Genomic DNA, 189,012 nt, shown 5'->3' with positions numbered 1-189,012 from the left:
TTATTTGTATTCACCTTGCTGGCACTCTTCGTGATTGCCGGCAACAGCTGGGCGGCAGATCGGTATGTCGATCCCGCAGGAACATGCGGCGGGAACTTGCCATGTTATACGACGATTCAAGCCGCGGTCAATGCCTCGGCAGCCTTTGACGTCATATACATCGGTGCTGGGACCTATAATGAGATAGTGAATGTGACAACCAATGATCTCACGATCATCGGAGCTGGCGAAGGTGTCGTGACGATTGATGCGTCGGGTCTATCAAGTCCCAACAATGCCGGATTTCATATTACCGGCGCAAATGTCTCCGTATCGGGGTTTACGCTGACGAACGACGCGATTGCAGATCCCACTTACGGACTCAAGTTCAGCAATACCACGAATGGAACTGCGCAAAATATCACCGTGACTAACTTCTGGAGAACGGGTATCGATATTCCAAGCGTGACGGGACTTGTGCTGAACAACGTGACGTCGCACGACAATTTTGGCGGCGGCATTGCTTTGCGAGATGTCAGTAATGCCACGATCAGTAACGTGACGACCAACAACAATCCCTGGGGCGGACTTCGTCTTCAATCCTACTATGGAACGTTTAGCGGAGTTGTGGTCTCGGGAACCAATACTTTTGGCGAACTTGGCCTTGGTGGCGGCGGTATCTACATTGAAGAAGGGAATGTCCTGCCGGCCGGCCCACCTTACCCGATCTCCTATGGGCACACGGGAACGCCTGATGTTTTGCTTCAGGCCGCTGACGCAATGTACGCGCTGTATGGAAACGATGACCAAGCACCACAGTATCAGAGAATCTACCTGTTCCCGTCGCTGGCGCAAGCAGTTGCGGCTGCTAATGTCGCGAATTACGGCCACCTGACCACGAACAAGTACATCAAGAAGATTGATGACGGTTCTTTCTGGGTTGGACCCGGCATGCTGATTCAGGCTGCCATCAATGCTGCTTCTTCCGGTGACGAAATCAACGTCCTCGCCGGTACGTATGCGGAATACGGTCTAAACATCAATGTTCCTTTGACTATCGCCGGTGCGGGCATCGGATCGACGATCATTGATCCGCCTGCTGGAAATATCCCCGTATTCAGGATTTATGCTAGCGACGTTACGATACGGGATATGAAGATAACCACGGCGTACCGTTGTGTATACACTGATGCAAGTGGAATTAGCAATTTGGAACTGATCAATCTTGACTTTGATTTGTTCACGGATCGTGGTTTGGAGATGCAACATACCGGGGCAGCATCATTGCTTACCGACTTGCTGATCGACGGTTGTGTTTTCACGCCGGCGACATCGAATAAAACCTGTATCAGAGGCTCTTCTGCCCGCCAAGTGGATGGCTTTGAACTGAGAAACTCCACTTTTAACGCCTGTGAGCTTGGAATCTACAATGCGAATGATAGCGGCTCTTCTTGGTTCAAGAATGTCTACATTCACAACAACACGTTCAATAGCGCCAACTTCGCGGCGGTCTACTTTGAAGAGATCGAAAACTGCCTGGTCGAAAACAATCTCTTCAACACCTGCACACGTGGTCTCTTCATCTATAAGGCGTTCACCAACTCTCTTGCTGGCGTGTCGAATATAACGGTTCGTCACAATGATTTTGTCGGATCTCCGGATCGAGCTCTTGCTTTGGCGCTGTACAATCATCCTGTGAACGGAATTGATGTGTATGAGAACTACATCAACGGCGGCCAGCGGTTTATTTACTTTGATACCGATGCGACCGTGACCGGACTGAATACCATCCATGTGAATCGCAACAGCATCAGCGGTTTGAGTGGGAATGAGTTCCACACAAGCGCATATGACGCAGGCGAAAACTGGGTTCTTGACTTTTCCAATAACTATTGGGGAACATCTGACGCAACCCAAGTCACTGTGGGCAGTGTTGGAGCTCCTCCAGTGCCGCTCTCGAGCTTTGACTACACTCCGATGATTTCAAACGGAGCCGATCAGGATGGCGGTGCCCGCGGCTTCATTCCAGAGTTATCAAATCTGATTGTGCATGCTGAAGGCGGTCAAACGGGATCCCTGAATCGTATTCAGGAAGCTCTGGGCTTGGTCTCCGGCAGCACGATCAATCTGTTGGCCGGTACGTACGTCGGGCAGGTGCATGCTCAGAACTTCACGAATCTGAACATCATCGGTGCGGGTGTGGGAAGCACCTTTATCAAGGCTCCGGCCACCGCAATGCCGAGTTCTTACCCCACGCCGGGATACTCTAACTATCCTGTGTTATTCCTTGATAACTCGACCGTTCAAGTTTCAGGTCTTACGGTTGACGGTGACGGCAAAGGCAACGTCAACTACCGAATGAATGGTATTGCGTTCTGGAACAGCGGCGGGTCATTGACGAATGTCGATGTTGTCGCCGTGCGTGACACGCCGTTTAGCGGCAGTCAACACGGAGTTGGAGTAGTCGTCAATCATAACACGACAGGCAAGACTGTCTACATGACCAATGTTAACATCACCGACTTCCAGAAGAACGGTACTGCCTTCTCCGGCGCTGGAACCAATGTGATCTGTGACAACGTGCACATCTACGGTGCCGGCCCGACCGGAGTCACTGCTCAGAACGGCTTCCAGTATGGATCCAATACAACGGGCAGCCTCGCGAACAGTTCTGTAAACGGCGTCTGTTACACGGGCCCAAGCTGGGTGGCGACGAGCATTCTGTCGTTTGGTGATCTTGATTTGGTCAACACCGGCACGTCGAATGCACAATTGGGTTTGTATGGTATTGACGCGAACATTACAATGGATGGAGGGAGCTTTATTTCTTCGAATGCCGTCACGGCATATGCGAAGTTCGGTCTCTACTTCTACTCGACCGGAGCGGCATTATCCGTTCCAAGAGTTCAGCCACAAGCGTATAGCGATGAGACAGAGACTCGCGGCTTCGCCGGAAGTCGGAACCTGGATGACGACGAATCGATTACCATTGACGGCGTTGCAGTCATTGGCGACGGGTCTGCTGGCGGGGTTGGCGTTGCAGCATATGTTGACGGCGGAAACGTGGATGTTTCCTTGACAAACAGCACCGTCTCGAATTGGGATTACGGTGTGGATTGGACGGTCGCTGGTGGAACGATTGACAATGCAACGGTTACCGGCAACACGCTTTCCAACAATGTCAACACGTTTGACAATACTTCCGGTCACACCTGGGACAGCAACTGCTACTCGGATTATTCCAGTAACGATGGCTATCCGGGAACGTATGTGATTGGCGGCGACAGCGGAAATGTGGACAACAATCCGAATCCGAACGGCTGTTCGGAGATCAATCTGCTCGTGAGCGACGACTTCGTGGGCTGCAATACGGGCTGCAACACGGTTGACCTGTATGTGACGTTGGGCACTGCAGGCATTCCGAATCTCGAGCTTGTGATCGAGTTGCCGGCAGGTTTCACGGCAGGACCGTTGGGTTCGGTGTTCCCGCCGTCGAACGAGGATGCAAATCTAATCAGTGCATATGCGATGGCCGTCAATGACTGCGTCATCGTGAACATGGCATTTGAAGGCCCGGGATTCAGCACGGGCGATTACACAAAGTACGTTGCGGTGATTCCGCTGACCGTCACGGCGCCGACAGGTGTCTATGCCATCACGAGTGTCAGCTCGTTGTGGATTGATAACCTCGGCGGCAATCATGTCAACGCACTTGATCTCGGAGACATTGCGATCGAAGTCGACTGCACGCCTCCGGTCATTAGCAACTTTGCGAACAGCGTGGCCTGCGCGTTCGGCAATGCTTCGCAGCTAATCGATGCCTTTAGCGCGACGTTTACGGACAACGCGGCCGACTTGGATACCGCATGGGTGACCTTCGCACCGGGCGGCGGTTCGTTCGGCCTGTTTGGTCCGACACAAAGCTCCGGTTATGCTCCGACGTTCCCGTCGGCTGGTGACGCCGCGACTTTCTACGGCTTGCTGGTCGAAGGCTGCAACACGCTGACCCTGCATCTGGTCGACACCGAATGTAACGTGGCCTTAACGGTTGATCTGGAAAATGTCGGCCGCGACAATACCGCGCCGGATCTGACGGTGACGCCTGCGGCCTTGGGTTGCTACGGTGTTAACACCTATCTTGGCCTCGATGACGATCTGGACATCACGTATCTCGCCAATGCGACGGCGTGCGGTGCGGCTCTGCAATCGCTCAAGATCTGGTTGAATGGCGGGACTGACACGCTGCTCGTTTCGGTTCCGTTTGCCAATGCGGATTGGCCGTTTGACGACGCAGAAGCGACGACATTGTGGAACTGGATTGTCGGTTCCAGCGGAGTACCCAATACTGCCGACGGTGAGACCTATACGTTCGGTCTGCAATTGTGTGACTGTGCGGGCAACTGTGACGCCGGTTCGTTTACGATGTGCATCGACCTGACGGCTCCGGGCAACACGTTAACCTACTTCGACGCACGTCCGGCGCACCTCGGTGTGTGGCTCGCGTGGTCGTGGGCTGCCGGACCGAACGCTCAGGAAATGCGTATCTACCGCAGCCCGCTGTCGGGTGAGTATCCGGCCTACCCGAATGACCTATGGAACAACCTTGCCAACTACGATGTGACCAGCGTTCCGCCGTCAGGCTGGACTTTGGTTGCTACGCAGACTGCTGTCAGTGGAACCATTACCTCCGCGACTTACGGCACGAACAACAACCGCGGTGATCTTTACACTCACATCGACGGCTCGACGACCTACTGGCTGGATGCACAAGGTGGTTGGGTTGACGGTGATACCAATTCGGCGACGTATCGCGATATCTATCGCTACGTGACGTTTGTCAAGGATGCTGGCGGAAACTGGTCATTGAATTCGCCGGTTGCGATGCTGCAGAATGCAGATCGTTCGACCAACTACTGGCTGGGTGACTTCAGCACGGCGGATGACCCAGGTCCGGTCAATTCGCGCGGCCGCGTGGATAATGACGACTTGGCAATTTTGTCGCCGGTCTACTTCACGAACGCGGGCGGCTATCGCAATATCGGTCCGGTCTGGCTGCCAGCTGAGAACGGAACGGTGGGTAAGAGCATTCCGGATCCGGATGGCGCGGGCGCCATCAACTTCCAGGACCTCGTGCCGTTCGGCTTCAACTATGGTGCGGTATCGCCGGTCGGCGGCCTGAAGGAGTTCAGCATTCAGCCCGATCCGCTGCAGTATCGTCCGTTCAACAGTCTTGACGAAGCCCCGGTGGTTGCGCTCGAGATGCCGCTGGATGCGACGATGGAAGTCGGCAGCGAGTTCACCGTGACGGTCGCGATGTATGGCAACGAAGCGAACGCGGTGAAGGGTGTCGAAGCGATTCTGAGCTATGACGATGTGGCACTCGAAGTCGTGACTTCGACGACCGGAACGGCAGCGGCTCCGGAAGGAACGCTGTTCGCGAAGTCGGCAGTTATCGGCGGCGTCAAGGGTCAGGTCGGCTTCGTTGCGGCTTCCTGCGGCGGCTGGTCCACGCTGGAAGGCAATGCGATTCTGGGCACCGTGACGTTCCGCGTGACGCGTGCATTGACGGCCAACAGCGAGTTGGCCCTGACGTCCGTGAGCATGTTCGACAACACCGGCGAAATTATCGAAGTTGAAGGCGGAACCGTTCCGCTGTTCAGCACGCCGTCGCTGCCGGACAACTATGCTCTGTATCAGAACTATCCGAACCCGTTCAATCCGACGACGAACCTCAGGTTCGACTTGCGCGATGCGGGTCACGTGAAGATCATGGTCTACAACACGCTGGGTCAGGTCGTCGCGACGGCCGTTGACCGCGAGCTGGAAGCCGGCCGTCATACGGTGACGTTTGACGCCAGCAGCCTCTCGACCGGTGTGTATATGTATACCATCAGTGTGAACGGATTTACCGATGTCAAGAAGATGGTCTTGATCCGGTAAGACGACCCCAAGCCGGGGGTGAGGGAAGGGTCCCCCGCCGTCACGCAAGTGGCGGCGGGGGATTTTCATTGTAACAGGAAACGACTCGGCTCACAGAACAATGGGCGAGGCGAAGCGATATCTGAAAGGGAGAAGCGAAGAAAGAGGTCGTGCAGGCATCGGAGGCGGACAGAAAAGGTCTTGGGGAAAGGCGGGGGCAGCGGGGTTGGGCTACTTAGCAGGTCCTAATATATGTAGATTTGAACGGATGGTCAAGAGGTATTTGCATTTTATTAGACTTAGCAACTCCATGCAGCAACTTGGCTTAAAGCAGAAATCACCCAAAGAGAGGCGCGAGAGCCTGTTCAGCCCTCGCGCCTTTATAATATTGACCCACCCTGATCTTCCGAGGCGGCAGGTCTATCAGGCGTTCATGTCGGCCCAGCGTTTTGCCCTCTGCGAGAAGATGACTAAGGCCACAACGGCGATCACTCCGACAATGGCAAAGGGAAACCAGACCGCATACTGCGGCGAGTAGGTGTCCCACAGCAGCTGCGTCGCCTGATGTGCATCCAGACTGGTCAGCTCCTGCAATTTGGCAAAGGCGGCGGTGCGCTCGACGCCGAGCAGCGTGGAGAGCGACTCTGGGTCGCCGTTCCACTGCTTCCCTTGCCCCAACGGAGTGTGCTCGAGAATGTACTTTTGCGCGAGGACGGCCTTTTCGCCGAAGTGTCCGTAGAGATATCCCGCGAGCTTGGATCCCAGGAATCCGCCAACACCGACCGGGATGTTCACATATCCGAGGTAGAGTCCCTTCTTCCCTTCCGGCGCGATTAGACCGAGGTATTCGTTCTTCTTGGGACCTGTGAGCATCTCGCCCGCGCTGAAGAAGACCACGCCGAACAGAAAGACCCAGCCGTTGCCCGTCAGACCGGCTACCAAGATACCACCTGTGGCGATCAGCATGCCGATCACCATCGCCTCGAGGGTGCGCAGGCGCCGCACCAGCCACGAGACGGGAATCATGCAGATGACGATGAGAAGTGAATTCAGCGCAAGCATGTTCTGCTGGAGAACCTGTATGCCTCGATCGGTGGAATGTGACATGAAATCAGGCAAGATAGTGGCCACTCCCGAGCTATCTACCCAGTCGGTCAGGAAGTTAGGGTGCAAATCCCAGAGCTGATACATCATCAGCCAGAAGCAGGACATGATGCCCAGCCACGCGAGGAGCCTTGGTTCAAAGATATTCTTGATCGTGCGGAGGAAGACGTGCAGGGGGCCTTCGGTCTTGTCCGCCTTGGAATCGAAGTCCTTGAACGTGAAGAGCATGATGTAGTTACAGGCGGTAAACGCCGCAGCGCCAAGGAATACCGCCTTCCAGCCAATCCCGACCTGCAGGACACCTGCGAGGGGATGGGCGATGAAAGCGCCGACGTTGACAATCCAGTAGAAGATTCCCCAGCCGACGGACGAATTCGACTTGTCGAGATTCTGTGCGAGGGAGCCTTGCAGGCCGGGCTTGAAGAAGGCCGTGCCGGTTGCCAGAATCATGACTCCGCCAAAGAAGCCCCAGAAGCTTCGCATGTAGGCCATCGTGACGAAGCCGATGATATTCATGGTCACGGAGAAGAAAATCGTTTTCTTGTAACCGTAGCGGTCCGCGTATCCGCCTGTGAACATCGGCAGAATGGACTGGAAGACAAACCACCACGCGAAGATAGTGCCTTTGTCGGCAGCGGTGAAATGCAGACCGCCTGGATCATCGGCCTGCATGATGTAGACCGCCACAACGCTGCGTACTGTGAAGTAGGCGAGACGCTCAAACATCTCAATGACACAGAGCATCCAGTAGCCCATACGAAATCCAAGCAGAGTGCGGCCCGCGAGAGATTCAGATGTCGTCATGTTGTTGCTGTTTTATTGATAGAAAGCGGAGGTCGGGGAGAGCCGGGGCGTCCCGCAGGAGTATTGGAAGTAGTCTACAATAATGTCAGGAAGTCACGGGCCTGAACTCAGAGTGAACAGGCCGATTGCCGGCAGGGTAACAATGGAATGGTCAGAAGACCACGTGTCCGAGGTTGGGGTAAGGTAGGAAGAAACGGGGGCTATGTCAAGAGAAAGAGAAAGGGTCTGCCTGTGCGGCAAACCCTTTTCGGTCGTGACTAACTGATAGGAATCGGATTAGTCGCCAGCAAGAACGATTGCTGAGAGCATCAGTTCTGAGCTGCTGTGGTCCAACCGGCAATCCAGTTGTTGTTCGGGCCGATTCCGCCGATGAAGTCAACCGCATCAAAGAAGCCATCCGAGGGCGGCACGGCAAAACCGTTGCGAGCGATTGAACCGGCGCCGGGTCGGAAATCCGGCGTGTTGCGATTGTAGGGAGCGGCCAAGAGCGGGTCGCCGACGCGGTTTGCTGCACTGGCCTGTTCGCCAAATTGAGTTGTTGTGAGCGGGAAACCATTCTCGTCGTTGTCGCTGGTCTGGTAAGGTTCACCATTGTCGTGGAAGATGGAATTCGCGACCGACAAGTTACCGGCAACCGCTTGATTGAATGTCTCGGCATGGTCCACATCGAGTCCGCAATCTGTGAAGTTCATGACGATCGCGTTGCGGATTTGCGCGGCCGTGCCTTCACGGAGTATCATACCGATTGTGCTGACACCTGCGCGACCACCATCGCGCGCGCCAATCAATGTGACATTATAAATCGTGGGATTTGAACGCGGAGTCGCAGAGTTGTTTTCGGCATTGTTGTCCGCTTCGATTCCTCGGTCGGCGTCATCGGTGTACTGCTGGCAGACCCAGAACTGACCCTTGCCCGACCAGCCGTCGGTCCAGTCAAACTGGTCATCTGCGCAGCCTGTGATGTAGACATGCTTTGCATTCACCGTGCCGCCAAAGAACTCGATGCCGTCGTCTTTGTTCATGTGCACCTGCACGTAGTCAATCACCGTGCCGCTGCCAACGCCCTGCAGGGCGATTCCGTTCAGTTCGTTGTCCGGTGAAATTTCGCGACCGGCGAATTCCACGCGCACATAGCGCAGAACGCCGCTGTTGTCATTGGAATTGTTGCCGCCGTAATAGCCGGTTCCACCTTCACCGAAGGCTTCGGCACCCGTGTTCAGCGGAGCGCGGCCATTGATAATCAAGCCGCCCCAGTCTCCGCGATTCCGCTGGCCGTCTGGTTTGTCACTCGTAAAGACAATCGGATTCTGGGCCGTGCCTTCTGCCATGATTTTCGATCCGCGATTGATGACCAGCATACCCTGCGTCGAGGACTCGCCGTAAATCGTGGTGCCTGCTTCAATCGTCAGAATGGTTTCATTCGTGCCGTTGCCGATGAATACACCGCCGCGAAGCAGATACTCGTTGTCGGCAGTCAGTGTCATGTTTTGCGTGATAGTTCCACTAAGCACAGTCGGGCCGGAGTTGCCTCCGCCGTTGTCATTGTCCTGGTCATCGCTGCATCCCATGCTTAGCAGCATGCCGAACAGCATGATGGGCAGAAGAATTCTGAACATTACAGTCATTCTGGGTCCTTGTTGTGGTGATTTATAGATTGTAGGAGAATCCTGCGGAATAGGTGGTGCCAAGGCGGTAGCGCTCGGTGTAGCGGCCTCCCTGCATGAACTGAACTTCAGAGTTGAGCACGTTTCCAGCGGAAGCGCGGATATTCATTTTGCGGGTCAGTGGACGCTCAACCGTTATGTCTAAATCGGGATGCGGCATTTCGAACACATCGGGCAGCGGTTCGGAGCCGACTTCGCTGATGCGCTTGCCGAAGACGTGCAGCATGACGCCTGCCTGAGTTTTTGTGCGATCGTGCCGATAGAGCAGTTCAACATTCAGGAGATAGGGAGACTGGCCATGCAACGGTCTGCGATCCGAGGTTTGAATGCCTTTGCTGCTGTCGCTCAGCACAATGTCCGAGTGGATGAGTGCGAGGTTTGCGGAAACCGCGAACGGCTGAAGCAGCGGCACAAGTTGCCCCAGTGCTTGACGGATTTCCAATTCCAGGCCGTAGTTGTTTGCGCTCTTGGCATTTTCGTAGGAGACGCGATTCTGGGCCGTCGGCTGGATGACTTCTTCCACCGGATTCAGGAACTGCTTGTAAAAGACGCTGGCGGCGATGAGATCCGCGACTCCGTGCGCCCACTCATAGCGGACGTCCGAATGGCGGATGAGAGCGCGTTTCAGGTTGGCATTTCCAATCACAGCGTGACCGCCCACGATGTCCGTGTATTCAAATTCAGATAACTCGCGGACGTCCGGACGCGACACGGTCTGGCTCACCGCAAAACGCAGGTTGCTGCGGTCTGTGGCGCGATAGACTACTTGCAAAGCAGGCAAAACATCCAATGTCGAGATGCGTCCTACGACCGGAGTCTGTGAAGCTGAGAACAACTCGTATGATGACACTTCCTGCATGGAGTTTTCAACACGCAGTCCGCCAATCGTGCGAACACGCGGGAAAGGATTCGCATCGAGCATCACGTAAGCAGCTTCAAGATGCTGGTTTGCCTTGTAGGAGTCTGTGGGGCGAGTCGCTTCGCGGATTACAAAACCGTCCGGACGGATGTTTTCTGAAGAGAACAGGGATTCGGGATCAAGCGACAGATCGAGCGAGGCGTTCGGACCCGGTTCAAACTGGAAGAAGCGCGTCTCGGCATCGCGATGCCTGAGCAGAAATGCGGTGCCTGTTTTAAGCTGCAGGGCATTGTCGGGAAGCAGGGGCATGGTCCAGTCCGCGCCCGCGTTCGCCATGTTGTCATAGAGCGTGCTGAATGTGCGCGAACCGCTTTGCGTGGCATCCACCCAAACAAATTCATCCGCACCGCGTTCCGATCCGTACTGAACTTCGCGAGTGTCCGGTTCGTAGCGGGTTCCTCGAGAGAATGTCACTTGCCAGTCAAGGAGCGACTGCCTGACGCTGGGGAAAACGGTGCGGCCGGATAATTGTGACGACAAGGTGCTGCGGGAAACAAATCGCAGGCGGGTGTCCTGCACGTCCTTGCTGCGGTCGTCATTGTAGCCTGAATAGAGGCGAGTCTCATTGTCGAGATCGCGGTTGTAGAGAACGTTCAGACTGACGCGGGACAGCGGTGAAATCGAGTAACCGAAGGAAGTCAATCCGCCGAGAGTGACGGAATTTGTGTAGGTTTGAAAGTCGTAATTGTGCTGCTGCTCGATGGAACCGTTGGCACCGCCCTTATACACAATTCGCTCAGACTCTTTGTACTGCTGTGAATTGCGATACGTACCCGAGACGATGTAGCCCAACGGGCGGTTCCATAGTTGAGTGCGGTTCCCCAGCGACCATGATTGGCTCAGATTGGGCATCGCGGTTGTCGCAACGGGATTCCAGCTATTCTGGAAGGACTGACCGAACTGCTGCAACTCCTCTGATGTATATCCAGTCTCGGAGAAGCGGCCGCGTGAGACAATTTTGCCGTCGGCATTCGCAATCCCGCTTGGCAGCGCACGCGTGCCGTCATCAAAGCCGAGGAAATCAAGCCCGCCACCTTGATAGGTTCTGGACTCGCGAAGCGTCGTGGCGGTATTGAATCCGGCGGAAGTACTGATCCGCATCTGGCGTTGTTCGGGGTAGTCCCACGTGGACATATTAACGGCACCACCGCCGAACTCGCCCATCTGATCAGGCAGAAAGGATTTGGTGACGGTCACATCGCGCATCAGATTGGTGGGAAAGAGTTCCAGCGGAACCGCACTGCGATTGGGTTCCGTGCCAGCCACCATTGAATTGTTCAAGGTGACTTTCGAGTATCGCAAACCCAATCCGCGAATCACAGGGTTTCCATCCATCCGCGAAACGCCGGTCGCGCGTCGCACAACCTGTGACATGTCGGGATCGGGAAGTCGCCGCAAGGTTTCACTGCCGATGGCATCGGTTATCGTTGCGGCGGCCATCCGGTCGAGGATTTCGCGCTCGTTTGAACCGCTTCTTGCTCCGTCGGTGATGACAACTTCCTGCAACTCAATCGCGCTTGTCGCGAGCACCAAGTCCAGATTCAGCCATTCGTCTTCAGTCAGAGTGATTGAACGAGTCTTAGCATCGTAGCCCAACATCGTGGCACGAATGACGTACTTGCCGGCGGGAATGCCCCGCACGACATAGTTGCCGTCCACCCCTGCGGCCGCGCCGAGTTGCGTGCCTTCGACAAGGACGTTTGCACCGATCAGACCCTCGCGAGTGTCTTCCGCTTTGACATAACCCGTGATCACCGCGGCATGCGACAGAGGGCTACCGCACAGAATCGCGAGTAGTAGTAAGGCGATACAAAGGCGCAATTGGTTCATTCTCTTCCTCTAACTGGGATTAGCAATTTGTTTGACACGCAAATTTGCTAATACAATACGAGGAATCAATGAGGCAAGTGTTAGGAGTGTGTTAGGAGAGATCTAAGCGGGGGCGACGTTCTGCGGCAGAACTGCAGGAAAGCGAGGAGAGATGAAGTTTGTGTTGGAATCTACAATACTCGCGGAGCTACGCGAGAGAGGCTTAAACCGGTGGTAGGGGAGAAAGGGAGAACAGCAGCTGGTAAGGATTCGTCTGTATCGCGCTGGCTTGTGTTCGCCCCGCGATCGGAGTTACTTAAGTTAGTTCAAGACGATAGGTGGTTTCTGAGTCGCCAAGACACTGAAGCGTGGGCGGTACCAACCACGACAGGGATGCCCGGGGTGTTCGTGCAGTGTCCGCGGCAGCAGATCCATACGGTCACCACCCGGCAACTGCAAGTATAGTGGTACGGCATCAGGTTGCGCGTTTGCGAGTTTCCAGCGAGCACTCTCTCAGTCGGGTGCTTGCCTTTACTGCATACCCTTTTAGTCAAAGGTGTCGGCAAGCTCTTCGCGCAAGCGCGGTCGTCTTCTACGATCAGGATTATGTCTTTGCGGGCGATGCTTCACCTCCGTTATCTGGAATAGTGACCGTAATCGTAGTTCCTATGCCAGGTTTGCTGTCAATAGTAAGGTCACCTTTATGAGTCTCAGCAATCCATTTTGCGCTCAAGATACCGAGTCCTTGTCCGCCGGACTTCTTGCTTCCTTTTCCTGCAAGAATGTCTGCGATTTCTTGTTCAGACATTCCCTTTCCCGCATCTTTTACCTGTATCTTCACTCCCTGAACTCCGCGGCTGGAGCGCTCCGCGGACACACAAACCGCCGCTTCTTGCGGCGACGCATCCATGGCATTTCCGATCAGATTCTCAAGCAGTGATTCAATCAGGCGGTAGTCAACCTGCGCAATGAGTGAAAATTCGTGCTTCTCGTGAACGACTTTAGCCTGCTCGAGCAAGTTCATTCTCTCAACGGTACTGTCAATTAAGGAAATCAAATCGTGGTCTTGCAGTTTTGGTTTCGTTGCACGGCTTACAACCTGAATTTGGCGAGCCGTCTGCAACATGCGATTCAGCTCACCGCGAACCCGGCCCACAAAAGGTTCAATATCTACTTCAGGATGTTGGCGTTTGAACCTGATCTCAAGGTTGTCAAGCGCCCGCTGAACCACTGCGATCGGCTTCTTGGTGTCATGCGCCTGAAACGATGCCACCTGTGCCCAGCCTTCAAGAACAAGCTTTTCGCGGCGAGCTCGGACAAAGGCACGGCGTGTTTTAATTGACCAAACCAATAGCCAGACGAGGCCGATACCTCCGAGAACGTAACCACTTGAAGCCAGAGCAAGTTGAAGTTCATAATATTGGTTTCGCTCCAAGTCATAGCCTGAATAGTCGCGGTCGGAAATCATCCAGATTCTTGCAAGCTCACGGCCCTTGATTCGTTGAGCGGCCTGAACTACTCCCTGAACTTTCTCTGAAATCAGACAATTTCCGTTTAGGTTATACACTTCAAAATGCCCGTCCGGAGTCGTTACCGGAATTTCTACCACTCCGTCGCCGTCGATATCCCACTCGGTTTGGAAATTTGCGCCTGCGTTCGTTGACCACAGGCTGTCCAGATTCTCGTTAAACACTTGCAAGGAGGACAAATATGTGTTTACAAGCAGCTTTACCTGACCGTCGGGCGACGATAATCCTGCTAAATAGGCACGTCTCTCCGGATGATAGACTCTGCGTTCTTTCACAATTTGTCCAGACGCAGCATCAAGCTTGTAAAGTGTTGTTGGCAGCTTATCCGGACTGTAAGAGGATACAAGTTCGTACGCCGAAGAATTCTGGCCGGGCGGCTTGATACTCGCAACGGTCACCGCTGTAAACGTGACGGGGTACTCTCGCCGCCACAATTCATTGCCGTGAATGTCAAATCCGAAAATGTATGCTATCGAGTCCGCTGTCGTTGCGCAGCGGGCACCGGTTGCAGGTGCCCCTGCCGCCCACAGTATCACAGGACTTTCAGGATTCGACTTGTCCAAAACCACTCCGTCCGGCGGAGCCGCCATCCAATGCCGCCAAAGTTCTTTTCCAGTTGCCGCCTCCACCATAAGCAACCCGCGAGGCATGTGTGACCAGCTTGAGAAGACTCGATACAGAAGCCCTGGTTCGCCGGATTGGCCAGCTCCGGAAACCAGACACACCGGCGTCATCCATATGTCCCAAAAGTCATTTCCACGCCAATCGTAGTCGGATTCCAGTAGAACAACGTCGGCCCCGATCCGGTCAAAATTCGGCCAGTCATACAGCCGGGCTCCCAACTTCGTCTTATCTTTGTAAGTTACACAGAGTTCATACGCCGCATCAGTATCAGATTGGCACTCAAAGACGGCAAATATCGGTGACTCAAAGTTCTTCACCGAAAGCACGTTGCTACGATCATCTTCGATGTTCAAGTGTCCAAGGTAAGGACGCATGCCGGCAGGATCTTCATTCTCCCACCTGACAAAGAGATCCCAATCCAAACTTGGCTGCCTCCATACAGTCATAGTGGGGATCGTGTTGGATGGAAAGGGCTCCGTTCGAACCAACGTGACATAGTGCTTTTGCGGCCACCACTCTGCGCAGTGCCCTGGCAGGACGTAGACTGCGACAAGAGTTCCGATCATCGCCAGACGGTAAACTGAGTGTCGAAAAAACGTTTGGAGCATGTACGTAAACAATAGGTAGTCTTGCCTGCTAACTACTCAGAACGACGCAAACTGGCTTGGTTAGAATGTCGTCGTTCTTTCAAGCTTGTGCAAGTGCCGAACCAGTCCTCCTCACCGATGTTATGGAGGGTATGAGGGAAGTCTACACCACAAGCAATTCACTTTGGCATTTCAATTCTGGATCACAATGGACGTTGAATCTGACGCAAAGACACTGAAATTGGAACTCAGTCTGTATTAATATACAGTTATTGACTGACTTTCTCTATTGTAACTGTGAATATTAGAAATTGCAACGTTCCTCAAAGAAAATCAAAAGCCCTTAGGATTGCTCCTAAGGGCTTGTTTTTTAGCGGGGCCGACGGGACTCGAACCCGCGACCTCCGGCGTGACAGGCCTAACATGTATCTACTGATAAATCATTGATTTAACTCGTCAGAGGAACCAAGTGCGACCAAGTGGGTACTGTTTGATCGATGCAAACGGGTCCAAGTGAAAGCAAGTGACGGCCAAGGGCAGGACCACGGGCTACAGATTGCGACTTTTCTACCCCCTACCCGACACCGCCATCATACTGGTCCTTTGTGCCAAATGCGCTGACAAAAACAGGACCCCAGCTTCCGGCATACTTCACGCACCGTCATACCCTTCCCAATCTCCACTTCCGCTTCCCGAGCTCGCGCCATACCAGCCTCCTTCACCCTAAATATACCACTCTTCTCTAACTTTCAAAGTGGTACAGTTTTCGGGGGCTAGATCATTGAAGTTACCTCGGAGTTACCTCTTAAGTAGAGAAAACACAATACAGTTACTTAGTTACCTAATCTAGAATAGGGTGTCATTACACGAATTCTCACTTTCATTCGTTAGCGTCATTACATGCTGAAATATGCGTTTATATAGACACACCCAAAAAATTTCAGGTAACTAGGTGACTTGTTTGAAAATACTCGACTTAATGAGGTAACCGGCAGGTAACTTGCAGCCGTTGGAGGTAACTTTTCAAAATCGTCCTTCAACAGGGCAAAAGTAGTAGTAGTAGTGATGCCGATCCCTGCGGGATCAAGTTCGCACTTCAAGAAGCAAATGTCACGAACGCACGAACATTCAAGCACGAACACCAATACTACTACTATTACTATTTTTGTTCTTCGGAGAAGAATCAATGAAGTCAACAACCAAATACTTCAAACGCCTGCTCGATCAGAACAGGCGAATGAAGCTTGAGAACGAGCTTCGACAACGGCGTTTGCAGGATCTGGACATTGATAACTACAAGGGCGACCCTGAAGAAATGCCGGACTGGGCCAAGGCTCTTGGAGAACACAATAACAACATTCGATCGGTGTGAGGCACGGCCTCACAAAAAGCATGCTTACCAGAAAGGCGGCAAGTGGAGATCATTGTGTTCGGTGTCTGTTTACCCGCAAGTGGTAAACAGTTCTGCGACACCCACGAAAAGGAATCATGAAAAGACCAAGGCAAAACACCCTGGTCAAAATTTTTTTGGGATTTTTTGTAGCGGGCCCCTTAGGGCCTCCCGAACGAGTCAGGACCGATTAACGAGCTCTACTGGATCCCCGCTGATAGAGCGTTTTCAGCACTTATTTCACCCCATCGAAATACGCACGCAATCACCGATTAGAAAAGTCAATAATGCAGCGCATCAAGAGCACACGATTCGCGTTGCCGTTTCAGTAAGCTAAAAAGAGCAGGCCAATAAACCTGCTATTCTATGTTCAGCGCCTACCGCAATAGACGTTTCGAAGATGTCTTATCAGAGCTTTGCCCGCATCTAAAGCAAGCTCAATTGGGATCTTTCGCCACACTGTTGCCTCCAAGGTTAATGAACGTTCACTATCTTCTTATGCCACAAAAAAGAGCCCCATGATTGTGAGCTCCTTTGAGTAAGTTAGGAAAGGCAAGCTACTTGAGCAGAACCATCTTCATGGTTTCAACCGCTCCGCCAGCCTTTAATTGGTAAAGATAGACACCGGATGCCAAATCAGATCCAGACCAATGCACGTCATGGAAGCCCGCACTCATCTGTCCACTGACAAGAGTAGCGACCCTCTGCCCAACGATATTGAAGACAGAAACTACCGCAAACTGTGCTTCGGGCAAGTAGTACCGAATCGTCGTTTCTGCATTGAAAGGATTAGGGAAGTTTGCTTCGAGACTAATTGTATTGGGAATTGCAGCGTAGCCGCTGTGAGACGCAGTCGGAGAACTGGGTGTGTGCCCTGCAAGCGCGTCCATCTGTCTAAACACTTCGTGAATACCGGCTACGTTCATTTGGTCCAAACTGCCACCACCACCATCGGCTCTAAATGCAGTTATCGCCAAATCGACTTCGGCAAACATGGAATCCGTTGCGCTGGTCGCTTCGGCAAGATTCGATGTATAAGTTTCCACAGCAGGGGCAAACTCTTCGTCTTCCACATATAGCCTCGTAGCGAATGATCCTGCGACAACTCCAAGTATGGATTCTTCATTGGCCTGCGAAAGGTCAATCAATTCGTCCTGCAACACATCAAAGCCATCGCCAATCAAACATTGATTAGCAAATAGTTGCGCGACGGATGGTGCTGCCCAAACGCTGTCAGGATATTGTTCAATTAGATCGCTCAGTAAAGCGCTGGACGCAACGTAGTCCCCGCTCGCCTGTGCTGCCATAGCCGAGGCAAACATCTGCTGTGTGGCATTTGATCCCACCCCTGAAGAACTACCACAAGAGTTCGCTGTAGGATCGGTCGATGTCCACTTGTAAACGTTCAAACTACTTGGATAAAGGGTTGCGAGGGTTAGCGAGGGATTCCAGAAGTTCCCACAGATGTATCGCTTGAGCGGCGATGCTGACAAATCAGCCATGAAATATCCGGTACTGCCCACAGTGAAGTTGTTGTGGCCGTCTTCAGTCAGTGGATAAGAATCCCACATATCAATTAAGTTCTGTGTATCGTTGAAGAACGAATTGAGTCCGCCAGCAGACGCAGTTTCAAGCACTGGATAGCTCTGATTGTAGAGTGCCAACTCGCCTTTCTGGTTGCTTTGGAAGTCATTACAGGCCAATAGTGGCGAGCTTCCAAAACATAGCAGCCCGTATCCTCCTTCACCATTACCATTACCAATAAACGCGCTTGAACTGATCTTAGCATACGAGTTCATCATCACCAGACCGGTTCCGCCGTTACCGGAAAACTCGCATTGATTAATCAAGGTATTTGCGTTTGCAAGCAAAGACGAGCCGTCGTGCTCGTTGCCGTTGATCTGGCAATCAGTTAGACTCGGTTCACCTGTTCCGCTCGGCTGATAGGCCACTAGGCCCGTTCCACAATTGGTGATTGTGCAACCGTCCAACACAATGTGTGACGCCTTGTGAGTTTCAATACCGGTTTCGGCGCCGTCTATTACGCAATTGGTTATCGTTGCGGAGCCTGTTAGGAAAATGCCTTCCCAAGCTGAGGACTGCCCAGCGTCAATCTTCTTGAAAGTGGCTTGGTCGGCGATGAGCGTGCCAACAACTAGCAACTGAGCATCGGGCGCAAACTTCATAACTGAACCGGGTTCAAGGTTGACTGTGTCGTTCGCTTCAATCGTTACAACACCTGTTACAATCCAAGTTCCGTCTACATAAGCGGGAAGTGGAATGTCAGGTCCAGTAATGTCAAACTCCCAGCGCTTGATTGCCGTGTGATCAATGTCCTGTGCATTCGAGTACGGCGTCTGAATCGTCAAATCTACTATTCTGTGAGTCTCTGATGTTGCGGCGACACGGATGTCGCGCATACCGTAGTCGTTGGAATCCGACCAGAGTTTGGTCTGACCTAAAACGAAGGCGGGCGGCATGTACGGCTGATTGTACGTCAGCAGCTGAAATGTTGGATTGAGTGAGCTGGCTTCATCAATATGCGCCCAAACGACGTCCGGCAAGACCGGATCTGCGACGATCTTGCGAATCGGACCATATTCGACCGTGTTTGAGAACCAGTGCGCGCCGTTGTCAACGGGCACATTCCAACGCTGTAACTTGCCGGTAGTTTCGGCATTGTCATGGCCCGCAATGTAGAGCGGCATGTCTTCGGCGATACCTGCGGAAATCGAGGTAACTACATTGGGATGATCGACTGGCCAACTCGATTCAGTGAAGTGATTGCCATTATCAAACGAGTAGTTGAGGTGCCTGCCGCCAAGCGGATAAAGTGCGTACAGCGCACCGCCGTCGGACGCAGCCAGCAAGTTCTCGGTAAAGCCGGGGCTCAAATCTGTGGGAGTTACCTCCCATCCACTTCCAATCTCTCTCCAGAATCTGTTGGCAGCATCAACCGGTGGCGCGAAAGAAATGAACCTCCCGTTTGTTCGTTCGGCAATATCATATACAACCGCAGGCCCACCGGTGGGATCTGCAAACAAAGGATGCTCAACCCAAGTCAAATAATCTGGGCCGCCCGTTTCCATAGCAACGGGACCAGCCGTGCCCTTGCGATTGAAGACGACGGCCGGCTTGTTCGTAAACAAGAATGGACGGATCACCGGTCCCGTCTCGTTCACGTCCTGCCGACCCAGGAAGATTGTCTTTGTTGACGCGCTGTTGCCGAACCAATTTTGAACTTGCACACAGACGGCTTCCGGATCCGGGAAGATCTCATCTTCCGAGCTATAGTCTATCAGCGCAATATCCGCAGGATTAATTGTGTTGCTGCCCGTTACCGCTCCCGTCCATGCCTGATTGTAATTTTGATAGAGATCGATCACAGTAGGATCATAACTGATTTCTTGAAGATCAAATTCCCAGTTGCTCGGATTGTACGCACCAACATAGCTTGCATACCAGCCGGCAATAGCAATCCTGTGCACCCCGTCGTCTTCATCAATACTAAACTCGCGCAACTCCGGGGTGCGGATCGCGTCGCTTGCAAAGTTCTCGGCTTTGTACCAGTCCGCTCCTTGATTCGGGGAGTAATACAAGCCGTCGCTGTTCGTCGTCAGCAAAGTGTAGTGGCCGTTGACCATCGGCCCGATTTCGAAGTCGTATGGAATGGCGTCGGGCAACGGATGTGTGAAACTGAAAGGCACCTCTTGCCAGTCAACGAGGGCATTGCCTGTGAAATCACCAAAATATACGGCTTGACGCGATTGACCGGGAAGATAAGCAATACCGAAAACGAAATTGTCCTTCATGGAAATCTGCAGATTCCATGTTTCTTCCGAAGCGACAGGGAGTACGTGCCATTCCGGAGAGACATTGCGAAGTGCGTTGGTCCAATATATCCCATGTAGAACAACGTGATCCGTCAAGAGCGGCAAATCATTGTCATCGAGAGCCTGAGTGGTCACGGTTACGAGCTTGTCCGGCGCAAAAACGCCTTCTATCGCCACGTCAGTTGTCGCAAGATTTGTTGGCATAATTGCGAGTGCGGGTCCATTGTTCGGCACGACCTCCCATGTCAGGCCACCATCACGACTCAATTCAAAGTAGTGGGTCGCGGTGGCGTCACCGATCCGGTCCAATCCTACCACAACATAATAACTGGATGTCGACCAAGGCGGGGCGATTGCACAGGTAATCGGCTGCGGATCGGCTGGCCAATCGGCTTGGTCCCAATACCAGGTGGCGCCTGCAAGCCCTCTAAACCTGTACGGAGATTCGCTGTAGAGTCCCCACACCGCTTCCGTTGCAACATCATTGTCTTGCCATGCACCGTGCGTGAAAACACTTGGATAAACATCCATTGTCCAAGGGGCAAGATTGGATCGTCTCATAAGCTGTTCGGTTAATCCGTTCGAGATGCCGCTGGATGCCCAATAAGCAGGCAGAATACCAGTCTCCACGGCATACCCCGGCTGATCCTTGGCATTGATGAAACGAAGGTTACGTTGTTCATGATGATCTTCTGAATGCCCGCCGATGGCGGTTCCCGTGGTGGCATGATTGACGGGAATCGAAAGGTTCGTTTGGCTCATGGCAAGACTCAGCATAAATATGCACGCCAGCACGGCCACCACTAGTTCATAGCTTCGTAACATGATTCCTCCTAAGGTTACGAATTGTCCCCGCCACAGCACTGCAGGGATCACTATTTTAGTATCACGAACTTCTTTGTCGTTGAATGTTGCGCCGAAAACACACGTGCGAGATAGACGCCCGTCGCGGCATTCCCGTCTAACAGAGCGATTGAAGCGGTTGGAACCGTCAACTTCTGACGCCACACCTCTTGCCCGAGGACATTATGCACGGAAATCTCAACCGAACCACGCACGAACCAATCCGGCGAAAGCTCTAAGTTTGGCGCAGTGTTGGCAGGATTTGGATAGAGCAAAACACGAAACGAAGCCGGGAACAGAGGGTTATCATCGGCATGCGTCCAGCCTTCCGTGACAAAGTGAAAGCTCCCGCTGTCAGGCAAGCGCGTTACCTGCTCCCACCAGTCTTCGGCTTCAAGCCAATAGTTGTAATAGCCCGTGTCCGGAACCGTCCACACTGTGTCATAGATGTCATCGCCAACATGACGTAGAATTCGACGCCATGTATTGCCGTCACGGTCTTCAATGATCAACCTCGCCTCGGACAGCGTATCATTGTCGCTGGCATGGATCGTAAACAACTGCTGACTCCCGACGCCCACCGTATCCGGCGGTGCAATAACTATCTGTATGACAGGATAAATCGTGTCCGGCGTGATCGTCCCCGCAACCATTCGGTAGTCAGTCGGATATTGCACATTACATCCTTGATCCCAATAGACGTCTATCCGGTTGCCCCGGATCTGACCATTTAGCGCGTTCAGCATGATGGAGCTGTCCGCGATGGCCTGCAAAGGATACCAATTCCTCCCGTGGTTAGCGCTGAACCGTGTCGTCACCCAATTGCCCCATTCAGGGCTGCGATGTTCCCAGCCGACCAGCCACAGCTTGCCCACGCCGATGTTTAGCGTGACATTCGTGCCAGACCACGGAATCACATAGGGATCCTCTGTCATCGGCACACAGCTCTCCCAATCACCTCCGGCATCAGAGGTCCGATAGTGTAAGGGCCATAGATCCAAAGAGATGCCGTCGCTAAAAATCCCCAAGATGCCTGCCGCTTCGCTGGCCGTGTCCCCCAAAATATCCATGACGGCATTGCACATCCAGTTTTCATAATACTCACATGGCAAGACCTCAAACGGCGTCCAGTTCTGGCCCGTGCTGTCTCCCGTGGCGACGTACATCTGGCGATCATGTCGCGACGGTGCCGGCTGGTCAATCAGCAGCCGTTTGGTTCTGGTGAAAGCGATGGATTGATCCAAGTCCATCAGAATGAAGGCAGCTGTGTCCACGATCACGGGCGGAGACCACGTGTCGCCACCGTCTGAGCTGAAGATCGTTCTGGTTTGTGCGTCATTGTGTTCGTAGTTCACGTACTTTGCCATCACGTCAAGGCCCGATGCGAATCCTCCCATATACATGCGATTTTCACGATATGCGCGGGGGGCGCTCCACGTCAGACCGCCGTCCTCGCTCACAAGGACCCAGCCTGCCCACGGCAATGGAATATCCTTGTTTACAAAGCAATAGAATCTGCCGGCGGAACCCGTCCAAATGCCATATGCCGCCGTGTTTCCATCGGTAATGGGAATCCACGGCGTGAACGTCTGCCCGTTGTCAAAGCTGGAGCAGACCAGAAGCGTGTCATGGACTTGATTCGGGGCCATACGGAACCCTGTGAACAACAGCGTGTCACCCATCGGAATCACCCGTAGCGTACGGATTCGCGGCAGCCCCGGCCAGCCGGTAAGGTTCGCCCAGCGCGGTTGTTCCCACTCGATCGGCGCCTGATGCTGGGCAAAAGTATTCGCAGTCGCAACAAACAAAACCGCGAACCCCACCCGCTTCAAAAGATTGAATACAGATAGAATTCGCGTCATGATCATGGTCTTCAAGATTAGTTCACCCATCTGTTTCCCAAGACCTGAGAACAAGAAAGGATTTCGATTTGACTTAGTCAATAGTCTCATTTTAGTCCTGAGTTAGGTTGAACTTGTATGCATGTGAGCGTAATCCCGCACCTGAGAGTGCGATATTACAGAAATGGCAATCACTTGCGGCGATTAATAATTTACAAAACCGATGTTGACTTCTCAAAGACCCAACGAAATCCTACCTCGTTTTCGAAGGGTTTACGTGACTTTCACACTAAATATGTGTTTTACGATGTGAAATAGCAACGTCAAGTGCGGACAATGTTGATCTCATTGTAGTTATGATCCCTACGGATTGTAAAAGAAGGGGTTACCCCCTTACTTTGGACTAATCAGCAAGGACTGTAATCGTCGCAAGGTCAAGCACAATCCTCGCAGGTATCATCTCATCGCAAACATACCGCTTCACAAGCGAGCAGATCACGCTCGCAGCCATCAACGGCGTGTAACAAATCGTCCGTGCCGTGCATGGTTCTTGAAGTGCTTGATCATCTGAGATAATCGAATGCGTATACTCTACGCGTTCTGTCTTGATCTGCGGTCTGACTGCATGCACGATAAGCGTTTCAAGTCCCATGCGTGCATCAATGTACAACTGCAGCTGTGGGTGATCACGAATAGACTTCCAGATAGTCTCGCGTGACTTCATGGAATCCACCGCCGAGATCACAATGCCAGCAAGCTGCCGACCGTCATACTGGATGCCAACAGTGTTTGGCAGCAGTCCTGTCTGATTCTCCACGAGAGTCGCAAATGCATCGGCCTTCAGCAGTCCAATATCAGAAATCCCATAAGCCTGATTGCTGACATTGTGAATGTCCACAACATCGGCATCGAAGCAGGTCAGCTGGCAGACGCCCATCCTGGCAAGATACAACCCCGTAACGCTCCCAATGGAACCCAGACCGATCAAAGAGACTTGTAACTTCGCAAGCTTCTCGGCATCGACAACATCCTGCTGTCGAAGAAATCTTGGATCTGTCATGGGCTCTCCTAAAACGGTTCGAGTTCATCGAGTTCATCCCTGTGCAATCCCAGCCAGTCCATCTCTTCCATCAGGTCTTCATCGGTAAGTGCGCCTCTTTCGTTCGCAGACTTCAGGTCACCGAGAAAGGACTTCTCCCGCGACCCCCTTGGGGCAATGTGATAGTGGGACTCCGTGACTTTGGCTTTGAACTCGTCAAAGCATGCTTCTGCCAGACCGTCCACCAATGGATATACTACTTCCCACGTGACATCTGCCAGATAGAGATGCGCTGGGTGGTATTGATCCAGACGCATCTGTGTGTCGCGACGCTTATTGACGACCAGGGATAGCAACCATTCATTATTGGCAAGCCCGCTGATGCAGGATTCATCCTGACCACTCCAGAACACGGACATGCTGCCGTGGGAATGTGCCCAGCATCGAAGCTTTCGGAAGTCAATACCTTTCGCTTCCAATTCGAATATCAGCCGCGCCACATCCGTTGCATCCATGTCGGTTTCTTCATAAGAACAGTTCTGTTTGACCAGATAGAAGTCCGTGACGACCAACGCCGTTGTGCGACCAGTCTCGGTGCTGATGACTTCATCGACGAGTCCAAGACAGCTGACCTCCCCCTTGGCAAAGTCCGTCCACAGCCAGAGCTTCTGCATCGCGGTCGCTTCGACTTGGATCTTGATCCCGGTGTCAACCGGCGGTTGCGGTGTCCTCTGCAGGTTCTGCATCGACATCCTCCTCTTCTTCGCCCTTCGGAGCGTTTGGACAGTGGTCTTCATCGTGATCATCATACTGCTGACAATGCTCACACCACCAGCAGGAGTCGCAGTTGTCGATCTCATGACCGTAGTCGTCACACCACGAACAGTACGGATCGTCATCATCGCTTTCTTCAACCCAATCAGGATCCCACTTCTCGATGCGCTGAAACGGATCACTGCTGTTGTAGGAATGCAGAAACTGATGCACCAATTGAAGCAATCCATGCAAATCAAGCTCACCAGTCAGTCGCGACACAAGGTTTCCAATGTTACCCCAACAAATGTTATTCGGATCATCCGTAACATGCGGATGAACATAGCCGTTCATTTCTGTACCGCCACTGATCAACACTTTACCTTTGTCGAGATCTACTTCAACCACGTAAGGCTCGAAGTGATAACTGCCGCCATCGTGTTCCAAAGTGATCGGATACGTCTCGGCAAGCACAGACTTCTCGACGACGTTGATATGCGAGTAGCACGATGGTACCAGCTTCATCATTTCCACGAATGCTCGCGTCGCCTTAGCCTTTATGAAGTCAGGCGCTTTGCTGAACATATTCAGTATCTCACGGTCTCCTTCGATCTTCCGCGACAACGTCATCACCTGCATGCACAGTCGTTCGAGTTCATACTTGCCATCGCGCAGTGAAACAGCAAGTTCATGCTTCCGTTCGGCGGCAACGGTTTGCATGGTGTCGATCAGGGATTCCCTTTTCCCCTTACGAAACGCACGGCACATGCGCGGCAGATGGGCATCAAGGATATTCGATGTCACATCGACACGCGGTGCACCGTACAGGACAAGCCAAGTCGGGGATACCTTGCCGACAAGCACGCCTTCCATCATGATGCTGTCACCGAACAGGTCCTTGCAGAATTGCGAATCCTTATCTGCGTTCACGCAGACAGCAATCCCGACTTCATGCCACGCGTGAATATCAAGCTCCTGCTTGATTAGCGTAATCGGACAATGCCACTTTTGGGCATGGAAGTCACACAGGGTTTGAATCCGTTGTTCAATCATAAGCGTTCCTCCGGAGGAAAGAGAGGGCCATGACCACGTAGATCACAGCCCTCCCTTGATAGGCAGGCAGAGAAGAATCCTGCCTACCAACCCCCGCCTTTCACTTGTGGCACGAGCGTGAGCACTGCCCCGTCGACCAGCACGTCCGAATCAAAGCACGGACTGCCGTTCAGGTGCCGGGTGTAACTTGAATCCTTCGGGAAACCGGCCTGCGAGATGGCCTGCTCCACCGTGGTGCCTTCACCAATTTCGATCTCCTTCGCCGACCGTCCTAAGCACAAGACCTTGCACTTCATAACCTTCTCCTGAATTGGGTTGATCAACTTCGCCGCCCCGCGACTGCGGGACGAACCTTGGTTCAACTTCTTATGCCTTAAATTCTCGACATGCACCAAAGTGTCTTACAGTGTCCGGTCGATTTGATGTTGAAACAATTCGACAATATTGTTAAATTGAAGGAGAGAGCTTATGACCCACGCAATCGGACAGTGGTCATGCCTACGCAGCTTCACCCTGAATCCTCATCGTTCACGTAAGAACCCTACCTGCAACCAGTATGAGTAACAACCGCACCAAGGACCCATTAGATCCACGGGAACTTGCCGTTCTTTCGAGGTCACTTGAGTATTTTCTAGAATACTGGGCTGAAGACCCGAGCAAGGTCGAAGCTCTGCGACAGGCCAAAATGTTTGGCATTGAACAGTTCTACCAACTCTTGCTTTCAAACTACATGGCCTTCTTTCGACAGGCAATGTTGTTTGGAAATTCCTGGGCAAATTTTGATTTCTCTTTTTCCTACGGCGACTTGATGAAGGTAACGGGAGAACACGCGGACCTCGTCGTGTTGAGTACTTCAGACACGTTTGACTTTAAGACTCTGGCGAAGCGGGCCGTAAACCTGCAAATAGCCGAGCGTGAAGGTGTGGACTATATTTTGGATCAATTTTCACCTAAGAAGAAGCTTGCCCCTGATGACTTGGTCTTTGTGCCCAGCAGAGTTATTAATGGACTTACGTATTGTTTCGTTCCAGTATTTAAGCAAAAGGCTCCGTACGATCACGATATTGATCCGCTCAACTCAAGATGGGGAACTCACGCAGTCTTTGATCGCTTACTGCGCCCACGGAAAGAAGATAAGACGTATAGCAGGGTGGTGATGCAGATTCTGGGGCATGGGCGACTGAAGCTCAATGACAAGGAGATTGTGCAGGAGGTTTGGGGTGTCATTCAGAGTGAAGGAAAAGCGAAACCCAAGTCGGAGCATTCTCTGTTGTCCAGTTTGGAACTGCGCGTATTCAGTCCACGAGCGGTGCTTGAATTGCTTGCGCTGTTTGTAAAGGAGCATGAGCGCCTGGAGTGGTTCGCGCAAGCTTCAAGTGGGCTTAGCAACCCAAGGTCGCGCGAGATTCGTACAGGCGGACTAGTCGGCAAGACAACCATTTTCCAGGAAGCCTGTCGCAATGCCGTTCGACTAGCAAATGTAGAGAAGCCGGTTCTAATTACTGGACCACGTGGCTCCGGAAAACATGAGTTTGCCCTTTTCATGCACGCAAAGAGCGCTCGTGCGCACCGCCAATTCATGCGCATTAACTGCTCCGAGTCCAAACAACCGGCGTTCGAGAACGATCTATTTGGGTATGCCTTGGAGACTCGAACGGGTGCCACAACTGAAAGACTGGGCGCATTCGGCCTAACGGAGGGTGGCACTCTCTTTCTCGAAGAGATATCTGATTTGTCCCTCCCGCTTCAATCCAAGCTGCTTCGGGCACTTGAAGACAAAAAGTATTTGCCCGTCGGAAGCACAAAGAGTCATAAGTTAAGAGCCAGCATTCTGGTTTCAACATCGAAGGATCTTTCCCTCGCGGTACGCGACGGTCGATTCCTTGCAGGTCTACACCTGCTTTTGTCAGGCGTACAACTGAAAGTGCCGGGCCTGTCAGAGCGCTTGGGTGACTTACCGGATATTCTGTTGATGGTAACTGAATCCGCAGCAATAGACATGCATCTCCCCGTCAAATCGTGGACCCCGGAAGCAATCACCGCATTGATGGCTTATCACTGGCCCGCAAACATTGATGAACTCCGCCAGACCGTCAACCAGTTGCTGAACTCTGTGGACGCAGATCAAATCACGCTTGACCATCTCAAACAGTTCGCACCAACACAAGTCGCAGAATTGCTTCGCGGATCCGAGTCAGGCGGGAAGAAACTGAAGGCCTTGGGTCCTGAGAAGTTCTGGTTCGAGTATCTCGAAGTCTACAAAGGAAAAGGTAAGGACATGGCCTCAGCATACGGCGTAACTGAAGGCGCAGTCTCACAGCACAAGAAGAAGCACGAGAAGTTTAGGCCGACCTAAACTGAATGCCCGGTTCTTTAGGCAATCCTAAAGAAGATGGTCGCGTGATGGGCGTGAGCCCTTGTTTTAGAAATACTTAAGAAATGGCTTGGAGTCAGGGTAACCCTGATTCACCTTAAGCCGTCAGCAATTCGCTGACGGCTTTTTCATTTCCAGGTGCTGCAGCGCCGCAATAAGTCGACCGGGCCAGGTTGCACAAACCCGAATCTGTGGGAGTGCGACCATGTTACAGAGACAGCCTTATCAGGCAAGGTACGAGTTTGAGATTCCAGGAATTACCAATGAGGTGTGCTTTGCAGACATTCGATTAGCGAACGAGAGTAACGATGAAGGCACGACCGCCAAGTTGGACCACCTTCAGTTTCAAGCCCAGCAAGGACATGTCGGAGGAACTCTTGGCTTCGACAACCATGTCGATATCGGTGAGCATGAGAGGATGTGTATCCCGGAACCGACTATGGAAATCGATGACATCGACAGTGACGAGTCAGAAACGCGAAATCACCTAATGCTGGAAGAAGCGTTTCAGAGCCTGACCGACCGATAGGCGACCGCAGTAGAGCTTAGGCTCGAAGGCGTGTCAGAACGGAAGGCCGCCGAGTTCATGGGAATCAAGCAGGCGACTTTTCAGGAGATTCTCTGGGGCAAGAACGGCATTGGCGGCGCTATCCCCAAGTTGCGCAAGTACTTCCAAAAACACCCTGTCACTTCATCATAAGTGTAAAGGTAGCAGAAAGCTCTTTGACAACGACAGATTTCCGACCGGGACGGATTCCCGGGTCTGCCACCACTATTATTCGCCCTCCGTCACCTACGACGGGTGGGCGACCTGAAGAATGGCGCTTCATGCGCATTTACCTAAACGGCATCGGCGGCCAAGATCGCCGAAGAAAGTCCAAACATGTTTGACAAGACTTTAATCCTTCCATGGGGACTGAGCTTTGAAGAATACTCAGGCCTCCTGAACTCCCAAATCGACGGCACATTGGGTACCAAAATTTTGGTTCAGCTGTCACCCCGAGAATCCGTGCTATTTCGCCAAGGCGACAAATGCGAGATCATCGAGGCGCTTGAGCCTGTTGTCGACATCTTGCAAGATTCGCCTATGCCGACGGGCATTGGGCGCGTGATGATTGACTATGCAGTTGTTCCGGGCTCACGCGGTTTCTCGAGCCTGTTCGGGCCGGCTCAGAAGAAGTGGCTGGTTGACGGCCGCTACGTTCAGGTTGGGTTCTCTTCTGGAGACATCGTTCTCGATGCAGACATTGACGCTTACATTGCCAATGGGCTCATCCTCTATGACTTCTTGGTTGAACGTCACGGCTCCATCGACCCGCGTGACCACGAAGAGGTTGAACTGCCGTACAACCAAGTGCGCCAAATGCTGATAAACATGAATGATGTTTATCGCCACAAGCTTACGGCGCTTCCCCGTGAACTTCTGGAGTTCCGCAACAAAGTGGCGGTGATGGCACGCGCCGCACTTGCCGGTGACGACCCGGTCGTAGCGTACCAAACGTTCCTAGAGCAGTCGCATGGGTATTTCCTGGGAACGCCGTTCGTTCAGTTCACTCACCCCAAGGACTTCTACACGATCGATGGCCTGGTGATGGCAGCAGACGCAGAAGCGCGTGGCGTTGGTTCTGACGGAATCACTTTCGTGCAGTACTCCTCGCTTAACGATGGCAGACCAGCCACCGACGCGAATGAACAGCCCGAAACGGACATGAACATGAAGTAAGTGCGCACGAGGGTGGGGCTGGGTTAATCACCTGGTCCCGACCTCCGGCACTGCCGCGAACGCGTTGGACATCGTTGCGGAGAGGGGGGCCGAAAGCGCTCCAAGTAATGGGCACAAAGGAGTAACACTGGAATGAACCAGAGTATTCTATTCAAGTCATCTGAAGCAGCCGAAAGACTCGGCATCAGCAAGACGACCATTCATCGCCTAGTCAAAGCGGGCAAGATGGAATGCGTGCAGCTTGCCAAGAACTCGGTGTACTTCTCGCAGCAGCAACTCGATGAGTTCATCGAGCGCCACAAGAAACGCCTTGCTCCGCGTCAAGTTAAGCTTCGAAACGGGCATAAGAAGAAGTAAAGCCCCAGGCAATACCTGGGGCTTAGGGAACAAAACCGGCACGAAAGGAGGTGAAACCTGTGCCATCATTGAGGAAACGAAAACTGAAATCGGGTGCGACGTACTGGGACATCAGATACCGCGTTGACGGTATCATGAAAGTCAGACGGATTGGTGAAACTGATCGTCGAACTGCTGAGAAGATCTACCACGAGTTCTGTTCTGCGCTTGCAGCAGGCGAAAGTGATGGCATGGATTCGCCACCTTCAATGTTGCTCAGCGAGCTTGCTGAACGCAGTCGTACGTTTGCCTTGTCGAACAAGAGTAAGAAGACTGGTGACCGTGAAGCCACTGCGCTTCGTACTCTCATTAACGCTGTTGGCGACCTAAGGATTGATGCGGTCACACCTATGATCATCGAAGAGTACAAGGTTCGACGACTGACAGAGGTCTCGCCTCATACACTGAACCTCGAGCTGAGGGTACTTAATACGGCGCTTCAGCAAGCGAAGAAGTTGAAGCTGATCCCCGAAGCCGCTCCGGGCAGATTTCAACTAGTGCGAACCCGTACGCCAGATCCGCCAGCTTGGCTTACCAAGGACCAGATAAAGCTCCTGCTTTCGCACCCAGATCCATTGTACAGACGGTTTTTGATCATAGGACTCAAGACGGGCTGCCGACGAAACGAGGTTCTTGGACTTCAGTGGTCTGACATTGACTTGCCAAGGCGACAAATTGTCGTTCGAGGAGAAACTGGAAAGATGGGCAAACGTCGGACTGTTCCGATCTCGGACACCTTGGCAGAACTCTTCATAAAGTGGCCCGGGGAACGATCAGGACTACTTTTCCCTGACTACAAGCCAGACAGTGTTTCCCAGAAGTTCCGAAGATGGGCACGTCAAATCAGCTTGCCACCGGACATCCACTTGCACAGCTTGCGTGCGACCTTCGCCTGTCACTTAATCGAGAAGGGCGTCGATATCTATACCGTCAGCAGGCTGCTCGGACACTCATCGGTGAAAGTCACAGAGAAGCACTACCTCGCCTTGAATCAAGAGCACGTTCGAACAGCTGTCAACCACCTCGATTTTGACACGGATGTGTGACCAAAGTGTGACCATATTGTGACCACAGAAAATCAAAAGGGTTTACCATTTCTGGTAAACCCTTGTTTTTTAGCGGGGCCGACGGGACTCGAACCCGCGACCTCCGGCGTGACAGGCCAGCGTTCTAACCAACTGAACTACGACCCCGGCTAAAATCAGACTTTATGTGGTGGGCGATGACGGATTCGAACCGCCGACATCCTGCGTGTAAAGCAGGCGCTCTGGACCAGCTGAGCTAATCGCCCCTGGCCGCAGGGCTGTCGCTCTTTTCGCGCGCCAAAATCCCCCACGGAATCACGATGCAATAGGCTATCGTCAAGATAATCGGCGACAACGTCAAACTTAAGAAACCATCATGCGGTGGTTGGCTCATCAATACGTATCCGAGCAAGAGCAAGACCAGCCCCGCGCCCAAAATCATGTAATTCTTGCGTGTAAACGGAACAGAAAAACGCGGAGCCTGCGGCTCCCTGCTCTTGCCAGCCTTCTCTGGCACGGCAACTGACTGTCCTTTACGCGGCGCGATGACTCACTCCTTACATGTTTAGACTTGCAAAAATAGTGTTTTCGGAGCTTGAAGTCAAGCTGCTCCGTCTCGAATTCGTGGCATAAGGCGACTCCCTTATGTTGTTTTTTATGCTCTTAGAAGAGCAAGGGTCGGTTGCCCGACCCCTGTTTGCCTCCGTAAGTCCTCTAAAGCACGTCAGGCGAGCGCCCTGAAGCTCTGCAAGGACTTCATGTAATTTGCCCGTTCGAATGCAGCGGGATCCGCAACCGCCCGCTGGCTCATCGAGCCGCGCAGGACGTCCAATGATTCGTAGCCATGTTCCTGCATCCAAACTTCGATTTCATCAACCAGTCGTGCCAAACGGTGAATGCCCCACTGATACAACGCCGAGCACATCATCACAACGTCCGCACCCGCCATCAAGAGCTTGATGGCGTCTTCGTGAGTGTGGATTCCTGAGGTGGCGGCAAAGCTGCACTTCAGATTGCCATGCAGAATCGCGAGCCAGCGCAGAGGCAGGCGAATGTCGGTAGATGTGGAGAGTTCAACGTGCGGTCTGACTTCCAATTCTTCGATATCCAAATCAGGCTGATAGAAGCGATTGAATAACACAAGGCCGTCGGCGCCGGCATCGTCACAGCGCTTTGCCATTGCCGCAAAGGCTGAGAAGAACGGCGAGAGTTTGAGCGCGACAGGAATCTTGACTTCCGACTTCACCGCTCGAAGTGTTTCGATGTAGTTATCTTCCACTTCGCTGCTCGAAGTTCCGAAGTCGGTCGCAAGATAGTAGATATTCAGTTCAAGAGCATCGGCTCCGGCCTGTTCCATCAAACGGGCGTAGTGTGCCCATGATCCAGGCGCACGGCCATTCAGACTTGCGATAATCGGAATATCGCAGGACTTTTTGGACTGCTCGATGAGATTGAGATATTCTTCGGGACCTACCAGAAAACGCTGTGGTTCAGGGAAATAGCTGAGTGCTTCACCGAAGCTCTCGCTGCCCTGCTCCAGCGCGAGGTGCAGATTAAGGCTTTCCTGCTCAATCTGTTCCTCAAACAGCGACGGCAATACGATGGCCGAAGCACCGGCATCTTCCAGTCGTTTCACTCCGGGTAAGTTCTGCGCGAGCGGAGACGCCGAAGACAAGACGGGGTGCTTGAGGGTAAGGCCTAGATAGCGTGTTTCTAATTTCATTTGGCAGCTCCTTCGGCAGCCGATTGACCATCGGTTGAAACTCCTGCCATCCGTTGATAGAGTTCCCAACGTTTCTTAACATCCGCTTCCGCAAGAAGCATGAGATGTTCAGCTTCCGCGGGGTTGCTGTGTGTGAGCATCTTGAATCGGGTTTCGGTATAAGCCCAATCACGCACTCGCGTCTTCGGCGGCTTGGAATCCAATTGAAGCGGTCGCTCACCCAGTTCCGTGCGACGCGGGTCATACCTGAAGAGCGGCCAGGCTCCACTTTCCACGACTTTCTTCTGCTGGCCGAGTCCCAGACCCATGTCAATACCGTGCGCGATGCAGTGTGAATAGGCCACGATGAGCGAAGGGCCATCGTAACTCTCTGCCTCCTGAATCGCACGGAGAGTCTGCAAATCATTCGCGCCGAAGGCCACTTGAGCAACATACACATTGCCGTAATTCATGGCCATCATGGCAAGGTCTTTACGCGGCACTGGTTTGCCACCATAAGCAAACTTGGCAACTGCGCCGAGCGGAGTGGCCTTTGAACACTGGCCGCCTGTGTTTGAGTAAACACCGGTATCGAGCACCATGATGTTGACGTTGCGTCCCATTGAAATTACATGGTCGAGACCGCCGTACCCAATATCATAGGCCCAACCGTCACCGCCCACAATCCAGACGGCATGCTTGACCAGCTTGTCGGCGAGTGTTTCAAGCTGGCGGGCTTCAGGCTTCTGAATCTTCCTGAGCTTGTCCTGCAACGCCGCAACGCGTTTGCGCTGCTCTGATATCTCGCGCTCCGTAGCTTGAGTCGCCGAGAGCAATTCGTCCACAAGACCACCGATCTCGGGCTTCAGCCTTGTGAGAAGCTCCTGTGCGAACTCAGTCTGCTTATCCAATGTTACTCGGAAACCAAGCCCGAACTCCGCATTGTCTTCGAACAGCGAGTTTGCCCAAGCAGGGCCGCGGCCTTCGGCGTTCATCGAGTACGGTGTTGTCGGGAGGTTGGCGCCATAAATCGACGAACAACCCGTCGCATTCGCGAGCATCATCCGGTCGCCGTAGAGTTGTGTCAAGAGCTTGATGTACGGCGTTTCGCCACAGCCGGAGCAGGCTCCGGAAAACTCGAAGAGTGGTTCAAGTAGCTGCGCACCTTTAACCGTATTGATGCGAATCTCTTCGCGCGGAACGTTCTTCAGTGTTAAGAAGTAACTCCAGTTTTCGCGTTCCCGTTCCCGCACTTCCTGCAGTGGAACCAGATTGATTGCCTTGCGTTTCGGCTCCCGCTTGTTCTTAGCGGGACAGACGTCCACACAGAGCCCGCAACCGGTACAATCTTCAGGTGCCACCTGTAAAGCATATAGCAAATTGTCGCCCGGCAGATCCGTACCTCCGTAGGTCATTGTCTGGAACTCTGCTGGACGCTTTCCGTTGACTTCGGCACTTGGTGTAACCTTGGAGCGAATGGCCGCGTGCGGACAAACCATGACACACTTGTTGCACTGGATACACCACTCGGGGTCCCAGATTGGCACTTCAAGAGCAATTGCCCGTTTTTCCCAGATCGAAGTTGACAGTGGGAAAGTGCCATCCGGCGGAAACGCGGAAACCGGCAAGTTATCGCCGTTGCCCTCGATAATCTTGGCAAGCACGTTTTGCACAAAGTCGGGAGCTTCCGGGGATACGACGGGTGGGCGCTTGTGCGTCGCGGACGCCGTTCCGGGAACAGGCACTTCATGCAAGTTCGCGAGAGTGCTGTCCACCGCGGCGAAGTTCATCTCAACAATTCGTTCACCCTTCTTTTCATAGGTCTTCCGAATCGTCTTCTTGATTGCGGCAATCGCCTCTTCGCGGGGGAGCACTCCGGAAATCGCGAAGAAGCAGGTCTGCATGATCGTGTTGATGCGGCCACCCATACCCGTATCGCGCGCAACGCTGTACGCATCTATACAGTAGACTTTCAGCTTCTTTTGGACGATATCGTTCTGCACTTCCAGTGGAAGAGTGTTCCATACCTTATCCGGCGGGATTGCCGTATTCAACAGGAAGGTCGCTCCCTGTTGCGCATCGCTCAGCATATCATACTTCTCAAGAAACCCGGGCTGGTGGCACGCGACGAATTTCGGGCTGCTCACCAGATAGGTGGAGCGAATCTCACGCGGACCGAAGCGCAGGTGCGACACCGTTATCGCGCCAGATTTCTTCGAGTCGTAAACGAAGTAGCCTTGGGCAAACAGGTCTGTTTCATCGCCAATAATCTTAATCGAGTTCTTGTTTGCGCCGACTGTTCCGTCCGCACCAAGTCCGTAGAATCGTGCCCGGAACACATCCTCAGGTTCGACAGAGAAATCTTTATCGAAGGCCAGACTAAGATTGCTGACATCGTCCTCAATACCGACCGTGAAGTGATGTTTCGGCGACTTACCAGCGATGTTGTCGAACACCGCCTTCACCATTCCGGGCGTGAATTCCTTGGAGGAAAGTCCGTAGCGCCCTCCGACCACTCGCGGTTGAATAGCGCCGGAATCGAGCGCCAGTTGCTCGGCGAGCGCGCAAACGACGTCGGCATAAAGCGGCTCACCCAATGCGCCCGGCTCTTTTGTGCGATCGAGCACGGCGATGGACTTCACCGACTTTGGCAAGGCTGCCACAAAGTGTTCCGCGGAAAACGGACGATACAGCCGAACTTTCAGCAAACCAACCTTTTCGCCTTTTCCGTTCAAATACTCAACCGTCTCATGCACGGCATCTGCGCCCGAACCCATTATCACTATGACGCGCTCAGCGTCCGGAGCGCCGTAGAACTCATAGAGTTTGTAGGCACGACCGACACGAGCGGCAAAGCGATCCATCACGCGCTGAACGATGTCAGGACAAGCCTTGTAGTATGGATTGCAGGCTTCGCGTGCCTGGAAGAACACGTCCGGATTCTGGGCTGTGCCCCGGATGACAGGGTGATTTGGAGAAAGAGCGCGAGCACGATGAGCAAAGACCAGCTCATCGTTAATGAGCGCCCGCAAGTCATCATCTTCCAGCTGCAAGAGCTTTTGAACTTCGTGGCTCGTACGGAAGCCGTCAAAGAAGTGCAAAAAGGGAATCCGACTCTCAAGAGTCGCAGCCGTCGCGATCAGCGCTTGGTCGTGAGCCTCTTGAACGTTGGTCGAAGCCAGCATCGCCCACCCTGTCGTGCGAACCGCCATCACGTCACTGTGATCCCCGAAAATGGAGAGCGCGTGTGTCGCAATCGTTCGCGCCGTTACATGGAAGACAGTGCTGGTCAATTCGCCCGCTATCTTAAACATGTTCGGGATCATCAGGAGCAAACCCTGGGATGCGGTAAACGTCGTCGTCAGCGCGCCTGACTGCAAAGAGCCATGCACCGCACCGGCAGCGCCACCCTCGCTCTGCATTTCGATTACTGTGGGTACCGTGCCCCAAATGTTTTTCATTCCACGCGCCGACCACTCGTCCGCCAATTCTCCCATGCTGGATGAAGGCGTTATCGGGTAGATCGCGCAGACTTCTGCAAGACGGTGAGCAACATTGGCCACAGCCTCGTTGCCATCCACCGTCACGTAATTCTTATTCATGAAACAGACTCAATTAGATTGGCCGCAACAACGCGTTGCGGCCATGTATTGGATTCGGATTAATCAGCCTTGGAAATGCAATCTACCGGGCACACTGACTGGCATTGCGGGTCAGGGAAGTGCCCCTCACATTCTACGCAAACATTCGGGTCAATAACAAAGATGTCCGGTCCTTCGGTAATTGCCTTTACAGGACAAACCGGTTCGCATGCGCCGCAGTTGATGCAGGATTCTTCGATTTTCAGAGCCATGAGATGTATCCTTTCTGGTAGCAGTCAAAGTTGTGAATTGATGGACTTACGGCAGCATTGTTCTGGACAGATTCAGGCTGCCGATGTATTCAGTTAGAATTCGCGGATAAATGCCGAGGAACGTGATGGCAAGAGTCACGAACAGAATCGCCACGCGCGGGCCGCCACGTGTTTCCACAGCCGAACCTTCGGGCACTTCGCCATAGTACGCAGCTTTCACAAGGAACAGGTAGTAGTATAATGACAGTACACTATTGCAAATTGCGATGACAACAAACCAGACGTGGCCGGCAGTCGCCGCGCTGCTGAATAGCAGCCACTTGCCGAAAAAGCCTGCGAGCGGGGGAACACCCGCTAACGAGAACAAGGAAACCAGCAGCGCCATCGCCATCAAGGCATTACGGCGATAAAGGCCCTGGAAACTTTGCAGCCGCGGATCTTCGCCTTCACGTTCGAGTTCGAGCACAACTGTGAAGATCACAAGATTCATCAGCAGATAGATCACCGAGTAGAACACCACAGCTTCGGGTGCGCTTGCTCCCAGGCCAATCATGCCTAACATCAAGTAACCTGCCTGTGCAATACTGGAATAGGCGAAAAGCCGCTTAACGGACGTCTGCCGAAACGCCACGAGATTGCCGAACGTCATTGACGCCAGAGCGAGTAGTCCAACTACAAACTCAAACTCCGGCAGATAGGGTTTCACAAGGTAGACAAGGCGGAACAGAACTGCGATACCTGCAAGCTTGGAAACAGACGCGAGGAACATAGCCACGGGGGATGCAGAACTCTCGTAAGCATCGGGTGCCCAAGCATGAAATGGGAATGCGGCGAGTTTGAATAGAAATGAACTTAGGACAAGCACGAGGCCCGGCAGGAGTAAGACATGATTTGCAGAAGCACTCGCCAATTGCGAAGCGACGGCTCCAAAGTTCAAACTGCCAGTGGCACCGTAGATATAGCTCACTCCGAACAGACCAATTGCGCTTGCAGACGCGCCGATGATCAGGTACTTCACCGAACTTTCAATTGACTCAGTCCGAGCGCGACGCATGCCAACCAGAGTATACATCGAATAAGACAACAACTCCATGGCGACGTACAGCACAAGGAAGCTGTACGCACTCGCCAGCAGCATCATGCCTAATCCGGCGGCAAAGAACAGGAAATAATACTCCGTACGCTGCACTTTGGGAATCGAACGAAGCGGCCAGCCGAGCAGGGCGTTCGCAAAGAGTCCGATAGCCATTAACAGCTTGAAGAACTGCGAATAGGAATCAATTCTATAACTATTCGCAAAGAGAATCCCTTGTTGTGATGTCGCCGCAAAGGCAGCCACCGCAACAAGCGCAGTTAGGATCAACGCTGCGAGTCGTGCCGTTCGCTCGCCTAATTTGTTACTGAGTGTCAAGCCGAACAGAATGAGTAGTGAACCGAGCGTGGTCCATTCGGGGAGCATCTGCATAATCATTTCAGGAGCTCCCGTGCATAGGGTGCAATGACGTCAGACAGCAATCTCGGCGCGACGCCGAAAAGGATCAATAGACCGGCCAAGAGGACGCGCGGGGAACCGGAAAAGATCCCAACATCTCTAATTTCCGGTGTCCTTCCGGCTTCGGGTCCGAAGAACACGCGCTGCAGTACTCGAAGCATATAGAAGGCTCCGAAGACAAGACTCGGCACAGCAATCAATGTCAGAACAGGGAAACGCTCGTAGGCGCCAAGGAAAATCATAAACTCGGCAGGGAAGCCGGCAAGCCCCGGCAAGCCCACACCTGCAAGCCCCGCCATGATGAAACACGTAGCGACCCAAGGCGCCTTACGCGCCAGTCCTCCGTAATCGTAGATATTACGAGTATGGGTCTGTTCATAAAAGAAGCCGACTGCAGAGAAGAAGAGTGCTGTCATGATCCCATGCGAGAACATCTGATAAACAGCCCCATTAATTGCCATAGGTGTCGCCGCCGCGAGACCAAACATAACAAGACCCATGTGTGACACGGACGAGTACCCTATCATATACTTCAAGTCCGTTTGCTGTGCCGCCACAAGGGCACCATACACTACACCGCTTGCTGCGAGGAGTCCCGCTACCGGTGCCCAGGTCTGTGCTCCGTGTGGAAACAACTCGATTCCGTACCTGAGGACGCCATAGGCGCCAAGCTTCATCAGAACGCCTGCATGCAGCATAGAAACCGCAGTGGGCGCCGCGACGTGACCATCCGGTGACCAGTTATGAAGCGGAAAGACCGCTGCCAGCGTTCCAAAACCCAAGAACATCAGTGGATAGACTAAATTCTGAAAGTCGTGGCTGAATCCGGTGTCACGTAAGACGAGGAAATCAAACGTGTGCGCGGTGCTCGTGAAGATGACCAAGATCAACCCGACAAACACAAGGCCACTGCCAGCCAGCAACATGACCGTCAATTTGAGCGCGGCGTATTCCCGGTTTGTCGAGCCCCAGATTCCGATCAAGAGGTACATCGGCAGCACAGCGACTTCAAAGAAGATAAAGAAGACCAGGAAGTCAAGACTAATGAAACTGCCAAATACGCCCGCTACCAGCAGTAAGAACAAAATGAAGTACTCTTTAACGCGAAAATCGATGCTGAAGGACGTTACGACGCCGGTCAGCATCACGATGGCATTCAAAAGCACTAGCGTTGCTCCAACTCCATCCACCGCAACATGGTAGCTAGAACCTAACCCGGGAACCCAAGCATACTGTTCCGTGAATTGAAATCCTGCAACTGCGCGATCGTAAGCCATGAACATCCATACAGAGAAGAACATGGCTACGAGCGAGACTGCCAGTGAGATCCAGCGCACCGCTTTGTCGTTCCCGTCCGGAACTGCAAACAGCACGAGAGCCCCAAATACCGGACAAAGAAGAATAACTGAGAGAATCGGAAAATCCATATTCTTGCTACCGATTCATTAATATGATGACGACTGCGGCGACGACTGCGAAGGAAACGCTCACGTACTGCTGCACTTCTCCAGTCATCGCACGAGCCAAGGTACGTGCTGCTGCCATACTGCTTTTGCCAATTCCGTCCAAGGCGCCCTTGACCACTGCCAGTTCGACACGATTCAAGAAGGCTGTAAACGGTAAATAGATCTTATGGACTATCTTTTCATAAGCGGCGTCAAGATACCACTTCTCGCGGAGAAGATGCGCGAAGCCCACCCAGTTAGCCATCGGGTCTTCCGAGTTCTTCCAGTAAAACACACGAGCTGAGTAGTAAGCCCCCGCCAACGCGAATAGCGTTGAAACAGCCGCCGTGATGAGCGCTGCAGAGCCATGATCGCCGTGCGGGAGGGTGAACCAATGCTCGACCCTCCAGAGCCAAAGATTACCAGCTACCACCGCACCAATTGTCAGCACTGTGAGTGGGAGTTTCATCCAGCTTCCCACATGCAACTTATGGCCGTGATGCTCCTCTGACGGAACTTTGAGCATTAAGAAAATGACACGTGCCGTGTAGTAAGACGTTATGAGCACACCGATTAGCGCTGCACCAAGGAGTAACCAGTCGCCTCTGACCAGCAAATGCTCGAGAATGGCATCCTTGCTGTAGAATCCGGCAAACGGGAAAATCCCCATCAAGGCCAGCGATCCAACCCCAAGGGCAATCATCGGCAGTTTCAGCTTTGCCCCGCCGGCCCTTGCGATGTCCGTAATTGAATTCGAATGCGCTGCATGAATAAACGCACCCGCCGTCAAGAATAGTAGAGCTTTGAAGAATGCGTGTGTGAAGAGGTGCATCATTCCCGCAATCACCGCACCGGACCCAATGCCGACCACCATATAACCCAATTGGCTGATGGTCGAATAGGCGAATACGCGTTTGATGTCACTCTGAACGATGGCTACCATGCCGCTCATCAGAGCGGTGAGCATCGCAAGCATGGCAAGTCCGTGCCAGACCGCCTGCACACTTTCGCTTCCAAGCGTAACAACGAAGGCGACACGTGCGAGAAGGTACACACCAGCAGCCACCATGGTTGCCGCGTGAATCAGCGCACTGACAGGTGTCGGACCTTCCATTGCGTCCGGAAGCCATCCATAGAGCGGAAACTGAGCACTCTTGCCGATAACGGCAAGGAATAGCGCCAGCGAAATCCAAACTCCATAATCATATCCGGCCAGCGCGGATTGCCAGCCGCCAGCCATTTTTGACTGCGCAAGCGCACCAAAGTCCAGCGTGCCAAGGCCGGTTGCCGCCAGCAACAAGGCCACGAAGAATCCCAAATCGCCAAGACGCGTCACGACGAACGCCTTGCGCGCGGCTGTAGCAGCTGAAGGCAGATGGTTCCAGAATCCGATGAGCAAGTATGAACCGAGACCCACCAACTCCCAGCACATAAAGGACTGCAAGAGGTTGGGGGCGACAGTGAAGCCCATCATTGCAAAGCAGAAGAGTGAAATGAATGCAAAGAATCGCGACTGGCTCTTGTCTTCTTCCATGTAGGACACGGAATACCATTGCACGAGCCACCCAATCACCGCCACAACCCACAGCATAACGAGTGACAGCGGGTCAAGCAGAATGCCAATCGAGAATCCGGCAGGATCTTTCAAGAGCCATTCCCAGGTCGCCTGTATCTTGAAACCGGGTTCGCCGACACCCCACAGCAGCAGGCTTGCGAACACCAGACTGAGGGTCCCGCCCGTGAGAGAAATGACTTTCGCAAGGCCAGGCCGACGCATCGCAAACAGAACGATCAATGCAAAAGACGCCAGCGGCGCCAGAACAGTCGCGATGCCAAGTTGTATTTGCGTAGCTTCAGTTATCATAATTAGCCGCGCAGGTGATCTACTTGCTCCACATTGATGGAGCGATAATGACGATAAACCGCAAAGACGATTGCGAGAAACAGGGTGGCCTCCGCTGCGGCCAAGCCGATCACGAAAAGCGTCATGATTTGGCCCGTCACTGTGCCGGGGAACAAGTAGTGGTTGAAGGCCATAAAGTTTATGCTTGCAGAGTTGAGCATCAACTCGATAGAAATCAGAAGTCCAACGAGATTTCTGCGCTCAATTATTCCAAACACGCCCAGAAGGAATAAGATAGCCGCAAGAACAAGATAGCTTGTCAGGGACATCATGGCTGCACCTCCCCTGAGGTTGAGGTCGCAGTGGGCTTGGGCAGTCTTGCTGTCTCTTCGTCCGGCAAATCGCGAGCGATGACTATCGCTCCGATTATGGCAACGGTCAAGAGCACCGAAATTACCTCGAATGGGAATACGAATTCGTCGAGTAGCACGCGGCCAATCTGCTGTACAGTCGGCGGAGTGTATGACACGATTCCTTTCGCCTTAACCGAAAAGGCAGCTGACAAGAGCGGGACAGCGACGATTAACGTGACAATCACGGAAGCAAGTAGTTTCAGAGCATTGCGCTGTCCACGCTTCAAGTAGAAAGGCGGGGACAGCATCAAGATGAATAAGATAGCGATCGCCACAGCTCCCAAGTACACGAGAATCTGGAGAACGGAAATCAGCTCGCCGCCCAATGGCACAAAGAGCACTGCCGTTCCGGTCAGGGTGAGAGCAAGTCCCAGTGCTGCATGGAACAAATTGCGCGCAATCGCCGCGATCATACCTCCAGACAAAGACGTGATCACGCCCATCAGAAACAGGTAGTCATTCACGCTTTGCCTCCCGTTTTGCCCTTGCGAGTCGGGAAGTTGTCAGAGGTTATGACATTGTCTTTAAGGATTTCGCGTCTCAAGAGAGAAGGAGAATAGGCCGCCATGTCACCGATCCTTGTATGCTCAAGCGCCTCTGTGGGACAAACGTCGACACATAGTCCGCAGTAACAGCAGAGCGCATCATCGATCACAAAGTCTACTGGTTCGTTCTTGTTCTGCTCGTTCTTCCTCGTCGTCAAGACAGGGATTGCGTGCGTTGGACAGATGCGCTGACACGCCAAGCAACCAATGCACTTGTGTTCAGCCGCAACATCGTCCGAAATCAAACGAACCGGGCCGCGATAGCGCGGTGATACAGGCACCGGTTCATGCGGATACTGAATTGTAACGCGGCGCCGGAAGATGCTGCGGAAAGTCACGCCGAGGCCGCTTAATAGACTAACCAGTCCGGGGAAGAATCCTCGTTCGCGATCTGCCATTATAGTCCTCCCCGGTAAACGACTGTTGAGATCAGCAGATTCACGATTGCGAGAGGAAGGAGAACTCGCCAGTTAAAATTCATTAATTGATCCGAGCGAAGTCGCGGGTAGGTCCAGCGAAGCCACATAACAACAAAGATGACCAAATAAGTCTTCAGGAAGAACCAGACGGCACCGTGCAACAGCGGGCCGTTCCATCCGCCGAGAAAGAATAAGGTCACGATTGCAGATAGGACGAATACCTGCGTGTACTCCGCAAGAAAGAACAGGGCGAAACGCATGCCTGTAAACTCTGTATGGTATCCTGCGACGAGTTCTGATTCAGCTTCCGGCAAGTCGAAAGGAGTGCGGTTGGATTCGGCCACTCCGCAAATCAGATAGATGATAAAGGCAAGCGGCTGAAGCACTATATAAGGAATGGGATCCTGTGCAGCCACTATGTCACTCAATTTCAAGGAACCTGCCATCAGAATAATGGTCAGGACCGCGAGCAACATCGGGATCTCGTAGCTGACGTTCTGCGCAACCGCTCGCATTGAGCCAAGCAGAGAATACTTGTTGTTTGACGACCATCCTGCCATCAGGATACCAATGAAAGCAATGTTCGCGATCGCCAGCAGGTATAACGCTCCGACGTTCAAATCACTCACCCCGATTCCGCCTGCGATGGGAATTGCCGCAACAAGAAGCGGCGCGGGCAGAAAGGTGATGATGGGGGCGAGAACAAACGTGACGCGATCCACAGAGCCTGGCGTAATCATCTCTTTGCCAAGTAGCTTTAGCGCATCAGCAAGCGTCTGGAAAAGCCCGATCGGCCCAACCTCCATCGGTCCCATTCTGTTCTGAATGACCGCTGACACTTTTCGTTCAAGCCAGACCAGGAACAGTGCATTCAGAGCGACGAACGTGACCACTACTCCAAATGCCAGCACGAGGCGAATAAGAATTTCAGGCACACTCACCGGTCGATCTCCGGGATAATTACATCAAGGCTGCCGAGGATTGAAACCACATCCGCTACGCGCGTTCCGGGTATCAATTGCTCAACAACCTGCAAATTTGCGTAGGACGGAACTCGAACTTTCAGACGATAGGGATTGGTAGTGCCGTCTGCGATCAAATACCAGCCTATCACGCCACGTGGTCCTTCGGTGATCGAGTAGTATTCACCTTCAGGGATCTTGAAGATGCGGGGCACTTTGGAGCGGATTGGCCCATCTTCCAGCTTTTGGAGTGCTTGCTCGATTAGATTCAAGCTTTGCTCCATCTCTGTCATCCGGACTCGTGAGCGTCCCAGACAATCACCGCGTTGATCCACGGCGACCTTCCACTCCAATGTTTTATAGAGGTCGCAGTAGGGCTCATCACGGCGCGCATCATAGTCGATCCCTGAGCCTCTGAGACAGGGTCCGGTAACTCCAAATTCGTGCGCCTGTTCTTTTGAAATCCTGCCAACGCCGTGCGTGCGCATCAGGAAAATTTCGTTCTCGATTACGAGCGTTTCGTATTCAACCAACCGTTTTCGCTCGTGGTCGACAAATTTCCGGACTTCCGAGGCGAACTCGCTGTACACATCATTGCGCACGCCTCCAAACACAATGTAGGACGTCGTCATACGTTGTCCGGACACTCGCTCAAAAATCGTGAGGATTTGTTCACGGTCCTCAAAACAATAGAGGAATGGCGTGATGGCACCGAGGTCCAGCAAGTAGGTCCCCAGCCAAACAAGGTGACTGGCAACGCGGCCCATTTCTCCCATGATGACACGAAGGGCTTCTGCACGCGGGGTCGACTCAATACCGGCCGCACGCTCCAGCAGTTTCGCATAGCCCCAATTGTAGTTCAACGGGGACAGATAGTCCATGCGATCGGTGTATGGCAAGAACTGCACATACTGCTTCGTTTCAGCCAGTTTCTCCGTGCCGCGATGGCTGTACCCCAGATGACAGCGTCCGCCAAGCACAGTCTCTCCTTCGATGTGCAGGAGAATTCGTAGCACTCCGTGGGTCGAAGGATGCTGTGGTCCCAGGTTTAGGAAGTAATCCCTGCGGCCGTCAGTCCCCTGACCCAGCTTCATAGCCGCTTGAACATCAATTTCAGGTATCTCCACAGTGTCCTCGGGAATCACAATCGGTGCACCATGAAAATCCTTGCGAAGCGGATGAAACTTCGTGAAGTGAGGAAGAAGCAGCGGCCGTGGATGTGGATGGTCGTTGAACGTGATACCGAACATATCCATGATCTCACGCTCATACCAGTCCGCTCCAGCGAACACGTTGCTCAGTGTAGGCAAAGTCGCGGTTTCGCGATCCGTACGGACTCTCAGTCTGATGCGTGGCCCGTCCGCGAACGGCTTGAAAAGATAAAGCACTTCCAACTCAGGCTGCCGGTCGACTCCAATTCCGGCCTCGAGAGCGAAGTGCAGTTCTTTCAAAACACGTGCAACTTGATGCAGCAGCGCCGGTGTCACCACGACGTCAACGTCCACGCCGTGCTTAACGTAATCTACTGCGCCGGCTTCGGTGGCACCCGCTGTTTTCAGACGATCTATCAGTTCCAAGTACTTGCTTGATTGCTCCGAGACCGGAGCTTCCGCTTCAGGCTCGAGTGGCATTTGTCGTTCCTGCTTTGATACTTTCCTGCAGCTCGAGAATTGCGTGAATCAGGGCTTCCGGGCGCGGAGGGCATCCGGGAACGAAGACATCCACCGGTACTATCTTCTCAACACCCTGCAAAACCGCGTAATTCTCATCCTGATCAAACGGGCCGCCGCAAATTGCACACGAACCAAGTGCGATTACCCATTTTGGTGAAGGCATCTGATCGTAAAGTCGTTTGATAATCGGTGCCATTTTCAAATTCACCGTTCCTGCCACAATCATCAAATCGGCCTGTCGCGGTGAATTCCGAAAGACGCCTGCGCCAAACCTGTCGGTGTCATAGCGGCTTGCCGAAGCAGCCATCATTTCAATCGCGCAACAGGCGATCCCGAATGTCAGCGGCCAGAGTGAATTTGCCCGAGCGAGGTCGAGTGCCTTCTGCAGAGGCAGGAAGCGTACAATCGGCGGTATGCTCTCCGAGTCATGACCTTCGTCGTTCGGTTCGACAGGTTCTATAGGTTCACGATGATCGTCATTCATGATCTAATTCCATTCCAGTACTTTCTTCTTCAACGCATACACCAGGGACAAGCTGAGGATAATCAAGAACGCCGCCACTTCTATGACGGGTAACCAGCTATCCCAAGAGCGCAACACGGCGACACATGGAACGATGAACGCCGTTTCCACGTCAAAAGCCATGAAAACCAGTGCGTAAATGTAGTAATGGGCTCGCACCTGTACCCATGCTTCGCCAATAATCGGCTGACCACTTTCATACGTTTCCGTGCGGAAGCGGCCCTTGCTCCGTGGTGCAACCAAATAAGGCAATCCTACAAGCAATCCGCCGAAAAGCAGAGTGCCGATTGCCATAGAGACTGGTATGATGTCTCGTAAATATTCCATTAGCTGGCCTGTGCAGATTGTTTCGGTGGAAGACTCATCAGGTAATCGTGCATGGCATTCGCTGCGCGGCGTCCGGCGCCCATAGCCAGAATCACCGTTGCAGCGCCGCTCACGATGTCACCACCGGCATAGACTCCCGGCACGCTTGTCGCGCAAGTGTCGGGGTCTACCTTTATCGTACCCCACTTCGTCAATTCAAGATTGGGCGTCGCTTTGGTCAGGATCGGATTCGGTGCATTGCCAACCGCAACGATGACCGCATCGCATTCGAGTTCGAACTCGCTGCCCTTGATGGGCACCGGTTTTCTGCGGCCCGAGGCATCCGGTTCACCTAATTCCATTCGTATGCAGCGAATCGCTTTGACGCGATACTGATCATCGCCGATAACTTCGATCGGGTTACACAGCAGGTTGAACTCAATCCCCTCTGCCTGGGCATGATGGACTTCCTCTCGACGCGCGGGGAGTTCGTCAATTGAACGGCGGTAGACCAGTGAGACTTTAGCCTTATTCAATCGCTTTGCAACGCGTGCCGAGTCCATCGCTGTATTGCCTCCACCGACCACGACAGTGTGCTTTGCATGGAGGACGGGAGTATCGTAGTCCGGGAACTTGTCCGCGCCGAGCAGGTTGATTCGAGTGAGAAATTCATTGGAGCTGAAAACGCCGATCAAATTCTCGCCCGGTACACCCAACATCTTCGGCAAACCGGCACCCGTTCCAATGAAGATCGCATCGTAGCCTTCGGCGAACAGTTCGTCAAGGGTTACGGTAACACCAATAACAACGTTGAAGACGAACTTAACGCCGAGCTGTTCGATGTAGGCGATTTCAGACTGCACAATGTCACGAGGAAGGCGGAATGTGGGAATACCGTAGGCCAACACTCCGGCTGGGCGATGCAATGCTTCAAAAACGGTCACGTCGTGTCCAAGCTTTGCCAGATCACCTGCGACAGTGAGTCCTGCCGGTCCCGAACCGGCGATAGCGATCTTCCGGCCGGTTGGCTCTGCTGATACACGCTCCGTAACCTGTTTGTGCATCCGCTCCCAGTCGGCAACAAATCTCTCCAAGTTGCCCACCGCAACCGGATCATGCTTGATACCTTCGATGCAGCGAGCTTCGCATTGCTCCTCCTGCGGACAGACGCGGCCACAGACCGCAGGCAGAGCATTGGATGCGCGAAGCGTGTTGGCGGCTTGCTGAAACTCACCTTCGCGAATTTCACGAAGGAACTTCGGGATATCGATATTAACCGGGCAGCCTTCGACACACTTCGGATTCTTGCAGTCCAGACAACGATTGGCCTCGGCAATCGCTTGCTCTGGCGAATAACCAATAGGGACTTCCTGAAAGTCCTGAACGCGTTCAGAGGCATCGCGTTCGGGCATTGGAACACGCGGGGGATGCAGCTTCAGATTGCGCTTCTGTTCAGGCATGACTGATGGCCTGTGTCAAGTGACAAGAGTGCAGATGTTCGACCGCAACGTGTTCCTCAGACACATACGAACGGTTGCGAAGAGTCAGTTCGTTGAAGTCGACTCCGTGTATGTCAAATTCCGGACCTTCAACGCAGGCAAAGCGTGTCTCACCATGCACGGTTACGCGACAAGCGCCGCACATTCCGGTGCCATCGACCATTATCGGATTCAACGAGGCCAGTCCCGGGATTTCCCATCGCTTCAAGACTTTTGCAACAGCATTCATCATGGGCACGGGACCAACGGCAATGCCGAATTTGTAGCCTGCGCCCTCGTCACACCAATGGTCCAGCACATCAGATACAAATCCTTTTGAGCCATGAGTGCCGTCGTCTGTGCAAACTCGCAATTCATCACAAACTTCTGCAAACTCGTCGGTCAGGATGAGAAGGTTTTTCGATCGGGCGCCGATAATCGCGTGAACTGTATTGCCCTGGGCTTTCGCGGCTTTGGCAATCGGCAGCAACGGCGCGGCTCCGACACCTCCTCCAATGACGATGAGCTTGCCCCAATCCTCGATATGCGTTTGCAGTCCAAGGGGGCCGACCAGATCGAGAATGCGGTCGCCAGCCGTATAGTAGCCAAACTCTTCGGTCGTCTTTCCCGCCACCTGCACAATCAGGCGGATCAAGCCTCGTTCTGAGTCGGTCTCCACGACTGTCAGCGGAATGCGCTCGCCATGCTCATGCAGGCGAAGAATGACAAATTGACCGGCCCGATGTTTCTTTGCAATTAAAGGTGCCTCGACCCAGTACTCGTGGATGCGATCCGCGAGCCGTCGGTGCATGTGTATGTGGTAGCCACGTTCCATATCAGACTTTCGCCATTCCCAACTCGTTTCGCGGAACCGGCGTGACATTACTGACAATGTCCCAACCCGTATGAAAAGCCAGCAAGTTCTTCTCAACCGTTCCAGCGGGGGCATTCTGCTCGATTGTGTGGATCATCTCTTCCTTCGGAATCACGTTCATCAGCTTACAGAATATTCCTAACGAAACAGCACTTGTGAACACCGGCTTTTCGACCGTTTGCTTGGTAACCTGAATGATCGGTATCGGATAGATTAGCTGCGGCCCTGATCCGGTGTTTTTCACAAGATTGGGGTCAATCACGACGATGGTATCTTCGCGAAGTTGAGTGGAAAAGAGCTTCCATGCATTCTGAGCAAGACAGAGAAAGAAATCGATACTGGTCAAGCGCGGGTAGCCAATAGGCTCCTTGTCAATCAACACGTCCACCGTTGTGGGGCCGCCCCGCACTTGCGCAGTATAGGTTGGACTCTGTAGAGCATTCAAACCCATATTGTGCGCCGCGAGAGCCACCCACTCGCCCGCAAGAATATTCCCTTGGCCGCCGACTCCGGCAAATCGAATTTCAGACCTCAAAGGGGCTTCCTCCTCCGGTCGGTTCCGGCTTGGGTTTGATGGATTCTGATTCGACTATCTTGCGCGCCGCATCCCGCACACGTTCCTGCGCATACTTCTGAAGCTGCGCATAGCGTTCGCTGTATTCTGGCTGATCCGTGACTTTGTGCATAACGCCTATCGGGTATTTGCCTTCACGCTCTTCCGGGGTCATTTTCTCCCACTTGCTAAGCATTACCGCATTCGACGCGATGTGCTGCACGAGTTCGGCGGGGTCCGGGTGTTTATTGCGGCGTCCGAATTGCGTGTGGCAATTGGACATGACTTCGATGACTGCAAAGCCTTTGTGGGCCAACCCGCCTTTGATCAATCGCTCCAGATAAATCCCGTTCGCTACATGTCCGCGCGCCACGTAGGTCGCGCCTGCCGCAATACATAGCTTACAGAGATCAAAGCCCGGGTCTATGTTTCCATACGGCGAAGTTGCGGCACGTGCACCGCCCGGAGTGGTTGGTGAAAACTGGCCACCGGTCATGCCGTAAATCTCGTTATTCACGATGACTAATGTGATATTGATGTTGCGGCGGCAGCTGTGAATAAGATGATTACCGCCAATCGCCGCAGAGTCTCCGTCACCTGCCATAACCACGACGTTCTTTTCCGGCGCAGCCATCTTCAATCCGGTGGCAAACGTCAACGCGCGGCCATGAGTCGTGTGCAGCGTGTTCATGTTGACGTATCCCGGAGCTCGCGACGTGCATCCGATGCCCGAAACAAATCCTGTGGTGTCCTGATCCCAGCCCATCGACTCCATGCTGCGAATCAACGATTTCAAAACCACGCCAATCCCGCACCCCGGGCACCAAATATGCGGCATCAGTTCTGGACGCAACCATTCTGCGTAATTAAAGGCCACGATGCACCTCGCGTATCTTGTCCAAGACGTTCTGCGGTTCAATCGGAACTCCGCCGACGCGATTTACTCCAAACAGGCTCACATCTCTCCGCATCGCGGAACGTTCGACTTCCATCCGCAGCATACCCATATTCATTTCAGGTACGATCACGGCCTTCACCCTGTCGGTCAATGCGCGAACGGTGTCTTTGGGAAAAGGCCAGAAAGTGATTATGCGCATTAGTCCGGCTTTTATTCCCTCGGCACGTGCAGCATCCACGGCGACTCTCGAGGCGCGGCCCGGAGAACCAAATGTTATGATTGCTATGTCCGCATCATCCAGCAAATAGGACTCATTGCGCTCGATGTCTCGCTGCTTAAGCAAAATTTTGTTGACGAGATGCTCTATGCTCTCCTGAACAATCTCAGGGGCAGTGGTTCCAAAACCCGCCCGATTATGGGTCAGACCGGTGATGTGAATGTGCTTGCCCTGATAGAAATCGTGGAACGGACGGTAGCTATTGGCACCATACCTTTCCTGATACCAACTGCGTGGGTGAATCGGATCGAGATCGCTTCCCGTGGGCAACTCAAAACTTTCAGTTGTGTGAGCAATGATCTCATCTATCAGCAGAACGACAGGCGTACGATATTCTTCAGCCAAGTGAAAGGCACGAATCGTCTCACGGTAGACTTCCTGTGGATAGCCGGGAGTAAGAGCAATGATCGAATGATCACCATGTGTGCCCCACCTTGCTTGCATGATGTCACCTTGCGCGGGTGCAGTTGGCGTGCCTGTGGATGGACCACCGCGCTGCACGTTGACCACAACACAAGGAGTTTCTGTCATAATCGCATAGCCGATGTTTTCTTGTTTCAGCGAGAATCCCGGACCCGAGGTGGCAGTCATGGATTTGGCACCACCCAGCGATGCTCCTACAACCGCTCCCATCGCCGCGATTTCGTCTTCCATTTGCAAGAAGACTCCCCCCAATTGCGGCAATCGCAACGACAATAGCGCGGCAACTTCAGAAGATGGCGTTATTGGGTAGCCGGCATAGAAGTTACAGCCAGCCCGCAATGCGGCTTCCGCGATCGTTTCATTGCCGGCCCAGAAGACTCGTTCTCGGGTGTTCACGCCGCACCTCCGGCCTTCTGCTTTTCCGCAAAGACGGTGATGGCGAAATCCGGACACTCCGCCTCACAGATTCCGCAGCCATTGCAGGCTTCCATGTTTGCGACTTTTACAATCGCCCCTTCCCAACGGTCCGGCGTATCTTCCATCACCAGAGTATTGGTCGGGCACAGGTCCACACAGATGCGGCAACCCTTGCACCACGTCTCGTGAACCACCAACTTGAACATTCCGTTCGCGGAGGTTGTCTCCACGATGCTCATGCGTACTCCTTCTTAATCAGACAGTTATGGTCCAATTTGGGCCATTTTTGCTGCTGCTTGCACGCGATTTCCATGCTTTCCAGCGCGTGATTTATGATTGACCTCAATGTACCAACGAGGGTTACGAGTTGCAAGCTATATGTGCCTATGTTACAGAGAATGCGTGCAGTAAACAATCATTGAAAAGTATCGAGTATGTTGGGCCTTAGAATTGGACTAGTTTCGTAAGATTCGAAAAATCACGAGGCATGCGACTGATTTTTAGGGTTTCTGGGCCTCTGATTTGAGCGTTTTGGAGTGGTTGGGGCGGTTAGCACATTAAGGCGTGATTTGCGATAATTGCAGCCTTTTCTGTTGTTTTGAGTAGGATTCCTCGAGTCTGAGTGATACTGTCGCTCGTTTCATACGCGGCGGCTCAGTGTCATGTGAAAATCTTCACAGTTCGCTTGTAACCTATTCTTGTTAGGAGCATCTAAGTTCATTGATGATCCAATGAGGCTCGGTTATCCTCAACACACTGCCTGCTACTGTAACTGTCCTGCAACACAGGTTTATCAGCAGACGACGTCTTGCGCTCTTTATGGCGCGAAGTGTCTCTGATACGGAACATTACAGATCTGGTCAACTTACTAATCTGGAGAGAGAAGGCACCTTAGACAAGACGAACTTCCATACTGTGTGTCAATGTCACTTGACTTTCGGGGAACCCGTGCCGATATTGGGAGTGTTCGAAGCAGTATTTGTCCTTGACATCAACGAAGAGGTGCGATTTCTCAGAATCTCTCAGCATCGCGGATTCTCGGTTGAAACAGCCTCAGGCAAGATGTCCGTTTCTGGACAGTTTCGGCAAGTCACTTGCTTGACCCGTTAGATACAGGCATGTATTGCGGCTGAAACGCCGCGCCGACTTCTCCATGATTCGGGCTGCTTCGATTCGAGAATCAACACTCAGTAGTGATTGTACAAGTGCAATGCGGGCTCAGGATAACCTGAGCCCGCTTGGCGTCTAAATGTGTTGATCCATCCTGCAAGTGTCTCGTTTTCGACAGGCTATTGAGAACTCGAGACAAAACGCCCCGCTCTGTTGAGCGGGGCGTCCAATGCTTGGCATTGCTGCCACGCTACTCATCGAGCATAGACTCCGGGGGCAACATAAAAAGTGGCTGTCCGGGCCGCTTGGCATAGGTTCGCAAGACCTGCAAGCTGTACGGAATAACCTCGCTCTCAACCGATTCCTGTTGGCCGAGCAGTCCAAGCCGATAACCTATGAGACCCAAAGGTGATGCCGGCGCGAAGAGCCTGTCAAAATTTATTAGGCTCGGTTTCGGGTATTCTACAATCCGAATTTTCTCGCGTTTTGAAATGCCCGCCTTCTGCTTGGCATAGGCGATTGCGTCTTCAAGCCCGCCGATCCCATCCGCGAGATTTCTCTCAATCGCTGCCTGCCCGCTCCAGACCCGCCCCTGGGCAATTGCTTCCACTTCGCTTCGGCTCATCTCGCGGTCTTCCGCCACCATTCCTACAAAGTCATCATAGTGCTCACGGATAATCTTCTCCACACGCCGGCGTTCGCCATCATTGACCGGTCTATTTGGAACTTCGAAATTCAGGAATGGCAGCACTACTCCAGTACCCAAGTCTGCATGCCTGCCAATCTGGACATTATCGTAGGTCAAACCCGTCTTATCTGTCAAACCGTCGTTCCACACCCACCCCGCAATTACGCCGATGGAACCGGTGATTGAAAACGGTGAAGTAAAAACATAGTCCCCCGGCGAACTGAGCCAATAGCCTCCCGAGGCGGCAACACGTCCCTGTGTGACGATCATTGGCTTTTCTTCTGACACTTTTCGCATCTGGTCTGCGACCCAGTCTGAAGCCATTCCGTCACCACCAGGAGAGTCGACACGTAACACGACGGCATCGTAGTCATCATCTTCCGCGAGCTTTCGCAGAAGTCTTGACGTATAACGGCCGCGAATCCCCGTATCCATATCGCACTCACCCAATGCATAGACCAGTGCAATGGTCGGATATTCACTCCAACGCTGATCGGCAAACGGCGCTTCTGTAAGCTCATCCTTGTTTATGAAGCTTTTCTTGGTGCCGCTCCAATATTCTACCAGACTCGCCGCGTCATCCCACCTTCCCAGGGTATCCACCAGTCCGAATCGATAGGCTTCATGAGCGGTCAACAGAGCAAGTGAATCCATTGCCAGCATGATGGAATCCTCGCTGATACCGCGACCGCTGTTTAGCGCATCTGCCCACGCCGCATGAATGTCCTCCAACAGTGCCATTCTCTGCTCGCGGTCCTTTTCGGACATATCACGACGCGCTAAGACTTCGAAGGCCGACTTGTACTCAAAGTAGCGCCACTCTTCCACGCCTAATCCGAGCTTCTCAAGCATACCTTTATAATACGTACCGCCCATCACCCAACCCATCATGTCTGCCAAGCCTAACGGGTCCATCCACACACGATCCGCCTGTGCAATGAGGTACATGTGAGTCAGTGTCGGTCGATCAACGTACATATACACGCTCTTGCCGGTTGCCCGGAAGTCTTTGAGCTTCTCGCCCAATTCCCACGCCAACTGAAGAGACGAGTGAAATCCGGACATGTTCAATGCAATGCCGCCAACGCTCACATCACGCTTTGCCGCCTCAATCCATTCGATGGTTTCGAGTAGACTGTGTCGACCTTGATCAAGCCACTTTGATTTCCTGTACGTGAGGACGCCGCGCATTCCCGCCGCGACGACTCGTTTATCTTTGTCGATCCATTTGCCCGCTTGGAAACTCGGCTCAACTTCTCCCAACCGAATAGCGTAACTTGTTCGAAGTCGTTCGTTGTCTTTATCAAATTGCGGTGCAGCGTGCATGCCGGTTGCATCAAGTGAGATCCCGGCACCAATTGTCAGCCACGGTGCAGGATCGTCCGGAAGAACTTTCGAGACTTTCGCCGCAAGACGGATACCGTCAAGCGGCATGAACTCAATCCCTGCTCCCCACTGCATCGTCTGCGGATTGTCCTTGTCGTGTGCAGCAGCATCTCCAAAAATGGTCACCCGATGTGATCCCCAAAAGGGACGCAAACCAAGATCCAGAAGCATTTGGCTTCGTCCGTTTCGCAATCCGAGAGTCCAAGCGCTTCCAATGGAGACATACTTATTGGGACGCATCAGATTACCAACGGTCATATAGTGTTGTCGAAACTCGTCCGTCCGAGCACCTTTTGCCCAGCCGTATGACAGTCCCCAATAGTCTTTTCTCCCGCCTCCCGCCAATGCGAGCTGATACTCATCGAGAGACACTACTTCCTCGCCCGGGATTAGCGAGCGTCGCATGGAAGCTCCGAGACCGTGTCCGCCGAGCAAGATTCCCCAGTTATCGATACGCTTATTCGCAATGCTGCGGTCATTCCATGTGAACACCGCTTCGCCTTTGGTCATGGCTGCCCAGCCCGCAGGATTCCAATACGAACCCAGCGCGCCCATGTAAGTTCCGGCGGATCCTGCGGTCTCGAGCACTCCCAATCCATAGTTGGGAAGCAGCGGTGGAGTTGCTGCGCGTGCGGTGAACATCGCCGTTGATAGTGCAAATGCAACAGCGAATCGAAAATGTGACTTCATTTGGGTGATGGCAATGAGAGAACCAGGTCTATCCGCCGGTTCAGCGCTTTGCCTCGCGCGGTTTTATTAGATGCGATCGGCGAGCTTTCTCCCTTGCCGATAGTTTGTATCGACACAGACTGGGGAACCTCTTCCTGCAATAGTTTGCCCACAGCTTCTGCTCGCTTTTGCGAGAGTTCGAGGTTGCCTTCCTCCGAGCCATCGTCATCGGTGTGTCCTTCAACCGTAACCCCGACTCCGGGAAAAACGGAAATTGCCTCAGCGGCCTTCTTCAGAATGGCACGCTGATCCCTGTCGACCGTTGATTTTCCACTTGCAAACTTCACCCCGTAGAGGTGAATGATCACATTCCCTTCCATCGTCTGATAAACAACTGCATCGCCCGGGTCAAACGCCGTTTGAGCAAGCTGGACTCGCTGTGCAGTCAGCTCATTCTTGCGCAATCTACTCACTGCAACATCACGCTCCATTTGCATGTCGCGCATGCGCTGCTCAAGCTCAATCATCTGGTTCTGAACATCCGCGAAGCGAGTCTGCATTTCGGTCAAAGAACGTTCCATGCTTTCATGCGACCTGCCAGTCGCTCTCTCCAGAGAATCACGTTCCGCCTTTAGCTTTGCCTGGATCCGGCTATACAGTTTGCGGAAATCCTTCACGGCTTCCGCGCCCCCGCGTGAAAAGTCAAGTGTATCGCCGGACGCCAACGCAATTTCGAATAGCAGGTCATCATAAGGCAACAGCATTGTCTCAATCTGCGTCCGCGATTTCTTTGTGTCATTCAAGTAATTGAGCTGGCCAATGGCATGCTTCGCATGTCGAGATGCTTCCGCCGCCGCGATTCTACATTCGTCAAGGCTCTCCTGAGTCAGGAACGCTTCCGCACGTGAAACAGCCTGCCGCGCACGTGCCATCAACATGGGGAACTGTTGATCACACCCCGCCTTCTGAGCCGCGGCCACATCCGCTTTTGCATTCGCCAACAAACCGTCGCGCAGCGATTCGCGACGGGCGGCCCAGTATTGCTGCGCAAGGGGCTCCCGCAGCCCGTTCACCTCCGCATCTCGTCCGACTTCGATAGATGCCGCCAAATCTCTTAAGCCCCGCTCAGCCTTTTGCCAAATAGGCAGATTGGTCTGCTCCGCGCCGGCGAGGAGTGCGGCAGCGCGCGCGTCAAGCACAATCTGAAGGCGCTCTCGAGTTTGCGCGGTGCTGGCCGCCGCGGTTTCAAGACTTTCAATAGCGCTTTCTAATGATAGACGCACCAGCTGCTCGCTGCCGCCCGACTCCATCTGTTTGCGCGCTTCTTTCACCGACGTTTCCGCCTTGCTAACCCGCGTTGGCGCCAGCAAGTTCAGGCCGCCTTCGTAGGCCTGAGCCAATGCCGTTTCCGCCTCTGCGAGCAAATCTTCAAGTGTAAGCGCGGGCTGGCCTGACAAGGTTGTTGCGGCAAGCAGAACTGACAAAACTATCAGGTATATTGATCTACTTAACATCGAACAAGATTGGTTACTTCTTCATTAGTACGGGTACAACTTGGTCAACTCGAACCCATCCGGCCTGAATTCCCACCTTTGCTTCCTGTTTGTCACGCTCCAAGAAGATGATCGGCGTGTTCAGCAAGTCCATTTCCTTTGTCGCACCTTGGACTTGAACCCTGACGCGTGCGACACACACACTATCGCCGCAACCCCAGTCAAAGCCTTCCAGGGCTTTACTCCGCTTGTCCCAAGCGGAGTAGTCCATGCGCGCTTCAATGCCGCGCGGGGCGAGCACCTCAATCCAATCTCCGACACGGGTAAATGCCTGGGCGGGTTGATTAATCGCGAGCGGAAAAAAATCTCCGTGTGACCTCATAGCTTCGCGGCTTCGGTCGAATGTCAGAAACTGTAGCCACACAGAGTCTCGAGCCGCGTAGGCATCCGTCTGCCAAACCCACGGGGACACTCCGGTTTGCCAAACGCTAACCGCCTGCTCAGTGGAAATCAAGAGTGCGTTTCTTGCCAAACTCACATTCAGCAGCGTATCTCCCGGGATTCCGGCACCACGCGGATCTACATACATCATCGTTGCACTACTTGGCGAGTAGCTAATCAAAGCGTTGGAGTGTTCCTTATCCAGTGACTTGCAGTACATCCAAACGGTGTCCTGTCGCACTCCAATCCAACGCGGTGCAACGCCCTCCAAACCGCTGCCGTAAACTCGACCGAATTGATCAAGCCGCGTGTTGTACCATCCAAGTCCAGCCAGCGGAGTGCTGTCTTGACCTCGAGATGCAATAAGCCCGAACCAGATGCGCTCCCCATCTGCGAACAGCGGCCCGATTTCCTCTTGAATCTCAGCCGCTGAGATTGAGATGAGGTGCCAAGCGTCTGCGAGCACTTGCAGAGCAGCTCGGCTTGGCGGCGTGATGACTTTGTCCTCCGCGCCTGAGGCTTCCTGCTTCACGAGAGCATCCCCGCGCGTCGGGTGACAGGTATAGGCTGCATTCCCGACAATAGTGCGACAGGTTCTCCCTTCATCAACAATCCGCACGTCAACGGAATCGCGCGGAACGGTGAACATCGCGCCCAGTTGTCCTGAATACACTGCGGCCCAAGTGTCATTCAGGAAGTATGCGCGATGCTCGTCATACGTAATTTCAGGGAATGCAACGAGGACGCTCGACGACTTCAGCTGTCCGACTGCACTCGCGGAGCAAAGCATGAAGAGAATTAAGCGGAAGATCATCTGAGCCATTGCGTGAACAGCGCCGGACCCGCCCCAACCCCGCCAAAGGAGTACTCGAGTAATGAACGCAGGAGCATGACGGCGATCAGCGCGAGAATCGTACGGAACAACCCTATCCCCAAGCCAATCCAGAGGATGAAGAAGTTTAGGACGGCGATGATTGCGCTACCTATCCAGAAATCTGAGAAAATGGCCTTAATGCCGCCCGAAACGAAGGCCAGCAGCATCACGACAATGAACACGCGCAACAAACCCGGAGCTTCTTCGCGCTTGGCAAGCAGTGAACAGGCCAAATAGTAGAGGAGCGCCTCTACGACGAGTTGGAGAAACATGGTGCTGTGAGAATTTACTGAACGAATACCGGGAAGAAGAGGATTCTCCCCATGACGAAGGGCAAACGAGCGGTCAAGAGTGCCTTATGGCAAGTATACTATGCGCATCGGCGACGAATCAATGCCGTTACCTGCTAATTGCACAAAATAGCTCCCTGCGCCGAATCCAGCGAAATCAAGCTTGAGGGAGTTTTCAGATGGGTTTACAGATCTGAAAAGCACTTCTCGCCCATTCACGTCAAAGATAGTTAGAGATGCGTTTGCGCGTACCACGCCCATCCAGGAGATCGTGGTTGTAGAATTGAAAGGATTGGGAAATGCACTAAGCGCAAAGTCGTGTGGGATAAGAGGCGATTCATCAGCTGTTAACGCCGAATTCTCGACAACCGTCAGTCCGGCTGTCGTCGCGGCAAGAACATATTGATCATTGCCTGATATGGCAAGGCTATTGATTCCGCCGGTCACCTGCACGGAAGATGAAAACTGTGGCGTATTGCCCGTTTGGCGGAGATACTCAATGCCGCCAGTCGACAGTCCGATTACAGAATAGTTGGAGCCGGATGCAAGCCCGCGGATTTGACCCGCAGCGCCATATTGACCGGCCAAGGTATAAGTATTCGGATGAAGAGCAGAGAATTGAAGTCCTTGCGCGAAGTTGACGTAGCTCCCGCCTAACGCGACGTTGGAATACTCTGATGAGCCAAATTCGTCTGATTCGCTCAAAGTGACAACACCTTGATTCACCTGCCAGCTGAGCAGAAATGCTCCATCGCTTCCGGCGCAGTGTATCTTCCGTGAAGCGGCATCAATCGCCACGCGGTTTGCAGGGCGCCCATACGCGGTCAAGAGGCGAGGCTGTGCCGGATCATGCAATCCGAAAAGCGTCACGTTCAGACTTGTAGCCGCGACCAGAAAGGTGTCACCTACTGAGACATCCTTCACAGGTGCTGCAGCCAATACATTGCGCACCCAACTCGGCGATGAAGGAGTGTCCGCATCGATGACGACCACCCCGCTGCCTTGGCCAGCGCAGTAGACATGATCGCCGCGGAAGGCCACGCCCGTCAGCGTTCCAACACCCGGCGCGAGCTGGCCGATAACTGCCGGGGAATTGGGATTCGCAAACGAGACGACGCTGAATGAGTTCGAACCCACAGTATAGGCGATCGAACCCGAGACTGCAACATCCTCTCTGGGGGATAAGGGAACGCTGCCCTTGACCTGAAGGAACTGAGCCGTGGCAAGGTTTGTTCCAAGCAGGCAAGATAGGCAGACTGCTGTCAATTTCCGCATCATATTCCTTAAAGTATTAAAAAATACAGCCATTTGCAAGCCTTTAGACACGCGGTGCCGAAGGCTGGTGTTTGTGAATCTTGTGCTGCTTTCGTATATTTTCTGGATTTACGACGGATCATCGCCTTACACGAGCTTGCAAGCTTTGTGACAAAGCCTGCCCTTTTGACCCTCCCAACTGTCTATGCAACCCATCGCACGGGCTAAAGCAGCCCTGCTTCCCGCCGTTCTTGCGGTTTCTACTGCCGCGATCTTTGTGCGTTTTGCAGATGTTCCGCCGCTTGCAGCGGCATTTTGGCGCGGCGGGTTTTGCGCGATCATATTTCTTTTTGCACTATTTTCGGTTAACGTGCGCACGGCTTTGCGAGAGATGTGGCCTGCCAAGATTCTTGGCATCGCTGGCGCTACAGTGATCATCGCCCTGCATCAGGTCTGCTTTATCACCAGCCTCAGTTATACTTCGATAGCCGCTTCCACGTTTCTAACCTGCACTCAACCGGTTTTTACTGCATTTCTTGGATACATCTTCCTTAAAGAATCTGTCAGTTGGCGCAGCCGGTTGGCGATTGCGGGAGCTATTCTGGGGATGGCCGCAATTACATTTGGAGGAGGTGCCGGAGAGGCCGCACTGACCGGGAACTTATTAGCCTTGACTGCGTCCATACTTGCAGCTATCTTCGTTCTGTTTGCCCGCTCATATCGTCAGACCGTCCCGCTCGTCCCATTCATGTTGACTCTGCATGTTAGCGGATCGCTCTTTCTGATGCTCCTTGCGGCGATTTCTGGAGTTTCCTTGACGGGCTTCGGAGCTGAAAATTGGACCGGACTGCTGCTGCTCGCGATCATTCCGACCATGATAGGCCACACTTTGCTGAATTTTGCGGTTGGGCATCTTCCCGCATTCGTCGTCTCCGCGTCAATCCTCGGCGAGCCAGTCGGAGCAACGTTGCTCGGCTGGGCACTCTTCGCGGAAATCCCGGGGGGCTGGACGCTGGCTGGTGCTGCGTTGATTGTACTCTGTATTCTGACTATTGTCATGGAACCCAGAACCCCGGCGATTGCCGAACCTTCCCGTGATTAGGTGAACATCACTCTTCTTAATAACGATTGTGCAGTGACTTTTGTCTTAAGCAACCTGCAAACTCCAAGCATCAACCTTGAACACGAATTCGATAATCAATCTTACTGATGTCTCGTTCCGCTACGGCGCCACAACGGCTCTTGCGCATGTCTCGCTCGAGCTGGAAGCCGGCGCATTTGTAGGCCTCATCGGGCCGAACGGCGGAGGTAAATCCACGTTGTTGCGGCTTATCCTCGGTTTGGAAGTCCCTGACTCGGGCAGCGTGCGAGTCTTCGGTGAAAACCCGCTTACAGGTTACAACTGGCGTCGAAAAGTCGGGCATGTGCCGCAACAGAGAGAGTTCACCTCGCGGTTCCCTGTTTCCGCCGAACAGGTAGTCAGCATGGGTTTGTTGGCTCGCGGTCTGCCTGATTATTCGCAAGGCGAGCTGATGGACAAAACGAATCATGCACTCGAGCGTGTTGGCATGAGTGCTCATGCGAAAAAAGCATGGTGGAAGCTCTCCGGCGGGCAGAAGCAGCGAATCCTCATCGCGCGGGCGATGGTCCACGAACCTGAGTTGCTTTTGCTCGATGAGCCGACGGTCGGCGTCGATGCGGAAGGTCAGGATCAGCTCAACTCGTGGCTTCTGGAATGGCGGAAGGAACGCAATCTGACGGTCGTGCTGGTCTCACACGATATCGGTGCGGTCTCGCCGATATGCGATCGCCTTGCCTGCTTGAACCAGCAACTGCATTTCCACGACAGGCCCGAGAATCTGTCCAGTGAGGATATCGAAAGAGCCTATGGCTGTCCGGCGAAGCTCGTCTTCCATGATCATTCCATGCCGCATATGGTGGTGGGCAAGCATGAGCATTGAAAGCCTTCCCATGCTGTTGGCCGCTCTCCTCTTGGGGGTGGCGTGTGGTGCGCAGTCGTTTCTGGTCGTACATCGCCGACTTGCATTCATGGGCCATGGAGCATCTCATGGAATGATTGCCGGCGTGGGACTCGCGCTGTACATGCACTGGCCGGTGTTCCCTATTGCATTAGTTACTGCCTTGCTTTTCAGCCTCGGCGTGGGTATGCTTCCCCGGCGCGATGATCTTTCGTCAGACAGCGCGATTGGAATCCTGTTAGCTGCTGCGGTCGCTTTCGGTTTACTTCTTTCAAGCGTCCACAATCATGTTCATGATGACTGCGGAGGCGGTCATCTTGAAGAATTTCTTGTAGGTTCTCTGGACCAAGTTCTTCTCGGAGACGTCTATTTTCTCTGCGCACTTGCCCTGCTCGTTCTCATGCTGCTCGTCTCCTTCTGGCAGCAGATACTACTGTTTCTATTCGATCCGGAGGGTGCGCGCATTGCGGGTTTGCCAGTCAGACTGATGCATCTCGGCAGTCTCGCGATTCTGGCTGTGACCATTGCCTTGGCGATGAAGATCGCAGGAGTTCTGCTTGTAGGAGCATTGATTGTCATGCCTTCTGCCACCGCTGGACTCTTCAGCAACAGAGCCACTTCTGTGGTCATTTGGTCAATCCTGCTTGGTGCCGTCACATCGATCATCGGAGCAGCCGTGGCCGTGAACTTTGACCTCTCGCCCGGGCCAATAATCGTTCTTCTGCTCTTTGGTGTCTTTCTCGGGGCGCGGCTTTTCGGGCAGCGAGACAATTAAAAGAAGGCGGGCGACCAAATGGTCGCCCGCCTTCACAATCCTGCATCCGTTATCAGGTCGTAACCGATTCGCTACTTCAACATCGGTGCAAGCACAAGGGCAACGATGGCCATCAGCTTGATTAGAATGTTCATGGAAGGGCCGGTTGTATCCTTGAACGGATCGCCGACCGTATCGCCGACAACGGCAGCCTTGTGTGCTTCCGAACCCTTGCCGCCGTGCTCTCCCGATTCAATAAACTTCTTGGCATTATCCCATGCGCCGCCGGAATTTGCCATGAACAGAGCCAGCAAGACTCCTGATAGCGTCGCCCCAGCGAGCAATCCACCAAGAGCTTGCGGTCCAAGCACAAAACCCACTATGATGGGAGCTGCGATTGCCGCCAAACCGGGCAAAATCATTTCGCGTAATGCACCCTTGGTAGAAATCTCGATACACCGAGCAATGTCAGGTTCTGCACCCGGTTCGCCTGCCAGAAGACCTTTGATCTCTGTAAATTGCCTGCGCACTTCGCTGACCATTGCACTGGCGGCTCGACCTACTGCCGTCATAGTCAGCGCGCCGATCCAAAAGGCCATCATGCCACCCAACAAGAGGCCAATCACCACGCGCGAATCCACGAGGTTGATGGAATCGATGCCAACGGCGGTCGTATAAGCCGAAAATAGGGCGAGGGCTGCAAGGGCCGCTGAACCAATTGCAAAGCCCTTACCGATTGCCGCTGTGGTATTGCCCAAGCTATCCAACTTGTCCGTGATCTTGCGAACTTCAGGGCCAAGATGAGCCTGCTCGGAAATGCCACCAGCATTATCTGCAATTGGTCCGTAGGCGTCTACGGCCATAACGATCCCAACGGTAGCCAGCATACCCATACCGGCAATCGCAATACCGTAAAGGTCTGCGAAGTAGAAGCTGGTCCAGATGGATCCTGCGATGAGAATAATGGGAATCGCAACAGATTCCAATCCAACCGCGACGCCAGTGATAATCGTCGTGGCGGAACCCGTCGTGGAGGACTTCGCAATCTTGCGGACTGGTCCGCCGGAGGTGTAGTACTCCGTGATGCGTCCAATTAATCCGCCGACTACAGACCCCGAGACCATGGCCAGGTAAACGCCAATCTTGAGATCCAGCGCCGTTGTGATAAAGTAACCGATAATCCAAAATACGACACCGGCGATGACCGTTCCAGAGGACAAAGCCTTTGCAGGATCGCCTTTCTGAAAGAGGCGAATCGCAAAGATACCGATAATGGAAGCCAGAAGTCCGGCCACTGCCAGATACATCGGATAGCTCATGTACGCCATTTTCTGCGCGGCATAGGCTGCGCCCGTTCCGGCAATTGCGATTGAGGCTACGATCGAACCAACATAGCTTTCGAACAAGTCCGCGCCCATGCCTGCCGTGTCGCCAACGTTGTCGCCTACGTTATCGGCAATGACGGCAGGATTCCTCGGATCGTCTTCGTTCAGGTTATACTCCATCTTGCCCACAAGGTCCGCACCAACGTCGGCTGCCTTCGTAAAGATACCACCTCCGACACGAGCGAACAATGCGATGGACGAGGCTCCCATGGACATCCCAACCAGCGCGTCCTGCACATTCACGTTCGGATTCACATCGAGCACGTAGAACAGGGCGCCAAGCCCGATAAGACCAAGTGCGGCAACGGCCAAGCCCATAACTGCACCGCCTGAAAAAGCGGTCACAAGTGCCGGACCCTGCCCCCTCTCCTTCGCGGCCCAAGTGGTACGCACGTTCGCCATCGTCGCGGCGTTCATGCCAATGTAGCCCGCCAGCATTGATGCCGCGGCGCCTACGATGAACGCATAGGCCGTCTCGCGGTGCGGATGCAGGAAGAACAGCAATCCGGCCACGAGCACGATGAACAGGAATAGAATCTTGTACTCAGACTTCAAAAAGACCATCGCGCCCTGATGAATCTTGTCCGCCAGCCGTTGCATGTTTTCCGGGCCGGGGGATTGTTTCTTGACCATCCCATATATGAAAAAGGCGATGATCAGTCCAATAATGCCTGCGACGAAGGCGATTATTCCAGGATTCGGCATGATGCTCCTTGACTTTGTTCTTTGGGCTGTTTTCTTTGAAAAAAAGGCGGTTAGGTCCGCCTTGTCGTCATGCATCGTTCATTGTAAGAGACCGAATATACTCAATTTCCACCGGAATACGCAAGAGAAAAATAGTGCAATCTGGATTTTCTGTAATGGTATTTTAAGTGTCTGTAAATGTTTATAATACATCCATCGAAACATAGCCCTTCCTGTGCCTTGCACGGTATCAAGGAGGAGCGGCGACTTACCTCGCGTGCTTCGCAATGGGACCAACTGTCCGGAAATGATCATCCTGTCCAGCACAAAATCAATCAGCCATCGTGACAAGCAAACACAATCCTGTCGTCCGTCTTCAGAATCTCGCCGTCTTGGCAGGTGGCAAGACTGTTGTATCAGGTATCGATCTTGAGCTGGTGAGCGGGGAGTTCCTTATCATTGAGGGTCCGACTGGAAGTGGCAAAACGTCACTGGTTCGAGTTCTTTACGGTGGGCTTGAGCCATCTGCTGGTTACGGTGAAGTTGTTTCGATTCCGTTGCGGCCTTTGACGAGGTCTCAGAAACCGCAGTTGCGCCGAAAGCTTGGCATCGTTACACAGCATCCCCAGTTCCTCGACGAAGAGAACGTGCTTGAAAACGTTGTTCTACCCCTACGGATACAGGGGGTGCCAAACGCGGAGTGTCGATCCCGTGGGACCAAAGCGTTGCTTGAGGCAGGCTTGAGCGGCGCGGCGATGCGCTATTCGCATCAACTCTCCGGCGGCGAACAGGCGCGGCTGCAGGTGGCAAGAGCGTTGATTCACGAACCACTCTTGCTCTTGGCCGATGAGCCATTTGCCCATCTTGATAGCGAATCTGTCGAGTTGATCGAGTCACTCTTGTCGTTCGCCCATGCCCGTGGCACGACCATAGTTTTGACGACTCATCGACCGACTCAATTGGCCGCAAGGGCGCGCAGACTCTTGATCGAGCACGGACGGCTGACGTCATGAGATTGCTGCTGAAGCTCACCTGGCGGTCAATGCTGGCCAGGCCGACATTGACCGTGCTGGCAATTCTTCTGCTTGCCGTTTCGACCGCGTTGCTGTATGGCCTCTTTGTGTCCGTGAAGGCACTGAGTGCGGTTAAGAGTTCTCTGATTGAGAATCTGGCGATAGAGATTGAGCTTTCTAATCCCAGTGACTCTACCAGACTCGCAATGGAAAGCCGGCTTAGGCAGCGACCTGACGTATTGGACGTCAAGTCACTTTCTGCGCGCGATGTCCTCGATGAAATTGAGCTGGAGCTCGGTGAGTCGCTGAGCGATGTGTTAACCGAGAATCCTTTCCCTCCAATCTTGCGCGTCAAACTCCTTGCTCCGAATCCGCACTTGTCCAAACTGTTTGTTGAGGAGGTCGCAGCCTGGCCGGGTGTGCTTCGAGTCGTTTATCCCCGCGACCTCTGGGCAAAATTTGACAACTGGATAGCGTCGCTCAAGGGAAGAATCGGCTATCTTTCCTTGCTGTTCGCGCTTTTCGGATGGGTTCTTGGCGGACTGTCACTTCGGGCCATTCTTCGGAACCGCCGCTCGGCGTGGCAACTTTTTCTGCTGCTCGGACTGAGGACTCGTGACCTGCTCATCGTTCAGTTGCTTCTTGCAGTCACATTAGGTCTGTTGGGAGGGTTGCTTGCTGCGACTGTTTTGCAGTCCGCCTTTGTGATAGGTGCTTGGCTATTCGCGATGCCACTGCATGCCCCTGCCGGCTCTATCTTCGGGTGCGTCGCGCTTTGCATCGTTCTCGCGATCTCTGCAAACGTATGGACCCCGCGCGATGTGTTTGAGTCTTAGGTCCAGTGTAAGTACACGGCTGGCGAAGGACAGCGGAGGTCAGCTTGACAATCGAGCGGGGATTTTGTACCTTCTTGGCCTTCTGAGCACCCATAGCTCAATTGGTAGAGCAGTTGACTCTTAATCAATTGGTTCGGGGTTCGAGTCCCTGTGGGTGCACCAGCTAAAGCCCTGCTAAAACATTGTTTTGCAGGGCTTTTTCTATTCTTCTTTTTATTCATATGTTCATGTCTAAGTCCAGATTTTAACAGCCAGAGTCAACTTGACCTGGCCCCCGAAAATTGTATAGCTTTGAAAGTCAGAGTGTAGTGGACTTGTCGGGTAGAAGGAGGCAGGAGTCGCGGGATCTAAGTATCGACCGGAGCAGATCATACCGATGCCTCGGGAAGCTGAGGTGCAGATTGGGAAGGCGATAGTGGTCCGTCAAGCGTGCCGGAAGTTGGTGTTCATGATACGCCCAACTTTGCTTGCGGGGTTGCAATGCACGGCTGCGTCAGATACGTGGCTGACGGCAGTTCATTTCGCGTTCTCGATGTGTCCTCTTTCTTGCCTTGTCTGCCTCCACCGCCACTAAATCCGCCAGCTGATTACGTTGTTCGATACGACCCTGCAACGGGAATTCTGAAGCTGCACCGGCAGTCGGTCTTTTAAGATACGAGCGGGAACTCGATCAATGTCTGCCGCTAATAGAATATCGCAGCGCGGACTTTGACCAGTGGGATACGCTTGGCACACCGACGCCACCAGACACAGCATTCTTCATGGACTCGACTGTCGCTGGAAAAAGAGGGTTCTACTACATCCGTGCAGTAAAGGACTGACGGATTTTTTGCGTGAGTGATTAGATCATCTCTGAGTCTGCATGCTGAAGGTGAGGGTATGCCGTTTGAGGCCCGAGTCCCTTTTCCAATTGAAGAACCGTTACTTCGGTAGCGGTTCTTCTTTTTTTTAAGAGCGGCGAGAGGGATGCCAAATGATTATTTTTCGTTCAGTTATTTTATACTTAGGCATCTGAATCATTCGTTCCATAGCTGTTTCATTTGCTGTTGATTGCGGGTCTTATTGCCGATTGTTACCTTTCAGGTGCGGTTGCCTTCGAACGTCATCGTCAGATGCCTGGGCTTCCGGAACTCAATTTCCTCAACTTTGCCAACGTGGAGTCACATGCCTGATCATTCTTCCCTCCAACGCGCATTGCGGATTCTGCAGAGACTTGCCACTCACGACCGCGTCACGATCGATGAACTTTATCAACTGTTCGACGGCGAAGTCACAAAACGCTCACTCCAACGGCTCATGAAGTCCATCGAGGGAGCAAATATCCCTCTGTCAGCAGACATTGGGGCGCATGGCGTTCATTATTGGACTCTGCATAGGAGCTTTGACTTCGTCCCCATCGTTCTCGAACCTGATGAGTTGCTCGCCGCGATTCTACTTGGTCAATTCCGCGAACTGTTTGTCGGAACGCGAATCGGCGAAAGTTTAGAGAGAGTTTACGAACGGCTTGAGCAAATTGCGCCTGCCGACAGTGTAGAAATGATGGATGCGTTTGTCAATTTGCGAGACGGGTTTGCATTTCACGAACCCGGGAAGGTAGATCTTCGGCCGACAGGACCCGCCCTGCTTGAGTTGTTTCGGGCACTGTTGTTGCGAAGAGTCTGCGAAGTCAGTTACAATGGAAAACACTATCCAGTCCATCCCTACAGCCTGTTGCTGCATCGTGGCGCCATTTACGCCGTTGTTTTCCAACCTTTTTACAAGAACTGGATTTACCTCAACCTTTCGAAGCTTGAGAAAGTAGACGTTCAAACTGAAGAGTTCGAACGTGATCCCGCCTTTAGCTTGTCCGAATTCTTGAAATCCAACTTTGGACTGTGGTACGCGGAGCCTGAACGGGTGAAACTCCTGTTTGACAAGACGGTCAGACCCTCCATTGAGGGCAGATTGTGGCACGTATCACAGAAGTTTGAAGACACCGCGAGCGGCGGTTTTGTGATGTCGATGAATGTGGGTGTGACAGAAGAGTTGATCGCGTGGGTATTGAGATGGGGAACATATGTGCAGGTTATTGAGCCGAACTCATTGCGCGAAACTCTTGCTGAACGGATGTCCATAATGCTTTCTTTCTATCGAGGTTGAATCTGCGTCAGAATTTGTCGCTCTGCTGCGCTAATTTGAGCGCATGCGAGAAAATGATTCATACTCTTTGCCTTGTCTATTGGTTGTCCGGTTGCCGATTGGGTCATTTCCGATTAACCTGCGCGCCGCAACAAGGTCCTTCTGCTTCCATTATTTGAAAGAAGCTTTGGCCATGCATAACGGGAACATCTCAAAGACGGCAAAGTCTCTGGGGATCAGCAGGCGAAATCTGCAACTCAAACTGAAGCAACTCGGCATCAAAAGAGAAGACATCCAACCGCGTCCCCGACTGCACCTTATTAGTGCTCGCGAAACCGATTGAAACATTCGGGCGCAAGAGAGCATCCAACCGGACGTGGGCATTTGGTGAGCACTGCCATTAGTGGTCTTTCTGGACCGGTGGCACAGGGGTGCTGTTTCTGCCACGAACATGCCACGGCCCGCTTGCGGCTTGGCCAGTGGACGTGTGTTGCCAATGACTCCGAGGCAACTATTTGTTAATTATGAGTTAATGTCCTGATTGCGCGAGAAGTCCCTTTCAAATCCCCATGTGTGGCGCAAACGACACTTAAACTAACATGCAAATCTGCTTAAATACGAACTATTGCATTTGATATTCCAAACTGCGACCTTGTAGGAAAGTGGTATCCCTGGGTGACTATAGAAGGAGCTGTGACATGACGAAAGGGAGTTTCTCGAATCGTGCGCTGTTTATGATCAGCGCAGTTTTATTGCTCTCAACCACCGCGTTCGCCGTAACACAAGCGGACGTATTGAGGTTGAAGGAAAAGGCGGCTCGAGGTGAAGCGTTCACCATAGCCGAACGGCAGCTTGCCGCAGACGCTCAGCAGCAGCTTGGCAGCAAGTTCACTTGGCCGCTGCAGTCCAATCCGCGCGCCCCCCACAATCCGCTCGATGAGTACATCGTCGCAGAAACAGCCTATGAGTGGATAGACATCACGGGAAACGGAAACAACGCCAATATCGTGGGCGATGATCAGACTGTCGGTCCGTTCAACCTCGGATTCAGCTTTCCCTATTACGATTTCAGCTATACGCAGGTCTACATGACCTCAAATGGCTGGGCAACTTTTCAAGATCAAGGCGGATGGTCACAGTATTGGAACGAACCGATCCCGAACAATATAGATCCCAGTGCGGCTCTCTATATTTTCTGGGACGACCTCTATCCTCCGTCCGGCGGTCAGTACTACTACTACGCAGATGCCGCCAACCAGCGCTTCATTATGAGCTGGATCAATGTTCCGCATATCGGGACGACCGATGAGGTTTACTCATTCCAAATCGTCTTGACTCCGGATGGTCTTATCCGGTACAACTATCAGCTCGTCAGCGTGGAAGGCTTCTACGGCAACCTCTCGTGCACGGTCGGTATTGAAAACGAAAACAGTACCGATGGTCTGCAGGTTTGCTACGAAGGCACCGGACTGTTACCGACCACCGGAATGTCTCTCCTCATCGGGCAGCCGGACGGCGTCCCTGCTCCAGTTACTAATCTCGCGGCCGTAGTCAATGGTCACGATGTCACGTTGACTTGGACAGACCCGACGCAGGATACAAACGGCAATCCGCTCACTTTGACCAATCTGCAGGTGTGGTCCGGCCGGCCCGGAAGCGGCACTCTAATGGCAACGGTTGCGCCCGGAGTGCAGACCGCCTTGCTTGCCAACTTGAACGACGGATCGCGCTCAATTTATGTTCGTGCTTATGCCAATCCTTATTATGGCGCCGCCGACAGAGTGAACATTATTGTCGGGACGCCGAGCTATGCGAACAACTTCGACGTGGATGACGGCATGTGGACTACGAATACAGGATGGGCTTGGCGCACTCCCACGAACTTCAATATGCCAGGGCCTAATTCCCCGCCGAACACGTGGGGCACCGACTTCCCGAATGGCTACCCCGACTTCTCCGACTACTCGTTGCAACTCGACCTCGGATTGACTGTCGCTAATCCCGACGCCATGATCGAGTTCTATTGTTGGTACGACGCCGAGTTCTTCTGGGATGGCTGCAATTTCAAGGTGTCGGTGGATAATGGCGACACGTGGACTATTGCTCAGCCTGTCGGCGGCTATCCAGTGAACGCTCTGAATACCGGCACGGCGAATCCGCTCGCGGGTGAGCCGGCTTGGAGCGGACAGTCGATGGGATGGCAGTATGTAAACATCCCGCTCGGAGCTTATGAGGGCCAAGCTCCAATCTTCCGCTTTCACTTCGGGGCCGACGAAGTCGTTTCGGGCTTCGCAGGAATCTATATCGATGACGTCATCATTTGGGGATTGGCACCGCCTGTGCTCACGACAATCTCCGGTAACGTCACGCTAGATGGTGGAAACGGAACGATAACGTCTGTTCAAGTGAGGGCGGACGGTATCGGAAGCCCAAGCACAACTCCGGCGGGCAACGGTAGCTACACCCTTGCAAATGTCTTGGTCGGCAATCGTCGAATACGCGGAATACTCCCGGGCTATCACACTGCCACGCAGATTGTCGCGGTGCCTGAAGGCGGGATAAACGGAGTCAATCTGACTCTGACTCGACTTGACCCCCCCGCTCCGACTAATCTCACGGGGTCGGTGAATAACGCGACGGGTCTCGTATCACTTGATTGGGACAATTCGGTCGATCCGCTCGTAGATGGATACCGAGTTTATCGTCGGCTTGCCGGTGAGCAGGACTTCGTTCAAGTCGGTACGTCCGTCGCTTCGGCGTTTCAAGAGACGTTGACTTCCGACGGTATCTATCAATATACTGTGACTGCCGTTGACAACGACGTTTCCGTTCCCGTTCAATCGCCGCGCTCAAATCAAGTCACCGTTCTCTTTGGTGAGTTGCCGGTCACGCAATTAGGAGCTAACGGGAATTTCGATGACCGCATTCGATTGTCCTGGTTGACTCCTGGAACTCTGGAAGGCACTGAGTTGTTCTACGACGACGGAACAGCTGAAGCGTTTTATGTGGTAGCTTTCCCCGCAGGTCCCTCGGACTATTTCTGTGTTCGGATGACCCCGCCTGACGATGCCGCGTATCCGCTTATGATCTACAGCGTCACGGTCTTTGTCGAGGATCAAATCGAGATTCCGTGGATCGGGATTTGCCCCCCGATGCCTGGCGGAGAAGGCGCGGATGTCAGCAACGCATATTACGAATGGACAGGATTGTCTGCCGATGCGTCACCGGGTTGGGTGATGGCGGAAACAGATGGCGGCGTCTTTCTTAGCGAACCGGGCGACTTCTACATTGCCTACCAATTCCCGCCGGGCATGAATGATCAGCCTGCTGTCGGTTCTGACGAAACACAGGTCGACAACCGCTCTTATTGGACACAAGATCCTAACGGCTTCTGGAACCTGTGGAACTGGCATGACTGGATGATGCGTGCGTGGCTCGGCGGACCGCCTCCTGAAGGTGGCCTGTCGCTGAATCAAGAGTTTTATATGCTCTCGACGGGCACGCCTGGCGGCTACGCGATTGATCGCGTGCCATCGCTGCCCACGTCAGGGGACATGAACAGCTCTCGTGTCATCACAGGCGGAGATGTTAAGGATCTCATCGCACGTGGCCCCGTTGCCACCTCGCAAGTTCCGCGAAATCCACTTGACCGCTGGTTTGCGCCTTATGTCGAAGCTCCCTCGGTGGAGCTTGTCACGCGTGATCCTCGTCGTCCGTTGGATGACATTGTCAATTACCGCGTCTATCGCGGTGGCACGATGATCGCGCAGCCTGTGGAGACGAACTATACCGACTTGAACCGTATTGAGAATACTCAGTACTCGTATTACGTGACCGCGATGTATGATAACGGAGTTGAGTCTCCGCCTTCGCCGACTCGTACTGCAATGTGCAATATGGCACCGGCTGCCCCGTCCGGCCTCACCGGAGTGCCCGTTGGCAACACCCAGATGGCGCTCGCTTGGGTCGCGCCGACAACGAATCGCGACGGTACACCTCTCGTAGATTTGGCTCAGTATAGAGTGTATCGTAACGGAGTCCAGATCGGCACGACCGCACCGGGCGTTACAACCTTCACGGATACTCCTCCGCAGAACGATGGTTTCTATACTTGGACTGTGACCGCGCAAGATGAAGTTCCCAATATATCGAATCCGTCGCCACCCTTTGTCGGTGCTGTGGTGAGTCCGTTTGAATCAGTGGACTATGAGTGGGTGGACATCTCTGGTATCGGCACCGAATTGACATTTGAGTGGTGGGGAGCAACAGCAGGTCCGATCGAGCTGGGCTTCAGCTATCCTTATCTCGATCAGGAGTACTCGCAGGTCTATATCTCACCCGGAGGTTGGGCTTCGTTCATTCCCGTTCAAGGGTACTTCTTCAGTGAGCCAATCCCCGGTCCATTTGAGCCGCATGCTGCGATCTACCCGTTCTGGGACGAACTGACCGCCGGGCTGGATGGCGGGCGAGTCTTGACCTATCAAGACGCTGCGGAAGATCGATTCATCATCACTTGGGAGAATCTGCCGCATCTTTGGGACTTTAGCTTCCGTTACACCTTCCAGTTGATTCTTGAGGAAGGTGGTGCCGCGATCTTCAACTACCATACCATTCCTGCAGATGGCTGGCCCGGAAATACGGACTGCACGGTTGGTGTCGAGGATGCCACCAGTGAAAGTGCCATTCAAGTATACTTCAATGGTGCGGGTGCCATCGCTCCGCAGAGCCAGACTTCGATTGCCTTCTGGGCGGGTCCGTCCGGCACGATCACTGGAATCATCCGCGAATTTGGTTCAAACGTTCCGTTGCAAAACGTGCGCGTGACGGTGGATCAGGTTCCAGACTTGTTTGTTTTTACAGATGCTGCGGGAGTGTATCTGCTTGAAGTGGAACCGGGAACCTATACAGTTCGAGTTCACCTGCAAGGCTACTGCGATCAGAACGCCAGCAATGTCGTGGTCGAGGACGATGGAACTGCCACGCGTAACTTTGTGTTGCGGCAGCCTAATGCCGCGTTCAGCGTGACTTCATTGAACGTGCTTTCGGTCGTCGGACAGAATGCAACCGCTCAGTTCGAAATCTCAAATCCGCAAGGCCAGTGTGATCTTGAATACTCCATCACAACGAGTCAAGCGTGGCTTACCGTCTCCAATCCCACAGGAACCATTGCTGCTAACCAGTCACAGCTCATTACGGTAACGGGTGCCACTGCGGAATTTGCTCCCGGTGATTATAACGCAACTATCTTTGTCGCGCATAACGATCACAACAGTCCGCTGAATATCCCTGTAACAGTCAGTCAGGCTTCTTCTGTTGAAAACAATCCCGAACTACCTTCGCGGTTCGCGCTTCATCAGAATTACCCCAATCCGTTCAATGCCTCAACTGTTCTGAGTTTTGACGTCCCGCAGGAGAGCAAAGTAACACTTGTATTGTACAACGTTCAAGGTCAGGAAGTCGCTCGTCCGATCGATAGGCTGATGGCTGCCGGACGGCACGCAATTCACTTCGATGCAGGAAATTTGCCGACCGGTATGTATCTGGTGAAGATGAATGCCGGCGACTTTTCCGCGGTCCACAAGATGGTTCTGCTGAAATAGTCGTCAATGCTACGATCTTGTCAAGAGCCCGCTCCGGCGGGCTCTTGCTTTTTCTCTCTGCGCGTTCGACTGCAACGTGATATTCGCATCACAATCTTGACATAGATATCTTGCATCTCCGCGAGAATTCTCGCAAAGCAGCGAAACTGGAGGCAGATTCTACCCGACTTGATCAAGCTCAGCAACCGCATGATTCTCAAGGAATAATCTGATGGTGAGCATGTTACACAAAAGCTCTCGCGGGTTGACTTTTGTGAAAAATTTCACAAAATTAATTAGCAATGCTGTTCATTGGAAGTTCAAGGTATACTTTTAGGTATAAATGAACTTTGTTCATCGAACAAGATATTAAAGTCATTAATATGAATCGTAAATCAAAACTCCCAGAACCCCCAACAACCGATCCGCGCTGGCGTGGAGTCCAAATTGTTATGCGGAAACATGGTCAGAGTCCTCATGCATTGATTGAATCGCTTCATGCGGTGCAGGATGCCTTCGGTTCTCTTGATCGTCAATCGTTGGCCTACGTCGCGCAAGCACTCGGTGTACCCCTTAGCAAAGCCTACGGGGTCGCGACTTTCTATCAATTCTTCACACTTAAACCTCCGGGCAAGCACAAATGTATCGTCTGCACCGGCACGGCTTGCTACATCAAGGGAGCACCTGAGTTGCTGGATGCTCTGAAGGAGCGATTCGGACTCTCGATCGACGAAACTACTGAAGACGGCAAGCTGACTTTGCAGGCAGCGTGTTGCGTCGGAACGTGCGGACTTGCCCCTATTGCCAGTATTGACGGGCACGACGCAGGTAAGCTCTCGAAAGAAGAGTTGCTGAGCAAACTAGAAGAGGCGATTCATGGTCACGCTTGATGATTTGTCTGAAATTCGAGAGAGAGTCCAGCTCGAACAGGCGAAGCGAAAACACCGCATTCACGTATGCGTGGCCGCAGGCTGCATCGCTGCGGGCAGTAGATCACTGCTTCAAGCCTTTCAATCTGAGATAAAGGCGCGTGGACTTGGCGAGGTCTGCGCCGTCAAGGGAGTTGGCTGTATAGGACCCTGTTTTGGCAGCCCGGCAGTCGCGATAGAACCTGAAGGTATCGTTTATACGTCCGTCACGCCCGCCGATGTGGCAGAAATTCTCGATCATTTAGATAGCGAGCCGGTAGCGAGGCTGCACATGAGATCAGATCTGCCATTCTTCAGCCGACAGAAGAAGATCGTACTGGAGAACAGCGGCAAAATCGATCCGGAAGAGATCGACGATTACATCGCAGCCAAAGGCTATCATTCCCTCTTTAAGGCACTGACGGCTATGAGTCCGTCGGAAGTCATCTCAGAGGTTGTGAAGAGCGGACTCCGCGGACGTGGAGGTGCGGGGTATCCGACTGGTCTGAAGTGGACAACTGTTGCAAAGACAGGTGTCCAACAAAAATATATCATTTGCAACGCTGATGAGGGCGACCCCGGAGCTTTCATGGACCGCAGCGTGCTTGAGAGTGATCCGCATCGCGTTCTCGAGGGAATGGCCATCGCCGGATTCGCAGTAGGAGCAAACCGAGGGTATATCTACATTCGGGCAGAGTACCCACTTGCCTATGAAAGACTCAAGAAAGCAATTAGACAAGCTGAAGAGACCACCTTCCTCGGTCAGAATATCATGGGCACAACCTTCAACTTCCACATTGAACTGCGGTTGGGAGCGGGTGCCTATGTTTGCGGGGAGGAAACGGCGCTGATAGCCTCTATTGAAGGCGGACGCGGGACTCCCCGGCCAAGACCACCCTACCCTGCCGAAAGCGGCTTGTTTGGGAAATCGACCCTCATCAACAACGTTGAAACATTCGCAAACATCACCTCCATCATACGGCACGGAGGAGAGTGGTTCGCCGGAATCGGAACGGAGCGGAGTAAAGGGACAAAAGTCTTTGCGCTCGCCGGAGATGTTCGGCACGTTGGCTTGATTGAAGTGCCTATGGGTGTAACCCTTCGCGAGATTATTCACGATATTGGCGGGGGTATTGAACACGACCGCAACATCAAAGCAGTTCAAACCGGTGGACCGACAGGCGGATGCATCCCAGAGGAAAAACTTGACACGCCTGTCGACTATGAATCCCTTGCCGAACTTGGCTCGATCATGGGGTCAGGTGGTATGGTCGTAATCGATGAGCGAGCCAGCATTGTGGATATCGCACGCTACTTCATGGAATTCTCAGTTTCAGAATCTTGCGGAAAGTGTGTGCCGTGTCGGGTAGGCACAACTCAGATGCACAATCTGCTCGCTAAAATTAATAATGGCGAAGCATCACGGTCTGATTTGGAATTGCTTGAATCACTTTGTGACGTTGTTAAAAATACGAGTCTATGCGGGCTTGGGCAGTCCGCTCCGAATCCGGTACTTAGTACGTTAAGGTTCTTCCGAGGCGAATATGAGTCGCACCTGATCGATCATGATACTGCATCAGGTCTTGAGAAAGGAGGCATAAGATGACTTCACTTCAACCTGTTCAGATCATTACGCTAGTCATTAATGGGAAGCCGGTCGGAGCGAGCGGCGATGAGACCATTCTGGATGTCGCACTGCAGAATAACATTTTCATACCCACTCTCTGCTTTCTCGAGGGTTTGGTCCCTTATGGTGCCTGCCGGCTCTGCTTAGTGGAAGTCAAGGGTAGTACTCGGTTACTGCCGGCATGCATGACCAAGGTTGCAGAAGGCATGGAAGTGACGACAGACAGCGAGAAACTGCGCAATTACCGTCGCTGGATTTTGGAGCTTCTGTTTACTGAGCGCAATCATGTCTGTTCAGTCTGTATTGCAAACGGCTTCTGCGAGCTGCAAAGCCTGGCAGAGGCGCTCGGAATGGACCACGTTCGTTTGCCCTATCTGCATCCCAAGTTCACCGTTGACGCGACCCACGACCGCTTCGTGTCCGATAATAACCGATGTATCCTGTGTAGCAGGTGTGTGAGAGTTTGCGGAGACATTGAAGGAGCCCATACGTTGGATATCATGGGGCGCGGAATACTGTCACGCATCATCAGCGATCTTGATGACCCGTGGGGTGAATCACCCACGTGCACCCGTTGCAGCAAATGTGTTCAGGTTTGTCCGACCGGGGCAATCAAAGAGAAAGGCCGCCGCAGCGTCGCTGAAAAGTTTAAAAGGCGGGATGTCATTGCACACTTGGCAGAAATGCGGGAGGCGCGCAACAATGAAGAAGCTTAAGCTCGCCACCGTGTGGCTGGACGGCTGCTCAGGCTGCCACATGTCATTCCTGGACTCAGATGAGCGCATTGTCGGCCTGCTTGAACTCGTTGACTTGGTGTATAGTCCACTCGTCGACATAAAGGAGTTTCCGTCTGAAGTGGATATTACGCTCGTCGAAGGTTCAGTTAGCACTGACGAGGACGTTGCAAAGATCAGGAACGTTCGAGCACGCACCCGGATACTCGTCGCTCTCGGAGACTGCGCGGTAACGGGTAACGTACCCGCCATGCGCAATGTATTTGGCGTGGAACCTACGATGCACAGAGCCTATCATGAACTGGTTCAGATTCAGCCACAGACTCCTGCGGAAATGCTCCCGACTTTGCTGGATAAAGTCGTACCGATTCATGACACGGTTTCAGTGGATCTGCACATACCCGGTTGCCCGCCGCCCGCCGACGCCATTTACTACGCTCTGACCGAGTTGGTGAACGGACGCAAACCGGATATCAAGCTAATGACAAGATTCGGAAAGTAGGCCATCAGTGACTCGAACCATAACCATAGATCCTATCACGCGAATTGAGGGGCACGCAAAGATAACGCTCCATCTGAATGAGAGCGGCACCGTGGAACGCGCACTGTTTCACACGACTCAGTTTCGAGGTTTTGAGAAATTCTGCGAAGGCAGGCCATATTACGAAATGCCTGCTCTGATGGCGAGGTCGTGCGGTATTTGTCCCGTCGCGCATTTGATAGCCGGCGCGAAAGCATGTGACGAAATACTTGCTGTTCGCATTCCGCGCACTGCCGAAATGCTTCGCAGAATGATGAACTTCGCGCAGATCATCCAGTCACATGCTCTTTGTTTATTTTATCTTTCAGCTCCTGATTTTCTCTTTGGATTTGACAGTGATCCTGCAACTCGCAACATCGCGGGAATTGCGGCTCGTAATCCGCAGCTCGCGCGCGACGGTATTCGCCTCCGACAGTTCGGACAGCAGATGATTGAGCTGCTGGGCGGAAAACGAATCCATCCCGCATGGATTGTCGCAGGAGGAGTGAGTGAACCGCTGAAGCGTGAACACAGAGACCAGATCCGCGCTCAACTTCCTGAGGTTAAGGACATCGCACTCCGCGCGCTTGCGACTTTCAAGCCAATTCTTGCCTCTTTTGAATCCGAAATGGAGACTTTCGGAAACTTCCCCTCACTCTTCATGGGACTTGTGGACGACCATGGCAATCTTGAGCACTATCATGGTAAGCTGCGTGTTGTGGATTCAGCAGGAAATGTCTTGACGCAAGGCTGGGATTCAACACGCTACGCCGAGCTGATTTCCGAAGCCGTAGAGCCTTGGACTTTCATGAAGTTTCCATACTATAAACCGTTAGGCTATCCAACCGGAATGTACAGGGTGGGACCGCTGGCAAGATTGAATGTTGTCACTCGTTGTGGAACCCCGCTTGCCGATGCCGAACTTGATGAGTTCAGGTCAAGGTACGGTCATCCGATTTTGAGCACCTATCACAACCATCACGCGCGTTTGATCGAAATGCTCTATTGTATCGAGCGACTTGAGCAGAAGCTGGCGGATGACTCGCTGCTTGACAAGCATGTCAGAGCCGGAGCGGCTGCGAATAGTCGCGACGGAATTGGTGTGGCTGAGGCCCCACGTGGCACACTGATACATCACTATCATGTCGATGAGGAAGGCGTCGTGCAATGGGCGAACATGATTATCGCCACCGGGCATAATAACCTTGCCATGAACAGAAGCATCCTGCAGGTCGCGCGCAGCTACGTTGACGGCGAGCGCCTAACCGAAGGAATGCTAAATCGTGTCGAAGCTGTAATCCGCGCCTTCGACCCCTGCCTAAGTTGCTCGACGCACGCGCTTGGGCAAATGCCGCTTCACGTAGAGCTCTATGACCATGCAATGCAGTTGGTCGATACGCTTGTTCGGAACGATGAATGATATTCTGATAATCGGGATAGGCAACTCCTTGCGGGGCGACGACGGCATCGCGGAAACCATTGTGAGTTCTTTGATGTCTGCGTCTCCTGATGCCGACTTCCTTGTGACGACTCAATTGAACTATGAACACGCGCAGCAGATGGCCGCCTATCGGGCAATTGTGTTCATCGATGCGACGGTGCAACTTGAACCCGGCAAATGGTCGATGACACGACTCATTGCGTCGCGGGAACTACACAGCGGCTTGACGCACCACGTAACTCCCGGCAACCTTCTCACAGTTTGCAAGACACTATATGATGCCTCTCCAAGTTGTTTCTTGCTCAGTGTCGGAGCTAATTGTTTCGACCAGCCGGATGACTTAACTGAACGCGTTAAAGCTGTAGTATCCAATATCGTGCAGTATCTAATTGAGATGCTTCACGACTCGAAGGAGAGATTTTCCCAGAATTCACTTGGTGTCATTCAATGACTAATGAGTTTGCATTACTAATCACTGCTACTGTAACGGTCGGTGTCGCCCATTCTTTAGTCGGCCCTGATCATTATGTTCCGTTTGTTGCACTCGCCCGCGCACGCCGTTGGAGTATGCAAAAAGCCCTCACGCTCACGGCGCTCTGCGGCGTTGCTCACGTCCTGGGTTCGCTCATAATCGCAGTCCTTGGACTGCACGTCGGCATCCATTTCCTTGATCTGAGGGTGTCTGAAGCGCTTCGCGGAGACTTCGCTGCGTGGCTCCTTTTGGCATTCGGGCTGGTGTACGCAATCTGGGGTCTTCGGCATGCACTATCATGCTCATGCAAGCAGGACTTCGGTTGTGGTGACTCAATTGTTCGAAGTCTTCTACTTATCGTGCTTATTCTTGGGCCTTGTGAACCTCTGATCCCTATTGTTCTCATGCCCGCAGTTTCTCTTGGTCCTACCACTCTTGCTGCCGTTTCTATCGTCTTCCTATTGAGTACGGTTTTGACCATGATGGCGACTGTGGCACTCGGTTACAAAGGGCTTAGACTACTACTCAAACTTGATCTTGGCAGGTATGGCCATGCCTTTGCAGGTGGCTCCATTGCTTCTTGTGCGGCAGCGGTACTTTTCCTTGGTCTGTAGCTCGCAGGACCACTTGAAGTGAACACCCTTCCAGGAAGTCACTCTCTATCTGCTCCAGCAGACTCAGATATGTTGAGTTGTGACACATATCGTGAGGTCGGGGTTCGTGGCGTTGTCCAAGGAGTCGGCTTTCGTCCGTTTGTCTATCGCTTGGCGAAGAGACTTGGCTTAAACGGTAGAGTATGGAACAATCCGCAGGGTGTCATCGTTCAGCTTCAAGGCACATTGGATCAGATTCATGTGTTCGTCCGTGAAATGAGAACCGAACTTCCTGCCGCTGCGCGGATAGATAGTGTTACGGTAAGAGACTGCGTTCCGTTTCATTGCGACACGTTTACGATCGAGCAGAGCTCGACACACGGTGAGGCTCTTGCACTGGTTCCGCCGGACTTGGCAATATGTGAAGATTGCCGTGCCGAGTTCGACGACCCAAACAACCGGCGCTTCAACTATGCTTTCATCAACTGCACGCAATGCGGCCCGAGATTCAGTATAATCAAGGACGTCCCCTATGACCGCCCCGCGACCACGATGGCGCCATTTGTGATGTGCCCGGATTGTCTAAGTGAGTATCATGAGCCGAGCGATCGACGCTTTCATGCCCAACCCGTTGCATGCTCTGACTGCGGTCCGGCCCTGCGCTTTTCCTCAATTGACAACGGAAAATGGAATTGCACTGCTGAAGAATCGCTTGCGCTTGAACATGCAGTCTCACTTATTAATCGTGGCGGTATCCTGCTTTTGCAAGGTATCGGTGGTTTTCATCTGGTTTGTGATGCCGCGAATGAACTTGCTGTCACGGAACTTAGACTGCGCAAGCGGCGCGAGCTCAAACCGCTGGCCGTCATGTTTCCTGACTTGACGGCGTTGAATGCGTGGTGCAGCGTGAGTGATCTGGAGCTTGAATGCCTGACTTCCAGGCGGGCTCCGATCGTTATTGTGAACAAGCGCGAGAACTGTCCCATCGCAAAGTCGGTCTCGCCCGGGTCGCCCACGCTTGGTGCCTTGCTTCCATATTCGCCTCTTCATCTTGCACTGCTAAATCGAGCGCGGCGGCCACTCGTGATGACCAGCGCTAATTTCTCTGATGATCCGATTGAGTTCCGAGAAGCTTCACTCCGGCTTAATCTCAGCGGCATTGCAGATGGTGTCTTGCAGCACGATCGCGAGATTCACATGTTCGCGGACGACTCAGTTGTGCGCGTCGCAATGGGGGCGCCGCGAGTCTGGCGTCGCTCGCGAGGGTTTGTTCCTGAGAGCATAACAGTGGCAGCGGGGTTCGGTAAGACAACATTAGGGTTCGGAGCAGATCTGAAGAGTGCATTTGCCTTAGGGAAGAATCACTCAGCAATTCTGACTCAATACCTCGGATCACTTGACAATCAAAGAACTGTTGAGACTGCATTAAGTGTGCTCTCTCATTTTCTGCACTTGCTTGACGCGCGGATTGAACGTACGGTATGCGATCTACATCCCGATTACTTTTCGACTCGACTTGCAGAGGAGTGGGCATGTGAGCATCAGGTTCCATTGGTTCGTGTGCAGCATCACCATGCGCACCTTGCTGCCTGCCTTGCTGAGTTCCATGTGTCGGATCCGACAGTTGGACTAATTCTCGACGGAGCTGGTTATGGACCTGATGGAACAATCTGGGGGAGTGAACTATTGTATGGTGATCTTCGAGCCTATCGTAGAATTGGTCACTTGCTTGCTGTTCCCTTGATTGGAAACGATGCTGCTGCACACCAGCCATGGAGAATGGCGCTGTCATGGCTGAATTTAGCCTTTGAGGAGCAGCTTCTCGGTTTGGACCTTCCCCTCATGGATTTACTCCGGAAAAAGTACGACACATCCAAGCTGGAGTTGCTCTTCACCCCAAGCGTTCAGGAAAGATACGCGCGCACGTCAAGTATGGGTCGACTCTTTGATGCTGTAGCGGCGATCGCCGGCTTCGGACTTGGACACCAGTTCGAAGGCCAAGCTGCCATGTGGCTCGAAGGTATCCTGAGCCCAAATATAGAATCAGGCTATTCCACTGAGCTAATTGAATCTCAGGATGCGATGGTCTTGTCTCCACTCCAGATGATTCGCGAGATGGTCGCTGATTGCAATTTCGGGACGTCTTCGTCTGTAATGTCTCGCAGATTCCACGAAGGGATCGCTCAAGGTTTGGTGAATATGACCCTGCGAGCATTGGAGTTGACCAGCTCGAGTAGAGTCGCACTCAACGGCGGCTGCTTCCAGAACAAGTTTCTTCTGGAGCGAATTGGTTCGTTGCTTGAAGCTCGGGGCGTACACGTCATGATTCCGCGGAACTTGCCGCTCAATGATGGCTCGATCGCTCTTGGACAGATTTGTGTCGCCAATGAGTTGGAGCATTGATATGTGTCTTGCTGTCCCCATGAAAGTGATCCAGCTGCAAGAGGAATTCGGAGTGGTTGAAAGCGGCGGACTCGCATTGCGTATCGAACTTGCACTTGTCCCCGATGTGAACGTGGGCAATTATGTATTAGTCCACGCGGGCTACGCGCTTGCCATCGTTGACGAAGTTGAAGCTCACAAGATGATCGAAATGCTAAGTGACTTTGCGGTTGGTGCATCGTGCGACACGTGACGACACTTCGCGATCCTCGCCTCGTCAAGAGTGTGGCTGACCGCATTTTGTCCTTACCTTTGTCTGGACCAATTCGTATTATGGAAGTGTGCGGGGGTCACACGGCCGCGATTTACCGATATGCGCTTCCCAGTCTGTTGCCCGAGGAAGTCGAGTTAGTCTCAGGGCCCGGCTGTCCGGTTTGTGTAACCCCGATAGACTTTGTTGATCATGCGGTCGAATTAGCAGGACTCCGCGATGTAACGATCGCGACGTTTGGCGACCTCTTGAGGGTTCCAGGCTCTGCATGCACGCTTAGTGAAGCCCGTGGGTCAGGGCTTGACATTCAAGTGATGTACTCATCGGCAGATGCTCTACGCTTTGCAGAAGAGCATCCCAAGCGACTTGTCATTCTTCTCGGCATTGGCTTTGAGACGACCGCATGCACAATTGCTGCGACAATGCGAAAAGCTATTCAGAGGGGAGTCAAGAATCTTAAGCTGCTGTCCGGCCTGAAAACGATGCCCGCCGCTCTGAGCGCGTTGCTAAGATCACACGAGACTTGTCTTGACGGACTGATTTTGCCGGGGCATGTTTGCACAGTCACTGGTACAACACCGTTTGAGTTTATCGCGAGCGAATTGAATATGCCGTGCGCGGTATCCGGCTTCGAACCCGCAGACTTGCTGGATTGCATTCATGCTATCTGCCTGCAGAAGCTCGAGGGGAGCTATGAAGTGCAGAATCGATACCGTCGCGTGGTTCAAACGGCGGGCAATCGTCATGCACAGGACGCCATTGTTTCGGTCTTCCAGTCATGCGACTCGAATTGGCGCGGACTCGGTGCAATACCCTGCAGTGGCCTGTCGCTCCGCCCTGAGTATGCCGCATGGGATGCAGAGCACATCTTGGCTCGGCGGGGAGTCAGCAAGGAGAATCGAGCCTGCCGATGTGGCGATGTCTTGTGCGGACGAATTCAACCCAGCGCTTGTCCACTATTTGCCAAGACCTGTTCACCTAATTCGCCGATGGGCGCGTGCATGGTTTCGTCTGAAGGTGCCTGCGCAGCCGTTTACCAGTATCAGACTGAATATGCATAAGAGTCGTAGCATAACACTTGACCACGGCGCTGGCGGGAGCGCGATGCGTAAACTGATAGAGGATTGCTTTGTCAGCCGTTTCAAGGGTCTCGAGTTGCAGAAACTCAATGATGCCGCAAAGTTGAACGTAACTGGCGCAGAGATTGCCGTCTCTACTGATTCCTACGTCGTGCAGCCGCTCGTTTTCCCGGGAGGGGATGTTGGTAAGCTCGCGGTTTGCGGTACTGTGAACGACCTCCTCGTCATGGGTGCCTTGCCACGGTGGCTGTCAATCGCGATGATCATTGAAGAGGGTTTGCCGCTCGAGACGCTCGAAGCTCTATGTGACTCCATCGCACAGACTGCGTTCGATGCCGGGGTGGAAATCGTGACTGGTGATACGAAAGTCGTGCCGCACGGGCAGTGCGATGAGCTATTCATCAATACTACTGGTATCGGCACCGTGCCGTTGGGCAGTGGACTGTCTCGACAGCCTATTGCTGCAGGTGACGCCGTCATCGTAAGTGGCACACTTGGTGATCACGCTGCCGCAATTCTCGCCGCACGTGGAGGTTTCTCGTTCGCACATTCGGTGCAGAGTGATTGCGCCGCACTCGTCAACATGGTCAGTTCAGTCCTGCACTCTCATGATGGTGTGAAGTGGATGCGGGATGCTACTCGCGGAGGGGTAGCAGCCGTTCTCGAGGAGCTTGCCCTCAGCAACTGCTGCGCGGTTACGATAAGTGAGGATGCGCTCCCAATTGAGCCGGAAACTCGGTCACTCTGTGAGTTACTTGGATTCGATCCCCTGCACCTCGCAAATGAGGGCAAGATTGTCATGATAGTGGATCGGAAACAGGCCGAGCAGATTGTCCAAACTTTGCGCGCGACACGTGACGGCCGCAACGCCGCACAAGTTGGTGAGATTTCATCCACTGACTTCGCAGTTCTGCTGCTTGAAACTTCCGCAGGTGGGACTCGCCGCCTTCATAGACCAACCGGCGAGTTGCTCCCCAGAATCTGTTGACCAGCTATGCACGAGCTTTACATCGCAGAGTGTATTATCAAGCAAGCGAGGCTCGCTCTCCCGCGTGGTTCGGTCGAGGAAGATGTTTCGCAGCTTTGCGTGAAGGTCGGGCAACTTGACGCAGTTTCTGCAGAGTCGTTGATCTTCTTGTTCGATGCAATAAAGTCGAGTTGCGGGCTTGCGGCCGCGCGGCTGCTCATCGAGGAAGAGTCAGTCAGGTGCCGATGCCGCGAATGCAGGTCCGACTTTAGCGTGCAGGATCCGATCTTCGCTTGCCCCTACTGTGGAGCTACGCGAGTAGCCGTGACACAGGGCAGAGGCATAACACTGATGAGTATTTCAATGAAAGAAAGGCACGGGGTCAATGAGCATACCAATCATTCGTGATGTACTGGAGGAGAGCAACGCTCTTGCCGAACGAAATCGCGCCGCCTTTGACGAGCATGGGATCTTTGTCGTCAATGTTATGAGTTCGCCTGGTGCGGGTAAGACTACTCTGCTTGGGAGGACTATTACCGAGTTGCAGTCAGCCGGCTTGCGTTGTGCAGTCATAGAAGGTGATATCACCTCCACGATTGACAGCGAACGCCTCGCACCGCTCGGAATTCCGATCGTGCAGGCAAACACCCAGCCGTTTGGTGGTGACTGTCACGTTGGCTCGCATCTGGTCAATGCCGCACTTGCGTTACTGCCACTCGACAATCTCGACTACATTTTTATTGAAAATATCGGCAATCTTGTCTGTCCTGCGGAGTTTGATCTTGGAGAGCATGCAAAAGTCGTTGTCCTCTCCCTTCCGGAAGGAGAAGACAAACCGATGAAATATCCCCTGATGTTCCGCGAGTGCCAGATGTGTCTGATAAACAAGATGGACTTACTCCCGCATCTTGATATCAACGTGCCGAAGCTTCATCGGAACCTCGAGCTTGTCAACGGGGACCTGCAAGTCCTGCTTGTGTCGGGGAAGACCGGACTGGGAATCCCTGTATGGTGCGAGTGGCTTGAGTCGCTGCGGACTGCTGCGCAAAACGAGCTGCACGAGTTGTAGAGTAAACTGTTGGGGCCGAATTGGCTGCCGTTCAGCAACTACGCAAAAAACAGGGCTTGCCATTGGCAAGCCCTGTCTCATGCTCCTAATCGTTGCGAACGTCTTACTTGAGCAATAACAGCTTCTGAGTTTGTTTGAAACCCAGTGCCCGCATGCTGACGAAATAGACACCGGTAGCGACCGCCTGCTCGCTGGTGTCTCGACCGTTCCAGACAATCTGATGAATCCCCGCACTCTGATGCGCATTAACCAGTTCACGCACCAGTCGTCCGGTAACATCATAAATGTTCAACTGCACATCCGTCGCAACACCAAGTGAGTACGACAAAGTCGTGCTGGGATTGAAGGGATTGGGGTGAGCCGGATGCAGCGTGAAGTCCTGTGCTATCGGCCTTGACCCGGCAGAGGACCCTTGCAAGGTTCCGCCGGATACACAGTCCACCCACCCGTCGCGATTGCCCATCAGAATTTCATAAGCGTTACTACCATCCACATCGGGCAGAATTCCCACCGCATCTACGGCGCTGAATGATCCTTCTCCGACCGTGCTGAAAATCTGTTCTCCGTCCCACCCGCTCAATACAATGAGTCTGTTGCTGAGTGTGCCGCACACGATATCCGGTACATCATCGCCGGTAATATCCGGCACGGTCGTCAGGGCAAGCACATTCTCAGGATCGGTTGGATCAACAATGACATTCCACAACTCAATTCCTTGAGCGCCGTCTAAACAAATTGCACGGCCTGAGACCGTCCCGATGACGATTTCCGATACGTCATCTCCCGTAATGTCGGGGATCACCTCCAACCTGTAAATAGTCGTCCCGGAAAACGGAACAAACCAAAGTTGTTGCCCTGTTAAACCGTCGATCACATAAACACCGCGATACGCGGAAGCAACCGCAACGTCTTCTGAGTTGTTTGTCTGTGGGTTGGCGTTTCCCATGCGCTCTAAATCAAAACACGGGGAACTCCCGCCAATTGAGGTCTGCCAGAGCAGTCCCCCCGTCATTCCATTGAGTCCGACAGCATAACCCGTTGTTCCGCCAACAACTTCAGGGACTCCGTCTCCAGTAACATCGTCGATGATGGTGAATGCGTAAAACGACTGGTATGGAGTGCTTTCCCAAAGAAGCACACCACTTTGGCCGTTCAGTGCAAAAACCCTGCTCTGGCTACCATCACCGCCGCCGGCTGCCAGTATGTCTGGCACGAAGTCGCCATTGATGTCCACAAAACCTTCCACGTCATTCACCCATCCTCCGCTTCCCCACCAACGTGTGTCAAACATCCAGAGTTCCTCGCCGGTCTGACCCGAAAGGGCATATACGGAGCGGCTGCCTCCTGCCGTGCCTATGATCACCTCTTGAACACCGTCTCCCGTGAGATCCTGCACAGAGGCTAAGGCACGCTCGTAATAGACGGCGCCCGCGTGATTCGGGTCAATTCGCGAGTTATAGGTCCACAACGTATCTGCCGGCCCGCTCGACGCTCCACTCACGCAAGCTGTCAATCCGCTTCCGCTGGAGAGCAACACGTCGGCAGCTCCGTCTCCATTGACATCTTCAATCCAGGTGACGGCATTAATGCCATGATCAAAATCGGTAGACGGATCACGAAACGTCCACATCGTCTGGCCAGCATTGAAGTTGGCCATCGCCGCGGAACCGTTTAACATAATCGTGACATCCGGCTGATCTGGATCATTCGTGCGGAACGTCAAGGCACCGGAAAAGTTACCGGGCTGAGTCGGTTCAAACCACACGCGGATAAATGTTGAATCCTGCGGTGCGAGAACGAGTGGCAAGCCGATCGGATCAATCCGGTAATAGATACCACCAGTAATCTCGGCGGTCTCAAGCACAAGAGTGCCGTGGCCGATATTTCGAACCATTAAGGAACGCGATGACGAAGCAGTCGGGTTGGGTATCCAGACTTCCCCAAAGTCAAGCGATGCCGGACTCCATGATACGTTGCCTTCATTCGCGTAGGCAAGCCCCTGAAGGGGAACAGACAAGAGCGACTCGTCGGGATCATTTGACTGAACAAGAAGCGTGTCACGCCAGGTTCCCGCACCTATCGGTGAGAATCTTATGGAAATCGTGAAGCTCCCGCCTGCGCTTACGACGTGAGGGAACTCTGCCGGAGACAGGAGCAAGAAGGACTCTCCATTCGAAAACGTCATGGTTTCCAGTATCAGGGCCGAGTTTCCGATGTTGCTTCCTGCAAGTTGCCAGTTCAAAGGTGTGCCGACCACCGTTGAACCAAAATCATAGGGCGTCGTATTCAACACGATGTCCGGTTGAACCGCGTTGGACACATCGTATTGCATCAACCGATTCTCATTCGAGTTCTGAGCGAATGCGACAATCCACAGGTAGCCGTCCACCACACAGACGCCGCGAAGCCTTCGATCGGGCAATGTCGCATGTGCCGGCAGAGTGAACTGCCATCTGACCTCTCCTGTTGTGGCATCGATCCAGTAAATGACATCCGCCCCGGTATTTACGGACGTCGCCCAGATCATTCCATTGTCGTATGCCAAACTACGAATTTGATTGCCCGGAGCAGCCATGCTGTCAAGAATTGCTCCGTCCGTCTGCGATATTCTATAAAACCTGTTTGCCGGAAAGTTTCGTCCTACCCAAAAATACTGATCCTGGACGCTCAATCCTCCCGCGTTGCTTTGCGCCGGATCCGGAAGTGAATCGACCAGCGAACCTGACACAGGATCGATCTTGAAGATCCGTTGGCGGCTTGCCGCGCCGGAAATCGTCCACAAATAATTGCCGCTCCACGCCAGACCGTCACTTCCGTTGACAGGTGCAAGGACGGTGTCCAGCCGCGCCCCGTCTGTAAGGCTGACCTTGATCAGGCGGTTGGAGTTGTTGTCACCTGTCCAGAACGCCGTGCCGTCATAGGTTATCATGGTCGTGGAGCTGGACGGAGCAGGGATGTCTCGCACCAGCACTTGAGCGGATGCGTTCGCCGCAAGTGCGGCAATGAAGATGAAGATAGAAATTGTTGATCTGTTAGATTTGCCCATGGCTTCTCCTTGCCCAACCGCTCGCGAGAGCGGTCCTATTTGGCGTTGATGCATTGTCTTGGGGCTCGTGCTTGCCAATTGATAAGAGTCACAACGGGGACGCCACCCGAAGGCGTCCCCGTTGCATGTTCGTTTATGCTGGAATGCTATTCAGCGGGTTCAGTAGATGCAACCACAACATAGAAGCGAATCGGACTCGCCGCAATTGCGCCAACGTCCGTGAATGAAGCCGTTGCCGTCGAGCCAAGTGAATTTGCAGGAATAAGCGGGAAACCAAATTCTGACCCTGCAAACACCTCGTAACTCTGAGCATTCAAGGTCGGTGTCCACGTCAAAATTGCGTCACCGAGATCATAGTCAATCGTGATCACGAGATCGATAACCGGTTCTGCTTCGGCCATCGGGGCATATTCGTCAGCACCAATGTCCGGACTGCCACTGCGAGGATCTCCGTCAATGTCCACCGTGATCAGTCCAATCGGAGTTGCCAATCCGTCAACGGTCGAGAACAGCGGATCGATGTGCAAGTCTGTGGCGCTGATAAATCCGGGATTCCCGTCAATACCCACCGGGTCGCGTCCGAAATTCTGCCAGTCCTGCAGAGTGGCAAAGTTAGACGTGCCATCGCGTCCGGTGAATACTGCAGGACCCGTCACATTCAGACAGTTGTAGTCGGAAAGGTCCAGAGTCCCGCCCGCACGCCAGATGCAATAGGCCGTATTGGTATCCTGTTCGACTTTGATGATGTTGTTCAACGCGGTCAAATTGCCCGTGCTGACATAAATACCCGCGATCTCGTCGCCGTTCGCCACGTTGTTCATGTGAATACTGTTGTGAACAACGTACGTGATTCCTGTGCTGTTCCGGACGCCGTAGATTCCCGGGCCGCTCGTCTGGTAGTCGTAGAAGAAGTTATTGTAGATGAACACATCTCCGTTCGTGCCGGGACCGGACCAAACAGCCGCGACATCGGGGAATGTTCCGGTGTTCGTATGACGGAAATTGTGAATTCGATTGCCGTGCACGTACATGGAGTCACAACCTGTCGCTACATACACGCCGTAGCATGACGTGGAAGAGTAACCGTGCGGCTGGATGTCGTTGTGATGCACCTGTGCGTTCAATGCGTCGTCAAGGTAGACGCCGTAGCTCGCGCCGGTGATCAGACAGTTCTTCACTTCCAGGCCGCTGACCGTGCCCGTGCCGCCTTCGCAGCGGATACCGTAAAATGCTCCCGTCACCGTGCAGCCGTCAATCGTGTTGTTGTTGTTTCCGTTGAAATTCAGCTTAACACCGCGTGTGCCGGTCGTTGTGCTGTCACGGCTGGTGATGCCGCAATTCAGAAGCGTATTCCACGTGGCGCCGTTGTTCATTTCAACCACAATACTCGTCGCATTCGTGGCAACAACGTCGATCCCTTCAAACGTCACGAAGTCCGCTCCGTCGAAGTAGATAACTCGTGCCGCCGTGCCGTTCGTCAGGACAACGACATCACGCGCCGCGCCAACGTGCTCACGGAAAATCACGCGATCCACAAAATTCGCGCCTGTGATTTCAGTCAGGACGATGCTCTCGTTGTATGTGCCGTCATAGACTTCAAACACAACTTCACCGTCAATCCCGCGCAGGTTCAACGCTGCAACAGCATCATTGAACGTCGCAAAATCATTGTTGCCTCCGCCCAAATCATACGTGCCGGACATGGGAGGTCCTACGACTGTCACACTTGTAACGGCGCTGTCATTGTCTGCATAAAGATCTGTCGCGAGAAACGACTGAACTTCAAGTTGACCCACTTCATAATCGCTGACCGGAGGTGTCCAGCCAATCGCGATGGTATCCCGCTCCCCTGCGGCCAGCGTCACCAGCACTTCAGTCTGCTGTACGCCATTGTAGAACAACCGAACGGGAACGTTGGTTTCTGCACTCGTCCCGAAATTCTGAACGTCTGCATTCACGCTTGTCGGAAATCCGCCGACATAGCTCGGGGCTAAGCCGACAAATCCGTAGACGCCGTAATCATGCGCCAGCGAGTTAAATTCGTATTCGTCCGCACCGATATCCGGCGGGCTGCCGCGCAGATCACCGTCGATATCATGCGTCACCAAGCCGACCGTCTGGCCCGCGCCGTCGCACAGAGCAAACGTCGGAGCAATGTGCAGGTTCATTGCATCAATGAAACCCGGATCACCTTGCACCGAGTTGCCATCCTGCCCCGTCGCATTGAACCAATCCGTCAATGAGAATCTGTTGCTGCCGCTGAAACCGACGTTGTAACCGATGCCGGTACCGAAAACGCAATTGTTGTTGCTCGTCAGCGTGCCGCCCGCGAGGTAAATTGACCAACACTCTTCGGTCGGAACGTCAAGCTGCAGAATGTTGTTATACAGCGTGCTTCCCGTCGACGCGCCGGTCATGTAGAACGCATAAATGTTCGCCGTCGTCGCGACGTTGTTGATGCGGACGCTGTTATTGTAGAACGCTGAACCTCCGCCGGCCGCACGTAATCCATAAACTGCTCCACCTGTAATCTGGTAATCGTAGATGAAGTTATTGTACGATGTGTGCATGCCGCCCGTGCCCGTGCTGACATAGACTCCGTTGGAGATTGTGTTCGCCCGGAAATTGTGAATCGTGTTTGCGTATGAATACGCCGTGTGACCAGAGTTCTGAGTCGTTGCATACACGCCGTAGATTTCCGTCGCCGCGCTTGCCCAGCCCGGCTGCAGGTCGCAGTGGTGAACACTGCTGCCGTCCTGACGTTCCAGATAAACACAGTACTTGCCTTCCGTGACGGAGCTGTATCGCAACTCATTGTTCACGTCTGAGGTCGTGGTGGTGCCGGTAAAGCGGACCCCATAGTATGCGCCCGAAATCGTGACATATTCGATGACGTTATAGTCATTGCCGCCACCCAGAATGTAGACGCCGTAGTTTGTCGTGCCGGCCACGCTCGCGCCCGTAATCGTGCAATTCCGAACCGTGTTGTTGTCCGCATCGTTGGTAATCTCGACCACGCGACCTGTGCCGGTGCAAATCAAGTCGATATTGTCAAAAGTCACGTAATCCGCGCCGTTGAAGCGAAGCGTCGGACTTGCACCGGAAATTTCCGGCGGCGTCAACGCGGCACCCGCCTGCACGAATGTGATTGTGTTCACGGCTGACGCACCGTTTATTGCCGGAATCGCGACGGACTCATTGTACGTATTGCTGAACACGTTGAACGTCACGGGTCCGCTAATACCGCGAAGCGTTAGGTCCGTGACCGCCGCGCCGAACGTCGCATAGTCGTTGTTTCCGCCGCCCAGATCGTAGGAGCCGGACATCGGAGGCCGGATTACCGTCACTGCTGCAAACACGCTGTCATTGCTTGGATCTGAATCGCCGGCAAGGAAGCACTGTGCTTCGAGATTCCCCGCACTCGGTGCTGCGGGCGTCGTCCATGAGAACTGAATTGTGTCTACTTCTTCAACAGCGAGAGAGACGAGCAGTTCGTCAACCTGCGTATCGGCATAGAAGAGTCGAATCGGGACGTTCACTTGCGCCGCGCTGCCGCGATTCTGTACGCGGACATTGATCGGCGTGACCGTGTTCTCTTGATAGAGCGGCGTAATACCCAACAGCTCCAGCACCGCATAATCGTTCGGAGGCAGAACGGCATTGTACTCGTCCGCGCCGATGTCGGGCGTCGCCGAACGGGTTTGATTGTCGATGTCGTACGTGATGCCGCCAATCGGCGTCCCCCGATTGCTGACGAGTGAGAAGGAGTCCTGAATATGCAAGTCGGTTCCACTGACAAATCCCGGGTTGCCTTCCACACCATAGTCCTCGAACACCGTACCCGCTTGCAGCGCTGCGAGCGTAGCATACTCTTCCGTACCGACGTCAAAAATCTGGAAGTTCGCTCCGCCACCCAGGTTGTAGTAGGCGTTGTAGTCCATTTCCTGCGGATAGTACGACGACCCACTCGACAGCCCATAGTACACGTCTGTCTGCGTGGAGGTTTCACCCAGCACGAAGATATTGTTGCGGATGTTGCTGATATGTCCGGTGGCCGATTTGTAGTAGGCGCGCACGGTGCCGCTTCCCGCCAGATCGCCAACCAGCATGCTGTTGAAGTAGTAGTTCAGCGTGCAGGTCTGGCCATAAACTCCTTGCAGACTGCCTGTGCCGGACGTTGTGACGTCATAAAGGAAGTTATTGTTGAAGTTGATCGTCGTGCCTGCGCCCATGTTCGCACGAAGGAAACCGATCGTTCCGGTTCCGACTAAGTTGTGCAGCTTGTTGCGATAGATGTGAATCGTCGTTCCCGTGGCAGAGGTCGCGGTCTCAATCACGTAGGCGGATGACCCGCCGCCATTGGCCTGAAAATCACAATCCCGGACAATCAATCCATCGCAATCGTCAACGTACAACGCTTTGTGGCAGTCTACGGTTGTGCAATTCTCAATGATAATCCCGGAAGAGACCGGAGTGGCACCGGATGTCAGATAGATACACTCTATTCCTTTCCGGCAGTCGAGGTTTGAGAACCTGTTGTTGTTATTGCCGTTTCCAAACAGACGAATGGCGTGCGACACGGTGCTGGCCATGTGCGATTCGAGAATACAATTCTGGAAAACGTTTTCAGTCGAACCGGTCTGAATCTGAAGACAGTTGTCCGTTTCGACGCTGGCCCAAATGTCAATGCCGTCCCACGTGATGTAGCTCGCGCCATTCAACAGAACCACCGGAATCGACGATGTCGTCGCGGACGAGTCCAAAATGCGCGCCGTGCCCGAAAAATCAAAGAACGTCACGCGATTCGTCGCATCCGCTCCCGGAATCGCACCGATGAACGAAATGCGCTCCTCGTAGTCGGTTCCGTACACATTGAAGGTTACCGGCGCGGCGATGCCATTCCCATAGAGCGCCGCGACTGCTTCCGTGAAATTCGCGTAATTATTGTTGCCGCCGCCGATGTCGTACGTCCCCGCAAGCGGCGCACCGATGACCGTGAACATCCAGACCGAACTGTGCGTCTCGCCGTAAATGTTTCGTGTGACCACCTTCCAGTAGTATGCCGCATCGTTCTGCAGGTTGCTCGGCGGATCGTACATAGTCGTTGCCGCAACATTCGTCAGCTTGCGAGCGGCCGGTTCATTGTTGTTAACTGAGTCCAGCGACAACGCGAGATAGAGATCCAATGTCTCAGTTCCGATGCCGTTCGCCCACCCAAGATTCGTGTTGGCAGCCACTCCAACCGCGTTGTTGGCAGGCGACGGCGTTGTTGCTTCATTCGGCGGTGCCAGCAATTCGGGGCCGGTCACGTCATCGATAAACACTTCATTACCGCCGTCACCTTCGTCCCGATGAATGAACGCCACGTAAATGTCCTGCCCGACGTAGGGAGCGAGGCTGTAAAAGAAATTCATATACACATTCTGGAATGCGCCGCCATCACCGCACTTGTATTGCCCGAGAGTCGTCGTAAAACTCGACGGCAGCGAATCCGTCGTGCTCAACTTGACGTAGAGCGAGTCGTTGTCTACAACGAAGCTAAACAAAGTCCGCGCCCAGAACGAAAACTGGTCGGTTCCGCTGTTCACCCGAAGCTTCGGAGTGATCAACCAGCGCTCTGATACCAGACCACCCGCCACGTCTTCTTCCGCGACCGATGCTTTACCAGCTCCGGAATTCGTGTTGCCCGTCGTCCGGAGCCAGGTATTCACACCGTCTCCGGTTTCAAAACTCTGCCAGGCTACGGGCGGAAATCTCGTTCCGTCGAAGCTCTCGTTCAGATCGACTGCCCACGCCGACGCCGCAAAGCATGTTAGAAACGTCAAGGTCAACAGTAGTTTGATTCGATCCATCATTGCCTCCTTATCGAACTATTCTTGGGACACGGAATTCCGGCCCTTACGATTTCACAATTTCTCGCCGTTTTCCCGGGAGGGTCACGGCTGTACACCACGTCAGTTTATTAATATATCATCTCCATTGGGTGAAATCAACCAGAGGGAGGGGGCAAGAGTATTCGCACCATAATCATCTATTCTATACAAAAATGTCTAATATGCTGTTTTTTAGAAATGTCGAGGCTGTTCGCTGGTGTGGCATAAACGCTCCACAGAAAAAAGAACTTGCATCAGTCGGAATGCCTCTGTAAACTTAGTGTAATAGCCTTGCTCAACGGTCGCCAATTCTGTTCTTAGGACGCGAGCCACTTCATGAGATACTTCATAGCATCACTCCACTCTGTGCTCGCCTGCACTTTTGCGCTGTGTTTCGCAAGTCAGGTTTCATCAGGCACTTCTGACAAGATCAGCCCGCAACTTGCCGAACTCTGGAAGCAATCTGGCGATTCGGAAGTCACTGTCATTGCTTACCTGCACGATCGCGCGGAAATCGCTTCGCTGGATCAGTATTTGACTAAGTCCCGTGCAACTCGACAGTTGCGGCACCAACTCGTCATTGATGAGCTTCGCAGAGTCGCCCAGGAATCGCAATCGCGGCTCCTGACAGAACTCAACGCTCTACGACAACAAGGGAGTATCGAAGGTTTCACACCCTACTGGATTGTGAATGCCATCGTCATTCGCGGCGATTCAAGTGCAGTTTCATGGCTCGCAAACCAGCCTGAAGTTGAGTGGGTAGAAGAGAGTTTTAGTGCTGAGTTGATTGAACCTGTAGATCGTTCATCTGTTTCGAACGCACTTGACGAAAATCATGGTGTTCCGACTGGAATTCGTGCAATCGGTGCTCCGCGAGTCTGGTACGAGTTGGGTTTCACCGGTGCCGGAAGAATCGTTGGCAATATTGACACTGGTGTGGACGGCGCGCATCCCGCTTTAGCCGCACGCTGGCGCGGGACCACAGCCCCGGTAGCAGAGTGCTGGCTGGATGTTGTAGGGATTACGACATTTCCTCACGACAACAGCTCGAATGGCGGTCACGGCACACATGTCATGGGAACTATTTGCGGCAATTCTGCAACCAGCAACGATTCCGTCGGAGTTGCTCCGCAGGCACAGTGGATTGCTTGCAACGGCATCAATCAGCAAAGCGGCGGAGGATTCAATAACGATATCTTAGACGCATTCCAGTGGCTCTCAGACCCTGACGGAAACAGCGTCACGGTGGACGACGTGCCGGATGTGGTGCAAAACTCCTGGGGGGTGGACGGTCGATTCGGCGGTTATACCGATTGCTTCCAACTGTGGAATGATGCGATCGTGAATTGTGAAGCGGCAGGTGTCGTCGTCACCTTCTCGGCGGGAAATGAGGGTTCAAGCCCGCGCACACTGCGCAGTCCTGCGACTATTCAGCTGGATTCTGTCACCGTCTTTTCGATCGGTGCCGTTAATGCCAACTCTGATACAATCCCCCCCTATACCGTCGCCTCGTTTTCCAGTCGTGGACCGACTGATTGCCCGCCGTTTCTGGCCATCAAACCTGAAGTCTGCGCACCCGGCGTGGATGTCTACTCTTCCTACCCGGGTAACAACTACATTCGACTGAGCGGCACATCCATGGCCGGACCGCACGTCGCGGGAATTGTCGCCCTGATGCGTGAGGCCAATCCCAACGCTGAAGTACGTGAAATCAAATCCATACTAATGCGTACCGCCCATGACTACGGCACCGAAGGAGAGGACAACGACTACGGCTTCGGCTTCGTGGACGCCTACGAAGCCGTCCTGGCAATCTCACTCAATCGCGCCATCGTCAGCGGTATCGTTCGCGATGCAGTAACCGAGGCGCCAATTCCAAACGCTTTGGTTCGTGCGGGAACTCGCCAGCGTGTGACAAGTGCCGATGGCGAATACGCGCTGTCCTTGCCCGGTGACTCTACCTGGCAGCTCATCTGTAGCCGATACGGCTACGCCGCCGAAACGCTTGAAGTGACTGTCGCTGCGGCGGAAACACTAATCGTTGACTTTGCCCTTACTCCGGTGCCACAAGGCAGAATCTCAGGAAGGCTTACCGCCGGTGAGGCCGTTCCTGTTCGGGGCGCCACGATCGCATTCCCCGGTCTTCCACTTGTCCCTCTAAATTCCAATAATGAGGGCCGGTTTCTGGTTGACTTGCCCGGAGACTCTTCGTATACATTGCTCATAACCTACGATGGTGCGGTTGCCGAGACGACCGTCGCTCTGCCCACCGGCGAAGAGGTGATCCTGAATATTCATTTGCATTCGGCAAAGTCTCAGGCACAGGGACCTGATAACTACGGATACCGTGCGTTTGACCAGCTCGATTCTTTGATTCCACCGACCTATGACTGGATTGAGATAGCACCGTCACGTTTCGGAGCCGGAACACTCTTGACACTTGAAAATCGAGATTCTTCGGCCTACATTGCCATGCCCTTCCCGTTCCGGTATTACGGGCAAGTCTATGACTCGCTGACCATCAATGAGAACGGCTGGCTCGCTGCAGGCATTTCGCACGACCACTCCTATTTCAATTTCCAGATTCCGGGTGCTTCCGGACCTGCGGCTGGCATCTCGCTCTTCTGGGATAACCTGCAGTGGGTTCCCGACAGCTCGGAACTTTGCTACTATTACAGCCCTGAGCTCGATCGAGTGATTATTGAATATCTCGACTTCCGGTTCCTGCCCGGCGGTGCGGGCCGTATCAATTGTCAGCTCCAAATCCTGAATCCTGAATCCTGGGTCACTCCCACCGGAGATGCGGACATCCTGATGCTCTATGAGCGCGTCGATGTTCCGAACTCTTCTTCGATCGGCATTGAGAATGCGTCCGAGACGGTAGGGATACAGTGTCTCTACAACGGAAGCTATGGCAATCGCACGTGGAGCGTGCGCCCGCCCTGGGCTGTTCTGTTCACCACGCGGCTTGAACCGTATCCATCAACCGCTCCGGAACACAGCTCTATTCCACAACGCTTTGAAGTCTCAGACGTTTTCCCGAACCCCTTCAACGCATCTGCGGAATTGACCGTCTCGATCGCGCAGAACTCCCGCCTTGAAGTCTCCGTTTACGACGTCTTGGGCCGCAAAGTGGAAACACTGCTCAATAAACCTGTCGGGGCGGGCGAGCACCGCGTGCTGTGGTCACCAGCGAGCCGTCCATCCGGTCTCTACTTCTTCAGAATTCAGTCGGGACGGGAAATCGCAGTCAGAAAAGCAATTCTCTTGAAGTAACTCTTATTCAATACTCCTTGAATTCCCACCTCTCCTTGTGTGCCTGACATTGTAACCATCACATGGAGCCGCTTCATGAACTCTAACCTTTAGGTGCTCAAAATGAGAACCGCACTACTCTTCGCTTTGATGGTCGTTCTTGCATCCGCAGCTCTCGCAGACGCCAAGCGTGAATACAAGACTACTGCTACTATCGGGAAGATCGGCAGCAACACGTCGACTTCCACCAGTTTATACTCTGTGGATAAACATAACGCCGAGTCCACTGTGCAGTGGACCGGCGGCTTTATGAAGACCATGACGCGTGGAAAGGCCGTTGAGTCTTCAGTCATTACTCGCCTCGATCGGGATTCTGTCTGGACGCTCGATCACGGTAAGAAGACGTACTCGGTGATGTCTTTGGCTGAATACCGTGAACAGCTGAAGCGCGGCATGGCGGAAGCAGAGCAGGCGGAACCGGAAGAGGACGAACCTGACTCGCTTGCGACAGAAGACATGTATGAATGGACCGTTGAAGATCTCTCGGACACAAACCCGAAGGAAATCGGCGGCTGGACATGCCGCAACGCTCACGTTGTTGCGACTGGCATCAATAAGCAGGATCCAAATGACAAAGTCATTATCACTGTGAATGCGTGGAACAGTGAGGCCGTTCCGGGCGCAGATGAAATCCTGGCATACACGCAGCGCTATCTCACGGCGCTCGGGTTGAACGACCTTGCTTTGACGGAAGGTTTGCTCAGCGCCACGTATCTCTATGCAAACAGGATGTCGGAAGTGTTGGAGAAGGCTAAAGAGGCTCGCGGGGAACCGGTTCAGACTCTCGTCAAAGTTGAGCACAACCGACTGAAGGGCAAGAGTCTTGCAAAAGCTGCCAAGGAAGGTGCCGCCGATGAACTTGCACAGAAGATGCCCTTCGGTCTTGGCAAGAAGAAGAAGCAGGAAGAGAAACCTGAATATGTGTTGAAGACCATTTACAGCTTTGAGCAGACGCTGCTCTCGGCGAATACTGATGCCATTGAGACTTCAAGGTTCAATGTGCCGGACGGTTACAAGCTTAAGAAGTAAGACCTGTCCTCGATGCCCACTGAACTCACTTCCATTGTTACACACGACGATTTCGACGGAGTTGTGGGTGCATCGCTGTTGTCGTGGGGATTTGACATCGTGGATATCCGTTTTGCAGGACCGATCACTGTTGCTAAAGCGGAAATACCGATCACTTTGGAAGACATTGTCTGCGATCTCCCTTATCCCCTTCAGTGCGGAATGTGGTTTGATCACCATGCGGGAAATCTCGAGGAACTCAGATTACGGCGGATTGATCCCGCGACTATCCCCGGCCGCTTTGCGGAAGCTCCCTCGTGTGTGCGTGTCATCTATGACTATTTTGCGGAACAGGATGAACTGCCCGACGATTACGCTGAGCTTGCGAACATTGCAGACCTGATTGACAGCTTCGCGTTCGATTCGCTTGACGATTGGCGGGCCGACACACCGGGCAGCCGCATTGATCGCGCCATCAAAGCACCGTCTTCCTCGCGCTCTGAGCATGCCGAGTTTCTGCGCTCTTTGGTCTTTGATCTGCGGGACCTGCCTATCAGTGAAGTCGCGGATCAGCCGTTGATTCGGGAGCGTGCCCGCAAGTATGGCGAGCTTGAGTCCCGCATGCTTGACCATATTCAGAATTATCGAGTGCTGCTTCCCGAAGATACCAACGGAGAACTTTATGTGGTGGATTTGTCGGCCTTCCTGCAGCCCGCTCGTATCGACAAGAAACTCATCGGACTGGTGGACCCCAGGGCAAAGTGCTACGTCGAACTAAAACCAGTCTTTCAGCATGGTCGCAAGACGAACAGACTTGCGGTCGGCATCTCGCTCGCTCTCTCGATGCAGCAAAGTCCACACTCCAAAGACGTCGGAGAAATTATGCGCGTGCTCAATCTGGGGGACGGACATAAAGGTGCCGCTGCCGGTGTGCTCGAATGCTCCTCGGGGCATGAACTGGTGCGAGCGCGCAGCGAGTTGCCCCACAAGATCTTCGAACTTTGGAGAGGTATGTAACAAGAAGCCCGCGACACTCGCGGGCTTCTTATGTTCAGTTACTCTCTGCGACTGATGTCATTGTTGGGCATGTTGGTTCGTTCACGAAACGCAAAACTTCGTTGACCCACAAAACTCGCGGAGTTTCCTGATCGCAGGTCTCTATTATTTGCCCCAAAGAGGCATGGTAGGGGTCTCAAGCTGTGAAATCCTTCTGCATGACTTGAATAATAGTTAAGATTCTGATTTTCCTTGTTTTTCTGTCTTGTGATGTGAAAGAAAATTTGCAGGCATTCTTAACAATCGACCGAACTTTACGTGACTTTCAGTTGTTCCGTGACTATATTTCTAAACTGTGTGAGACTCACGTCGAAGTGAGTCCTTATGAATGACATTGAAGCAAAGTAGACTGAAGGTGAAGAAACCTTCAAGCCTGAGACTAATTATTTTGAGGAGAGCATGAACATGATTAAAAACAAGTGGTTGTGGACTAGTGTCATAACTTGCGTCTGTATCGCTGTGGCGATGTCGGCGTACGCAACTCTGTCCAAGACTTCAAACAGTTTGGCCAAGCGCGACGTGGCTCAGAGCGTAGCCGTTGCAAAGGCTCCCGGCATCAGCGAAACAGCCACCCCTGTTCAAGGTGAGGTTGCTTCCGTATCGGGCAAGGTGCAGAGCAACCCCTTCGCGGGCCGTGTGAATCGCGAGCTGAGCACTGGCCAGTCGGTATCGGAGTTTCTTGCAGAGCACCGCGCAGTCTCCACAAATGAGACTTCGAACTTGTTGCCCGGCATCGCCGATGAGTTCCGCGAAGAGAACAATCCGCTCGACGTCGTCTGCACGATAATCCAAGGTGCTACGGCAGCTTCTGGGTTCTTAAATGCGTCGTCAGGCTTTGAGTTCTCCGGCTGGATTAACCCGGGTCCCTCCTGCCCCGGCGATCCGGATTATCCCTACCGTGTGGACTCCGTCCGCTTTCAGGTTGCCAATGCGGCAGCCTTCGGAATCACGGGTGCAAACGGTGCTGGTACAGCCGTATATCGTGTAAATCTCTACGGCACCTCAAACTGCTCGGCGGACTCCTGCGCGAATCCCGGAAACAATCTCTTCAGCTCTCAGTTGGTTTCCTATACGACGACGAATGCTGCCGGACAATTGGCAACCCTGACGGTTCCAATGAATACCTGCGTCAACGGTCCCTTCTTCGTTTCAATCGAATACGTAAGCTGGACGGGTCCCGGCGATAATGGCGGCGCCGGTGGTGCCTTCCGCTCGCTTTGGCCGTCATTGCTGTGGAATAGTTCTGCTCGTCCGCTATGTGAGCAGTGGGTGTTCAATGGCTGCACATGGACAGACCACAGCAGCTTCTTCTCGGCTCCGGCCAATGGTTTCTATCTGATTACCGTCTATGGTGAATCCAATGTCGGCTGTACGCCTGTCACCTGCACGACTGAACAGGTCTGCGATGTGACCTGCCCGGGCGGCTCGACCCCTGAAGGCGAACCGACGTGCGGTACCAACTATGTAGACGTCACCAATGGTGGCTGTTTTGCCGCCGCCGAGAACTTCGGTTCGATTGACTGCGGTGAGACCATTTGCGGTACCTCGGGCACCTTTACAGTCGGTGGAGTGAATAGCTCCGATGACGACTTCTTCGAGTTCACCGTCACACAAACGTCGGACGTTTCCTTTAGCGTGACCGCCGAATTCTGCGTGTTGATTGCCATTTTCCAAGCCGGCCCCGCAGGACTCGAATGTGACGAAGCCATCGTGCTCGGAAGTGCGATTGAGCAGGCCTGCTCGACGGCCACACTTACAGGTCGTCTCGAACCCGGCACCTACTACGCCTATGTTTCCACCGCGTTCCTGACCGGTGTAACCTGCGGCGCGCAGTATACGGCAACGTTGACCTGCAACCTCGTAACCTGTATTCCCGACTACACCGCAACCGTGTCCTGCGCCGGCTCTACTCCGGCCATCGTGGGTACGACGATCGGCGCCGGTGACCCGTGCGCGATTGGCAATGAAGGCGAATTGTGGGAACTCAATATCACCACCGCAGGTACCTACAACTTCAAGGGCTGTGACGGCCCGCAGGCCTACGACCAGCGCTTGTATCTCTTTGACGAAGCAAACTGCTGTGTTGCCTATTCTGCGGAAGATGATGACCAGTGCGGAACCGTCGGCGGCTTGTCATTCATTCGCTGCGTAGACCTTACGCCGGGCACCTACTTCCTGCTCGTGACGGGTTATGCACCGGGTGACGTCGGACAGTATTCAATTGCAGTGTCCTGCTGCCAGCCCTGCCCGATTACCTGCAATGACAACGAAGCCGAGACGGATTGCGGCCCCGGTTTTGTCGGCACGAACGAAGGCTGTAACGCCGTACCGCCGTCTTTTGAGACGATTTCCTGCGGCGATACTAAGTGCGGTTCGTGGGGTTACTACACCCGTAATGACTCGACTTTCCGCGACCTTGACTGGTATAAGATTACCCTGACTGGCGACTCCCGTATTACGGCAACCGCTCAGGGCGAACTGCCTAACAGTCTCTGGATCACCAGCGACTGTCCGGCAACGACGATTTCGTTCAGTTCGGCCTTTGAGTGCAGCACTCATACGGTCTCTGCATGCTTGTCGGCAGGCGACTACTACATTATTTCCGCGCCACTTCAAGGCCTTACCGAAGCTCCCTGTGGATCGAAGTATACTCTCTCGGTCTCCTGCGAACCGTGCGTGGTCTTGAACGACTGCCCGGGTGAGTCCGCCTTTAGTCAGCCGGTCACCGTTCCGACAGGTGATTGGACGTTCGGCGTTTCTGACGTTTTGGGAACGCTCAAGCGTTATGACAGCTTCACCCTGCCGGCTGGAGTGAATGGATTCGATGCCATTAACTTCTGGGGTATCACCACACAGGCTGCGAACTTCAATCCTTGTGATGAAAACCCGATGACCTTCTCAATTCAGGTTTGGTCTGATCTCGCCGGAGCACCGGACATTGCAGCCGGTCCGGTCTGCGACATCACTGCATCGCTGAATGGTGACCCGTCAGGGTTGGTCTACCTCGATGTGTATGAGGCTCTTGCGTACACCTACAACTGGCCTGCAGGCACGTGCTGCGAATTGACCAGCGGTTGGATTAGCATTCAGGGCACGTCGGTTGGAAGCCCAGATGACTGTCGCTTCCTGTGGGGCAGCAGCGGAGACAGCGATGAAGGCTCATCGCTCCTCTATACCGCAGGTGTGCCGCAGACGCCTGAAACATTTGACTTGGCCTTCTGTCTGAGTCCTTGCGCGCAGCCCTGCGATCCGATCATCGATTTGACGATCTACCTCGCTCCAGGCAATGGCGGCGCCAAGTTGTTCTTCACGGCTCCACAGGATGCCAACTACTTGATCTACAGCACGACCAATCCGAACTCCGATGGTGACCCGGATGGCGGTGCCGATCCTGACTATCTGCTCGAAGATACCGTCTTCCGGACGGCCGGAGATGCTGAATGGGTTGCTCCGGTTGGCTTCGCGAACTACAAGAAGTTCGTCGTCGTCGCCGACTGCAACTAACGCACATCTCGATGAATGAAAAGACGGGGCGCCCTTCTGGGGCGCCCCGTTTCTTTGTTTGCCACTCCTGTTCACACTCTATGAACGCATCTTACCTGCCGCTGTCAAGGCTCTTCCACGCCTTTATAATCGCGGCAAAACTGTGTTCCCGAACAATCAGATCCCGACCGGCTCGCGCCAACTGCTCTCGTCTGCTATCATCATACAGTAATCCCAAAATGACCCTTGCATATTCTGCCGGATTGTCGCCGTCCATGATTAGCTCCCCGGTCTCCCCGGTCCGCACAACCTCCGCCATGTCGCCCGCATCGCTCGTCACCGGAACTGCTCCTGCAGACATCGCTTCCATCGTCGCACACGAGAGTCCTTCCGAAATGGAATTCAAGAGATAGACCTTGGCCCTTCGGTCAAAACTTAAAACATCATCCGTGTGGCCAATCATCTCTGTATGATCACGAATGGGCGAATTCGCCACCCAACCCAGCACCTCGTCTCGCAAGTGTCCGTCCCCGATCCACACAAACTTCGCATCCGGCTTTTGCTCAAGCACTGCTTCAAGTATCTTCACGGTCAGTTCCGGCCGCTTTCGCTTTTGCAAATTCGCAATCACCAGCACATCGATATCCCGCTCACGTCCGTCGGGACAGTAGACTTCAGGGTTCACGGCGCTGTGGATGTTCACGATCCGTTGCTCCGGCACTCCCATCCTGAGTAAGAAATCCCGGGCACGGCAACCCGGGACAAACAGCCGATCACAATACGTAAATGCGATTTTGCGCACACGATGCTCGATCCATTTCGGGTTCGACAGTCTGCGCACAACGCGGTTCACCATCACCTGCGGGCGGTCCGCAAAATCCAAGTCGAGCTGACCCGCAATTAAATGCAGGTCCAGCTTCTTGCCGAAGAATTTCGCTGGAGGATAAGCCAGCAATAAGTGCGGCACCGCATTATACACCATCACCCGCTCGACTTGCTTGCGGGAAATCTCGCGCCACAAGACTAACTCACGGGAGATCAGTCGCCCAGCTAACCTGTGCAGCCAGCGCGGCGGAACAACCCACCGGACGCGTTCCATCTGCGGGCCGATTCGATCCGTGACAAACGTTATCTCCAGGTCCGGCAGTGCCTCGAGCAGCGGCGGAAGTTTGGCCTTCAGCAGGTTGTTGTTTAGCGTCGTGGTAATCAGCCAATGCCGCAAAGACTTCCGTCCTGTTGCTTAATCGTAGACGATAACGCCGCGCGCTTCAAGCCGCGGTATCCAATAGAAACGCGAACTGTCTGAAAGCGGATTATTCTGCACGTAGACCTGATCGAATTGCCCAAGCCCGCTATTCTGGTCAAGCGGCCTGAGATCCGCAATCTGGTTATTCGACAGCACGACATAGCTCATGCTTGTCATTTGCGAGAGCGCGGAGATACTTGTAATCTGGTTCGCTCCGAGACGCAGACTGTCCACGTTCGATAGCCCGCTCAACATGGACACGTCTGTAATCTGATTGTCGGACAACATGAGCGAAGTCAGGTTCGTCAGATTCCTCAGTGGCTCCACATTCGAAATCGCGTTCAAGGACAATTCGAGAAACTCCAGCCCCGTCAAACCGCGCAATGGCTCCACGTCCGCAATATTGCACTGCCACGCCGATAAGCGCCTCAGGAATCTCGTTTGGCTCAGCGCGCTGATATCCGTCACCGGTGTGTTGTGGATATCCAGCTCACGAAGATTCGCGGTGTTCTGCAGCGGCGACAGGTCGCTAACCTGAGAGTTCGCGGTCGTCAATACCTGCAATTGCGGCAAGCCGCGGACAAACTCAATGTCTTCAAACGCATTTCCGTCCATATGCAACGATCGCAGCCCCTGACAACTTCGCAGCGGCTCCCCGCTGGTTGCACCCGTGTACGAAGCGTTCAAATAGCTCATGACCGTCAGCATAGACAGAGGACTGAGATCCGGAGCGTTGTTTCCGCCGATTGACACGTAACGTATCGTTACCAAGGAGCCGAGAGGACTCCAATCAGAAATCTGATTGTTATCCAGTAGTATTGAGTCGAGTTCAGTTAATTCCGCCAACGGAGCGATCGTCTCAATCAGATTATATCGCAGATTGAGATAGTTAAGCGAGCGGAGCCGCTCAATTCCCTCAAGATTCCGAATTCCCCACTCTTGGCCGTTAAGCCTTTGCAATCCTTCCACGTCACCAAGGGTCAGATCACCCGTCGGTTTCTGCAAAGCCGCACGGATCGCTCCCTCCAGCGCGGAGTCCGCAAAACTTACAACCTGATCCAGCCGCCCAACCCCGCTCTTATCCTTGTCGCAGCTCCACATAACGAGAGCCATTGCCGCCAAAGCCCAAATGATTGCACGCATAGTTCCCTCCTCGCGGCTTATCATTCCCAATTTACAACAGATGCGCCGGAAAGTCAAAACCCCCGGTGGGGAGCGGCCACCGGGGGTCTTTCACTTCAGGGAGATCGGAGTCCCTTACTTTAGCAGCATCATCTTCCTGATGTCCGTGAACTGCTCAGTTTCGAGTCGGTAGAAATACATGCCGCTCGGCAGCGTGGTCGCATCGAAGTTCACCGAATAACGACCCGCTTGCTGTGAGCCATTGACCAATGTCGCCACTTGGCGACCCAAAAGGTCGAACACCGCAAGATTCACATTTGCCGCTTGCGCGAGGTCATAGCTAATCTGCGTGCTCGGGTTAAACGGATTTGGGAAGTTCTGATGCAGTGCAAACTCAACCACGACGGCGTTCAACGGTTCTACAAGACTCTCGACCTCACCTACGACGACGCGATTGCCGCGCATATCAATCGTAATCAGGCTGTAGCGATACGTCTGGCCGGCCGTGACGTTGTGGTCGACAAATTGATAGCTGCGCTGACGCGCACTTGTTCCCGCACCGTCCACTAAGTCGCCCGCGCGACGCCATCCACTGCCTTCCCAGCGCTGAACTTCAAATGCGTCATTCTCATTCTCTGTCGCGGTAGTCCAGCTCAGAACAACTCGTCCGTTCTGACCGTTTGCGGTGAATGACAGCAGTTCAACCGGCAACTGGAAGTCCTCAATGATATAGTCTTCCGTTTCGCCCAGCACCTCATCTACAAACGTCTGCGCCGAACTGCAGTCAAGATATTGTCCGTTGCGGGAGGGAATCTCACCTCCTGCCGACAACAACCTGAACCGGAAGTGTCCGTCGTAACGACCCATGTCCAGCACTCCCGGATCAAGGAAGCAGAATCGTTGGGTGAAGGTCATGTTCGGCCCGCCGGGGAACACCATCTCCCCGGGGATAATGCACTCGCTGATCTCGTCTCCCTCTTCCGGACTCAATATGTCATCAAAGTCGCAGTCGAGGTTTCCGTCTTTCCAGCCCCAGACGAACAGCGGCGTGCCTTGCACATACGCCGGACCCGTCGTGATGGTCACATCCACGCAAACTTCATCCCCCGGCATCCATGCACCGTCAGGATGATTTCCCGGCACGAAGAAAATTCCGTCGTCACAGGCATCGAAGTCCGGCATCAGCGGCGACAACTCATGCGTCACACACTCGCCCAGCCATGCAACTTGATTCTCACTTGCATACACGGCATTGGCAGGACCACCACTTTCCGGCGTATACGTCGGATAGCACGGTTGCTCTTGGCCACTCAAAGACGGCAAATCGCCCAAGTCATACCCATCAGGAGTCGGAGGAATCTGTCTGCAGCTCATGTAGACGACAAGTTTGGATGACCAAACTTCCGTCGCCCACGCGCACGTCGTTGACATGGCGTCTATATCCAGCCAAAGGTCAACCTGACCGTCTTCCAGAAATTGCGTCGGAATCCAGAGCCGCGTCTCAGAGACTGATAGATTGCTTCCGGGCGAGGCATCCCAGTTCAGGATGCCGAGCGGACCATCACCTTCAATCGCACTCAAATAGTCCCACTGACAGTAGGAAGCATCGCGTGCCGGATTCCCTTGACCTTCACCTTGATTATAATCAATCTCATACGCACAGACCACCACAAAGGCCGAGTCAATCGAGTAATCGGCACACGTGTTTCCTTCTAAGTCGAAGAGGTGGGTCCAGCCGAAATCCTGATTATACCAGTTGTAGTAGCCGAAACCACGCCATTCTGATTCCGGATTCGCAGATTCGTCTTGGCATGGCACACCATCCGTTTGCCAGGGTCCGCCGTAGTTCGGTTCGCTCGAACTTGCATCCACTGTCTCAACAAAGACGATGCTATTCCCTTCATACGTGAATCCGTCTTCGAACGGAACCGAAGTGCAGGGATGGTCGCAGGACTCGATGCCCAGAACGTAGTCACCTTGTTCACCTTCGATCAGCAAGTAGTACGTGCCCGGCGTGAGCCAGATACAACGAAGGTAGCTGTAGTCTTCCACCAGTCCGCGCGGGAAAAGTTGTTCTCCGTCACAGCAGCCGGTCAGAATATACATCCAGCCTTGCGCCTCAAACTCATCAAGGCTGAAAGTAAACAGGCCGGCTTCGTTCACGATCAACTGAAAAACATACTCGTCGGTCGGACGTCGGCCGCATTCACCTTCCGCATCTTCGATCTCGAAATCGAGATACTGCCCGTTCTCGCTATCCTGCAAGACGACTTCCTCATCTACATTGCATTCATTCAAATCTCGAGGACTGCTTCGCTCGTTCGCCATGACGCTGCTCCAGACTACCAGCGCCAAGGTCATTAACACACTATTCAGTATTTTCACATGCTCCTCCGATCCTACACTATATTCACAATCAAAGCCGACTATTTACAACCTCTCAATTCTCGCGCATTCTGCCTTCTTGAATTGGGAGGGTCAGTATTTACAACGTCTTGACGGAAAGTTCGCGGATTTCCTCCTATACAATTCAAATTAGTTCTGCAATTCTCGACCCGCAATGGACACCTGCGAGATTTTTCCCTAATATGGGGTCAGTAATCAATCGTCACATGCTTGTTAATCTGAAACTTGTGGTAAGTATAGTAGCTATAGCGCAGACCCGTCCACCCACAAGATTCCCGCTTCGAACCGTCATCCCTATCTCTATGATCCGGCTTGACTATTGCCAAGTTGATCAGTAAATTAGCGTCTTCCCTTCGGCGTCTTAGCTCAGTTGGTAGAGCAACGGACTGAAAATCCGTGTGTCCCCAGTTCGAATCTGGGAGACGCCACCCATAGTAAGCCCGTCATCCCAAGATGACGGGTATTGCATTTTGCAATCCCGCCTCTTCACACTGAACCCCGCATGGTCAGCACTCGCTGAGTCGATGCGGGGTTCCAAGTCTTCTGCTTTCGGTCAGCCGCATCGCCAGCACTTGTCTAACGGTGCGAAGGTAATTTAGCCTCAACCCCATCCTAAAGTCAATTCAAAACACATCCTTAGATAACTTTCTCGCGGCGCGACCCTGTGGCTGTCGCATGTTCCTGTTCGTTCTACACTTCACCCGACCTGATGACATGCCCGAATCTATAACTCTTTAATGCAATTCTGTCGCGAAACTTCCGTGCTGTGAACAGCCACGCCTCTCGATGCATACTTTCATTTTTTTACATGACCCGTGCAACACGAAACCGTCTTGGGCTGTCCAATTCTGTAGACGGGCCGAAAAGCCCGCTTCCATCCTACAGCCGAGGCCAAGCGCGATCTGACGCGGGACCCATGATCGCAAAGCCTGGCAAATAGAAACCCCCGACTTTGACACCAGTCGGGGGTTTCGCCACTCTAAACTTTCTATTTCCGGGTCAAGAATGACTCTTTTGCCAATCGCGGAGGCGGGTCAGCCTCGAACAGTGCGCCGGGCGGCGCAAAACGTATTGCTCCTCCCGGCATGACTTGAAACTGCACAACCTCCACCGTCTGATCTCTTCCCACGAGTCGGTCGTAGATCTCCACAGAACTTCTATTCACAATCCGCAGATTAAAAGCCTGTTGCGGAATCTGATTGCCGCAGTCAGACCACCAGTCTACCCAGACCGAGTAGTTCCCCACCGGAGCAGTTTGCCAGAAGATGTTCTCCGGTGTCCCGTTTTCGTAATTCCCGCACAGGTTATCGCGGTCCAGCTCTCCGCCCGTTGCGGTGCGCGCATGACCAAAGTAGCAACGCTCGCCGGATGGCTCATACACCCACAAATCGAGATCGATGGACTGAGTGTTGAACCACTGCAAAGTCACCTGCACTTCGCCCGTTCCAACCGGAACCGACGCCTCAGGAACACATCCGCAATTCCCACTCACCGGCGGCGAAATCGTCCCATCCGTGACAAAGCCGTCCCACTCAGCTTCGCAGCTCGCCATGCCATCCCAAACCCGCCCCGCTGACTGAGTGATTGTGATTGAGCGCGACTGTCTGCGCCACGTGCCGTCGACTTCCCGCCGCTGCATACAAATCGTGTAGACTCCCTGCGGCAAGTAGAACCGCGTGACTTCGTCCATTCCGTAGATGCTGGAGCCGCAAAGTGCTTGCAGCCCGTATTCCGGTAGATACGCCTGATCCTGCGCCGGATAAGCCAGCAGATAGCTCTCCACGCAAAGCGATGTCACTTCCGCCGCTCCGTTCTCCAACGCGATACATCCCCATCCGCCGCTGTACGCGCCTGTGGTGTTCCGCGCGGCGGCAAACCATACCGACAGTTCATGCGTCTGAGCAGATATCGTATTGAAGGCTTCGTCATAGCGGCCTGCAAAGCACTCAAGCTGTCCACTGGTGGGATTCACGCGGTACAGAATCACCTCGCGATTGTCAACGTCGGCGCCTTCCAGCAATGGCAGCGTCACTTCGACTGGATAATTGAATACAAATCCCCCGGGCGTGCAGCGATAGTAGTTCGAGACTCGCGTCTGACCTGCCGGCGGACTGGCCGTCGCAGTTGTATCGCGGGCAATCGAGAACACCATCGCGGCAGTTTGCCCTTGCGCGGACAGCGGAACGGCCCCGCGCGGCACGCGTATCTGTGCTCCATACCTCGTGCGAATTGTCCCGTGTTCCGTGCTGCGAATCACACCGGAGGCGGCGTCCGCATTCGAGACAGTCACTTCCCGTTGCGCTGTCGCCGAGCGCCCCTGCAGGTCGTAGCCGACAACTTTGAGCGAATAGTTTCCATCTACTCCCGACTCGCTGTTCCACTCCCAAACGCTGGATGGGCTTGCCGCAGACGGGTTTGGGTCGGTGTACATGCCCACGTCGTCAACAAAGTAGACGACTCGGTCCAACGCACCGCCGCTCGCGTCGTGGCCGAAAACCTCAACGCGAATCAGCCCGCTTAAATCCGTGCCCGCAGAAGGACTGAGAATACTAAGCGTCGGATTCCCCGTCGCGGGCTCCGTTGTTTCTTCTTCGCACCCCCCGATGAAGAACACCAACATCATCGTGCAGATTGCAAGTGTAAGTGGTCGCATATCGGCTCCTGTGGATAATCACGCTCCATAGGAGCAAAGAGCGTGCGCGACCACCACTATGGATCTCAGACCACGCGCTTTCGCGCTGCCGGAAACAAAGCGGGGCGGCCAGATTGGCCGCCCCGCATTCTCTCAAACAAGAGTCGTACAGACTATTCCTGATCGAAATTGATCTTCACCGAAGCCTGCGTGAAAATCATGTCGTTGTAGCCGGACACGAAGTTCGGGCCGTAGCCGAGGAACGACGGGTTCACCAGCAAGTCAGCCTGGAAGCGGTTCCAATGCGCCGTGGCGCCGAGGAACGTGCTCGTCACGCTGGACGACCACTCGGGCTGGCCAGGGACCGATTCCCACGTTGCGCCAACCCACGCACGCTCCGCACCGAAGCGGCCATGCAGCCAGCTGAAAATCTTGGACTCAATACCCAGACGCCAGAAGATGTCAAATTCGGAGTCGGTCACTTCTTCGCCGGCTCCCATCTTCATCGTCTCGCCATAGCTCTGAACGCCAAACTCGGCAATCGCCAGCATGTCGTCCTTCGGCGTCCAGTTGTTGCCGACACCGAGACGGAACATCGTCGAGCTGTACTCGTTCGAAGCATCGCCCACCTTGGCATTGTCCGTATGCATACCAATCGCAAGGCTGGGAACAAGCTTGTAGCTGTCGCTGGCCTCGTGCCAGTAGCGGCCGGCAATCATAATCGAGCTCGCGCCGTCACCTTCGGCAACCGTCGAGCCGCCTTCTTCCACCGTCCAGCTGCCCGTCTGGAAGCCGAGCGATACGTCCAGCTTCTCTTCCATGGCGGTCAAACCAAGCAGCAAGCCGATCTCGCTGTATGAGTCATCAATATTGCCGCCGTCTTCGTTGGTCGCATAGGTCTTGCCTGCGTAATGAAGAGCAAGGCCGATCAACATGTCGTCGCCCATCGGACGACCGTACGTCACGTTCAGCTTGTTGTAGCCGCCCGGAACATCGTCCAGACGTGACAGTGCGTTGCCAGCCATCCAGCCGTAGTCACGATAGTTCAACTTGTCAAGCGCGAACTGCAGGACTGAAGCATCATCGCCAAAGTCGTAATTGATGTACGCCTTCTGGAAGTCCCATCCGTCATCACCGGTGTAGAACTCGGCACCTGACTGCATGCCATAATGCTTCACCAACTGCGGCCAAATGGCTGAGTTGTAAGCATCCTTGACGATGAAATTGGCGTCCGAGCCGCCCAAGCCGATTACGCGCGTCACGGTCGCCTGCGACGTCATCGGCACTGCTACGACCGCCAAAACCAGAGCGGTCAACAAAACTTTGCGAAGAGTCATTAGTTATTCTCCTTGATTTCCTGTTGCGGAACTTGCGCAAATATAGAACAATCTAAGCCGAAAAGCAAGACATTTCACCAATCGTGGCGAATCTTTGCCGTCCGCAATTACTTAGATAGTCAATACGTTATGAACGTTTCAGCCATGTGTAAAGTTTCACGAAAACGCCAAAAATCCTGCCGAATAGTGTATTGAAAAATCATGAAAATACTCGACTTATCAACATATTCACATGGCGTTGCTGTCGCGAAACATCCCGTGTTAGAGTCGTATTAGTCCTCTCTTCCCCTGAACATTGTTCAGGAGGCTGCCGTTCAGACTTTTACCCGCTTGCCTCTCCTGAAGTTCCACCCGCAAAAGAGCGGCACATCCTTTGCGCACTTTAGGGTTGTATCTTCAGAAAATCAATGCGACTAAGCGCTAAATAATTATGCCTAAATGCCTCGTTGTCGACGACGACCGCGGAATGTTGGACTTGCTTGCCCAGTGTGTCACCGATTTGGGCTATGAACCTGTCCTCGCAGAGGATGGTGAACTGGCTTGGACGGCCTTTCAGCTGCACCACCCCGCGCTGGTCATCTCCGACATTCACATGCCCAACCGCAACGGACTGTTGCTCTTGAAAGACATCAAAGAAAGCGATCCCGCCGTTCCCGTCATTCTAATCACCGGCTGGGTGCACTATAAGGCCGCGCTGAATCTGGCCGCACCGCGACCCGAAGCGCTGCTGGAAAAACCTTTTTCGATTGACCAACTGCGAAAAGTGATCGCAGAACTGCCGCTCTCGAAAACGGCGGCATAACCACGCGAGTAAACCGCTCCTCGCGAGAGCGGTCTCGGTATACAGAAAGCCCGATGCAGCTTCGCATCGGGCTTTCTATCTTGCTCGCAAGTCAATTGGAACTTGCCTACTTCAAGAATAGAATCTTTCTCGTCTGCACAGACTTCCCCTGTGCTTCCAACCGAGCGAAGTAAAGTCCGGTCGCCAAGCCGGTCGCGTCGAAGTTGACAGACTGCTGACCTGCGCTGACCTGCCCGTCGAAGACCGTCGCGACCTGCCGTCCGGTGACATCAAACAGCTTAAGGGCGACACGGCTCTCCTGCGGAACATCGAAGCGGAACGTCGTGCTTGCATTAAAGGGGTTCGGGTAGTTCTGCTGCAACACGAATTGCTTCGGCATCACTCCCGGCACATCGTCCGCAGACGTGATGTAATCCGTCGTAAAACGCAGCCCGCGTCCCGCACGAATCGGCGCCGCACCCGGACTATAGTTCAACTGAAACGCGTACTGCAAACCGTCCGTGCCGCTCGAGTTCTCGATTCCAACCGACGTTTCGAGCCGGCCGCTGTATTCGAGGAAGAAGATATCGATCACGCTGTTGCCGTCGTCTCCGCTGAACACAGCGGGATCGTAGATATGCACTTGGAACGTGGCCCGTCCGCTGTTAAAATATTCAGGCACGTCCTCCCACTGCACAACCACGCGCCCATGTGCGGCGTCATTGTAATACCACACTCCTCCGCCCTGTTCGGGGCGATAGTCCTGCCAGAAAACTGAAATGTAATTGTCGGGCGACCCTTGCACGGGAATCGGCCAGCGGCTCCACTCGTTCGTGCACGGCGTGCCGACTTCGATGTGTCCGTTTGCGCTGATCATAATCTCATTCGCGGAGCTGCCATAGAACATCATACTGAACGGCAGCGTGCGCGACGTGCAATTGTCACCCGTTAGATTGAGATTTGTCCCCGTGCCGTCGGCCAACTCCACCCAATCAAAATCAGGTCCGCCTGCGTCGAGATCATCGTACGCGTAATAACCGTACAGATCGGGTCCGGTCGGACCTGCAAGCTCGGAGTAGGTCAACTGAGTCGTCAAGTCATTCGCACCCGCCTGCAGAGTCGGTGCGAACGTCATCGTCGTGTATTGCTCGACGTTCCCCGCAATCACAAACTCCTGCTCTCCGTCATACATCACGTCGAATTGCGCTATGCCTGCGTGATCCGTGTAAACCGTCGTTTCGCTCAGAACATGCCGCACCGCAATGTCGTTGGCAGGTTGATTGTAAGGGTCGCGGACGGTCAGAGCAAGCGAAGCGTTTGCCGCTGAAGCTAAAGTCAAACTCCCCTCGTCTACCTGACCAGCGACAATGTTGATTTGTCGAGAGACCGTTTGATAGCCGAACTTCTCATAGGTTCCGGTGTAGCTTCCCGGCTGCAGATACATCTGATATTGACCGCTGGAATTGGTCCACACTGCCTGCGCGCCTGCAACTGTGACGCGCACTCCGGACAGAGGTTGCCCGCCTTGCGAAGCCGTCACCGTTCCGGCAACCGAACCCATGTCCTGTCTGCCCTCTGCAATGGCGGGCAGTAATCGCAGTTTGCCGAAGCCCCACGTCGTATCGGGGCCAACATCGCCTGCATCCAACGCGCCGTTTACCAATACTAAATACGCTTCTTCGGGAGTTATCCCGGGAAATGCTGAATAGATAAGAGCCAATGCTCCGCCGACATGCGGTGTTGCACCGGAGGTGCCGGAGATGCTTCCCTGACCACAACTGCCCGATACAGCCTCAACACCCGTGGGAGCAGTAAGATCGGGTTTTAACAACCCGTGACTCCCATCGTGATAAGGATAATCCTCGAATACTAGAGGATACTCGCTCGGCGTTCCCACAGGTCCACAGAAAGGGACTCTAGGATCAACACAAACATCTTGTCGAGACCACGCTCCTGGACCGCGACGACTTGTTTCGTCATAGCTACCATTTGCGCTGTAGGCTGCGACCGACACAATGGAACTGACTCCACCTTGCTGCCAATGTGCATCGGTTATTGCAGGCGGCGGACCATCTGAAGGAGTGCCGAGGCAAAGGGGCCTTGGCTCAGATCCGCAACCAAGATTACCCGTGGAATTCGCATGGATAATCCCTGCAGCCAACTCCATCTCGGAAACCCACCTGTGAGCAACGCGATTCGGACACTCCCGTATTGATCCTCCGCACTCGTTTTGCTTGAAACTGAGGCTCGCAGAGATCACATTTGCGCCTTTTTCTAACGCGTATTGGCTCGACTCAAAGACTGCACCCTGAGTCAAGAATCCACGTAAGATCATCAGTTTCGCCTCGGGAGCAACGCTTACTGTGTCGTCAACTGCGATGTTGTTGCTACTAATCACGGAAGCCGTTCGCGTTCCATGGTATCCTTGATTAAAAGGGTCATTATCGATGACGACATTATTGTCATGGTCGAATCCCCAACCATGAAAATCGTCAATGTAGCCGTTACCGTCATCGTCCAAGCCGTTCGCATCAGACTCGTCAATTCGGCCGTTGTGATCGATGTCTTCTCCTTCGTTAATCCAAATCCTGTCCTCGAAACGTGAACACCCAACATAGTTTATCCCGCTATCTTTATGCCCAACGACTACCCCGAGTCCTCTTGCACCAAATTGACTCCAAATCTGTGGAGATCCGATTTCGAATGTACCCCAGCCGTTATCCAGAGTGTTTTCGAACACAGGGTCTGCACAGATGTAGACAACTTCAATGAAGTTATCCGATAGAGCGCGAAAAATCCACGGCGAGGCTGTTATCCGAATGCCGTTAAGTATCCATAAAGGACGCAATATCGTAACGTCACCCTTTGACTTATAGTCTTCGAGAAACTTCATGACATTCTGACTCATTTGAGCAAATCGATCCTTAAGAACTCGCGCTACATAGGCACGTCGCGGCCCCATCGGCAACGCAAGAGCTTCCGGATAAACGTCGTCCATGGTCAAGCGATGATCAAGAAACAAGATTCCGGAAACTTGCTCATTCCCTTCAGCTTGTTCAATCTGCTCTTCCAGTGAAACTGAAAACTTCTCGTTGTTCGGGTCGTGCGAAGCAACTGAGAGTTTACAAAGCAGAACGACTAATGTTAGTACAGTTGTCGGCGACACACCTTTGGCCATTTTCAGCACTCCCTTGTTAACTACTATGGGCAACTTGCGGTGCCTATTCCCAAACATCCCTTAGCGGTACAATTCGCTCCACATTGGTCGGAGCATCCGATATCTAGGTGAGTCGGACACGAAGTCTTACACACATATATTGCATAACGGGTATTTGCGGTCAATCCAACAGTTGTTGATTGTTGGCAGGTTGTTGTATTGTCACAAGCTCCATGTGCACTTCCTCTACTATCGATCGACGCGATAGGAATCTCCAATCCAGATGACAGTATTTCGTAAACTTTCACGCAGCTAATACAATGCTCGCACCCCGAACCTGCGCAAGCTACCCAAGCCGCCAGAGCAAAAGTACCGGTGCACGGTGCACTAAATGCTCCTCTTGTGCAATTGGCAATTGTCACGTTGTCGCATGGGGTATTCACTTCTGGGTCGTTACACGACTGGTCAGCAAGACTATACCCCCAATTGCACTGTGCAAAGATCTCAGGGTTTGAAGAACTCCATAGTAGTAAGAGAGTACTCATGACAATCACTTTAATTTCGCGCGTCATCTGCTACTCCTTGTTTCTTGTTCGTTGAAAGGTTACCATTTAGCATCTGGAACAACCCCGTAAAGGTGGTTGAATTGAGAACGGGTCTGAATTCTCAGTGCCGAAGTTTAGCAATGTCGTTTAGCTTATATTCTACAATAGTATGCATCAAGTTGATTCAAGTTTACCTAGCAAGTCGTCCGTGTGGTTCTGGCTAATCGCCTTTCTGGCCCTCGCCCTGCGTGTCTGGCACCTCTGGCATGCCCAGCACAGCCCGACCTTCTGGGCGCCCGCCGTCGATCCGCTCTGGTATCATCAGGCGGCTGAGCGCGTCGCGCACGGCTTCTATGGCCCGTGGCCGCTCTTCCGCGCACCGCTCTACCCCGTCCTGCTGGGGTGGCTCTACAAATTCGTCCAGAACGATCTGTTGTGGGCACGCCTTTTCAACATCGCCCTGCAGCTTACCACTCTCTTGGTCCTCTACGCCGTCGCCGCAAGGTATTTCAGTACTCTCGCCGCGCGCGTGGCCGCGCTGCTGTTCGCGGTCAACGGCATGGCTATCTATTTCTGCGGAGAAATTCTCTCCACCAGTCTGGAAATGCTCGTCGCCGCGCTCACCGCGTGGAGCACACTTGCGCTGCGAAAATCACCGTCTCTCCGGCAAGCTGCCGTGTGTGGGTTGCTCTGGGGCTTGGCGGCTATCACGCGGCCCAATTCCCTGATGGTCGCGCCGTTCGCACTCCTCTTCGCGCTCTGGCCCCTCAGTGGGCGGGATGTGCGCCGAGCAGCACTGGCGTCACTCATCGCGCTGTTCGTCCCCATTCTGCCCGTCACCCTTGCCAATTGGAGTCTCGGCGGAGAACCTGTTCTCATTGCTACTCAAGGCGGCGTCAACTTCTGGATTGGCAACAATCCCCAAGCAGACGGAGTCACCTCATCGCTTCCCGGTGCGGACCGATTCTGGACCATGGAACAGGCCGAGATTCTTGCCAAACGTGAATCAGGCCGGGACTTGACCCCGAAAGCCCTCTCCGACTACTACTACGCAAAGGGCTGGGCATTCCTGCGGGACAACCCGAGCGCGGGCCTTCGCCTTATGTTACGAAAGACGAGCTTGTATTTCAATCAATTTGAGATTTCGAATAACAAACACATAGCCTACTTTTCACGGCAAACACCGGGCCTCCCCCCCCTGATTCTGCTGAATTTTGCGCTTTTGCTGCCTTTAGCCACACTGGGGCTGTGGAGCAGCTCACGGAGAGAGGTAAGGCTTCTCTGGGGACTCGTGCTGGTCTATGCGGCCAGCGTCATCCTCTTTTTCGTCGCCAGCAGGTTTCGGATGCCCGCCGTCCCGTGGCTATGTCTGTTGTCCGGAGCCGGAGTCACCGCGTTTGCCACTCTGCCAAACATCGCGCGCATTAAGGCCGCAGTCGCCGCATTGGTCGTCCTCGCGCTCGCGCTCATGAACCCCTTTCAAGCCCGCGAAGCTCCCATCACCTCCGCACGTTACATGGAGGGAAACGCCCATCTTGCCTTAGGTCAGCTCGATTCCGCCCGCGCATGTTTCACCTCGGCGCTGGAAGACCCTGAACTGCGTAAACTCGCCTTGCTCAATCTCGGAGTCACCGAGCAGCGTGCGAACCGCCTCTTGGATGCCAAAGTAGCCTATACAAGATTGGTGCGGGATTTCCCCGAATTCCCAGAGGGCTGGAACAACCTCGGCGTGGTCGCCGAAGCGCAGCGCGATACAAACTCCGCTCTCGAAGCCTATCGGCGTGCGCTCAGTATATATCCCGACTTCCCTGATGCCCGCGAAAACCTCGCGCGGCTATTGTTCGAAATGGGAAAGAGCAAATTGCGTCTGCGCATGCCGTGGGCCGCGCTCGAGCCGCTTGAAGCCAGTGTGAATACTCTCCCGACCGCTCAAGGCTATTATCATCTTGCGCTGGCGTATGGCCAGACAAATGAATCTGAGAAGGCGATTCAAACGCTCGAACTCGCGCTGAAGCTGAATCCCGACTACGACCTCGCCGTTACTTTGAAGCGTCAACTGGAACTGAATCAAGCTGGTGCATCAGCTCCTTGGCCTGTGATAAAGTAGAGTCGAGCGCAAGTGCTCGCGTCACTGCGCGACGCGCGTCATCGTGCTTTCCCATCCTTGCCAGCAGCAATCCGAGGTTGGAATGCGCTTCAGCCCGCGACATATCGAGCACCAGCGCGTCATCCTGCAGGAATAATGCGCGCCGATTATCTCCCTGTTGCATCGCGCGGGCCGCTTCAGCTTCCAGCAAGGGTATCCACGTCGGGTCTGCGCGATTCATCACAAGCTGATAGAGCCGCCACTGCGTGCGGTAAAGATTGCCTGAGTTGACTATCGTCATGCGGTGCGGCCAGACCGGACGGTTATCAGGAAACGTCAGGACCATCAGACTGTCCATTGCGTCCAGATGCAGCCACGCGCTGTCGCGGCGCATGGCGTAGAACTCCACCAATATCTGTTTCAGTTCCTCGGACGTGGAAGCTGCGAAGAACTCTTGCTGTTTCCACAGCGGGTACAGATCAATGGCCTGCGCGCGGGTCGTGGTAATCAACGGTGAGCCTGCGTGCGGAGTGATGCGCTGAACATGCTGGGCGGTTTCGGTAAAGCGCGCGTAGACCAGCGCACCTGAGCTGGCGGTCTGAATCACCGTCAGCGCCAACACCATCCCGAAAGCTCGAGACTGTGTCAGCTTCGAGTGATACAGCGCAATCAGCAGCAGCGGCGCGGTGAACAGCAGCAGGCGCGGTCCCCAATGCACTCCAGATGACACGGGAACCAATAAAACTCCCAAAACCAGTCCCGCGATGGCATAAGTCATCGCTTTTGTTTTCCATGCCTCTCTTGAAAGCAGAAGCAGCATCACCCACGGCATCGCGAACAGCAGTGAGCCGCTCTGCAATAGAGACAGCAACGGCATCTGCGCCTGCCAGACGGCACGAACGGCGAACAATGCGAAGACCAAGGCGCTCGTCCACCCTGCGAGAACCAGCACGCGCGATGCGTCCCCTCTCTTGAGCAACAGTGTTGACATAATCAGCAAAACATACATTGCGCTCGTCTGTGTCACGTCCGGTCCCATCGCGAAGATAGTGTCCCATACTGCCTGCAGGCGCGTGCTGAAGAATCCGTCAAGAGTTGACCACGCAGGAAGCTGATGGTTGAGGACCGTCTGTCTGAAGAATTCTTCTGTCCCGCTCATTCCAATTAACACGACGAGCGCTCCCCCCATCGCAGTCTTGAAAACAATCATCTCGCGTTTGCGTCCGGAGAGGAATAACGGAAAGGCCGTCAGCGGAACCAGAATCGCATACTCCAAGCGCAGAGCGATTGCCACGGCAAGCAATGCACCTGCCGTGATATATGTGATTATCGAACCGCGCTCTCGCAGGAAGGCCAGAGCGATCGCGGGCAGCGACATCAGCATTGCCAGACCGTGCTCCCACGGCACCAGTCCGTAGAAGGTCAAGGGGAGCAGGAGAAATCCCCACGCCAGTCCGTAATGCGCCAATAACCAGCCGCAGGCAATGGCGATGGATGCCGTGATGATGAGCAGCACACGTCGGCTTGCCAGAGACTCTATTCCTGCGAGCAATCGGGCATACGGCGAGAATCCCGGCTTCACACCCTCTTCATCCGGCATCGCGAACGGCGCAAGCAACACGGGATAGTCCCGCGCATTGGAAAGAGACTTGCGCAACGCTCCGTCCCGAATTGGTGAGCCCCAAAGGTTTTCCCCGTGCTCCGCTGAGATAGCCTTGACGGCATCATCTATGGTCCAGGATCCTGCTGGAACAAATGTCGCGGCGCCCAGCAGCAGGAGCGACCAGATAATCAGCCATCTGCGTGATACGTTTTCTGTCATATCGGATTGAAGAAAGAGCCGCGGCCATCATGCCCGCGGCTCATTTGTTTACGTGATAATTCGAACGATCAGTTGAAATTGAAATTGATGTCCAAATTCTGATTGAAGTACAGGAACTGATTGGCAATCAGCATGGACACCGACGGCACCGTTCCAAGTATCGGATGCTCGAACGTCTGGTTCTTCATGTACGCGAGCGGGAAAGTGAACAGCGAGGAGCGGTAACGCGGCGTGGCTTGAACCCTCGTCCTGATACCGTTCTCCGTTATTTCCACTTCAAATGTGCCTGAGTACTTGACGAAGTTGGTCGCGACAGGTTCGTCGTGTTCGCTGGAGAGCGGAATAAACCGATACGTCACTTCCAGCACGTCCGAATTCGTCCACGCACCCGCCGACGACGGGATGGATGCGAATATGCGCCACCTCGGCAGGAACGGATTGTCCGACAGATTGCGCACGCGAATGAAGTCGGCATCCACTCCGCGTGTCACGTTGCGGATGCGGGATGCGGACAACAGCGGCAGCGTCTCGTCCCGAGGAATAAGAACAACCACAGTCGTATCCGACAGCGTATCCACATTGCAATCATAGTTCGTTACGATGTTCGAGTAGAGGGATGTGTCACTCGTCGTGGACTTGTAGTTGTAAAGCGTGGTCGAGAAGTCAAAGCTCTGCTGAGCCGCCGAGCGTCCGAATGTTTCAATTTCCGGCGGATAGGTCACTGAACGCGGTCCGTAGCGCAAACGACCGGTTACCAGAGTGTCGACAAACAGGTCCGGATACTGTGGATCACTGGCCACTGCACCCTGAAAATCGTCCAGTCCAACCAACGTCGGGTTGACGGTTCCGCTGTAAATATCCTTGCTCCGCACGGTGAACAGGTTGAAGTAACGGGAGAGGAAGGAAATCGGACCCTGTCCGGTTGATATGGACATAGACTTGTTAAACAATCTGCGTCCCGTGTACCAGAGCTTGCCGCCGACATCAAGATAGTCGCCCAGCACCTTGGTATAGGTCACGACCGCCGGATCCGAACGCGCAGCCGTATGATCGTCGTCAATGATCCACACAAGATCAAATTGACTGATCAAGGCATATGGTATCGGATCACCGTTCCGGTTGCTGTACCAGAAAATCTCATCAAAGTCGAACGGCTCGATCGGCGGCACTCCGGGCGGCTGCGCAAACGGTGCAAGAATATTCGCTAAGTCAATCGCCTCGCGAACGACTCCGCCTTGACCATTGACTCCTTGATAGAAAGCCAGCAAACTGTCCGCATCCAATCCGCCGCGCAAAGCCTCAGGAGCCGTCGGCTGCTTGTTCTCGTCCACAATCATGATGCGGCGGGCAAACGTCGGCTTCTCGGCTGTGAAGCGAATCTCTGACGTGTCGGAAATTGCAAACCCGTCGTCGCGGCTGCGCAGGAAAAACGCGTAGTTGCCCGACTCCAAACCATACAGCGCAATCTGCGCATTCACCGTCCAGTTGCTCCAGCCCGCGCGATATCCTACCACTCGGTTGCTGTCGTCACGCACGGGCAGCGGAACCGTATCGTTCGGCAGGCGGACCAGCGTGTAGCTGAACTCCAGCTGAATCACGTTCCCGATACGCGAGTCGGGGTCCGTTCCCTTCCAAAGTATCTGCACGCCCGTGTAAGTCGCGGACAGCGTGTCTCCGACCAGCAGCGTGTCCGGAATCTCGTAGTATTCATAGTAAGACGGATCATTTGCAGCCAGAGCCCAGCGCAGCGTCGGCTTGTCCGGACGCTCGTTGGTGCGGAAAAACGTTCTCCACGCTGCCGCCGAACGCGCGTTCATGTTGTCCACCGAACGCACCAGAAAGAGATGCTCCGTGATCTCGCCGACTTCCGTCATGAGATAAATCTGACGGTTCGCAAGTTCCGTATACGTCCACGCGGATGCCGGAATCGAATTCAGATACGCCTGCCACTCGGCATCGCCCGCGCGATACGCCGCGATCCCTTCGTCCGAAGCATCGTCAAAATACTCAAATCCGACGATGAACCCGTCCTCGTCATGACCCGTCCAGTGAATCACCGGAGCATAGCTGAACTGCGTGCTGTCTTCAGGAAAGTTGATGAAGCGGACGTGCGGAGCACGATTGGCGTCTGCCTTATCATCCACATAGCGGTCGCAACCGCCAAACACCAGCAATGCCAGTGAGGTCAAAAGTAATATCTTTTGCATGTTTGACATGTCTTTCACTCCGCAGTTTACAGGAACCGCTTATTGAAGCGGTAGCCCAGCGAGAAGCGGTGGATATTGCCGAGGAAGGATATCCCCGTATAGGCATAATCGATATTCAGCCCCGCCTTGGCAAGATTCAACCCCGCGCCGATCGTTGCACCGTTACCGAAAAATGTTCCGTTGCGGCTGAACAAGGGATATTCATAAAACGGATTCTCGTCCGACGCGTCACGACCTGAACTGACCGCCTCGCGATACTCGTCCCACGACTTGCGCGTCCAACCGTTCAATTTCTTGCCCGCACGCAAAAATACAGTGTTCAAATACCCGTATTCAAACCCAAGGTTGTAGACCTCGAGATTGTCGTTCGGGTGCGACCACGCCAGCGCGGCAAGCAGCGAGTGAGTCCCTAAAGAATCCGAGCCGTTCCAGAATTGCCGGTCGTTCGAGTTGTATACATACATCGACGCGCCAAACGTGAAATTCATCGGTAGAGGAAACTCCTCTTCCACAAACTTCATGTCCGGTCCGAAATTCGACGTCAACATCGCGATCCGCACACTCTTCCAGCCCGTGTCATAAAATGTGCCGACGTCTGCCGCCCAGCCCGTCGCCGACTCGTCCGCCAGCATCTCGCTGACAATCTTCAAAGTGCCACCCACCGAAAACTTGTCCGTCAGCATCTGGCTGTACGAAATCCCGGCCGAGAAATCGCCCGCCGTGAATGTCCTGCCCGTGCCGTCCGGTTGCTCCGGCGTGGTTTCCTTGATTTCATCAGTCGTCAGATAACTCACGGATGCGGCGACCGTTCCCTTGAGCTTCGCAACAGGCTGTGCATAGCCAAGGTAGCCGTACTGCAAACCCGCCACGTAGTCAATCCAGCTGACCACGCCTTCCGGATGGTCAAGCCTCGCAAGTGCGCCGGGATTATGCCAAATGGCACTCCCGTCGTTGGCGACCGCCACAAAGGCTTCACCCATGCCTACTGCGCGGCACGACGGGCTAATCTTGAGAAATTGGACGCCGGCGGTGCCGACCTTCGCCTGCGCCCACACCAGGGAGGGAGCCAGCAAACAAGCCAGCAGTAATCCGAGTATTCGCCAACGCTTCATATGTACATCCTTCCGTCTATGGAGCACGATTCGGAGATTACGATTAACGGATAATCACGAACTTGCCGGTCGAATACGAATGATCCGACAAGTCCTCTACGGAGAACAGGTAGAGTCCCGCTACAACCTGCTGATTGTTGCGCGAATTCAAATCCCACTTCTCTGAATTCAAACTGGCCCACGAACTGCGGTCGCCGTCCACGTTATGAGGAATGACCTGAACCAGGTCGCCCGACGTCGTGAAAATACGTATCAGGCAGCGTTCCGGCAGATTCATGAATTCAATGCGGCGGTCTGTCTGCGGATAGAAGTCCCGCGTCCCGTCGTTCTGATTTTCCCATGACTGACCGCGATAGGCGCGCGTGTAGTCCTGATATGCGCGATACGGATTAGGAACGACCGTGACTTCCCGTCCCGGAGAACCTGCCGGAGCCAACAGTACTGCGTTCGCCGTCGCACGAGTCGTCAAGGGCGTCAATCCCGACTTCGGATCGCCAAAGTCGAACGCCGTCACCGCGTAGTAGCGTGGTGCAAGCTTCGTCGCCGGAATCCGGAATTGATACACTCCTTCATACGGACTCTCGATCTCCGCAAAGCCCGTGTTGCTTCCGACGGCCTTCAACGTTCCTGTGACGCCGCGAATTGTGGAGTCACGCGGGAAGCCCGTGGTATCCGTCACCGGAATGGTCATCATCGAGTCGGTTCCGACTGCGAAATACGCAAAGTCGATTCGGTCGTATTGAGCCAGTAGCTCGAAGTTGTTTTCCTGATTCACCGTCGCCATATGGATCCGGTAGCCTTCAAAGTCCTGCTCGCGGCTGAACGGATCACGATAGGTTTCATTTTCGGATGAGCTTCTGGACCAGCGAATAATCACGTCGTTGCCGCTGAACTCGTAGCCCAATCCGCCGATGAAACAATTGCCCGTCCGCACGATTCCACCTTGATGCTGTGCCGCGTTAAACGTATTCGGCACACAATCCAGCAGCGCCGGGATCGGCGGCGGCGGCGGACCCGTGAAATCCGGAATACCGTCGCCCATGTCCAGAATCTGGTTGCCCGACATCCAGCCCATGTCCCAACGGTTTAGCTGAAGCGGATGGAAGACGTTGAACGCATACACGAGGTCCGGCGGAATGATGTTGTCCTCTGAACTGGCCGGAAACAACGGGCGTGTATTCAGAGCTGCATTCGTTACGTTATCTATCCGGCCGTTGCGCTCCGTGCCGTCCTCGTCCGGTCCCTTGTACCAGCCGACTTCGATCTCCGCGTTCTGTCCCAACTGACCGGAACCCACGAAATACTTCACCAGAACACTGTCTACTCCAATCGCCAGCACGCCAAATAGTCCGTCCGTGCCGACGTCTTCACCATACCAGCCGTCGCCTGTATCCAGCAAGCCGTCGCCTTGCGAGCCGTCCTCGTCAACAACGGCCGGGTCCCCGTCCAGACCCCAGTCAAAGATCGGCGTGTCGAACATCCGGTTATCGTAGACGTCCTTCGCCCAACGTGCATTCAATTTCAAGTCCGTAAAGTCAAACTTCGACGTGTCGGGAATGCCGGGCACCGTCTGCGGATTGTTCGGATCGTGGAAATACTCACCGCCGACATAGGCAATCGTCATCTTGAAACGCTCGCCAGGATTCAAACGGTAAATGTCGTTCCCCGCACCGTCCGTGAAGTCGTAGATACCGAGCGGACCCCACGACAACAGATAACGCGTATCGTATCCGTTGGCAATATCCGTTGCCGTTTCCGCCGTCGGCAAGCCCAATCGCGACCACGACTGCCCGCGGCCGCTGCCGTAGAGGTTCGTATCGGGCGGTACCAACTGGTTAAAGTGGTCCAGCACCGACGTCTGCCAAAAGTCGAACTCGCCGTTGCTCATCAACTGATACTTGTGCGCGTCGCCTTCGGGCGTTCCGTAGTCGGCCGTCCAGTTCATCCCCATGCTGTCGCGGTTCGCGTAGGCTTCCCACGCCGGACCGTAGTCAAGCTCAACGTTGCCGTTCGGGTTATACCAGTTGAACGACGTAAACAGTCGCGGGTTTGGAGCGCGAATCACACGCGTTCCCGTCACGTGCGGAATGTAGAGCGGCCCGCCGAACGACGTGTTCTCGTAGCCGTCGTTGTCCGCAATCCACGCAACGTCAATGCGAATATTGGTCGTATCACCCTGCGCCGAAACCTCTTCAACTTCACGAATAAAACCGCAGACATCGTCTGTATGCTCGTCCAAATCCCCGCGGACTCCGCAGTCGGAGTCCACATACAGACCGACATACACGTTCTTCAGGAAGTTCGAGGCGATATTCTCAATCTCGTAGTCTATCAGGATGAAGTCCTCGGCGAACGCCTGACTGAACGAGTATGATGTCTGCGTGATCTTGATACCCAGCGGGCGATGCGGCCCGTCGTCCGGATCGTTCCGCACGAAGAATCGGTCCGTCAAAGTGTCCGTCATCACGGCCAGAAAGTCCTGATCTGAAACGGCAAAGGAATCATAGACCTGCTCGCCAAAACAGTTCGTGAAGCCCGGACGATTGGAGCGCTCGTGAATCCCGTTGCCGCCCCGCTCACCGGCGTGAAACTCATTGATGGACGGGTTCTGCCAACCATCCGTTCCCACCGACACGCGGGTCGTGAAGAAACCCTCTTCTTCGATCAGCGCGCCGATCCAAAGGCCGCCCTGAAACAGATACTGCTGACCGGAGCCGCCCGGAAACTCGCATTGCGGCGCCCAGCTTCCCGGAGGAGGACAAGGATCGGTCAAAGCGTCGCTCTGTGACGGTCCGTCGTTGCCGAAATACCCGTAGTTCGTGATATTCATCCACATCTTACCTGCATTATGGACGCGATTCTCGTCTTCGGGATCGGCAATGTCGAGCGTGCGGCGAACCGGACCACGGTCGCGCGATGCATCAAATGGACCGAGTGCCGCGTGACCGACTGACACAAACAGGCCAATCAGAACCAGAGACGGCAGGAAAGAGGAGTAGATTTTCCAGCGCATGTGCAAGAACCTCTATCGTGAAAGCATGCGCAGACGGTTGGCGTCGTGCGCGTTCAGAATTCTAAAATATACTCGTGTCGAAAGATCAACCTAACAGGCTCAAAAGCGCGCCGCGAGTCCGCCTGCAGTGAGCCCTCTCCCGATGCCGGAACCGCCCGGGCCGCCCCATGCCCCGATGTCGTTCCGCGATCCGTCAAGGTCGTTGTAGGCCGCGTCCGGATGACCGGCATTCACGCACGGTGAACCCGCCTGCAGCCGGAAGTCCGCACCGGAAAACTGCGGATTGGCGCTGATTCCCTGACCTATATCCAACGTCGACGGACTGTAGTTCACCGGATTCGTGTCGCGCAGACCGTTGTTCCAGATATCATTGTAGTTCAGCACTGGATGCGACGAAAACTGCGCGTACAAACCGAAGCGGCCGCTGTTCACGATGATGTTGTTGAACAACGTCGGATTGCAGTTGTTCACCATCTGAACGCCGTAGTATCCGCAATCGGTTATCGTGTTGTTCACGATCAGCGGACTGCAGAAATCCGTCATCGAAATACCCGTCGTGGAACACGCTTGCACCACCGTATTCGTGATCTCCACGCCTTGTCTGACACTCTGCAGCGTAAACCCGCGTCCGCGTGAGCCGTTGATGTGCACGTTACGCACTTTGGCCGATGAGGCCAGAACTTCAATCGCCTGCGTGCCGACATTGACAAACGTGCAGGACTGGATCTCGACTGCATCTGCAGGATCCGTGGTTCCCGTTTCCACTTGAATGCCGCCTAAGAACCCGTGTCGAAACTCCACATTCTCAAAACGCACGCCGGGTTTGTAGACAACCACTTCATCGTAATCGCGGATAACCATGTGTTGAATCACCGACGGCGCGTCGCCGCGTTCCAGAAATACCAGACCGCCGACGATGTCCTGCGCTACAGACTGACACGGACACATTTCCACCGGATTCCCGGCCGTCCCTTGAACCAGCAGTCGCCCGTAAACTTCAAGATTGAACTTGCCCGTCGACTCGATGCGCGCGCCCGCCGGCACCACGACTGTCACACCCGGCGGAACGACCACGTTGCACGACATGCGATACGTCGCCGCCACCAGATCATCTTCCAACCTTCCGCGAAGCTCAAACGCGGCTTGTGCATAAGGCATCGCGCCCATGTCTGCGGGAGTCCCGTCCGGATCAAAGTCCGTATCCAGAGGTCCGCCATTGACACACGGCGAGCACGACTGCAATCCAAAATTCGCAAATCGTGTCTGCAGCCTGATTGCCGGATCTAAAAACAACGGCGGCAAATCAATATTGAACCGCGAGTCACACGAATCCAGATTCGCGTTCACTGTCGTCAAGTCGCCAAACACACGCCGCGTGCCCGTCGCCGTGTCCGGATTGTCATTCGTCAAAATGAACCCGGGAGCGCTGTTCTCGGCCACGCAGTTATACCGGATATCCAATTCCGTCAGCGCAGCCTCAGGCACAGTCTCATTCGCGCGCACTGCCGATGCGTCATTCTTCGTCAAAATATTGTAACGAATGCGCGGACGGCTCGACTCTTCCGAAATGTAAATGCCGTTGTTCTGATTGTTCGTGACAATACAGTGCTCAATGATCGGACTGCTCGCGCGTATCGCCAGCATCCCGCGGTACAATTGCGCGTCGCGTCCGCGATCCGTCAACGTGTCTATGTCAAAATAGGCACCGTACGTGAACAGACAGAACCTGAACTCCGAGGCTTCGTCGGGATTGTGCAGCTTCACCCCGCGCCACTGACCCAGATCCGGCTCCGTGTGTGCCGTCGTGAAAATGATCGGACTCTGCGCGTTCCCGTTGGCGATCATCTTGCCTTGAACGTCGATCCAGTTCAAACCCGCCACCATGATCTCGGCGCCCGGCTCCACCGTGACCGTGACTCCTTCCGGGATCACAAAGTCCTCAGTGATGACCCACGGTGTTCCGTTATTCCGGGTGATGGTCATGTCTGCAGTCGGTGAGCGAAGCGTATCGCCGTCGCGAAATGGACTGGGCAACTCACGCGGATTCGAAACAGGATCCGAGCAACCCAGAAGTATCAGCAACCCTGCCATCAGGGCGATGCCGGCACGTTGTATGGTTGATTTCATAATCTATCTGACTCCGGGGAAATTTTCGTGGTGAATCCGCTTAGAACTCAAGCTTCAGGTGCAACAAGACCTGCCGCGGCGGGAAGTAGTTGCGCGGGTTGTGGTCGTAATCCTTGCCCTGGTTGCCGTCATCCGTTTCGTTCTGATTCAACTCATGAGACGAGTCATAGGCGTTGCCCGTCTCCGAGTAGATATCCCGGACGTTCTTGCGATTAAATAAATTGAATATCTCAAATCCCGTCGCAAGCTTCAGTCCCTGACGCAGTTCCCAGAACTTGTCAAACCGGAAATCTGTCGTCGATGTCGCCTGCTGACGCGCCGAATTCGGCAATATCAGATTCCCCGGCTTCTGCGCGATGAACGTCGATGGCGTATACGGAAGACCCGAACCGTAGGAAAACTCCACCGTCGACAACCAGTTCGACGGCAGCTTCACTCCGATCACTTCCGGACGCTGATCCTTGCCCACCATGAACGTCAGAAACGCCGACACGCGGTGCGTCTCGTCCCAGTCCAGCGGATGCTCATTCCTATTCTCCGGCACTCCGCTCAAGCGGCTGATCAATCCCTCCGCCGCCGCCGATTCCTTGCCGTAGGCGAACGAGAAGTCATAGTTTGCCGTCAAAGCCCACATGCTTGAAAACTTCTTGTCCACCGAGAACTCAAAGCCGCGCGCACGCGCATAGCCCAGGTTGAAGTAGCGGTTCAGCGTGATCGGCCCGATACGCTCTTCAATCGTTCCAATCTGATTATACACGTCGCGATAGTAACCCGCCACGTCCACAACCCAGTTCTCCGTGAACTCCGTGCTCACGCCCACTTCGTAGGATACCGTCTTCTCATACTCGAGATTCGGATTTCCAACCTGCGTGTTCGGCGAAATGTTCGCCGTCGCACTGCGATAGAAATATTGGAACGACGGCGTCTGATAGTAGTGACCGTAGTTGAAATACAGTTTCGACGTCGCCGATACGGGGTGCGAGATGCCCAATCGCGGTGCGATCACATAGCGGCCGCGCTCGGCCAGCAGCGCGCCCGGCTGACCCGCGTCAACCTTGTCCTGCAAGTCCTGCAGCAGCCCGTCGCCCTGAATAATGAAGTCCGAACGAATGCCCGCGCGAACGATCAAACCCTCGAACTCCATCTTATCCTGAAAGTAGACTGCGCCTTCCCACGGCTTATGATCGTAGAAGTCGCGCGTTCCGCCCACTCCATAGAACGGTGATCCCGGAGGCAGCGGAAAGTCCGCGTTGTCATACGGCTGATCGGGATTCTGAATCGACTGCATCTTCAGTTCGCGATGCTTCAACTCGATACCTGACTTCAACTCGTGGAACTTGTTCACCTGACTCGTAATATCAAACTTGCCGGAATACTCGACCGACTGCCGATCTTGCCAGAACGCTGCGTCGTCCCACTGACCCGGATTCAGAAAATCGTCCGGGAACGGATCGTAACGGCCGTTGCGATTGTAATCGCTGAACACTTCGCCCGGATCGTACTGACCGTTCCGCTGATTGAATATCGGATTCTCGCGGTCATTCTGCGTCCGGTTGATCCACGTCGAACGACCTTCAATATAGTGGAAATACAGAGGAACAAAGTTATCGTCGTATCCCATCCCAAGCCACGGCGGCTCTCCCGCCGGAAACTCTTCCAGAATATTCGCCCACGTGTAAATCACCGGCAGTCGCGGATCCATTCCGTAGCTCAGGTTCGCAGGATAACAGAAAAGTTCAAACTCGTCAAACCCATTGCCCGGACCGTCGTAGCGCCCGTTGCGCGTCGGTGCGGAAAACGGATTGCCGTTCCGCGTCGGAAGATCCAGCCAAACCTCGCCTTCGTCTCGAATCCCGTTGTAGAATCCGTTTTCATCAGGCAGGTCAATAAACGGCTCGCCCGTGTCCCACGCGAAATCGCCGTCGAGCAAACCTTCGCCTGTATCCTGATTGTCCGCAAAATTAGTCTGACGGTCTATACTGCCGTTGCCGTTCCGGTCGTCATAACCTTCCCCATAGCCATCATATCTCCCGTTGCCGTTCGCGTCCTGGAACACTTCGCCGTCCCAAACACCGTTGCCGTTCCAGTCCTGCTCGCCAAGCTGCGGCTCCGCATCGTCCCAGCGGCCGTTCCCGTTCAAGTCAAAGTAAGGATCCCACGAATCGTAAACGCCAAGATTGTTCACACCCTGAGAATTCGGACGGTCCACCCACGGTTCAGCCGGATCAAACACTCCGTTGCCGTTCAGATCCACCCAGTCTTCGCCGCGATCCCACCGCCCGTTGCCATTGGAATCGTTGTAGCCTTCACCTTCACCGTTGTATTCGCCGTCGCCGTTGGCGTCGCGGTATCCGTCGGGAATGCCGTTGTTGTTGACATCCGCGCCGCCCGTCGCGTTCGCCGCCAGCCGGCCGTCTTCAATGTCGTTCTGCTGCGTGAATTCGTCGGGATTCTTCCCGCGCGGCGTCACACGTGTCTTCGTCTTGAACCGCCCCAGCGACACTTCATAAAACGTGTTCTGCGTGACGTTATGCTGATATTGCAGGTTGTAAGAGTCGCGAATGTTCCGAGCGTAAGGACGGTTCTCCGGCGCATACTTGTACTGCCAGCCGTAGTTACCCGCAATCGCCGCCTCACCTTCCGGATAAATGTCCCACAGCGAATGGTCGCGCGAATAAGACATGTTCAGCTTGCGCTTCGGATCCATGCGGTACGTCAACTTCCAGAAGGTCGAATAGTCGTTCGACTGCCGCTCGGGAATGTCAAAACCCAACCCTAAATAGTCGTTGGGGTCGCGGTTGATTGCATAAGGAGTATAGGTGTTCGTCAGCTTGGCCGTGCCCGACGTGAAGAACGAAAACTTGTTCTCACGGAGGTTGAACAGGTCCTTGACAAACGGCACCGGTCCGCTGAATGCGTAATCGTATTGATCCGAATTGAAGCTGTACGTCTGGAACATCCGGTCCGTGCGGTACTCCACTGTCCCGTTGTAATTGTCCATCTTGCCTTCGGGCGTCGTCACGCGAATCAGCGCCGACTGATAGCCACCCGTCGAAGCGTCGCCGCCCGTCAGAATCTCGATCTCCTCGACGTTTAACGCGCTTGTGTTGATCAGGCGCTTCGAACTGTTGTAGAGCGCGTCACCCTTGGACTGCCCGTCCACCACGTATTTCGCTTCCGAGTCGCGACCACCGCGTACGTGCAATCCGCCGTCGGGGTCTACCTTGAAGCCCGGTTGCTTGGCGATAATCGTGGCCACCTGACCGCCGCCGAAGTTCTGCAGCTGTTCACCCGTGATGCGCTTCTCTTTGCCGGCGACGTCAAGCTGTACGGTCGCTTTCCGCTGCGTGACAATCTCTACCTCGCCCATCTGAAACGCCTCTTCCCGCAGCACGGTGTTGACCGTTGTGGTCAGGTCCGATGACACGGAGACCTCGCGGACCTCCTTCGTCCCGTAGCCGACGCTCGAAAAGCGAACCGTGTATACGCCGGGCGTGATGCCCAAGATGACATAACTGCCGTCCGGATTCAGCACGGAGATGCCCTGCTGCGTCTCCAGAATCTGCACGTTTGCGCCCAGAATCGCGTCGCCGTTTTCGTCCAATACCGTGCCGGCTATCTTTCCGGGTCCGGCAAACGCCAGCGACGTCAACGACAACAACGCAAAAATGTGAAAAAATGTGGTCAGACTACGCTTCATGTGAAAGTCCTCTTCGCTGAATCCCTGCGCGGGCAGGTCATGCAACTTTTGGGAGGTTTGTTTCGTCTATACAGTTGAGGGAATCCGCCCCTGCGGTTCCCGTAGCATTCAAAAAAAAAATCAATCTTCGGCCGTTGTGAGTCTTGCGACTCGCAATTGCCCGACTACCTACATGTTCGCGATAATCTCGCTCGCGAATTCCGAAGTCTTCAGTTTCGTCGCACCGGCCATCTGCCGTTCAAGGTCGTAGGTCACGCGCTTCTTGCCAATCGCTCCCTCAAGACCCTTCACAATCAGCTTAGCCGCTTCGTCCCACTTCAGATACTCAAACATCATCACGCCCGACAGAATCACCGATCCGGGATTGATGACATCCTTGTCCGCATACTTCGGCGCCGTGCCGTGCGTCGCTTCAAACACCGCATAGGCATCGCTGATGTTGCCGCCCGGCGCAAGCCCAAGTCCGCCCACCTGTGCGGCGCAGGCGTCGCTGAGGTAGTCCCCGTTCAAATTCGGTGTTACGATGACTTCGTATTCGTCAGGCCTGAGCAGCAGCTGCTGGAACATCGCATCGGCGATCCGGTCATTCAGGAGAATCTTGCCTGCCGGCAGCTTGCCGTCGTGCTTCTCCCAAAGGTCCTTCTCCGTGACCACCTTGTCCGCAAACTCTCTCGCGGCAAGCTCGTAGCCCCATTCACGGAACGCTCCCTCGGTGAACTTCATGATGTTGCCCTTGTGGACAAGCGTCACAGTCTTTAATCCACGGTCGATGGCGTATTGAATGGCCTTGCGCACGATGCGCTCGCTGCCATACTTGGAAATCGGCTTGATTCCCACACCGGAATCGTGACGAATGGTTTTGCCCATCCCCTTGACAAACTCAATCAGACGAGCTGCTTCCGCCGAGCCGGCCTTCCATTCGATTCCCGAGTATACGTCTTCGGTGTTCTCGCGGAAAATGACCACGTCGAGTTTCCCCGGCTCCTTTACAGGAGCGGGGACCCCTTCAAACCATCTCACCGGGCGAACGCAGGCGTAAAGGTCAAGCACCTGCCTGAGCGTCACGTTCAAAGAACGAATCCCGCCGCCCACCGGCGTGGTCAACGGCCCTTTTATCGCGACGATGTATTCCTTGATCGCCGTCAGCGTGTCTTCCGGCAGCCAGACGTTTTCGCCGTAAACCTTCAGCGACTTTTCGCCGGCATACACTTCAAACCAGACAACTTTCTTCTTGCCGCCGTAAGCTTTCTCCACTGCGGCGTCAAACACGCGCTGCGATGCGCGCCAAATATCCGGGCCGGTGCCGTCACCTTCTATGAATGGAATGACTGGATGGTCGGGAACGACGAGCCGACCCTCCGCGACCGTAATCTTCTCACCGGTCGTCGGGGGAGTTAATTTATCGTACAATGCTCTTTCCTCGTATCTGTCGGGAACGCAAGATGCGCGGGTACGTGAGGTCCAATGCCAAGTTGTTCGTCTCTCAGTAAGGCAGGATGTCCAGCGCGGAGACCCCGGTCGGCTTCCGCACGCGGAGGGGATTGATAAGGTTCGATAGAATTCCGGTTGGCCGAAATCCTATTAAGGAGGCATGCGATTCAACATCGAGACTGACGATGCGTGGACGAAAGCACCCTTTCCACATCATCAGGCCACAAATGTTTTCATAATATACCGATCACTATACGGATTGTCAACTCAAATCGTACTCGCCTGCCAATCTTCCATGAGCACATAAACTATTATTCTAAAAATATTTACAAGACTTCAATCCAACAAAAAACACCGCTGCGAGGGCGGTGTTTGTAGTTTTTCGGCTTGATTGCGTTGTTTGCGCAATCATTTGTCCTTCCAAGGACCAGATTCAGTCACCGAGAACCGTGAAGGAAGTCTGAGTGAGCCGTGCAGGGGCCGCAAGCAGGAGCGAAGAAACCGTGCCAAGCCCTCGGTAACTGAATCCGAGCCTTTGGAAAGCGTCCGAAGTTTCTACCAGTGCGAGAAAGGAGGGCCTCACGAGGCCCGAACCACAAAGCCAAGGAGGAAGAAGCGTCGTCACAATGAAGCAGGGAGACTGGGAAGAAAACCGCGCGAATGACGAGGGTCTTCGTGAGGCCCGACTGCCTTTCTCAAATTGGGGTGGACATCTACCCATTGGTGCCGCGCAGGGAAAGTGTCCGAGTCAGATCAATCCGGGCATGGGACCCGGGTGAACGGACTATGCCATTCAATTGTCTATTAGGCAACGGCTGTGCCACTACCGTTTGTGGTGTTTAGCTAAGTATTATCATCGTGTTAGTTTTTGAGTTTTGCACGGAATGCTGTGCATGGCTTGCATGTTCTGAGATTTGTGCACGGTTTAAGATTTTGGGATTAGGGGGAAAGGAGTCTTGAACTCCTGACGGAGTGGTGACTCGGGGGTGCGGAGAGGAAACTCTCCGGCTGTTTGATCGTGGGGGGCCTGATTCACCCGGTCGGAGCTACTGGGCCTTGTTCAAACGGGGGTTGTTTGCGGTCCTAACACGATGATATTGGGGACGGGATGGCGGGGCGGGCAGGATGTGCTTAATATAGCACATATTTAGGAATTTGTCAAGTTCTATGTGGTTAATATAAACAGGTAGTTGTGCATTTGTTCATCAACTCGAGAGGAGTAACGGGGTGTTTTGGCGTAAGCGCTTGCGGGACATGGAGATGTAGGTCGTGTTGGCGACGCGGCTGGCTGAGGGGACAATTATTGAACGCTTGGGCAGATGGGTTGGTTCCCGAGGAAGTAAACAACTGATAACCTTTGAAATACGGATCCAGCTCCGAGCGGTCGGAGATGTAAAGTATTAATTCTGCAAACTTTTTGCCAGGGATGGTGGGCAAGGTTTGCTCCTTTCGGAGCTAAAATTGGATGTTTGAAGAGATTGTCGAGGAGTCATTTATCTATTTTTCAATATCGGATCTGTAAGTTGCTGATGCCGTAGGTCTAGCTCAAGGCGGTCGGCCTTATCGTTCGCACCGAGAAGGCGAAGCTTAGCGATATTGAGTTCCTGCTGCAGATAGTACAGCTCTCTTTCGTTTAGCTTTCTCTCTTTCTCAATAAGTGCAGCCCGAGCTGCCAGCCTTACACCTTCTGCTTTCTCAAAACGATCTACCACAACTTCCCATTCTGCCTTGGCGCCTTCAAGAGGATGTATTAGTGAAGAAGTAGTCGGTAAATCAATGTCGTTCAAGATTTCTATTTTTCGGTTGGCGGCTTGCACCTGCAATCTCGCGTAACCGAGCAGCCGTGTCGAATCAAACCTTGTTACTTCAACTGCGGCGTTCGGCGAAATGGGTATTACTGGGAGGACGTTGAATATTTGATAAATGATTCGTTCCTCACTTGAGATTTGCGGACTTGTGACCTGCCCTGAAACTAGGGTTACTGCCACAAAGACGAATACCCATATCAGGTTCATTGCATTAAGTCTTTGGTCAGGGATGTCTGCCATGGGTTGCTTTTCTCGGAGCTGTTCGTAAGGGGAATCCGAAGCACTGCCGCCACAAATGTAGCTAATCGTCAATCGTTCTTACAACAATAAACTCGCCATTCTTCTCAACTAACTCTAATTTCGTAATGGGTGTTTTCATGAATTTGTCGGGGAATCTCATGAAAATGAAAATTGGTTGTCGTCCATAGTAGTTTGACCATTTGTCACTCCATGGGCCTGCATCTATCCGAAGGCTTTGATATGGACTATCGGGGAAGATTCTATTCGCGGCCGCCTTTATGGATGAATCAGATCTCGAATTGTAGCTCCCCGGCCAAACTGAAAGGATACCATCGTTTTTTACGACATTGTTGATAATCTCTCTATTTGTGTCTAGCCAATTCTGCATCAACCTCTTTGTCACTTGAGGGGAAAGGGCCGCTAATAAACCAAACATGTAGCTAAAGTTTGAATCTGCAACCCAGTCTCCTTTGAACCCGAGATCGGCAAGAGAGTTACTTAGTTCGATTTGATGAAATGACGGTTTACTATCCACAGGGTACGAAATGAACACTTCATACATGCTGTTTGCTTCAAACGTCCAATAAGGGGACTGTGACTCGACAGACCCATACGAAAAAAACACAAACTCAGATACGGTTGTTAGATCAATGCCTGTTACGCCACCAATGAGTCGAAATTCTTTCTCTGGCGTTAACGCACCAAGAACGGAATCAATCGCTTCAGTATTTATCACCCCGCCAGGAATATCGGCGACATAGACACCTCCATACCGTCTTCTGAAGTCACCCGCTCCTGACAATTCAAGTGGAACAAAATTACTTTGAGGGCTTGGGAGGTCTACCTTCTGTCCGTTTGGAGGCTCCCTTTTCTTTACATCAACGAGATTGTACGGATTGATATACAGTGAATCACTGAGAATAGCAAGGAGTGCATCACCACTCTGCGCTGAAAGATAAGAATTTAGCTGTATTCGGTACAATGCCAAATTCAATTCTTTTGCTTCCGTTTCAGATGTTAGGATTGGCGTCTGCCAGTAGGTGCACTTTCCAAGATCTTTGTCTCCGACTCTCGAGACGAACTGTTGTTTCCGACCAACCTTTGCCACAAAAAGCTCTTGGTTCGATGTCCTTTCTGAATGCGGAATTTTCAGAAGCACTGTTGCGCTTTGGAAGTAAGCATCTATAGTATCAGAAATCGATGTGCGCGGAGGAATGTAGCGAAAGGGAATCTCTCCTTCCAGTCGGAGCATTGCCCTAGCATTGCAAAGGAGTAGACTATCATATCGAATTGCAATACCCTCGCCCGATGGATTTTGTAAACTGACGACAATGCGAAGTCTTCCTGCGTCTTCACCTTGAAATCTGTAGACAAGCAGCTGCTTTAGATCTACTCGAACTTCAGCCCATGAATATTCAAAATATCGCCAAGAACTGTTCAAAAGAAAACCGATTAGTCCGCCGATTAGTGCGGTAATAATGAACCACAGAATCTGGCTACTTCGGCCGTTTTCGATATTGGAATTCGACAATGTTCTCTTACACAACAAACGTTGGACGCCCAAAGAACTTGGGGTCGCTGACGGGCATCAGGTCGCCGGTGACGATGTCTTCGACTAAACTTGCTTCGTCGAACCATGACTTGGGAGGCCAGTGGCCCCAGAAGGTGGCGCGGCGCTTGTCATTGATGCTCCAGCGCACGGGCGGGACATCCCAGTCGGTCAGCAGATAGTCGCCGGTGTAGATTTCAATGCGGTTGTTGTCGTGGTCGCGCAAATAGAGAAAGAACGCATTCGACAGGCCGTGACGGCCCGGACCGCGCTCGATGTGATCCACCATGCCCATGCTGGCCAAGACGTCGCAGGCATCGAGAATGGATAATCTATCATAGGCCCAGAAGCCGACGTGATGCAGACGCGGGCCGATGCCGTTCATCATGGCGATGTCGTGCACATTGGGTTTTCTGTGCAGCCACGTGGCCCACAAATCATCCGTTTCGACGCAGCGCCAACTGAAGCTTGGATTACCGGGAGAATATTCACCGGGAATGCGCGGGGTGTCATTGGCGGCGGTGTATTCGCTGCAATGAAAGCCCAAGCGCTTTGTATACCACTCGTAGGCGCGGCGCACGTCGTGCACCTGACAATTGAAGTGATCAATGCGCTGAATGCGCGCGCCGCGATGTTCGTAATACTTTTGCAGGCTCCAGTCGCGGCGCTCGGCCTCGAAATAAAAATGCAGCGGTATGCCGTGCGGGTCCTGCATGACCAGCGTGCGGCCCATTTTGTATTTCGCGCCCTTTTCGAGCCACTTGTGGGCGAGGCCGTCTTCACCGGCGATCCACGCGAGGCCGTCGAGATCACTTTCGCGCTCGACTTTGAAGGCCAGATGCCCAAGGCCGGGCTGCGCGGATTTGCGCAAGACCAGTGAGTAGGGGTCGCGCTCCTCGATGTTGCCTAAGTAGAGCCGTTCGGAATCCTGATGCAGGATCGAGAAGCCGAGGGCGTCAACGTAGAAAGTTTTGGCGCGCTCAAGATCGGTGACGCGGAATTCGGCGTGGGCGGTGCGAAGAATGTTGGGGGTCATTGGGGATAAAGCGTGAAAATGAGAGATTGAAATTTCGGGTGCACCGGATTGCCTCAAATTCTGCTCAGATTCGAGGGGACCGGAGGGATCCTTCACTGCGTTCAGGATGACGACACGTTAAAGCAGGTTATCAAGCAGAACACTGCGTTCAGGATGACCACACGGGCGGATCGCCATCCGCCCCTACATTTTATGCGTCACGCGTATTTCCTGTTCAGTTCGCGGAAGCTGATCAGACGCTGCTGCTTGGCGTCCCAAACCGACAGGAACATGGTTTTCAGACTTGAGAGAATCGTGACTTCGTAGACATCGCGGAACTCGGGGTTTTCGTTGTAGATCTTCTCAAGACGATAGTTCGGGATGCCGGGCGTCAGGTGGTGGATGTGATGAAAACCGATATTGCCGGTGAACCATTGCAGGATCTTCGGGAGACGATAGAACGAACTGCCCTGCATGGCGGCGCGGACGAAGTTCCACTCCTGATCGGGTTTCCAATAGGTGTGCTCGAACTGATGCTGAATGTAGAAGAGCCAGATGCCGGCGCCGGCGGCAAGGTAGAGCACGGGCAGGGCGATTTTCAACAGCGCGCCGTAGCCGATCAGCCAGCCGAGTCCGCCGAAGGTCGCGGCGATGGTGAGGTTGGTCAGCCAGACGTTGCGCTTGTCGCGCGCGCTATACTGCACGGGATCGGCCCAGTGACGATTGATAACGAAAAAGAGCACAAGCGGACCGATGAACAGGAAGACGAGCGGATTGCGATAGGCGCGATATCTGAAGCGTTGCCACTTGTTCATGGCCAGATATTCTTCGACGGTGAAGACGTCCATGTCCCCGATGCCGCGCTTGTCCAGATTGCCGTTGGTCGAGTGATGCAGGGCGTGCTGGCGCTTCCAGTAGAAGTAGGGGACCATCGTAAAGAGGCTGCAGACGTAGCCCAAGCGGTCGTTCCACGTGCGGCTGGGAAAGAAGGCCATGTGTCCGCAATCGTGCTGGATGATGAAGAGTCTGACCGTGAAGCCCGCGGCGAGCAGCGCGAGTGCGAGCGTGAGCCAATAAGAGTAGCTCAGACTCAGATACATCAGATAGTAAGTTGCGAAAAGAGGGATAAACGTATTAAACGTCTGCCAGAGTGAACTTTTGATAGAGGGAGTCGCGTAGGGTTTCAGAATTTGAAGCAGATCCTGCTGATTGTCTATCTTGCGCTGCGCTGGCGATCCCTCCGAGCCAATGGGCTTTCGTTCGCGCGGCTTGACGATGATTTCGGTGCTGATGATCGGGTCCTGACTATATGGTGAAAAGTATTCTTGCGTTTGTTGTGATGTTTCACCCCCTTGTTCCCTCCGTGAACGGAGGAAGATCAGAATCATCCCTCCCAAGGGTCCCAGAAGAGCTGCGGGCCGGGGCCGCTGAGGTCTTCGCGGTCGGGAGCAGGCTGATTGAGCTTGCCTGAGAGATCATGATAGTGGCTCTTGTAATAGAGCAACGGTTTGTGCGGTTCGATTCCCTGATGTAGCGCGACGACTTTGCCGACGACGATGAGGTGATCTCCGCCTTCGGGATAGCTATCCACTTCGCAGCCGATGGCGGCGAGCACTCCTTCGATGCGCGGTCCACCTTTCCAGTCCACGAAACGGAAGGACGGGTGTTCGCCTTCCGGAGAGCGGCCGGCGAAATGATTGGAGATGGCGATCTGTTCATCGCGCAGGATGTTGATCGTGAACCGCGCGCCGCGTTTTGTCAGATAGTCGGCCATGTGCGCGCGCTTGGCCACACAGAAGACGACGAGCATGGGATCGAGAGAGAGCGACGTGACGGCATTGGCGGTCATGCCGTGCGGGCCGGTTTCGCCTTCGGTCGTGATGACGCAGACTCCGGTGGCAAAGAGTCCAACCGTATCGAAGAACGTGCGCGGTTCAAGCGGTGCGAGAAAATCCGTCATGCGGTCAAATTCCGGTAAGCTGCAAATGTTTAGCGAGACTTCGCGGCGGAGGCATCCGCTTCGGCTTCGCTGCGCATCTTTTCGAGGAAGTGACGAACCTTCTCCATTGCTTCCTTGCGCGGATGATTCTTGACAAGCGCACCGGCCATGCGGACGGGGTCGCCAAAGAAGAAATACTCGTAGAGCGCCTGACGGGTTCCGAAGGCGGAAATCGAAGCGTCCCACGCCAAACGGAAGAGCGGGATGCGTTCATACGCATCAACGCGCGCACCCATGTAGTATTTCTGGATTTCCTCCTTGAGCGGGCCATTCAAGTCGTCATGCGTGGGCATGGCCACCAAACCGCTTGCGCCAAGCTGCTGGATGATCTGCACGAGGCGCGGATAGGTGCGCGGGAAGAGATTACGCGCGGCATCCAGCGGATCCCAGGCCGGACGCATGACGCCGTATTCGTCCAAGTGGCAATCTGCTTCAGCGGCGCGCAGAAACGCCTTCATGGTTTCATGCGTAACCCAGAGATCGGCGAGCTTTTCGTGGATGTGCTGGAATTGTTCGATCCCGATGGAATCCACCATTAGAGACGCGAGGCCGAGCAGGAACTCGCTCTTCGCGATATTCTTGCACAAGACCTGATGCGACATATGCACGACCGCACCGGACGCGGCGTAGGCTTTGTTGCAGACTTCGACATTTTTGTAGAGCAGCACTTTTTCCCACGGGACAAACACGTCGTCGAAGATGACGACGGCATCCTGTTCTTCAAAACGCGCGCCGAGCGGGTGATCGTAGCCGTTGGGATTATAGCTCACCGTTTCGCGACACTGAAATTTCAGACCCGGAGTGTTGGACGGAATGCAGAAGCCGAAGGCGTAGGGAGCGTCCTCGGGATTGCTGGTGAGCAGCGTCGAGGGAAAGACCATAATCTCATCGGAAACGGGAGCGGTGGCCAGCATGCGCGCGCCGCGAATCACGAAACCGTCGGCGCGTTCCTCCTTGATGCGCGCGCCGAGATAGGGATCCTTCTGCTGTGCGACGGAGACGGCGCGATTCGCCTGCGGATTAATCAACGTATGCGTCATGCAGAGGTCTTTGCCCGCGAGGTGGCGGTGCAAGGATTTGGCATTTTCGCCGAAGCGCGGATCCTGTTCTGCGAGATATTTCCAGCCGCCCGCGTAGGCCGCCATCGCGCGATTCAAGTAGTCGGGTGAACGGCCCATCATGCCGCAGGAGAATTCCGCGATTTTCAGCATGCACTGCGAGAGCAGGCGGATGTCCTCCGCCGTGCGGGGAATCTGATAGGTGCGACCGATCATCTCGCCCGTTTCCTCATCCTTGACGAGCATCACATCGGGATGCTTCCACTGCAGGTCATAGATGTCGGCGAGGCTCTTGGCGTGACCCTTGAACTCGGGATGCGTGGTGAAGTCCTTGATGCGTTCGCCGCGATGGTAGATTTCGGGCGGGTTGTCTTTCAGATTCTTGAGGTAGTCTGCGCCTTTGCGTGCAGGCATGTGTTCAATCTCCGGCTATGTTCGGTGAGTTGTTTGATTGTTGTCGGCGTATAAAGGGAAGTTGGCAAAACGATTTTGATGATCTACAACTTCCTGGCCAAGTCTTCGAGTGAAAGTCCAGTCTGTAAAGACACAGATTGCAGGATGCTACGCAAAGTCCCGGCCTTAAGTGTACGGTGCGCGGGTATCGCGATTGTTCTCTCAGGCGGACCGTAGTGCTTCATGATGATATGGCTTCCCGATTGTCTTGCTCGCTCAAACCCAAGCGACTCCAAGAACTTGATCAGTTCAGTGGGCCGTACGTCTTGCGGAATGCGAGTCATATCAAGCGGAAGCGCGAAATGAATCCAGCGGAACGACTTCCTCTCGAGTGGTCATCAGCATCAACCGGACAACACGTGGACGCTGCGTCTGGTCATTAAAGAAGAGTTCGACGGCGTCTTTCACCATAACTTTTAGGTCTTCCCAATCTTCACCTTGTGTAAAGATGTCCACGCCCAGCGCGCGCGCCCAGTAGCCGCCTTCTTCCGCCTCGCGGACCTCAAAGATTATTTCTGAATGTTCAGACATATTTTGCCTCGATTATGGGAGTGGGAGTTCGGATATGGATTAAGGTGAGTTCAAGTCTTCTAAATAGAATGGCCCGAATCTGAATGAGTCATAGGGATTGTAATCTATCTTCCGAAAATGGGTCTCAGCATTCTTCAACGCACTTTCCGCTATCCTCTTGAAAAAACCAAGAGGATACACTAGCTCTAAGTGGATGTTTCCTTGGTCGTCACAGTTATTTACGCTATGGTAATATGGCATGACCACGCCATTTGGATACACCTTCGGGTCAGAAGACTCCTCGTCTTCAAGACCTTGCCCTCTCTTCCGGAACTCGTGCACAAGACCATTTCTTAGTTGCCAAAAGAGTGAAGAGTGTTTAAGATCTCCAATAGTGATTCTTCCAAACAGCTTTTCATTTGTTGCAATGCCCGACTCCTTGCAAAGCTCCGCAATCTCGGCGAATGATGGGTCCTTGTCAATGCGAGAGTCTGGGTCGAATTTAGTCTTCTTTACGTAATCGTGAAGCACCTCGAATCGGGATTCTGGAAGCAAATGAACAAGTCTGCGAAAGTGTGGGAAGCTTACACGCCGTGATTCTGGCCAATCGCAAAACTCGGAGATCAGCTTAATAAATCTCTCTCGATTGATTTCTTTAGGAAAGATAGATGCACTTATGGCGTCGAGAACGCTGACATAGAGAACTTTCTTATATATTCTGGTATTGGAATTTTGTTGTAAACTAATGAATTCAATGTCTTGAAGATACTGCTTGAAATAGCCGACGAAACTCTGCAGATCCTTCATCACCTATCCACCCAGCCTTGGGACGTGTGCGGGTTTCAAAGGCAAGTGCACGGACTTGGCTTCCATGAAGAATTCCTTGAAAGAGAGTTCGCCGCCTTCGCGGCCGATGCCGCTCCACTTGGAGCCGCCGAAGGGCAGGCGTAAGTCGCGGACGTTCTGCGCGTTGATCCAGACCATGCCGCATTCCAAAGCAGCGGCGACACGATGCGCGCGTTCGATGTCATTGGTCCAGACGTAGCCCGCCAAGCCATACTTGATGTCGTTGGCCTGCCGGACCGCATCGTGCTCATCCTTGAATTTCAGCACGGTCAGCACGGGGCCGAAGACTTCCTCCTGCGCGATGCGCATGGTGTTTGTCGCGTTTGTAATCAACGTCGGTGCGAAATAGTTGCCTTTCTCAAACTCCGCCGGACGGTCACCGCCGACAAGAATTGTTGCGCCGTCCTGCCGCGCGACGTCCATGTAGCCTCGGACGCGCGCCCAGTGCTCATGATGAATCAGCGGGCCGACTTCAGTCGCCATGTCGTTGGGGTCACCAACTTTGATCCGGCGCACGCGCTCGGCGAGGCGATTTACAAATTCGTCGTGAATATTCTCCTGCAGGAACAGCCGTGACGCGGCGGTGCAGCGCTCGCCATTCAGCGAATAGACCTGCCAAAGTGCTCCGTCAATCGCGCGCTCCATGTCCACATCGGAAAAGACGATGTTGGGGGATTTACCGCCCAGCTCCATCGAATAGCGCTTCAAGGTGTCCGCGCCGTTCTTGATGATGATCTGACCCGTCGTGGTTTCACCCGTGAAGGAAATCAGATTCACCATCGGATGGGCGACGAGCGGCGCACCGGCGGATTCGCCGTAGCCATGCACGCAGTTAAACACACCGGGCGGGAGATCGGCCTCCTGCATGATTTTGCAGAGTTGCGAGGCGGAGAGCGGGGACCATTCGGCGGGCTTCAAGACGACCGTGCAGCCGCTCGCCAGCGCAGGAGCGACCTTCCACGTTTCGAGCATGAACGGAGTATTCCACGGCGTGATCAGACCCGCGACACCGACGGGACGGTAGATGACATAGTTCATCCACTCATCATTGACGGTGTAGGCGTCACCGCGCAGAGCTTCCAACTGATCCGCAAAGAAATAGAAATTGTCCGCCGCGCGGGGGATCGCGCCTTTGGTGATCTGTGCGCGCGGAATGCCGGTGTCCACAATCTCCAGCTCGGCCACGGTGTTCGCATGCTTCAAGATGAGGTCGCCGATCGTGCGGATTTTCTTCGCGCGGTCTTTGACTTTCATTTTGGACCACACGCCGCTATCGAAGGCATTGCGCGCGGCTTTGGCGGCCTTGTCCACATCGGCGGGCTGGCCTGATGCGCATTGACCGATGACCGTGTTGTTCAACGGAGAGAGAATTTCGAACGTCTCGCCGGAGTCTGACGGGACAAAGTGGTTGTTGATATAGTGTTGGACGTGATGCATCTATTTCCCCAAGATCGGCGACAACTGCTGATTGCCCTGCACAACGGTGTTCTCGAGCGCGCCGATGCCCTGAATCTCCAAGCGCATCGTGTCGCCGGGATAGACGTGCGACAGACCAGCGGGAGTGCCGGTCCAAATTTGATCACCCTCTTCGAGCGTCATGATCATCGAACAATACTCAATCATTTCCTCAAGAGAGTAGATCAGGTCTTTCGTCGTGCCGTGCTGGCGCAACTCATTGTTGACATATGTTTTCAAGTCCACTTCGTGCGGCGAGCCGAACTCATCGGCCGTGACGATGTAGGGTCCTATCGGACCGAAGGTATCCCAGCCTTTGCCAATCAGCGGCGGGCGAAAATAGGGGCCGATGTGGTCGCGGATCGTCACATCGTTGCCGATGGTGTAGCCCTGCACGTAGTCCAGTGCATGCTTGGCTTTCACATAGCGGCACCTGCGTCCGATAATCGCCACCAGTTCGACTTCGTAGTGCATATATTCGCTCTTCGGCGGCATGTGCACGGCGGCTTTATGGCCGATGAGCGACGTTTGCGGCTTCAGGAAGATTGCGGGAAGTTCGGGTTTAGCGAGATTGAGTTCCTTGGCATGATCCGCGAAATTCAGCGCGATGCCGATGACTTTGCCGGGCCAGTTGGGCGGCAGCCAGATGACATGGTCGGGATGATGCTCGGTTCCGTCCTGCGAGGTCAGAGTGTTGTTGCTAAACACTCCCTGATGTAGTTGGCCGTTGGCGGCCCAGCGTGCGAGTTTCAATTCAGAGGTGGTGTGGTTTGCGAGGCAAAAAGAAAGTCAGCCGCGAAGCGGGTGGGTTCGTGCTCTGGAGGGGATAAACACTTCACCCACCCGCCGATCGCAGCATTAGATCAGATTGTAGCTTTGCATGACTTTGCGCAAGCGCTCCTGATTGGGGGCGCTCATTTCGCAGAGTGGCAGACGAACTTCGAAGTTAATTTTGCCCATCCAGCTCAGACCGGTTTTGATGGGCACGGGATTGATCTCGAAAAACACAGCGTCGTTCAAGGGCAGCATGTGATAATGCAGCTCACGTGCTTCTTCCCACTTGCCGGCCTGCACGAGATTGTAGACGTTGGCCGTTTCGCGCGGCAACAGATTCGCCGTCGCACTCAGGAAGCCCGCGCCACCGATGGCGAGAATGGGAAAACACAAGAGTTCAATTCCCGAGTAGACCAGAAACTCGCGGCCCATGCGGTGCAGCAGGCGGTTGATGTGTTCGAAGTCTTTGTTCGACTCTTTGACACCGACAACGTTCGGACACTTCTCGACGACGCGCGCGACGGTTTCCGGTTCGATGTTCACGGCAGTACGGCCCGGAATGTTATACAGAATCACGGGTATGCCGACTTGTGAACAGATTCCCGTGAAGTAGCGGAACAGTCCCTCCTGCGACGGGCGATTATAGTAAGGGGCTATCAGGAGCAGCGCATCCGCTCCGATTCTCTCAGCATTGCGTGAATACGTCACGGCTTCGTCAAAGTTGTTGCACCCTGTGCCCGGCATGAAGGGCACGCGGCCCGCGACCGCGTCTTTGGCAACCTGATGCACGCGCATGCGCTCGTCTGCTGTCAACGAGCTGGGTTCACCGGTAGTTCCCGTGACAGAAATTCCGTGCGCGCCGTTCTGAATCTGCCAGTCAATCAAGGCTTGCAGAGCGGCTTCGTCCACCTGACCATTGCGAAATGGCGTTGGCACAGGGACAATCGAGCCGCGCAAGTGCGAAGTTTTCATTGATGAGTTTTGAGAGTGGGGTTACTCGGACCGGAATCAAGAATACACGAGAGGGCTTCCGAATCAGGAATTTACAAACAAATCCCTAAAAATGAAAGCTTTGAGCCTACTTTTAGGGAATTGAGTTCTCTTTAGCAGAGAGTGAAATAACAGGAGGTTAGGTGTTGAGGAAACGAGGATTAGACTTATTTCCCGTGCGGACGAGACGAGTAAAAAGCGACAGGCAGGCGATTACGCCTGCCCGCTGCATAACGGCACTGTAAGAAGAAGACTCAGGCGGCCAAGTCCGCCAGCGCTTCATCGGCCACGACATGCGTATCCACCATCTCTGTGTAGTCATCCAGCCAAACCGCTTCAGGGTTGCGCTCGAAGATCATCACACGACTCTCATTTGCGGGGTCGGCCGCACTGTGATAGCGGAAGATAATCAACTTTTCGGTCATCGTCACGATTTCAATCTTGCCTGTGAAGTGCGACATGACATATCGCACGCGTTTTGCCAAGCCGGAAAGCTGCTTGCGAGCCTCTTCGACGATTGCCAGATTACGTTCAATAGGAGTCGTAAACGGCGAATTTCCCAAAGTCGGCCGGCACTGAAAGATGTAATATGGCGGCACGCCGATATACGAAAGTTTGTCCCATAGTTCGCGCAGGGTATCCGCCGAATCGTTCACTCCGCGAATAATCGGATTCTGATTGACGACTATTGCTCCGGAGTTCATCAACGCGCGCAGTCCCTCAATTGCAACATCGGTCAGTTCGCGCGGATGGTCGAAGTGGCCCATGATGTAGACCTGACGGTCACCTGCAGAATACTTGCGAAACAGATCAGTCAGCTTGGGATCGCGCAGAATCCGGTAGGGATTGAAAGCGGGCAGTTTGGAACCGATGCGGACAATTCTCACATGCGGAATAGCGAAGAGTTGGTCGAGAATCTCTTCCAGCCGGAGTGTCGCAAGAATCAGCGGATCGCCGCCCGTGAGCAGGACGTTGGTAATTTGACGATGCGACCGGATGTACTCGACACCCGGCGTGACATCTTTGACGACCTCCTCATTATCGTTCATGAACAGCCGCTTGCGGAAGCAGTAGCGGCAATAGCCTGCGCAGACATCGCTGCATAAGAGCAGCGCGGTGGACGGATACTTATGTTCGAGGCCCGGAACCTTGACATAGGAATGCTCGCCGGATGCGTCCAGCTTACCCCAATCATCCAATTCGCGGATGTTGGGCATGATGAGTTGCTTGATGGGATCGTCCGGGTCGTCCCAGTTAATGAGCTCCTGATAGTAGTCGTTGCTGCGAAAAACGAACTTGTCTGTCACGGCTTGCAACTCGTCTCTCGTCTGCGCGGAAAGCTCTCCCACCTGCTTGAGGCGGACGACGTATTTCGGATTTCTCATCCGAACCTCCTTTCGCGAGTCTGAAGGCGGACCTTCGTGAACCTCCTTGCACATCAAGGTGCACTCAAGATGTACTGGTAAAAATAAGTTTGGTAAGTACAAGATGGGTTCAGCTCGGAAGGAAGTCAAGCAGAAAGGAGATTGAATTTTCTCTAAGTTCAATAAAAATATAAATTCATTTTATTAACAATGTTCATTAAGCCTCCAATTTATCATTTTCTTATTGCCATGAAAGTTGTTCTGTCGCGGAACAACGTTCAGTATTAATGACCACTCTATAAAGAGACGGCGAGGTCACCGCCGGACCTCGCCGTCTCTGAAGTTGTGTGCGGCAGCGACACCTGCGGGGCACACCGCTCTGACTTAAAGGCTCGCGGCACGAGCCTCATTTATGATTCAGGCACTCGCTCGCTGCGAGTAGGTCATTTCATCAATACCATCTTGCGGGTCTGAGTAAGACCCTGCATGTCCAAGCGGTAGAGGTAGACACCCGACGCCAATCCTGATGCGTCGAAGGTCACGATTTGCGTCCCAGCCGTCAACGCCGCATTGTCCAGCAGTGTCGCGACTTCTTCACCGAGCACATTGAAGACTTTCAAGGTCACGCGCGAACCTTGCGCCAAATCGAACTGAATCGAAGTGCTCGGATTGAACGGATTCGGATAGTTTTGATGCAACGTGAACCGCTGCGGAAGCGCAGGACGCTCGTGCGCCGTGCTCGTGACCTGCGGCGGCATATCGGTGGAATCCACGTGCAGGACGGGCCATTGATTGTCCCACAGCGGCGCATTGGGAATATCCGCGATGTTGATGCGCTGATAGTGCACGGGATTGAGAGTCGGTGTTCCGGTCGGGGTATCCCCCACCGCGCCGCCCGCATCCAGGTCGAACACGTAGCTCATATGCAAATACCGCTCGCCGTTGTAGGTCGTCACGGTTTCCGACAACGTGGCATCCCGTTCATGTGCGCTCTGGCCGACCGGAACAAGCTGGCCCGTATTGGTGTTGGTGACGTTAATTGCCGAAGTCCAGGCTACACCTTCGTTCCACGACTTGGCGACCCAAATGTCCTGCATCGGGATTCCGTTGACCGAATAGTTGGCGGAGTCCGCGCGCACGAAGCAGCAATAGAGATGGCCCGTTTCCGTATCAATCGCCAGATTCGGGCGTTGCAGCGTATATTGCCAGTCGCCGAGGTCATCGGCCCAGTTCGTATCGAAGTAGGCCGCCGTGTGAGCAAAGATGGGCGAGACATAGCCCGAATCACTTCCCCAATGCCAAAGCTGAGACGAATAGCGGGAAATCGTTCCTTCGAGCGAGTAGTAATGCACCGTCATGAACGCAAGGTGAATGTCGTCATCCTCGTCGAGGATGACCGAGACATCCGTATAGGCGCGAAAGGTATCGGCATCGCAGACAAGAGTGTCGCCGGACGGGCAGTCTTCATCGGCGTAGATGAAATTCGTGACGTTGACCTGCGCACTCCACGAGTTGCCGCCGTCTTCGGAGACGATATACTTGATGTCGTTGTTGTATTGGGTGGGATTTCCCTGCAGGTCGTCGCGGCTGTCTGACCACGCGATCACCACGCGGTTGGAATTTCGCGAGCAGGCAATATCCGGCGAAATCACCATAACCGTATCGAGTTCGAGAAACTCGCGCGGCGCATCCACTACATCCCAGATAATCTGGACACCAAAGGGACCGTCAAACACGGGAGTTCCGCGTGAGTAGTAGATAGACTGTGGGTCGCCTGCCTGCCCGGAAAGAGGGTTCTCGGTGGAAACCATGTGCAGTCTGCCTTGCGTGTCGATGGCGATTTTCGGCCAGATGATTTCCATGGCCTGAGCGCCTTCGTACAAATAGCCCGGCTCGAAGGACGTGTAGGCGCCGGCGCGTTCGATGAGGTCAATCGCGGCAGCGGAGTGTGCTCGATTGGCGACGATTTCCTGATGAAAGGCCGGGAAGAAGAAGCCGTTGGGCAGCACAGCGCCGCTCACGTAGCCACCGCGACCTGCGGAATTCACTTGTCCGGCAGGGATTGTGAATTCACCAGTGGTGGGATCCCACACGTTGTAATAGGCGTGCCGTGAGGATGAATTGAAGTTCAGGCCGTTTGTCCACGTAATGTGCACAAAACCCAGTTCGTCTACCGCAATCATCTTCCCGGATGTCCCGTTGTGCTGGTAATCGTACCATGTTGTTCCGGCCACATAGCTTGTCCCAACCAGATCATCCAGTGAGTGGCGCAGCGGGCCGTAGGTCGAGGGATCGGGGACGTTACGAAATGCCGACTGTTCCGCTCCGCTCACAGGCTTCACATTGTGCATGGGCTTTGTCGGACTGGGGGCAGCGTGAGCGAACATCACGCTTACGGCAATAGAAAGAAACAGAGCAAACCGAATCATACAGACCTCCTGCTTGGTTTGCCCCGGGTCGAAAATGTCCACCAAGACGCGACAGCAAAGCAAGCAAAAGGTGTGCTATTTGCAGACTAATATCATAAATATTTGATAAATATATCTATAAGCATTTTAATTTCTTGATTTAATTACGCATGATTTGCATTTTTGAATTTTACTTCATGCATATCGTCGTGCAAGATTCGTCTTCAGGGCAAAAAGAAGCGGCTCCTTGGGGAGAAGAGGAGCCGCAATTCAGTCGGCACCACGAATGGCCCGACTGCGGGAGAAACTTCGTTACTTGGCCGTCGGTTTTGTCTGGCAGGTACTGCCACCGCAGAGCGAATACAACGGGCACCAGTTCATTAATGCAGTCACAAGCGGGATGAACCCGATGGCACCCAGCCAGTTCTTTGTGACAATACCCCAAATGAGCAAGCCGACGCCGATTACGATGCGAACCAATTTGTCCGCCGACCCAACGTTCTTTGTCATGTTCGAACTCCTTCGGGTGAAAATGAAAGCGACTGTGTAATTCTACACAGCCGCGAACTGCCAAACCGTGACCTACTCACACAACTTATGTGTTCTCACCCGAAAACGTCCTGAGCAATGCTTCATTGACCATTCTTACCCTTCCCCGCCCCAGCTCCACTGCACCGGATCGTTCGAACTCCTTTAACAATCGTGAAACCACCTCGCGCGCCGTGCCCAACTCGTCCGCGATCTGTTCGTGAGTGATATGGATGCTGCGTAAATACGTGCCTTCTCCCGTAAACTTCTCCAAGAGAAAATATGCGATGCGGTGATCCATCTTGCCAAAGGTAATCTCTTCAATCAATGACATCATATCCACGATGCGCTGACTCATCGAGTTGAATACGTAGTCACGAACGACCTGATGATTGTTCACCCAGTTCAAAAACACCTCGGGAGAGGTCACGGCCGCAATCACCGGATGCTCCGGCTCGACCTCGGCCGTCGCAGGATAGCGCTGTCCGGTCAAGGCACAGGACGTGGTTAGGATGCAGCTCTCAGTTGAGCGCACATGATAGAGGGTAATCTCCCTGCCGCCCTCGTGACGCTTGTAGACGCGGATACTGCCTTCGCCGACAAATGCGATGCGGGTACAGGCCTCGCCTTCTCGATAGACCATGACGCCGCTTTCCAGCTGCGCCAGTTGACACTGCGAGAGCATCTCCCTCTGCAGTGACGAAGAGGCGTTCCTGAAGAATTCAAATTGAATGAGAATGTCAGAAATCTGCATGTAGATCTTGTTTATGACTTACGACGCTTCTTCCACCAACGGGCCAGACGCTCGGCGAGTTCCGCCTCTCGACCCTGATCCGTCGGTTCATAGAAGAGCGTGTGTTGATATCGTGAGGGCAAGTTATCGGACTCAAAAAAGTGTCCCGGACGATCGTGCGGATACACATAGCCTGCACCGTAGCCTTCGCGCTTCATCAGACCGGTCACGGGATTGCGCAGATGCAGCGGGACCGGTTCGGGTGAGGTTTCGGTGCGGACGGCTTCAAGGGCTTTGTCAATGGCAATGTAGGCCGCGTTTGACTTCGGCGAACAGGCAAGATATGTTGCACATTGCGACAGCACAATGCGGGCTTCCGGCATGCCAATCGCATGCACCGCCTGATAGCACGACATCGCCAGCACCAATCCGTTCGGGTTCGCATTCCCAATGTCTTCGCTGGCCAAGATGATCAATCGCCGAGCGACGAACAGCGGATCCTCGCCCGCTTCGAGCATGCGCGCCAAGTAATAAACAGCGGCATCGGGATCGCTGGCTCGCACACTTTTGATGAAAGCCGAAATCGTGTCGTAGTGCTGATCCCCGGCTTTGTCATAGCGTGGCAGCCTGCGCAAGACAGCGGTTTCAACCAACTTGCGGTCAATGACTCGCCGGCCATTCTTGAGCGGAGCGATCTGCGCGGCGAGTTCCAAAGCATTATAAAGAGCACGTGCGTCTCCACCGGAGAGCGTCAGGAGCGCGGACTCGGCCTCTTGTTCCACCTGCACACCGGATCCGCGCAAGATTTCGTCATTCGCCAGTGCGCGGCGCATGAGTGACAAAAGCTGGTCCGCGCCCAACGGCTCCAACCGCAACACGCGGGCGCGCGACAGCAACGGAGAGATAATCTCAAATGACGGATTCTCGGTCGTGGCTCCCAACAGCGTAACCGTGCCATCTTCCACGGCGTGCAGGAGCGCATCCTGCTGAGCCTTCGACCAGCGATGAATCTCGTCCACAAAGAGCAATGTGCGCTGGCCGGCCTTCCGGCGCAGGCTTGCGGCCTCAAGATGCTTCCGGAGTTCCGGCACTCCCGTCGCTACGGCTGAAATCGGCACGAACGCATAGCTTAGCGTGGTGGCGAGGAGCTTGGCGAGTGTGGTTTTCCCAGTTCCCGGGTCGCCCCAGAAAATCAAGCTCGGTATATTGCCACCAGCCATCAAGCGGGTCAGTAAAGCATCCGCTCCCAACAGGTGCTCTTGTCCGACATACTCCGCAAAGGTCTGCGGACGCATCCGCTCGGCAAGAGGAGTTTGTGGCAAGTCAGACACGGTTCAGAGCTAAAATCCCGTAAAAAAGGGATATTTTTGTAAAGGATTTACGGTACACAGCGCGTTACGGGACTAAGTTACATAAAGAAAACACCGGATGCAATCCGGTGAGTTCAGGAACAATGTCACGGACATGGAGGTCCGCCATCGGGTTCGTGTCAGGTCTCTCCCCGCTCGGTATAGGCCTTCTTTATCATGGCATCCAGATATTGCTCGGGACCTGACAGAACCTCCGGCGTGACCTGCAGGTTCTGCTTGCCGGCGAGCTTCATCCCGTATTCGTAATTCGAGAACATCTGCTGCAGACGATAGACGATGTGCACCGGTTCATCGTCCAAGTGCTCGCGAATCCAACGGTGCGACTCCACGGGAATCTCCAGCACCAGCCCGTGTTTTTCGAGGAAGCCGCGCTGGAAGGTGTTGATGGCGTCTGTCACCAGCAATTCGGCGGCCACCTGATCGGGGTGGTTAATCAGTTCTACGGTGACATGTAATGCACGCAGAGTAGATGACGGCAGAAGTTTTTCAAACTTGATGAGTGCGCGTTCAGCAACCGACGTTAAGCCTCGTGCTCCGATTCCCAATGCGTGAGCGCGGCGCGCCATTTCACGCAACGCGGCATCGTCGAACGTCAACTCGATGCCGTAGGCCGCGAAGTCGCGAACTTTCCCCTGAATGACCGCCGAATGCGGATTGCGAAGCACGTCGTAGAGCGCCTCTTCATTCAGTTCGGTCAGCTGTGCGGTGACCGGTAAACGGCCCACGAACTCCGACTCGAACCCGTATTGAATCAAGTCCGTCGTGGTCACGCGCTTCAGCAGCTCTTCGTCCTTCGTGGGGATTTCACCCGTCCTTTGAAAACCCATCGTTCCTTTTGACAGACGGCGGCGGACAATCTCAGCCAGTCCAGAGAATGCGCCGGACATGATGAAGAGCATGTTGCGTGTCGAGACCTTCTTGCGCACGGCTTTGCCCTTGCGCTGCGTCTCCATCATCGCCTCCATCTGGCTGGCCAGATCATGCGGAGTGCGCAAATCCACTTCGGTATCTTCCATCAGCTTCAGCAGCGCCCGCTGCACTCCCGAACGCGACACATCAGGACCGACGATGCTGCCTGACGCGGCAATCTTGTCGATTTCGTCCACGTAGATGATGCCGTACTCGGCCAGTGCCATATCCCCGCCGGCTTCGCGCACCAAATCACGCACCAGATCATCCACGTCCCCGCCGACGTATCCGGTCTCGGAAAACTTCGTTGCATCGCCTTTGACAAATGGAACACCGATCTTGTCCGCAATCAACTTCACGATGTAAGTCTTGCCCACACCCGTAGGTCCGATCATCAGAATATTCGACTTGATGCGGCCCACCGTAGGCTCCTTCGAAGGATGCTCAGCTTCCCATTTGCGACGGTGAAAGTGCGTGCAGATTTTCGTCGCGAGGATTTCTATCGCTTCGTCCTGATGCACCACATATTGCCGCAGGTAGGCCTCAAGCTCGGTCGGGCGAAGCTTGAAATCAATTGAGTCCACCCCGCCGCCGGACTTCGTTTCAGTCCCCTCGTGCGGGATGTTTAAGTCATAGTCCGGCTCTGCGACGTTTTCGCTGTCGTGATACTTCAGGAGTCTACTGGCGTTTTCGGGAATCTTGTCCGGGTTCGAGGGAGTTTTATTCATAAGTCTTTTTGGGTTTTGCGTGTGGGAGAGGAACGTCCTCTCAGGTCGTTCCCGTTGAACGGCTGTCTTTGTCGAGGAGTTCCGGCAACTCTCGAAAATATAAGCATCCGCTGAACGAGATGCGAAGGAAGAACCAAGTCAAACGGAAGCGTAACGCTTGCACCTGTTTCGATGCTTTTGTATCTTGTAAATCTATGCAAAAACAGCATCTGCATATCGGGTTACAGCTTTTGTGGGTGGTCTTGGTGTGTGGATGCGGTGAGCTTGAATTTCCGAAGCTGAATCCGTATACAAATAAAGACCAAATACTTAAGGTCATGTTGCCGGATTCAGGCTCAACGGTTGTGTCCATCGGGGGCTGGGCTACGGAGGTCAGTCCTCCTCAACCCGGCGATGACCACAGACTCAAACTCCGCGACCTAAGTGGAACAGAGTTGCGAATCAGCTGGCGATTTGAGGGTGACCAGCACCCTTTGCCGTTCCGCGCAACGCAGCGAACGGCGCAAGGACTTGAGCTGGTCGAAACCGGGCTTGGGCTGATACAGTCGCTATCCATAGAGCGCGGCGGCCAGCTTATCGAGTGCGGGGTGACCGGCCAAAGCGAGCGGACGCTGATTGCAGAGATTGAGTTTCACGGGCCGAGCAGCAAGCGGCGGGGCATAGATGCGGAAACTGAGCCGTGGTCACAGACGGATTGGGGCGCGGAGGTGCTGCTTCCTGATGGAAATCGCTGGCGGCTTGAGACGGAAGGCACAGTCACTCCGGCACAAGCAACCGGCTTAGGCGCGTCCATATCTTTTGCAGCGCGGCCGTCCAAGATATTCACGCTCCGGCTTAACTCCGATAGAGACTCTGAGTCAGGGCGCGCGGTGGATATTCTGACGGAAGCGGACTCAGTGAATCGCACGCTCGCGCTCTTGACCTCACTGATACCTGCGGCCACGATTCCTGTTTCCACTTCGGCGGATGTATTTGAGTTTTGGGCGGACCTCACAGTCGCTCAGTGGCTGACGTTCGCGGAGTTCCGGCCCGACTATTTTGAATCGCTCCGAGCACCCGAAGATCAGGTGTGGACTATAGAGAACGGCTTGAAGGCGTTCGAGACGGCGTTTCGCTGGGGAGCATTGCCCGAACGGCAACTCACGCTCTATACTCCCTTGTTGCACGACGCTCTGAACCGACTTGATGCGGCGGCGAACAGAATCAGAACGGGGGCAACCATCGAAGAGCAGTTTCGCAGAGCCGCAGTATGGCTGTTCGCCGAGACCTATCTGGCTTCCATGTCAGCTCCTGCGCGGGTGTCCTATCGCAGCAACAGCCGAGACGCATCCAAGGATGCGATAACCGCTTTGCAGCAGGCCGCTCGAAGGTTGAGGCAGACCCGCTCGGAGCAGACTGACAGCGTCTATTTCAACAATCAGTTCATTGACGGCGGAAGCGACGGCGGGGACGGATTACTCGAGACGTTCGTGCTGCCTGATTCCGTGAGTTTGTTTGAGACTGTCAGCCGCGGAACGTTGTCGTGGCTGAAGGAAGCCGATGCTTCATGGCTTGCACTGGAAGCGCTTCCGTGGGATGCTGAATCCGCAAGGCTGCTCTGGACTTTTTCGCAAGATATCCGTTATCGTCGGTCTGAGCATTGGACCCTTGCGTTCGCAGCGTTGAATGACACGCTCCACCCTGTCACGTTGCCCGGAGAGTTGGAGCAGCGTGTTCAAACGCGGGCCGCAGCCGCAGAACTTGTTACGGTCGTGGAAGGTTATCTCGGCGTTCGACCTAACTGGAGCGCGCGAAAAATTGTGTTCGATCCGCGCCTGCCGGACGGCTGGGGCCGGACACGCGCACGCATTCCGTTTGCCGACGGCGAGCTGTATGTGGACTATGATTTCGCACAACGGCAGGCGTATATCGCCGCAAGCGGACTCGTGCAGAGTTTTGACTGTCAATTATACTTTCCGACTAAGGACGGCGCAATCGCCGGACAATTCACGCTTGAACCCGGCGATCAGCCTCATCATTTTACTTTGGACGTGGACTCCGACAACGCATCAAGACTGCGTGTGACAAGCGGCAATTTACCTGAATGAATTCAGAGCGCCTCGCCCTGGGCATCGACATCGGGGGCACCAACCTCAAGATCGGGCTGGTTACGGAATCGGGCAAGCTGGTCGATAAGGAGACGACACCTACTCCGAGGCCGCGCGAACTTTCCGCAGTCGTCCAGTCGCTCGCAACGGCCGTGCGGAACTTGTGCGACAAGCATCGTGTTCGGCCTGAAGGCGCGGGTGTCGGCGCACCGGGAGTTGTGGATGAGCACCTTGAAACCGTGTTGTGGGCGCCAAACTTTAATGATTGGCTCGGCCTGCCCATCAAGCAGACGATTTCCAATGCGCTGCGGATTCCGGTGGTCATGGACAATGACGTCAACAACTTTGCCGTAGGAGAACATAGGTGGGGCGCGGCACGAAAGTTCAAGCACTTTGTCGCAGCGGCGATGGGAACCGGACTTGGTGGTGCGATTTATATTGACGGAAAATTGTATCGCGGCGCACGTGGGGCGGCGGGCGAGATGGGCTTTACCGTCATTTCACCGGATGGCCCGGAAGTGCTTGGCCGAGCGGGCGTCCTGGAAGCCTTTGTCGGCAGAACGGCGTTCGATCAGCTTGTGGACGATCGATTCAAGACGGGCGAGTTTCCCACTCCGCGACGCATCACGGAGTTGGCAGAGCAGGGCGATCTTCGCGCGCGCGAAATACACGATGTGCTTGCTCAGCGACTCGCCGAAGCCGCAGCAACATGGGTACATTTACTGAATCCCGAAGCCATCGTTTTAGGTGGCGGAACGATTCATGGCGCAGATTACTTTTTCGAACGCTTCAAACACTATCTCACTGCGCGTGCTCTGCCGCCGCATACGGAATACCTGCACATTCTGCCCGGCCAGCTCGGCTACTTTGCCGGCATGCTCGGAGCAGCCGCACTTTGGTTTGAACAGTCAACGTAGTAGGGGGCCGATTATGATTCGATTCACTTTGGGATTGCTGATCCTGAGCCTTGCCGCATCCGGCTGTAAGAAAGACGACGACAACGAGGAATTCACGGGGCCGGTGTGGATTCTCAATGTCTCTGTACGAGACGGATCGCGGACCGACGGGCTGCTGCAGTCGTGTGCTCATGTTATCTGGAGCTATGCCGGAACATCAGATCAGAGGGACACTGCATGCCGCCACACCAACGGAAATGTCAAAGTTTGGGAAGGTATCTCAGAAGACGTTCGCATTTTCTATCATGTGGAAAGCGAAGGCTACGGCCAGTCCACTGAAGAATTCGCAGACTTTCAATACTCGCAGCTTGACTCCACGACGGAAAGCGGCAACCCCGAAGTTGTCGTCAACCGGACGGTCTATTTATACCCGAATTAAGCGTCGCCTTTGCAACCTGCACTTCAACCTCTCGACCCCGTGACAAAAGTTTATCTCTGCCTTCAGCTTCACAATCATCAGCCAATCGGCAATTTCGATCATGTCATCGCCGACGCCAATCATAAGAGTTACCAGCCGTTTCTCGAAACTCTGCTTGACTATCCTCAGATTCGCATGAGCCTGCACACTTCCGGCTGTCTGTTGGAGTGGTGCGAGGCTCATCTGCCCGAGTATCTTGATCTGGTCGGGAAGTTGCACGACCGCGGCCAGATTGAGTTGATCGGCGGAGCGTTCTACGAGCCGGTGTTGGCCGCGATTCCGCGCGATGACGCGCTTGAACATTTTTCGCGCATGAACGACTATCTGAAGAAACGATTCGGAGTCACCCCTCGCGGCGCGTGGTTGCCCGAGCGCGTCTGGGAACCGGACTTCGCGGCTCTGCTGGTCGAAGCCGGAGTGGAGTATATCTCCATGGATGACGATCTGTTTCTGGCGGCCGGTCATTTGCCGGAAGAATTGAACGGCTACTTCATGACCGATTCGCACAACGGACCTCTGGCGATGTTCCCCAATCATCAGGCCCTGCGTTACGCGATTCCATTTCGTGAGCCGGAAGCCACCTTCGACTACATCTTTCAGCAGGCCGATGGTCGCCCCGACTCACTGTTTTTGATGGGTGACGACGGTGAGAAGTTCGGACTGTGGCCGCGCACGTATAAGCCAATCTACGAAGACGGCTGGCTGCGCAGCTTTTTCGACGCGCTCGTCGCTCATGACAGCGACGTCGAACTGCTCACCATGTCCGAAGCACGCGACCGGATACAGCCGAAAGGCCGCACCTATCTGCCGACGGGTTCCTATTTTGAAATGGGAGAGTGGACGCTGCCGACCGCCGCTCGCAAGAAATACATTCACTTCGTGCATGAACTCAAGGAACGCGACGACTGGCCGCGAATCCGTCCGTTTGTCAAGGGCGGTTTCTGGCGCGGCTTCTTGAGCAAATATCCTGAAGCGAACTACCTGCAGAAGAAGATGCTGCGAGTGTCGCGCAAGTTTCATTCGCTCTCAACGCGCAAGACCGATCCCGCCTATCAAACACAACTCTTGCGAGGACAATGCAACTGCCCTTACTGGCACGGCGTGTTCGGCGGGCTGTATCTTCCGCACTTGCGGCATGCGGTATGGAAGGAATTGATTCAGGGCGAATACACGCTCGACAATCTGCTGCATCGCGGGCGGAAGTGGACGGAAGTTCACACCGTGGATCACGACATGGACGGCCGTACCGAGATTCTCATCGAAAACGCTGTCATGAACGCCTACCTGAAACCTGATGAGGGCGGCTCGCTATTCGAATGGGACTTCCGACCCAGCGGCTATAACGTGCTCAATACGCTTACCCGCCGCGAAGAACCCTATCATATGGACGTGGCGCGTGCGGTGGTGTCTGTGCCCAATGACGATGCTGCGGTCGAGTCTATTCACGATCTCGTGCTGAAGAAGGAGGAAGGACTCGAACACCTTGTTACAGTTGATCGCTGGCCGCGTCGATCTTTACTCGACCACTTCCACGGCTTCGACGGAAACATTGACCAGTTCCGCGTGGGCAAACTTGCGGACTACGCAGACTTTCTGACGGGCGAATACGAGCTGAGCGAGATGTTCACCGACGGAGTTACGCTCACCAGAACGGGCAAACTCGGATCGCTTCCGGTGCGAGTGTCGAAAACTATTCGTGTCCAGTCCGGCAAGGCGGTTATGGATGTGGACTATGTGGTCAGCAACTTATCCGCACAGGAGATCTACGGGCCGTTCGGCATCGAATGGAATTTCGCCCTGATGGCCCCCAATTCCGGCAAGCACTATCTTTCGCTGCCCGGCACAAACGTCGTGAAACGCCCGCTCGCGGAGATCGCGGAGCATCTCGATGTCTCGCGGGTGCTGCTGGCCGACGAGCATGAGGGAGTCGCCGCGAACGTGGAGTCTTCGATCCCTGCGCGGTTGTGGCGTGTGCCCGTCGAAAGTGTGTCGCTGTCCGAGGGCGGATTCGAGCGGGTCTTTCAATCCGCTGCTTTGCTCTTCTCATGGGAATTGCGGTTGCAGCCCGGCGAAGCGTGGCGCTGCCGATTTTCCGCGGAGCTTTCAGAGCGCTGACGCGTTGTGATTTTCTATCTATTGTTGTCCCTATTGATTGGCGGACTTGCTCATGCGCAGGAGTCCTCGCCAGATACGACCGCGAGGCGGGACGGCTTGGATACGGTGATCACTTACAGCGCCGATGCGATAGACTTCGATATTCTGACGCGCACGTCCATTCTCGAGGGCAAGGCGCGCATCGAATACAAGGATATGGTCCTGACCGCAGGGCGCATTCTGCTGCACTGGGACGACCAGACTATGATCGCAACGGCGCTCGACGACTCGGTGTTCAAAGACAGTGCGCGCACCGAACTCGATACCGTGCGCAAGATAGATCCGCCGCACTTCAAGCAAGGCTCTGAAGAATTCACGGGTGACGAGATCGCCTACAATTTGAAGAGTAAGATCGGGAGGGTAAAAGGAGGGCGCACGGAGTATCAGGACGGGAAATACTACGGCGAACAATTCAAACGGATTTCGGACGACATTCTGACGGTGCGGCATGGAGAGTTCACGACCTGCGAACTCGACACGCCGCACTATCATTTTGGAGCCGACGTGCTCAAGATTGAAGTCGGCGAGCGCGTCATCGCGAAACCAGTGTATCTCTATTTTGCCGACGTGCCCGTTCTTGCGCTGCCCTACGGTGTCTTCCCTGTGCAAAAGGGGCGAACGTCCGGTTTCATCACGCCGGTTTTTGGCGAGTCCGCTGCGCAAGGGAGGTTTCTGCGCAACATCGGCTACTACTGGGCGGCCTCGGATTACATGGACCTGCTCGGAACGATGGACTACTACGAAGAGTTCGGAATTCTCGGCGGCACGTCGTATCGTTACGCCAAGCGGTATCGTCTGCGCGGCAATGCGGATTTCGACTTTGACACGCAACGGCGCGGCGCATCGCGCAATCGCCGCTGGCAGATTTCGGCCAATCACAATCATACAATCGATCAGAACACACAAGTCGCGGCTTCCGGCACCTACGTTTCCGACGCCAGTTATCGCTCCGATGTCGGTTCGATTCAGGATCAGCTCAACCAGACCGTGCGCTCAAACGCCACGCTCTCAAAGTCGTGGAACAACTCTCCCTGGACGATGAGCGTGAACACAAACTTTACGCAGAATATCCGGCAGGAGACGTGGTCGGCGACGCTGCCCGCAATTCGGTTCACGCACAAACAGGGTCGCCTCTTCCCCGCTCAGAAAGCGGATAAGGGAATTCGCTTCGCCAGCGCGCCGAAGGAAACAACTGTGCCGTGGTATCGCGCGTTTACGTGGACCTACAACGCCGCCTATTCGAGCGACTTCGCCCGTAGTTTGACGTTTCGCGAAGAGTTCCTGAGACCCGAACCTGTGCGGATATCGGGTGAACCCGCGCTGCCTACGGTTATTCTGGGTGACGACAGTCTGGGCATTACGCACCGCGACGGTGCCGCGCATCAGGGTGCTTTTGCGGCAACGGCGCGCATCATGCGTTACATCAATCTGAATCCGTCGCTCGATTGGAAACATGTTTGGACACGACGCGTGCTGCACTATGAACCCGCCGGGCCGCTGCTCGACCGCGAAGATCAGAACGGCTTCTACACGCGCACGACGTTCGACGTGGGAAGCTCCGCCTCAACCAAGCTCTACGGTCTCGCGCGCCACCCGTTCGGAATTCGCGCGCAATTCCGCCATGTCATGACGCCCACCGTCAGCTTCCGTTACCGTCCCGATTTTTCGGATGAAGCTTGGGGCTATTTCGAAACGGCACGACTGGCTGACGGACGTGAATACAGATACGATCGCTTTCGCGGCACTGATCAAGGTTCCCTCATCGGGGCGACACCGAACGGTCTCTCGCAGGCAATGAGCTTCTCGCTCGGAAATCTCTTTCAGATGAAGCACGGCGATCCGGAAGCTCGAAAAGAGAAGAAGTTCGATCTTTTGAGCGCGAATTTCTCCACGGGCGTGGATTTCAAAAAGGACTCGCTGAAGTGGGGAGACCTCTCGAGCAGTTATCGCACCTCAATTCCGGGACACCTGTTCGGGCCGATTGAAGGCTTGGGGTTTGATCTCTCGACCGTGCATTCACTCTATGAGCGACGCGGCACAACTCCGGTCAATACGTTCTTCTGGGATCGCGACGGAGCGAAGTGGTATGCGCCGCTGGATCTCTTGCGTGCCAGCGGTTCCGTAGATTTTGCCATTCGCGCCGAATCGGTGGCAGATCTTTTCAGCTTCAAGAGCAACAAGCTGTCGCTGTCCGAAGAGGTGCCGTTCGATCCGCAAAGCGTCCTCCCGCCCGCGCCGCGCAGTGCACCGCAAAACTACGATGCCGAATTGCCACCCTTGCCGGAAGCCGAGGAACCGCGTAAAGCGGAAGGCCCGCAGACGTTTGTGGACATGCCCATCACCTTGCGCTTCAACATTCGCCACGCGCGAGATTACCTGAGCCATTCGCGAACGACGACACTGTTTTCAAGCGTCAACAGTCAATTGACTCCGCGCTGGAGTTTTGACATCAGCCACTACTTCGACATGGACAGAAAGATCGCACAGAATGCAAGTGTTTCCATCATCCGCGATCTGCATTGCTGGGAGGCGTCGTTTACGTGGTCGCCTGTGGGATACAGCCCCGGTTACTTCCTGCGCATCGGTCTGAAGTCGCCACAACTCCGCGACGTCAAGATCGAACGTAATCGAGGCGGCAACCTGCGCGGCTTTTAATGGCGGGAAATCAGAACACAACATATTCGACGAGTGAAAAGCGCGCCATCGGCCTTGTGCTGATCGGCGCGCTGCTGTTGCGGCTGTATCAGCTGAACATGGAGAGCTTCTGGCTCGACGAAGCCATCATCTGGCACCGCATCAAGGACGGGCCGATGAAGTTTCTGTTTGACTGGGACGCCGACACACAAGGGCCGACCTATGCGATGTTCATCTGGCTGTGGAGCAGGCTCTTCGGCGTTGGTGAAGTTGCAATGCGCATCCCCTCCGTTATCTTCGGAGTGCTGAGCATTCATGCGCTCTATCTACTGGGCAGAAGAGTCTTCGGTCATCCTGCCGCGCTGATTGCTGCGTTGTTCGCCGCGGTCAATCCGTTTCTCATGTATTACTCGCAGGAAGCGCGGCCCTACACGCTCTGGCTCTGGTCATCGCTCTTGGCGGTCTGGTTTCTCCTGCGCCTCATCGAACGCGATTCGCGGGTCAACCTCATCGGCACGCTGGCCGCGACTATCTTCTCGCTCTATACTCATCCCTACGGCCCGTTTCTGCTTGCGCTGCAGGCGCTGATCATCGCAGTGCTTGTGCCGTTCAAGGAGTGGAAACGCTTCTTCGGTCCCGCGCTGATTATCGGCGTAGCGTATCTGCCTGAAGCCTACATTTTCTTGAAGTCGTTTGTCGGCAAAGTTCAGAACCAATGGAGCGTTGCCGCGTGGATTCATCGGCCCGGTCTGCTCGAGCCGTGGACCTACATGAAGCATTACTTTGCGTGGTACATTGCAGCCCTCGCAAGCTCGCTTCTCCTGAGCATCGGACTTGTCTACTTCCGCACGCGCATCAGGGAACACCGAACCGGATTTGTCGTCTGCACCGCACTACTGATTGGAATGTTCGGCCTGCCGTGGCTGGTTTCGCAGCTGACTCCCATTCTGTGGATGCGTTATACTATTACAGCTCTCGCGGCAATTCTGCTGCTGATGGGATGGATAGTCGCACAGACAAAAAAACCGCTGCAAATTCTTGCAATCGGTCTGTTTCTGGTGCTCAACGCTGTGCCACTCTATCACTACTATACGAAGTTCGACAAGGACCCGTGGCGGCAGGCCGTCGCGTGGCTGATTCCGCAGATCGCTTCAGCCGATCACATTCTCGTCCATCCGCAGCGTGCGCCGATGCCGTTTGAGTATTACTACCGCAACCTGTTTCAGCATGACGTGGTGATTCCCAAAGACACCACGCAGATTGCGTCTTTGCTGCCGGACAGCGGAACCGTCTGGTTTGTCACTGCGACTTACAGTCATTCCAAACCCATGCGCGATGCCGTCTACTCCGTGCTCGCAGAATCCTGCGAATGCGACTCGACCTACAAAACAGCCGAGCTCTATCCGCGCAATCCCTATCTGATATTCCGAGCGGATTTAGAGATTACGCGCTGTCGAATGCGGGAAGCTCCGCACGCTCAACCTTGAGCAATTTCGCCAAATCCTTCGCCTGCCGCATTAAATCGTGCACGTGCGTGTATTCAAACCGACCCGCACGCCCGACCGTGTAGAGATTGACAAACCGACTCAAGTAGTCGCGCAGTTCCGCAACGACTTCCTCACTTCCGACTTCCAGCACCGGATATGCCGCACGCAGACAATGCACGCGGCTGTCCAACACCTCATTCGGCCGAATCAGTTTCACCGCCGATAGATGCTCGACAACCTGAGCTTTCAGGGCGTCGTCGCTCAAATTCCACATTTCCTCGCTTGAGCCGCACGGTATCTCAACCACTACGCACGTCTGTTTCGGCGGAGCGAGTTCGATACTGCGGTTTTTCGGTTCGTAGAGCCGCGTAAACGGAATCTCCGGCGACGGAAAGTAGATTGAAGCATTGCGGGTCACTCGCGGGCGATCCAACATGACGGTGACCAGCATCAGGTCGCGGAACTTCAGAGTGTCGGCAAGCTCGACAAGCGCTTGGGGAGGCGCGGGTTCAAGCAGGCGAAGTGTTGTTGACGGAGCAAGCGAGTTGACCACACGCTCGGGAGTCAGGACGGAACCTCCAGCAAGCTCAATACCGGTGATGCGCAAGGCATCATGACGGAGTTTGAGAATCCGGCAATTTGTATGAATCCGCTCTCTGCCGATGCGCTCCGACAGCCTGTCAACTATTTTGCCGTAACCGCCGCGCGGATAGTAGAAGCTGCCGTCAAGGTGCTCACTCTTGCTCTGTTTGCCGCGCAATAGTTCGGTCAGCAGTGTGCGTGCGCTCAACCCCTTCAACCTTCCGCCACTGACTGCCGGAGACAGTTGCTCCGCAGGAATTCCCCACAGCTTTTCCGAATATCCAATCAGAAACTCATCGGCAATCGTTTTGCCGTAGCGACGGTATGCGCCGCTTGCGAAGTCATTTTGTTCTTCGCGCTTTGCCGAAACGCGCGCCTTCGTGAAATCAAAGCTCGCGCGCATGAGTTTCAGCGGCCCAAGCTTCATCGCAAGATTAGCAGGCGAGAGCGGAAAGTCGAGGAATTTCCCCTGCCAGCAGATTTGACTCGGCGCGTGCACCTTGAGTAGCTCGTCGCCCATCAGCTCGAGCAGGTCGCGGGTAATCTCGGCATCCTTGTCGTGGAAGCGGTGCGCGCCGGCATCGTAGCGGAACGGCCCGTGCGCGAACGTGCGGGCGAAACCGCCCGGTTCCGGAGCAGCTTCGAGCAAGGTGACGTCGTGACCTGCACGGCTTAGATAGAAGCCTGCAGAGAGTCCAGCCGGACCGGCGCCGAGAATGAGAGTGGTAGTCACAAACTTGAGTGGAGTTTCACAAATAAGCAGCCCACACACAATGTGTATGGGCTGCGCTTGCTCGTGCGAATGTCTCGATCAGGCTACATGTCGTCTTGATTGCGGCGCGGACGGCGTTCGCGGAATCCGCCGCCACCTTCAGGACGGGGCTGAGCTTCGTTGACTCGCAATGTGCGGCCCCCGAATTCTGCGCCATTCATGGCAACAACCGCGACATCGGCTCCGGCATCATCCATTTCCACGAAGCCGAAACCGCGTGGACGGCCAGTCTCGCGATCCATGATCATGGCCACGTTGAGGACCTCGCCATGTGCGCTAAAGGCGGCGCGGACAGATTCTTCGGTCGCACTAAACGGCAGATTGCCGACATACAGCCTCTTCGGCATTTCCCGACTCCCTTCGTTCGCCCCAGTTCAAAATTCAGTTTTTCAGTTACTTCCAAAAGAAGTGGAAGCCGGAAACATCTGCATACCAACTATCGTAACGAGGGGGGCGAACCAGAACGTCGCGACAAGGCCAAAGCTGCTTCGAGGCTTCATCCGTCTGGCGACTAATGCGTTTGACGGAGTAAGCGCAATATACAGTGAAAACAATGGCGAGTCAAGAGTATTCAGGGAGATTGTGGAAATCGGAGGGAGCAAGCGCAGGGGTTGGTGCACCTTCTGACGGGAAAGCCCGTGCATCGGGATGCGGTCGTCCATCTCGCGGAGGTCCTTTTCTTTGGCCCGGTCTGAGCTACTTTTGGACATGCTCAAGACGACAATTTCGTGCTAATCCACCTTGGAAACCGGTCCGGTCCGAACGGTTGGCCTGTTCCGACGGGTTCCTTTCCGGAGTCTTTGGTTGGAAACTGATGCTAATATAATAAATTATTTACAAAAAGTCAAGTGATTTTTGAATAAATGTTGTAAACATTTGGGCAGCTTGGAGTTAGAATCTTCCGGAAAAGACAACGCCGGCCATAGGCCGGCGTATGTATATGATTGTATTGCACTAAAGCGATTCACCCGCCAGCGGGCCGGCGAGGGCACATCAGACCTCTAAGAGGTGGCCGGATTTTTCGGCTTTCGTCTTGAGGTAATGGTGGTTGTGAGGGTTGGACGGCAGCTGATGCTGGACACGTTCCGTGACGGGAATTCCGTTCTGCTCCAAGCCGGCAATTTTCTTAGGATTGTTGGAAAGCAGTTTCACGGATTGGACGCCCAGCGCCTTCAGCATTTCGGCCGCCACGCGATAGTCCCGCTCGTCGTCGTCAAAGCCGAGAGCGTGGTTGGCATCCACAGTATCGAGACCCTGCTCCTGCAGCACATAGGCACGGAGCTTGTTCACCAAGCCGATGCCGCGCCCTTCCTGCCGCAGATAGAGGATAATGCCGCGCTCCTGCTGTGCCATGTAATCGAGAGCTGCTTCCAACTGATCGCGGCAGTCACAGCGATAAGAGCCCATCACATCCCCGGTCAGACATTCAGAATGAATGCGCACGGGAACAGCGTCTCCCCCATTGACGCCGCCCCGCACCATCGCGATATGCTCTTTACCGTCGGGTGTGGGTGAGAAAGCGACAATCTTGAAATCGCCCGCGCGAGTCGGCAGCTTGGCTTCGGCGACTACTTTGAGCGGATAGAATAGTTCATCGCCCGGCCATTGAAGGATCTTAGATTGAGCGGCAAGATGCTGGGCGAAGGAGTGTGCTGGTAAGGTCATGGACTGTAGTTTCCCTGTTTGGTTCTACAGAATATACGACAGGGATTCAAAAAATGTTTCTGTTGTGGAAAATTTGAGTTTATTCTGGCTAAAAATGTCAATTTTTAACTATTTAGTATAAAATAGGTTACGATTGACTGGTTGCCTTCTATTCAAATATGGACTTTCACGCGGGGTTCCAGAGGCATTCATAAAGAAGAAGGCCACCAGAGGTAGCCTTCTATTGTTCGGCGAGTCATGCGCCTACTTCAGGTAGAGAACTTTGATTGACGTCCGCGAGTGCGAATCCGAGGCGCGAAGCAGGTAGACACCTGTGCTTAGATCCCCGCCCGGTACGTAACTGATCGTTCCACCGGACAGCGAACCCGAGTGCACGCTCGTCACTTTGCGTCCGAGGATGTCATAGAGCGAGATGTCAAAGTCGTCCCGCGCAAAGCCTGCTATGCTGATTTGCAGAGCGGAGTTGAAGGGGTTGGGATACACCGGAAGCAGTTCCCAAGTGGACGGGATTACTCCGACACCATCCCGCTCCGGAATCCCCGTATAGGATGTGTCCGGAGGTAAGGTCAGCCACGGAATGAAGTCGATCAGCGCTGAATAGAGAGTGTCGCCGGTTCCATCCTGATTAAGCGCGGGATTGTAGGGGCCTGATTCATGACCCCACCAGTTGTTCCTCGCGTCGATAGTCTGAGGCGGCGGATAATCAGGATGATACGAAATCGCAGGTCCGGTATTCCCTTCGAAAAGATTCGAATCGACAATCGCGGGTCTATTTCCTGAATTCGTGTAACTGATGACTGACCCGTAGCCTGTAGGACCCTGACTGTTGCTCGAGAACACGTTGTGATGTATGCGAAGCAGACCTCTGCCGCCCGGGAAAATTGATGCTCCACCCGGCGCATGGTTGTTTCGAATAACATTGTACGAGAAGTCTCCTTCGCAATCCCACAAATAGATCGCCCCCGCATAGTTAGTCATTGTGTGAGACTCAAGCACATTTCCTTCGAAGAAGGGAACACCGAATCGACTAAAGTCGGCAAGGTCGATTGCCGGATGGTCGGAGGAGTTGTTGCGAAAGATGTTACGCCGCACATAGACTCTTCCACCTCCATACAAGTGGCACGTTCCAGTCGTGTGAACGACGCCGTTTTGTTCGAAAACGTTGCCGTCCAGATGGCTTTCATGCCCCGAAACCCAGACTCCTCCAGTTTCACCTCTGCAGCTACGGATTGTGCAGGCCGTCATAGAAAGCGGAGCGTCAATCATCTGAATGCCGCCCGATGCAATCGATGTACACTCTGCAATCAATGTGCTGCAGGCGGAAACCCCCGCGCTCCGCGCATAGATTCCCCCGCCGCCGGGATAAGTTGAGAAGCAGTTCTTAATGCATGTGTTGCTTACGTGAAGATACGACTCCAAACCTCCAAGAGTCTCGCGGACAACGGCAATACCACCGCCGGCCTCGGCACTGCACGAATCAATTTGACAACGCTCGACACTAACCCGTGATCGTAAAGAGAAGATACCACCTCCCGCCTGAATCGGCTGGGGTTCGGTTGCCCAGCGAGTCCCAGTTCCTGAACGAAGTGACAGACCGATAATACGGACAGAATCGTCTTCCGCGAGACTTATAATGATACAGCTTGATGAGTCCGAGTCACCACCCGCGCGAATAATCGTGTTGCCAATGTGACTTGAGTCATTGTCCAAAACAAAGCGGCTTCCGAGAACCAGACCGTGCTCCTCTATTTGAACCGACTCGTGGAAAGTGCCGTTGTTTAGAATGATGGTGTCGCCGGGGAAACTCTCCGAAACAACGGCGTTGATTGACTCCGGCGCATTTACTTCCCTAATCGTCGACCAAGCGGCACTAACGCCAGTGCACCAGAGAAACAAGAATGTTAGGCTACGATTCATGAGCATCAAACTCGCCGTTTTCTAGTTCTCGGGCTGCTGCTCGCACCACGCTTGCTGATAGTAGGTCGATCCGTTATCGTAAGCGATGGCGACCGAGGAGCCTGCCCCCACCATTGCGCATTCAGACGAGAAACGAGTCGTGTAAAAGCCCGTTCCAGAAACATAGCCGTGTCCACAAGCCGCATCCCCATTCGCTGCGTCGGCACGAGCCCGTTGGAAATAGAACTCGCCCGCTTGTTCAATCTTGCCAGTGATGGAACCACTTTGCGGTGCTTTTACATAGATGTAATGAGTGCCAGAGTAGGCAGGTGTAAAGAAAGATTCCTGCGAACCCGTGGATGTGTAGCTATGTTTTACATCCCATCCATTCGCACTTATTGCGAGCACGGCAACCAGCAGCAATACGAGAGCTAAGTGCCCTCCCAATTGAAGTTAAGATTTGACTTCGTCATTTGTGATCTCCCTTGACTTTTCAAACAGAGTTTTTGAACTGTGGTCAGGCCTGACCTTGATAGATAATACAAGACACGCGGTTTCTTGTCAAGGCCGGCCGCGCAGTTTCTAAGACTGTTTTTGTCAGGGACAATCTGCGAAAAATATTTTCCACAATGGAGTCGCTTTCCGTGTTTAAAACAAACGTTTGCGTGCGCAATTTCTCGCTCAATTCGTGCATCGGTTCCGCGCGAAGTTGAGCAGCATGCCTCTCCAGTGCAAGAAGAAGAAGGCGGCCAGAGGCCGCCTTTCCAAGTAGTTTTCCCAAGAGTCAGTTCACGGCGCGCACGCGATAGTATCTGACCTCTGTGATAGCCGATGACTCGGACAACTCATAGGGAGGCGACTGAGTTGAACCGATGAGTGTTCCAGTCTCATCGGCCGGCGAAGCCATGCTCAGAATCTCGTAGCTGGTCGCGCCTGCAACGGGAGTCCAATTCAATCGGAAATGCAATTCGTCTTCAGACTCCTCTTCAAACCAAATCGTCAGGTCGTCCACCGGTTGCAAGGGATGAATCACACGGAAAAATTCCCGTTCCATTAACTCAGGAGCAGACTTTCCGGTCGAGTCCCAAAGAGCATATAGCGTATTGCCGCGATTGCTCGTGAAGTTGTTGTCGCGCAGGAATTCGACATACTCCTTGCTCGTCGTCTGATAGAAGAGCGTCGCAACGATGCTGTCCGTCTCAATCGGCAACTCGTATTCGGTGACATCCCAGTATTGACCGTCTGGATAGACATAGTCCACGACGGGAGACTGGACGTTCGTTAACTCGGCGTTGGTCGCACCGCGCGGCGGAATGCGATTGTCCATGTAGATCGTGTCGTTCAACACGAAATGAAAGGACGGACCCGCCGGATGCCCGACGACGCCGGCCAATCCGGGGGAGATTCCGGGATGCACTTCATAGACCTTCAGCTGCGCGTCGTGAGTCAAGACCGCTGTTGCGGGATTATAGGCACCGCTTTCAAAGATCAGTTGCTGCTGAGCGTTGAAGGCTTTCAGATTGATCCAGATTCTGCGGCCTTCGGGATAGCCTGAAGGAAGTTTGTGTCCGGTCTGGTTCGTCACCGTCACGCTGGCGTGCACCATTCCGCCACTCACTTCGGCATCAATCGCAATCGTTGCGGCCTTCTGCAGTGTGCGACGGGCTCGCACAACAGCGGAATCGAGCGCGGCGTTTGGCGTCACTCCGGGAAAGAGCGTTTTGATCCATCTGCCGACAATGGTATTGCCACCGGTGAAATCATGCACGCCGAGATTGTCCCGCGACGGAACGTTTTGACTGCAGGCGCGACCGTCGTAACGCGGCATGTGACAATCCTGACAGGTGGACACATAGCCGTTGTCCGTGCCGAATTCGGGAGCATAGACTCCGGTCACCGAGTTGTAGTCACTGACGAGCCACTCGCTGTAGGTGCGCTCGACCGGAAACATCGTCCGCAAGTCGAAGCTCGGAGCCGGAGCATTGAAGGCATTGGGAACGTATTGACCGAACGCGTTCTTTGTGAACACGGGGTTGCTCACGTCATGACAGGTTCCACAGATGCCCGATGAAAGATGAAACGGCGAATAAAGAAAGGCGTGCGGTGAACCTGCCGCAGCGATCGGGCCGCGCCGCTCATCCACGTTGCTCACAACATACATGCCGTTGGCGGTGGTGGGGGGAATGTGCGTCAGCGTTTGCAGATACGTCTGGTCCGGCCCGTAGGTCGTGGATGTGTAAATCGGATCGGCAGGCCACGGGTTCACGCCGATTGGCGAAGGTTGAACGGATTTGTGACAGTAGTGACATTGCACACCATCCAAGTCAGTGCCCGAAAGAGCCGAACCATCCGTCGGCACAGAGTGCCCGCCGAGCCAGCCAACCGGAGAGTGACAACGAATGCACAGGTCTCCGGAGTTGGGAGCATCCTGATTGGCAATGTCCACCGTTGCAAAGTAGAGCGGATCGCGCGCAGCCTGCGCCATCATGCTGCCGCTCCAATTGAAATGCTGTTCGATGTTCAATCCGAATCCGGCGTGACAGTTATCGCACTGACTTGGCGGACGGAAGTTTCCCGATTGATTCGGTTGAGAGCCGGGCAGGAAGAAGTCGTTCAAGGTTGTGGGGACGGCTGCAGCAGACAGCGTGAAGAGCAGCAATGCTGCGGGAAGAAAGAGTAGCCTTGATTTCATGGGACCGCCTCGCGTCGAGGTGTGAAGGAAGGGCATTATAAGATAACACACCTCATAGCAACCTCCAAAAGAGCGAAATCCGGCTATATTTATCTACAAACCTGTTTTCTACCGCAGTGCATCTTTGCGAACCCACACCACTGCGTGACAATGTTCCTGTTCGTTCCTTTTTATGCCTCGTTACTCTTCTGACCAATCCAAACGTATTGAATAGGGGCAGATGTGTGTTTCAGCAGAGGAAACCGAGGTTTCCAAAACAAGAAGGGCGGCCAGAGGCCGCCCTTACACTTACAAACATTAATCACCTATTCGGCGTCAGCGGATTCTTCAGGGATTTTTTCCTTGAACTCACGGAAGGTGAGTTCGTCGCCCTTCATGGTAATTTGCACAGTCGAGCCTTCGTGAAAACGCTCACGCAGGATTTCTTCGGCCAGCGGATCTTCGACGAATTTCTCCACCGTACGACGCATCAAACGCGCCCCGATTTCCGGCTTATAGCCTTTGTCAATCAGGTATTCGCGGGCCTTAGCCGTCAGCTGTACGGTCAACGAGCGATCCAGCAACCGTCTGTTGAGATCTTCGATGTGCTTTGACAGGATGATGTCGATCGCTTCACGGCTGAGCATGTTGAAGACGATTATTTCATCGAGACGATTCAAGAACTCGGGACGGAAGAGCTGCTTGACTTCGTCCATCATCTTGCCGGACATCTTGTCGTGCGACTCAACTTTCACGCCACCGAACCCGAACTCCATCGACTTGGCCGCTTCGCGCGTACCGAGATTCGACGTGAGAATCAAGATTGTATTGCGGAAGTCCACCTTCTGTCCCGTGCCGTCCGTCAATTCACCGTGATCGAGCACCTGCAGCAGAACGTTGAAGACTTCCGGGTGTGCCTTTTCCACTTCGTCGAGCAGCACCACGCTATACGGTTTGCGACGAACCTTTTCCGTTAACTGGCCGCCTTCATCATAGCCGACATAACCGGGAGGCGCGCCGATCAAACGCGAGACGTTAAACTTTTCGCTATACTCGCTCATGTCAATGCGAATCAGCGATTCGGGATCATTGAAGAGATAGTCCGCGAGCGCGTGCGCGAGTTCAGTCTTACCGACACCTGGCGAACCCAAGAACATGAAGCTGCCGATGGGACGCGTGGGACTTTTGAGGCCAGACCGCGCGCGGCGGAGCGCTTTGGCAATCACTTCGAGCGCTTCGTTCTGTCCGACAATCTTCTTGGAGAGCGACTCGGCAATCTTCAGCAGACGTTCGCCTTCACCCGCGGCGACCCGCGTGACCGGAATGCCCGTCATGCGAGCGACGGTTGCGGCGATTTCCTCGGGAGTCACGACAAGAGTCGGACGGGCTTCGCTGCGCTCCCACCGTTCCTTCTCCTCGCGGAGCATCGTTTCGAGCTTGATTTTCTTGTCGCGCAGCATCGCGGCCTTTTCATACTCCTGCCGCTTGACAAGATCTTCCTTCTCGTGCTTGACGTTGTCTATCTGCTTTTCAATTTCCAGAATCTTGTCAGGAATCACAATGTGCGAGATGCGAACGGACGAGCCGGTTTCATCGATGACGTCGATAGCCTTGTCGGGAAGGAAGCGGTCCGTGACGTAGCGATCAGAGAGGTGCACGGCGGATTCGACGGCTTCATCCGTGAATTTCACGCCGTGATGCTCTTCATACTTTTCGCGCAGACCGAGCAGAATTTGAATCGTATCCTCGACGGAAGGCGGATCGACCATCACTTTCTGGAAGCGGCGTTCAAGCGCGCCGTCCTTCTCGATGGACTGACGGTATTCATTCAACGTGGTCGCACCGATACACTGCAATTCACCGCGAGCCAACGCCGGCTTGAACATGTTCGAAGCGTCGAGCGATCCTGACGCGCTGCCCGCACCCACGATGGTATGCAACTCGTCAATAAAGAGAATGATGTCCGGACTCTTCTCGATCTCCTGCATGATGGACTTGATTCGCTCTTCAAACTGTCCACGATACTTCGTGCCAGCGACGATGGAACCCAAGTCAAGAGCGACCACGCGCTTGCCGTAAAGAATCGGCGAAACGCGTTGCTGAACGATGCGCAGGGCGAGGCCCTCGGCGATGGCGGTTTTACCGACACCGGGTTCGCCGATCAGCACGGGATTATTCTTCTTGCGGCGCGAGAGGATCTGCGCGACGCGCTCGATCTCCATGTCGCGCCCGATAATCGGGTCGAGTTTGTTTTCGCGAGCGAGTTTGGTCAGGTCGCGCGAGAAGTGGTCGAGGTTCGGAGTCTTGGTCTTCTCTTGCGGAGCCTGCGGAGCCTGCTGTCCGCTGCCGCGCAGGAGATTGTCCAACTCACCTTTGACATTCTCGTAGGTGACATTGAAACCGTGCAGCACCTGAGCAGCCATCGAATCCTCTTCCTTGAGAAGAGCCAACAGCAAATGCTCGGTCCCGATAATATCTGACGAGTAGCTCTTTCCTTCAATATAGGATAGCTTGAGAACTTTCTCAGCACGCTTGGTGAAGGGAATGTTCCCAATCTTCATCGACCCGCGCGTGGTATCCACCATCTCTTCGACGGACTCGCGGAGTTCATCCAAGTCACAACCGAGGTTGTGCAGGATTTGAACCGCCAAGCCATCGCCGAGGCGGATGATTCCCAGAAGCAAGTGCTCGGTGCCAATGAAGTCATGGCCCAAGCGAAGCGCTTCCTCCCGGGAGTACTGGATTACCTGTTGAACGCGCAGGGAGAATTTATTCTGCATGTGTTCCTCAATTCTTGGCCGTCACCAGCCACTGAACAAACGAGTGCGATTCCAATTTAGGTATCCGCACCTTGAATTGCAAGAGGCGGATTCTAAGACACTTGAAGGTTTCAAGCCGGCAACATGCAAGACTCTCATGTTGGTTGTTGAAGAATCAGCAAATACTTTGCCGCTCTCGGGGAATGCGGGCATTCCCACGCATTCGTCGGGGGAGGCACGGTAGTCCGAGGCCAACAGAGGGACGGCGTAAGCCAAGTCGCTAAATTGAATTAACCCACCTATCCTTTCGACTCGTAAGAATTTGCGCAGAAATGGAAGTTATCCACACCTCCAATTAGCTACCGATCAGCCGCTGAATAGGAAACGCCCGGCAGTCTAACTCGACCACCGGGCGTCCGGTACTGCTTGCGAGTGCGAACCGGAAACCGTCAGTCAAAGTGAGGAATGCGACGTTTATGGGACAGAGCATGCCGATTGCCGCTCCAAGACGACAACGTGACCTCTGCCAAACCCCTTGTTTCGAACATGACGCACTTCATTCGGAGCCAACGGTTTTCCATACTATCTACTTTGTATACCCCATGTGCTCCCGGGAATGTTCCCCGGATTTGCGACTTCGGCCTGCGGAGAGCTCTTCTTCGCTGTACAAGTAATCCCAGATATCCGGCGTAAGCGGGAAGGTCATGCCCTCCGCCTTGCCATCACGCCACGGAGTTACCTGCCAACCGCGCTTGACGCCCTCACCGAGATACCACACTTTCACACCCTTGCCTTGATCAAAGTCCCTACGGCTGAAATAGAAAGTTCCTTCACGTACCGGCCCAAACATGGCTGCTGCGCCCCTTCCTGGGTTCTATCTAACTGCTCCGGGTCTACTATAATAATAACGCGTCAAACCGCCTCGGGTTCCAATCCACAGGTCACCGCGATCCTCTTTAATGACCTGCACGTAGTCGTCTACGAGTCCGTCGCGGCGCGTGTAGTGCTCCCATGCCTCACGGGAGGGATCGAAGCGGAAGAATCCCGCTTCCGTACCAACCCAGATAAACGGATTCGAGGCATCGACGCATGTGGGCACCGCGTTCTTCATCCAGACCTCAGACAGCCATGATTTTGTCTCGCCGGAAGCTGTGCGGCGCATGATGCCCTCCGGCGTTGCCAGCCAAAGGTCGTTATTCAAAAGAGAGAGACTGCTAACAGGGAGGTTCAACAGTCCGGGATCGAGAGGAAGTCTCGTGACCTCGTGTGTACGAGCATTGACTTGAGTCAGACCGCCCTCAGTTCCCACATAGAGGAGTGAATCGTGAACAACCAAGTCGAGGATGCCGGAGAGCGCGAATCCATCGGAAGGAATGCGAGTGATCTGGTCGCCGCGAGTATCGAGAACAGAAAGCCCATCGTGCGTTCCGATCCAGAGTTCTGTGCCGCGCACGGCCAGTGCAGTGACTTGCTGCGCATGCAGATTGTCCTGCACATCGAATCGCTTCCATTGTTTCTTGCGCGGCTGGTAACTCAACAGACCATCCATCGTGGCGAACCAGATACGGTCGCCCGCAGAGACCAAGTCAGAGACATTGGTTGAACGAATCTGGCTGTCATCACGTCGCTCGACGTAGCTCCAACTATTCCCGTACCCTTCCAAGAAGGAGACACCGAGAAAGTCACCGTCGTTCGCCCCGCCAATCCACAGCCCCTGCTCAAGAAAGAGCAAGGCTTTGACATCGTTTCCGGCGGGACCGGCCAACAATTGCACAGAACGCAACGCACGCAGATCGGACTTCAGAACGCCCGCACCCCAATGCGTACTCCAGAAGTTGCCCCAGCTATCCAGCAGCCAGTCTGTCACAGGAAAGCTGCGGCCGCGCGGATCATAGAGTGTTCCGTCGCTGTACCATGTATATGGGCGAGGGGGCATGACGTAGGGAAATCCCGCAGGAAGCTGTGCGAGGACACCCGGAGGATAGGCGCTGTCGGGAATGCGGAGCTTACTGCGCAGACCGCGCCACCGGATCTGATCCATCTCTTCGGGGTCCTGAATCATGTCGAGAAAGAGATTTCCTGTACTGCGATCTCCCCTGTAGCGGCGAACGAAGGCTCTCCATTCAGGATCGGGAAGCGGCGGATTCTGCGTGAAGAGCTGCTCGAAAACCTGATCGGGAATCGTTTCGACATAGAGTGATTGACCGCCCACACCGATGTTCACGGGCCGTTCGCCGTGCATCCAAACATTTCTTGCGGCAATTTCCCAGCGGTCGAATCCGCGCTGCCATTTCAGCAATTGGTCACGAGTGGCGACCCAAACGTGATTGTAGCGCTCATCATAGAGGAGAAGGATGGCGTCGTCAATCGGAACGGCTTCGAAGGCGCCGTAGCCCATCACCTGCGGGGCTTCCCAACGATTGCGACTGAGTTGAAAGGTCAGCACGCCGCCGCCCGTCGCGACAAAAAGCTCGTGCGGATTGACGTCCATAGCACGCGCGCCGCGGCAATCGCGGTAGCTCTGCCAATCGCCCGGGGAATAGTCAGACTGCGCAAGCGAGACTTTGCACCACGTAAGCAAACCGAGCAACGAGAGTGTAAGCAGACGGGTTTTCATTCAGGCTTCAGACTGATAAGCACTCCGCGCAACAATTCCTGAAATTTCTCTTTGGCGCGGTTTGCAGTCAAGATGACATCTTCATGAGCGAGTTTTTCTCCGCCGCCCGCGGCGGCGTTGGTCACACACGAGATACCGAGAACTCGCATTCCCAACGCGCTTGCGGCAATGACTTCCGGGACGGTCGACATACAGACACCATCCGCACCCAGCCGAGCGAGCATCTGCACTTCGGCAGGAGTCTCATAGGTGGGGCCGAGCAGCGCCGCAAGAGTTCCACGCTTCAATTCTATCTTCTGTTCCTGAGCAACGCGTTCAGCAAGCAGCTTCAGTTCGGGATCATAGCAGTGGCACATGTCCGGCCATCTGGATTCGTTCACGGCCTGCGGTCCGCGTAACGGATTGCGGAACTGCAGATTGATGTGGTCATCAATGAGCATCAAATCGCCTGCGCGAAATCTGCGGCTCACGCCTCCCGATGCATTGGTTACAAGCAGCGTGCGCGCGCCTTTGGCAAAGGCCAGGCGCACGGGCACTGCGACCTGTTCCGGAGAGTAGCCTTCATACATGTGCACGCGTCCCTGAAAGGCCATCACTTTGACACGGCCGATCTTCCCGAACACGATGCGACCCGCATGACCCGCAACTGTGGAGACGGGATAACCCGAGAGTTCGCTCGTCAGAAAGGAGCGAGGCTCTGCAAGTTCATCGGCGAAGCCGCCGAGTCCCGATCCGAGGATAACGGCGACATCCGCAGAGCCATTTAGTTTCCCTGCCATCTTCTCAATATCTGTCTCGAACTGCAACATGCGCTCGCGCGCGAACTGACGGTTACGCATACGTTAATTCTTGCGATTACGTTTTCTGAATTCGTGTGGAGGTTCAAACGACGGTTTTGGCGCGGTCCGTGAAGCAGCAAGACATTGCTCGGCATAACGGTCCAGACCTTGTTTTCCATACTGCGAAACCGTTTCATATGCCAAGCCCGCACTGATGACGCGTGCATTGACATTCTCGCCGTCGGCAAACAGATAGGCCAGCCAGCGACCATAGCGGTCGGGCTGTTCAATACGGATGATCGAGAGTTTATTCGCTTTTGCAATCTGTTCGCGCAGGAACTCGGTGGCTAATGAACCCCAAGGCTCCTGATTGCCGTTATGGAAAGGCGAGCTGATTTCGGCACAGTCAATGCCCAGCATGCGTATGCGCTGAGTTTTCCAGAGGAAAGTGTCCCCGTCTTCAACCACGATGTCTGATTTCTGAACGGGTGTTTCGCGAAACGGAGGGATCGTGTCCGGCGCAGTGTGCCGACAGCCAAGCCAGAGAGCGGCAACCAGAAACAGCGACAGATAGGCGCGAGTGTATTGAATTGTCGTTTGGGATTTTGTATCTTGCGGCATTATGTTGAAGCCTAAACTTTTCACCACTCTCCGGAACTACGACCGGCAGCAATTCAGCAGGGACTTTGTAGCCGGACTCATCGTCGGCGTCGTTGCGTTGCCGTTGTGCATCGCCTTCGCCATCGCCTCGGGCGTATCGCCCGAACGGGGGCTGATTGCGGGTGTCATTGGCGGATTCATTGTGTCGTTTCTGGGCGGAAGCCGTGTGCAAATCGGGGGTCCGGCCGGAGCATTCGTCGTCATCGTGTTCAGCATCGTTGCAGAGTACGGATTGGACGGACTAATCGTCTCGACGTTTCTTGCCGGAATCCTGCTGATCTTATTCGGGCGTTTCAAGCTCGGTTCCGTCATCAAGTTTATCCCGCTGCCGGTGGTGACAGGCTTCACCAGCGGAATCGCCATGATCATCTTCGTTTCGCAGATCGCCGACTTCACTGGGATGACGCTGGAAGGACAAACTGCGAACTTTATTGAGAAGCTTTTCTCACTGGCTCGCGCTGCGGACACGATCAACCCCTCTGCCGTAGTGATTGGAGTTGCATCAGTTGTTGTGCTGCTGGTGTGGCCAAGACTGATGCGGACGATTCCTGGCTCGTTAGTTGTGCTTGTCGGCGCCACGGCCGCCGCTCAGTTGCTGCACCTGCCCGTCGAAACGATCGGTTCGCGGTTTGGAGACATCCCCTCGATGCTGCCGATGCCGCAGGTGCCTGACCTGACGTTCGCAGAAGTGCGCAGGCTGGTTCCGCCGGCGATGACGATTGCCGTGCTGGTGGCCATCGAATCTCTGCTTTCGGCAGTCGTTGCAGACGGCATGGTGGGCGGGCGGCACCGCTCTAATATGGAGCTGGTTGCACAGGGTGTCGCGAACATCGGCAGCTCCGTGTTCGGCGGATTGCCTGTGACGGGAGCAATTGCGCGGACGGCGACCAACGTGCGCAACGGAGGCCGCACGCCGGTTGCAGGCATTGTGCACGCTCTTGCGCTCTTGCTGCTGATGCTCGTGTTCGGCGGACTTGCAAAGATGATTCCGCTGGCAGCGTTGGCGGCAATTCTGGTCGTCGTCGCCTACAATATGTTCGAGTGGCACTCGTTTCGCGCCATGCTGCGCGGACCGAAGAGTGACGTGGCGGTGCTGCTCTCAACGCTTTCGCTGACCGTCATCCTCGATCTAACCGTCGCGATCGAGGTGGGGATGCTGATGGCAGTTTTCCTGTTCATGAAGCGGATGTCCGGCGCCACTGAAATAGAAATCTTTACAAGCGAGATGCGCGAACCGACCCCCACAGAGGAGTTGGACGTTCTGGACCGCTCTGCCATTCCAGCTGGAGTGCAAGTCTATGAAATCAACGGACCGTTCTTCTTCGGCGCAGTCTACAAGTTTCGAGAAGCGATGAACATCGTCGCGCGCGCGCCGAAGGTCAGAATTATCCGGATGCGTAAAGTGCCCGTCATTGATAGTTCAGGTATGCAGGCACTGATCGAAGTCTTCAACGACTCGCGAAAGCACGGAACGGCATTTCTTATCAGCGGTCTGAACAAACAGCCGCGCGATGCGCTGGAGCGTGCGGGGCTTATCGAACTGTTCGGTGCTGAGAATCTACCGCCGACGTTTGACGACGCCGTCGTAAAGGCACGTGAGATCATCGAGAGTCTTCCCGAACACCCGCACGGCAAACACCTGCCGCACAAGGAGAGCCGCTGAGTTTAATTATCGGGTGTGCGAAAGAGAAGTCCGCGCTTTGCGCGGACTTTTTCATGTCAGCTTGCCGACAGCACTCCGGCAATGGCCGCCGTCTGCAGGCTGACCATCGTTCCGGCTATCATCGCCCGCATGCCCAATTCCGCAAGATCCTTGCGTCGCTCCGGAGCAAGGCTTCCGATACCGCCGATTTGGATGCCGATTGAGGAGAAATTCGCGAATCCGCACAGCGCATATGACGCGAGCATGATCGTGCGGGGAGACAGCACGCCTTCCTTCATCAAGTTTGATAACTCGACATAGGCCACAAACTCATTGATCGAGATCTTCGTGCCGATAAGATAGGCGAAGTCCTTGCACTCCGAGACAGGCACGCCGAGAATGAAACCAATCGGCCAGAGCACGTAGGAGAAGATCTCGCGCAAACTTTCCGGGAACCACATCATCCCTACTCCTGCAAACCAGCCGGAAATCAGCCCCAAGATAGCGTTTAAGACAGCAATGAGAGCAATGAATGCGAGCAGCATGGCCCCGACGTTCACCGCGAGGCCGAGTCCGTCGCGCGCACCGCTTGCCGCAGCATCAATAACATTCGCCTGCTTGGGCATCTCGGGCATGTGGAGCTGCCCTGCCGTTGCCGGCTGTTCGCGCTCCGGAAGAAAGATTTTGGCAAAGATCAAAGCGCCGGGCGCGGCCATGACCGACGCCGCGAGCAGATGTTTTGCCGGAACTCCGAGCAGAATATACCCCGCCATGACGCCGCCCGCAACGGTGGCGAACCCGCCAACCATGATGGCATTCAGTTCACTGCGCGTGACCGTTTTCAGGAAGGGTCGAATCAACAAGGGTGACTCTGTCTGGCCCAAGAAGATATTGCCCGCCGCCGAAAGAGATTCCGCTCCGGACGTTCCCATCGATCGCGTCATCACCCATGCCAGTCCACGCACCACACGTTGCACGATGCCGAAGTGATAGAGGATGCCCATGAACGATCCGAAGAAAATGATGGTCGGCAGGATCGCAAAAGCGAACTGGAATCCGAAAGTTTCCTGATACTCCTGTTTGACCATGTTGCCGAACAGGAACGATGATCCTTCGAGTGTATATCCGAGAAATTTCGACACACCGTCGCCTAACGCGCTGAACACATTGCGGCCCCACGGCGTCCAGAGAATCAAGACCGCAAAGACGATTTGCAGGCCCGTACCCCAAATCACCACACGCCACGGGAAATTTTTGCGGTCGGATGACAGCAGCCACGCGAGACCAAGCAGAATCGGAATCGCGATCAAGGATTGGAGACGTTCCAAAGGTTATCCTTGCTTTGAGGAGAGAGGGAGTTGCTCCTGCACAGCCGTTTCTTGAGCAGGATCGGGAGGGACAAAACAATTGCGGCAGCGCGGTTCGTAGGCGTCTTGCGCACCGACTAAGACGAGCTCCCGTGACGCGACCACGCGCTGTGTGTGCTTGGCGGGATTTCCGCAGCGCACACAAATGGCGAGCGTCTTATCTATGTATTCGGCGATTGCGAGCAGTTGAGGAATCGGATCGAACGGAACGCCGCGATAATCGGTATCCAGCCCCGCGCAGATGACTCGTTTGTTCTGATCGGCGAGCTTCTGCACGACTTCGATCAATTCGTTCCCGAGGAATTGCGCTTCGTCAATGCCGATCACGTCGGCATCCTGCGCGAGTTCAAAGATCTCCCACGGTGACTTGACCAGCTGCGATGGGATTGTCAGCCGCGAATGACTGACGATTTCGTCCCGAGAGTATCGGTTGTCAATCAGCGGCTTGAATATCTCAACGCGCAGTTTGGCAATCTGAGCGCGCACCAACCGGCGAATCAATTCCTCCGTCTTGCCGGAGAACATCGGTCCGCAGATAACTTCAATCCAGCCGGTATTGTGGGGAAAGTGGTGCATGGATCAACAAAGGAGAGTTTTCAGGAACGTTGCGCGTCCGCCTGTGCAGAAGATTGAATTCGCTCCGCGACCATCTGTGTTACCGAAGGTATCTCGGCACCAAAGGGAATTACGATGTCGGCGAACGACTTGGAAGGCTCGACGAACTGCCGGTGCATGGGTTCGACGTGGTCGTTGAATTGGCGAATGACGTCGTGCTTTGCGCGAGCACGGAAAACGACGTCGCGCTCGATGCGGCGCGCCAGTCTCACATCAGCTGGACACTCGACGAACACTTTCAGACTCATTCGCTTCCGCAAATCAGGTTCGTGCAGGACGAGGATTCCATCGAGCAGGATAATTTCGCGCGGTTCGACATGTTGGCCTGCCGGCTTCCGCATGTGTGTGCAGTAATCGTATTCGGGTAGTTCGATGGGTCTGCCCGCAAGCAGCTCATCCAAGTGGCGGCAGAGCAAATCGGTTTCGAAGGCGCTGGGATGATCGAAGTTATACAGGCAACGCTCGTCAAAGCTCATACCACGTAATTCGCGGTAGTAGCTGTCCTGCAGGAGCCAGAGCACGCGATCCGGACCCATTGCGTGCATGAGACCGTGAGCCAGCGTCGTCTTGCCGCTGGCGGAGCCACCGGCGATGCCGATCAGAATGGACATGGGCTCCCTAATCTACGGAGCTTGACTATAAGCCGCAATAAAGAAACAGAGTTGAGAGGGGAAACTACTTCAGCAGTAGCAGGCGGCGGACCCCGGACGGGCCGGGCGAGAGGCGATAAGAGAGGAAATAGGTCCCGCTGGCCCATGTCGAGCCGTCAATAGTCCAGCGGTGACTGCCTGCGGAAAGAGGCTGGTCAAAGAGATCCGAAACCCGGCGGCCCAGCACGTCATAGACCTTTAAGTCGGCATGGGCGGCCTCGGGCAGAGTTAATGACAGAGTTGCCATGACGTTGAACGGATTGGGAGCCAATTCCAGTTGGACATCAAAGGGCTGTTCAACCGCGCGCTTGAGGTCAGCATGCGTTTCCTCCACCAAGAGCAGTTGCATCGGGGAATCAGCACGCAGCGTAAAGCGTCGTTCATGTGCCACGCCGGCCTGCTTCCAAGCTACGATGCAATCCTGCTCGCCGCGCCCCTCAAAGAAAATCGGCGGACTCAACCAGCAAGACCGCTGTGCGTCCCCAGCTTCCCGAAGTTCAAACTGGCGGGCTTCAGGTAGGGATTCGACTTGCAGTGACACCGATTGCGGGGATTCGTTCGTGAGAAAGCCGATTTGCACCCAACTGGCGAAAGCGACGGGCGTAAGACAAGCTAATGTCACCAAGAGCCTTAACACAAACTGGTCCCCCGTTGCAAAAGTAACGGGGCTCGCCCGGCTTGCAGTAGTGGACGATCCCCGAACAAGGCTGACAATCTTCCAAAAGGTCGAACGCTATTTCTTGGGTCGCGGCTTAGCCGGTCCAAACGTCCATTCCACATCTTCGGGGGATTTGTAGACACGAGAGGATACGCGCAGCATTCCCCCGCCCTGATCACCAATGGTCGAAACATATTCACTTGAGTCCTGATAGTACGGAGCTTTTTTCGAATCTCCACCTTCCCATAAACGCAAATAATATACCCCATCATCCACGTATGGAATGAAGTACTTGCCGGAACTGAACAGACCCGTTTTCCCCTCCATTTGCGGGGGATATTCGTGGCCGCCGAGGTAGAGTTGATTGAAGTTGCCCCAGGCCAGCGAGTCATCGCCGCCAGGAGTTCCGTCGGGATTGGGCGGGTCCTGAATCCCGTTTCCACCATCTGCTATGACTTGAATCAAATGTCCATGATCGTGGGGAGCTCCGGTGCGATCCAACACGGGTTTGTTGTTAAAGAAGAAGACAAGAATGGTGAACGGATTCCCCATTTCGTTGTCGCGCTCTTCGGTGTTTTCCGTATCAAAGTAGACTTCGCGGCCCTTGATAACTTCGCGCGCCATCACGCTGTTCAGGGTCACCAACACCAGCAGGATAGTCGTCGCAATACGCAACATCATGTTTCCGTTTGCCATCATTTGTGGTTGAGGATTCGCTTCAAAAACTACTTGCGCGGAAGGATTCCCGACTGCGAAACTCGCTTCTCATAAAGCGTGTCCGCGGGGATCTTGGTATCGAGAGTCTCGCGTACCTTCTCGTATCTGGCCGAGTCACTGCGCGCCACGGAAGTCTCGATGTACTCACCGTAGTATCCTTTTGCTCCGCAAGGTGCGACGACAGTCGTGCCGACGGTGAAGTAATTCGAAAGCGTCGGATTCGATGAAACAATCAGATTAACTTCCGGATAGGTCTGAGCGAGGGAGTCAGCTTCCTTGACCGTAAAGTCGCCAATCAGGGTGACGTAATCGGAACGCTTCAACACTTTCCGCATCAGCTTCTGGATCTTATAGGGTGATTCGACGCGCACTTCCGCCGAGTCGGGGCTGTTCGCAACAGATCGCTCCATGATAAGCCCGACGACAGCCATGCGCACACCCGCACGCTCGGTCCAACGGTATGCGTCGAAGACCGGCTTCTTGGAGCGTTTACCTTCGAACAGGTTTGCGCAAACGATGGGCAACCCATCCTGGCTCGCCTGCTTCCAAACCGACAGCGAAGAGTTCATTTCCTGCGGTCCCAAGGTTATCGCGTCGTAGTTTTGTTCCTTGTAAAAAGAGAACAAAAGGTCACGTCGCGGCTCGAACTCCTTGTCGATCGCAAGAGTCGCGAAATTTCCAGCATCCACCGTGACAATCGCGAGAGTGTCAGAGCGGCTGTTATGAATAAAGGTAGCCCTCCGGGCCAGCCCGCCTTTACGCGAGCCTCAACCGCAGGGTTCGACGTGGCCTTTAAACTGCCCTGAGTAGATGACGCGCGCTTTCTGAGCTTTCGAAGCCTGCTTGTCCGCCGCATGACCGAGCGAAAGGCCAAGCAGCCCGACCAGCAACAACATACCCGTCACCGCCCCGCCCTTCAGCATGGGCCGAATCCGTTGATTCATTCTGCTATGAACTTGAGTTAACCGTGAGAACTTATTGTCGCCTTCTTCTGCAGAGCGTCCGGCGAAAGTGTGTTGGGAATCCCTGCTCCAGTCATAGGCGTCGAACCTGCATTTTGCTGGCGTTTGCCTGTGCCTGTGCGCTCTTCGAAAGCCGCAAGCTTGGTTGACCATTCGCCTTCCTGCTCGTAAACATCCGTCAAGGCGTCTTTGAAGTCAACGTAGCCGGCGGAGTCGCCCCAAGAGGGGTTGAACTCGATCATCGCGTAGTGGCCATTATACCCTGACGAACCGGTTCCAACAACGCGTGTCTTACCGATGGTCGTCATGGTCTCGCCTGTTCGCAATGCGCCGGTGGAAATGACAAAGTCAATTTCGGGATGCGAACTAATGAGTGTATCCAAATCGTCCGATGAGAGTTCGCAGAGTAAGACGATCGCGTTGGCTTTCTTTGCAACTTCCGGTAAGTAACGGTCCGCTGCCGCCTTTGTGCTGGTCACACGAAACCTGGTTGTGTCTATCAGCGAAGACGTTGCAGGGAAGTCAGCATCCCGCACCAAGCCAATGATACCGACTTTCATATTGCCGTAGTCTTTGATCACATACGGCTTGAACAACGGACGATTGGTAGCCGCATCCACGAGGTTTGCCGAGACAAAGTCAACGGACTTCACCGTGTCACGCATCGCAACCAGTGTTTCGTAGCCCATCGAAATCTCCTGACGGGCAACATTCAGAACATCGTACTTCAGGCCTTCGTAACTCGTCACAAGGAATTGACACTTGTCCGAGCATCCGCCTTTGGCACCGGCACGATCCACGAAATTCCCTGCATCCACCATCAGCCAATTGGCCGTCGGGTCTGTGTGTCGCTGGACGAATGACGCCAGCCGCGCCACCCCGCCTTTGCTTACCTTACAGCCGCACGGTGACACGTTCCCGCGGATGTTCCCTGTAAACATCACTTGAAGCTTGCCTTCAGCAGGCGCGGGGGTGCAACCGCCGCTTAGCAGTGAAAGACCCGTGCTCCCCAGTATAAGAAGCAACAGAAAGCGCAACGTAAATCGGAACCCACCTGTACCACGTAGCATCGTTCATCTCCTGTTATTGTAAAGAAAAGAGCGGCCTCTCGCCGCTCTTTTCCTAACGGGAGAGAACCCTATCCGTGATTGTGCCCCACATGAGGGTCTTTGGTCGTTGAAGCGGGATCCTTGCTGGATGGCGAAAGCGACGGCGCATTGCCGGGTGAAACCTTCACGCCGCTCTGGCTGGGCTGAATGGTAGCTCCGGACTTGCCTTCAAATTTGGCAAGTCTTTCGGACCATTCGCCGGGCATGTCATAAGAATCCAGCAACGCATCTTTGAAGTCCGCGAAAGCAACAGAGTCGCCCCACGCAGGCTTAAATTCAAGCGTCGCGTAGTGTCCGTTGTAGCCGGACGATCCAGTTCCGAGGAGACGCGTCTTCTTACCAATAGTCGTCGTAGTTTCTCCCGTGCGCAGAGCGCCGGTGGAAATCACGATGTCAATGTCCGGGAATTGCTTGACCAGCGAATCGATATCATCGGTCGGCAATTCACACAGCAGAATAACCGCGTCGGTCTTGCGCATCAGATCCGGCAGATATTTCTGCGCGGCCTCGGTAGTCGGCGTGACTTTCATCACTGTGGTATCCACCAGTGATGAGGTGGCCGGAAAATCCGCATCACGCAAGAGTCCGATGACGCCAATACGCATATTGCCGTAATCCTTGATCACATACGGATCAAAGAGCGGCTTGCCGGTCTTCACATCGAGCAGATTGGCAGAGACGTACTTGGTCGTCTTGGTCGTGTCGCGCAGCGAAACCAATGTCTCGTAGCCCATCGAGACTTCCTGACGAGCAATGTTCAGGACGTCGTAATGGAGGTCCTCATAACTCGTGACCATGAATTGGCACTTCGTCGAGCAGCCGCCCTTGGCACCTGCACGGTCTACAAAGTTGCCAGCATCAACCGTCAGCCAATTGGCTGTCGGATCCTGATGTCTTTGTACGAAGGCAGCCCACCGGGCCACCCCACCTTTTTTGTCCTTTCAACCACACGGGGCCACATTGCCCCGGATATTGCCGCTATACATGACTTGCAGCTTGCCTTCGGCCGGGGCGACAGAACACCCGGGGACCAGAAGACCGCTGAGCACCGCAGTCAGGAGTGCGGACAGCAAGATCGTTAGTTTGCGCATGAGTCTTGAATTATCTGTTTCAGAATGAGTTTGAAAGAAAAGCGTGCTTTCCAGAGTTGAACGCGCACGTCCAAGCGCCGGTTCCGGAATTCTGTCCGGGAAACTACTCAGATTCGTCAATCACTGTGCAACGCGGGCCTGAGGCACCGCAGGTCCAGTCGGCATCAGTATAATTGACCTCCTGATAGCCCACCACCGCCGTAGCAACCGAACTGGTCCACAAGACCGTAACTCCATCCGGTTCGTAAATCCGCAGGTAGTAGCGAGCATTTGCGGGGATGGTAGCCGAGCATGTCAGCAGGGTTTCTGTTACAAAGTAACCCGGTCCGAGTTCGAAGTAGACGCCGTTGAATGTGAATTCGTTGAAGTTGACCGCATCAAAGGGCGTCACGCAATCCGGCGGGTCAGTACACACGACCGGCTGGGGATCTTCCGGATCTGGTCCATCGTTGTCCACGTCCTGGAATATCTTGATCACCGTTCCATCGGGAATACCTATGTTGCCGCCGCACGTTGTAGTCAACGGCGAGGCGGGTTCAAAATGCTGAAACGCCATGTTAAAGCCCTGTGCGTAAGCAGCGCTCTGCAGAGTTGCGAAGCAAATCAGAATTGCCAGGAATGTCCATCGTGCCATGATCATTCGTTCCTTTCCGGTTCCATGCCGGTAGCTTGATATTCGAGACATGCGCTAACTGCAAACCGCAGGCCGCGCTTGATCAACCACGCAGTGGTTTTGTCGTAAACAGTAATATACACTCATGATTACAGAAAAGCAACGCTATTCGGGTGCGAAATTTCTTTCGTAGGTCTTTGAACGGTATGGATTTTAGACACGTATCCGCCAAACGACAGCGGGCCTCCCGGAAGGGAGGCCCGCTGCAAGGGTAACGAACCGGTCAGAA

The 189,012-nt window shown here is 54.1% G+C and carries 132 protein-coding genes and 4 tRNA genes; 44 read left to right on the top strand and 92 right to left on the bottom strand.

Translation table 11 applies throughout. The features are described from left to right. Nucleotides 1–15 precede the first annotated feature (15 nt). Complete coding sequence (locus tag KJZ99_11530) at nt 16–5,919, top strand: right-handed parallel beta-helix repeat-containing protein (GenBank protein ID MCL4306537.1); 5,904 nt, start codon at nt 16–18, stop codon at nt 5,917–5,919. A gap of 402 nt (nt 5,920–6,321) precedes the next feature. Here the strand turns inward: KJZ99_11530 and KJZ99_11525 are convergent, their stop codons facing one another. From KJZ99_11525 to KJZ99_11510, 4 genes are all read right to left on the bottom strand, one after another. Beyond that, the gene (locus KJZ99_11525; protein ID MCL4306536.1) at nt 6,322–7,806 is read right to left on the bottom strand and encodes an MFS transporter; all 1,485 of its coding nucleotides are present in this window, start codon (nt 7,804–7,806) and stop codon (nt 6,322–6,324) included. Between the two features lie 308 nt (nt 7,807–8,114). Beyond that, nucleotides 8,115–9,422, bottom strand: coding sequence for a hypothetical protein (locus KJZ99_11520; protein MCL4306535.1), 1,308 nt, complete (start codon nt 9,420–9,422; stop codon nt 8,115–8,117). A gap of 31 nt (nt 9,423–9,453) precedes the next feature. Further along, nucleotides 9,454–12,219: a TonB-dependent receptor gene (locus KJZ99_11515; GenBank protein ID MCL4306534.1), complete on the bottom strand. Its 2,766-nt coding sequence runs from the start codon at nt 12,217–12,219 to the stop codon at nt 9,454–9,456. Nucleotides 12,220–12,802: 583 nt separating this feature from the next. After that, the gene (locus tag KJZ99_11510; GenBank protein MCL4306533.1) at nt 12,803–14,959 is read right to left on the bottom strand and encodes a HAMP domain-containing histidine kinase; all 2,157 of its coding nucleotides are present in this window, start codon (nt 14,957–14,959) and stop codon (nt 12,803–12,805) included. A gap of 1,165 nt (nt 14,960–16,124) precedes the next feature. Here KJZ99_11510 and KJZ99_11505 point away from each other — a divergent pair. Beyond that, entirely contained in the window at nt 16,125–16,310 is a 186-nt protein-coding gene (locus KJZ99_11505) for a hypothetical protein (protein ID MCL4306532.1), read from the top strand. Between the two features lie 575 nt (nt 16,311–16,885). Here the strand turns inward: KJZ99_11505 and KJZ99_11500 are convergent. From KJZ99_11500 to KJZ99_11475, 6 genes are all read right to left on the bottom strand, one after another. After that, the gene (locus tag KJZ99_11500; GenBank protein MCL4306531.1) at nt 16,886–20,986 is read right to left on the bottom strand and encodes a T9SS type A sorting domain-containing protein; all 4,101 of its coding nucleotides are present in this window, start codon (nt 20,984–20,986) and stop codon (nt 16,886–16,888) included. A 50-nt stretch (nt 20,987–21,036) separates the two neighbouring features. Continuing rightward, complete coding sequence (locus KJZ99_11495; GenBank protein ID MCL4306530.1) at nt 21,037–22,896, bottom strand: T9SS type A sorting domain-containing protein; 1,860 nt, start codon at nt 22,894–22,896, stop codon at nt 21,037–21,039. A gap of 352 nt (nt 22,897–23,248) precedes the next feature. Next, nucleotides 23,249–23,905 (bottom strand): ThiF family adenylyltransferase, encoded by a 657-nt coding sequence (locus KJZ99_11490; GenBank protein MCL4306529.1) that lies wholly within the window; start codon nt 23,903–23,905, stop codon nt 23,249–23,251. Between the two features lie 8 nt (nt 23,906–23,913). After that, nucleotides 23,914–24,630, bottom strand: coding sequence for a hypothetical protein (locus KJZ99_11485; protein MCL4306528.1), 717 nt, complete (start codon nt 24,628–24,630; stop codon nt 23,914–23,916). Continuing rightward, nucleotides 24,593–25,690, bottom strand: a complete 1,098-nt coding sequence (locus KJZ99_11480) for a hypothetical protein (protein ID MCL4306527.1) — start codon at nt 25,688–25,690, stop codon at nt 24,593–24,595. Before KJZ99_11480 ends, KJZ99_11485 begins: the two co-directional genes overlap by 38 nt. An 83-nt stretch (nt 25,691–25,773) precedes the next feature. Then, nucleotides 25,774–25,986, bottom strand: a complete 213-nt coding sequence (locus tag KJZ99_11475; GenBank protein ID MCL4306526.1) for a hypothetical protein — start codon at nt 25,984–25,986, stop codon at nt 25,774–25,776. Between the two features lie 260 nt (nt 25,987–26,246). On the opposite strand from KJZ99_11475, the gene KJZ99_11470 reads away from it, so the two are divergent. The 6 genes from KJZ99_11470 to KJZ99_11445 all read left to right on the top strand — a co-directional run bounded on the left by KJZ99_11470 (nt 26,247) and on the right by KJZ99_11445 (nt 31,229). Beyond that, nucleotides 26,247–28,046: a sigma 54-interacting transcriptional regulator gene (locus KJZ99_11470; protein ID MCL4306525.1), complete on the top strand. Its 1,800-nt coding sequence runs from the start codon at nt 26,247–26,249 to the stop codon at nt 28,044–28,046. Nucleotides 28,047–28,269: 223 nt separating this feature from the next. Further along, nucleotides 28,270–28,593 (top strand): hypothetical protein, encoded by a 324-nt coding sequence (locus KJZ99_11465; protein ID MCL4306524.1) that lies wholly within the window; start codon nt 28,270–28,272, stop codon nt 28,591–28,593. A gap of 30 nt (nt 28,594–28,623) precedes the next feature. Then, entirely contained in the window at nt 28,624–28,764 is a 141-nt protein-coding gene (locus tag KJZ99_11460) for a hypothetical protein (protein MCL4306523.1), read from the top strand. Between the two features lie 183 nt (nt 28,765–28,947). Continuing rightward, nucleotides 28,948–29,787: a hypothetical protein gene (locus tag KJZ99_11455; protein ID MCL4306522.1), complete on the top strand. Its 840-nt coding sequence runs from the start codon at nt 28,948–28,950 to the stop codon at nt 29,785–29,787. A 132-nt stretch (nt 29,788–29,919) separates the two neighbouring features. Continuing rightward, the gene (locus KJZ99_11450; protein MCL4306521.1) at nt 29,920–30,144 is read left to right on the top strand and encodes a helix-turn-helix domain-containing protein; all 225 of its coding nucleotides are present in this window, start codon (nt 29,920–29,922) and stop codon (nt 30,142–30,144) included. Nucleotides 30,145–30,203: 59 nt separating this feature from the next. Next, complete coding sequence (locus tag KJZ99_11445) at nt 30,204–31,229, top strand: site-specific integrase (GenBank protein ID MCL4306520.1); 1,026 nt, start codon at nt 30,204–30,206, stop codon at nt 31,227–31,229. A 73-nt stretch (nt 31,230–31,302) separates the two neighbouring features. Here the strand turns inward: KJZ99_11445 and KJZ99_11440 are convergent. The 27 genes from KJZ99_11440 to KJZ99_11310 form a co-directional block, all read right to left on the bottom strand. Continuing rightward, nucleotides 31,303–31,376, bottom strand: a tRNA-Asp gene (locus KJZ99_11440). 20 nt (nt 31,377–31,396) lie between these two features. Further along, nucleotides 31,397–31,474: transfer RNA gene (locus KJZ99_11435), tRNA-Val, on the bottom strand. Continuing rightward, nucleotides 31,465–31,725: a hypothetical protein gene (locus KJZ99_11430; protein ID MCL4306519.1), complete on the bottom strand. Its 261-nt coding sequence runs from the start codon at nt 31,723–31,725 to the stop codon at nt 31,465–31,467. Before KJZ99_11430 ends, KJZ99_11435 begins: the two co-directional genes overlap by 10 nt. A 207-nt stretch (nt 31,726–31,932) precedes the next feature. Continuing rightward, nucleotides 31,933–32,931, bottom strand: coding sequence for a dihydroorotate dehydrogenase-like protein (locus KJZ99_11425; GenBank protein MCL4306518.1), 999 nt, complete (start codon nt 32,929–32,931; stop codon nt 31,933–31,935). Further along, nucleotides 32,928–36,512, bottom strand: coding sequence for a pyruvate:ferredoxin (flavodoxin) oxidoreductase (gene nifJ, locus KJZ99_11420; protein ID MCL4306517.1), 3,585 nt, complete (start codon nt 36,510–36,512; stop codon nt 32,928–32,930). Before nifJ ends, KJZ99_11425 begins: the two co-directional genes overlap by 4 nt. Before the next feature lie 59 nt (nt 36,513–36,571). Further along, nucleotides 36,572–36,763: a 4Fe-4S binding protein gene (locus tag KJZ99_11415; GenBank protein ID MCL4306516.1), complete on the bottom strand. Its 192-nt coding sequence runs from the start codon at nt 36,761–36,763 to the stop codon at nt 36,572–36,574. A 46-nt stretch (nt 36,764–36,809) separates the two neighbouring features. Then, entirely contained in the window at nt 36,810–38,234 is a 1,425-nt protein-coding gene (locus tag KJZ99_11410) for an NADH-quinone oxidoreductase subunit N (protein ID MCL4306515.1), read from the bottom strand. After that, entirely contained in the window at nt 38,231–39,697 is a 1,467-nt protein-coding gene (locus tag KJZ99_11405) for an NADH-quinone oxidoreductase subunit M (GenBank protein MCL4306514.1), read from the bottom strand. Before KJZ99_11405 ends, KJZ99_11410 begins: the two co-directional genes overlap by 4 nt. After that, a complete protein-coding gene (locus tag KJZ99_11400) occupies nt 39,690–41,564 on the bottom strand; it encodes an NADH-quinone oxidoreductase subunit L (protein ID MCL4306513.1) in 1,875 nt (624 codons plus the stop codon). Before KJZ99_11400 ends, KJZ99_11405 begins: the two co-directional genes overlap by 8 nt. A 2-nt stretch (nt 41,565–41,566) precedes the next feature. Further along, entirely contained in the window at nt 41,567–41,875 is a 309-nt protein-coding gene (nuoK, locus tag KJZ99_11395) for an NADH-quinone oxidoreductase subunit NuoK (GenBank protein ID MCL4306512.1), read from the bottom strand. Beyond that, a complete protein-coding gene (locus tag KJZ99_11390) occupies nt 41,872–42,420 on the bottom strand; it encodes an NADH-quinone oxidoreductase subunit J (protein ID MCL4306511.1) in 549 nt (182 codons plus the stop codon). The genes nuoK and KJZ99_11390 overlap by 4 nt, the downstream gene beginning before the upstream one ends. Beyond that, the gene (locus tag KJZ99_11385) at nt 42,417–42,899 is read right to left on the bottom strand and encodes an NADH-quinone oxidoreductase subunit I (protein MCL4306510.1); all 483 of its coding nucleotides are present in this window, start codon (nt 42,897–42,899) and stop codon (nt 42,417–42,419) included. Before KJZ99_11385 ends, KJZ99_11390 begins: the two co-directional genes overlap by 4 nt. Then, nucleotides 42,899–43,861, bottom strand: a complete 963-nt coding sequence (gene nuoH, locus KJZ99_11380; GenBank protein ID MCL4306509.1) for an NADH-quinone oxidoreductase subunit NuoH — start codon at nt 43,859–43,861, stop codon at nt 42,899–42,901. The genes KJZ99_11385 and nuoH overlap by 1 nt, the downstream gene beginning before the upstream one ends. Beyond that, nucleotides 43,858–45,513 (bottom strand): NADH-quinone oxidoreductase subunit D, encoded by a 1,656-nt coding sequence (locus KJZ99_11375; GenBank protein MCL4306508.1) that lies wholly within the window; start codon nt 45,511–45,513, stop codon nt 43,858–43,860. Before KJZ99_11375 ends, nuoH begins: the two co-directional genes overlap by 4 nt. Beyond that, nucleotides 45,497–46,039, bottom strand: coding sequence for an NADH-quinone oxidoreductase subunit NuoB (gene nuoB, locus KJZ99_11370; protein ID MCL4306507.1), 543 nt, complete (start codon nt 46,037–46,039; stop codon nt 45,497–45,499). The genes KJZ99_11375 and nuoB overlap by 17 nt, the downstream gene beginning before the upstream one ends. A gap of 3 nt (nt 46,040–46,042) precedes the next feature. Then, nucleotides 46,043–46,372 (bottom strand): NADH-quinone oxidoreductase subunit A, encoded by a 330-nt coding sequence (gene ndhC, locus KJZ99_11365; protein ID MCL4306506.1) that lies wholly within the window; start codon nt 46,370–46,372, stop codon nt 46,043–46,045. A gap of 32 nt (nt 46,373–46,404) precedes the next feature. Then, nucleotides 46,405–47,844: an NADPH-dependent glutamate synthase gene (gene gltA / locus KJZ99_11360; GenBank protein ID MCL4306505.1), complete on the bottom strand. Its 1,440-nt coding sequence runs from the start codon at nt 47,842–47,844 to the stop codon at nt 46,405–46,407. Further along, nucleotides 47,837–48,673 (bottom strand): sulfide/dihydroorotate dehydrogenase-like FAD/NAD-binding protein, encoded by an 837-nt coding sequence (locus KJZ99_11355; GenBank protein MCL4306504.1) that lies wholly within the window; start codon nt 48,671–48,673, stop codon nt 47,837–47,839. The genes gltA and KJZ99_11355 overlap by 8 nt, the downstream gene beginning before the upstream one ends. Nucleotides 48,674–48,698: 25 nt before the next feature. After that, nucleotides 48,699–49,271 (bottom strand): 2-oxoacid:acceptor oxidoreductase family protein, encoded by a 573-nt coding sequence (locus KJZ99_11350; GenBank protein ID MCL4306503.1) that lies wholly within the window; start codon nt 49,269–49,271, stop codon nt 48,699–48,701. Further along, nucleotides 49,261–50,166, bottom strand: a complete 906-nt coding sequence (locus tag KJZ99_11345; GenBank protein ID MCL4306502.1) for a 2-oxoacid:ferredoxin oxidoreductase subunit beta — start codon at nt 50,164–50,166, stop codon at nt 49,261–49,263. Before KJZ99_11345 ends, KJZ99_11350 begins: the two co-directional genes overlap by 11 nt. After that, complete coding sequence (locus KJZ99_11340) at nt 50,156–51,283, bottom strand: 2-oxoacid:acceptor oxidoreductase subunit alpha (protein MCL4306501.1); 1,128 nt, start codon at nt 51,281–51,283, stop codon at nt 50,156–50,158. The genes KJZ99_11345 and KJZ99_11340 overlap by 11 nt, the downstream gene beginning before the upstream one ends. Then, nucleotides 51,280–51,510 (bottom strand): 4Fe-4S binding protein, encoded by a 231-nt coding sequence (locus tag KJZ99_11335; GenBank protein ID MCL4306500.1) that lies wholly within the window; start codon nt 51,508–51,510, stop codon nt 51,280–51,282. Before KJZ99_11335 ends, KJZ99_11340 begins: the two co-directional genes overlap by 4 nt. 1,154 nt (nt 51,511–52,664) lie before the next feature. Further along, nucleotides 52,665–55,178 carry a S49 family peptidase gene (locus KJZ99_11330; protein ID MCL4306499.1) on the bottom strand — a complete coding sequence of 838 codons (2,514 nt, stop codon included), beginning with the start codon at nt 55,176–55,178 and terminating at the stop codon, nt 52,665–52,667. After that, on the bottom strand, nt 55,175–56,641 hold the full coding sequence (locus KJZ99_11325; protein MCL4306498.1) for an OmpA family protein: 1,467 nt from the start codon (nt 56,639–56,641) through the stop codon (nt 55,175–55,177). Before KJZ99_11325 ends, KJZ99_11330 begins: the two co-directional genes overlap by 4 nt. Before the next feature lie 43 nt (nt 56,642–56,684). Continuing rightward, nucleotides 56,685–57,905, bottom strand: a complete 1,221-nt coding sequence (locus KJZ99_11320; GenBank protein ID MCL4306497.1) for a hypothetical protein — start codon at nt 57,903–57,905, stop codon at nt 56,685–56,687. After that, complete coding sequence (locus KJZ99_11315; protein ID MCL4306496.1) at nt 57,902–58,237, bottom strand: hypothetical protein; 336 nt, start codon at nt 58,235–58,237, stop codon at nt 57,902–57,904. The genes KJZ99_11320 and KJZ99_11315 overlap by 4 nt, the downstream gene beginning before the upstream one ends. A gap of 84 nt (nt 58,238–58,321) precedes the next feature. After that, the gene (locus KJZ99_11310) at nt 58,322–59,530 is read right to left on the bottom strand and encodes a T9SS type A sorting domain-containing protein (GenBank protein MCL4306495.1); all 1,209 of its coding nucleotides are present in this window, start codon (nt 59,528–59,530) and stop codon (nt 58,322–58,324) included. A gap of 184 nt (nt 59,531–59,714) precedes the next feature. Between KJZ99_11310 and KJZ99_11305 the strand changes: the two genes are divergently transcribed. The 3 genes from KJZ99_11305 to KJZ99_11295 all read left to right on the top strand — a co-directional run bounded on the left by KJZ99_11305 (nt 59,715) and on the right by KJZ99_11295 (nt 62,263). Then, nucleotides 59,715–60,611: a DMT family transporter gene (locus KJZ99_11305; protein ID MCL4306494.1), complete on the top strand. Its 897-nt coding sequence runs from the start codon at nt 59,715–59,717 to the stop codon at nt 60,609–60,611. 76 nt (nt 60,612–60,687) lie between these two features. Continuing rightward, nucleotides 60,688–61,470 (top strand): metal ABC transporter ATP-binding protein, encoded by a 783-nt coding sequence (locus tag KJZ99_11300; GenBank protein ID MCL4306493.1) that lies wholly within the window; start codon nt 60,688–60,690, stop codon nt 61,468–61,470. After that, the gene (locus KJZ99_11295) at nt 61,460–62,263 is read left to right on the top strand and encodes a metal ABC transporter permease (protein ID MCL4306492.1); all 804 of its coding nucleotides are present in this window, start codon (nt 61,460–61,462) and stop codon (nt 62,261–62,263) included. Before KJZ99_11300 ends, KJZ99_11295 begins: the two co-directional genes overlap by 11 nt. A gap of 71 nt (nt 62,264–62,334) precedes the next feature. On the opposite strand, the gene KJZ99_11290 is transcribed toward KJZ99_11295, so the two are convergent. Continuing rightward, nucleotides 62,335–64,332, bottom strand: coding sequence for a sodium-translocating pyrophosphatase (locus KJZ99_11290; protein MCL4306491.1), 1,998 nt, complete (start codon nt 64,330–64,332; stop codon nt 62,335–62,337). A 323-nt stretch (nt 64,333–64,655) separates the two neighbouring features. On the opposite strand from KJZ99_11290, the gene KJZ99_11285 reads away from it, so the two are divergent. The 19 genes from KJZ99_11285 to hypB all read left to right on the top strand — a co-directional run bounded on the left by KJZ99_11285 (nt 64,656) and on the right by hypB (nt 85,920). Then, a complete protein-coding gene (locus KJZ99_11285) occupies nt 64,656–65,324 on the top strand; it encodes an ATP-binding cassette domain-containing protein (GenBank protein MCL4306490.1) in 669 nt (222 codons plus the stop codon). Then, nucleotides 65,321–66,160: a permease-like cell division protein FtsX gene (locus KJZ99_11280; protein MCL4306489.1), complete on the top strand. Its 840-nt coding sequence runs from the start codon at nt 65,321–65,323 to the stop codon at nt 66,158–66,160. The genes KJZ99_11285 and KJZ99_11280 overlap by 4 nt, the downstream gene beginning before the upstream one ends. An 86-nt stretch (nt 66,161–66,246) precedes the next feature. Beyond that, nucleotides 66,247–66,322 (top strand) — tRNA-Lys (locus KJZ99_11275). A 1,002-nt stretch (nt 66,323–67,324) separates the two neighbouring features. Further along, nucleotides 67,325–68,299 carry a WYL domain-containing protein gene (locus KJZ99_11270; GenBank protein ID MCL4306488.1) on the top strand — a complete coding sequence of 325 codons (975 nt, stop codon included), beginning with the start codon at nt 67,325–67,327 and terminating at the stop codon, nt 68,297–68,299. 43 nt (nt 68,300–68,342) lie between these two features. Then, complete coding sequence (locus KJZ99_11265) at nt 68,343–68,621, top strand: hypothetical protein (protein MCL4306487.1); 279 nt, start codon at nt 68,343–68,345, stop codon at nt 68,619–68,621. A 355-nt stretch (nt 68,622–68,976) separates the two neighbouring features. Beyond that, on the top strand, nt 68,977–73,878 hold the full coding sequence (locus tag KJZ99_11260; GenBank protein MCL4306486.1) for a carboxypeptidase regulatory-like domain-containing protein: 4,902 nt from the start codon (nt 68,977–68,979) through the stop codon (nt 73,876–73,878). 362 nt (nt 73,879–74,240) lie between these two features. Further along, complete coding sequence (locus tag KJZ99_11255) at nt 74,241–74,747, top strand: NAD(P)H-dependent oxidoreductase subunit E (GenBank protein ID MCL4306485.1); 507 nt, start codon at nt 74,241–74,243, stop codon at nt 74,745–74,747. Then, nucleotides 74,734–76,371, top strand: a complete 1,638-nt coding sequence (locus KJZ99_11250) for an NAD(P)H-dependent oxidoreductase subunit E (protein MCL4306484.1) — start codon at nt 74,734–74,736, stop codon at nt 76,369–76,371. Before KJZ99_11255 ends, KJZ99_11250 begins: the two co-directional genes overlap by 14 nt. Continuing rightward, nucleotides 76,368–77,108: a bidirectional hydrogenase complex protein HoxU gene (gene hoxU, locus KJZ99_11245; GenBank protein ID MCL4306483.1), complete on the top strand. Its 741-nt coding sequence runs from the start codon at nt 76,368–76,370 to the stop codon at nt 77,106–77,108. The genes KJZ99_11250 and hoxU overlap by 4 nt, the downstream gene beginning before the upstream one ends. Continuing rightward, nucleotides 77,095–77,628: an NADP oxidoreductase gene (locus tag KJZ99_11240; protein ID MCL4306482.1), complete on the top strand. Its 534-nt coding sequence runs from the start codon at nt 77,095–77,097 to the stop codon at nt 77,626–77,628. The genes hoxU and KJZ99_11240 overlap by 14 nt, the downstream gene beginning before the upstream one ends. A gap of 7 nt (nt 77,629–77,635) precedes the next feature. Then, nucleotides 77,636–79,066 carry a Ni/Fe hydrogenase subunit alpha gene (locus KJZ99_11235; protein MCL4306481.1) on the top strand — a complete coding sequence of 477 codons (1,431 nt, stop codon included), beginning with the start codon at nt 77,636–77,638 and terminating at the stop codon, nt 79,064–79,066. After that, nucleotides 79,059–79,538 (top strand): hydrogenase maturation protease, encoded by a 480-nt coding sequence (locus KJZ99_11230; protein ID MCL4306480.1) that lies wholly within the window; start codon nt 79,059–79,061, stop codon nt 79,536–79,538. The genes KJZ99_11235 and KJZ99_11230 overlap by 8 nt, the downstream gene beginning before the upstream one ends. Then, nucleotides 79,535–80,173, top strand: a complete 639-nt coding sequence (locus KJZ99_11225; protein MCL4306479.1) for a hypothetical protein — start codon at nt 79,535–79,537, stop codon at nt 80,171–80,173. Before KJZ99_11230 ends, KJZ99_11225 begins: the two co-directional genes overlap by 4 nt. A 69-nt stretch (nt 80,174–80,242) precedes the next feature. Further along, entirely contained in the window at nt 80,243–82,555 is a 2,313-nt protein-coding gene (hypF, locus tag KJZ99_11220) for a carbamoyltransferase HypF (protein MCL4306478.1), read from the top strand. Between the two features lies 1 nt (nt 82,556). After that, the gene (gene hypC / locus KJZ99_11215; GenBank protein ID MCL4306477.1) at nt 82,557–82,787 is read left to right on the top strand and encodes a HypC/HybG/HupF family hydrogenase formation chaperone; all 231 of its coding nucleotides are present in this window, start codon (nt 82,557–82,559) and stop codon (nt 82,785–82,787) included. Next, nucleotides 82,784–83,866, top strand: coding sequence for a hydrogenase formation protein HypD (gene hypD, locus KJZ99_11210; GenBank protein MCL4306476.1), 1,083 nt, complete (start codon nt 82,784–82,786; stop codon nt 83,864–83,866). Before hypC ends, hypD begins: the two co-directional genes overlap by 4 nt. Continuing rightward, entirely contained in the window at nt 83,859–84,872 is a 1,014-nt protein-coding gene (gene hypE, locus KJZ99_11205; protein ID MCL4306475.1) for a hydrogenase expression/formation protein HypE, read from the top strand. The genes hypD and hypE overlap by 8 nt, the downstream gene beginning before the upstream one ends. Before the next feature lie 6 nt (nt 84,873–84,878). Continuing rightward, complete coding sequence (locus KJZ99_11200) at nt 84,879–85,259, top strand: hydrogenase maturation nickel metallochaperone HypA (protein MCL4306474.1); 381 nt, start codon at nt 84,879–84,881, stop codon at nt 85,257–85,259. Further along, a complete protein-coding gene (gene hypB / locus KJZ99_11195) occupies nt 85,237–85,920 on the top strand; it encodes a hydrogenase nickel incorporation protein HypB (GenBank protein ID MCL4306473.1) in 684 nt (227 codons plus the stop codon). The genes KJZ99_11200 and hypB overlap by 23 nt, the downstream gene beginning before the upstream one ends. A gap of 103 nt (nt 85,921–86,023) precedes the next feature. Here the strand turns inward: hypB and KJZ99_11190 are convergent, their stop codons facing one another. Together KJZ99_11190 and KJZ99_11185 are read right to left on the bottom strand one after the other, a co-directional pair. Beyond that, a complete protein-coding gene (locus tag KJZ99_11190; protein MCL4306472.1) occupies nt 86,024–88,966 on the bottom strand; it encodes a choice-of-anchor D domain-containing protein in 2,943 nt (980 codons plus the stop codon). A gap of 146 nt (nt 88,967–89,112) precedes the next feature. Next, nucleotides 89,113–94,818 (bottom strand): choice-of-anchor J domain-containing protein, encoded by a 5,706-nt coding sequence (locus KJZ99_11185; GenBank protein ID MCL4306471.1) that lies wholly within the window; start codon nt 94,816–94,818, stop codon nt 89,113–89,115. Between the two features lie 357 nt (nt 94,819–95,175). Between KJZ99_11185 and KJZ99_11180 the strand changes: the two genes are divergently transcribed. The 4 genes from KJZ99_11180 to KJZ99_11165 all read left to right on the top strand — a co-directional run bounded on the left by KJZ99_11180 (nt 95,176) and on the right by KJZ99_11165 (nt 103,722). Next, nucleotides 95,176–98,115: a S8 family peptidase gene (locus KJZ99_11180; protein ID MCL4306470.1), complete on the top strand. Its 2,940-nt coding sequence runs from the start codon at nt 95,176–95,178 to the stop codon at nt 98,113–98,115. A 102-nt stretch (nt 98,116–98,217) separates the two neighbouring features. Next, nucleotides 98,218–99,183 (top strand): hypothetical protein, encoded by a 966-nt coding sequence (locus KJZ99_11175; GenBank protein ID MCL4306469.1) that lies wholly within the window; start codon nt 98,218–98,220, stop codon nt 99,181–99,183. Between the two features lie 12 nt (nt 99,184–99,195). Continuing rightward, a complete protein-coding gene (locus KJZ99_11170; protein MCL4306468.1) occupies nt 99,196–100,179 on the top strand; it encodes a hypothetical protein in 984 nt (327 codons plus the stop codon). Between the two features lie 444 nt (nt 100,180–100,623). Further along, a complete protein-coding gene (locus KJZ99_11165; GenBank protein ID MCL4306467.1) occupies nt 100,624–103,722 on the top strand; it encodes a hypothetical protein in 3,099 nt (1,032 codons plus the stop codon). A gap of 91 nt (nt 103,723–103,813) precedes the next feature. On the opposite strand, the gene KJZ99_11160 is transcribed toward KJZ99_11165, so the two are convergent. The 3 genes from KJZ99_11160 to KJZ99_11150 all read right to left on the bottom strand — a co-directional run bounded on the left by KJZ99_11160 (nt 103,814) and on the right by KJZ99_11150 (nt 108,454). After that, nucleotides 103,814–104,923, bottom strand: coding sequence for a glycosyltransferase family 4 protein (locus KJZ99_11160; GenBank protein ID MCL4306466.1), 1,110 nt, complete (start codon nt 104,921–104,923; stop codon nt 103,814–103,816). Between the two features lie 18 nt (nt 104,924–104,941). Then, nucleotides 104,942–106,090 (bottom strand): leucine-rich repeat domain-containing protein, encoded by a 1,149-nt coding sequence (locus KJZ99_11155; protein ID MCL4306465.1) that lies wholly within the window; start codon nt 106,088–106,090, stop codon nt 104,942–104,944. 114 nt (nt 106,091–106,204) lie between these two features. Continuing rightward, nucleotides 106,205–108,454, bottom strand: coding sequence for a T9SS type A sorting domain-containing protein (locus KJZ99_11150; protein ID MCL4306464.1), 2,250 nt, complete (start codon nt 108,452–108,454; stop codon nt 106,205–106,207). Between the two features lie 376 nt (nt 108,455–108,830). Between KJZ99_11150 and KJZ99_11145 the strand changes: the two genes are divergently transcribed. After that, nucleotides 108,831–108,903 (top strand) — tRNA-Phe (locus tag KJZ99_11145). 560 nt (nt 108,904–109,463) lie between these two features. Here the strand turns inward: KJZ99_11145 and KJZ99_11140 are convergent. Together KJZ99_11140 and KJZ99_11135 are read right to left on the bottom strand one after the other, a co-directional pair. Continuing rightward, nucleotides 109,464–111,128, bottom strand: coding sequence for a hypothetical protein (locus KJZ99_11140; protein MCL4306463.1), 1,665 nt, complete (start codon nt 111,126–111,128; stop codon nt 109,464–109,466). 152 nt (nt 111,129–111,280) lie between these two features. Then, on the bottom strand, nt 111,281–112,444 hold the full coding sequence (locus KJZ99_11135; protein MCL4306462.1) for a hypothetical protein: 1,164 nt from the start codon (nt 112,442–112,444) through the stop codon (nt 111,281–111,283). 430 nt (nt 112,445–112,874) lie between these two features. On the opposite strand from KJZ99_11135, the gene KJZ99_11130 reads away from it, so the two are divergent. Continuing rightward, nucleotides 112,875–113,246, top strand: a complete 372-nt coding sequence (locus KJZ99_11130; protein MCL4306461.1) for a response regulator — start codon at nt 112,875–112,877, stop codon at nt 113,244–113,246. Between the two features lie 106 nt (nt 113,247–113,352). Here KJZ99_11130 and KJZ99_11125 read toward each other — a convergent pair whose 3' ends face one another. Then, on the bottom strand, nt 113,353–116,436 hold the full coding sequence (locus KJZ99_11125; GenBank protein ID MCL4306460.1) for a S8 family serine peptidase: 3,084 nt from the start codon (nt 116,434–116,436) through the stop codon (nt 113,353–113,355). 699 nt (nt 116,437–117,135) lie between these two features. Between KJZ99_11125 and KJZ99_11120 the strand changes: the two genes are divergently transcribed. Next, nucleotides 117,136–119,034 carry a tetratricopeptide repeat protein gene (locus KJZ99_11120; protein MCL4306459.1) on the top strand — a complete coding sequence of 633 codons (1,899 nt, stop codon included), beginning with the start codon at nt 117,136–117,138 and terminating at the stop codon, nt 119,032–119,034. Here KJZ99_11120 and KJZ99_11115 read toward each other — a convergent pair. The 25 genes from KJZ99_11115 to KJZ99_10995 form a co-directional block, all read right to left on the bottom strand. Then, on the bottom strand, nt 118,967–120,835 hold the full coding sequence (locus KJZ99_11115; protein ID MCL4306458.1) for a tetratricopeptide repeat protein: 1,869 nt from the start codon (nt 120,833–120,835) through the stop codon (nt 118,967–118,969). The two genes, KJZ99_11120 and KJZ99_11115, sit on opposite strands and share 68 nt — an antisense overlap. Before the next feature lie 68 nt (nt 120,836–120,903). Beyond that, nucleotides 120,904–123,051: a hypothetical protein gene (locus tag KJZ99_11110; protein MCL4306457.1), complete on the bottom strand. Its 2,148-nt coding sequence runs from the start codon at nt 123,049–123,051 to the stop codon at nt 120,904–120,906. A 17-nt stretch (nt 123,052–123,068) separates the two neighbouring features. Continuing rightward, nucleotides 123,069–124,154 (bottom strand): PorV/PorQ family protein, encoded by a 1,086-nt coding sequence (locus KJZ99_11105; protein MCL4306456.1) that lies wholly within the window; start codon nt 124,152–124,154, stop codon nt 123,069–123,071. A gap of 43 nt (nt 124,155–124,197) precedes the next feature. Further along, nucleotides 124,198–127,167 (bottom strand): hypothetical protein, encoded by a 2,970-nt coding sequence (locus KJZ99_11100; GenBank protein MCL4306455.1) that lies wholly within the window; start codon nt 127,165–127,167, stop codon nt 124,198–124,200. A 99-nt stretch (nt 127,168–127,266) separates the two neighbouring features. Then, nucleotides 127,267–129,294 (bottom strand): DUF1565 domain-containing protein, encoded by a 2,028-nt coding sequence (locus KJZ99_11095; protein MCL4306454.1) that lies wholly within the window; start codon nt 129,292–129,294, stop codon nt 127,267–127,269. A gap of 40 nt (nt 129,295–129,334) precedes the next feature. After that, nucleotides 129,335–132,994, bottom strand: coding sequence for a TonB-dependent receptor (locus KJZ99_11090; GenBank protein ID MCL4306453.1), 3,660 nt, complete (start codon nt 132,992–132,994; stop codon nt 129,335–129,337). A gap of 168 nt (nt 132,995–133,162) precedes the next feature. Beyond that, nucleotides 133,163–134,404 (bottom strand): isocitrate dehydrogenase (NADP(+)), encoded by a 1,242-nt coding sequence (icd, locus tag KJZ99_11085; protein MCL4306452.1) that lies wholly within the window; start codon nt 134,402–134,404, stop codon nt 133,163–133,165. Between the two features lie 1,514 nt (nt 134,405–135,918). Further along, entirely contained in the window at nt 135,919–136,473 is a 555-nt protein-coding gene (locus KJZ99_11080) for a hypothetical protein (GenBank protein ID MCL4306451.1), read from the bottom strand. Nucleotides 136,474–136,534: 61 nt separating this feature from the next. Then, nucleotides 136,535–138,004 carry a hypothetical protein gene (locus tag KJZ99_11075; GenBank protein MCL4306450.1) on the bottom strand — a complete coding sequence of 490 codons (1,470 nt, stop codon included), beginning with the start codon at nt 138,002–138,004 and terminating at the stop codon, nt 136,535–136,537. Nucleotides 138,005–138,011: 7 nt separating this feature from the next. Further along, the gene (locus tag KJZ99_11070) at nt 138,012–139,058 is read right to left on the bottom strand and encodes a VOC family protein (protein MCL4306449.1); all 1,047 of its coding nucleotides are present in this window, start codon (nt 139,056–139,058) and stop codon (nt 138,012–138,014) included. A gap of 197 nt (nt 139,059–139,255) precedes the next feature. After that, nucleotides 139,256–140,425, bottom strand: a complete 1,170-nt coding sequence (locus KJZ99_11065; GenBank protein MCL4306448.1) for a fatty acid desaturase — start codon at nt 140,423–140,425, stop codon at nt 139,256–139,258. Further along, complete coding sequence (locus tag KJZ99_11060; protein ID MCL4306447.1) at nt 140,422–140,997, bottom strand: flavin reductase family protein; 576 nt, start codon at nt 140,995–140,997, stop codon at nt 140,422–140,424. The genes KJZ99_11065 and KJZ99_11060 overlap by 4 nt, the downstream gene beginning before the upstream one ends. Nucleotides 140,998–141,026: 29 nt before the next feature. Further along, on the bottom strand, nt 141,027–142,508 hold the full coding sequence (gene hpaB, locus KJZ99_11055; protein ID MCL4306446.1) for a 4-hydroxyphenylacetate 3-monooxygenase, oxygenase component: 1,482 nt from the start codon (nt 142,506–142,508) through the stop codon (nt 141,027–141,029). 83 nt (nt 142,509–142,591) lie between these two features. Beyond that, a complete protein-coding gene (locus tag KJZ99_11050; GenBank protein ID MCL4306445.1) occupies nt 142,592–142,831 on the bottom strand; it encodes a type II toxin-antitoxin system HicA family toxin in 240 nt (79 codons plus the stop codon). A 1-nt stretch (nt 142,832) separates the two neighbouring features. Next, nucleotides 142,833–143,078, bottom strand: coding sequence for a 2-oxoisovalerate dehydrogenase (locus tag KJZ99_11045; GenBank protein MCL4306444.1), 246 nt, complete (start codon nt 143,076–143,078; stop codon nt 142,833–142,835). 39 nt (nt 143,079–143,117) lie between these two features. Further along, nucleotides 143,118–143,864, bottom strand: a complete 747-nt coding sequence (locus KJZ99_11040) for a hypothetical protein (GenBank protein ID MCL4306443.1) — start codon at nt 143,862–143,864, stop codon at nt 143,118–143,120. Between the two features lie 3 nt (nt 143,865–143,867). Further along, nucleotides 143,868–145,340: a 5-carboxymethyl-2-hydroxymuconate semialdehyde dehydrogenase gene (gene hpaE, locus KJZ99_11035; protein MCL4306442.1), complete on the bottom strand. Its 1,473-nt coding sequence runs from the start codon at nt 145,338–145,340 to the stop codon at nt 143,868–143,870. Further along, complete coding sequence (locus KJZ99_11030; protein ID MCL4306441.1) at nt 145,341–146,111, bottom strand: fumarylacetoacetate hydrolase family protein; 771 nt, start codon at nt 146,109–146,111, stop codon at nt 145,341–145,343. It abuts the gene before it with no gap. A 105-nt stretch (nt 146,112–146,216) separates the two neighbouring features. Next, complete coding sequence (dapA, locus tag KJZ99_11025) at nt 146,217–147,104, bottom strand: 4-hydroxy-tetrahydrodipicolinate synthase (GenBank protein ID MCL4306440.1); 888 nt, start codon at nt 147,102–147,104, stop codon at nt 146,217–146,219. A 272-nt stretch (nt 147,105–147,376) separates the two neighbouring features. Beyond that, nucleotides 147,377–148,507 carry a KamA family radical SAM protein gene (locus tag KJZ99_11020; protein ID MCL4306439.1) on the bottom strand — a complete coding sequence of 377 codons (1,131 nt, stop codon included), beginning with the start codon at nt 148,505–148,507 and terminating at the stop codon, nt 147,377–147,379. 422 nt (nt 148,508–148,929) lie between these two features. Beyond that, nucleotides 148,930–150,915, bottom strand: a complete 1,986-nt coding sequence (locus KJZ99_11015; protein MCL4306438.1) for a T9SS type A sorting domain-containing protein — start codon at nt 150,913–150,915, stop codon at nt 148,930–148,932. Between the two features lie 291 nt (nt 150,916–151,206). Beyond that, nucleotides 151,207–151,404, bottom strand: a complete 198-nt coding sequence (locus KJZ99_11010) for a DUF2892 domain-containing protein (protein ID MCL4306437.1) — start codon at nt 151,402–151,404, stop codon at nt 151,207–151,209. 85 nt (nt 151,405–151,489) lie between these two features. Further along, nucleotides 151,490–152,107 (bottom strand): Crp/Fnr family transcriptional regulator, encoded by a 618-nt coding sequence (locus tag KJZ99_11005; GenBank protein ID MCL4306436.1) that lies wholly within the window; start codon nt 152,105–152,107, stop codon nt 151,490–151,492. An 80-nt stretch (nt 152,108–152,187) separates the two neighbouring features. Further along, a complete protein-coding gene (locus tag KJZ99_11000) occupies nt 152,188–153,450 on the bottom strand; it encodes a replication-associated recombination protein A (protein ID MCL4306435.1) in 1,263 nt (420 codons plus the stop codon). 194 nt (nt 153,451–153,644) lie between these two features. Beyond that, complete coding sequence (locus KJZ99_10995) at nt 153,645–155,162, bottom strand: AAA family ATPase (protein MCL4306434.1); 1,518 nt, start codon at nt 155,160–155,162, stop codon at nt 153,645–153,647. Nucleotides 155,163–155,356: 194 nt separating this feature from the next. Here KJZ99_10995 and KJZ99_10990 point away from each other — a divergent pair, with 194 nt between their 5' ends. The 6 genes from KJZ99_10990 to KJZ99_10965 are packed head-to-tail and all read left to right on the top strand — an operon-like array spanning nt 155,357 to nt 164,898. Beyond that, nucleotides 155,357–157,249, top strand: a complete 1,893-nt coding sequence (locus tag KJZ99_10990; GenBank protein MCL4306433.1) for a hypothetical protein — start codon at nt 155,357–155,359, stop codon at nt 157,247–157,249. Next, a complete protein-coding gene (locus KJZ99_10985) occupies nt 157,246–158,166 on the top strand; it encodes an ROK family protein (GenBank protein ID MCL4306432.1) in 921 nt (306 codons plus the stop codon). The genes KJZ99_10990 and KJZ99_10985 overlap by 4 nt, the downstream gene beginning before the upstream one ends. Nucleotides 158,167–158,179: 13 nt before the next feature. After that, nucleotides 158,180–158,584, top strand: coding sequence for a hypothetical protein (locus KJZ99_10980; GenBank protein MCL4306431.1), 405 nt, complete (start codon nt 158,180–158,182; stop codon nt 158,582–158,584). Nucleotides 158,585–158,623: 39 nt separating this feature from the next. After that, nucleotides 158,624–160,738, top strand: a complete 2,115-nt coding sequence (locus KJZ99_10975) for a DUF1926 domain-containing protein (protein ID MCL4306430.1) — start codon at nt 158,624–158,626, stop codon at nt 160,736–160,738. Between the two features lie 6 nt (nt 160,739–160,744). Further along, entirely contained in the window at nt 160,745–163,432 is a 2,688-nt protein-coding gene (gene lptD / locus KJZ99_10970) for an LPS assembly protein LptD (protein MCL4306429.1), read from the top strand. Then, complete coding sequence (locus tag KJZ99_10965) at nt 163,432–164,898, top strand: glycosyltransferase family 39 protein (GenBank protein ID MCL4306428.1); 1,467 nt, start codon at nt 163,432–163,434, stop codon at nt 164,896–164,898. The genes lptD and KJZ99_10965 overlap by 1 nt, the downstream gene beginning before the upstream one ends. On the opposite strand, the gene KJZ99_10960 is transcribed toward KJZ99_10965, so the two are convergent. The 11 genes from KJZ99_10960 to KJZ99_10910 form a co-directional block, all read right to left on the bottom strand. Continuing rightward, nucleotides 164,855–166,213: an FAD-dependent oxidoreductase gene (locus KJZ99_10960; protein ID MCL4306427.1), complete on the bottom strand. Its 1,359-nt coding sequence runs from the start codon at nt 166,211–166,213 to the stop codon at nt 164,855–164,857. The two genes, KJZ99_10965 and KJZ99_10960, sit on opposite strands and share 44 nt — an antisense overlap. An 83-nt stretch (nt 166,214–166,296) precedes the next feature. Continuing rightward, the gene (locus tag KJZ99_10955; protein ID MCL4306426.1) at nt 166,297–166,599 is read right to left on the bottom strand and encodes an RNA-binding protein; all 303 of its coding nucleotides are present in this window, start codon (nt 166,597–166,599) and stop codon (nt 166,297–166,299) included. 646 nt (nt 166,600–167,245) lie between these two features. Continuing rightward, nucleotides 167,246–167,917: a GTP cyclohydrolase II gene (ribA, locus tag KJZ99_10950; GenBank protein MCL4306425.1), complete on the bottom strand. Its 672-nt coding sequence runs from the start codon at nt 167,915–167,917 to the stop codon at nt 167,246–167,248. Between the two features lie 243 nt (nt 167,918–168,160). Then, entirely contained in the window at nt 168,161–169,834 is a 1,674-nt protein-coding gene (locus KJZ99_10945) for a T9SS type A sorting domain-containing protein (protein MCL4306424.1), read from the bottom strand. A 21-nt stretch (nt 169,835–169,855) separates the two neighbouring features. Beyond that, on the bottom strand, nt 169,856–170,260 hold the full coding sequence (locus KJZ99_10940; protein ID MCL4306423.1) for a hypothetical protein: 405 nt from the start codon (nt 170,258–170,260) through the stop codon (nt 169,856–169,858). Nucleotides 170,261–170,597: 337 nt separating this feature from the next. Next, on the bottom strand, nt 170,598–172,505 hold the full coding sequence (locus KJZ99_10935) for a cytochrome c family protein (protein ID MCL4306422.1): 1,908 nt from the start codon (nt 172,503–172,505) through the stop codon (nt 170,598–170,600). Between the two features lie 305 nt (nt 172,506–172,810). After that, complete coding sequence (locus KJZ99_10930) at nt 172,811–175,264, bottom strand: ATP-dependent Clp protease ATP-binding subunit (protein ID MCL4306421.1); 2,454 nt, start codon at nt 175,262–175,264, stop codon at nt 172,811–172,813. Nucleotides 175,265–175,829: 565 nt separating this feature from the next. Next, nucleotides 175,830–176,093, bottom strand: coding sequence for a hypothetical protein (locus KJZ99_10925; GenBank protein ID MCL4306420.1), 264 nt, complete (start codon nt 176,091–176,093; stop codon nt 175,830–175,832). A gap of 24 nt (nt 176,094–176,117) precedes the next feature. After that, nucleotides 176,118–177,860, bottom strand: a complete 1,743-nt coding sequence (locus KJZ99_10920; protein ID MCL4306419.1) for a hypothetical protein — start codon at nt 177,858–177,860, stop codon at nt 176,118–176,120. Next, a complete protein-coding gene (locus KJZ99_10915) occupies nt 177,857–178,699 on the bottom strand; it encodes a purine-nucleoside phosphorylase (protein MCL4306418.1) in 843 nt (280 codons plus the stop codon). The genes KJZ99_10920 and KJZ99_10915 overlap by 4 nt, the downstream gene beginning before the upstream one ends. A gap of 3 nt (nt 178,700–178,702) precedes the next feature. After that, on the bottom strand, nt 178,703–179,260 hold the full coding sequence (locus KJZ99_10910) for a thermonuclease family protein (protein ID MCL4306417.1): 558 nt from the start codon (nt 179,258–179,260) through the stop codon (nt 178,703–178,705). Nucleotide 179,261: 1 nt separating this feature from the next. Here KJZ99_10910 and KJZ99_10905 point away from each other — a divergent pair, with 1 nt between their 5' ends. Then, nucleotides 179,262–180,962, top strand: coding sequence for an STAS domain-containing protein (locus KJZ99_10905; protein ID MCL4306416.1), 1,701 nt, complete (start codon nt 179,262–179,264; stop codon nt 180,960–180,962). Nucleotides 180,963–181,018: 56 nt separating this feature from the next. On the opposite strand, the gene KJZ99_10900 is transcribed toward KJZ99_10905, so the two are convergent. From KJZ99_10900 to KJZ99_10855, 10 genes are all read right to left on the bottom strand, one after another. Then, nucleotides 181,019–182,269 carry a NupC/NupG family nucleoside CNT transporter gene (locus tag KJZ99_10900; GenBank protein MCL4306415.1) on the bottom strand — a complete coding sequence of 417 codons (1,251 nt, stop codon included), beginning with the start codon at nt 182,267–182,269 and terminating at the stop codon, nt 181,019–181,021. 3 nt (nt 182,270–182,272) lie between these two features. Next, nucleotides 182,273–182,884, bottom strand: coding sequence for a thymidine kinase (locus KJZ99_10895; GenBank protein MCL4306414.1), 612 nt, complete (start codon nt 182,882–182,884; stop codon nt 182,273–182,275). 20 nt (nt 182,885–182,904) lie between these two features. Then, complete coding sequence (gene udk, locus KJZ99_10890; protein MCL4306413.1) at nt 182,905–183,534, bottom strand: uridine kinase; 630 nt, start codon at nt 183,532–183,534, stop codon at nt 182,905–182,907. A gap of 64 nt (nt 183,535–183,598) precedes the next feature. Continuing rightward, complete coding sequence (locus tag KJZ99_10885; GenBank protein MCL4306412.1) at nt 183,599–184,210, bottom strand: T9SS type A sorting domain-containing protein; 612 nt, start codon at nt 184,208–184,210, stop codon at nt 183,599–183,601. A gap of 96 nt (nt 184,211–184,306) precedes the next feature. Beyond that, on the bottom strand, nt 184,307–184,912 hold the full coding sequence (locus KJZ99_10880) for a hypothetical protein (GenBank protein MCL4306411.1): 606 nt from the start codon (nt 184,910–184,912) through the stop codon (nt 184,307–184,309). 44 nt (nt 184,913–184,956) lie between these two features. Then, entirely contained in the window at nt 184,957–185,637 is a 681-nt protein-coding gene (locus KJZ99_10875; GenBank protein ID MCL4306410.1) for a hypothetical protein, read from the bottom strand. A gap of 78 nt (nt 185,638–185,715) precedes the next feature. Next, nucleotides 185,716–185,892, bottom strand: coding sequence for a hypothetical protein (locus tag KJZ99_10870; GenBank protein MCL4306409.1), 177 nt, complete (start codon nt 185,890–185,892; stop codon nt 185,716–185,718). 17 nt (nt 185,893–185,909) lie between these two features. Further along, nucleotides 185,910–186,980: a hypothetical protein gene (locus KJZ99_10865; protein ID MCL4306408.1), complete on the bottom strand. Its 1,071-nt coding sequence runs from the start codon at nt 186,978–186,980 to the stop codon at nt 185,910–185,912. Nucleotides 186,981–187,048: 68 nt separating this feature from the next. Continuing rightward, nucleotides 187,049–187,942, bottom strand: coding sequence for a hypothetical protein (locus KJZ99_10860; protein ID MCL4306407.1), 894 nt, complete (start codon nt 187,940–187,942; stop codon nt 187,049–187,051). A 271-nt stretch (nt 187,943–188,213) separates the two neighbouring features. After that, complete coding sequence (locus KJZ99_10855; GenBank protein ID MCL4306406.1) at nt 188,214–188,795, bottom strand: hypothetical protein; 582 nt, start codon at nt 188,793–188,795, stop codon at nt 188,214–188,216. Nucleotides 188,796–189,012 lie beyond the last annotated feature (217 nt).

The organism is bacterium, assembly GCA_023382385.1.
Lineage (GTDB): Bacteria > Electryoneota > RPQS01 > RPQS01 > RPQS01 > JABWCQ01.
Note: the sequence above shows the minus strand (reverse complement) of the source record. Positions and strands in the feature narration are given on the sequence as shown.

Coding starts and splice junctions, on each gene's coding strand:
- KJZ99_11525 (MCL4306536.1), bottom strand. CDS start 7,806: ATGACGACATCTGAATCTCTCGCGGGCCGCACTCTGCTTGGATTTCGT.
- KJZ99_11520 (MCL4306535.1), bottom strand. CDS start 9,422: ATGTTCAGAATTCTTCTGCCCATCATGCTGTTCGGCATGCTGCTAAGC.
- KJZ99_11515 (MCL4306534.1), bottom strand. CDS start 12,219: ATGAACCAATTGCGCCTTTGTATCGCCTTACTACTACTCGCGATTCTG.
- KJZ99_11510 (MCL4306533.1), bottom strand. CDS start 14,959: ATGCTCCAAACGTTTTTTCGACACTCAGTTTACCGTCTGGCGATGATC.
- KJZ99_11505 (MCL4306532.1), top strand. CDS start 16,125: ATGAAGTCAACAACCAAATACTTCAAACGCCTGCTCGATCAGAACAGG.
- KJZ99_11500 (MCL4306531.1), bottom strand. CDS start 20,986: ATGTTACGAAGCTATGAACTAGTGGTGGCCGTGCTGGCGTGCATATTT.
- KJZ99_11495 (MCL4306530.1), bottom strand. CDS start 22,896: ATGGGTGAACTAATCTTGAAGACCATGATCATGACGCGAATTCTATCT.
- KJZ99_11490 (MCL4306529.1), bottom strand. CDS start 23,905: ATGACAGATCCAAGATTTCTTCGACAGCAGGATGTTGTCGATGCCGAG.
- KJZ99_11485 (MCL4306528.1), bottom strand. CDS start 24,630: ATGCAGAACCTGCAGAGGACACCGCAACCGCCGGTTGACACCGGGATC.
- KJZ99_11480 (MCL4306527.1), bottom strand. CDS start 25,690: ATGATTGAACAACGGATTCAAACCCTGTGTGACTTCCATGCCCAAAAG.
- KJZ99_11475 (MCL4306526.1), bottom strand. CDS start 25,986: ATGAAGTGCAAGGTCTTGTGCTTAGGACGGTCGGCGAAGGAGATCGAA.
- KJZ99_11470 (MCL4306525.1), top strand. CDS start 26,247: ATGAGTAACAACCGCACCAAGGACCCATTAGATCCACGGGAACTTGCC.
- KJZ99_11465 (MCL4306524.1), top strand. CDS start 28,270: ATGTTACAGAGACAGCCTTATCAGGCAAGGTACGAGTTTGAGATTCCA.
- KJZ99_11455 (MCL4306522.1), top strand. CDS start 28,948: ATGTTTGACAAGACTTTAATCCTTCCATGGGGACTGAGCTTTGAAGAA.
- KJZ99_11450 (MCL4306521.1), top strand. CDS start 29,920: ATGAACCAGAGTATTCTATTCAAGTCATCTGAAGCAGCCGAAAGACTC.
- KJZ99_11425 (MCL4306518.1), bottom strand. CDS start 32,931: ATGAAATTAGAAACACGCTATCTAGGCCTTACCCTCAAGCACCCCGTC.
- nifJ (MCL4306517.1), bottom strand. CDS start 36,512: ATGAATAAGAATTACGTGACGGTGGATGGCAACGAGGCTGTGGCCAAT.
- KJZ99_11415 (MCL4306516.1), bottom strand. CDS start 36,763: ATGGCTCTGAAAATCGAAGAATCCTGCATCAACTGCGGCGCATGCGAA.
- KJZ99_11410 (MCL4306515.1), bottom strand. CDS start 38,234: ATGATTATGCAGATGCTCCCCGAATGGACCACGCTCGGTTCACTACTC.
- KJZ99_11400 (MCL4306513.1), bottom strand. CDS start 41,564: ATGATAACTGAAGCTACGCAAATACAACTTGGCATCGCGACTGTTCTG.
- nuoK (MCL4306512.1), bottom strand. CDS start 41,875: ATGATGTCCCTGACAAGCTATCTTGTTCTTGCGGCTATCTTATTCCTT.
- KJZ99_11385 (MCL4306510.1), bottom strand. CDS start 42,899: ATGGCAGATCGCGAACGAGGATTCTTCCCCGGACTGGTTAGTCTATTA.
- KJZ99_11375 (MCL4306508.1), bottom strand. CDS start 45,513: ATGCCACTCGAGCCTGAAGCGGAAGCTCCGGTCTCGGAGCAATCAAGC.
- nuoB (MCL4306507.1), bottom strand. CDS start 46,039: ATGAATGACGATCATCGTGAACCTATAGAACCTGTCGAACCGAACGAC.
- ndhC (MCL4306506.1), bottom strand. CDS start 46,372: ATGGCAATCGGCACTCTGCTTTTCGGCGGATTGCTTGTAGGATTGCCT.
- gltA (MCL4306505.1), bottom strand. CDS start 47,844: ATGCCTGAACAGAAGCGCAATCTGAAGCTGCATCCCCCGCGTGTTCCA.
- KJZ99_11355 (MCL4306504.1), bottom strand. CDS start 48,673: ATGCACCGACGGCTCGCGGATCGCATCCACGAGTACTGGGTCGAGGCA.
- KJZ99_11335 (MCL4306500.1), bottom strand. CDS start 51,510: ATGTTCAAGTTGGTGGTTCACGAGACGTGGTGCAAGGGTTGCCGCATC.
- KJZ99_11330 (MCL4306499.1), bottom strand. CDS start 55,178: ATGAAGTCACATTTTCGATTCGCTGTTGCATTTGCACTATCAACGGCG.
- KJZ99_11320 (MCL4306497.1), bottom strand. CDS start 57,905: ATGATCTTCCGCTTAATTCTCTTCATGCTTTGCTCCGCGAGTGCAGTC.
- KJZ99_11315 (MCL4306496.1), bottom strand. CDS start 58,237: ATGTTTCTCCAACTCGTCGTAGAGGCGCTCCTCTACTATTTGGCCTGT.
- KJZ99_11310 (MCL4306495.1), bottom strand. CDS start 59,530: ATGCGGAAATTGACAGCAGTCTGCCTATCTTGCCTGCTTGGAACAAAC.
- KJZ99_11305 (MCL4306494.1), top strand. CDS start 59,715: ATGCAACCCATCGCACGGGCTAAAGCAGCCCTGCTTCCCGCCGTTCTT.
- KJZ99_11295 (MCL4306492.1), top strand. CDS start 61,460: ATGAGCATTGAAAGCCTTCCCATGCTGTTGGCCGCTCTCCTCTTGGGG.
- KJZ99_11290 (MCL4306491.1), bottom strand. CDS start 64,332: ATGCCGAATCCTGGAATAATCGCCTTCGTCGCAGGCATTATTGGACTG.
- KJZ99_11280 (MCL4306489.1), top strand. CDS start 65,321: ATGAGATTGCTGCTGAAGCTCACCTGGCGGTCAATGCTGGCCAGGCCG.
- KJZ99_11270 (MCL4306488.1), top strand. CDS start 67,325: ATGCCTGATCATTCTTCCCTCCAACGCGCATTGCGGATTCTGCAGAGA.
- KJZ99_11265 (MCL4306487.1), top strand. CDS start 68,343: ATGCGAGAAAATGATTCATACTCTTTGCCTTGTCTATTGGTTGTCCGG.
- KJZ99_11260 (MCL4306486.1), top strand. CDS start 68,977: ATGACGAAAGGGAGTTTCTCGAATCGTGCGCTGTTTATGATCAGCGCA.
- KJZ99_11255 (MCL4306485.1), top strand. CDS start 74,241: ATGAATCGTAAATCAAAACTCCCAGAACCCCCAACAACCGATCCGCGC.
- KJZ99_11250 (MCL4306484.1), top strand. CDS start 74,734: ATGGTCACGCTTGATGATTTGTCTGAAATTCGAGAGAGAGTCCAGCTC.
- hoxU (MCL4306483.1), top strand. CDS start 76,368: ATGACTTCACTTCAACCTGTTCAGATCATTACGCTAGTCATTAATGGG.
- KJZ99_11240 (MCL4306482.1), top strand. CDS start 77,095: ATGAAGAAGCTTAAGCTCGCCACCGTGTGGCTGGACGGCTGCTCAGGC.
- KJZ99_11230 (MCL4306480.1), top strand. CDS start 79,059: ATGAATGATATTCTGATAATCGGGATAGGCAACTCCTTGCGGGGCGAC.
- KJZ99_11225 (MCL4306479.1), top strand. CDS start 79,535: ATGACTAATGAGTTTGCATTACTAATCACTGCTACTGTAACGGTCGGT.
- hypF (MCL4306478.1), top strand. CDS start 80,243: ATGTTGAGTTGTGACACATATCGTGAGGTCGGGGTTCGTGGCGTTGTC.
- hypC (MCL4306477.1), top strand. CDS start 82,557: ATGTGTCTTGCTGTCCCCATGAAAGTGATCCAGCTGCAAGAGGAATTC.
- hypE (MCL4306475.1), top strand. CDS start 83,859: ATGCATAAGAGTCGTAGCATAACACTTGACCACGGCGCTGGCGGGAGC.
- KJZ99_11200 (MCL4306474.1), top strand. CDS start 84,879: ATGCACGAGCTTTACATCGCAGAGTGTATTATCAAGCAAGCGAGGCTC.
- hypB (MCL4306473.1), top strand. CDS start 85,237: ATGAGCATACCAATCATTCGTGATGTACTGGAGGAGAGCAACGCTCTT.
- KJZ99_11190 (MCL4306472.1), bottom strand. CDS start 88,966: ATGGGCAAATCTAACAGATCAACAATTTCTATCTTCATCTTCATTGCC.
- KJZ99_11185 (MCL4306471.1), bottom strand. CDS start 94,818: ATGGATCGAATCAAACTACTGTTGACCTTGACGTTTCTAACATGCTTT.
- KJZ99_11180 (MCL4306470.1), top strand. CDS start 95,176: ATGAGATACTTCATAGCATCACTCCACTCTGTGCTCGCCTGCACTTTT.
- KJZ99_11175 (MCL4306469.1), top strand. CDS start 98,218: ATGAGAACCGCACTACTCTTCGCTTTGATGGTCGTTCTTGCATCCGCA.
- KJZ99_11170 (MCL4306468.1), top strand. CDS start 99,196: ATGCCCACTGAACTCACTTCCATTGTTACACACGACGATTTCGACGGA.
- KJZ99_11165 (MCL4306467.1), top strand. CDS start 100,624: ATGATTAAAAACAAGTGGTTGTGGACTAGTGTCATAACTTGCGTCTGT.
- KJZ99_11155 (MCL4306465.1), bottom strand. CDS start 106,090: ATGCGTGCAATCATTTGGGCTTTGGCGGCAATGGCTCTCGTTATGTGG.
- KJZ99_11140 (MCL4306463.1), bottom strand. CDS start 111,128: ATGCGACCACTTACACTTGCAATCTGCACGATGATGTTGGTGTTCTTC.
- KJZ99_11135 (MCL4306462.1), bottom strand. CDS start 112,444: ATGACTCTTCGCAAAGTTTTGTTGACCGCTCTGGTTTTGGCGGTCGTA.
- KJZ99_11130 (MCL4306461.1), top strand. CDS start 112,875: ATGCCTAAATGCCTCGTTGTCGACGACGACCGCGGAATGTTGGACTTG.
- KJZ99_11115 (MCL4306458.1), bottom strand. CDS start 120,835: ATGACAGAAAACGTATCACGCAGATGGCTGATTATCTGGTCGCTCCTG.
- KJZ99_11110 (MCL4306457.1), bottom strand. CDS start 123,051: ATGTCAAACATGCAAAAGATATTACTTTTGACCTCACTGGCATTGCTG.
- KJZ99_11105 (MCL4306456.1), bottom strand. CDS start 124,154: ATGAAGCGTTGGCGAATACTCGGATTACTGCTGGCTTGTTTGCTGGCT.
- KJZ99_11100 (MCL4306455.1), bottom strand. CDS start 127,167: ATGCGCTGGAAAATCTACTCCTCTTTCCTGCCGTCTCTGGTTCTGATT.
- KJZ99_11095 (MCL4306454.1), bottom strand. CDS start 129,294: ATGAAATCAACCATACAACGTGCCGGCATCGCCCTGATGGCAGGGTTG.
- KJZ99_11090 (MCL4306453.1), bottom strand. CDS start 132,994: ATGAAGCGTAGTCTGACCACATTTTTTCACATTTTTGCGTTGTTGTCG.
- KJZ99_11080 (MCL4306451.1), bottom strand. CDS start 136,473: ATGGCAGACATCCCTGACCAAAGACTTAATGCAATGAACCTGATATGG.
- KJZ99_11070 (MCL4306449.1), bottom strand. CDS start 139,058: ATGACCCCCAACATTCTTCGCACCGCCCACGCCGAATTCCGCGTCACC.
- KJZ99_11065 (MCL4306448.1), bottom strand. CDS start 140,425: ATGATTCTGATCTTCCTCCGTTCACGGAGGGAACAAGGGGGTGAAACA.
- KJZ99_11060 (MCL4306447.1), bottom strand. CDS start 140,997: ATGACGGATTTTCTCGCACCGCTTGAACCGCGCACGTTCTTCGATACG.
- hpaB (MCL4306446.1), bottom strand. CDS start 142,508: ATGCCTGCACGCAAAGGCGCAGACTACCTCAAGAATCTGAAAGACAAC.
- KJZ99_11050 (MCL4306445.1), bottom strand. CDS start 142,831: ATGACTCGCATTCCGCAAGACGTACGGCCCACTGAACTGATCAAGTTC.
- KJZ99_11045 (MCL4306444.1), bottom strand. CDS start 143,078: ATGTCTGAACATTCAGAAATAATCTTTGAGGTCCGCGAGGCGGAAGAA.
- KJZ99_11040 (MCL4306443.1), bottom strand. CDS start 143,864: ATGAAGGATCTGCAGAGTTTCGTCGGCTATTTCAAGCAGTATCTTCAA.
- hpaE (MCL4306442.1), bottom strand. CDS start 145,340: ATGCATCACGTCCAACACTATATCAACAACCACTTTGTCCCGTCAGAC.
- dapA (MCL4306440.1), bottom strand. CDS start 147,104: ATGAAAACTTCGCACTTGCGCGGCTCGATTGTCCCTGTGCCAACGCCA.
- KJZ99_11020 (MCL4306439.1), bottom strand. CDS start 148,507: ATGAGAAATCCGAAATACGTCGTCCGCCTCAAGCAGGTGGGAGAGCTT.
- KJZ99_11015 (MCL4306438.1), bottom strand. CDS start 150,915: ATGATTCGGTTTGCTCTGTTTCTTTCTATTGCCGTAAGCGTGATGTTC.
- KJZ99_11010 (MCL4306437.1), bottom strand. CDS start 151,404: ATGACAAAGAACGTTGGGTCGGCGGACAAATTGGTTCGCATCGTAATC.
- KJZ99_11005 (MCL4306436.1), bottom strand. CDS start 152,107: ATGCTCTCGCAGTGTCAACTGGCGCAGCTGGAAAGCGGCGTCATGGTC.
- KJZ99_11000 (MCL4306435.1), bottom strand. CDS start 153,450: ATGCGTCCGCAGACCTTTGCGGAGTATGTCGGACAAGAGCACCTGTTG.
- KJZ99_10995 (MCL4306434.1), bottom strand. CDS start 155,162: ATGAATAAAACTCCCTCGAACCCGGACAAGATTCCCGAAAACGCCAGT.
- KJZ99_10990 (MCL4306433.1), top strand. CDS start 155,357: ATGCAAAAACAGCATCTGCATATCGGGTTACAGCTTTTGTGGGTGGTC.
- KJZ99_10985 (MCL4306432.1), top strand. CDS start 157,246: ATGAATTCAGAGCGCCTCGCCCTGGGCATCGACATCGGGGGCACCAAC.
- KJZ99_10980 (MCL4306431.1), top strand. CDS start 158,180: ATGATTCGATTCACTTTGGGATTGCTGATCCTGAGCCTTGCCGCATCC.
- KJZ99_10965 (MCL4306428.1), top strand. CDS start 163,432: ATGGCGGGAAATCAGAACACAACATATTCGACGAGTGAAAAGCGCGCC.
- KJZ99_10955 (MCL4306426.1), bottom strand. CDS start 166,599: ATGCCGAAGAGGCTGTATGTCGGCAATCTGCCGTTTAGTGCGACCGAA.
- ribA (MCL4306425.1), bottom strand. CDS start 167,917: ATGACCTTACCAGCACACTCCTTCGCCCAGCATCTTGCCGCTCAATCT.
- KJZ99_10945 (MCL4306424.1), bottom strand. CDS start 169,834: ATGAATCGTAGCCTAACATTCTTGTTTCTCTGGTGCACTGGCGTTAGT.
- KJZ99_10935 (MCL4306422.1), bottom strand. CDS start 172,505: ATGAAATCAAGGCTACTCTTTCTTCCCGCAGCATTGCTGCTCTTCACG.
- KJZ99_10930 (MCL4306421.1), bottom strand. CDS start 175,264: ATGCAGAATAAATTCTCCCTGCGCGTTCAACAGGTAATCCAGTACTCC.
- KJZ99_10925 (MCL4306420.1), bottom strand. CDS start 176,093: ATGTTTGGGCCGGTACGTGAAGGAACTTTCTATTTCAGCCGTAGGGAC.
- KJZ99_10920 (MCL4306419.1), bottom strand. CDS start 177,860: ATGAAAACCCGTCTGCTTACACTCTCGTTGCTCGGTTTGCTTACGTGG.
- KJZ99_10915 (MCL4306418.1), bottom strand. CDS start 178,699: ATGCGTAACCGTCAGTTCGCGCGCGAGCGCATGTTGCAGTTCGAGACA.
- KJZ99_10910 (MCL4306417.1), bottom strand. CDS start 179,260: ATGCCGCAAGATACAAAATCCCAAACGACAATTCAATACACTCGCGCC.
- KJZ99_10905 (MCL4306416.1), top strand. CDS start 179,262: ATGTTGAAGCCTAAACTTTTCACCACTCTCCGGAACTACGACCGGCAG.
- KJZ99_10895 (MCL4306414.1), bottom strand. CDS start 182,884: ATGCACCACTTTCCCCACAATACCGGCTGGATTGAAGTTATCTGCGGA.
- udk (MCL4306413.1), bottom strand. CDS start 183,534: ATGTCCATTCTGATCGGCATCGCCGGTGGCTCCGCCAGCGGCAAGACG.
- KJZ99_10880 (MCL4306411.1), bottom strand. CDS start 184,912: ATGATGTTGCGTATTGCGACGACTATCCTGCTGGTGTTGGTGACCCTG.
- KJZ99_10870 (MCL4306409.1), bottom strand. CDS start 185,892: ATGAATCAACGGATTCGGCCCATGCTGAAGGGCGGGGCGGTGACGGGT.
- KJZ99_10865 (MCL4306408.1), bottom strand. CDS start 186,980: ATGCTACGTGGTACAGGTGGGTTCCGATTTACGTTGCGCTTTCTGTTG.
- KJZ99_10855 (MCL4306406.1), bottom strand. CDS start 188,795: ATGTCTCGAATATCAAGCTACCGGCATGGAACCGGAAAGGAACGAATG.